This window comes from Pseudomonas sp. C11 (assembly GCF_034683865.1).
Lineage (GTDB): Bacteria > Pseudomonadota > Gammaproteobacteria > Pseudomonadales > Pseudomonadaceae > Aquipseudomonas.
The window spans coordinates 1-230,027 of record NZ_JAWIIP010000003.1; the positions used below are offsets into that span (position 1 = coordinate 1).

At 63.2% G+C, this 230,027-nt stretch carries 202 protein-coding genes, 1 tRNA gene and 5 pseudogenes (1 of these 208 running past the window's edge); 102 read left to right on the plus strand and 106 right to left on the minus strand.

Features of this window, described 5'->3' with window-relative positions; translation table 11 throughout:
• Positions 1-113: 113 nt before the first annotated feature.
• A complete protein-coding gene (tyrS, locus tag VC352_RS06100; protein ID WP_322978998.1) occupies positions 114-1,313 on the minus strand; it encodes a tyrosine--tRNA ligase in 1,200 nt (399 codons plus the stop codon).
• Positions 1,314-1,522: 209 nt separating this feature from the next.
• On the opposite strand from tyrS, the gene VC352_RS06105 reads away from it, so the two are divergent.
• Together VC352_RS06105 and VC352_RS06110 are read left to right on the plus strand one after the other, a co-directional pair.
• Positions 1,523-2,953 (plus strand): peptidoglycan DD-metalloendopeptidase family protein, encoded by a 1,431-nt coding sequence (locus tag VC352_RS06105; protein WP_322978699.1) that lies wholly within the window; start codon positions 1,523-1,525, stop codon positions 2,951-2,953.
• 3 nt (positions 2,954-2,956) lie between these two features.
• Entirely contained in the window at positions 2,957-4,054 is a 1,098-nt protein-coding gene (locus tag VC352_RS06110) for an anhydro-N-acetylmuramic acid kinase (RefSeq protein ID WP_322978700.1), read from the plus strand.
• 63 nt (positions 4,055-4,117) lie between these two features.
• On the opposite strand, the gene erpA is transcribed toward VC352_RS06110, so the two are convergent.
• From erpA to VC352_RS06125, 3 genes are all read right to left on the minus strand, one after another.
• Positions 4,118-4,468 (minus strand): iron-sulfur cluster insertion protein ErpA, encoded by a 351-nt coding sequence (erpA, locus tag VC352_RS06115; protein ID WP_322978701.1) that lies wholly within the window; start codon positions 4,466-4,468, stop codon positions 4,118-4,120.
• Between the two features lie 72 nt (positions 4,469-4,540).
• On the minus strand, positions 4,541-4,954 hold the full coding sequence (locus VC352_RS06120) for a polymer-forming cytoskeletal protein (protein ID WP_322978702.1): 414 nt from the start codon (positions 4,952-4,954) through the stop codon (positions 4,541-4,543).
• A gap of 9 nt (positions 4,955-4,963) precedes the next feature.
• Positions 4,964-5,686 (minus strand): DUF6776 family protein, encoded by a 723-nt coding sequence (locus tag VC352_RS06125; protein ID WP_322978703.1) that lies wholly within the window; start codon positions 5,684-5,686, stop codon positions 4,964-4,966.
• Positions 5,687-5,940: 254 nt separating this feature from the next.
• On the opposite strand from VC352_RS06125, the gene hemJ reads away from it, so the two are divergent.
• The 5 genes from hemJ to VC352_RS06150 all read left to right on the plus strand — a co-directional run bounded on the left by hemJ (position 5,941) and on the right by VC352_RS06150 (position 10,505).
• On the plus strand, positions 5,941-6,366 hold the full coding sequence (hemJ, locus tag VC352_RS06130; protein WP_322978999.1) for a protoporphyrinogen oxidase HemJ: 426 nt from the start codon (positions 5,941-5,943) through the stop codon (positions 6,364-6,366).
• Positions 6,367-6,376: 10 nt separating this feature from the next.
• Positions 6,377-7,339 (plus strand): nitronate monooxygenase family protein, encoded by a 963-nt coding sequence (locus VC352_RS06135; protein WP_322978704.1) that lies wholly within the window; start codon positions 6,377-6,379, stop codon positions 7,337-7,339.
• Entirely contained in the window at positions 7,336-8,601 is a 1,266-nt protein-coding gene (locus VC352_RS06140) for an alanine racemase (RefSeq protein WP_322978705.1), read from the plus strand. The genes VC352_RS06135 and VC352_RS06140 overlap by 4 nt, the downstream gene beginning before the upstream one ends.
• A gap of 125 nt (positions 8,602-8,726) precedes the next feature.
• Positions 8,727-9,707 (plus strand): DUF805 domain-containing protein, encoded by a 981-nt coding sequence (locus VC352_RS06145; protein WP_322978706.1) that lies wholly within the window; start codon positions 8,727-8,729, stop codon positions 9,705-9,707.
• A gap of 9 nt (positions 9,708-9,716) precedes the next feature.
• Positions 9,717-10,505 carry an SDR family oxidoreductase gene (locus VC352_RS06150; protein ID WP_322978707.1) on the plus strand — a complete coding sequence of 263 codons (789 nt, stop codon included), beginning with the start codon at positions 9,717-9,719 and terminating at the stop codon, positions 10,503-10,505.
• A gap of 10 nt (positions 10,506-10,515) precedes the next feature.
• Here the strand turns inward: VC352_RS06150 and VC352_RS06155 are convergent, their stop codons facing one another.
• A complete protein-coding gene (locus tag VC352_RS06155; protein ID WP_322978708.1) occupies positions 10,516-11,997 on the minus strand; it encodes an AAA family ATPase in 1,482 nt (493 codons plus the stop codon).
• Between the two features lie 135 nt (positions 11,998-12,132).
• On the opposite strand from VC352_RS06155, the gene VC352_RS06160 reads away from it, so the two are divergent.
• Both VC352_RS06160 and coq7 read left to right on the plus strand, forming a co-directional pair.
• Positions 12,133-12,945: a formylglycine-generating enzyme family protein gene (locus VC352_RS06160; protein WP_322978709.1), complete on the plus strand. Its 813-nt coding sequence runs from the start codon at positions 12,133-12,135 to the stop codon at positions 12,943-12,945.
• A gap of 60 nt (positions 12,946-13,005) precedes the next feature.
• Positions 13,006-13,653 (plus strand): 2-polyprenyl-3-methyl-6-methoxy-1,4-benzoquinone monooxygenase, encoded by a 648-nt coding sequence (gene coq7 / locus VC352_RS06165; RefSeq protein ID WP_322978710.1) that lies wholly within the window; start codon positions 13,006-13,008, stop codon positions 13,651-13,653.
• Positions 13,654-13,844: 191 nt separating this feature from the next.
• Here the strand turns inward: coq7 and VC352_RS06170 are convergent, their stop codons facing one another.
• The gene (locus VC352_RS06170; protein ID WP_322978711.1) at positions 13,845-14,267 is read right to left on the minus strand and encodes an OsmC family protein; all 423 of its coding nucleotides are present in this window, start codon (positions 14,265-14,267) and stop codon (positions 13,845-13,847) included.
• Positions 14,268-14,502: 235 nt separating this feature from the next.
• On the opposite strand from VC352_RS06170, the gene crp reads away from it, so the two are divergent.
• The gene (crp, locus tag VC352_RS06175) at positions 14,503-15,147 is read left to right on the plus strand and encodes a cAMP-activated global transcriptional regulator CRP (protein ID WP_143499530.1); all 645 of its coding nucleotides are present in this window, start codon (positions 14,503-14,505) and stop codon (positions 15,145-15,147) included.
• Positions 15,148-15,195: 48 nt separating this feature from the next.
• Here the strand turns inward: crp and trpC are convergent, their stop codons facing one another.
• From trpC to VC352_RS06255, 15 genes are all read right to left on the minus strand, one after another.
• Positions 15,196-16,035, minus strand: a complete 840-nt coding sequence (trpC, locus tag VC352_RS06180) for an indole-3-glycerol phosphate synthase TrpC (protein ID WP_322978712.1) — start codon at positions 16,033-16,035, stop codon at positions 15,196-15,198.
• Positions 16,032-17,078, minus strand: coding sequence for an anthranilate phosphoribosyltransferase (trpD, locus tag VC352_RS06185; RefSeq protein WP_322978713.1), 1,047 nt, complete (start codon positions 17,076-17,078; stop codon positions 16,032-16,034). The genes trpC and trpD overlap by 4 nt, the downstream gene beginning before the upstream one ends.
• Positions 17,075-17,671: an aminodeoxychorismate/anthranilate synthase component II gene (locus VC352_RS06190; RefSeq protein ID WP_322978714.1), complete on the minus strand. Its 597-nt coding sequence runs from the start codon at positions 17,669-17,671 to the stop codon at positions 17,075-17,077. The genes trpD and VC352_RS06190 overlap by 4 nt, the downstream gene beginning before the upstream one ends.
• Positions 17,672-17,684: 13 nt before the next feature.
• Complete coding sequence (gene trpE, locus VC352_RS06195) at positions 17,685-19,175, minus strand: anthranilate synthase component I (RefSeq protein WP_322978715.1); 1,491 nt, start codon at positions 19,173-19,175, stop codon at positions 17,685-17,687.
• A gap of 313 nt (positions 19,176-19,488) precedes the next feature.
• On the minus strand, positions 19,489-20,169 hold the full coding sequence (locus tag VC352_RS06205) for a phosphoglycolate phosphatase (RefSeq protein ID WP_322978716.1): 681 nt from the start codon (positions 20,167-20,169) through the stop codon (positions 19,489-19,491).
• A complete protein-coding gene (gene rpe / locus VC352_RS06210) occupies positions 20,166-20,840 on the minus strand; it encodes a ribulose-phosphate 3-epimerase (protein WP_013717380.1) in 675 nt (224 codons plus the stop codon). The genes VC352_RS06205 and rpe overlap by 4 nt, the downstream gene beginning before the upstream one ends.
• A gap of 325 nt (positions 20,841-21,165) precedes the next feature.
• Positions 21,166-22,545 carry a hypothetical protein gene (locus VC352_RS06215; RefSeq protein ID WP_322978717.1) on the minus strand — a complete coding sequence of 460 codons (1,380 nt, stop codon included), beginning with the start codon at positions 22,543-22,545 and terminating at the stop codon, positions 21,166-21,168.
• Between the two features lie 80 nt (positions 22,546-22,625).
• Positions 22,626-23,774: an iron-containing alcohol dehydrogenase gene (locus VC352_RS06220; protein ID WP_322978718.1), complete on the minus strand. Its 1,149-nt coding sequence runs from the start codon at positions 23,772-23,774 to the stop codon at positions 22,626-22,628.
• A 177-nt stretch (positions 23,775-23,951) separates the two neighbouring features.
• Positions 23,952-25,322 (minus strand): sigma-54 interaction domain-containing protein, encoded by a 1,371-nt coding sequence (locus tag VC352_RS06225; RefSeq protein WP_322978719.1) that lies wholly within the window; start codon positions 25,320-25,322, stop codon positions 23,952-23,954.
• A gap of 103 nt (positions 25,323-25,425) precedes the next feature.
• Positions 25,426-26,253: an ABC transporter permease gene (locus VC352_RS06230; RefSeq protein ID WP_322978720.1), complete on the minus strand. Its 828-nt coding sequence runs from the start codon at positions 26,251-26,253 to the stop codon at positions 25,426-25,428.
• An 81-nt stretch (positions 26,254-26,334) separates the two neighbouring features.
• Positions 26,335-27,582 (minus strand): ABC transporter permease, encoded by a 1,248-nt coding sequence (locus VC352_RS06235; RefSeq protein ID WP_322978721.1) that lies wholly within the window; start codon positions 27,580-27,582, stop codon positions 26,335-26,337.
• A 66-nt stretch (positions 27,583-27,648) separates the two neighbouring features.
• The gene (locus tag VC352_RS06240; protein ID WP_322978722.1) at positions 27,649-28,680 is read right to left on the minus strand and encodes an ABC transporter substrate-binding protein; all 1,032 of its coding nucleotides are present in this window, start codon (positions 28,678-28,680) and stop codon (positions 27,649-27,651) included.
• A gap of 52 nt (positions 28,681-28,732) precedes the next feature.
• The gene (locus tag VC352_RS06245) at positions 28,733-29,830 is read right to left on the minus strand and encodes an ABC transporter ATP-binding protein (protein WP_322978723.1); all 1,098 of its coding nucleotides are present in this window, start codon (positions 29,828-29,830) and stop codon (positions 28,733-28,735) included.
• 279 nt (positions 29,831-30,109) lie between these two features.
• On the minus strand, positions 30,110-30,739 hold the full coding sequence (locus tag VC352_RS06250; RefSeq protein WP_322978724.1) for a response regulator transcription factor: 630 nt from the start codon (positions 30,737-30,739) through the stop codon (positions 30,110-30,112).
• The gene (locus VC352_RS06255; protein WP_322978725.1) at positions 30,736-33,144 is read right to left on the minus strand and encodes a PAS domain S-box protein; all 2,409 of its coding nucleotides are present in this window, start codon (positions 33,142-33,144) and stop codon (positions 30,736-30,738) included. Before VC352_RS06255 ends, VC352_RS06250 begins: the two co-directional genes overlap by 4 nt.
• A gap of 115 nt (positions 33,145-33,259) precedes the next feature.
• Here VC352_RS06255 and VC352_RS06260 point away from each other — a divergent pair, with 115 nt between their 5' ends.
• A complete protein-coding gene (locus tag VC352_RS06260) occupies positions 33,260-34,243 on the plus strand; it encodes an alpha/beta hydrolase family protein (RefSeq protein WP_322978726.1) in 984 nt (327 codons plus the stop codon).
• 6 nt (positions 34,244-34,249) lie between these two features.
• On the opposite strand, the gene VC352_RS06265 is transcribed toward VC352_RS06260, so the two are convergent.
• Genes VC352_RS06265 through VC352_RS06275 form a run of 3 tightly spaced genes read right to left on the minus strand, consistent with a single transcriptional unit; the run spans position 34,250 to position 36,704 of the window.
• Positions 34,250-35,011 (minus strand): DnaJ domain-containing protein, encoded by a 762-nt coding sequence (locus VC352_RS06265; RefSeq protein WP_322978727.1) that lies wholly within the window; start codon positions 35,009-35,011, stop codon positions 34,250-34,252.
• Entirely contained in the window at positions 35,011-35,682 is a 672-nt protein-coding gene (gene murU, locus VC352_RS06270) for an N-acetylmuramate alpha-1-phosphate uridylyltransferase MurU (RefSeq protein WP_322978728.1), read from the minus strand. The genes VC352_RS06265 and murU overlap by 1 nt, the downstream gene beginning before the upstream one ends.
• Positions 35,679-36,704: an aminoglycoside phosphotransferase family protein gene (locus VC352_RS06275; protein WP_322978729.1), complete on the minus strand. Its 1,026-nt coding sequence runs from the start codon at positions 36,702-36,704 to the stop codon at positions 35,679-35,681. Before VC352_RS06275 ends, murU begins: the two co-directional genes overlap by 4 nt.
• A 1,229-nt stretch (positions 36,705-37,933) precedes the next feature.
• Between VC352_RS06275 and ltrA the strand changes: the two genes are divergently transcribed.
• The 13 genes from ltrA to VC352_RS06340 all read left to right on the plus strand — a co-directional run bounded on the left by ltrA (position 37,934) and on the right by VC352_RS06340 (position 54,572).
• Positions 37,934-39,631 (plus strand): group II intron reverse transcriptase/maturase, encoded by a 1,698-nt coding sequence (gene ltrA, locus VC352_RS06280; RefSeq protein WP_322978730.1) that lies wholly within the window; start codon positions 37,934-37,936, stop codon positions 39,629-39,631.
• 146 nt (positions 39,632-39,777) lie between these two features.
• Positions 39,778-42,540: an LPS-assembly protein LptD gene (locus VC352_RS06285; protein WP_322978731.1), complete on the plus strand. Its 2,763-nt coding sequence runs from the start codon at positions 39,778-39,780 to the stop codon at positions 42,538-42,540.
• The gene (gene surA, locus VC352_RS06290; protein ID WP_322978732.1) at positions 42,521-43,813 is read left to right on the plus strand and encodes a peptidylprolyl isomerase SurA; all 1,293 of its coding nucleotides are present in this window, start codon (positions 42,521-42,523) and stop codon (positions 43,811-43,813) included. Before VC352_RS06285 ends, surA begins: the two co-directional genes overlap by 20 nt.
• 99 nt (positions 43,814-43,912) lie before the next feature.
• Entirely contained in the window at positions 43,913-44,905 is a 993-nt protein-coding gene (gene pdxA / locus VC352_RS06295) for a 4-hydroxythreonine-4-phosphate dehydrogenase PdxA (protein ID WP_416340101.1), read from the plus strand.
• A 118-nt stretch (positions 44,906-45,023) separates the two neighbouring features.
• Positions 45,024-45,833 carry a 16S rRNA (adenine(1518)-N(6)/adenine(1519)-N(6))-dimethyltransferase RsmA gene (gene rsmA, locus VC352_RS06300; protein ID WP_322978733.1) on the plus strand — a complete coding sequence of 270 codons (810 nt, stop codon included), beginning with the start codon at positions 45,024-45,026 and terminating at the stop codon, positions 45,831-45,833.
• A 29-nt stretch (positions 45,834-45,862) separates the two neighbouring features.
• Positions 45,863-46,243: a Co2+/Mg2+ efflux protein ApaG gene (apaG, locus tag VC352_RS06305; RefSeq protein ID WP_322978734.1), complete on the plus strand. Its 381-nt coding sequence runs from the start codon at positions 45,863-45,865 to the stop codon at positions 46,241-46,243.
• The gene (locus tag VC352_RS06310; RefSeq protein WP_322978735.1) at positions 46,243-47,061 is read left to right on the plus strand and encodes a symmetrical bis(5'-nucleosyl)-tetraphosphatase; all 819 of its coding nucleotides are present in this window, start codon (positions 46,243-46,245) and stop codon (positions 47,059-47,061) included. Before apaG ends, VC352_RS06310 begins: the two co-directional genes overlap by 1 nt.
• A 22-nt stretch (positions 47,062-47,083) precedes the next feature.
• The gene (gene glpE, locus VC352_RS06315; RefSeq protein WP_322978736.1) at positions 47,084-47,413 is read left to right on the plus strand and encodes a thiosulfate sulfurtransferase GlpE; all 330 of its coding nucleotides are present in this window, start codon (positions 47,084-47,086) and stop codon (positions 47,411-47,413) included.
• 283 nt (positions 47,414-47,696) lie between these two features.
• Positions 47,697-49,619: a PrkA family serine protein kinase gene (locus VC352_RS06320; protein WP_322978737.1), complete on the plus strand. Its 1,923-nt coding sequence runs from the start codon at positions 47,697-47,699 to the stop codon at positions 49,617-49,619.
• Positions 49,620-49,835: 216 nt separating this feature from the next.
• The gene (locus VC352_RS06325) at positions 49,836-51,107 is read left to right on the plus strand and encodes a YeaH/YhbH family protein (RefSeq protein WP_322978738.1); all 1,272 of its coding nucleotides are present in this window, start codon (positions 49,836-49,838) and stop codon (positions 51,105-51,107) included.
• Positions 51,108-51,116: 9 nt separating this feature from the next.
• On the plus strand, positions 51,117-52,682 hold the full coding sequence (locus VC352_RS06330; RefSeq protein WP_322978739.1) for a SpoVR family protein: 1,566 nt from the start codon (positions 51,117-51,119) through the stop codon (positions 52,680-52,682).
• Positions 52,683-52,742: 60 nt separating this feature from the next.
• Positions 52,743-53,240, plus strand: coding sequence for a DUF4136 domain-containing protein (locus tag VC352_RS06335; RefSeq protein WP_322978740.1), 498 nt, complete (start codon positions 52,743-52,745; stop codon positions 53,238-53,240).
• 81 nt (positions 53,241-53,321) lie between these two features.
• Complete coding sequence (locus tag VC352_RS06340; protein ID WP_322978741.1) at positions 53,322-54,572, plus strand: multifunctional CCA addition/repair protein; 1,251 nt, start codon at positions 53,322-53,324, stop codon at positions 54,570-54,572.
• A gap of 135 nt (positions 54,573-54,707) precedes the next feature.
• Here the strand turns inward: VC352_RS06340 and folK are convergent, their stop codons facing one another.
• Together folK and folB are read right to left on the minus strand one after the other, a co-directional pair.
• On the minus strand, positions 54,708-55,241 hold the full coding sequence (gene folK / locus VC352_RS06345) for a 2-amino-4-hydroxy-6-hydroxymethyldihydropteridine diphosphokinase (RefSeq protein WP_322978742.1): 534 nt from the start codon (positions 55,239-55,241) through the stop codon (positions 54,708-54,710).
• Positions 55,232-55,588, minus strand: coding sequence for a dihydroneopterin aldolase (gene folB / locus VC352_RS06350; protein WP_322978743.1), 357 nt, complete (start codon positions 55,586-55,588; stop codon positions 55,232-55,234). The genes folK and folB overlap by 10 nt, the downstream gene beginning before the upstream one ends.
• 74 nt (positions 55,589-55,662) lie before the next feature.
• Between folB and plsY the strand changes: the two genes are divergently transcribed.
• Positions 55,663-56,232: a glycerol-3-phosphate 1-O-acyltransferase PlsY gene (gene plsY, locus VC352_RS06355; protein WP_322978744.1), complete on the plus strand. Its 570-nt coding sequence runs from the start codon at positions 55,663-55,665 to the stop codon at positions 56,230-56,232.
• Between the two features lie 56 nt (positions 56,233-56,288).
• On the opposite strand, the gene tsaD is transcribed toward plsY, so the two are convergent.
• Positions 56,289-57,314 (minus strand): tRNA (adenosine(37)-N6)-threonylcarbamoyltransferase complex transferase subunit TsaD, encoded by a 1,026-nt coding sequence (tsaD, locus tag VC352_RS06360; RefSeq protein ID WP_322978745.1) that lies wholly within the window; start codon positions 57,312-57,314, stop codon positions 56,289-56,291.
• Between the two features lie 202 nt (positions 57,315-57,516).
• On the opposite strand from tsaD, the gene rpsU reads away from it, so the two are divergent.
• The 5 genes and pseudogenes from rpsU to VC352_RS06385 all read left to right on the plus strand — a co-directional run bounded on the left by rpsU (position 57,517) and on the right by VC352_RS06385 (position 65,075).
• Positions 57,517-57,732 (plus strand): 30S ribosomal protein S21, encoded by a 216-nt coding sequence (gene rpsU / locus VC352_RS06365; protein WP_003290642.1) that lies wholly within the window; start codon positions 57,517-57,519, stop codon positions 57,730-57,732.
• A 131-nt stretch (positions 57,733-57,863) separates the two neighbouring features.
• A complete protein-coding gene (dnaG, locus tag VC352_RS06370; RefSeq protein ID WP_322978746.1) occupies positions 57,864-59,870 on the plus strand; it encodes a DNA primase in 2,007 nt (668 codons plus the stop codon).
• Positions 59,871-59,937: 67 nt separating this feature from the next.
• Positions 59,938-61,788, plus strand: coding sequence for an RNA polymerase sigma factor RpoD (gene rpoD, locus VC352_RS06375; RefSeq protein WP_322978747.1), 1,851 nt, complete (start codon positions 59,938-59,940; stop codon positions 61,786-61,788).
• A 230-nt stretch (positions 61,789-62,018) separates the two neighbouring features.
• A pseudogene (locus tag VC352_RS06380) lies at positions 62,019-64,982 on the plus strand (EAL and GGDEF domain-containing protein); the annotation flags it as partial.
• A gap of 16 nt (positions 64,983-64,998) precedes the next feature.
• Positions 64,999-65,075, plus strand: a tRNA-Ile gene (locus VC352_RS06385).
• 159 nt (positions 65,076-65,234) lie between these two features.
• Here VC352_RS06385 and VC352_RS06390 read toward each other — a convergent pair.
• The 3 genes and pseudogenes from VC352_RS06390 to VC352_RS06400 all read right to left on the minus strand — a co-directional run.
• On the minus strand, positions 65,235-66,080 hold the full coding sequence (locus VC352_RS06390; RefSeq protein WP_322978748.1) for an SH3 domain-containing protein: 846 nt from the start codon (positions 66,078-66,080) through the stop codon (positions 65,235-65,237).
• A 26-nt stretch (positions 66,081-66,106) separates the two neighbouring features.
• Positions 66,107-66,286, minus strand: a pseudogene (locus VC352_RS06395) (tyrosine-type recombinase/integrase); the annotation flags it as partial.
• A 16-nt stretch (positions 66,287-66,302) separates the two neighbouring features.
• Positions 66,303-66,440, minus strand: a pseudogene (locus VC352_RS06400) (ogr/Delta-like zinc finger family protein); the annotation flags it as partial.
• A gap of 219 nt (positions 66,441-66,659) precedes the next feature.
• On the opposite strand from VC352_RS06400, the gene VC352_RS25340 reads away from it, so the two are divergent.
• Together VC352_RS25340 and VC352_RS06405 are read left to right on the plus strand one after the other, a co-directional pair.
• Entirely contained in the window at positions 66,660-66,851 is a 192-nt protein-coding gene (locus tag VC352_RS25340) for a DUF4160 domain-containing protein (protein ID WP_416340113.1), read from the plus strand.
• Positions 66,848-67,546 carry a DUF2442 domain-containing protein gene (locus VC352_RS06405; protein ID WP_322978749.1) on the plus strand — a complete coding sequence of 233 codons (699 nt, stop codon included), beginning with the start codon at positions 66,848-66,850 and terminating at the stop codon, positions 67,544-67,546. Before VC352_RS25340 ends, VC352_RS06405 begins: the two co-directional genes overlap by 4 nt.
• A gap of 28 nt (positions 67,547-67,574) precedes the next feature.
• Here the strand turns inward: VC352_RS06405 and VC352_RS06410 are convergent.
• From VC352_RS06410 to VC352_RS06435, 6 genes and pseudogenes are all read right to left on the minus strand, one after another.
• A pseudogene (locus tag VC352_RS06410) lies at positions 67,575-68,467 on the minus strand (phage portal protein).
• 386 nt (positions 68,468-68,853) lie between these two features.
• Positions 68,854-69,060 (minus strand): Arc family DNA-binding protein, encoded by a 207-nt coding sequence (locus VC352_RS06415; protein WP_322978750.1) that lies wholly within the window; start codon positions 69,058-69,060, stop codon positions 68,854-68,856.
• Positions 69,061-69,300: 240 nt separating this feature from the next.
• Positions 69,301-70,401: a GGDEF domain-containing protein gene (locus tag VC352_RS06420; protein ID WP_322979001.1), complete on the minus strand. Its 1,101-nt coding sequence runs from the start codon at positions 70,399-70,401 to the stop codon at positions 69,301-69,303.
• Between the two features lie 123 nt (positions 70,402-70,524).
• Positions 70,525-71,820: a TRAP transporter large permease gene (locus VC352_RS06425; RefSeq protein WP_322978751.1), complete on the minus strand. Its 1,296-nt coding sequence runs from the start codon at positions 71,818-71,820 to the stop codon at positions 70,525-70,527.
• Entirely contained in the window at positions 71,810-72,286 is a 477-nt protein-coding gene (locus VC352_RS06430) for a TRAP transporter small permease (RefSeq protein WP_322978752.1), read from the minus strand. Before VC352_RS06430 ends, VC352_RS06425 begins: the two co-directional genes overlap by 11 nt.
• 117 nt (positions 72,287-72,403) lie before the next feature.
• Entirely contained in the window at positions 72,404-73,405 is a 1,002-nt protein-coding gene (locus VC352_RS06435; protein WP_322978753.1) for a DctP family TRAP transporter solute-binding subunit, read from the minus strand.
• A gap of 297 nt (positions 73,406-73,702) precedes the next feature.
• Between VC352_RS06435 and VC352_RS06440 the strand changes: the two genes are divergently transcribed.
• From VC352_RS06440 to VC352_RS06455, 4 genes are all read left to right on the plus strand, one after another.
• Complete coding sequence (locus VC352_RS06440; RefSeq protein WP_322978754.1) at positions 73,703-75,163, plus strand: sigma-54 interaction domain-containing protein; 1,461 nt, start codon at positions 73,703-73,705, stop codon at positions 75,161-75,163.
• A 556-nt stretch (positions 75,164-75,719) separates the two neighbouring features.
• A complete protein-coding gene (locus VC352_RS06445) occupies positions 75,720-77,105 on the plus strand; it encodes a GntP family permease (RefSeq protein WP_322978755.1) in 1,386 nt (461 codons plus the stop codon).
• 69 nt (positions 77,106-77,174) lie between these two features.
• Positions 77,175-78,728 (plus strand): acyl CoA:acetate/3-ketoacid CoA transferase, encoded by a 1,554-nt coding sequence (locus VC352_RS06450; RefSeq protein WP_322978756.1) that lies wholly within the window; start codon positions 77,175-77,177, stop codon positions 78,726-78,728.
• A 187-nt stretch (positions 78,729-78,915) separates the two neighbouring features.
• Positions 78,916-79,473, plus strand: a complete 558-nt coding sequence (locus tag VC352_RS06455) for an NADPH-dependent FMN reductase (RefSeq protein WP_322978757.1) — start codon at positions 78,916-78,918, stop codon at positions 79,471-79,473.
• A gap of 62 nt (positions 79,474-79,535) precedes the next feature.
• Here VC352_RS06455 and VC352_RS06460 read toward each other — a convergent pair whose 3' ends face one another.
• Genes VC352_RS06460 through VC352_RS06470 form a run of 3 tightly spaced genes read right to left on the minus strand, consistent with a single transcriptional unit; the run spans position 79,536 to position 82,094 of the window.
• Positions 79,536-80,240, minus strand: coding sequence for a type 1 glutamine amidotransferase (locus VC352_RS06460; RefSeq protein ID WP_322978758.1), 705 nt, complete (start codon positions 80,238-80,240; stop codon positions 79,536-79,538).
• On the minus strand, positions 80,240-81,382 hold the full coding sequence (locus VC352_RS06465) for an aspartate aminotransferase family protein (protein WP_322978759.1): 1,143 nt from the start codon (positions 81,380-81,382) through the stop codon (positions 80,240-80,242). The genes VC352_RS06460 and VC352_RS06465 overlap by 1 nt, the downstream gene beginning before the upstream one ends.
• Entirely contained in the window at positions 81,375-82,094 is a 720-nt protein-coding gene (locus VC352_RS06470) for an MOSC domain-containing protein (protein ID WP_322978760.1), read from the minus strand. Before VC352_RS06470 ends, VC352_RS06465 begins: the two co-directional genes overlap by 8 nt.
• 102 nt (positions 82,095-82,196) lie before the next feature.
• On the opposite strand from VC352_RS06470, the gene VC352_RS06475 reads away from it, so the two are divergent.
• From VC352_RS06475 to VC352_RS06485, 3 genes are all read left to right on the plus strand, one after another.
• Positions 82,197-83,084: a LysR family transcriptional regulator gene (locus VC352_RS06475; protein WP_322978761.1), complete on the plus strand. Its 888-nt coding sequence runs from the start codon at positions 82,197-82,199 to the stop codon at positions 83,082-83,084.
• 84 nt (positions 83,085-83,168) lie between these two features.
• The gene (locus VC352_RS06480) at positions 83,169-83,750 is read left to right on the plus strand and encodes a TetR/AcrR family transcriptional regulator (protein WP_322978762.1); all 582 of its coding nucleotides are present in this window, start codon (positions 83,169-83,171) and stop codon (positions 83,748-83,750) included.
• Positions 83,747-84,625: an alpha/beta fold hydrolase gene (locus VC352_RS06485; RefSeq protein WP_322978763.1), complete on the plus strand. Its 879-nt coding sequence runs from the start codon at positions 83,747-83,749 to the stop codon at positions 84,623-84,625. Before VC352_RS06480 ends, VC352_RS06485 begins: the two co-directional genes overlap by 4 nt.
• Positions 84,626-84,905: 280 nt before the next feature.
• Here VC352_RS06485 and hutC read toward each other — a convergent pair whose 3' ends face one another.
• From hutC to hutI, 6 genes are all read right to left on the minus strand, one after another.
• On the minus strand, positions 84,906-85,613 hold the full coding sequence (hutC, locus tag VC352_RS06490; protein ID WP_322978764.1) for a histidine utilization repressor: 708 nt from the start codon (positions 85,611-85,613) through the stop codon (positions 84,906-84,908).
• A 330-nt stretch (positions 85,614-85,943) separates the two neighbouring features.
• Entirely contained in the window at positions 85,944-87,479 is a 1,536-nt protein-coding gene (gene hutH, locus VC352_RS06495) for a histidine ammonia-lyase (RefSeq protein ID WP_322978765.1), read from the minus strand.
• A gap of 13 nt (positions 87,480-87,492) precedes the next feature.
• The gene (gene hutU / locus VC352_RS06500) at positions 87,493-89,154 is read right to left on the minus strand and encodes a urocanate hydratase (RefSeq protein ID WP_322978766.1); all 1,662 of its coding nucleotides are present in this window, start codon (positions 89,152-89,154) and stop codon (positions 87,493-87,495) included.
• Between the two features lie 38 nt (positions 89,155-89,192).
• Positions 89,193-90,518 carry a YjiH family protein gene (locus tag VC352_RS06505; protein ID WP_322978767.1) on the minus strand — a complete coding sequence of 442 codons (1,326 nt, stop codon included), beginning with the start codon at positions 90,516-90,518 and terminating at the stop codon, positions 89,193-89,195.
• Positions 90,519-90,598: 80 nt separating this feature from the next.
• Positions 90,599-91,534: a formimidoylglutamase gene (gene hutG / locus VC352_RS06510; protein ID WP_322978768.1), complete on the minus strand. Its 936-nt coding sequence runs from the start codon at positions 91,532-91,534 to the stop codon at positions 90,599-90,601.
• On the minus strand, positions 91,524-92,741 hold the full coding sequence (gene hutI / locus VC352_RS06515) for an imidazolonepropionase (protein ID WP_322978769.1): 1,218 nt from the start codon (positions 92,739-92,741) through the stop codon (positions 91,524-91,526). The genes hutG and hutI overlap by 11 nt, the downstream gene beginning before the upstream one ends.
• A gap of 226 nt (positions 92,742-92,967) precedes the next feature.
• Here hutI and VC352_RS06520 point away from each other — a divergent pair, with 226 nt between their 5' ends.
• Positions 92,968-93,561, plus strand: a complete 594-nt coding sequence (locus tag VC352_RS06520; protein WP_322978770.1) for a HutD family protein — start codon at positions 92,968-92,970, stop codon at positions 93,559-93,561.
• 52 nt (positions 93,562-93,613) lie between these two features.
• Here VC352_RS06520 and VC352_RS06525 read toward each other — a convergent pair whose 3' ends face one another.
• The 11 genes from VC352_RS06525 to bioB form a co-directional block, all read right to left on the minus strand.
• Positions 93,614-95,392: an acyl-CoA dehydrogenase C-terminal domain-containing protein gene (locus VC352_RS06525; RefSeq protein ID WP_322978771.1), complete on the minus strand. Its 1,779-nt coding sequence runs from the start codon at positions 95,390-95,392 to the stop codon at positions 93,614-93,616.
• Positions 95,393-95,555: 163 nt separating this feature from the next.
• Entirely contained in the window at positions 95,556-97,346 is a 1,791-nt protein-coding gene (locus VC352_RS06530; RefSeq protein WP_322978772.1) for an acyl-CoA dehydrogenase C-terminal domain-containing protein, read from the minus strand.
• A gap of 104 nt (positions 97,347-97,450) precedes the next feature.
• Positions 97,451-98,770, minus strand: a complete 1,320-nt coding sequence (locus VC352_RS06535; protein ID WP_416340102.1) for a GGDEF domain-containing protein — start codon at positions 98,768-98,770, stop codon at positions 97,451-97,453.
• Positions 98,771-98,885: 115 nt separating this feature from the next.
• Entirely contained in the window at positions 98,886-100,691 is a 1,806-nt protein-coding gene (locus VC352_RS06540) for a phenylacyl-CoA dehydrogenase (protein ID WP_322978773.1), read from the minus strand.
• Positions 100,692-100,849: 158 nt separating this feature from the next.
• A complete protein-coding gene (locus VC352_RS06545) occupies positions 100,850-101,575 on the minus strand; it encodes a putative metalloprotease CJM1_0395 family protein (RefSeq protein WP_322978774.1) in 726 nt (241 codons plus the stop codon).
• A 54-nt stretch (positions 101,576-101,629) separates the two neighbouring features.
• A complete protein-coding gene (locus VC352_RS06550; RefSeq protein ID WP_322978775.1) occupies positions 101,630-101,938 on the minus strand; it encodes a hypothetical protein in 309 nt (102 codons plus the stop codon).
• Positions 101,939-102,036: 98 nt separating this feature from the next.
• Positions 102,037-102,723 carry a dethiobiotin synthase gene (bioD, locus tag VC352_RS06555; protein ID WP_322978776.1) on the minus strand — a complete coding sequence of 229 codons (687 nt, stop codon included), beginning with the start codon at positions 102,721-102,723 and terminating at the stop codon, positions 102,037-102,039.
• 24 nt (positions 102,724-102,747) lie between these two features.
• Entirely contained in the window at positions 102,748-103,566 is an 819-nt protein-coding gene (bioC, locus tag VC352_RS06560) for a malonyl-ACP O-methyltransferase BioC (RefSeq protein ID WP_322978777.1), read from the minus strand.
• Complete coding sequence (locus tag VC352_RS06565) at positions 103,559-104,269, minus strand: alpha/beta fold hydrolase (RefSeq protein ID WP_322978778.1); 711 nt, start codon at positions 104,267-104,269, stop codon at positions 103,559-103,561. The genes bioC and VC352_RS06565 overlap by 8 nt, the downstream gene beginning before the upstream one ends.
• Positions 104,262-105,431 carry an 8-amino-7-oxononanoate synthase gene (gene bioF, locus VC352_RS06570; RefSeq protein WP_322978779.1) on the minus strand — a complete coding sequence of 390 codons (1,170 nt, stop codon included), beginning with the start codon at positions 105,429-105,431 and terminating at the stop codon, positions 104,262-104,264. Before bioF ends, VC352_RS06565 begins: the two co-directional genes overlap by 8 nt.
• A 105-nt stretch (positions 105,432-105,536) precedes the next feature.
• The gene (bioB, locus tag VC352_RS06575; protein WP_322978780.1) at positions 105,537-106,595 is read right to left on the minus strand and encodes a biotin synthase BioB; all 1,059 of its coding nucleotides are present in this window, start codon (positions 106,593-106,595) and stop codon (positions 105,537-105,539) included.
• 194 nt (positions 106,596-106,789) lie between these two features.
• On the opposite strand from bioB, the gene VC352_RS06580 reads away from it, so the two are divergent.
• From VC352_RS06580 to rarD, 5 genes are all read left to right on the plus strand, one after another.
• The gene (locus VC352_RS06580) at positions 106,790-107,083 is read left to right on the plus strand and encodes a hypothetical protein (RefSeq protein ID WP_322978781.1); all 294 of its coding nucleotides are present in this window, start codon (positions 106,790-106,792) and stop codon (positions 107,081-107,083) included.
• Positions 107,084-107,268: 185 nt separating this feature from the next.
• A complete protein-coding gene (locus tag VC352_RS06585; RefSeq protein WP_322978782.1) occupies positions 107,269-108,006 on the plus strand; it encodes a ComF family protein in 738 nt (245 codons plus the stop codon).
• 64 nt (positions 108,007-108,070) lie between these two features.
• Positions 108,071-108,835: a TOBE domain-containing protein gene (locus VC352_RS06590; RefSeq protein WP_322978783.1), complete on the plus strand. Its 765-nt coding sequence runs from the start codon at positions 108,071-108,073 to the stop codon at positions 108,833-108,835.
• Between the two features lie 111 nt (positions 108,836-108,946).
• Entirely contained in the window at positions 108,947-109,921 is a 975-nt protein-coding gene (locus VC352_RS06595) for a serine/threonine protein kinase (protein WP_322978784.1), read from the plus strand.
• 94 nt (positions 109,922-110,015) lie between these two features.
• The gene (rarD, locus tag VC352_RS06600) at positions 110,016-110,909 is read left to right on the plus strand and encodes an EamA family transporter RarD (protein WP_322978785.1); all 894 of its coding nucleotides are present in this window, start codon (positions 110,016-110,018) and stop codon (positions 110,907-110,909) included.
• 231 nt (positions 110,910-111,140) lie between these two features.
• Here rarD and VC352_RS06605 read toward each other — a convergent pair whose 3' ends face one another.
• Positions 111,141-111,659, minus strand: coding sequence for a glycine cleavage system protein R (locus VC352_RS06605; RefSeq protein WP_322978786.1), 519 nt, complete (start codon positions 111,657-111,659; stop codon positions 111,141-111,143).
• 35 nt (positions 111,660-111,694) lie between these two features.
• Positions 111,695-112,144 (minus strand): GNAT family N-acetyltransferase, encoded by a 450-nt coding sequence (locus VC352_RS06610; RefSeq protein ID WP_322978787.1) that lies wholly within the window; start codon positions 112,142-112,144, stop codon positions 111,695-111,697.
• A gap of 301 nt (positions 112,145-112,445) precedes the next feature.
• On the opposite strand from VC352_RS06610, the gene VC352_RS06615 reads away from it, so the two are divergent.
• Complete coding sequence (locus tag VC352_RS06615) at positions 112,446-114,623, plus strand: malate synthase G (protein WP_322978788.1); 2,178 nt, start codon at positions 112,446-112,448, stop codon at positions 114,621-114,623.
• An 858-nt stretch (positions 114,624-115,481) separates the two neighbouring features.
• On the opposite strand, the gene VC352_RS06620 is transcribed toward VC352_RS06615, so the two are convergent.
• Entirely contained in the window at positions 115,482-117,545 is a 2,064-nt protein-coding gene (locus tag VC352_RS06620; protein WP_322978789.1) for an LTA synthase family protein, read from the minus strand.
• A 210-nt stretch (positions 117,546-117,755) separates the two neighbouring features.
• Here VC352_RS06620 and VC352_RS06625 point away from each other — a divergent pair, with 210 nt between their 5' ends.
• Entirely contained in the window at positions 117,756-119,687 is a 1,932-nt protein-coding gene (locus VC352_RS06625) for a putative nucleotidyltransferase substrate binding domain-containing protein (protein WP_322978790.1), read from the plus strand.
• On the plus strand, positions 119,684-120,391 hold the full coding sequence (locus VC352_RS06630; protein ID WP_322978791.1) for a 3'-5' exonuclease: 708 nt from the start codon (positions 119,684-119,686) through the stop codon (positions 120,389-120,391). The genes VC352_RS06625 and VC352_RS06630 overlap by 4 nt, the downstream gene beginning before the upstream one ends.
• A gap of 9 nt (positions 120,392-120,400) precedes the next feature.
• Here VC352_RS06630 and yegQ read toward each other — a convergent pair whose 3' ends face one another.
• The 4 genes from yegQ to VC352_RS06650 all read right to left on the minus strand — a co-directional run bounded on the left by yegQ (position 120,401) and on the right by VC352_RS06650 (position 124,500).
• Positions 120,401-121,726 carry a tRNA 5-hydroxyuridine modification protein YegQ gene (gene yegQ, locus VC352_RS06635; protein WP_322978792.1) on the minus strand — a complete coding sequence of 442 codons (1,326 nt, stop codon included), beginning with the start codon at positions 121,724-121,726 and terminating at the stop codon, positions 120,401-120,403.
• 140 nt (positions 121,727-121,866) lie between these two features.
• Positions 121,867-122,373 (minus strand): hypothetical protein, encoded by a 507-nt coding sequence (locus VC352_RS06640; protein WP_322978793.1) that lies wholly within the window; start codon positions 122,371-122,373, stop codon positions 121,867-121,869.
• Between the two features lie 90 nt (positions 122,374-122,463).
• Positions 122,464-124,233 carry a sodium:solute symporter family protein gene (locus VC352_RS06645; RefSeq protein WP_322978794.1) on the minus strand — a complete coding sequence of 590 codons (1,770 nt, stop codon included), beginning with the start codon at positions 124,231-124,233 and terminating at the stop codon, positions 122,464-122,466.
• Positions 124,234-124,239: 6 nt separating this feature from the next.
• A complete protein-coding gene (locus VC352_RS06650) occupies positions 124,240-124,500 on the minus strand; it encodes a DUF4212 domain-containing protein (RefSeq protein WP_322978795.1) in 261 nt (86 codons plus the stop codon).
• 244 nt (positions 124,501-124,744) lie between these two features.
• On the opposite strand from VC352_RS06650, the gene VC352_RS06655 reads away from it, so the two are divergent.
• On the plus strand, positions 124,745-126,892 hold the full coding sequence (locus VC352_RS06655) for a TonB-dependent siderophore receptor (protein ID WP_322978796.1): 2,148 nt from the start codon (positions 124,745-124,747) through the stop codon (positions 126,890-126,892).
• A 106-nt stretch (positions 126,893-126,998) separates the two neighbouring features.
• Here VC352_RS06655 and VC352_RS06660 read toward each other — a convergent pair whose 3' ends face one another.
• From VC352_RS06660 to VC352_RS06675, 4 genes are all read right to left on the minus strand, one after another.
• Complete coding sequence (locus VC352_RS06660; protein ID WP_322978797.1) at positions 126,999-127,787, minus strand: hypothetical protein; 789 nt, start codon at positions 127,785-127,787, stop codon at positions 126,999-127,001.
• A gap of 144 nt (positions 127,788-127,931) precedes the next feature.
• Complete coding sequence (locus tag VC352_RS06665) at positions 127,932-128,234, minus strand: hypothetical protein (protein ID WP_159970963.1); 303 nt, start codon at positions 128,232-128,234, stop codon at positions 127,932-127,934.
• 48 nt (positions 128,235-128,282) lie between these two features.
• A complete protein-coding gene (creD, locus tag VC352_RS06670) occupies positions 128,283-129,626 on the minus strand; it encodes a cell envelope integrity protein CreD (protein WP_322978798.1) in 1,344 nt (447 codons plus the stop codon).
• 179 nt (positions 129,627-129,805) lie between these two features.
• Positions 129,806-130,306: a phage infection protein gene (locus tag VC352_RS06675; protein ID WP_322978799.1), complete on the minus strand. Its 501-nt coding sequence runs from the start codon at positions 130,304-130,306 to the stop codon at positions 129,806-129,808.
• Positions 130,307-130,554: 248 nt separating this feature from the next.
• Between VC352_RS06675 and VC352_RS06680 the strand changes: the two genes are divergently transcribed.
• The 6 genes from VC352_RS06680 to VC352_RS06705 all read left to right on the plus strand — a co-directional run bounded on the left by VC352_RS06680 (position 130,555) and on the right by VC352_RS06705 (position 137,057).
• Positions 130,555-132,186, plus strand: coding sequence for a VRR-NUC domain-containing protein (locus VC352_RS06680; protein WP_322978800.1), 1,632 nt, complete (start codon positions 130,555-130,557; stop codon positions 132,184-132,186).
• Complete coding sequence (locus VC352_RS06685) at positions 132,183-134,483, plus strand: ATP-dependent DNA helicase (protein WP_322978801.1); 2,301 nt, start codon at positions 132,183-132,185, stop codon at positions 134,481-134,483. The genes VC352_RS06680 and VC352_RS06685 overlap by 4 nt, the downstream gene beginning before the upstream one ends.
• A gap of 247 nt (positions 134,484-134,730) precedes the next feature.
• The gene (locus VC352_RS06690) at positions 134,731-135,363 is read left to right on the plus strand and encodes a hypothetical protein (RefSeq protein ID WP_322978802.1); all 633 of its coding nucleotides are present in this window, start codon (positions 134,731-134,733) and stop codon (positions 135,361-135,363) included.
• Between the two features lie 150 nt (positions 135,364-135,513).
• Positions 135,514-135,954, plus strand: a complete 441-nt coding sequence (locus tag VC352_RS06695) for a hypothetical protein (RefSeq protein WP_322978803.1) — start codon at positions 135,514-135,516, stop codon at positions 135,952-135,954.
• Between the two features lie 212 nt (positions 135,955-136,166).
• Positions 136,167-136,556 carry a hypothetical protein gene (locus VC352_RS06700; RefSeq protein ID WP_322978804.1) on the plus strand — a complete coding sequence of 130 codons (390 nt, stop codon included), beginning with the start codon at positions 136,167-136,169 and terminating at the stop codon, positions 136,554-136,556.
• Positions 136,557-136,646: 90 nt separating this feature from the next.
• Positions 136,647-137,057, plus strand: coding sequence for a lysozyme inhibitor LprI family protein (locus tag VC352_RS06705; RefSeq protein ID WP_322978805.1), 411 nt, complete (start codon positions 136,647-136,649; stop codon positions 137,055-137,057).
• Between the two features lie 96 nt (positions 137,058-137,153).
• Here the strand turns inward: VC352_RS06705 and VC352_RS06710 are convergent, their stop codons facing one another.
• The 7 genes from VC352_RS06710 to VC352_RS06740 form a co-directional block, all read right to left on the minus strand.
• Entirely contained in the window at positions 137,154-137,495 is a 342-nt protein-coding gene (locus VC352_RS06710; protein ID WP_322978806.1) for a phage infection protein, read from the minus strand.
• A gap of 437 nt (positions 137,496-137,932) precedes the next feature.
• Positions 137,933-139,354: a two-component system sensor histidine kinase CreC gene (gene creC, locus VC352_RS06715; RefSeq protein WP_322978807.1), complete on the minus strand. Its 1,422-nt coding sequence runs from the start codon at positions 139,352-139,354 to the stop codon at positions 137,933-137,935.
• Positions 139,355-139,357: 3 nt separating this feature from the next.
• Positions 139,358-140,038 carry a two-component system response regulator CreB gene (creB, locus tag VC352_RS06720; protein WP_322978808.1) on the minus strand — a complete coding sequence of 227 codons (681 nt, stop codon included), beginning with the start codon at positions 140,036-140,038 and terminating at the stop codon, positions 139,358-139,360.
• A 322-nt stretch (positions 140,039-140,360) separates the two neighbouring features.
• The gene (locus VC352_RS06725; RefSeq protein WP_322978809.1) at positions 140,361-140,798 is read right to left on the minus strand and encodes a CBS domain-containing protein; all 438 of its coding nucleotides are present in this window, start codon (positions 140,796-140,798) and stop codon (positions 140,361-140,363) included.
• Between the two features lie 56 nt (positions 140,799-140,854).
• A complete protein-coding gene (locus VC352_RS06730; protein ID WP_322978810.1) occupies positions 140,855-142,885 on the minus strand; it encodes a methyl-accepting chemotaxis protein in 2,031 nt (676 codons plus the stop codon).
• A gap of 164 nt (positions 142,886-143,049) precedes the next feature.
• The gene (locus tag VC352_RS06735; protein WP_322978811.1) at positions 143,050-143,562 is read right to left on the minus strand and encodes an ATP-dependent zinc protease; all 513 of its coding nucleotides are present in this window, start codon (positions 143,560-143,562) and stop codon (positions 143,050-143,052) included.
• Between the two features lie 83 nt (positions 143,563-143,645).
• Complete coding sequence (locus VC352_RS06740; protein WP_322978812.1) at positions 143,646-144,884, minus strand: HD-GYP domain-containing protein; 1,239 nt, start codon at positions 144,882-144,884, stop codon at positions 143,646-143,648.
• 166 nt (positions 144,885-145,050) lie between these two features.
• On the opposite strand from VC352_RS06740, the gene VC352_RS06745 reads away from it, so the two are divergent.
• The 7 genes from VC352_RS06745 (at position 145,051) to VC352_RS06775 (ending at position 152,742) form a co-directional block, all read left to right on the plus strand.
• Entirely contained in the window at positions 145,051-145,944 is an 894-nt protein-coding gene (locus VC352_RS06745) for an acyltransferase (protein WP_322978813.1), read from the plus strand.
• A 221-nt stretch (positions 145,945-146,165) separates the two neighbouring features.
• Complete coding sequence (locus tag VC352_RS06750) at positions 146,166-147,074, plus strand: glutamate/aspartate ABC transporter substrate-binding protein (RefSeq protein ID WP_322978814.1); 909 nt, start codon at positions 146,166-146,168, stop codon at positions 147,072-147,074.
• Positions 147,075-147,291: 217 nt separating this feature from the next.
• A complete protein-coding gene (locus tag VC352_RS06755) occupies positions 147,292-148,038 on the plus strand; it encodes an amino acid ABC transporter permease (RefSeq protein ID WP_322978815.1) in 747 nt (248 codons plus the stop codon).
• Positions 148,035-148,703, plus strand: coding sequence for an ABC transporter permease subunit (locus VC352_RS06760; RefSeq protein WP_322978816.1), 669 nt, complete (start codon positions 148,035-148,037; stop codon positions 148,701-148,703). Before VC352_RS06755 ends, VC352_RS06760 begins: the two co-directional genes overlap by 4 nt.
• Positions 148,700-149,434: an amino acid ABC transporter ATP-binding protein gene (locus VC352_RS06765; protein ID WP_322978817.1), complete on the plus strand. Its 735-nt coding sequence runs from the start codon at positions 148,700-148,702 to the stop codon at positions 149,432-149,434. The genes VC352_RS06760 and VC352_RS06765 overlap by 4 nt, the downstream gene beginning before the upstream one ends.
• A gap of 114 nt (positions 149,435-149,548) precedes the next feature.
• Entirely contained in the window at positions 149,549-151,420 is a 1,872-nt protein-coding gene (locus VC352_RS06770) for a sensor histidine kinase (protein WP_322978818.1), read from the plus strand.
• A complete protein-coding gene (locus VC352_RS06775; RefSeq protein ID WP_322978819.1) occupies positions 151,417-152,742 on the plus strand; it encodes a sigma-54 dependent transcriptional regulator in 1,326 nt (441 codons plus the stop codon). The genes VC352_RS06770 and VC352_RS06775 overlap by 4 nt, the downstream gene beginning before the upstream one ends.
• Before the next feature lie 3 nt (positions 152,743-152,745).
• Here VC352_RS06775 and VC352_RS06780 read toward each other — a convergent pair whose 3' ends face one another.
• Complete coding sequence (locus VC352_RS06780) at positions 152,746-153,684, minus strand: LysR family transcriptional regulator (RefSeq protein WP_322978820.1); 939 nt, start codon at positions 153,682-153,684, stop codon at positions 152,746-152,748.
• Between the two features lie 127 nt (positions 153,685-153,811).
• Here VC352_RS06780 and VC352_RS06785 point away from each other — a divergent pair, with 127 nt between their 5' ends.
• The 3 genes from VC352_RS06785 to VC352_RS06795 all read left to right on the plus strand — a co-directional run bounded on the left by VC352_RS06785 (position 153,812) and on the right by VC352_RS06795 (position 157,155).
• On the plus strand, positions 153,812-154,477 hold the full coding sequence (locus tag VC352_RS06785) for an RraA family protein (protein WP_322978821.1): 666 nt from the start codon (positions 153,812-153,814) through the stop codon (positions 154,475-154,477).
• A 10-nt stretch (positions 154,478-154,487) separates the two neighbouring features.
• Positions 154,488-155,696 carry a pyridoxal phosphate-dependent aminotransferase gene (locus VC352_RS06790; RefSeq protein WP_322978822.1) on the plus strand — a complete coding sequence of 403 codons (1,209 nt, stop codon included), beginning with the start codon at positions 154,488-154,490 and terminating at the stop codon, positions 155,694-155,696.
• A 148-nt stretch (positions 155,697-155,844) separates the two neighbouring features.
• The gene (locus VC352_RS06795) at positions 155,845-157,155 is read left to right on the plus strand and encodes a dicarboxylate/amino acid:cation symporter (protein WP_322978823.1); all 1,311 of its coding nucleotides are present in this window, start codon (positions 155,845-155,847) and stop codon (positions 157,153-157,155) included.
• 153 nt (positions 157,156-157,308) lie between these two features.
• Here the strand turns inward: VC352_RS06795 and fdhA are convergent, their stop codons facing one another.
• From fdhA to VC352_RS06835, 8 genes are all read right to left on the minus strand, one after another.
• Positions 157,309-158,508 carry a formaldehyde dehydrogenase, glutathione-independent gene (fdhA, locus tag VC352_RS06800; protein WP_322978824.1) on the minus strand — a complete coding sequence of 400 codons (1,200 nt, stop codon included), beginning with the start codon at positions 158,506-158,508 and terminating at the stop codon, positions 157,309-157,311.
• 223 nt (positions 158,509-158,731) lie between these two features.
• Complete coding sequence (purU, locus tag VC352_RS06805; protein ID WP_322978825.1) at positions 158,732-159,595, minus strand: formyltetrahydrofolate deformylase; 864 nt, start codon at positions 159,593-159,595, stop codon at positions 158,732-158,734.
• 147 nt (positions 159,596-159,742) lie between these two features.
• On the minus strand, positions 159,743-160,372 hold the full coding sequence (locus VC352_RS06810) for a sarcosine oxidase subunit gamma (protein WP_322978826.1): 630 nt from the start codon (positions 160,370-160,372) through the stop codon (positions 159,743-159,745).
• On the minus strand, positions 160,365-163,382 hold the full coding sequence (locus VC352_RS06815; RefSeq protein WP_322978827.1) for a sarcosine oxidase subunit alpha: 3,018 nt from the start codon (positions 163,380-163,382) through the stop codon (positions 160,365-160,367). Before VC352_RS06815 ends, VC352_RS06810 begins: the two co-directional genes overlap by 8 nt.
• A complete protein-coding gene (locus tag VC352_RS06820) occupies positions 163,379-163,705 on the minus strand; it encodes a sarcosine oxidase subunit delta (RefSeq protein WP_268179294.1) in 327 nt (108 codons plus the stop codon). The genes VC352_RS06815 and VC352_RS06820 overlap by 4 nt, the downstream gene beginning before the upstream one ends.
• 55 nt (positions 163,706-163,760) lie before the next feature.
• Positions 163,761-165,011 carry a sarcosine oxidase subunit beta family protein gene (locus VC352_RS06825; RefSeq protein ID WP_322978828.1) on the minus strand — a complete coding sequence of 417 codons (1,251 nt, stop codon included), beginning with the start codon at positions 165,009-165,011 and terminating at the stop codon, positions 163,761-163,763.
• Positions 165,012-165,077: 66 nt separating this feature from the next.
• Positions 165,078-166,331 carry a serine hydroxymethyltransferase gene (gene glyA / locus VC352_RS06830; protein WP_322978829.1) on the minus strand — a complete coding sequence of 418 codons (1,254 nt, stop codon included), beginning with the start codon at positions 166,329-166,331 and terminating at the stop codon, positions 165,078-165,080.
• Positions 166,332-167,023: 692 nt separating this feature from the next.
• Positions 167,024-167,323 (minus strand): hypothetical protein, encoded by a 300-nt coding sequence (locus VC352_RS06835; RefSeq protein WP_322978830.1) that lies wholly within the window; start codon positions 167,321-167,323, stop codon positions 167,024-167,026.
• A gap of 236 nt (positions 167,324-167,559) precedes the next feature.
• Between VC352_RS06835 and VC352_RS06840 the strand changes: the two genes are divergently transcribed.
• The gene (locus tag VC352_RS06840; RefSeq protein WP_322978831.1) at positions 167,560-168,600 is read left to right on the plus strand and encodes a low specificity L-threonine aldolase; all 1,041 of its coding nucleotides are present in this window, start codon (positions 167,560-167,562) and stop codon (positions 168,598-168,600) included.
• 98 nt (positions 168,601-168,698) lie between these two features.
• Here the strand turns inward: VC352_RS06840 and gbcB are convergent, their stop codons facing one another.
• Positions 168,699-169,805 (minus strand): glycine-betaine demethylase subunit GbcB, encoded by a 1,107-nt coding sequence (gbcB, locus tag VC352_RS06845; RefSeq protein ID WP_322978832.1) that lies wholly within the window; start codon positions 169,803-169,805, stop codon positions 168,699-168,701.
• 317 nt (positions 169,806-170,122) lie between these two features.
• Here gbcB and gbcA point away from each other — a divergent pair, with 317 nt between their 5' ends.
• Both gbcA and VC352_RS06855 read left to right on the plus strand, forming a co-directional pair.
• Entirely contained in the window at positions 170,123-171,415 is a 1,293-nt protein-coding gene (gene gbcA, locus VC352_RS06850; protein WP_322978833.1) for a glycine-betaine demethylase subunit GbcA, read from the plus strand.
• A 251-nt stretch (positions 171,416-171,666) separates the two neighbouring features.
• Complete coding sequence (locus VC352_RS06855) at positions 171,667-173,310, plus strand: methyl-accepting chemotaxis protein (protein WP_322978834.1); 1,644 nt, start codon at positions 171,667-171,669, stop codon at positions 173,308-173,310.
• Positions 173,311-173,392: 82 nt separating this feature from the next.
• Here VC352_RS06855 and typA read toward each other — a convergent pair whose 3' ends face one another.
• Complete coding sequence (typA, locus tag VC352_RS06860; RefSeq protein WP_322978835.1) at positions 173,393-175,216, minus strand: translational GTPase TypA; 1,824 nt, start codon at positions 175,214-175,216, stop codon at positions 173,393-173,395.
• Positions 175,217-175,367: 151 nt separating this feature from the next.
• The gene (gene thiI, locus VC352_RS06865) at positions 175,368-176,822 is read right to left on the minus strand and encodes a tRNA uracil 4-sulfurtransferase ThiI (protein WP_322978836.1); all 1,455 of its coding nucleotides are present in this window, start codon (positions 176,820-176,822) and stop codon (positions 175,368-175,370) included.
• Positions 176,823-177,151: 329 nt separating this feature from the next.
• Between thiI and glnA the strand changes: the two genes are divergently transcribed.
• From glnA to ntrC, 5 genes are all read left to right on the plus strand, one after another.
• Positions 177,152-178,558, plus strand: coding sequence for a glutamate--ammonia ligase (gene glnA, locus VC352_RS06870; RefSeq protein ID WP_322978837.1), 1,407 nt, complete (start codon positions 177,152-177,154; stop codon positions 178,556-178,558).
• Positions 178,559-179,285: 727 nt separating this feature from the next.
• On the plus strand, positions 179,286-179,843 hold the full coding sequence (locus VC352_RS06875; protein WP_322978838.1) for a DUF4124 domain-containing protein: 558 nt from the start codon (positions 179,286-179,288) through the stop codon (positions 179,841-179,843).
• An 11-nt stretch (positions 179,844-179,854) separates the two neighbouring features.
• Entirely contained in the window at positions 179,855-180,469 is a 615-nt protein-coding gene (locus tag VC352_RS06880) for a DUF4124 domain-containing protein (RefSeq protein ID WP_322978839.1), read from the plus strand.
• A gap of 183 nt (positions 180,470-180,652) precedes the next feature.
• On the plus strand, positions 180,653-181,741 hold the full coding sequence (gene glnL, locus VC352_RS06885; protein ID WP_322978840.1) for a nitrogen regulation protein NR(II): 1,089 nt from the start codon (positions 180,653-180,655) through the stop codon (positions 181,739-181,741).
• On the plus strand, positions 181,738-183,171 hold the full coding sequence (gene ntrC / locus VC352_RS06890) for a nitrogen regulation protein NR(I) (RefSeq protein WP_322978841.1): 1,434 nt from the start codon (positions 181,738-181,740) through the stop codon (positions 183,169-183,171). Before glnL ends, ntrC begins: the two co-directional genes overlap by 4 nt.
• Before the next feature lie 49 nt (positions 183,172-183,220).
• Here ntrC and VC352_RS06895 read toward each other — a convergent pair whose 3' ends face one another.
• Positions 183,221-183,877, minus strand: a complete 657-nt coding sequence (locus tag VC352_RS06895; protein WP_322978842.1) for a DUF2076 domain-containing protein — start codon at positions 183,875-183,877, stop codon at positions 183,221-183,223.
• A gap of 110 nt (positions 183,878-183,987) precedes the next feature.
• Positions 183,988-184,386 carry a TM2 domain-containing protein gene (locus VC352_RS06900; protein ID WP_322978843.1) on the minus strand — a complete coding sequence of 133 codons (399 nt, stop codon included), beginning with the start codon at positions 184,384-184,386 and terminating at the stop codon, positions 183,988-183,990.
• A gap of 144 nt (positions 184,387-184,530) precedes the next feature.
• Here VC352_RS06900 and VC352_RS06905 point away from each other — a divergent pair, with 144 nt between their 5' ends.
• Positions 184,531-185,742, plus strand: a complete 1,212-nt coding sequence (locus tag VC352_RS06905) for a putative DNA modification/repair radical SAM protein (protein ID WP_322978844.1) — start codon at positions 184,531-184,533, stop codon at positions 185,740-185,742.
• Positions 185,742-186,629 carry a TIGR03915 family putative DNA repair protein gene (locus VC352_RS06910; protein ID WP_322978845.1) on the plus strand — a complete coding sequence of 296 codons (888 nt, stop codon included), beginning with the start codon at positions 185,742-185,744 and terminating at the stop codon, positions 186,627-186,629. The genes VC352_RS06905 and VC352_RS06910 overlap by 1 nt, the downstream gene beginning before the upstream one ends.
• On the opposite strand, the gene VC352_RS06915 is transcribed toward VC352_RS06910, so the two are convergent.
• A complete protein-coding gene (locus VC352_RS06915; protein ID WP_322978846.1) occupies positions 186,595-187,740 on the minus strand; it encodes a PilT/PilU family type 4a pilus ATPase in 1,146 nt (381 codons plus the stop codon). The genes VC352_RS06910 and VC352_RS06915 overlap by 35 nt on opposite strands.
• Before the next feature lie 75 nt (positions 187,741-187,815).
• Positions 187,816-188,850, minus strand: a complete 1,035-nt coding sequence (gene pilT, locus VC352_RS06920) for a type IV pilus twitching motility protein PilT (RefSeq protein WP_322978847.1) — start codon at positions 188,848-188,850, stop codon at positions 187,816-187,818.
• A gap of 65 nt (positions 188,851-188,915) precedes the next feature.
• Here pilT and VC352_RS06925 point away from each other — a divergent pair, with 65 nt between their 5' ends.
• The 11 genes from VC352_RS06925 (at position 188,916) to VC352_RS06975 (ending at position 198,318) form a co-directional block, all read left to right on the plus strand.
• Positions 188,916-189,611: a YggS family pyridoxal phosphate-dependent enzyme gene (locus tag VC352_RS06925; protein ID WP_322978848.1), complete on the plus strand. Its 696-nt coding sequence runs from the start codon at positions 188,916-188,918 to the stop codon at positions 189,609-189,611.
• Between the two features lie 9 nt (positions 189,612-189,620).
• On the plus strand, positions 189,621-190,439 hold the full coding sequence (gene proC / locus VC352_RS06930) for a pyrroline-5-carboxylate reductase (RefSeq protein ID WP_322978849.1): 819 nt from the start codon (positions 189,621-189,623) through the stop codon (positions 190,437-190,439).
• 11 nt (positions 190,440-190,450) lie between these two features.
• On the plus strand, positions 190,451-191,044 hold the full coding sequence (locus tag VC352_RS06935; RefSeq protein WP_322978850.1) for a YggT family protein: 594 nt from the start codon (positions 190,451-190,453) through the stop codon (positions 191,042-191,044).
• Positions 191,045-191,341, plus strand: a complete 297-nt coding sequence (locus VC352_RS06940) for a DUF167 domain-containing protein (RefSeq protein WP_322978851.1) — start codon at positions 191,045-191,047, stop codon at positions 191,339-191,341.
• A gap of 227 nt (positions 191,342-191,568) precedes the next feature.
• The gene (locus tag VC352_RS06945) at positions 191,569-193,545 is read left to right on the plus strand and encodes a dynamin-like GTPase family protein (protein WP_322978852.1); all 1,977 of its coding nucleotides are present in this window, start codon (positions 191,569-191,571) and stop codon (positions 193,543-193,545) included.
• 128 nt (positions 193,546-193,673) lie between these two features.
• Complete coding sequence (gene metX / locus VC352_RS06950; protein ID WP_322978853.1) at positions 193,674-194,813, plus strand: homoserine O-succinyltransferase MetX; 1,140 nt, start codon at positions 193,674-193,676, stop codon at positions 194,811-194,813.
• Between the two features lie 2 nt (positions 194,814-194,815).
• Entirely contained in the window at positions 194,816-195,436 is a 621-nt protein-coding gene (gene metW, locus VC352_RS06955) for a methionine biosynthesis protein MetW (protein ID WP_322979003.1), read from the plus strand.
• Positions 195,437-195,450: 14 nt separating this feature from the next.
• The gene (locus VC352_RS06960) at positions 195,451-195,867 is read left to right on the plus strand and encodes a DUF4426 domain-containing protein (RefSeq protein WP_322978854.1); all 417 of its coding nucleotides are present in this window, start codon (positions 195,451-195,453) and stop codon (positions 195,865-195,867) included.
• A gap of 140 nt (positions 195,868-196,007) precedes the next feature.
• A complete protein-coding gene (rdgB, locus tag VC352_RS06965; protein WP_322978855.1) occupies positions 196,008-196,604 on the plus strand; it encodes an RdgB/HAM1 family non-canonical purine NTP pyrophosphatase in 597 nt (198 codons plus the stop codon).
• Positions 196,601-197,761 (plus strand): radical SAM family heme chaperone HemW, encoded by a 1,161-nt coding sequence (gene hemW, locus VC352_RS06970; RefSeq protein ID WP_322978856.1) that lies wholly within the window; start codon positions 196,601-196,603, stop codon positions 197,759-197,761. The genes rdgB and hemW overlap by 4 nt, the downstream gene beginning before the upstream one ends.
• 233 nt (positions 197,762-197,994) lie before the next feature.
• Entirely contained in the window at positions 197,995-198,318 is a 324-nt protein-coding gene (locus VC352_RS06975) for a DUF3392 domain-containing protein (protein ID WP_322978857.1), read from the plus strand.
• Between the two features lie 7 nt (positions 198,319-198,325).
• Here VC352_RS06975 and VC352_RS06980 read toward each other — a convergent pair whose 3' ends face one another.
• The 6 genes from VC352_RS06980 to VC352_RS07005 form a co-directional block, all read right to left on the minus strand.
• Positions 198,326-198,874, minus strand: coding sequence for an AAA family ATPase (locus VC352_RS06980; RefSeq protein ID WP_322978858.1), 549 nt, complete (start codon positions 198,872-198,874; stop codon positions 198,326-198,328).
• 93 nt (positions 198,875-198,967) lie between these two features.
• Positions 198,968-200,311: a DUF1329 domain-containing protein gene (locus VC352_RS06985; protein ID WP_322978859.1), complete on the minus strand. Its 1,344-nt coding sequence runs from the start codon at positions 200,309-200,311 to the stop codon at positions 198,968-198,970.
• A 173-nt stretch (positions 200,312-200,484) separates the two neighbouring features.
• Positions 200,485-201,201 (minus strand): tRNA (guanosine(46)-N7)-methyltransferase TrmB, encoded by a 717-nt coding sequence (gene trmB / locus VC352_RS06990; protein WP_322978860.1) that lies wholly within the window; start codon positions 201,199-201,201, stop codon positions 200,485-200,487.
• A gap of 67 nt (positions 201,202-201,268) precedes the next feature.
• Complete coding sequence (locus VC352_RS06995) at positions 201,269-202,063, minus strand: thiazole synthase (RefSeq protein ID WP_322978861.1); 795 nt, start codon at positions 202,061-202,063, stop codon at positions 201,269-201,271.
• 76 nt (positions 202,064-202,139) lie between these two features.
• Positions 202,140-202,340 (minus strand): sulfur carrier protein ThiS, encoded by a 201-nt coding sequence (thiS, locus tag VC352_RS07000; RefSeq protein WP_322978862.1) that lies wholly within the window; start codon positions 202,338-202,340, stop codon positions 202,140-202,142.
• Positions 202,341-202,442: 102 nt separating this feature from the next.
• Positions 202,443-202,814: a DUF423 domain-containing protein gene (locus VC352_RS07005; protein WP_322978863.1), complete on the minus strand. Its 372-nt coding sequence runs from the start codon at positions 202,812-202,814 to the stop codon at positions 202,443-202,445.
• Between the two features lie 157 nt (positions 202,815-202,971).
• On the opposite strand from VC352_RS07005, the gene mtgA reads away from it, so the two are divergent.
• Positions 202,972-203,700, plus strand: coding sequence for a monofunctional biosynthetic peptidoglycan transglycosylase (gene mtgA / locus VC352_RS07010; protein ID WP_322978864.1), 729 nt, complete (start codon positions 202,972-202,974; stop codon positions 203,698-203,700).
• Between the two features lie 72 nt (positions 203,701-203,772).
• Here mtgA and rpoH read toward each other — a convergent pair whose 3' ends face one another.
• From rpoH to ftsY, 4 genes are all read right to left on the minus strand, one after another.
• On the minus strand, positions 203,773-204,627 hold the full coding sequence (gene rpoH, locus VC352_RS07015) for an RNA polymerase sigma factor RpoH (RefSeq protein ID WP_322978865.1): 855 nt from the start codon (positions 204,625-204,627) through the stop codon (positions 203,773-203,775).
• Positions 204,628-204,770: 143 nt separating this feature from the next.
• Positions 204,771-205,787 carry a permease-like cell division protein FtsX gene (ftsX, locus tag VC352_RS07020; RefSeq protein WP_322978866.1) on the minus strand — a complete coding sequence of 339 codons (1,017 nt, stop codon included), beginning with the start codon at positions 205,785-205,787 and terminating at the stop codon, positions 204,771-204,773.
• A complete protein-coding gene (gene ftsE / locus VC352_RS07025) occupies positions 205,787-206,455 on the minus strand; it encodes a cell division ATP-binding protein FtsE (protein ID WP_322978867.1) in 669 nt (222 codons plus the stop codon). Before ftsE ends, ftsX begins: the two co-directional genes overlap by 1 nt.
• The gene (gene ftsY / locus VC352_RS07030) at positions 206,452-207,738 is read right to left on the minus strand and encodes a signal recognition particle-docking protein FtsY (RefSeq protein WP_322978868.1); all 1,287 of its coding nucleotides are present in this window, start codon (positions 207,736-207,738) and stop codon (positions 206,452-206,454) included. The genes ftsE and ftsY overlap by 4 nt, the downstream gene beginning before the upstream one ends.
• A 338-nt stretch (positions 207,739-208,076) precedes the next feature.
• On the opposite strand from ftsY, the gene VC352_RS07035 reads away from it, so the two are divergent.
• The 5 genes from VC352_RS07035 (at position 208,077) to VC352_RS07055 (ending at position 213,212) form a co-directional block, all read left to right on the plus strand.
• Positions 208,077-208,511 (plus strand): BLUF domain-containing protein, encoded by a 435-nt coding sequence (locus VC352_RS07035; RefSeq protein ID WP_322978869.1) that lies wholly within the window; start codon positions 208,077-208,079, stop codon positions 208,509-208,511.
• A 145-nt stretch (positions 208,512-208,656) separates the two neighbouring features.
• The gene (locus VC352_RS07040; protein ID WP_322978870.1) at positions 208,657-210,030 is read left to right on the plus strand and encodes a pitrilysin family protein; all 1,374 of its coding nucleotides are present in this window, start codon (positions 208,657-208,659) and stop codon (positions 210,028-210,030) included.
• Complete coding sequence (locus VC352_RS07045; RefSeq protein WP_322978871.1) at positions 210,020-211,480, plus strand: pitrilysin family protein; 1,461 nt, start codon at positions 210,020-210,022, stop codon at positions 211,478-211,480. Before VC352_RS07040 ends, VC352_RS07045 begins: the two co-directional genes overlap by 11 nt.
• Positions 211,480-212,082, plus strand: coding sequence for a 16S rRNA (guanine(966)-N(2))-methyltransferase RsmD (gene rsmD / locus VC352_RS07050; RefSeq protein WP_322978872.1), 603 nt, complete (start codon positions 211,480-211,482; stop codon positions 212,080-212,082). The genes VC352_RS07045 and rsmD overlap by 1 nt, the downstream gene beginning before the upstream one ends.
• Positions 212,083-212,228: 146 nt before the next feature.
• On the plus strand, positions 212,229-213,212 hold the full coding sequence (locus VC352_RS07055; protein ID WP_322978873.1) for a hydrolase: 984 nt from the start codon (positions 212,229-212,231) through the stop codon (positions 213,210-213,212).
• A gap of 177 nt (positions 213,213-213,389) precedes the next feature.
• Here VC352_RS07055 and VC352_RS07060 read toward each other — a convergent pair whose 3' ends face one another.
• Positions 213,390-214,049: a TetR/AcrR family transcriptional regulator gene (locus VC352_RS07060; RefSeq protein WP_322978874.1), complete on the minus strand. Its 660-nt coding sequence runs from the start codon at positions 214,047-214,049 to the stop codon at positions 213,390-213,392.
• Between the two features lie 215 nt (positions 214,050-214,264).
• Here VC352_RS07060 and VC352_RS07065 point away from each other — a divergent pair, with 215 nt between their 5' ends.
• From VC352_RS07065 to ggt, 6 genes are all read left to right on the plus strand, one after another.
• Positions 214,265-215,695, plus strand: coding sequence for a coniferyl aldehyde dehydrogenase (locus tag VC352_RS07065; protein WP_322978875.1), 1,431 nt, complete (start codon positions 214,265-214,267; stop codon positions 215,693-215,695).
• 42 nt (positions 215,696-215,737) lie between these two features.
• On the plus strand, positions 215,738-216,283 hold the full coding sequence (locus tag VC352_RS07070) for a twin-arginine translocation pathway signal protein (protein ID WP_322978876.1): 546 nt from the start codon (positions 215,738-215,740) through the stop codon (positions 216,281-216,283).
• A 143-nt stretch (positions 216,284-216,426) separates the two neighbouring features.
• Positions 216,427-218,025: a GMC family oxidoreductase gene (locus tag VC352_RS07075; protein WP_322978877.1), complete on the plus strand. Its 1,599-nt coding sequence runs from the start codon at positions 216,427-216,429 to the stop codon at positions 218,023-218,025.
• 105 nt (positions 218,026-218,130) lie between these two features.
• Positions 218,131-218,613: a pantetheine-phosphate adenylyltransferase gene (gene coaD, locus VC352_RS07080; protein ID WP_322978878.1), complete on the plus strand. Its 483-nt coding sequence runs from the start codon at positions 218,131-218,133 to the stop codon at positions 218,611-218,613.
• Between the two features lie 157 nt (positions 218,614-218,770).
• Positions 218,771-219,022: a YfhL family 4Fe-4S dicluster ferredoxin gene (locus VC352_RS07085; protein WP_004373873.1), complete on the plus strand. Its 252-nt coding sequence runs from the start codon at positions 218,771-218,773 to the stop codon at positions 219,020-219,022.
• 86 nt (positions 219,023-219,108) lie between these two features.
• Positions 219,109-220,779, plus strand: a complete 1,671-nt coding sequence (gene ggt / locus VC352_RS07090; RefSeq protein WP_322978879.1) for a gamma-glutamyltransferase — start codon at positions 219,109-219,111, stop codon at positions 220,777-220,779.
• 9 nt (positions 220,780-220,788) lie between these two features.
• Here the strand turns inward: ggt and VC352_RS07095 are convergent, their stop codons facing one another.
• The 5 genes from VC352_RS07095 to VC352_RS07115 all read right to left on the minus strand — a co-directional run bounded on the left by VC352_RS07095 (position 220,789) and on the right by VC352_RS07115 (position 225,603).
• On the minus strand, positions 220,789-222,624 hold the full coding sequence (locus VC352_RS07095) for a Na/Pi symporter (RefSeq protein ID WP_322978880.1): 1,836 nt from the start codon (positions 222,622-222,624) through the stop codon (positions 220,789-220,791).
• Positions 222,625-222,747: 123 nt separating this feature from the next.
• The gene (locus tag VC352_RS07100; protein ID WP_322978881.1) at positions 222,748-223,086 is read right to left on the minus strand and encodes a multidrug transporter; all 339 of its coding nucleotides are present in this window, start codon (positions 223,084-223,086) and stop codon (positions 222,748-222,750) included.
• A 75-nt stretch (positions 223,087-223,161) separates the two neighbouring features.
• Complete coding sequence (locus VC352_RS07105; protein WP_322978882.1) at positions 223,162-223,740, minus strand: lysophospholipid acyltransferase family protein; 579 nt, start codon at positions 223,738-223,740, stop codon at positions 223,162-223,164.
• 102 nt (positions 223,741-223,842) lie between these two features.
• Positions 223,843-224,655, minus strand: a complete 813-nt coding sequence (gene mutM / locus VC352_RS07110; protein ID WP_322978883.1) for a bifunctional DNA-formamidopyrimidine glycosylase/DNA-(apurinic or apyrimidinic site) lyase — start codon at positions 224,653-224,655, stop codon at positions 223,843-223,845.
• A gap of 81 nt (positions 224,656-224,736) precedes the next feature.
• Positions 224,737-225,603: an HDOD domain-containing protein gene (locus VC352_RS07115; protein ID WP_322978884.1), complete on the minus strand. Its 867-nt coding sequence runs from the start codon at positions 225,601-225,603 to the stop codon at positions 224,737-224,739.
• A gap of 139 nt (positions 225,604-225,742) precedes the next feature.
• On the opposite strand from VC352_RS07115, the gene VC352_RS07120 reads away from it, so the two are divergent.
• From VC352_RS07120 to VC352_RS25345, 4 genes and pseudogenes are all read left to right on the plus strand, one after another.
• Positions 225,743-226,942, plus strand: coding sequence for a class I SAM-dependent rRNA methyltransferase (locus tag VC352_RS07120; protein WP_322978885.1), 1,200 nt, complete (start codon positions 225,743-225,745; stop codon positions 226,940-226,942).
• 687 nt (positions 226,943-227,629) lie between these two features.
• On the plus strand, positions 227,630-228,364 hold the full coding sequence (locus tag VC352_RS07125) for a sensor histidine kinase (RefSeq protein ID WP_322978886.1): 735 nt from the start codon (positions 227,630-227,632) through the stop codon (positions 228,362-228,364).
• Positions 228,361-228,999, plus strand: a complete 639-nt coding sequence (locus tag VC352_RS07130) for a response regulator transcription factor (RefSeq protein ID WP_322978887.1) — start codon at positions 228,361-228,363, stop codon at positions 228,997-228,999. Before VC352_RS07125 ends, VC352_RS07130 begins: the two co-directional genes overlap by 4 nt.
• Before the next feature lie 709 nt (positions 229,000-229,708).
• A pseudogene (locus tag VC352_RS25345) lies at positions 229,709-230,027 on the plus strand (methyl-accepting chemotaxis protein) (its annotated part continues 299 nt past the right edge of the window); the annotation flags it as partial.

Sequence of the window (230,027 nt, forward strand, 5' to 3'; positions counted from 1 at the left end):
CTTCATTCAACTTAACTTATTGATTAACAAGAAGTTTTTGAAGCGCTTCATCGCTGAAGTGGCGCGCATTCTACATCCAGCAGAATGCGCGTCAAGCTTTAATTGCAGTTTTATTACTCAGCCTTGAGCGTAATGCGCGCAAAGGCTTTTTTGCCGGCCTGACAGACATGGGTCGCCCCAACCTTGAACAGGAAGGCACGATCAACCACTTCACCATCAACACGCACACCACCCGAGCCGAGAAGATCACGAGCTACGGCTGCGTTCTTAACCAGGCCTGCCTTATTAAGGACGGAGGAGATCGGCATATCTTCAGCAGAGGTCAGCTCTACCTCAGGCAGATCCTCGGGCAGCTCGCCGTCTTTCATACGATTGCCGGCAGAACGGTGCGCATTGGCAGCCGCCTCCTCATCATGGAAACGCGCAACGAGCTCTTCAGCCAGCTTGATCTTGATGTCACGCGGGTTTGCCCCCTGCTCGACATCACGCTTGAACTGCGCGATCTCCTCCATACTGCGGAAGCTGAGCAGCTCGAAGTAACGCCACATCAAGGCGTCAGGCATGGAAACCAGTTTACTGTACATCACGCCCGGCGCTTCCTGGATGCCGACGTAGTTGCCCAGCGACTTCGACATCTTCTTCACGCCATCGAGGCCTTCCAGCAACGGCATGGTGACGATGCACTGCGATTCCTGACCATAGGCGCGCTGCAGCTCACGCCCCATCAGCAGGTTGAACTTCTGATCGGTACCGCCCAGCTCGACGTCGGCCTTGAGCGCCACGGAGTCATAGCCCTGTACCAGCGGGTAGAGAAACTCATGAATGGCAATGGGCTGATTGCCGGTGTAGCGCTTATCGAAGTCATCGCGTTCGAGCATACGCGCCACGGTGTACTGCGAAGCCAGGCGAATGAAGTCAGCCGGCTTGAGCTGATCCATCCAGGTGGAGTTGAACGCAACCTCGGTCTTGGCCGGATCTAGGATCTTGAAGACCTGCTGCTTATAGGTCTCGGCGTTATCCAGTACCTGCTCGCGCGTCAGCGGCGGACGAGTGGCGCTCTTGCCGCTCGGGTCGCCGATCATCCCGGTGAAGTCACCAATCAGGAAGACCACCTGATGGCCAAGCTCCTGAAACTGGCGCAGCTTATTAATAAGGACGGTGTGGCCGAGATGAAGATCCGGCGCAGTTGGGTCGAAACCCGCCTTGATCCGCAGCGGCTGACCACGCTTTAGCTTTTCGATCAGCTCAGCCTCAACCAGAACCTCTTCCGCACCGCGCTTGATCAGCGCCAGCTGCTCTTCAACCGACTTCATAAAATGACTCGCAATGACCGTATTCAAAAAGGAACCAACCATACAAGAACGCCGACAAATCACAAGTTTTGCTCAGCGTGAGGCAGCCCCGGCGTCGATCATCGTCTGCAGGGTTGCCTCTGGGCGGTTTTGGTTATATTTTATACAGTTAGTGCATATTCATCATGCTCTTCTTTTAATCTTCATTTTTTCACTTCAAAAGCAGCCCTATGACCTCTACATCTAAAGCGCCGCCACTGTATCCAAAGTCCCATATTCTGGCAGCGAGCGGCGTTGCCGCGCTGTTGAGCCTGGCCCTGCTGGTATTTCCCTCGCGTGAAGTCGAAGCGCAGAAGACATTCATCGACCTGGATCTCGGCAACGATGCCGAGATGGTACTGGAGGAAAAGGATGACCTTCGAGCGGGACAGGCAGCGGATCAAACTGCCTCTCCATTCGCTCAGATCGATGAAGGTTCTGACGACGCCGAAAACAGCGCAGCCCTAGAAGACGCTGACGAAGACACCCCCACCACAGCAGATCTCCCCCCGGACGACCCCACTCATAAAAGCATCATCGTCGGTAACGGCGATACGCTTTCTACCGTATTCGCCAAGGTAGGGCTGAGCGCCAACGATCTGCATGAAGCGCTCGACAGCAGCAAAGACGCCAAAGAGTTCAGCCGCCTCAAGGTAGGTCAGGCACTGCAATTCGAGTTCGATGAGGCAGGCAAACTCAAGAGCTTGCAGAGCAAGCTCAGTGATCTGGAAACCATTCATCTCAGCCGCAGCGACAAGGGCTACGAATTCCAGCGCGACCTGGTCAAGCCTGAGGTGGTCAAGGCTTACAGCCACGGGGTGATCAACAGCTCGCTGTTTCTCTCGGCAAAACGCGCAGGCCTTTCTCATGGCCTGACCATGGAACTGGCCAACATCTTCGGCTACGACATCGACTTCGCCATGGATATTCGTGATGGCGACGAGTTCGAACTGATCTATGAAAACAAGGTGGTCAACGGCAAGCGTGTGGGTACCGGCGATATCATCTCGGCACGCTTCACCAATCGCGGCAAGACTTACACCGCCGTGCGTTATACCGACCGCCAGGGCAATACCAGTTACTACACCGCCAATGGCGAGAGCATGCGCAAGGCGTTCATCCGCACCCCGGTCGACTTTGCCCGCATCAGCTCGCGCTTTTCCACAGGGCGCAAGCATCCGATCCTGAACAAGATTCGCGCCCACAAGGGTGTCGACTATGCAGCACCTCGTGGCACACCGATCAAGGCTGCCGGTGATGGCAAGGTCGTTCTCGCCGGTCGCAACGGTGGTTACGGCAATACCGTGATCCTCCAGCATGGCCAGCGCTACCGTACGCTTTATGCGCACATGCAAGGCTTCGCCAAAGGCGTACGCAACGGCGTGAACGTCAAGCAAGGTCAGATCATCGGTTACATCGGCACCACCGGCCTGTCCACCGGGCCTCACTTGCACTACGAGTTCCAGGTCAACGGTGTCCACGTCGATCCTCTGAGCCAGAAGCTGCCGATGGCCGACCCGATCGCCGCCAACGAGAAAGCCCGCTTCATGCAACAGAGCAAACCGCTGATGGCACGCATGGATCAAGAGCGCGCCACCATGCTGGCTGCCAACAAGCAGTAAGCCATGCCTCATCTCTATATCGGCGTGATGTCCGGCACCAGCCTGGATGGCCTGGACATCGCGCTGATAGAACAGACCCGCGCCAATACCCGCCTCGTCGCCACCCTTTACCGCCCCATGCCGCAATCGTTGCGCAGCGTGCTGCTGGAACTCTGCAGCTCCGGCAACGACGAACTGGCACGCGCCGCGATCGCTGAACAGCAATGGGCCGAGCTGGCGGCCGAGTGCATCAACACCCTGCTCCTGCAACAGGGGTTGGCGGCAGAAGAAATTCGCGCTATCGGCAGCCATGGGCAGACCGTGCGCCATGAGCCCGCGCGCGGTTTCACCATTCAGATCGGCAACCCTGCTCTTCTGGCGGAGCGCACCGGGATCAGTGTCGTCGCCGATTTCCGGCGTCGTGACGTCGCGGCAGGCGGCCAGGGCGCGCCGCTGGTACCGGCTTTCCATGAGGCACTGTTTGGCTCGGCACAGCAACACATCGCCGTTCTGAACGTCGGGGGCTTCAGCAACCTGAGCCTGCTCTCCCCAGGGAAGGACGTGCACGGCTTCGATTGTGGGCCAGGCAACGTGCTGCTCGACGCCTGGATCCAGCACTGCCGCGGCGAGTCCTACGATCGCGACGGTGCCTGGGGGGAAAGCGGCACGTTACAGCAAGCGTTGCTGGATGACCTGCTCGGCGATCCTTTCTTCGCGACGCAAGGCCCCAAGAGCACGGGACGCGAACTGTTCAACCTGAACTGGCTGATGAGCCACCTTGAGCATCACCCTGGTCTCGCGGAACAGGATGTACAGGCCACGCTGGTTGAGCTGACCGCCCGCTGCATTTGCGACGCGTTGCAACGCGCTCAAGCACGGACAGACCGACTGCTGGTCTGTGGTGGCGGAGCGCACAATCGGCATCTGATGGCGAGAATGAGCGCCCTGCTGGCCAATACCGAGGTGGCCTCCACCAGCAGTTGCGGCATCGATCCGGACTGGATCGAAGCCATGGCATTTGCCTGGCTGGCGCACTGCACCCTCGAGGGTATTGCCGCCAACCGCCCAAGTGTCACGGGGGCGCGTGGCCTGCGCATACTGGGCGCGATCTATCCGGCCTGACTCACCAGGCGGGCAGAAACGAAAACGCCGCGTACAAGACGCGGCGCTCGTGGAACAAAGCGGTCAGATCGAGAAGGACGAACCGCATCCGCAGGTCGTGGTGGCATTCGGATTCTTGATCACGAAACGCGAGCCTTCCAGACCTTCCTGATAATCCACTTCCGAGCCCACCAGGTACTGGAAGCTCATGGCGTCCACGACCAGACTGACGCCTTCACGCTCGACGATGGTGTCATCCTCGGCGACGTCCTCATCGAAAGTGAAGCCATACTGGAAGCCGGAGCAACCGCCGCCCGTGACGAATACACGCAACTTCAAGCGCGGATTACCTTCTTCATCGACCAGGGTCTTCACCTTGTTGGCTGCGCCCTGAGTGAAGTGCAAGGGGGCAGGGGTGAAGCTTTCGACGCTCATGCTGTACTCCCGGCGACATGCGCCATACTGCGTTAGGCGGACATTATCCGCTTGCCCGAGAAAATCGGTCAACTATTGCTCGACGTCCAACGTCTTCGGCAACTCCAGGGGACGTCCTTCTCCGTCCTTGATCGGGCACAAGCGCCCTTCGATCTGCGCCCCCATGGCCATTTCCATCAAAGCGTAATGAAGATTGCCGCGTACCCGAGCACGGGCGCCCAATTCGAGATGCGTCGACGCGAATACATCACCGATCACCTCGCCATCGATGACGATATGGGGAGCCCGCACCTCGCCTTCAACCGTGCCGCCGACGCTGATACGCACCAACCCCTCGGAAGCGAGCAGATTGCCCGTGACACGGCCGTCGACCTGCACAGCGCCCTGAAAACGCATATCGCCGATCAGCTCAGCGCCCGCCGCAATAAGACTGGTCTTGCCACTGAAACGCTGAAGATCCGGCTTGGGCTTCTCTTTATTCCACATGTGCGGGTGTCACTCCTTGTTTAACCATTTGAATGTACGACTCACCGTTTTTTGCCCCTCCACTGTGGCCTCCACCTTGATCTGACTCGGCATGAAGCCCTCGGGCAACAGCAGTTCGCCAAATCGCCCGGCCTCGGGCAGCGATTGGAAATGCTTGAAGGAAAACGGCGTCTTCTCGCTCTCGAATTCTTCACTCAGCGCCGCCAGGGCGAGCACGCTGTCCTTCCCCGCCTGCTTGCCCTGAATGCTGACACTCAACTTGCCCTCCAAGGGCTGTTCGGCCGAGCCAACCCGACTGAGCAGCAACTTGTAGCGAAAACGCCGGGGATCATCGGTTGCCTGGAGTTCGAACGTGCGAATACGCAAGCCCTCACGACGACTGCCAGGCGCCAGCACCCCCTTGTAGAACGCCACGTCCTGCTGCAGCTTGAAGATCTGCTCTTCGAGCAGCTTGATGATGCGGCGATTCTGCTCCATCGCCTGCTGACCAACCTTCTCGCCACTGCCGACGACCGCCAAACGCTGACGTAGAAACTCGAGTTCCTGATCCTGCTCGGCGATGCGCGTGTGCAATTGCTGGTTACTGGCCGCATCCGACGCGAACGACAGGTAAGCGACGAACCATCCGGCCGCGAACATGAGTGGGATGGCGAGCAGCAGCGACCAGAACAGACGACGACGCAGACGTTCGCGCCGCGGATCGCTGAAACGGATCTCCCAGCCCGCACTCATGGGCGGGCCGCCATCATGCACGTATCTGGACGTTTCGCAGGTGAATTCGACACGCCAAGCTCACGGAGCATGAGCGCCCTGCTCACTGGCAGTTCATCGCCGATCGTGCGTCTGATCATCAAATGCCTCCGCCAGAAACGAGTGGAAAGCCGCCGATGATAAAGCTGCATCGGCCAGGCGCCAAACCCGATGGTGACGCAGCAGCGTGACAGCCTCTACTATCGGCCCCATTCGCTGACCGAGGAACGCTCATGCTGTATCTGTGGCTCAAGGCCTTTCACATCATCGCCGTGGTCTGCTGGTTCGCCGGCCTGTTCTACCTGCCACGGCTGTTCGTCTATCACGCCATGAGCAGCGACGCGGCCAGCCACGAGCGTTTCTGCATCATGGAGCGCAAGCTCTACCGGGGCATCATGATGCCCTCGATGATCCTGACACTGGCCCTGGGTATCTGGCTGATCAGCCTCAACCCGAGCTACTACTTCAGCCAGGGTTGGATGCACGCCAAGCTCACGCTGGTCGTCGCCCTGGTGGCCTACCATCACGTGTGCGGTGCACAACTCAAGCGTTTCGCCCGTGGTGAGAACAGCCGCAGCCACGTGTTCTATCGCTGGTTCAACGAGGCACCGGTGCTGGCCTTGCTCGGCATCGTCATTCTGGTCGTCGTTCGCCCCTTCTGAGGAGTGCGTCATGTCTCTGCCCACCCTGCTCGAACAACGCCTGCGCCTGCCACTGGTGGCGGCACCGATGTTCCTGGTCTCCAACCCGGCGCTGGTGATGGCCTGCTGCAACAGCGGCATAGTGGGCAGCTTCCCGGCACTGAACCAGCGCGAGAGCGCGGGCTTTCGCGCCTGGCTGGAAGAAATCGCCGCCGGCCTCGACGACAGTGCCACCCCCTATGCGGTCAACCTCATCGTGCACCCGAGCAATCCGCGCCTGCAGGCCGATCTCGCCATCTGCGTCGAGCAGCGCGTGCCCATCGTGATCACCAGCCTGGGCGCCGTGAAGGAAGTCGTCGACGCGGTGCACGCCTATGGCGGCCTGGTTTTCCATGACGTGACCACCCGCCGCCACGCAGAAAAGGCAGCACAGGCTGGTGTCGACGGCCTGATCGCCGTGGCCGCCGGCGCTGGCGGTCACGCCGGCACCTGGAGTCCCTTCGCCCTGATAGCCGAGATTCGCCAGTTCTTCGACAAGACCCTGCTGTTGGCTGGCTGCCTCAATCACGGCCACGAAATTCTCGCCGCCCAACTGCTCGGCGCCGACCTCGCCTATATGGGCACACGGTTCATCGCCACCCAGGAAAACGATGCGCCCGACGCCTACAAACGAATGCTGCTGGAGGCGCATGCCGCCGACATCATCCACACGCCGGCCGTCTCCGGCGTGCCAGCCAGCTTCATGCGCCAAAGCCTGGAGCAGGCCGGTTACGACCTCACGCGTCTGCAGGACAAGGCGGCGATCGACTATGGCGAGAAGCTCAAACCGATCAACGACGAAGCCAAGGCCTGGAAAACCGTGTGGTCGGCCGGCCAGGGCGCTGGCGGTATCGATGACCTGCCGCGCGTAGCCGAGCTGATCGCTCGCCTGGATCAGGAGTATCGCGCCGCCCTGCAGCAGAGCGCACGCCTGGGACAACGCTGGAGCCGATGAAACGTCGCCATCTGCTGGGCCTCGGCCTACTGGGAGTGGCAGGGGCCTGGGCACTGCGCCCCAACGATCTCGGTCGGCCTTACGCACCCTATTTCGAGTCACTCAACACTCAGCTCAAGGCCGACACTGATGGCCTGCCGGTACTGCTGCTCGACCTCGACCGACTCGACCAGAACGCCGAGGTGATCAGGAGGCTGCTGGGCAACCGCCTGCAATTGCGCCTGGTGGTCAAGTCGCTGGCATCGCCAGGGCTGCTGGAATACCTGGCCAAGCGCCTCGACACCCAACGCTTCATGGTCTTTCACCAGCCGCACCTCAACCAGTTGGCGCGCAGCTTCCCGCAGGCTGATCTGCTGCTGGGCAAGCCGATGCCTGTGCAGGCCGCGCTCGGTTTCTATCAGCAGTTGCCACGCCACAGCACCTTCGCCCCTGATCGACAACTGACCTGGCTGATCGATAGCGCAGCGCGGCTGCAGGAATATGCCGAACTGGCAGAAGCCCTGCAGCGCCCGCTGCGCATTGCCCTGGAGCTCGATGTCGGCCTGCATCGGGGAGGCTTTGCCGATGCTCGGAGCCTGTCACAGGTACTGCAACGCCTGCAGCGCGACAAACCCAATCTGCATCTGCAAGGGCTGATGGGCTACGACGCGCAGGTGGCGCATGCGCCGCCCTGGATCAGCACCACCGAGGCATTCGCCCAGGCTACCGCACGCTATCGCGAACTACTGAGCACCGCGCAGGGCTTCTCCGAAATTTGGCCCGAGCAGCCGCTGCTCAATGGCGCCGGCAGCCTGACCTACCCGTTGCACAGCCAACTGGAGACGCCATTGAACGAGGTCGCAGTAGGCTCAGCCCTGCTCAAGCCGGGCGACTTCGACAGTGATTTACTGCAAGCACACCAGCCAGCCCTCTGGCTCGCCAGCCCGGTGCTGAAAGTCGTCGATGGCGCCCTGCCCTTCGTGCAATCGGCGCAGGGTTTGCTGGAGGCATGGACCCCGAATCGCCAGCAGGCCTGCTACCTCTATGGCGGGCACTGGCCCGCGCAACCGGTCGCGCCAGAAGGCCTGGCTTACGATGAGCTATACGGCCGCAGCCGCAATCAGGAGCGCCTGATCAGCAGCCATGCCACTCGACTGCGGGTCGGCGACTGGGTCTTTCTGCGGCCCTCGGTCAGCGAAGGGGTGATCGGCGAGTTCCGCGAAATTCGTCTGTTGCGGGGTGGCCAACTGGTTGGACGCTGGTCAACGCTGCCAAGTGTGTGAATTGTGCTGCAGGCCGCTTGTGCTCTGGGCTGTGGGCGCTCTACGCTTCACCCGCTGGTTGCGCTGAATCACTTTCGTCAAACACCTGGCCTCTGCCCCCAATCCAAGCAGACAAGGAAGCTCGCATGAATCAACCCTCCTACAAGATCGTGTTCAACGGCGAACTGATGCCGGACGCCGCGCTGGATACGGTCAAGGAAAACCTCGCGCGTCTGTTCAAGAGCGATATTGCGCGAATCAACGCGTTGTTCACGGGTGCGGCGGTGACCCTGAAAAAGGATCTGGCCGAGCATGAAGCGGATCAGTATCTGGAAGCCCTGCAAAAAGCCGGGGCTCGGGTGCGCAAGGAGCTGGATCTGGCAGCCAGCTTGACGCTGGTACCGACCGACGAGCACGCCGATAGCGCGCCGGCCGAAGGCAGCGCAGCGTCCATGAGCTGCCCGAAGTGCGGGCACGAACAGCCCAAGGCAGAGAGCTGCGTAGCCTGCGGCATCATCATCGAGAAATACCTGGCGCGTCAGGCACAACAGGCTGCCACGCCGGTGGCTGCCGTAGCGCAACCCGCAGCGTCGCCCTACGCCCCGCCACGCGCGGATGTCGCCGAAAAGCTCCCGGAGTTCGGCGAACTCAAGGTGCTCAGCGTCAGTGGCCGCATCGGACGCGTGCGCTACCTGGGTTGGAGCATGGCCATGATGCTGTGCGCATTGCCCATTTTCGGGATCGGTGCGGGGCTGACCGTCGCCTCGGAAACACTGGGCATGATCCTGATCGCCATTGCCATGCTCGCCATGGCGGCATTCAGCGTCTGCATCGGCGTCCAGCGCCTGCACGACATGGGTTGGTCCGGCTGGTTGTGGCTGCTCAACTTCGTCCCTGTCGTCGGCGGCGTGTTCTCCCTGCTGATGCTGATCATCCCTGGCACACAGGGCGCCAACCGCTATGGCCCGCCACCGCCGCCCAACAGCACCTCGGTCAAGGTCATGGCCTGGCTGATCCTGCTGGTGCCGGTCATCGGCATTCTGGCCGCCATCGCTCTGCCGCAGTACCAGAGCTACGTCGAGCGTGCCGCCCAGTCCGAGTACTCCAGCGACAGCGAGGCGCGCTGATCGCCTGCCATGCCCAGTTATGCATTGATCACCGGCGCCTCCAGCGGTCTTGGCCTGGCGCTTGCCGAGGCCCTGGCACGCCGGGGCCGCAACCTGATTCTGGTCGCGCGCCGTCGCGACGCCCTGGAAAGCATCGCCAGCGAGCTGTCACAACGTTTCGGGGTCGAGGTGCTGTTCCGCCTTTGCGATCTCGGCAAACCCCTGCAGATATCCGGGCTGCTGCTGGAGCTGGAGGAAGGCGACTGGCGTATCGATCTGCTGATCAATAACGCCGGACTGGGTAGCGCCGGCCCCTTCCTCGAACAGGACTGGATGCGCGAGCTCGAGCAACTGGAAGTGAATATCGTCGCCGTCACGCGCCTGAGCCACGCGCTCGGCAAACGCATGGCCTTGCAAGGCGGCGGGCAGATCCTCAACGTCGCCTCGGTCGCCGCCTTCCAGCCTGGCCCGTGGATGAGCAGCTACTACGCCAGCAAGGCCTATGTACTGCACTTCAGCGAGGGGCTGCGCGAAGAGCTGCGCCACTATGGCGTGCGCGTTTCGGTGCTGTGCCCCGGGCCGACCCGTACCGCCTTCTTCCGCAGCGCACGGATGGACGTCTCCAATCTGGAGCGCAGCGCCTGGATGATGAATGCCGACGAAGTGGCCCTGCTCACCGTACGCGCGCTGGAGAAGAACCGCGCGCTGATCATTCCCAACTGGCGCAACCGGTTGCTAGCCAACTGGCCGCGCCTGGCTCCGCGCTGGCTGGTACGCAAGCTGACAGCCCGCTTTACGCGGCCGTTCAGCCGGCGCTAATCCACCTGTTCTAGCCTGCATCGACCGTACGGCCGTGCGCCCAGTGGCGCAAGGCCGCCAGGTTCTCGGCCATCACCACCGACAAAGGCGAGGTGCCTTGCAGGGCACGCAGCAACAGCGCCTGGTCGACCGCCTGTTGCTGCGCCTGCCCAGCATACAGGGCGCTGACCACGGCCTGCTCGATCTCCGCGCCGGAAAAGCCCTCGCTGGCCTCGGCCAACTGAATCAGATCGAAGCGGCCCGCTTCCAGCTCGCGGCGCTCCAGATGAATACGGAAGATGTCGACGCGGACTTCGGCGCTGGGCAGGTCGACGAAGAACAACTCATCGAACCGCCCCTTGCGCACCAGCTCAGGCGGCAAGCGGTCGATGGCATTGGCCGTGGCCACGACGAACACCGGCGCCTTGCGCTCGGCCATCCAGGTCAGCAGGGTGCCGAGCACGCGCAGGCTCACACCGCCGTCATGATCACCACTGGCCAGGCCTTTCTCTACCTCGTCCATCCACAGCACGCAGGGCGCCATTTGCTCAGCAAGACGCAGCGCCTCGCGCAGGTTGCGCTCGGTCTCGCCGAAGAATTTGTTGTAGAGACAGGCAAAATCCAGGCGCAGTAGCGGCAAGCCCCAGAGTCCGGCCACGGCCTTGGCCGCCAGGCTCTTGCCGCCACCCTGAACGCCGACCAGCATGACGCCCTTGGGCGCATCGATCAGCTTGCCCTCGAGGAAACCGGCCTGGCGCTCGGCCAGCCAGCGCTTGAGATTGACCAGCCCGCCGACCTCGGCGAAGCGTGCGGTGTCGTACTCGAAACTGAGCACGCCCTCCAGATCCAGCAACTGGAACTTGGTCTTGTTCAGCTCGGGAATATCTTCCTGGGTGATCGCCCCGTCATCGCAGATCACGTTGCGCGCCAGCGCTCGCGCCTCGGCATGACTGAGGCCGCGCAGGTTCTTCACCACCTGCTGCAGGGTGCGGTTGTCGGTACGCACTCGCGCGCCGCGATTGCCTTCGCTCCAGCGTGTAGCCTCGTCACGCACGATGCTCAGCAACTCGTCTTCGGACGGCAGGGAAAGGCTGAAGCGGGCCGCATAGCGCTGCACTTCCGGCGGCAGCTTGAGCGCGTGGGAAACCAGTACCAGAGTCGGCTTGTGCGCGGCCTCACTCATGGCGATTTCCTTGATCAGGCGTACCAAACGGGGATTTTCGTCGAGGAAGGGATGCAGGTCGCACATCACGTAGAGATTCGGTTGCGGATCGGCCTTGATCAGACGCAGCGCCGCTTCCGGCTCCAGCGTTGGCGACTCACCGACATCCGCGCCGCCGAAACCCAGGCTTTGCAAGCCTTCGGTCACCGACCAGGTGTGCAGGCCTAGCCCACGCTTGACCGCCAGGCCCGTCAGAGTCTCCAGCACGCGGGGCTCATCCCAGGACTCGATGACCACCAGCTTGACCTTGGAATCCAGCACCAAGCCCAGGTCGTGAATATCGTTCTTCAACACATGCTCCTTGTGAAAGTTGGCCCGCCACTCGCCCGGGTTTACCATCCGTCGTTTGGCAATGACGGGAACCGCTGCATGGGTTGGCTGAATACAGATCGTCGCCGCAGGCCTCGCACCATGCAAGTGCCGGACGTGAGCCGTTTCACTGCCATGATGATCGGCGCGAGCCTGGGTCTGACCACGCTACCGGCTGGCGCCAGCGAGCCCTTTCGCGACGCCTTGCACATCGCAGGACACGGCCCCGAGCTGGTCAGAGTGCCGGCAGGCCAGTTCCTCATGGGCGATGGTAGCGGCAAGGGCAATGATAACGAGCGTCCACAGCGCTCCATCATGTTCGAACGCCCTTTCGCCATCGGCCGTCACGAGGTCACCTTCGCCGACTGGCGCCGCTACGCCGAAGCCACCGGGCAAGCGATGCCGGACAACGAAGGTTGGGGGCTCTCGGCCCAGCGACCGGTAATCCACGTGTCCTGGCATGAAGCGCAAGCCTACACGCGCTGGCTGTCGCAGCAGACCGGCGCCCGCTATCGCTTGCCGACGGAAGCCGAGTGGGAATACGCCGCACGCGGTGGCAGCGAGAGTTACTACTGGTGGGGCGACGAACTCGACAGCGATGAGCGGGCACCTCGCGCTCATTGCCGCGGTTGCGCCACCTCACGGCTACTGCGCAACAAGACCGCTGCCGTCGGTCAGTTTCCGGCCAATGATTTCGGCCTGCATGACACGGCGGGCAATGTCTGGGAGTGGACGGCCTCGAACTTCACCCAGCGTTTCGACGGCAGCGAAACGCAAATCGCCGCCCTGCTCGACGAGAGCCCCCGCGCGGTGCGCGGCGGCGCCTGGAACAGCGGCCCGGTCTACCTGCGCAGCAGCATGCGCGACCTCAAGCAGCCGCAGCATCGTGACTATGCGCTGGGCTTTCGCGTGCTGCGCGAACTGCCCTGAGCGCGGACGCTCGCGCAACTTTGCAGTAGACTAGGGCGTCGTTCCACCCGGAGGTGCCCCATGGCCAGCGAACGCCAGTATTCCCCCGTCGACCGCCTGCTGCTGCAGGCCGATGCCGCCCTGCGCACCCTGCTGCCTTTCAGCGGCGCATCGGGCCGCCCCTCGCCCGCCATCGTGCAGAACGAAAGCGAGATGAGCAGCGATGAGTCCCGTCATGTAGCCGGTCTGATGCGCATCAACCACACCGGCGAAGTCTGCGCCCAGGCGCTCTATCAGGGCCAGGCGCTGACCGCCAAGCTGCCGGAAGTGCGCAGCGCCATGGAACATGCGGCCGATGAGGAAATCGACCACCTGGCCTGGTGCGAACAGCGCATTCGAGAGCTGGGTAGCCAGCCGAGCGTGCTCAACCCGCTGTTCTACGGTCTGTCCTTCGGTGTCGGCGCCGTCGCCGGCCTGGTCAGTGATCGTGTCAGCCTGGGCTTCGTCGCGGCCACCGAAGACCAGGTGTGCAAACATCTGGATGAACACCTGGAGCAACTGCCCGAGCACGACGCCAAATCACGCGCCATCCTCGAGCAGATGCGCATCGACGAGCAGCAGCATGCCAACAGTGCGCTGGCGGCTGGCGGCGTACGCTTCCCGGCGCCGATCAAATTCGGCATGACCCTGCTGTCGAAGGTCATGACCAAGAGCACCTACCGCGTCTGAAACGACAAGGGCGCCGAATCAGACCCTGTGAAAACGTAGCGAGCGAAGGTCAGGCAAGGCAAAAAACGGCGAGAAAGCGCAGTTTACGAGCTGTAAATGAGCATTTTGAGCCGTTTTTTAACGCAGCATGGCCGAGCGCAGTAGTTTTCACACAGTCTGAATGGCGCCCTTGTCAAATGCGTAAACCAGGCTCAGCCCAGCTCGACGATCTCGTAGTCGTGGCTGATGTCCACGCCACCGCGTCCCAGCATGATCGAAGCCGAGCAGTATTTTTCCGCTGACAGTTCAACGGCACGTTTGACCTGGGCTTCCTTCAGCCCGCGCCCCTTGACCACGAAGTGCAGGTGAATCTTGGTGAATACCTTGGGTTCTTCGGTCGCACGCTCGGCGTCGAGGAACACCTCGCAGCTTTCCACCGGCTGACGACCCTTGCGCAGAATGCTGACCACGTCGAAGTTGCTGCAGCCACCGAGACCGATCAGCACCATCTCCATCGGTCGAACACCCAGGTTACGGCCGCCAGCCTCGGGCGGACCATCCATTACAACGGCATGGCCGCTGCCGGACTCACCGAGGAACAGGGCTTCGCCGGCCCACTGCACGCGCGCTTTCATCTATCCAGGCTCCGTAGCTTTGCAAAGGCACGCAGATTAGCACAGGCCAAGACCGTGCCGTTGCATGACCGGTACGTCAAAGTTCAACTAGGCTGTGTTAGCCAGGTCACAAAAAACGCCCGTGCTTTCCTGCGTCTGTTAAGCTGGCGCCGGAATGCTGGCACACTTGGCCGGATAACTAATAAGAAATTGCCTGTTGGACAAAGGCCTACTTTTCTATATTCGGGACTCGGGCATGGTCGCTATTACCCTTACACCTAAAATCAAGAACATCGATAAGCTTCTCGCACACTGTCATCGCCGTCGCTACACCTCCAAAAGCACCATCATTTACGCGGGCGATCGCTGCGAAACACTCTTCTTCATCGTCAAAGGTTCGGTCACCATCCTCATCGAGGATGACGACGGCCGCGAGATGATCATTGCCTATCTCAATGCCGGCGACTTCTTCGGCGAGATGGGTCTGTTCGAAAAGGAAGGTACTGAGAAAGAGCGCAGTGCCTGGGTTCGCGCCAAGACCGAGTGCGAGGTCGCGGAAATCAGCTACGCCAAGTTCCGCGAATTGACTCAGCAGGATCCGGACATCCTCTTCGCCCTGGGCAGCCAGATGGCCGAGCGCCTGCGCAACACCACGCGCAAGGTCGGCGACCTGGCTTTCCTCGATGTGACTGGCCGCGTCGCGCGTACCCTGCTCGATCTGTGCAAGCAGCCGGACGCCATGACCCATCCGGACGGCATGCAGATCAAGATCACCCGCCAGGAAATCGGCCGCATCGTCGGCTGCTCGCGCGAGATGGTCGGCCGCGTGCTCAAGTCCCTGGAAGAACAGGGCCTGGTACACGTCAAAGGCAAGACCATGGTGGTCTTCGGCACCCGCTGAAACCCACCCAATAAAAAGCCGGCTTGATTGCCGGCTTTTTCATGCGCGCTATTCGGGGTCGGTGCCGATCACGGCAGGTCGACCGCGCTCGGGAAAGAACAGGCGCTGCAGTTCGCTGCCGGGGCTTTCCGCACGCATGAAGGCCTCGCCGACCAGGAAGGCATACACCTCGTTGATTTCCATCAGCTCAACATCGGCGCGGTTGAGGATGCCGCTCTCGGTCACCACCAGGCGGTCACGCGGAATGCGCGGCAGCAGGTCGAGCGTGGCTTCCAGGCTGACATCGAAGGTGTGCAGGTTGCGGTTGTTGATGCCCACCAACGGCGTGTCCAGGGTGGTCAGCGCACGCTCCAGTTCGTCGCCATCATGCACCTCGACCAGCACGTCGAGGCCCACGTCCTTGGCCACCGAGGCCAGTTCGGCCATACGCACGTCATCCAGGCAGGAGACGATCAGCAGCACGCAGTCGGCGCCGATCGCACGAGCTTCGACGATCTGGTAAGGATCGACCATGAAGTCCTTGCGGATCACCGGCAGTGCGCAGGCGGCACGTGCCTGCTGCAGGTATTGATCGGCACCCTGGAAGAAGTCGATATCGGTCAGCACCGACAGGCAGGTGGCACCACCGGCCTCGTAGCTCCGGGCAATCTCGGCCGGTACGAAGTTCTCGCGAATCACGCCCTTGCTTGGCGAGGCCTTCTTGATCTCGGCGATTACCGCCGGCTGCTTGCGCGCCGCTTGTTCCAACAGCGCACGGGCAAAGCCACGCGGGGCGTCGGCGCTGCGCGCGGCGGCTTCGAGTTCGGCCAGGCTGACCTGGGCACGACGGGCCGCCACTTCTTCGAACTTACGGGCGACGATCTTCTCCAGTACGGTTGGTACGCTCACCCTTCGTTCTCCTGTTTGAATACCGCGGTAAAGGACACCAGCTCTTCCAGCTTCTCACGCGCCAGGCCGGTATGCAGGGCGTCATGCGCCAGCTGGATGCCTTCGCGCAGGCTGCTGGCATGGTCGGCAGCATAGAGTGCAGCACCGGCATTGAGCACGATCATGTCGGCAGCCTTCTGGCCATTGTCGGTCTTGCGTCGGCCCAGCGCGTCGCGGATCAGCTCCAGCGACTGCTCGGCGTTGTCGACGGTCAGACCGATCAGGCTCTGGCTCTTGATGCCGAAATCCTCGGGCTGGATACGGTACTCGCTGACCTTGCCGTCCTTGAGCTCGGCGACGAAGGTCGGCGCGGCCAGGCTGATTTCGTCAAGGCCGTCCTGCGCATGCACCACCAGCACGTGCTCGCTGCCCAGGCGCTGCAACACTTCAGCCATGGGACGACACAGCGCCTGGCTGAACACGCCGATCACCTGATGCTTGGCGCCCGCCGGATTGGTCATCGGGCCGAGCATATTGAAGATGGTGCGCAGGCCCAGCTCGCGGCGCGGGCCGATGGCATGCTTCATCGCACCGTGATGAGACGGGGCGAACATGAAACCGACCCCGACGCTTTCGACGCAGCGCGCTACCTGCTCGGGCTTGAGCCCCAGGTAGACGCCCGCAGCGTCCAGAAGATCGGCGCTGCCGCTCTTGCCTGACACCGCGCGGTTGCCATGCTTGGCCACCTTGCCTCCAGCCGCTGCGACGACGAAGGCCGCCGCGGTGGAGACGTTGAAGATGTTCATGCCGTCGCCGCCGGTACCGCAGGTATCGACCAGACGCTCGGCATCGATCACCACCGGCGCAGCCAGCTCACGCATGACGCTAGCGGCACCGACGATCTCGTCGATGGTCTCGCTCTTCATGCGCATGCCCATGAGGAAGGCACCGATCTGCGCGTCGGTGCACTGGCCGGTCATGATCTCGCGCATGACCGCCTGCATTTCCTCGGTGGTCAGATCGAGCTGAGCGACGATGCGGTTGAGGGCTTCCTTGATATTCATGCGCGCACGCCTCCGGTCTGCTTGAGGAAGTTGGCGAACAGTTCGTGGCCCTGCTCGGTGAGGATGGACTCGGGGTGGAACTGCACGCCCTCGACGTTCAGGGTCTTGTGGCGCAGGCCCATGATTTCGTCGACCGAGCCGTCTTCATGCTGCGTCCAGGCCGTCATCTCCAGGCAATCCGGCAGGGTCTCACGCTTGACCACCAGAGAATGATAGCGGGTCACGGTGAGCGGGTTGTTGAGGCCGGCGAATACGCCCTTGTCCGCATGGAACACCGGGCTGGTCTTGCCGTGCATCACCTGGCGTGCACGCACCACGTCGCCGCCGTAGGCCTGGCCGATGCTCTGGTGGCCGAGGCAGACGCCAAGGATCGGCAGCTTGCCGGCGAAATGCAGGATGGCCTCGATGGACACACCGGCCTCAGTCGGCGTGCACGGGCCGGGCGAGACGACGATGCGCTCGGGTTTGAGCGCTTCGATCTCGGCGATGCTCAGTTCGTCATTGCGAATCACGTGCACGTCGGCGCCCAGCTCACCCAGGTACTGCACGACGTTGTAGGTGAAGGAGTCGTAGTTGTCGATCATCAAAAGCATGGTACGGCTCCTGTTATTCCTGGGCCTGGGCGGCAGTCTGTTCGGCGAGCGCGACGGCGCGGAACATGGCGCGGCGCTTGTTCAGGGTTTCTTCCCACTCCAGCGCGGGCACCGAGTCGGCGACGATGCCGGCGCCAGCCTGCACATGCAGCTCGCCGTCCTTGATCACCGCCGTACGAATGGCAATGGCGGTGTCCATGTTGCCGTTCCAGGCGTAGTAACCGACTGCGCCACCATAGACGCCACGCTTGACCGGCTCCAGCTCGTCGATGATTTCCATGGCGCGAATCTTCGGCGCGCCGGACAGGGTGCCGGCCGGCAGGATGGCACGCAGTGCGTCCATGGCCGACAGCTCGGGTTTGAGCTGACCGGTGACGTTGGAGACGATGTGCATGACGTTGGAATAGCGCTCGATGACCATCTTCTCGGTGAGCTTGACCGAGCCGATCTGCGACACGCGTCCGGTGTCGTTGCGGCCCAGGTCGATGAGCATCAGGTGTTCGGCGACTTCCTTGGCGTCGGACAACAGATCTTCTTCCAACGTCTTGTCTGCCTCCTCGCTGGCGCCACGCGGGCGCGTACCGGCGATGGGGCGTACGGTGACCAGGCCGTCCTCGACGCGCACCAGCACCTCGGGCGAGGAGCCGACCACATGGAAGTCGCCGAAGTTGAAGAAATACATGTACGGCGTCGGATTGATGCAGCGCAGTGCGCGGTACAGGTCGATGGGCGCGGCCTTGAACGGGATCGACATGCGCTGGGAGATCACCACCTGCATGCAGTCGCCGGCCAGGATGTAATCCTTGATCGAACTGACCGCCGCCTCGTAGTCGCCCTGGCTGTAGCTGGAGCGGAACGCCGGCTCCTCGCCCAGCGGCGCGGACAGATCCACACCCAGGCGCGGGGTGATCGGCTGGCGCAGCTTGCGCAGGATTTCGCGCAGGCGGGCCTGGCCTTGCTCGAAGGCGTCCGGCTGGGCCGGATCGGCGAGGACGATGCCGTGCATCTTGCCGGCCAGGTTGTCGAACACCACCACGGCATCGGAAACCATCAGCAGGATGTCCGGCGTACCCAGCGCATCGGGGTTGACCCCGGCGGCCAGCTTGGGCTCGACGTAACGCACGCTGTCGTAACCGAAGTAACCCACCAGGCCACCGTTGAAGCGTGGCAGACCAGCGATGGTCGGCACCTTGTAGCGCGCCTTGAATTGCTCGACGAACGCCAGCGGGTCGGCGCACTGATGGCGCTCGACCTCGACGCCGTCGGTGCTGACCACAACGTCATGGCCATGCACGCGCAGTACGGTGCGCGCCGGCAGGCCGATGATCGAGTAACGGCCCCACTTCTCGCCGCCCTGCACGGACTCGAGCAGGTAGGAGTTGGGCGCGTCGGCCAGTTTCAGGTAGATGGACAGTGGCGTGTCGAAATCCACCAGGGTTTCGCAGGCCAAGGGAATGCGGTTGTAGCCTTCAGCGGCTAAACGCAGGAATTCTTCATGGGTCATGATCAGCCTCATGGCTCGGGGAAAACGGTCGGGTGCAAACGGGCCGCGCGCAGCGGCAGGACGAAATCAGGCGCGCCAGCGCCAACGGGCCAGAGCCTTAATCACTTTCATCCAGAGTTTGCAGCTAACCACCACGGTGCGATCTCGACAGGCGGGGGAATAAGGAGAGCGGCCAAGGTAGCAGCTACACGCCAAGCGCTGCAAGCGGGGCAAAGCGATAGCTTGGTGGGAGCGGGTTTATCCGCGATCTCAATCGCCAGTTTCGTGGATAAATCCGCCCCTACAAAAGGCGAACGGCACAGCTGAAGATTCGTCAGAGCAACTCGGCGAGGCTATCGACCACCAGGTTCGGGTTTTCTTCGGCAATCGGGCGGCCATGGTTGTAGCCATAGCTCACCGCGACGCAAGGCACGCCGGCTGCGTGGGCGGCCAGCACGTCATTGCGTGAATCGCCGACGAACAGCGATTGCGCCGCAGTGACATCAGCCAAGCGCATCACCTGGAGCAACGCCGCCGGATCCGGCTTCTGCTGCGGCAGGGTGTCGCCGCCGATGATCCAGCGAAAGTAGCCACCGAGACCAACCTGCTCCAGCAATGGCGCGACGAAACGCTCCGGCTTGTTGGTCACCACGGCCAGCTCCACGGCTGCAGTGCTGAGCGCTTCGAGCAGCTCATGCACGCCTGGGTAGAGCGCGGTCAGCTCATGGCAGTCGGCGTAGATATCGAGAAAGCGCGCCAGCGCCTGCTCCGTCTCGCCCTCACCCACTGCCGTGTGATCCAGGCCACCGGCTAGGGCACGGCGCACCAGCACACGGGCGCCGTTGCCGACCCACTCGCGAACCTGTGCAACGCCAGCCGGCGGACGGCCCAGCTCGACCAGCATGCGGTCGACCGCTGCGGCCAGGTCCGGCACCGAGTCGATCAGCGTGCCGTCCAGGTCGAACATCACCAGGCGCGGCAACTCGCCGCCGCACAACGCGCGTAGCGGTTTCATCCACGCACCTGGGCCAGTTCGGCGCGCATGGCGTCGATCACCGCCTTGTAGTCCGGCTGATTGAAGATCGCCGAGCCGGCGACGAAGGTGTCGGCACCCGCTTCGGCGATCTCGCGGATGTTCTGCACGTTCACGCCGCCGTCGATCTCCAGGCGAATCTCGCGGCCGCTGGCGTCGATCAGCGCGCGCGCTTCACGCAGCTTGTCGAGGGTGCCGGGGATGAACTTCTGCCCGCCGAAGCCGGGGTTGACGCTCATCAGGAGGATCATGTCGACCTTGTCCATCACGTACTTGAGCACGTCCAGCGGGGTGGCCGGGTTGAACACCAGGCCGGCCTTGGCGCCGCCGGCCTTGATCAGTTGCAGGGAACGATCGATGTGCTCGGACGCCTCCGGGTGGAAGGTGATGTAGCTGGCGCCAGCCTCGATGAAGTCGCCGATGATGCGATCCACCGGCTTGACCATCAGGTGCGCGTCGATGGGCGCGGTGATGCCGTACTTGCGCAGCGCCGAGCAGACCATCGGGCCGATGGTCAGGTTGGGCACGTAGTGGTTGTCCATGACATCGAAGTGAACGATGTCCGCCCCGGCGGCGAGCACGTTGTCCACTTCCTCACCCAGGCGGGCGAAGTCGGCGGAAAGGATCGACGGGGCGATGGCGAAGGGTTGCATGGCGCACCTCTAAGAACCGATTTGGGATCTCGCGAGCTAGAGCCTGGCTAGGCAAAAACAGGCGAGGAAGCGGAGTTTACGCGTGTAAATGAGCATTCCGAGCCTGTTTTTAACGACGCCTGGCCGACGCGCAGCAGATCGCAAACGGTTCGTAGTGCTGGATCACGGTGGCGCGCATTGTAGCGGCAGATGCGCAGGATGGCAGCGCCACCCGACGGCGGCGCGCGCAAATGCCTCAGCCTGGCATTTCGTAGCCTGCGGTGGAGCGCAGCGATACCCAGGGACTTCCGGGTGTCGCTTCGCTCAACTCACGCGCGCACAGAGATCACTTGCCCGACGGCAGATCCTTGGTAAAAGTCTGGTCGTTCTCACCACGGAACATACGCGCGCCGTAGATCAGCGCGCACAGGCCGACGCCAATGGCGAAGGCCCAGCCCGCCCCCTTGATCGCCAACACCGCGCCGATTACCCCGGCGATCCCCAGGTCGCGCTGGCTGCGCGCTTCCATGATGCCCAGGCGCACGCTGACGTAGCCCTGGATCAGCAAGGTCAGCGCCAGCGCCACACCGAGAATCGGCTGCACCAGCGTCACCACCGGCAGCAGCAACAGGCCGGTATTGGTGCCCCAGCGGAACGAACCGACGCCGCCGTAGATCGACTTCATCGCCTTGGCACCGCCCTTGAAACGTTCGGTGATCACCACCTGCATGGCCGACCATTGCGGCCCGCACATCGCTACGTCCGGGCCGATGATGCTCATCAAGGCATTGCGCCCACCGAAGATCAGGTGCGAGCGGTTGGGGTTGAAGTCGACCTTCTCGTCACGGCGCACATGGTCAGCCTCACCGAGGATCGCCTTGGCGCCCAGCACATCGCCAAACACCACGAGGTAGGCGGCGAACACGGTGGGAATGGCAGTGACGAACATCATCAACGGCGGCATGCCGAGACCGAACACGGTGTACTCGTTCCACAAGGTGACGAAGTCCGGCTGGCTGATGCCCCACTCGATGTTCGGCCAGGGCGCCTCGCCAAACAGCGGCGCAACGATCACCGCCAGCAGGATGATCGGGAAGATGCCCAGCTTGGCGAAGTTCCACCAGAAGCGATTGCGCTTCTTCAGTTCCTGGAAATGGATGGAAAACACCAGGTAGAAGGCGATACCAATGGCGATTGAGATGGTCCAGGGGAAGCTGTCGAAGCGACCGCCCTCCTTGAATACCGTCACCACCGCACTGAGGCCGGCGCCCATGATGATGCCGGCCTTGAGCGCCGAGGGCACCAGGGACACCACCTTGCGCGCCATGCCCGTCATACCCAGGCCTATCGAGAACACCCCGAGCATCAACTGGAAGGCAATCAGCGCATGCACCCGCTCCGGGCCCTCCGGGAACTGACTGCAGTAGGCCATCAGCAGGGGAATCGCCGGCGTGATCCAGCCCGGCACCACCGGGTCGCCCAGCAGGTGGTGAGTCAGGTACAGCAGGCCGTTGAGCATGACCACCGCCAATGCCACCTCGAACGGCATGCCGAGAAACTCGGTCATCAGCGGAATCGCCGCCAGATCCACCGCACACATGAGCAGGCCCTGCATGTAGTCGGAGAGCTCGAAGCGGTAATGAATGAAAGGCAGACGTACCTTGAACGGCCCCATCGGCCAGTACGGGGCTTCGACGCCCAGGTCTTGTTGATGCAGTTCGGACATGTGAATCACCCAGCTTTATTAGAGTTGTAAGCAGCGAGCCCCGACATGGCCGGGGCTATTCATCGGTTGTTGCAGAGAAATCAGTAGGCGGCGCGGTAGATCTGCTCGATGTCGCCGGCAGTCAGGCGCCGCGGGTTGTTGCGCATCAGGCGATCGATCTTGCTGGCCTCTTCGGCCATGGCCGAGATGGCCTCTTCCGGCACGCCGAAGCTGCGCATGCCCTTGGGGATATCGACGCTGGCGCACAGTTCGGCCATGGCCTCGACGGCCAGGTCGGCGGCGACCTTGTCGCTCATTCCATGGGTTTGCACACCGAGAGCAGCAGCGATCTCGGCCATGCGCTCGACGCAAGCCAGCTTGTTCCAGGCCATCACGTAGGGCAGCAGCAAGGCGTTGCTGACCCCGTGGGCGATGTTGAAGCGTCCACCCAGCGGATAGGCCAGCGCATGCACGGCACCCACACCAGCATTGCCGAAGGCCATACCGGCCATCAGGCTGGCGGTGGCCATGTCTTCGCGCGCCTTCAGGTCGGCCGGATTGGCGTAGGCCTTGGGCAGCGCCTTGGCGATCAGCTTGATGGCGCCGAGGGCCAGGGCGTCGGTGATCGGCGAGGCATTGACCGACAGGTACGACTCCACCGCGTGTACCAGGGCATCGACACCGCTGGCGGCGGTCACGCCACGCGGGCAGGTCAGGGTCATGACCGGGCTGACCAGGGCGACGTCCGGCAGCAGGTAATCGCTGACGATGCCCTTTTTCAGTTGCGCCTGCTTGTCCGACAGGATCGACACGTTGGTCACTTCCGAACCCGTACCGGCGGTGGTCGGGATGGCGATCAGCGGCGGCCCCTTGCGCGTGATCTGATCGACACCGAACAGCTCTTCCAGTGCACCGTCATGCCCAACGTAACCGGCCACGGCCTTGGCGATGTCGATGGCGCTGCCACCACCGACACCGATCAGGCCGTCATGGCCGCCGTCGCGATAGACCTTGGCACAGGCTTCGACGATGGCGATCTCCGGCTCCGGCTCCACGCCGTCGAAAATGCCGTAGGCACGCTCACCGAGCTGCTTGAGCACATGATCCACGGTGCCGGATTTGATCAGGATGGCGTCGGTGACGATCAGCGGATGGGTGATATTCAGTCGAGACAGTTCGAGCGCCAGTTGCTCCACGGCCCCCTGGCCGGTCAGCAGTTTGTTGGCGATCTTGAATGCGGCAGTGTTCATCAGCAGGCCCCTTATGCATTGTTGTGCTGAGCGGGTTCGGGGCTTGCCATAGCCATTCCTGTGCCAGCTCGCCGAAAGCGGCGTGGCGCAAGGCTTGCGTCGATTTGTCACGGTGCGAGGCGGACCGTGCTTGATCAGAAAACCAATCAAAAGAACCTATTTCGATCCATTTTCCAATCAACCCTGTTCCCAGCGCTTCATCTTCTGTACCAGAGTCGCCTGGCTCAGGCCGAGCACCTTGGCCGCTTCGCGGGTGGTCTTGTGCTGCATCAACGCACGGCGGATCAGACGCCGTTCAAGGTTTTCCACCTGTTTGCGCAGGGGCAGCAGGCCCTCTTCGTCTGCGTCGCTACGGACGCTGCGCATCTCCTCCGGCAGGTCGAACAGCTCGATGCGCTCAGCACTGCAGGTGACCACCAGGCGCTCGACCAGATTGATCAACTCACGGATGTTGCCGGGCCAGGCGTAGTCGGTCAGCGCGTCGAGCGCCTCGAGTTCCCAGCTCAGCGCCCGCCCGTAACGCTGGTTGAACTCGGCCAGGTAGAAGTCCAGCAACGGCTGAATTTCCTCAGGGCGCTCACGCAAGGCCGGGATATGGATTGGCACCACGTTGAGGCGGTAATAGAGGTCGGCACGAAAGCGCCCCTCGGCGACCATCTTGCGCAGATCATGGTGAGTGGCGGTGATGATGCGCACGTCCACCTCCTTCAACTCCAGGCCACCGACCGGAATGAAGCGGCTCTCCTCGATCACCTTGAGCAGCTTGACCTGCAGCGCCAGCGGCAGATCGCCGATCTCGTCGAGAAACACCGTGCCCTGGTGCGCCAGTTCGAGCAGGCCGCGCTTGCCCTTGCTGCCGGCGCCAGTGAACGCCCCGGGCACATAGCCGAACAACTCGGCCTCGATCAGGTTCTCCGGCAGCGCGCCGCAGTTAAGCGCCAGAAACGGCTGCGCCGCGCGCGGGCTGCTCTTGTGGATGTACTGGGCGATCAAGGTCTTGCCGACACCGGTTTCCCCTTGCAGCAAAACCTTCACGTCACTGCCGGCGACCTGCCGTGCCTGCATGAACACGCGCCCCGAGGCAGGCTTGTCGGCAACCAGCGAGGCATCGAGCAAGTCGTCGCGTTGCCCTGCATGCAGTTTGGCCGTGCTGCTGCGTAACTGCTTCAATTGCTGCAGCTCATCGCGCTCGTGCTTCATGCGCAGCAATTCGGTCATGTCGCGCACGGTACTGACCACGTAGCGCACCCGGCCATCGGTCGCGAAGATCGGCGTGCCACTGACCAGCAGGCGTTTGCCCTGACTGACGCTCTGCATCAGCGACAGCGCCTTGCCTTCCTTGAGCACGCGCAAGGACACCGACTGCGAGATCACCCCCTGCTCCACCAGCGCCTGCATGTGCTGGCCGACCACGTCCTCGGCACGCAGGCCAGTCAGGCGCTCATAGGCGCTGTTGACCTTGAGGGTGATGCCGTCGGCGTCGGTGATGTAGACGCCATCGTGCAACGCGTCGATCAGCTCGCGAAATCCGGGATCATCGAAGTCCATCTGGCCGCCCTGTTACGCCGGTAAAGCGGCACATTCTACGCTCAGAAACGAACGAGGCCCTGCCGGTTACCCGGCAGGGCCTCGCGACTGCAGGCGCGCTGAGTTATTCCGGTGCCGAGGTACGCAGCTTCTCACTACGCCCACGCAGCCATTCCAGGGTCAGCAGCAGCAATACCGAGAAGCCGATCAGCAGCGTGGCGGCGGCAGCGATGGTCGGCGACAGGTTCTCGCGGATGCCGCTGAACATCTGCCGTGGCAGGGTCGCTTGCTCGGGGCCGGCGAGAAACAGGGTCACCACCACTTCATCGAACGAGGTGGCGAAGGCGAACAACGCACCGGAGATGACGCCCGGTGCGATCAGCGGCAGGGTCACGCGGCGGAAGGTGGTAATTGGCGAGGCACCGAGGCTGGCGGCGGCGCGTACCAGATTGTGATTGAAGCCCTGCAGCGTGGCCGACACGGTGATGATGACGAAGGGCACGCCGAGCACGGCATGCACCAGGATCAGCGACAGGTAGCTGTTGCCCATGCCCAGCGGCGCGAAGAACAGGTAGCTGGCGACCCCGATGATTACCACCGGAACGATCATCGGCGAGATCAGCAGGCTCATCACCAGCGCCTTGCCGCGAAACTCGCCACGAGTCAGGCCGATGGCCGCCAGGGTGCCGAACCCCATGGCCAGCATGGTCGCCGCCGGGGCGATGATCAGGCTGTTCTTCAGCGAACGCATCCAGTCGGCGGACATGAAGAAATCCTCGTACCAGCGCAGCGAGAAGCCCTGCAGCGGGTAGACCAGAAAGGTGCCGGAGTTGAACGACAGCGGCACGATCACCAGCACCGGCAGGATCAGGAACAGCAGCACCAGGGCGCAGATAAGACGCAGGCCGTAGTACCAGAGGCGCTCGACAGGCGACATGTAGGGGCTGAGCATGGCTGTGACTCCATTTAGCGTTTAGCTCCCCTCTGCCACTGATGGCAGAGGGTTATCAGATTGGCCTGTGCAGCAGGCTTTTTAACCCAGGCGCAGCTTGCTGGCGCCGACCAGCCAGCTGTACACCACGTAGAGCACCAGCGTCGCGGCCAGCAGCAGGCCGCCGAGAGCCGTGGCCATGCCCCAGTTGATGGTGGTGTTGGTGTAGAAGGCAACGAAGTAGCTGATCATCTGGTCGTTCGGGCTGCCCAGCAGCGCCGGGGTGATGTAGTAGCCAATCGACAGGATGAACACCAGCAGGCAACCGGCGCCGACACCCGCCAGGGTCTGCGGAAAGTACACCCGCCAGAAACTGGCGAACGGGTGGCAACCGAGCGACACCGCCGCACGCATGTAGCTGGGCGAAATGCCCTTCATCACGCTGTAGATCGGCAGGATCATGAACGGCAGCATGATGTGCACCATGGCCACGTACACGCCGCTGCGGTTGAACACCAGTTGCAGCGGTTGCTCGATGATGCCCAACGACATCAGCGCGGTATTGATCAGACCGCCGGACTGCAAGAGCACGATCCAGGCCGCGACCCGCACCAGGATCGACGTCCAGAACGGCAGCAGCACGAGAATCATCAACAGGTTGCCGGAACGCGTCGGCAGGTTGGCCAGCAGGTAGGCCAACGGATAAGCCAGCACCAGGCAGATGGCGGTGATCACCAGCCCCATCCAGAAGGTGCGGGCGAAGATGTCCAGGTAGATGGCCTGATCGGGCGTGGCCTTGGCCAGCTCGCCGAGGTCGTCGATACGGTGATCGAGCGAGGCCAACAGGTAGTACGGCGTCACCGACGACGCGTTACGGCGAATCACCTGCCAGTAAGCGGGATCGCCCCAGCGCTCATCGAGATTGAGAAAGGCCTCCTGGTAGGACGCCGGCTCCTCGCGCAACGGCAGCTTGCGTGCGGTGCTGCTGACCAGGCTGCGAAAGCCTGCCAGCTCCATGTTCAGACGCTTGGACAGATCGCCCAGGCTCTGATTGCGGCGCGCCTCGGCGATATCCATGGCAATCGCCCGATACACCGCCTCCTCCGGCAGACCACGGCCATCCCAGGCGGCAATCGCCTCGACGGTACGCGGCAGGCTGCCGACCACTTCCGGGTTATCCACACTGCGCAGCAGCAAGGCGCCGATGGGCAGCAGGAAAGTCAGGAAAAGGAACAGCAACAGCGGCAGGATCAGCGCCTTGGATTTCAGGCGATTGAAACGCTCGGCACGGGCCAGACGCTGCTTCAGGCTCAGCCCGGGCAAATCGTTGGCAGGCAATACGGCGGCCATGGACAACTCCGCAAGCAAGAAAGGAATTCAGACGGCCCCGCCGCAGGGCGGGGCCGGATAGGCGACTTAGCGCGCGGCCCAGGCGTTGAAACGCTGCTCCAGCTGCTCGCCGTAGTCAGCCCAGAAGGTCACGTCAATGGCCACCTGGTTGGCGATGTTTTCCGGCGTGGTCGGCATCAGGTTCAGACGCTCCGGCGCCAGCAGCTCGATGGCCTTCTTGTTGGCCGGGCCGTAGGCGATGTTTTCCGAATAGGTCTTCTGCGCTTCGGGCTTCACGGCATAGGCGATGAATTCCTTGGCCACTTCGGCGTTCTTGGCGCCACGCGGGATGGCCCAGGAATCGAAGTCGTAGATGCCACCGTTCCATACCACCTGCAGGTTGCTCTCGGCTTGTACGGCAGCGATACGGCCGTTATACGCGGAACTCATCACCACGTCGCCGGAAGCGAGGTACTGCGGCGGCTGGGCGCCAGCTTCCCACCACTGGATGTTGGGCTTCAGCTCGTCGAGCTTCTTGAACGCGCGATCCTGACCTTCTTTGGTAGCCAGCACCTTGTACACGTCCTTGACCGGCACGCCGTCGGCCATCAGGGCGAATTCCAGGGTGTACTTGGCGCCCTTGCGCAGGCCGCGCTTGCCCGGGAATTTCTTCACGTCCCAGAAATCAGCCCAGCTGGTCGGCGCCGCGCTGAGTTTGTCGGCGTTGTAGGCCAGCACGGTGGACCAGACGAAGAAGCCGACGCCGCACGGCTGGATGGCGCCGTCGACGAAATTGGACTGATCGCCGAACTGGGCCGGGTCGAGTTCCTCGAACAGGCCTTCGTCACAGCCACGCGCGAGTTCCGGCGACTCCACCTCGACCAGATCCCAGCTCACGCTACGGGTGTCGACCATGGCTTTGACCTTGGCCATTTCACCGTTGTATTCGCCGCCGATCACCTTGTTGCCGGTGTCCTTCTCGAAGGGTTCGTAGAACGCCTTGACCTGCGCCGCCTTGTTCGCGCCGCCGAAGGAAACCGCCGTCAGATCTACCGCCAGTGCCGGCATGGCACAGCTAACGCCCAGGGCCAATGCCGCGAGCTTCAGGGATTTCGTCATTCTTATCAGCTCCTCTGTGTTACGGGTAAAGGTGAAGCACTGCGCGAAAGGCTCACTCGGCTTGGAGTGGATCCAGCGCGCGGACATGCTCGACAGACCAGCCGAGCGGAACCAGGTCACCAACCGCCAGGGTCGAGTCCAGCTCGGCCACGGGTTGCTTGACGTAGAAATCGGACTTGCCGCAGACCTCCATGCGGATACGCACGTGGTCGCCCAGGTAGATGAACTCGGCGATGCGCCCGGAGAAACGGTTCGGGCAAGCCTCACTGTGGCCATTGAGGCGGATACGCTCGGGGCGGATCGACAGGCTCACGGCCTCGCCAATGGCGCCGACATTGACGGCGGTGGCGCGCACTTCCTCGCCACGCGCCAGACGCACCACGCACTGCTCGCCATCACGGCTGACCAGTTCGCCCGGCAGGCGATTGTTCTCGCCGATGAACTGCGCGACGAAGGTATTGTGCGGCGCCTCATAGAGTTCACGCGGCGGCGCGATTTGCTGGATCTCGCCCTGGTGGAAAACGGCCACGCGGTCGGACATGGTCAGTGCTTCGCCCTGGTCGTGGGTCACGTAGACCACGGTCACGCCCAGGCTCTGGTGCAGGTGCTTGATTTCCATCTGCATGTGCTCGCGCAACTGCTTGTCCAGCGCGCCGAGCGGCTCGTCCATCAGCACCAGTTGCGGCTCGAACACCAGGGCACGGGCCAGGGCCACACGCTGCTGCTGACCACCGGAAAGCTGGCCCGGATAACGGTTACGGAAAGTGTCGAGCTGCACCATGGACAGCGCACGCTTGACCCGCTCGCTGATGTCGGTGCGCGACATGCCACGCACGCTCAGCGGGAAGGCCAGGTTCTCCGCCACGGTCATGTGCGGGAACAGCGCGTAGTTCTGGAACACCATGCCGATGTCGCGTTTGTGCGGCGGCAGTTTGTTCAGCGAGCGACCATCGAGGAGGATTTCACCGGCAGTCGGCGTTTCGAAACCGGCCAGCATCATCAGGCTGGTGGTCTTGCCGGAACCGGACGGGCCGAGCAGGGTCAGAAACTCACCCTTGCGGATATCCAGGTTGAGGTCTTTGACGATCAGCGTTTCGCCGTCGTAGCTCTTCTGCACGCCGCGGAAGCTCACCAGTACATCGTTTGCCATCACACCACACCCTTGTTCTTGTCTCAGGCCGATGGATCAAGAGTAGGCCGGCAAGGCGAATGTGAAAAATCGGGCGGGATGACAAGCTGATATCAGGCGTACGGAGAATCTCGTGTAGGGATCGCCCTACAAATTCCGAGTGATCGTGTCGGTTATCGAAGGCCCCCATGGGTAATCCATGGGTAGGGTGGACATCGCTTTTCATGTCCACCGCTGCAGGTGTTCCGGTATCGAAACGGTGGATGAAAAGAGCGTCATCCACCCTACACCTCGGGACAATCAGACCAAACGGTGCTCCATGGCGTAGCGCACCAGATCGGCCACCGAATTCGCCCCCAACTTCTGCATCAGGCGCGCCTTGTGCGTGCTCACGGTCTTGTTGCTCACGGCCAGGTGCAGGGCGATATCGTTGACGCCCTCACCACGCACCAGACGCTCGAACACCGAGAACTCACGTTCCGACAGTTGCGCGTGAGGGGGGCGTGAATCGGTCAGGCCGACCTCGAAAACCATGCGGTCGGCCAGCGCCGGATCGATATAGCGACCACCGCCAGCCACCTTGCGAATCGCGGTGATCAGCAGCGCCGGATCACTGTCCTTGGTGGCATAGCCCGCAGCGCCAGCCTTGAGCGCACGCGCCGCCATCTGCGCCTCGTCGTGCATCGACAGCACCAGGATCGCCGGTGCCTCGCTCAACGCGCGGATACGCGGAATGGCCTCCAGGCCGTTGACGCCCGGCATAGAGATGTCCAGCAGCACCACGTCGCAGGGCGTACGGCGCAGCACCTCGAGCAATTGCTCGCCATTGCTCGCCTCGCCGGCCACCTCGAGATCGCGCGCCATGCCGATCAGTTGCTTGATGCCTTCCCGCACGATGGTGTGGTCTTCGGCCACCAGTACCCGAATCACGCCGTGGCCTCCTCATTCATGGCTATGCGCGCGCACAGCGTAGTACCTTCGCCGGGCTGACTGTCAATCTGCAACTGGCCACCGAGCATGAGCATGCGCTCCTGCATACCGACCAGGCCGAACGACTGCCCCGGCTTGCGCGTTGCAACCTCGAAGCCCTTGCCATCGTCGATGACCGACAGGCACAAAGTGCCGGCCTCCTGCCACAAACGCACCTGAACGCTGTGCGCGCCGGCATGACGCATGACGTTGGTCAGGGCCTCCTGGAGGATGCGGAACAGGCCGATGGCCTGGGCATCGGGCAGATCTGGAAGATGCTCCGGCACCTCGACCAGACAGGGTATCTGCGTGCGCTCTTCGAAGCGGCGCACCTGCCATTCGATGGCCGAGGCAATACCGGCATCGAGGATCGGCGGGCGCAGGGCCGTGGCCACGTCGCGCACCAGTTGGAATAGCTGAGCGATCAGGCGCTTCATGCTATTGAGGCGTTCGTCCAGTTCGGGAATCTGCCCGGCACAGACCAGCTCGCACATCGCCGTTTCCAGCTTGAGCACGGTCAGCACCTGGCCCAGCTCGTCATGCACTTCGCGGGCGATGCGCGCCTTCTCCTCCTCGCGCACGCTTTCCAGATGCGCCGACAGCTCGCGCAGGCGCGCCCGCGAATCGGCCAGCGCCAGTTCGGCCAGCTTGTTTTCGGTGATGTCCCAGAGAATCCCGTCCCACACCACTCGGCCATTACCCAGTGGGCGTGCGGTAGTACGGATGTCGGCCCACAACACCTCCTGATCGGCGGTGAGAATGCGCCCCTGCCAGTACCAGTCGCTTTCGCCCTCCAGCGCCAGGGTCTGGCTGTTGAGGTAACGGGTCAGATCCTGCGGATGCACCAGGCTGCGCAGGCCGCGATCCTCGCGCTGCAGTTCCTGCGCCGGCCAGCCGACCATCTCCTGGCTGGCTTCGCTGATGTAGGCGAAGTTGACCACCGCCCCCGGCCCGGCGCGCTCCAGACGAAACACCAGGCCCGGCACGTTGCCGGCGATGCCCTTGAAGCGCGCCTCGCTCTCCTCCAGCGCAGCGCGCGCGCGTCGCCGCTCGGTGACATCGCTGAGAAACACCACCAGGTACTCGGCCTGGCGATAACGCAGAAAACTCAGGGAAACGTCGGCCGGCATACGGCTGCCGTCGGCGCGCAGGCAGTCGATCTCGAAACTCGGCGAACCTTCATCCTGCTCGCGCACGCGCTTCCACAGGTTGAGCCAGCGATCCATGTTCAGGCCGGGTTCGAGCCGGCTCAGGGGCTTGTCCACCAGTTCGCCAGCGGCATAGCCAAGCATGCGTTCGGCGGCGCGATTGGCGTAGCGCAGGTGGCTGTCCCAGTTGACCCAGAGAATGCCCACGGTGCTGTGATCGAGGGAGAACTGGCTCAAGCGAAGCGCCTCGGCGGCCTGCTGGTGGCGATCCAGCTCGCTGCGCGCGCCGAGCAACCCCCGCTCGAGCAGGCGGGTCTGCTGACGCTGGCGATACAGCGCCGTGGCCCCGATCAGCATGACCAGGGCGAGAAACAGGCTGAGGGTCTTCCAGAAGCCGACGAAGTCGCTCATCTGCGGATAACGCAGCGGCAGCCAGCGCTCGCGCAAATCCTCCAGCTCGCGCGCGGGCAGCGCCTGCAGGGTGCGGTCGACGATGGCCGCCAGTTCGGGCGCGTCGATCCGCGAGGCCAGGCGCAGCAGTTGCGGCAAGCCGATATCGCCGACGATGCTCAGGCTGGCAAAGCGCGGCTCACGTAACAGCAGGCTCAGGCTGGCCTCGTCCAGCACCGCGTAATCGGCTTCCTGATTGAGCACCCGCTGCAAGGCTGTGCGCTCGGAACCGACCTTCATCAGGCGTAGATTGCTGTGCGTGCGCTCCAGATATTCCGCTGCCTGGCTGGGCGCCCGCACGGCCACCAGTTTCTCCAGTGCCAGCTGATCCAGATCCACCACGCCGTTGCCATTGCGCTCACCCACCACCAGATGCGGCACACGCAGGTAAGGCATGGAGTAATGCCAGATGCGCAGCCCGGCGGGCGTTTGTTGCAGCCCCGGGGCCAGATCCACATCGCCCTTCTGCACGGCTTGCTCGAGCGCTTCCACCGATGGGTAGAGACGCCAGTCCGGCGTGACATCCATGCCCTCGAGGAGGCGCTGCATCAGCTCGACATTGGCTCCGACCAGATGCCGATTGCGCTCCATCTGTGCCCAGGGCGCCTGCAGCACCAGGCCGACGCGCAGCCGGGGATGGGCCGCCAGCCAGGCCTGCTGTTCGGCATCGAATGCCGGCCGCAACGGCATCCGGCTGGATTCCGCCCAGGCGGGGGCGGCGCTCGACAGCAACGAGAGCAGGAAGACTAGGCTGAGCAGACACTTCATGTGCGGGGCGAATCCACGAGCGTGATGGCCTAAGTTAACCCACTCCGTGGCTCACCGCCTGACAAACGCAGCGCTCCGCATTAGGCTCAAGCGAGGAAACCATGGAGAAATCTCGATGCGCGCCACTTCGCATGCCCTGTTCGGTCTGTGCCTGCTCGCCAGCGCTACTGCCTGGGCTCAGGATCCCGCGACGCCCGACAGCAGCGCGCCAGCCGAAACCCCGCCTGCGAGCAACGAGCGCGTACCGCTGCCCGAGCGCAGCGTCAGCGAGGCCCAGGCCTTGGAGCAACGCCTGGACAAACGCGAGCAGCAGATGCTGCAAGCCGGTAGCGAACAGTTTCTCGCCCTGTGGTTGCCGGCCAATGTCGGTGAGCCCAGCGGCACGGTCATCCTGCTGCCGGGCGATGTGGAAAATGCCGATGACGCACAGGTGGTCGGCCCCTTGCGGCGCAAGTTTCCAGACAGCGGCTGGCACAGCCTGAGCCTGACCCTGCCGGATCCGGACGGCGATCCCCTGCCGCTGCGTGATACCTCGCCAGCGCCTGCCGACACGTCGACGAGCGAACAACCCGCTTCGCCAGACGGCGAAGCGCAGGCGCCCACCCAGGCGCCCAGCGAAGGCAGCACCGATACACCACCTGCCGAACTGAGCCCGGAAGCACGCCGCGACGCCCATGCCGAGCGCGTCATGGCGCGTATCGACGCGGCCATCGAATTCGCCAAGCAGAAGGATTCCGTGCATATCGTGCTGCTCGGGCATGGCAGCGGCGCCTATTGGGCGGTGCGCTACCTCAACGAGCGCAAGCCGGCCTCCGTGCACAACGTACTGATGGTCGCCCCCGGAGTGCCTGCCGGCTTCGGCCCGCCACTCGATGAACTGGTCACGCAACTGCCGGTGGCGGCGGGCGACTTCTATTACCGTGATCAGGTAGAGGATCGCAACGCGGCGCTCAAGCGGCTGCAGGCCAGCAAACGCGCCAAGCTGCCCATTTATATTCAGGTCGCCATGAAGGCTCTGCCGGGGAATCGCGCGGTGGAGCAGGAGCAACTCTACCGGCGCCTGCGCGGCTGGCTGAAACTGCACCTGAGCAAAGGCTAGGCGGGCTCAGCGCAGCCCGCGGCGCTCTCGGATCAGGGTATAGGCCTGGTGCAGCTGGCGGGTCGTCTCGGTGGCTTCACGAATGCGTTCAGGCGACGCCCCGGCACCAGCCAGCTTGTCCGGGTGATGGCGACTGAGCAGACGCCGATAGGCACGCTTGATAACCTCCGGCTCGCTATCGGCAGCCACCCCGAGCAGGCGCAACGCCTCCTGGTAGCTGCCGCCTGAAGGCGCCGGCTGCTGGCTGCGCCGTGGCGCGTACTCGTCACCGAGGCGCTCCAGGCGCGCCGTTTCCCACCCCAGCCATTTGCCCCAAAGCAGGATCAGCTCATGCTCGCTGGGCGCCACCCGGCCATCGACCCAGGCCATGCGCCAGCAGGCCCTGAGCAGCGAGTCAGCACGTTCACGCTGACGCTGCAAGGGCGCTCGCAGGTTGTCGCGGCCAGTCTTGCCACGGGCGAACGCGTCGATGGCGCGGCGCTGGCCCGCATCATCCAGGCCCAGGCGCTGCATCTCCGAACGCGCTTGCTGGATATGGCTCGGCACCACTCGCCCGCCGCTCTTGGCCAAGCGCCCGAGCATGACGAACAACAACTCGTCATCTGCGGGTACGCCGCGCCCGCCCAGACGCTCGCGCAAGGTATTCCAGTCATGCAGGCGCAGCCGTCGATCCAGCACCTGGCCCAGCAGCCCGCCAAGCAACGCGCCCGGAATGCTCGCCAGCGCCCAGCCGGCCGCAGCACCCAGCAATGTCGCCGGCCACAGCACTAGACAGCCCCCGCCAACAGACGCTCGACCTCGGCCAGGCGCTCGTGGGTACCGACATCGACCCAGCATCCGGCATGCCGTTCACCACTGACCTGATCCGCCGCCATCGCCTCACGCAGCAACGGCGCCAGCTTGAAGGCGCCCGCTTGGCAGCCGGCGAACAGCTCAGGGCTGAGCACGGCGATGCCGCTGTAGGTCAGCCGCTCGCCATCTGCCGCCGCATCATGAACCTGCCCCTGCTGCAGAACGAAATCCCCCTGCGGGTGATGCGTCGGGTTGTCCACCAGCACCAGATGCGCCAGCCCGGCCAGAGGCCGACGCAGCTCGGCGAAGGCGTAATCGGTGAAGATATCGCCGTTGACCACGACAAACGGCTCGCGGCCCAGCAGCGGCAGGGCGCGGAAGATACCGCCGCCCGTCTCCAGCGGCTCACCCTCCGGCGAATAGGCGATACGCACGCCAAAGCGCGTGCCATCGCCCAGGTAATCCTCGATCTGCTGCCCCAGCCAGGCGTGATTGATCACCAACTCATCAAAGCCGGCAGCGGCCAGAGCCCGTACGTGGTACTCGATCAACGGTACGTCAGCCGCCCTGACCAGTGGCTTGGGGGTATGCAGCGTCAGCGGACGCAGGCGCTCACCCTTGCCGGCGGCGAGGATCATCGCCTTCATGCAGGAGCCCCTTCTTCTATTGCCAGGCTGGCGAACAGCTCGCCCAGTTCGGCCAGCTCCGGCCGACGTGCCAGCACGTCCTGGATATAGGCAAAGAAGCGCGGCACGTCGCCCAGGTACTTGGGCTTGCCGTCACGATGGCAGATGCGCGCGAAGATGCCGATCACCTTCAGGTGGCGCTGCACGCCCATCAGATCGCTGGCGCGCAGGAAATCATCCAGCGATGCCTGCACCGGAATACCGGCCTGCCGGGCGCGTTGCCAGTAATCCTGCAGCCAGGCGTGCACGCGCGCCTGCGGCCAACTGAGGAAGGCATCCTTGAACAGGCAGGTGATGTCATAGGTGACCGGGCCGTAGACGGCATCCTGAAAATCCAGGACGCCGGGGTTGGGCGTGCTCTGCATCAGGTTGCGCGGCATGAAGTCGCGGTGCACCAGCACCTTGGGTTGCGCCAGTGCGCTGTCGATCAGCAGGCGGCTGATACGTTGCCAGGCGGCCTCCTGCTCGGGGGTGAAGCTGCGCCCCAGATGGCGTTGCACGTACCACTCGGGGAACAGTTGCAGTTCGCGGCGCAGCAACGCCTCGTCGTAATGCGGCAGATCGCTGTCGAGCGGCAAGCGCTGTTGCAGCAACAGGGCCTCGATGGCGTCATGGAACAGGGCGTCGGCATTGTGCTCGTCGATCACGTCCAGATAGGTCTGGCGCCCCAGATCGTCGAGGATCAGAAAGCCTTGCGCGAGATCGGCCGCCAGCACCTCGGGCACATGCACGCCGGCACTGGCGAGCAAGGCGGCGATGCGTACGAAGGGTGCGCAATTCTCCTGAGGCGGCGGTGCGTCCATCAGGATCAGGCTGCGCTCACTGGTCTGCCAACGGAAATAACGGCGAAAACTGGCATCGCTGCTGGCAGCCGTCAGCTCGGCCTCGGGCACCTCCCCCCAACCGCGCGTGGCGAACAGAATGGGCAATTGCTCGGCAAGCCAGGCTTGCAGGTGTTGCAGACGTACATCGTGTTCGGACATCTAGGGGTCTCCGACGGCGCTAGCCGTTGCGCGGGTCATGCTTTATTATCCAGCATCTTGTGCGACACGCGTAGCGTGTCTCCGGCCACCAAGCTGTAGGGTCAGCTTGATGGGATTTCCTAGAAATCGAATACCTGAGTATCCATTCTCGGGAAACAAAACCCGTCCAAAGTCCAGAGCCCAAAGGACTTGCCGCGACGGCGGAGGCTCAATCCCAAGTCCGTTCAACATCCGGAAGCACGGACGACCGCACAAGCGGTGGATGTCACCTAAACCGAGGGTGAGCGATGAATATCCTCATCTATGCTGTCCTAGTATTCGCAACGCTTGGCCTAGTAGTGCTATGGGCCTTATGGCTTGATAAACAGGCCAAAAAGCGCGAAGAATCGTAAGCATCTCACCTTCACCTGACGGGAATAACTCCCGTCGGAGTTCCTCCTGTCCAATAACCAGGAGGAACCTATCCTTGGAACTTGCTGCGCACGCAGTCCACGTTCCCAATTCAAACCGGAGATATGAGCGAAAGCTCTATCTGTCATTGTCCAACCATTGCTTGTATGGAATGGCAGCGGACTCGTTGTGCGACCAACGATAGCCTAGGGAAACATGCGTCACTGGTAACGGTGGGGTGTGAAGCTTTCCCGACAATGTAGCCCCTGAAAAGGTGCGTCTCGGCTGCGAAGCTGGACGTAGATACTCGGAGCAGTACCCAGTTGAGGCGCTAGGCTGGCTGGCATGGGCAACACATGTGAATCGCTGATAAACACCGTAAGGATAGCCATGCCAAAACTGCTGTTAGGCATGAACCAAAAGGTACGAGGCCGGTTATCTCTGTGGGATGTGGGGATACGTCGTCATCAGCGCCTCCGGTGAAAAGGCGAGTCCTAAACCAGTCGTGTGACAGATAGGGAACGTGGTAAGCCCGTACTGCTGCCCTCGTGGCAGGCGAACCGCAAGGTGAGCTGTTGGCGGTGCGGGTATGGGATCGCAGAGAAAGCGAATGCCGGGCTGTAATGGTTCGGATAGGGGGTGGAACATTCCCCCACGGGAAACCGGGCAGACTTCTGCGTGGTCTTTCGTCGCATGATCCCTGATTGACCTCGTCTCAATAAACCCAGGGCTCAGCTTCATCGAGTCCAACTCAACTACCCTTGGCGGGACACGCTCCCGTCAGGGAGTACGTGTGCCTCCGCTCAGGGTGGTATTCATCATCTTGAGAGGAAAGCAGCATGAAAGAGCTCAGCCAACAGGCCGGGTCTGCGCTTTCCGGCGCTCCACAGCACTGGCACGACATCGATTGGTGTCGCGTGCAGCGGAATGTCCGGGGAATGCAGGTGCGGATTGCGAAGGCTTGTAAGGAAGGCAGATGGCGTAGGGTGAAAGCTCTGCAACGGATGCTGACCCGCTCGAAGTCGGCCAGATACTTGGCCGTACGACGAGTCACTGAAAACCAGGGTAAGCGCACGGCGGGAGTCGACCGCGAGCTCTGGGATACACCCGACGCGAAATGGAAAGCGACACAAGGGTTGAAGCGACACGGATACCGACCACGGCCTTTACGGCGTGTGTTCATTCCGAAGTCGAATGGGAAGGAGCGCCCTCTGGGCATCCCGACCATGACCGACAGAGCCATGCAGGCGCTATATCTGCTGGCGCTGGCGCCCATTGCGGAAACGACGGGCGATCCGAACAGCTACGGCTTCAGGATCGAACGCTCTACGGCAGATGCAATGGGGCAGTTGTTCGTCTGCCTATCCAAGAAGGCTTCGGCCCAATGGGTATTGGAGGCGGACATACAAGGATGCTTCGACCATATCGACCATGACTGGCTGATCGCCAATGTCCCGACGGACAAGGCGGTTTTACGGAAATGGTTGAAGGCTGGCGTGGTTCACAAAAGCCAGCTACAGGCAACGGATGCCGGTACGCCACAAGGCGGGATCATCTCGCCAACTTTGGCAAATCTGGTACTCGACGGCTTGGAATCACAGCTCAAGCAGCACTTGAGCGTGGCAAGGGCCAAGAAGCTAAAAATCAATGTGGTGCGATATGCAGATGATTTTGTGATTACAGGTGCCTCCCCGGAGGTGCTGGAAAACGAGGTCAAGCCTTGGGTAGAGCAGTTCCTGGCGGTTCGCGGGCTGCGGTTATCACCTGAAAAGACGCAAATCATCCACATTGACATGGGCTTCAACTTTCTGGGATGGAACTTCCGCAAGTATCAAGGGAAGCTCCTGATCAAGCCGAGCAAGAAGAACGTCAAAGCGTTCTACGGCAAGGTCAAGGAAGTCATCGAGAAAAGCAAAACGGTGAAGCAGAAGGACTTAATCCGTGTGCTGAATCCGATGCTGAGAGGCTGGGCGCTGTATCACCAGCCCGTGGTTGCCAAACAGGCGTACAGCCGCATGGACAACAGAGTGTTTCTCAAGCTCTGGCGTTGGGCGAAACGGCGACACCCGAACAAATCACTGGAATGGGTGCAAAAGCAGTATTTCCGCACAACAGGTGAGAGAAGTTGGGTATTCGCCACCACGGTAATGGAAGAAAGTGGGGCAAAAAGGGAAATTGCGCTGTACTCGCTCGCGGGTACGCCAATCGAGCGACACAAGAAGGTGAGCGGGGAGTACAACCCCTTCGACCCTTCCATGGAAGAAATGGGCGAAAAGCTGCGGATGGAACGGATGCTGAAAAAGCTGAAGTACCGAACTCAAGTAGCCAGCCTGTTCCAAAGCCAAAAAGGACTGTGTCTGCTGTGCAATCAACCAATTACCAGGGAAACAGGGTGGCATGACCACCACATTATTTACCGCTCACAAGGTGGTAGAGACTCCCTGGACAACCGGGTACTATTGCACCCAATTTGTCATACACAACTCCACATGCGTGGCCTGACAGTGAAGAAGCCGGCCCTCTCGGGGGCATCGTAAAGGCTTGAGCCGTATGCGCTGAAAGGCGCACGTACGGTTCTTAGGGGGGAGTTGGCCAGCAATGGCCAGCTCCTACCCAACTTTCAGCCCATCGAGAGGCGTGCGGCCCCTGGGCCGATAGCGCGCAGGAAGCCCGGACTAACAAGATGGCAGTAAAATACCCCGCGTTCCGCAAGAAGTTCCCGCTGCTGGTGACCGGCAGCCTCCTGGCCTTACAGCCCGCCTTCAGCCTACAGGCGTTCGCCGCTGAGCAGTATGACTGCGCAGCGTCGCCCACCGGCGGCTGGGCCTGTGCGCCCAAAACAGCAGCCAGCGCCCTGCCCCCACGCCCGGTGCACAGCCGCGACGCGGTCAGTGCGTCGGGTACGCCGGCAGCCGAGGCAACCGCCAAGCAGGAGGCCGCTCCGACTCTGGTAACAGAGAGCAAGGGCCGCGCCCTGGCTTCGCGCAGCGCTGACTACAGCCACCTCGACTGGGTGCCGCGTGACAAGCTCACCGCCGCGCAACTGGCCGAGGCTGGCCCGTATTGCGCCGGTGCCTATGTCGAGCCGCTGCGCCCGGGCATGGATGACACCACGCCGCTGAACGAGTCGCCCATGTTCGTCTCGGCCAAGGCTTCGCGCTACGAGCAGGAGCAACAGGTGGCCACCCTCGCGGGTGACGTCGTGCTGCGCCAGTCCGGCATGCAGGTCGAAGCCGACGAAGCCAGCCTGCACCAGACCGAGAACCGTGGCGAACTGGTTGGTAACGTGCGCCTGCGCGACAAAGGCATGCTGGTCGTTGGCGACCGTGCCGACCTGCAACTCGACAACGGCGAAGCCAAGATCGACAACGCCGAGTACGTGCTGCACAAGGCGCATGTTCGTGGCAGCGCGCTCTACGCCAAGCGCGAAGAAACCGCGATCGTCCGTCTCAAGGACGGTACCTACACCCGTTGCGAACCGGGCGACAACGCCTGGCACCTGAAGGGCAACAACGTCACCCTGAACCCGGCGACCGGCTTCGGCACCGCGACCAACGTGACGCTGCGGGTCAAGGACATTCCGGTGTTCTACACCCCCTACATCTATTTCCCGATCGATGATCGTCGCCAGTCCGGCTTCCTGCCGCCGAGCTTCAGCACATCGAGCGACACCGGCTTCTCGCTGCAGACGCCGTACTACTTCAACCTGGCACCGAACTACGACGCCACGCTCTACCCGACCTACATGACCAAGCGCGGTCTGCTCATGGAAGGCGAGTTCCGCTACCTGACCAAGAGCAGCGAAGGCCAGGTCGGCGGCGCCTGGCTCAATGACGAGGAAGACGAGCGCAAACTGCAGTCGGAGTACGAAGACCAGCGCTGGATGTACAGCTGGCAGCACAAGCAGGGCCTCGATTCGCGCCTGCTCGCCGAAGTCGACTACACCGACATCAGCGACCCGTACTACTTCCAGGATCTGCGCAGCGATCTGGGCGTCGACAACGGCTCCTACGTCAACCAGCGCGGCACGCTCACCTACCGTGGCGACAGCTATACCGCCAAGCTGAACCTGCACGCCTACGAGCTGGCGACGATCACCGACATCACCCCATACGATCGTCTGCCGCAGCTGACCCTCGACGGTAAGCTGCCCTTCCAGCCGGGCGGCCTGAACTTCGCCTATTCCACCGAGTTCGTGAAGTTCGACCGCAGCCTGCGTAGCGGCAACTTCACCGACAAGGATGGCAACCCGGAGCCCTGGTACGACACTCGCGTTCGCGGCCTGGCCCGTGCCAACGGCGATCGCCTGCACCTAGAGCCATCGGTCAGCCTGCCGATGAATTCGAGCTGGGGCTATGTGACGCCGCAGCTGAAGTACCTGCAGACCAACTACGACCTGACTCTGGACAGCCAGGGTAAAGCCTCCCTGCTGGATGAACAGAAGTACAGCAGCAGCCAGAGCCGGGGCCTTGGCCTGTTCAGCGTCGACAGCGGCCTGTACTTCGACCGCAATACCCAACTGTTCGGCAAGGACTATCGCCAAACCCTGGAGCCACGTGCCTTCTACCTGTATGTACCGGAAGAAGACCAGACCGATATCCCGGTGTTCGACACCAGCGAAAGCAGCTTCAGCTACGCCTCGCTGTGGCGCGAGAACCGCTTCACCGGCAGGGATCGTATCGGCGACGAGAACAAGCTGTCGCTGGGCGTGACCAGCCGCTGGATCGAGCCGAACGGCTTCGAGCGTCAGCGTTTCAGCATCGGCCAGGCGTTCTACTTCGAAGATCGCAAGGTGCAGATGCCGGGCATCGACTACCGCACACGCGAGGACGCCACCGCCAGCGTTTCGCCTTACGCCCTGGAGCACCAGTACCGCTTCAACCGCGACTGGCGCCTGAACTCCACCCTGAACTGGGATCCGGATCAGCGCACCACCCGCTCGGGCAGCGCGATGTTCCACTACCAGCCGGAAGACAACCCGAACAAGGTGGTCAATCTGGGTTACCGCTATCGCAACGACACCGTGCGTTACGACCAGGCGAGCGGCGAGTGGCGCTTCGGTGGTGACTACGGCCCCCCTGGCACGCCGGGTTACATCAAGGACTACTACAAGATCAGCCAGCATGACTTCTCCGTCATCTGGCCGCTGGTTCCGCAGTGGAGCGTGATTTCGCGCTGGCAGTACGACTACAACCGCAACCGCACGCTGGAAGCCTTCGGTGGTTTCGAGTACGACAGCTGCTGCTGGAAACTGCGCCTGATCAACCGTTACTGGGTCGACTACGACGAAGTCAGCCTCAACCCGTCGCGCAACGACCAAGGCGACCGCGGCATCTTCCTGCAGATCGTCCTCAAGGGCCTCGGCGGCGTTGTTGGCAACAAGGTGGAAACTTTCCTCGACCAAGGCATTCAAGGTTACCGTGAACGTGAAGACCAAGCTTTCTGATTGCCTGCGCCCTCTGCTGTTGGGCGTAGCACTGCTGGCGGCGACGGCTCATGCCGAAGTTCGCCCGCTGGATCGTGTCGTGGCCATCGTCGATAACGACGTGGTCATGCAAAGCCAACTCGATGCGCGTCTGCGCGAAGTGCAACAAACCATCGCCAAGCGCGGCGGTGCGTTGCCGCCCGAGCACGTGCTGAGCCAGCAGGTGCTCGAACGCCTGATCATCGAAAACATCCAGCTGCAGATCGGCGACCGTTCCGGTATCCGTATCACCGACGAAGAACTGAACCAGGCCATGGGCACCATCGCCCAGCGTAACGGCATGAGCCTGGAGCAGTTCCGTCAGGCGCTGGCGCGCGATGGCCTGTCCTATGCCGACGCCCGCGACCAGGTGCGCCGCGAGATGATCATCAGCCGCGTGCGCCAACGCCGTGTTGCCGAGCGCATCCAGGTCACCGACCAGGAAGTGCAGAACTTCCTCGCCTCCGACCTCGGCAAGGCGCAACTGTCGGAAGAGTATCGCCTGGCCAATATCCTCATCCCGGTTTCGGAAGGAGCTTCCTCCACCGAGATTCAGGCCGCCGACCGTCAGTCGCAGGAGCTGTATCAGCAACTGCAGCAAGGTGCTGATTTCGCCCAGTTGGCCGTAGCCCGCTCGGCCAGCGAGAACGCCCTGGAAGGTGGTGAGATGGGCTGGCGCAAGGCCGGACAACTGCCGCCACCGTTCGACACCATGCTCAGCTCGCTGCAGCCGGGCCAGGTTACCGAGCCGGTGCGTACGCCGGGCGGTTTCATCATCCTCAAGCTGATGGAGAAGCGCGGTGGCGACACCCAGGTACGGGACGAGGTGCATGTACGCCACATCCTGATCAAGCCAAGCGAAATTCGCAGCGAAGAAGAGACCCGCCGCCTGGTCGAGCGCCTGTATCAGCGTATTCTCGCGGGTGAAGACTTCGCGGAGCTGGCGAAGAACTTCTCCGAAGACCCGGGCTCGGCGCTCAATGGTGGCGATCTCAACTGGATCGACCCAAACGCGCTGGTGCCGGAGTTCCGCGAGGTGATGAACAGCACCCCGAGCGGCGAGCTGTCCAAGCCGTTCAAGAGCCCCTACGGCTGGCATGTGCTGCAGGTACTGGGCCGTCGCGCGACCGACAACAGCGAGCAGTTCCGTGAGCAACAAGCTGCCAACCTGCTGCGTAACCGCAAGTACGACGAAGAGCTGCAGACCTGGCTGCGCCAGATCCGCGACGAAGCCTACGTCGAAACCAAGCTGTAAGCATTAACGCCTTCGAGAAACCCGGCCTTGCGCCGGGTTTTTTCGTTATGGCTGCAGACGGATTAAACTGCTCCCCCGCTCCATCACCGAGACGCCGCGATGAACGTGCCCCCGATCTTTGCCCTGACCCCTGGCGAGCCTGCCGGCATCGGCCCGGACCTGTGCCTGCTGCTGGCGCGTGAAGCGCAACCGCAGATCCTGGTCGCCATCGCCAGCCGCCAGTTGCTCGCTTCTCGCGCCACTCAACTGGATCTAGCCATCGAGCTGATCGAGACAGGCCCAGGCCAATGGCCCGCCACCCCGGCGCCCGCCGGCAGCCTGTACGTCTGGGATACCCCGCTGGCCGAACCCTGTACGCCTGGGCAACTGAACCGCGCCAATGCCCATTACGTGCTGCAAACCCTGACCCGCGCCGGCCAGGGCTGCCTGGACGGCACCTTCGCGGCGATGATCACGGCGCCGGTGCACAAGGGCGTAATCAACGAGGCCGGTATTGCCTTCTCCGGCCACACCGAGTTTCTCGCCGAACTGACCCAGACCGAACAGGTGGTGATGATGCTGGCCACCCATGGCCTGCGCGTGGCACTGGTCACCACGCACCTGCCGCTCAAGGATGTCGCGGCCGCCATCACCAGCGAGCGCCTGCTGCGGGTCACGCGCATTCTGCATGCCGACCTGCAGAGCAAGTTCGGCATCGCCGAGCCGCGCATGCTGGTCTGCGGGCTCAACCCGCACGCCGGCGAGGGCGGCCATCTCGGCCGCGAGGAGATCGAGATCATCGAGCCGGCGCTGGAGCGCCTGCGCACGGAAGGCATGAACCTGATCGGCCCGCTGCCGGCCGACACGCTGTTTACCCCGAAGCACCTCGAACAGGCAGACGCCGTGCTGGCTATGTATCACGATCAGGGCCTGCCGGTGCTCAAGTACAAGGGCTTCGGCGCCGCCCTGAACGTCACCCTGGGCTTGCCGATCATCCGCACCTCGGTCGATCACGGCACGGCGCTGGATCTGGCCGGTAGCGGCCAGGTCGACACTGGTAGCCTGCGTGTCGCTCTGGAGACGGCCTATCAGATGGCGGCAGCCGCACGCTGAAGACACAAGTCGCCCGGCATGGATGCCGGGGCCAGCCTCAACTGATAAGCTTCGCCTCTTTATCTTTTCGCTTTACGCTCTTGCCTGACGCTTGCAGCTTGAAGCCTGGAGCTGCTCCATGTCCGAATACCAACACCGCGCGCGCAAGCGCTTCGGTCAGAACTTTCTCCACGACGCGGGCGTGATCGACCGCATCCTGCGCGCCATCCGCGCCAAGGAGGGCGAGCGCCTGCTGGAGATTGGTCCGGGCCAGGGCGCCCTGACCGAAGGCCTGCTGGGCAGTGGTGCTCAGCTCGACGTGATCGAGCTGGATCTCGACCTCATTCCCATCCTGCTGGCCAAGTTCGGCGACAATCCGCGCTTCGCCCTCAACCAGGGCGACGCACTGAAGTTCGACTTCGCCCGCCTCAACGCGGCCCCTCGTAGCCTGCGTGTGGTCGGCAACCTGCCCTATAACATCTCCACCCCGCTGATTTTCCACCTGCTGGACAACGCGCCGGTGATTCGCGACATGCACTTCATGCTGCAGAAGGAAGTGGTCGAGCGTCTGGCCGCCGAGCCCGGTGGTGGCGACTGGGGGCGCCTGTCGATCATGGTGCAGTACCACTGCCGTGTGGAGCATCTGTTCAATGTCGGCCCTGGCGCCTTCAATCCGCCGCCCAAGGTGGACTCGGCTATCGTCCGCCTGGTGCCGCATGAAACCTTGCCGCATCCTGCGCAAGACCCACGCCTGCTGGAACGCGTGGTACGCGAGGCCTTCAACCAGCGGCGCAAGACCCTGCGCAATACCCTCAAGCAACTGTTGCCAGCCGAAGCCATCGAAGCCGCCGGTGTCGATGGCAGCTTGCGCCCCGAACAGCTCGACCTGGCCGCCTTCGTCCGTCTGGCCGATCAGCTCGCCGCGCACCAGGCCGCCAGCCCGGTCTAAACTGCCAACAGGCTCGAAGAGTTCCCTGCATGTCCGACCCTCGTTACCAGATCGATGTCAGCGTCACGACCCAGTACCTGGCCGCGCAATCGCAGCCGGAGCAGAGCCGTTACGCCTTCTCCTACACCATCACCATCGTCAACAACGGCGAGCTGCCCGCCCAACTGCTCTCACGCCACTGGATCATCACCGACGGTGACGGCCGCGTGCAGGAAGTGCGGGGTGCCGGCGTGGTCGGCCAACAACCGCACATCGAGCCCGGCGCCAGCCACACCTACAGCAGCGGCACGGTGATGACCACTCAGGTCGGCACCATGCAGGGCAGCTACCAGATGCTCGCCGAGGACGGCAAACGCTTCGACGCCAGCATCGCACCGTTCCGCCTGGCGGTACCCGGGGCGTTGCACTGATGGCGGTGTATGCTGTCGGCGACCTGCAAGGCTGCCTCAAGCCACTCCAGTGCCTGCTCGAGCAGGTGGCCTTCGATCCGGCGCATGATCAGCTCTGGCTGGTCGGCGATCTGGTCAACCGCGGCCCGCAGTCACTGGAAACCCTGCGTTTCCTCTACACCATCCGCCATGCGGTGATCAGCGTGCTCGGCAACCACGACCTGCATCTGCTGGCCGTGGCGCACAACATCGAGCGCCTGAAGAAGGGCGACACCCTGCGCGAGATTCTCGACGCACCGGATCGCAACGACCTGCTCGACTGGCTCCGTATGCAGAAATTGGTGCACCACGATGCCGAACGCAAAATCACCCTGGTGCATGCCGGTATCCCGCCGCAATGGTCGTTGAACAAGGCCCTGCGCAAGGCGGCCGAGGTCGAGGAAGCACTGCGCGACGACGCTCGCCTGCCGCTGTTTCTCGACGGCATGTATGGCAACGAACCGGCCAAGTGGAGCAAGGAGTTGCACGGCGTGACTCGCCTGCGCGTGATCACCAACTACTTCACCCGCATGCGCTTCTGCACCGCAGACGGCACACTCGATCTGAAGAGCAAGGAAGGCGTCGGCAGCGCACCACCCGGCTTCGCCCCCTGGTTCAGCCACCCGCAGCGCAAGATGCGTGGCGAGAAGATCATCTTCGGCCACTGGGCCGCGCTCGAAGGCAACTGCCAGGAGCCGGGCCTGTATGCGCTGGACACCGGTTGCGTATGGGGCGGCGCCATGACCCTGCTCAACGTCGACAACGGCGAATATCATCGCTGCACCTGCCCCCAGGCCTAGAACACGACCCCCGAGGCACCCCATGAGCGAATTTCAGCGTATCTCCCCCGAACAGGCACAGGCCCTGCGTGAAAAAGGCGCGGTGGTGGTCGATATCCGCGACCCACACAGCTTCGCCAACGGCCACATCGCCGGCTCACGCCACCTGGACAACCACTCCCTGCATGATTTCATCACCCACGCCGACCTCGATGCTCCGCTGATCGTCGCCTGCTACCACGGCAACTCCAGCCAGAGCGCGGCAGCCTATCTGGTCGGCCAGGGCTTTGCCGAGGTGTACAGCCTCGATGGCGGTTTCGAGCTGTGGCGCGCCACCTATCCAGCGGAAACCGCGCAAGGCGGCGAAGAATAATTTTTCGTCTGCTGCAGGCCACGCCCGCTCTGGCCTGCAGCCACTTCCCGACAGGCGGTAACAACCTCTTATGGTTACCGTCGCCTTGACCCCCGCCAGAACGAACTATTCTGTTACTCAGGCCATCCATAGCAAGGTAGAGCCGGCCAACCGGCATCGGGCCATCGGTAACGATCTTTAGGGTTTGGGGGATTCATCCCCGGCACTTCTCCAGCCGGAGCCACCCAGCACCCACTCGCCCGACGACCCGCGCCCAGCTTCCAGCATCGAGCGAGGTGAAGTCATGAGTATTTTCAGTCACTTCCAACAACGTTTCGAGGCGACCCGCCAGGAGGAGTACTCGCTGCAGGAGTACCTCGAACTGTGCAAGCAGGATCGCAGCGCCTACGCCACTGCGGCCGAACGTCTACTGATGGCCATAGGCGAGCCGGAACTGTTGGATACCTCCAGCGACCCAAGGCTGTCGCGCATCTTCTCCAACAAGGTGATCCGCCGCTATCCGGCCTTTGCCGACTTCCACGGCATGGAAGAGTGCATCGATCAAATCGTGTCCTACTTCCGCCACGCCGCGCAGGGGCTGGAAGAGAAGAAGCAGATCCTCTATCTGCTGGGCCCGGTGGGCGGCGGTAAATCCTCGCTGGCCGAGAAGCTCAAGCAACTGATGGAGAAGGTGCCCTTCTACGCCATCAAGGGCTCGCCGGTATTCGAGTCGCCGCTGGGGCTGTTCAACGCCACCGAAGACGGTGCGATCCTCGAAGAGGACTATGGCGTCCCACGCCGCTACCTGAATTCGATCATGTCGCCCTGGGCCACCAAGCGCCTGCAGGAGTTTGGTGGTGATATCAGCCAGTTCCGCGTGGTCAAGCTGTACCCCTCGATCCTCAACCAGATCGCCGTGGCCAAGACCGAGCCGGGCGACGAGAACAACCAGGACATCTCTGCCCTGGTCGGCAAGGTGGACATCCGCAAGCTCGAGGAATACCCGCAGAACGACGCCGACGCCTACAGCTACTCGGGCGCACTGTGCCGGGCCAACCAGGGCCTGATGGAGTTCGTCGAGATGTTCAAGGCGCCGATCAAGGTGCTGCACCCGCTGCTGACCGCGACTCAGGAAGGCAACTACAACAGCACCGAAGGCCTCGGTGCGATTCCCTACAGCGGCATTCTGCTGGCCCACTCCAACGAGTCGGAATGGCACAGCTTCCGCAACAACAAGAACAACGAGGCCTTCATCGACCGTATCTACATCGTCAAGGTGCCCTACTGCCTGCGCGTCACCGATGAAATCCGCATCTACGACAAGCTGCTGATAAACAGTTCGCTGGCCAAGGCGCATTGCGCGCCGGATACCCTGAAGATGCTCGCGCAGTTCTCCGTACTCTCGCGCCTGAAGGAGCCGGAGAACTCCAATATCTACTCGAAGATGCGCGTCTACGACGGCGAGAACCTCAAGGACACCGACCCGAAAGCCAAGTCGATCCAGGAGTACCGTGACAGCGCCGGCGTCGATGAAGGCATGAACGGCCTGTCGACCCGCTTCGCTTTCAAGATCCTCTCCAAGGTATTCAACTTCGACCCGCACGAGATCGCCGCGAATCCGGTGCACCTGCTCTACGTGCTGGAGCAACAGATCGAGCAGGAACAGTTCCCGGCCGAAGTGCGCGAACGCTACCTGCGCTACATCAAGGAATACCTGGCGCCGCGCTACATCGAGTTCATCGGCAAGGAAATCCAGACCGCCTACCTGGAGTCCTACAGCGAGTACGGGCAGAACATCTTCGACCGCTATGTGCTGTACGCCGACTTCTGGATTCAGGATCAGGAATACCGCGACCCGGAAACCGGCGAGATCCTCAACCGCGTGGCGCTGAACGAGGAACTGGAGAAGATCGAAAAACCGGCCGGCATCAGCAACCCGAAGGACTTCCGCAACGAGATCGTCAACTTCGTGCTGCGCGCCCGCGCCAACAACAACGGCAAGAACCCGACCTGGCTCAGCTACGAGAAGCTGCGCGTGGTCATCGAGAAGAAGATGTTCTCCAACACCGAGGATCTGCTCCCGGTCATCAGCTTCAACGCCAAGGGCAGCAAGGAGGAACAGCAGAAACACAACGACTTCGTCAAACGCATGGTCGAGCGCGGCTACACCGAGAAGCAGGTACGCCTGCTGTCCGAGTGGTACCTGCGGGTTCGCAAGTCTCAGTAAGCCCTGTCCGGCGCGCAGCCCGCGCCGGGTCATTCGCTGTCTGCCTGTGGCTACAGGCGGGCAAGAACCTGTTCAAAGCCTCGCGAGCTAGAGCACTGCAAGGCGTAAACAGGTGAGGACGCGGAGTTTACGAGCTGTAAATGAGCAGTCCGAACCTGTTTTCAACGCAGCAGGGCCGACGCGCAGCAGGCTCTGAACAGGTTCGAAGGAGATGTCATGAGCTACGTGATCGACCGACGCCTGAATGGCAAGAACAAGAGCACGGTGAACCGCCAGCGCTTCCTGCGACGTTACCGTGAGCACATCAAGAAAGCGGTGGAGGAAGCCGTCAGCCGGCGCTCCATCACCGACATGGAGCACGGCGAGCAGATCAGCATTCCTGGCCGTGATATCGACGAGCCGGTGCTGCACCATGGCCGTGGCGGCAAGCAGACCATCGTCCACCCCGGCAACAAGGAGTTCACCACCGGCGAACGCATCCCCCGTCCACAGGGTGGCGGCGGTGGACGCGGCAGCGGCAAGGCGAGCAACTCCGGCGACGGCATGGACGAGTTCGTCTTCCAGATCACCCAGGAGGAATTCCTCGACTTCATGTTCGAGGATCTGGAACTGCCAAACCTGGTCAAGCGTCACCTGACCGGTGCCGACACCTTCAAGACGGTGCGCGCAGGCATCAGCAGCGAGGGTAACCCCTCGCGCATCAATATCATCCGCACCCTGCGTTCGGCGCATGCGCGGCGCATCGCCCTGTCCGGCTCCAGCCGCGCCAAGCTGCGCGAAGCCAAGGCCGAGCTGGAGCGACTGCGACGGGAAGAACCGGACAACTTCGGTGATATCCAGGCTGTTCAGGAGGAAATCGAACGGCTCAGCGCGCGCATCCATCGTGTGCCGTTTCTCGACACCTTCGACCTCAAGTACAACCTGCTGACCAAGCAGCCCAACCCCAGCTCCAAGGCCGTGATGTTCTGCCTGATGGACGTGTCCGGCTCCATGACTCAGGCCACCAAGGACGTGGCCAAGCGCTTCTTCATCCTGTTGTACCTGTTTCTCAAGCGGAACTACGACAAGATCGAGGTGGTGTTCATCCGCCACCACACCAGCGCCAAGGAAGTGGACGAGGAGGAGTTCTTCTACTCCCGCGAAACCGGCGGCACCATCGTCTCCAGCGCCCTCAAGCTGATGCAGGAGATCATGGCCGAGCGCTACCCGATCAACGAATGGAACATCTACGCCGCCCAGGCCTCGGACGGTGACAACTGGAACGATGATTCGCCGGTCTGCCGCGACATCCTGGTCAACCAGATCATGCCGTTCGTGCAGTACTTCACCTATGTCGAGATCACCCCGCGCGAGCACCAGGCGTTGTGGTTCGAGTATGAACAGGTGGCCGAGGCCTTCGCCGACAGCTTCGCCCAGCAGCAACTGGTGTCCGCTGCGGACATCTACCCGGTGTTCCGCGAACTGTTCCAGCGTCGCCTGGTGAGTTGAGGAGTTGCCATGAGCCCTGCCGAGAAGAAACGCCAGCCGATCTCCACCGGCTCGGAATGGACCTTCGAGCTGATCCGCACCTACGACCGCGAGATCGCCCGCATCGCCGAGCGCTATGCGCTGGACACCTACCCCAACCAGATCGAGGTGATCACCGCCGAGCAGATGATGGACGCCTACGCCTCGGTCGGCATGCCGCTGGGCTACCACCACTGGTCGTACGGCAAGCACTTCCTGGCCACCGAGAAAGGCTACAAGCGCGGGCAGATGGGCCTGGCCTACGAGATCGTGATCAACTCCGACCCGTGCATCGCCTACCTGATGGAGGAAAACACCATCTGCATGCAGGCACTGGTGATCGCCCACGCCTGCTACGGCCACAACAGTTTCTTCAAGGGTAACTACCTGTTCCGCACCTGGACCGATGCCAGTTCGATCATCGATTACCTGGTGTTCGCCAAGCAGTACATCATGCAGTGCGAGGAGCGTTACGGCATCGACGCGGTGGAGGAGTTGCTCGACTCCTGCCACGCCCTGATGAACTACGGTGTCGACCGCTACAAGCGGCCCTACCCGATCTCCGCCGAGGAAGAACGCCGTCGCCAGAAAGACCGTGAAGAGCACCTGCAGAAGCAGATCAACGACCTCTGGCGCACCATTCCCAAAAGTGCGGACAAGGGCGGCGACAAGGACAGCAAGCGCTTCCCCGCCGAGCCACAGGAGAACATCCTCTACTTCCTGGAAAAACACGCACCGCTGCTGGAGCCCTGGCAGCGCGAGGTGATCCGCATCGTGCGCAAGATCGCCCAGTACTTCTACCCACAGCGCCAGACCCAGGTGATGAACGAAGGCTGGGCCACCTTCTGGCACTACACCCTGATGAACGACCTGTACGACGAAGGCCTGGTCACCGACGGCTTCATGATGGAGTTTCTGCAGTCGCATACCAGCGTGGTCTACCAGCCATCGTTCGATAGCCCCTACTACAGCGGCATCAACCCCTACGCCCTGGGCTTCGCCATGTACCGCGACATCCGCCGCATCTGCGAGGAGCCCACCGAAGAGGACAAACGCTGGTTCCCGGACATCGCCGGCAGCGACTGGCTGACCACCCTGAAATTCGCCATGAACAGCTTCAAGGACGAGAGCTTCATCCTGCAGTTCCTCTCGCCCAAGGTGATCCGCGACTTCAAGCTGTTCGGCATCCTCGACGACGACCAGAAGGACGAACTGCTGGTGCCGGCCATTCATGACGAGTCCGGCTACCGTACCATTCGCGAACTGCTCGCCGCCCAGTACAACCTGGGCAACCGCGAGCCCAACATCCAGATCTGGAACGTCGACCGCCGAGGTGACCGCTCGCTGACCCTGCGCCACCAGCAGCACGACCGCAAACCGCTGGGCGACTCCACCGGCGAAGTGCTCAAGCACCTGCATCGTCTCTGGGGCTTCGACATCCACCTGGAAACCCTGCAGGGCGAGCAACTGATCACCGTCCAGCACGTACCGCCCCGTGGCAGCAATGAAGGTGATAGCGACTACCCGCGTCTGGATCTGGTCATTCCACCCATTTGATCGGTTGTCGCCGCAAGGCAATCCCACCAGCATGCAGGCAGACCTCACGAGGCTGCCCGCATGCGCCTTTTCCTGGTAATCCTGCTGTGCCTGGGGCTGGCGACCTGTACCAGCCAGATTCCCCAAGCACGAATACTCAGCCCCGCTGACGCCTCGCTCGCCGGACGCTACAGCTTCGCGCTGATCGACCCGCCGGGCACCGCCGCGACAGACGACTACAGCCAACTGCCACAGTTGCTGCGTCAAGGCTTGTCCGCCCGTGGCTATCACGAAAGCACCCAGCCACAGCTGCGTGTCCACTACTGGCTGGCCGTGCAGGACAGCCCTGTGATGCTCAAGGTCGATGCCCCACCGCCCAGCTCACCCGGGATCTACCAGGCCATTCATCGGCTACACGACGAGCGCGGCACTTTGCGCCTGCGTCTCACCGACCTCGACGACAAGGTGCTGTGGGAAGGCACCATCAGCACCGGCCTCAGCCCGACACGCTACAGCGCCGAATTGCTGGAGCGCGCCACACAAGCGCTGACGGCGCAGATCCCTCTGGCTACGCCATAGCCTGCCGCCTCTGTCTCAGACATCGCGGCGCGCCCCGCGGCGATCTTCGGTATCCTCTGCGCTCAGTGGAGGATCAGACACATGCAGATCTACAAAGTCGGCGGCGCAGTGCGTGATCGCCTGCTCGGCCGCACCGTCAGCGAAGTGGATTGGGTAGTGGTGGGCGCCAGTGCCGAACAGATGCTCGAACTCGGCTACCGCCCGGTGGGCGCCGACTTTCCGGTGTTCCTGCACCCGCAGACGGGCGAGGAATACGCCCTGGCCCGCACCGAGCGCAAGAGCGGGCGCGGCTATGGCGGTTTCACCTTCCATGCCAGCCCCGATGTGAGCCTCGAAGACGACCTGATCCGCCGCGACCTGACCATCAACGCCATGGCCGAGGACGATCACGGCACCCTGTTCGACCCCTACGGCGGCCAGCAGGATCTGCAGGCCCGGCTCCTGCGTCACGTGTCCCCGGCCTTCGCCGAGGATCCGCTGCGCGTGTTGCGCGTCGCGCGCTTCGCCGCCCGCTATGCGCCGCTCGGCTTCAGCGTGGCCCCCGAGACGCTGGCACTGATGCGTCAACTGGCCGAATCCGGCGAACTGGCCGACCTCACCCCGGAGCGCAGCTGGAAGGAAATCTCCCGCGCCCTGATGGAACCGCGCCCGGACGTATTCGTCCAGGTGCTGCGCGACTGTGGCGCCCTGGCTGCCCTGCTGCCGGAAGTGGACGCCCTGTTCGGCGTGCCCCAGCCCGAGGCGCATCATCCCGAGATCGATACCGGCGTGCATGTGCTCGCCGTGTTGCGCCAGTGCGCCGAGCATGAGCAACCGCTGACCGTGCGCTGGGCCTGCCTGCTGCATGACGTGGGCAAGGGCCTGACGCCAACGGATGAGTGGCCACGGCATATCGCTCACGAACACAAGGGGCTGCGCCTAATCCAGCCGATCAACGAGCGCTGCAAGGTGCCGCGCGACTGCGCCGAACTGGCGTTGCTGGTCGGCGAATTTCACACCCACAGCCACCGCGCGCTGGAGCTACGCACCTCGACATTGCTGGAACTGCTGCAACGTTTCGACGTGTTCCGCCGCCCGCAGCGCTTCGCCGAATTCGTCGCAGCCTGCGAGATGGACGCGCGTGGTCGTAAAGGGCTGGAACAGCGCGACTATCCACAAGCCGCTTACCTGCTCGGCGCCGCCGAAGCCGCACGGCAAGTACCGGTCAAACCGCTGCTGGAGAAGGGCTTCAAAGGCGCCGAACTGGGTGAGGCACTCAACCGCGAGCGCCTGCGGGTGCTGAAGGCCTACAAGGCCAATAGCCTTGTAGGAACCGCGCACTGCGGCGAATAGTGGTCAAGTCGCAAATCTTCCTGAATGGCCACAATCGCTTTCGCCCCGGGGCGGGGCTCCTACACCGATATGCATTTTTCCTGTAAGAGCCGCGCCTCGCGGCGAATCGTAGCCGCGCCGAAGCTTGCACCCTGGCTACGAAGAGCGCGCCTGCAACAGCTCAGCCGGCGTCAGCTCGGTGCCACGCCACTGGAAGGCTGCTGGCCATAACTGCTGATCGATCTGGGCGGACGCCCACAGCTCGGCGAACGGACGACCATCGAGCGGGTGTGACAACTGCGGGGCCAGCAGTGACAGCGGCCAGAGCACGAAAGCGTTCTTGAGGATTTCTGCACGCGGCAGCACCAGGCCATCGAAGTTGCCGACCTGATCGCCATACAGCAGCACGTCGATATCCAGCGGCAAGCCCTTGCGATCCGGCGCATAGCGGCCGTTGTCGGCCTCGATGAACTTCAGTCGGCGATCCAGCTCAGCCAGCGGCAGATCGGTCTTGGCAGTCACCACCAGATTGAAGAAGTTGCCACTCTTGATGCCCACGGCATGGCTCTCGAACACCGGCGAGCACTGCATCTCATGGAGAAAGCCGGCCAAAGCATCGAGGCCGGCACTCAGATGAACCTCGCGCTCGATGTTGCTGCCGAGGCCCAGGTAGATCCGCGTCAGGGACATCCGCGTTCGATCTCCACGCCAACACCGCCACGGGCCGCCGGCACCGCACCAGGCTTGGTCAGCTTGAGGCGAATCCAGGGAATGTCGAACTCGGCCATCAGCGTCTGCACCAGGCGCTCGGCGAAAGTCTCCACCAGGATGAATTGCGAATCGGCAGCGAAGGCCTGGATACGCGTCGAGACACTGGCGTAATCGAGCGCCTTGTCGAGGTCATCATCGGCGGCAGCCGGGCGGTTGTCCCAGGCCATCTGCAGATCCAGTCGCAGACATTGACGAATGTCGCGTTCCCAATCGTAGGCCCCGATCACCGTCTCGACCTCGAGCCCCTCGATAAATACTCTGTCCACCCGCCTCTCCGCGCCACGACAAGGGCGCCGCACCTCGTTAGAATCGGGCCACCCCAAGCTCTGGAATGGCCACCATGTTCTGGCTTCTGGCAGTCCTTGCCTACCTGCTCGGTTCGCTCTCCTTCGCCATCCTGCTCAGCCGCCTGAGCGGCGGGCCGGATCCACGTGCCAGCGGCTCCGGTAACCCCGGCGCCACCAACATGCTGCGCGTCGCGGGTCGCAAGCTCGCCATACTGACGCTGCTCGGCGACCTGCTCAAGGGCTTGCTGCCGATCCTGGTGGCCAAGCTGCTCGGGCTTGGCCTGCAGCAGCAGGCCTGGATCGGGCTGGCCGCCGTGATCGGCCACCTCTACCCGCTGTACTTCCGCTTCCGTGGCGGCAAGGGCGTTGCCACCGCCGCCGGCATGCTGCTGGGGCTCTACCCGCCCGCAGCCTTGCTCGCCCTGGCGGCCTGGGCGCTGGTATTCCTGCTGACCCGTACCAGCTCGCTGGCCTCGCTGATCGCCACGCCGCTGACCCTGCCGCTGCTGGCCTGGCAACAACCGGCAGCCCTGCTGCCAGCCTGCGTGCTGACCGCGCTGATCGTCTGGCGCCATCGCAACAACCTGCGCGACCTGTTCGCCGGTCGCGAGCGCCGCTTTTAAGCAATCGGCCTTACGGGCATCGCGGCTGAAGCCGCTCCTACGCGGTAAAAATCTCGTCAGATCGCCGGCAGACTTTCCATCGGCCAACGCGCCTGCACCTTGATCGCCAGATCCTCGTGCTGCCCGGCCAGCAGGCGCTGGCAACCGGCATAGGCGATCATCGCGCCATTGTCGGTGCAGAACTTGGGCCGTGCGTAGAACACCTGACCGCGCATCTCGCCGAGCATGCGCTCCAGCGACTCACGCAATGCCTTGTTGGCACTCACGCCGCCGGCGATCACCAGGCTTTTCAGGCCGGTTTGCTTGAGGGCACGCTTGCACTTGATGGTCAGAGTCTCGACTACCGCCTGCTGGAAGGCCAGCGCGATGTCGCGGCGGGCTTGGTCGAGGTCGTCCCCGCCGTTCTTGCACTGCTGCCACGTATTGAGCGCGAAGGTCTTCAGCCCGCTGAAACTGAAATCCAGGCCGGGCCGGTCGGTCATCGGCCGGGGGAAGACGAAGCGCCCCGGCGTACCCTGCTCCGCCAGCTTGGCGATTTCCGGGCCGCCGGGATAATTGAGGCCCATCAGCTTGGCGGTCTTGTCGAAGGCTTCACCGGCCGCATCATCCAGCGACTCGCCGAGCAATTGGTACTGGCCGATGCCATCAACGCGCACCAATTGGGTATGCCCGCCGGAGACCAACAAGGCGACGAACGGAAACTGTGGCGGCTGTTCTTCCAGCATCGGCGCCAGTAAGTGGCCTTCCATATGATGCACGCCGACGGCCGGCACACCCCAGGCGAACGCCAGGGCCTGCGCGCAGGACGCACCGACCAGCAGGGCGCCGACCAGGCCGGGGCCGGCCGTGTAGGCCAGGGCATCGATATCGCTGGCCTGCTTGCCGGCTTCATCCAGCACCTGACGGATCAGCGGCAGCATGCGTTTGACGTGATCGCGCGAGGCCAATTCCGGCACCACACCGCCGTAGACGCGGTGCAGGTCGATCTGGCTGAACAGCGCGTCGGCCAGCAGGCCACGCTCCGAATCGAAGAGCGCGACGCCGGTTTCATCGCAGGAAGTTTCCAATCCCAGTACGAGCATGGAGCGAGGCCTTGGTTTGCGGCGTGGAACGAAGGCGCGCATGATAAGCGCCGCCCGGCGGAGCGGCCAGCGCTTTTCGACCTAAGGGCTTTGCATTCCGCGCGATGAGGCGGTAACATCCGCAACCCTTGAAAACCGACGCATCCCGAGCCAACTGCCGGGCACGCGTTGAAACCGGTAATTAAAGATAGGTACGACCTGGATGCCAGCCGTCAAAGTTAAAGAGAACGAACCCTTCGACGTAGCCCTGCGTCGTTTCAAGCGCTCCTGCGAAAAAGCCGGTGTACTGGCTGAAGTTCGCAGCCGCGAGTTTTACGAGAAGCCGACTGCCGAGCGTAAACGCAAGGCCGCTGCCGCTGTTAAGCGTCACGCCAAGAAAGTGCAGCGCGAGCAGCGTCGTAGCGTCCGCCTGTACTAATCAGTACGCGTGACGAACGAATGCCCGGCTCATGCCGGGCATTGCTTTTTCAGGAACTCCGCCTCACCTCAGGTGAACAGCGGAGTTTTCTGCTTTCTGAGTGCCCACACGGGCGACTATGCTGAGCACCTATGGCCGGCCTGATCCCGCAGTCCTTCATCGATGACCTGCTCAACCGCACCGACATCGTCGATGTGGTGAGTTCGCGCATCCAGTTGAAGAAGGCCGGCAAGAACTACAGCGCCTGTTGCCCGTTCCACAAGGAAAAGACCCCCTCCTTCACCGTCAGCCCGGACAAGCAGTTCTACTACTGCTTCGGCTGCGGCGCCGGCGGCAACGCCCTCGGCTTCGTCATGGATCACGACCAACTGGAATTCCCCCAGGCGGTCGAGGAACTGGCCAAGCGCGTCGGCATGGACGTGCCGCGCGAAGAGAGCGGGCGCGGGCACAAGCCCAGGCAACCGGTCGACTCACCGCTCTACCCCCTGCTGGAAGCGGCGGCCGAGCATTATCGCCAGGCCCTGAAAAGCCATCCGCAGCGCAAGTACGCGGTCGATTACCTGAAAGGCCGCGGCCTGACCGGCGAGATCGCCCGCGATTTCGGCCTGGGCTTCGCCCCGCCAGGCTGGGACAACCTGCTCAAGCAGATGGGCAGCGATGCCCTGCAGCAGAAGGCGATGATCGACGCCGGCCTGCTGATCGAGAACGCCGACACCGGCAAGCGCTATGACCGCTTCCGCGACCGCATCATGTTCCCCATCCGCGACAGCCGTGGCCGAGTGATCGCCTTTGGTGGCCGCGTACTGGGCGACGACAAGCCCAAGTACCTCAACTCGCCGGAAACCCCGGTGTTCCACAAGGGCCAGGAACTCTACGGCCTGTTCGAGGCACGCAAGCACAACCGCGATCTCGACGAGATCATGGTGGTCGAGGGCTACATGGACGTCATCGCCCTGGCCCAGCAAGGCCTGCGCAATGCCGTAGCGACCCTCGGCACGGCCACCAGCGAGGAACACCTCAAGCGTCTGTTCCGCATCGTGCCCAGCGTGCTGTTCTGCTTCGACGGCGACGCCGCCGGGCGCAATGCCGCCTGGCGCGCCCTGGAGTCCACCCTGCCGAGCCTGCAGGACGGTCGCCGCGCACGCTTTCTGTTCCTGCCCGACGGCGAAGACCCGGACACCCTGGTACGCGCCGAAGGCACCGACGCCTTCCGCGCCCGCATCAACCAGCACGCACAACCGCTGGCCGACTACTTCTTCCAGCAACTGTGCGAAGAAGCCGACCCGCGCTCGCTGGAAGGCAAGGCGCACCTGGTGACTCTGGCCGCGCCGCTGATCGACAAGATCCCCGGCAACAACCTGCGCGCCCTGATGCGCCAGCGCCTGAGCGAGCTCACCGGGCTCTCCGGCGAAGCCCTGAGCCAGATCGCCAGCGCGCCACGCAGCCAGACACCCAGCCAAGCGCAGGCGCAACACAGCGGCAACGCCTACCCGGAATACACCGACATCCCCAGCGGCGACTATTACGACGCCATCCCGGATCTGGGCGGTTACGAACAACCCGCCCCCAGCTTTCAGGGCTACGACAGCAGCCCAGGCAAGAACAAGGGCAACTGGAAAAAGGATGGCGGCAACTGGAAGAAAGACGGCGGCAAGTGGAATCGCAAGGGCCAGGGCCGGGATTATCCACCGCGCACGGCGGTGAGCGTCGAATCCCCGCACCTGAGCGCCCTGCGCACCCTGCTGCATCACCCGCAACTGGCGCAGAAGGTCGAGGATGTCAGCCACTTCGCCGACGAAGAAGACACCTACGCCCAGTTGCTCGTGGCGCTGGTCGGCACCCTGCAGAAAACGCCCAAGCTGCGTTCGCTGCAGTTGATCGCACGCTGGCACGGCACCGAACAGGGCCGCCTGCTGCGTGCGCTGGCGGAAAAGGAATGGCTGATTTCGGCCGACAACCTTGAACAACAGTTTTTCGACACTATAACTACTCTTGCAGCCCGCCAGCGGGAGCGCAGCCTTGAACAATTGCTACGTAAAGCCCGTCTAAGTGAACTGAGCGCAGAGGAAAAAGACCAGCTGCGCGCCTTGTTGAGCCGCAACGCCTCTCCAGTCGCCCCCTCATCAACTGGCGCTTGAGGCACTTTCTCTGGTATAATCCTCGGCTTGTTTTCAGCCCGCCAAGACCTTCAGTGGATAGGGTGTTATGTCCGTAAAAGCGCAACAGCAATCTCGTTTGAAAGAATTGATCAGCCGCGGTCGCGAGCAGGGTTACCTGACGTACGCGGAGGTCAATGACCACCTGCCGGAGGATATTTCCGATCCGGAACAGGTGGAAGACATCATCCGCATGATCAACGACATGGGGATCAACGTATTCGAGAGTGCCCCGGATGCGGACGCCCTGTTGTTGGCCGAAGCCGACACCGACGAAGCAGCAGCCGAAGAAGCTGCCGCCGCACTCGCCGCTGTCGAGACCGACATTGGCCGCACCACCGACCCGGTGCGCATGTACATGCGCGAAATGGGTACCGTGGAACTGCTGACCCGCGAAGGCGAGATCGAAATCGCCAAACGCATCGAGGAAGGCATCCGCGAGGTGATGAGCGCCATCGCTCACTTCCCCGGCACCGTCGAGAACATCCTCTCCGAGTACACCCGCGTCACCACCGAGGGCGGTCGCCTGGCCGAGGTGCTGAGCGGCTATATCGACCCGGATGACGGCAGCGTTCCGGACGAAGCCGCCGCGCCTGTTCCTGTAGAGGACGGCGCCAAAGCCAAGGAAGACGAAGAGGACGAGGACGAAGAGAGCGAAAGCGACGACGACGAAGCCGATGGCGACGGCGGTCCGGATCCGGAAGAAGCCGCGCGTCGTTTCAACGCCGTGGCCGAGCAGCACGAAAAAGTCCAGAAGGCCCTGAAGAAGCATGGCCGTGGCAGCCAGCAGGTCACTGACGAGCTGGCCGCACTGGCCGAGCTGTTCATGCCGATCAAGCTGGTGCCCAAGCAGTACGACGCCCTGGTCGTTCATGTGCGCGACGCCCTTGACCGCCTGCGTGCGCAAGAGCGCGCCATCATGCAACTGTGCGTACGTGATGCACGTATGCCGCGTGCCGACTTCCTGCGCCTGTTCCCGGGCAACGAAGTCGACATGGACTGGGCCGGTGATCTGGCCAAGGGCAAGGCCAAGTACGCCGAAGCCCTGGGCAACCTGCAGGCCGACATCAAGCGTTGCCAGCAGAAGCTGGTCGACCTGGAAGCCGAATGCAGCCTGAGCCTGGCCGAGATCAAGGACATCAACCGCCGCATGTCCATCGGTGAAGCGAAAGCTCGCCGCGCCAAGAAGGAAATGGTCGAGGCGAACCTGCGTCTGGTGATCTCCATCGCCAAGAAGTACACCAACCGTGGCCTGCAGTTCCTCGACCTGATTCAGGAAGGCAACATCGGCCTGATGAAGGCGGTGGACAAGTTCGAATACCGTCGCGGTTACAAGTTCTCGACCTACGCCACCTGGTGGATTCGCCAGGCGATCACCCGCTCGATCGCCGACCAGGCGCGCACCATCCGTATCCCGGTGCACATGATCGAGACGATCAACAAGCTCAACCGCATCTCCCGTCAGATGCTGCAGGAAATGGGTCGCGAGCCCACGCCGGAAGAGCTGGGTGAGCGCATGGAAATGCCCGAGGACAAGATCCGTAAGGTATTGAAGATCGCCAAAGAGCCGATCTCCATGGAAACCCCGATTGGCGACGACGAAGATTCGCACCTGGGCGACTTCATCGAGGACAGCACCATGCAGTCCCCGATCGACGTAGCCACGGTCGAAAGCCTCAAGGAAGCCACTCGCGAAGTGCTGGCCGGCCTCACTGCCCGTGAAGCCAAGGTACTGCGCATGCGCTTCGGTATCGACATGAACACTGACCACACCCTCGAGGAAGTGGGCAAGCAGTTCGACGTTACCCGTGAGCGTATCCGTCAGATCGAAGCCAAGGCGCTGCGCAAACTGCGCCACCCGACGCGAAGCGAGCATCTACGCTCCTTCCTCGACGAGTGACACCCACAACCCCGGCCCAGGCCGGGGTTGTTGTTTTTACAGTCGAGCAAACTGCCAGTATGGCGATGGCGGTCTACACTCGAACGGTAACTAAACCGGACGAGATCGACATGCCACGCCTGCCAGCCATCCTGCTCCTTTGTCTGGCCTGCTGGACGCTACAAAGCCACGCCCTCCCCGCCGACGCCGCCCATCCCGATCAGCCCACCGCACCCCATTCGTTCGGCACCACGGACGAACAGACGCTCTGGTACGAAGCCCTGCCCTACAGCCTGCCCGGCCTGGCATTGTCGCTCGGCGTCATCCTGGTGATCCTGCTCACCAACCACCGCCTGCACAGTGAAATGCGCCGGCGAGCCGCACTGGAAGACGAGCTGCGCGCCCGCGAGCGGCATTTTCGCGATCTGGTGGAAAGCCTCTCGGCCACCACCTGGGAAACCGAAGCCGACGGTCTGACTTACACCTACGTTTCACCGCATGCCGAAAAGCTGCTCGGCTATCCCCAGCAAGACTGGCTGCAGCCGGGATTCTGGCAACGCCATGTGCATCCGGACGACCGCCAACGGGTCATGCGCCAATGCCTCGAAGACTGTGCGGCCGGGCGCGATCACGCCCTCGAATACCGCCTGCTGGCGGCGGACGGGCGCACCGTCTGGGTACGTGACACCGTCACCCTGCTGCAGCGCGACGACCGCCAGGTGATACGCGGCCTGATGATCGACATCAGTGAAGCCAAGCAGACCGAGCAGGCCCTGCGCCTGTCCGAGCAGAAGTTCGCCTCGGTGTTCCAGCAGTGCCCGGACATCCTCATCATCGCCCGCCGCGCCGATGGCGTACTGCTGGAGGTGAACAGCACCTTCATCCACTACACCGGCATCACCAACGAGCAGGCAGTCGGCAGAACGGCTACCGAGCTGGATATCTGGGGCATTCCCAACATCGGCCCGAGCCTGCTGCTGCACCTGCAGGACGACAGCCTGCGCAATCTGGAGATGCCCTTCCGCCGCGCAGACGGCAGCCTGTTCACCGGCCTGATCTCGGCTGCGCCCTTCCAGCTCGACGACACCGAGGCTCTGGTGGTGGTCGTCCGCGACATCAGCCAGTTGAAGGCGACCCAGGAACGCCTGCAGATATCCGAGGAAAAATTCGCCAAGGCCTTCCACGCCTCGCCAGACGGCCTGCTCATCACCCGCATCCGCGATGGCCTGCTGATCGAGGCCAACGAAGGCTTCAGCCGCATCACCGGTTATGGCCTGGATGTAACTGGCAACAGCACCACTCTGGGCCTCGGCATCTGGGCCAACCCGGAGGAGCGCCAGTGCATGCTCGACACCCTGCAGCGTGACGGCGTGGTTCGCGACCTGGTTGCCACGATACGCACCCGCACCGGCAAGCACGTGCTCTGCGAACTGTCGACACAACCCCTGCAGCTGGGTGACGAACAGTGCCTGCTGACCATCGCCCGCGACATCACCGAACGTCAGCGCATGCAGGAGGAGCTGAAACAGGCCGCCACCGTCTTCGAGAGCACCGCCGAAGGCGTGATGATCACCGACACCCAGCAGCGCATCACCGCCGTCAACCGCGCCTTCACCCATATCACCGGCTATGACGAAGTCGAAGCACTCGGCCAGAGCCCGAAAATGCTCGCCTCCGGCCAGCACGACAACCCCTTCTACGCCGCCATGTGGCACTGCCTCGCCGCCCAGGGCCACTGGCAGGGCGAAATCTGGAACCGACGCAAGAACGGCGAGCTGTATCCGCAGTGGCTGACCATCAGCGCGGTACGCGACGAGCAGCAGACCATCACTCACTTCGTTGGCGTCTTCGCCGACATCTCCAGCCTCAAGCACGCCCAGGCGCGCCTCGATCACCAGGCCCATCACGACCCACTGACCGGCCTGCCCAACCGCCTGCTGTTCGAGAACCGCCTGCGCCTCACCCTCGAAGGCTTGCACACGGAATATCAGCAGGGCGCCGTGCTGTTTCTCGACCTGGATCGGTTCAAGCAGATCAACGACAGCCTCGGCCACCCCGTGGGTGACCAGTTGCTCAAGGTCATCGCCGCACGCCTGCGCCAGCAATTACGCGACAGCGACACCGTGGCCCGCCTGGGCGGGGACGAGTTCATCCTGCTGCTACCGGATCTACACCACGAACGTGATGCCGCACGCACCGCACAAAAGTTGCTGGATTGTTTCAGCGCGCCCTTCATCATCGACGCACACGAGTTCTTCATCAGTGCCAGCATCGGCATCAGCCTCTACCCCAGGGACGGCAAGGACGTCGCCACCCTGGTCAAGAATGCCGACGCGGCGATGTACCAGTCCAAGGCCAAGGGTCGCAATCGCAGCGAGTTCTACACGCGCTTGCTGACCTTCCAGGTCAACGAACGCATGGCGCTGGAGCAGGAACTGCGCCGCGCGCTCGAACGCAACGAGCTGAGCCTGCACTACCAGCCCAAGCAATGCCTGCGCACCCAGCACCTGGCCGGCGCCGAAGCCCTGCTGCGCTGGCAGCACCCGACCTTCGGCGAGATCCCGCCCGACCGTTTCATCCCCATCGCCGAAGAGAGCGGCCTGATCGTGCCGCTGGGCGACTGGGTGTTGCGCGAAGCCTGTCGCCAACTGCAACAGTGGAAGCAGCAGCACGCGCCGTTCGGTGCGCTGTCGGTCAACCTCGCAGGCGCCCAGCTGCGCCAGCCCAACCTGCTGCCACGCATCGAAGAACTGCTGCAGCAGTACCATCTGCAACCCGAGTGGCTGCAACTGGAGATCACCGAGAACTTCATCATCGACCAGGCCGAAGAAGCCCTCGACATCCTCCATCGCCTCAAGAGCCTCGGCATCCAGCTGGCCATCGACGACTTCGGCACCGGCTACTCATCCCTCAGCTACCTCAAGCACCTGCCGCTGGACACCCTGAAAATCGACCAATCCTTCGTCCGCGGCCTGCCGGACAACCCACACGACCTGGCCATCGCCCGCGCCATCATCACCCTCGGTACCAGCCTGCAGATGACGGTGATTGCCGAAGGCGTGGAGACCAAGGCTCAGGAACTCTGCCTGGCGGCCGAAGGCTGCCTGCAGATCCAGGGCTACGTGATCAGTCGCCCCCTCCCCGCTGACACCTTCGCCGAACGTTTTCTCCAACCGGCTCAAGCGGTTGGCGCTGGCGAGAGCGCGCCGGTATAATCCGCCGGCCTTCTGGGGGCCTATAGCTCAGTTGGTTAGAGCAGAGGACTCATAATCCTTTGGTCCACGGTTCGAGTCCGTGTGGGCCCACCACCTTCAAAGCCGCGCACTGCGCGGCTTTTGCCTTTTTTGGCCGCTGAAAAAGGCTCTTCACTGTCCCTCACTTGCTGCCAACTGACCACAAACTGCCCACACCGGCCACTATAAAAACCTTTGGCAGGAAAGATTACGGCGCTACACAACATCGCCGAATCACCTTGCAGACTTGAGATATTTCCTAGACACCCACCCTTCGATCGCATATCCATCCTTTTCGAAATAGACGTTGAGCCAGTCTCGGTTGCTATCGTCTATGACGCTGACTGCCAAATACCTAGGCAGCTGAAAAAGCACTTCTGCTTTCATGCTTGGGGCTGCACGTAGATTGACGCTGTCGCGGGTGACGATGACTACATGAGCGGCTGGAAGCCCGCAGAAAGAAATACGTACGGCCTTTCTAACTTCCGATAGGCCTGCAGTCGGGGATAGACGGCTGTTGATATCACACAGCCCCTCACGAACCGAATTCCACTGAGCCAACGAGTGGTAGATAACCATTACAAAAAGAATCAAAAATGCAGTAGGAATGTTACTGAAAGGACTATTTGATTTTTCCCCTTGTGGCGCTCTGGGCAAGAGAGCCATGGTGCCGCGTGGGAGAGGCGCCTGCTGACGCTTTTTCCGTTCTTGAATCTCCTCAAGCAGGCTAGCAACTAGATCACCTTGCTCTCCCAGCGCGGCGGAGGTTAGAAGCTCTCCGAATTTACGCTGCCACCTTCCTAAGACTGCGTCGAGCACGCTTGAGCGCATATCCCCACCATGCACACGCTCTTCAGACTCAACCAGAACGCTAAGAACCTCATTCCAAAGAGAGGTTTGGGTACGCCATCTGTCACTGTCATCTACTGCCCCTGCCGCCTCAACCCTATCGCCCAAACCCGGTTTGAGCCTATTCAGATGGGCGATATCCCACGCCTTACTGGATCGGAGCTCTTGAAGGGCGAGGTAGATGGTCTCCACCTGGAATCCTATTGCCATGGCTTTGGCCTCATGATTCATATCGTTAGCTTCCTTGTCCGGCGGGGCTAGATACGTGCCAGTGGATTGAGATTCACCACGTCAGCCAAATGCCCCGGGCTGAAGTGGGCGTATTTCTGCGTCATGGCCAGGGTGGCGTGGCCGAGTACGCGTTGTAGGGTCAGGATGTCGCCGCCGTTCATCATGTAGTGGCTGGCGAAGGTGCGGCGCAAGACGTGGGTCAGTTGGGCTCAGGGTGTGAGAGAACGTCAGATTGGTGACCCAGGTATGCCCGCAGCATGGATCCATAAAGTGGCAATAGAGGCGGGTGAACTCCGACGACAGTCGGTCGCTGGTGGCGATTCGCCCCTTGCCCTGACATACCTTGCAGATAACCAGCATTTGATGCTCCAACTACCTGAACAGAAAACGATTTTGCCATAACGCAGAAGCGGTCTTAACCGAAACGAAACGTTCCAGCCTCTTCGGCACAACGCGCCAGATCAGCCCGCACACATAGACATCGTGACAAATACTGACAACGGTGCAACCATTGCACTATGTCCGATTCAAAGCTAGCTTATGCCGACCATCCAGCGCCTCCCAAATTGCAACATCAAAATGTACCCAGCTGATCACCCTCCGCCTCACTTTCATGTGGTTTTGAACGATGGTCGAGAGGCTTTGGTCGAAATTGAAGGTCTCGCACTATTGCCCTGTAAGCTAAAGCTGCGAGAAATCGATGATGCGCTGGCTTGGGCGGATCAGAATCTGGCGCTGCTGAAACGCGAGTGGAAGAGGTTGAACCCATGAGAATTCCTCAGTTCACCATACGTTCCGTTATCCCAGTCACTCCGTACGTTCTACAACTGACGTTCGCTGATGGGAAATCTTACTCGGTTGATTTAGAGGAAGTGCTTCGATCACACCCTACACTTTTCCCATTACTTAATCCTGAAATCTTCGCCAAAGTAGAAGTTGGAGACTGGGGCGCCAGTATTCTTTGGGATAATAACGACGAGTTTGAACTAGCTGCTGATAATCTCCGAGCAAGAGCGCTTGAACAAGCCGGAGAGTGTTCTCACGAAAAACTACAACGCTGGATGGCCTCAAATAACCTAACACTTGATGCAGCAGCTCAAGCCTTGGGTATAAGTCGCAGAATGCTGGCCTACTATCGTAGCGGGGAAAAAGATATACCCCGAACAGTCGCCTTAGCGATGATTGGCTGGGATCACTCTATGAAAAACATAGAAGACCATTATCATATAGCTGAGACCATGACAGAAATTAGTTTACGACTAAGACATGACATACATGTAGCATCATCTCAGCATGAATACTTAATTGAAGCATACTCCAAAGAATTTGTCGGCTATGAGTTAGAACACCTTGATGCCCCACTTATCATCCCGGCATATCATTATGAGTACGACCAATATTCGAATCTTGCTAATGATGAATTTTCTATAATTTCTGACTGGGAAGAAGAAAAAAGAAAGGCCTAACCTCTAGTCCCGTATCTGCGGGACTTTTTCATATCGTCATCGGCTCCCGCCAACTGATACGCAGATCCTCCCGCAGCCGGTCATTCACCTGGTCGAAAATCTGGCAGATGGGCCGGATTTCGTAGGTGGTGTATACGCGGTCGATCTTCTCGATGTCACCGAAGCCGGCGCTGTTCTCGGGGATGATGCCGGCCAGGGCCGGGTTCATCCGCCAGGCCGCAATCACGTCGTTGCGGGTGATGTTCTTCACCTTCTCCAGCTCGTCCTTGGCCTGGAAATCGACCACCGGGATGATCTGAATCGCTTTCTCGGTACCGCCCGGGATATTCACGAACATCGAGCGGAAGTTGCCCACGCCCTTGCTGGCCGAGATCTGGGCGCGCAACTCCTCCTCATCGTCCTCCGACAGATCCGGATCGTTGGTGTAGAAGATGTAACCGGCGTGGGCGCCGTTGCTGTAGTAGCGCCGGCGAACAGGGTCGCGGCCTCGTTCAACAGCGGCGCCTGCAGGCCGCTCAGGTAGTCGGGCACACCGTAGATGTTCTGTTCCACGTCGTAGTCCATGACGTGCACCACCTCGTCGGCGTCGAACTCCAGTTCCTGGCCATTGGGCTGCAGCATGACGAAACCGCCATCCACTTTTACCCACATGTTAATCGTCGGTAGGTGCTCCAGCTCGAGCACCTGGCCGAACACGTTTTCCCGGGCGTAGAAGTAGGCTTCGCCGAACACCATGAAGTCGAGGCTAGCCCGACCCATGGTGACCGCGCTGCAGCCTGCAGACGGGATGAACTCACGCAACAGCATGTTGCGCTGGAACTTGGGAATGGCGCCGTGGTGCGCGTTGGCATGTAGCAGCTTGGCCAGCCCGGGGCGCGACACCGGCGGGGTGTAGATGCGCCCGTTCTCGCTGGCGAACACGCCCAACCGACGCAACACAAGCCCCAATCGTGGCTGACGCGCTGGTGGCGAGATCGCTCCCTGAGCAAAGCCATGCGTTGAACATCGATCAATCCGGTAAATCGGGAGCCGACCACGACTTACGAAAAGATGGCCATGAACAGCTCAGCGTTCTGCAACGTGTGACAATTTAAGACCTGAATCGACAGGTCAAAACTCTGCATAAATGACCAGGCATACAGCCTGGTTACCGCACCCATAGCGATGTCTGCCCATCGCCACCACAACCTCCAAAGCCACGCATTGCGCGGCTTTGTGCCGTGTACCGATCAGGATGGGGAAGCCGCCGAGAAGAGTGGCGAGAAGAAGGGCCTTGCGTCAGCGGCAAGCCAGGCGCACGCCTGGGGTCAGGCGGAGTTGCGGGAGGCTTCGAGCTGGTTGGCCAACAGTTGCACCAACTGCTTCTGGTGGACGAGTTCGGCTTCGCAGTCCATCGAGCGTTCCAGGCGAAAGACGATTTCGCTGTTCATGCTGCGGTAGTTGTACCCAGCCTTGTCGTAGATCTGGTTACGCAGCGCTTCGGGCATGCGTAGAACGAATTTGTCGGTAGTCACGTTTTTTTGCATAAGGTTTCCCTCGGTTGTTCACGCCTGTTTGCCGCATTGGGCAAGGCGATGCAGTCACAACCCAGTTCATCCAGTTCGGGCTCGGCTGCATGGAAATTTCAGAGCGGCCAATCGTCCCTGTGGCGGCGAGACGAATTCTTGTTGTGTATAAAGTCGATTCCAGCGAAGCCCGAGGGTTCCCCCTAAATGACGAGCGTCAGCTTCGCTTAAGCTGCTTTTCGCCGGTGATCACAGCCGTATGTCGAGCTTGTCCAGCAGGATTTCGCTCGGCAGATCGGTGCTGACCAGTTGGTTACGTCCGCTCTGTTTGCCGCTGTACAGGCGGCGGTCGGCGCAGCGGTAGAGCTCGGCAGCGCTGCGCCCGTCCTCTGGCCAGGCCGCCAGGCCGAAGGTGGCGGACAGCGTGATCGGCTGGCCGTGATAGTCCAGCGTCTGCCCGGCGATATGCTGGCGCAACTGATCCACCAGCGGTTCGGCGCCGAGGCGGTCGGTGTGGCGCAGCAGCAGGCCAAACTCTTCCCCACCGAGGCGGCCGAGAAAGTCGGTAACCCGCAGGCGCTGCTGCAGAATATGGCAAATGTGTTGCAGCGCCTGGTCGCCGGCCTCGTGCCCCCACTGATCGTTGACCTGCTTGAAGTGGTCGACGTCGAGCAGCGCCAGCACCAGTTGCCCATTGCTGCGCTCGGCCTCCTGGATCGCCCGCTGCAGCGCGTGCTGGAAGCTGCCACGGCTGGCCACGCCGGTCAGCGAGTCGGTTTGTGCCAGGCGCTCCAGCTCCTCGTAGGCCTGCATGCGCAGGCCGTCATAGATATGCACGAAGACCAGGATCAGCACGCCACACAGCGCCGCGTTGCCTATGTCGATCAGGCCACGGGTATCGAGGTTGAGGCGGTTATCGGCGAAGTACAGCAGCAGCCCCGCGAGCATGAAGGGCGCGGTGAGGAGAAAGGCCCGCTGCTTGCCCAGCAGCAGGTAGGCCAGAAGCGGGATCATGTACAGCCAGACGAACGCCCCCGATGAGGCGTCCGGCATGATGATGATGTAGAGGATGAAGCAGAAGGTCGGCAGCAGGTACAGGTAGATCCACAGGTACAGGTGGCGGGCACGCTCGATGCGCCAGGCACCGAACAGCAGCATGGTGGTGAACAGCACCTCGGCGATGGCGAAGGGATAGTTGCCGGCCAGCGCCTGCAGGATGGAGAAGCCGCCCAGGGTCAGGCCGGTGGCGAGCAGAATGGTGCGCATCAGCGCACGCTTGCCGGACTCGCGCAGCCCTTCACAGTGCCCTGCGCCTACGTCCTTGTGATCGTTATAGTCACCGTCGCCCATTTTATTGCCCAGCACCGCCGCCCTCGATGACGCCTAACAGGCCGTTGAGAACAACCCATACGCTCTCAACGAACTGCTCCCCCTGCTGCAAGCACTAGGCAACTATAGACGCCCTGGCCTGTTTTACACCGCGTAACCCATTACACGCGGCAGCCACAGGGCGATTTCCGGGAAGATCGCCACCAGCAGCAGCGCACTGGACATCACCACGACGAACAACGCCGCCCAGCCGACGGTCTGCTCCAGGCGGATCTTGGCCACTTCCGCCGTGACCATCAAGTTGATCGCCACCGGCGGGGTGAACTGGCCGATGGCGATGTTCATCGCCAAGAGGATGCCGAACCACACCGGGTTCCAGCCGAAGTGCTGCATCACCGGGATCAGGATCGGCATCAGGATCAGGTAGATGGAGATGGCATCGAGCAGCATGCCGGCCAGCAGCACGGCGAGCATCACCAGCGCCAGCAGCACCCAGCCGTTGTCCGACAGCGAGATCAGCCATTCGGCCAGGTGACGGAAGGTGCCGAGCAGGGTGCCGGCCCAGGCAAAGATGCCGGCCAGGGCGATGATCAGCATGACCACGCCGGAGATCACGCCCGCCTCGCCGCACAGGCGCCAGAGGCTGCGCCAGTCCAGCTCACGGGTGACGAACAGGCCGATCAGCACGCCGTAGGCGACGCCAACCACGGCGGCTTCGGTGGGTGTGAACAGGCCACTGCGCAGGCCGCCGAGGATCAATACCGGGGCGAACAAGGCCGGTAGCGCCTGCCTGAAGCTTTCGCCGATGGCCGGGCGCTCGCCCTCCTCCGGGGATTCCCAACCATAGCGACGCGACAGCAGCCAGGCCGGCAGCAGCAGCACCAGGCCGGCGAGGATGCCGGGGAACAGGCCGGCAGCGAACAGCGCGCGCAGGTCGACGCCCGGCACCACGATGGAGTAGAGAATCAGCGCGATGGACGGCGGAATCAGAATCGCGGTCGAGGCGGACGCCGCGATCAGCGTGGCCGAGAACGGCTTGGGATAACCCGCCTTGGTCATGCTCGGCAGCATCACCATGGCCACGGCGGCGGCGTCTGCCGGGCCGGAACCACTCATACCACCCATGATCAGGCACACCAGCACCGCAACCAGGGCCAGGCCGCCATGACGCGGGCCGATCAGCGCCTGGGCGAAGCGCACCAATCGGAGCGCCACACCGGCTTTCTCGAACACCAGGCCGGTGAGGATAAACAGCGGGATGGCAATCAGCGGGTACTTGGCCACGCCGTTGTAGGTGTTGGTGCCAAGGGTGGCGAGCATGTCCGGCGACAGGCCGGCGATGATGCCGATGGCCCCGGACAGGCCGAGGGCGAAGGCCACTGGCACGCCGAGCGCCAGCAGCACGACGAAACTGAGGATCAGCCAAAGATCAGGGCTCATCGCTGATCCTCCCGCGCAGGCGATCGACGGTCATCTGGGTCAGGCGCACGAACACCAGTAGCGCCAGGATCGGCAGCCAGATCACGTACCACCAGTTGGGCAGGCCGAGGCCGGGCGATTCGGAATTCCACTGGAATTCCTCCCAGGCGAACTGCCCGCCGTACCAGCACACCAGCCCCAGCACCAGCACGCCGGCCAGCCACTGCAGCAGGATCAGCGGCGTGCGCAGGCGCGGGAACATCCGCTCCAGCAGGCCGATACGGATGTGTCGGTTGCTACGCATGGCCACCGAAGCACCGGCGAAAGTGAGGATGACCAGCAGGAACACCGAGATTTCCTCGGTGAAGGCGAAAGATGCATCGGTGAAATAACGCACCACCACGTTGGCCAGGCTGATCAAGCTGATGATCACCAGGGCCAGGGTGGCGAGCACGCGCTCCAGCGGCGCGTCGATTGGCTTGCTCATAAGAACCTCGAATGACCGGAGCGATGCGCGGCGCCTCTGCCCTCTCTCCCGGCCCCTCTCCCATTAATGGGAGGGGAGCAGAGCAGGCTGAGGGAGCTTCCGGTCAGATAAAACGAATCAGGGCTGGGCCACGGCCTTGCGCGCGGCGTCCATCAGCGCGTCGCCGATGCGCGGCGCCCACTTCTGCTGCACGCTGGCGGTGGCCTCGACGAAGGCGGCGCGCTCAGCGTCGGTCAGCTCGATCACCTCCACACCGCGCTCGCGGATGTCGGCCAGGCGCTTGGCCTGCGCGCCACGCGACAGCTCGATTTCCCATTTGCCGGCGTCGATGGCGGCCTGGCTGAGCAGCGCGCGATCTTCTTCGGGCAGGGATTTCCACACACGCTGGTTGACGGCGAACACCAGCGGGTCGGCCATGTAGCCCCACAGGGTCAGGTACTTCTGGCCCACCTGGTCGACACGCGCCACGTCGAAGACCGACAGCGGGTTTTCCTGGCCATCCACCGCGCCAGTGGTCAGCGCCGGCTTGGCGTCGGCCCAGCTCATTTGCGTCGGGTTGGCACCGAGGGCGGTGAAGGTGTCCTGGAACAGCGGCGAGCCGACCACGCGGATTTTCAGGCCGGCCATGTCAGACGGGCTGCGCACCGGCTTGGCCGAGTTGGACAGCTGACGAAAGCCGTTCTCGCCCCAGGCCAGCGGCACGATGCCGCGCTGCTCGATGGCGGCGAAGGCCAGCTTGCCGGCTTCACCCTGGGTGATGGCGTCGAGGTCGGCATCGTTCTTCATCAAAAACGGCAGGGAGAACAGGTTGAGTTCCGGCACTTGCGGCGACCAGTTGATAGTCGAGCCCACGGCCATGTCGATCAGGCCCGAGCGCATGGCGGAGAATTCCTTGGTCTGGTCGCCAGCGACCAGTTGCGCGTTGGGGTAGACGCGCAGGGTGATGCGCCCTGCAGAGCGCTCGTTGACCAGATCGGCCCACTTCTGCGCGGCCTGGCCCCAGGGGAAGGCATCGGACAGTACGGTGGAGACGGAGTATTCACGCGCCTGCGCGGTGGCGCACAAGGCGGTCAGCGCAGCGCCAGCGGCGAGCGCGGAGAAGAGTCGCTTGAGTTTCATGGGGCGTCCTTGTGTGGATCTTGGCGTTATCGTTGTGGCACCGGCATAGCGGTGCGGATCCAGCGGCGGGCGGTTGGCTCGCCAGGCATGCCCGGTCGGCATGCGAAAGGGACACGGCAGGTGTCTCGGCTGCCGGGCAGGCCTTGTGGGCGTTCGGCAGGTGCCGGCGGGTTACGCGCAGCCGCCCAACTATTCCAGAAGCGTGCGGCGAATGCCATTGTCTGATGTCTGTTGACGTTGCCCGGCCTGATCGGCGCTGCCCATAATCGCCGGCATCTCCCAGACGGACACTCGCCCATGGCCATTTCCCGCGACGACCTCGACCAGCACGGCCTGATCATCGGCGTGTCGCCCGAGCGCTTTCGCGCGGTGGCCATGCCGCTGCTGTTCGATCACCTCGATGCGCAGTGCGAGGGCACCATCGCGGTCAATCGCCAGGCGCGCATCGTCTGGATCAACGACAAGTACGCGCAGAAGGTCGGCATCGCCGATGCGCGCACGGCGCTCGGCAAGGAGATCGAGGAAGTGCTGCCGGCCAGCCGCCTGCGCGAGGTGGTGGAAAGCGGCCAGCCGAGCATGCTCGACCTGATGGCCTTCGGCAGCGAGCACTTCGTGGTCACCCGCATTCCACTGCGTGACGAGGACGGCACCCTGGTCGGCGCGCTGGGCTTCGTGCTGTTCGACCGCGCCCGCCATCTCAAGCCCTTGATGGCCAAGTACGCCAACCTGCAAACGCAACTGCTCGCCACCCAGCACGAGCTGGCCAAGGCGCGGCGCGCGCGCTACACCATCGCCGGCTTCATCGGCGCCAGCACGGCGGCCAGCGAGGTCAAGCGCCAGGCCCGCCGCGCGGCGCAGCTCGATGCCACGGTGCTGATCCGCGGCGAAACCGGTACCGGCAAGGAACTGCTGGCCCAGGGCATCCACAACCTGTCGCCGCGGGCTAACGGCCCCTTCGTCGCGGTCAACGTCGCGGCAATTCCGGAAACCCTGGTCGAGGCCGAGCTGTTCGGCACCGCGCCGGGCGCCTTTACCGGCGCCGAGCGCAAGGGGCGCATCGGCAAGTTCGAGGTGGCCAATGGCGGCACGCTGTTTCTCGACGAAATCGGCGACCTGCCGCTGCCGTTGCAGGCCAAGCTGCTGCGCGTGTTGCAGGAGCAGGAGGTGGAGCCGCTCGGTTCCAACCAGGTCAAGCCGCTCAACGTGCGTGTGATCGCGGCGACCCATATCGACCTGGAGGCCAAGGTGGCCGCCGGGCAGTTCCGCGATGACCTCTACTACCGCCTCAATGTGCTGGCCCTGCGCGTGCCGCCACTGCGCGAACGCGCCAGCGACATTCCCGCGCTGATCGAACACCTGCTCGATGACCTGGCCAACCGCTCCGGCCTGGCGCCCATGGAGCTGACGGACGATGCCCTCGCCCTGCTCTGTGCGCAGCCGTGGAAGGGCAACGTGCGCGAGTTGCGCAACCTGCTGGAGCGGGCGCAGTTGACGGTCGATGGACGATTGGATGGTGGGGCGTTACGTGGATTGCTGGTCGATCCGGTAGCACCGAGCGAGGCGGTGCCCGTCGTGCCAGTGGTGACGAGCACAACGCAAACGCTGGCCGAGCAGTTGGCGCAGGCCGAGCGTCAGGCACTGCAGGCGGCACTAGCGGCATGCGACGGCAATCGGCAATTGGCAGCCGAGCGCCTGGGTATTTCTCGCGCGGGTTTTTACGCCAAGTTGGCGCTGCATGGGTTGGGGCGAAAGGGCTAAGCGCCTCATTCTGCATGAGCCGGCTTGCTGGCGATGCGCCACCCGCAACGTGTCGCGGCTAAAGCCCCTCCCACAAAAAGCGTAGTGGGCCGGAAATCGCTTCGCGGCTAAAGCCGCTCCTACAGAAACCGTTGCCGTCCGCAATTGCGTAGCCCGGATGAAATCCGGGGCCTGCCCTGCAAGCAACCGACAACTGGCGGGTTGCACCCGCCCTACATCGCCGTAGGGCGGGTTAAACCCGCCGGATGGGAACCTGGTTGGACGCAATCCTGAAAACCACAAATATCCAATTTTCTGGACTAATAACCATCAAGCCGTCCACAAACCTGGACTAAATCCATAAATATGGACACAAAAATCACTCGTGCCGCTCGATTCAAAACGCGCACTCAAGCCTGAAACCCTCGCTTTAGAGCCATTCTGGATCCATCGACCAAGATCTCACCCCAGCCTGGCACGACTCTGGCTCTATATCCGGCAAAGGCGCGCTGCCGCATCCGCGCCTTCCCGATAAAACGGCCTTGAGCCACTAGAACAACAACAAAAGGAACCACCCATGGGTACCCTCGGTATTCTGCTGTCCCTCGCCTTGTTGATGTACCTCGCCTATCGCGGCATCAACGTCCTGATCCTCGCCCCGCTGCTGGCCCTGCTGGCGTTGCTGTTCGCCGGCGACATCGCCCTGCTGCTGCCCACCTACACCCAGGTGTTCATGAAGGCCATGGGCGGCTACGTGATCCAGTTCTTCCCGCTGTTCCTGCTCGGCGCACTGTTCGGCAAGTTGATGGACGACTCTGGATCAGCGCGCGCCATTGCCCATGGCATCGTCGCCAAGGTCGGCAGCCAGCGCGCCATCCTGGCCATCGTGCTGGCCTGCGGCATCCTCACCTACGGCGGCGTATCGCTGTTCGTGGTGGCCTTCGCCGCGTACCCGATTGGCGCCGCGCTGTTCCGTGAGGCGGGCATTCCCAAGCGCCTGTTGCCTGGCGCAATCGCCCTCGGCGCGTTCACCTTCACCATGACCGCATTACCCGGCACTCCGGCGATCCAGAACGCCATTCCCAACCCCTTCTTCGGCACCGATGCCTTCGCTGCGCCGGGCCTGGGGGTGATCGCCGGGCTGATCATGTTCGGCCTCGGCACCTGGTGGCTCACCGCGCAGTCGCGCAAGCTGATGGCTGCCGGCGAAGGTTACGGCGAGCACCGCGATGACCCGGTCATCGAAGAGCGCCGCGACATCCCCGGCTTTTGGCTGGCACTGCTGCCGATCTTCGTGGTGATCGCGCTGAACTTCCTGATGGCCAAACAGATTCTGCCGGCCGTCGACACCAGCTACCTGGCCAAGCCGGAATTCGGCGGCCTGCAGGACGCCAAGTCGCTGATCGGCATCTGGTCGATCATCGTTGCTCTGGGCGCCGCCATCGTGCTGTTGATCGCCATGCACTGGCAGCGCTGGATGGATCTGAAGAAGAGCGTCAACGACGGCGCCTTCGGCTCCATGCTGCCGATCCTCAACACCGCCGCCGAGGTGGGTTACGGCACGGTGATCGCCTCCCTGGCCGGCTTCGTCATCATCCGCGACCTGGTGTTGGGCGTGTCCAGCAACCCGCTGATCTCCGAAGCGGTGGCGGTGAACATCCTCGCCGGCATCACCGGCTCGGCTTCCGGCGGCATGTCCATCGCGCTGAAGACCCTCGGCGCGCAGTACCTGGAAATGGCCAATGCCGCCGGCATCAGCCCCGAGTTGCTACACCGCGTCGCCGCCATGGCCTCGGGCTGTATGGACACCCTGCCGCACAACGGCGCGGTGATCTCGCTGCTGGCGATCTGCAAGCTCACTCACCGTGAGTCGTACAAGTTCATCTTCGTCAACACCGTGGCCTTCCCGATGGTGGCGCTCGCTGTCGTCATCACCCTGGGCACGCTGTTCGGAAGCTTCTGACGAGCATGGCGCCCTCGGGCGCCATGCTGTCTGCAGGCCGTGTTGTTCAATCGTTTTCGAGTACCCGCAATGAGCAAGATCATGACCGCCGCCGATGCCGTGGCGCGTATCCCGGACAACGCCAACCTGGCCACCGGCGGCTTCGTCGGCATCGGTTTCGCCGAGCAGATCGCCATCGCCCTGGAACAGCGCTTCATCGCAGAACAGGCACCGCGCGACCTGACCCTGGTGTATGCCGCCGGCCAAGGCGACGGCAAGGGCCGTGGCCTCAACCACCTGGCCCATGAAGGCCTGGTGCGCCGGGTGATCGGCGGCCACTGGGGCCTGGTGCCGGGCCTGCAGAAGCTGGCGGTGGACAATCGTATCGAGGCCTACAACCTGCCGCAGGGGGTGATCTCCCAGCTGTTCCGCGATATCGCCGCCGGCAAGCCAGGGCAGCTGTCGCGCGTCGGCCTGGGTACCTACGTCGACCCGCGCCATGGCGGCGGCAAGCTCAATGCGCGCACCATCACCGATCTGGTGCGGCTGATGCCCATCGATGGCGAGGACTACCTGTTCTACCCGACCTTTCCGATCCACGTCGGCATCGTCCGCGCCACCAGCGCCGACCCTGACGGCAACCTCAGCTTCGAGCGCGAGGCGCTAACCATCGAGAGCCTGGCCATCGCCATGGCCGCGCGCAACAGCGGCGGACTGGTGATCGCCCAGGTCGAGCGCGTGGTCGAACGAGCCTCGCTCAACCCACGCCAGGTGAAGATCCCCGGCATTCTGGTGGACTGTGTGGTGGTGGCCGAACCGGCTAATCATCAGCAGACCTTCGCCACCGCCTACAACCCGGCCTTCGCCGCCGAGACACGCGTGCCGGTGGACAGCCTGACGCCGATGCCGCTGGACGTACGCAAGCTGATCGCGCGCCGCGCGGCGCTGGAGCTGAAAGCGGACGCGGTGGTCAATCTTGGCATCGGCATGCCCGAGGGTGTGGCGGCGGTGGCTGCCGAAGAGGGCGTGATCGAGCGTCTGACCCTGACCGCCGAGCCCGGCGTGATCGGCGGCGTACCGGCCTCGGGCCTGGACTTCGGCGCGGCGAGCAACCACAGCGCTCTGCTCGACCAGCCTTATCAGTTCGACTTCTACGACGGCGGCGGCCTGGATATCGCCTTCCTCGGCCTGGCCCAGGCCGATGCGGCGGGCAACCTAAATGTGTCCAAGTTCGGCAGTCGCCTTGCGGGGGCTGGCGGTTTCATCAACATCAGCCAGAACGCCAAGCAGGTGGTGTTCGTCGGCACCTTCAGTGCCGGTGCTCAGGATATCCGCATCGAAGACGGCCAACTGCGCATCGTTCAGGACGGCGAGCTGCGCAAGTTCGTCGCCGCGGTGGAGCACCGCACCTTCGCCGGGCGCCTGGCCGCCGAGCGTGGCCAGCCTGTGCTCTATGTCACCGAACGCTGCGTGCTGCGCCTGACCCGCGAAGGACTGGAACTGATCGAAGTGGCGCCAGGCGTGGACATCGAGCGCGACATCCTCGAGCGCATGGACTTCGCTCCCATCGTGCGCGAGCCGAAGCTGATGGATGCTCGGCTGTTCCGCCCCGAACCCATCGGCCTGGGGCAATGCCTGGACTGACGGCAGGCCACTCTTTGAGCGTGAACTTGCGGGCCTGAACAGGCCCGTTTTTTTGTATCTGTCGGCGCAGCGGGAGCTGGCTAGCGATAACGCATCCAGCTCCCAATGATGTCCATGCCCGGCACCTGCTGAAACATCCTAGGTCTATAGTGATTGTTCCTTCCTCACCACACCTTCTGGAGTTCATATGAGCAAGACCTACAACGTCGCCGTACTGGTCGGTAGCCTGCGCAAGGCCTCCATCAACCGCAAACTGGCCCTGGCGCTGGCCGACCTGGCGCCCGCCTCGCTGAACCTGGAAATCCTCGAGATCGGCGACTTACCGCTGTACAACGAAGACGCCGACGGCGACACCGCTCCGGCCTCCTACGCGCCGTTTCGCAGCAAGCTCAAGGCAGCCGATGCGGTGCTGTTCGTCACGCCCGAGTACAACCGCTCGATCCCCGGCGCGATGAAGAACGCCATCGACGTTGGCTCGCGCCCTTATGGCCAGAGCGGCTTCAGCGGCAAGCCCGGCGCCGTGCTCAGCGCCTCACCAGGTGCCATCGGCGGCTTCGGTGCCAACCATCATCTGCGCCAGTGCCTGGTGTTCCTCGACGTGCACGTGCTGCAACAGCCGGAGGCCTACCTCGGCGGCGCTGGCAATTTCTTCGACGAGAACGGCGTACTCAGCGACAGCATCAAGCCCTTCCTGCAGAAGTTCATCGATGCCTATGCGGCATGGGTGGCCAAGCACCTGGGCTAAAGCGGAAGAAAAAACGCCCCGACGGTAGAACGGGGCGCTGCGACAGACTCGCAAAAGGGTGTTCAGGTCATATGGGCGTGAGCACCCGAGAGGTAATCGAGAAGGCGGAACAAGGTGGCGTTGGCCGAGGCGGCATGCGGTGCGCCGTCGCGAATGCTGGCGTTGTCCTGTACCTGACCGGGTAGATGCAAGTCGGCAGCGGCATGCTGCAAGCGCTCGTCCAGGCTCGGCGCATCCGCCTCCAGCTGGCACAGCAAACCGATGGCACGCTCCTGCCAGACGAAACCCTGCAAAGCCGCCGCCGCCGAGCCGTACAAGCCGATGGCTCCATGCGGCAGGCTGCAGTGCTCACGCTGCCAGTGCAGCGCCAGCAGCCGTTGCGGCAGCATGCGCCCAACGGGCGACTGGCGTGATTGCGGATCCTTCTCCAGTTGCCACCAACCGATTCGCGCCGCCTGCGGATCAGCCGCGATACGCACGCCGAGAGCCTCGGCCAGGAGCAAGGCACCCAGTCCGCTGCCGAACACCCGTTTGCGCATCATCAAAGCCTGGTGGATCAGGCGTTTTTCGGCGGCCATCCAGGCGTGCTGGCGCTCGTCGTGCACGCTCAGCGCGCCGTCGAGCAACAACAGCAGTTCGAAATCCTCCAGGCTCGGCAAGGGCGCACCAGCGTGCAGTGAATGCCAACTGACCGCATGGTCGCCAAGCCAGTGTTCCAGTGCCGCCGGGCCAACGCCCGCACTGTGCTCGATCAGGGCGATACGCATCAGGCCACCTCCTCGCACTGCCGCTCGGCCCGCTGCAACGCTCGACCCAGGCGACGCAGCATTTCCTCGACGTTGCCATGGCTGACCGTCAGCGCTGGCGACAGGCGCAGGCAGTCGCGACGGGCAATGCCGAGCAGCAGGCCCTGTTCGCGGGCCGCACGCTGGACGGCCAGTGCCGAAGGCCCGATCAGGGGCAGACCAAGCAGCAAACCATGACCGCGCAACGAGCCATGCCCGTGCCGCCGCGACAGCTGTGCCAGACCTTCACGCAGGTGCTCGGCCACCTCGCGAATCTGGCCGAAGAAGCTGCCGTCGAGTACGGCGCTGAGCACGGCGACACCGGCCACGGTCAGCAGCGCTTCGGCCGAGCAGGCCGGCAGCCAGTCCCCCGCCTCATCGGCGATGCGCCCACGCGCCAGCACGGCGGCCAGGGGCAGGCCACCACCAAGCGCGCAGCCGAGGGTCAATAGGTCGGCGCGCACGCCGTACAGTTCCTCGGCTAGCAGCGCGCCACAACGTCCCATGCCGCTGCCCGTCTCGTCGAGGATCAATACGGCGCCCTGCTCGCGGCAGAGCCGCTGCGCGCCTTGCAGGTATTCCAGTGTCGCAGGCACCACACCAGCGCTCAGTTGCACCGGTTCGATCAGCACGGCGGCGCAACGCAGGTCGACCACGGCGGCCAGCGCCTCGAGGTCGTTGAATGGCACGCGGATGACTCGCGTCGCCCCGAGGTGCAGTGGCAGGGCAAGGTGGCTGCCGTCGAGCAACACCAGGGTGTCCGCCGCTGGTTTCTGCTCTGCCGCCGCCAACAGGGCCAGGCGAACCGCCAGTGCGTTGGCCTGCGCGGCATCGCTGCAAAATGCGGCGCGCTCGCTACCGGTGGCCTGGCACAGGCGCGCGGCCAGCTTGAGCTGCCCCCGTGTGCACTGCTCCTGCCCAGGACTGATCAACAGCTCGGCCTGGCGACGCAGGGCATCGAGCAGCAAGGTCGGGCTGTGACCCAGGCTGTTACCACCCTGGCCCTGGTCGAAATCGAGATAGGCGCGGCCCTCGCTGTCCCACAGCCAGGAGCCCTGCCCACGTACGAACAACGATGCCGCACGCTCGCCCATCAGGTGCAGGCGTCCCATACCCTCACGCATAACGACGCCCCGCTTCGCCCAACACACCCTCCAGCGGCAAGCCGAGCAGGCGCGCCGACCAGTCCTCCAGGCGCCCGCTTCGCAGACGCTGCGCGGCGATCTCGCGCCAGCGAGCCGACAGCGCCGGGCACAGTTGCAGTTGCTGCAGGCCGGCCCGCTCCAGCGGCGTGTGATAGAAGTGCTGCAACGCCCGCGCCACGCTCAGGCTCGGGTAGCTGCGCTGCACCAGTTCGAACGGCATATCGACGCTGACGAAGCCTGGCTTGAGCACCCGGTAGAACCAGCCACAGCGGCCGCTGTCCTGCACCACCTGCGCCAGCTCGGGATGCAGGCCGTCACGATTGAGGCGATAGCACGGCGAACGTGGCTGGCTCACCTGCAGCAGCACGTCCCCCCAACGAAAGACATCGCCGATGCACACCTGCGCCTCGGTCAGCCCCAGGCTGGAAAGGTTCTCGCCGAAGCTCGGCCGGGCCCAGTCCAGCTGCGGATAGCGCGCCTGCCAATGCTCATAGTGTTCCGCCGGGTAGTGATGCAGGGCGCGTTCAGGGCCGCCATGGAAGCGGGCATCGCCCTGCTCGTCCTGGCCGAGCCCCTGCGGCCACAGCCACAGGCGGTGATCGACCCGCTGCTTGTGTCGCGCCACACTGAGTCCACCGCCAATCTCTTCGGCTTTGCCTATGAATATACCCTGCACCTCGACCTGCTTCACCGACCGCTCCGGCCTTATCGGCTGTTGATCATGGCGCTAGACTAGGGAGCATCAGATCATTTTTACATTTCGATTTCCCTGCTTGATTCATAATCAGAACTTATGGATTTTCGTCAGCTTCGCTACTTCGTCGCGCTCTATGAGGAAGGCCATGTCGGCCGCGCCGCCGAGCGCCTGAGCATTTCCCAACCGGCGCTGTCGCAGCAGATCCGCCAACTGGAGGGCGAGCTGGATGTCGGCCTGTTCCAGCGCAGTGGTCGGCGCCTGCTGCCCACCCTGGCCGCGCATACGCTGTACAACCACGCCCTGCCGCTGCTCGACGGCATGGAGCGCGCGCGCGAGGCGCTGCGCAGTTTCCGTGGGCCGGGGCCGCGCAGCCTGTCCATCGGCGTGCTGCAGACGGTCAACGCCAGCCTGGTGCCGCTGCTGCTGGAACGCCTGCAGCAGGCGCAGCCGCAGTTGGTAGTCAAACTCTACGAACTGTCGGCCGTGGACATCGAGCGGCGCCTGCTCAGTGGCGGCCTGGACATCGGCATCGGCTTCCTGCCGCCGCGCCAGCCCGGTTTGCACAGCCTGGCGCTGTACGAGGACGAGTTGCAGCTGGTGGTGCCGGAGAATCATCCCCTGCGTGAGTTCCGCAAGGTGTCGCTGAGCCAGGCCGCGGAGCTGCCGATGCTGCTGCTCGGCGAGGAGTTCCGCATCCGCCAGATCTGGCAGGAGCAGCTCGCCCTGCTCGGTCGCAGGCCGCAGGTGCAGGCCGAGCTGAACCATATGAACGGCATCCTCGACAGCCTGCCACACACCACCCTGGCCAGCGTGCTGCCCGGCCGCGCCCGGCAGATGCATGCTCACCGAGGGCTGCTCTGGAAGCCCCTGAGCGAGCCGCGCATCCCTTTGCAGGTTGGCCTGGTCTACCGCGACGCGCAGCGCCAGCAGGCGATGATCGACCTGCTGCGCACGGCGCTCGACGGCGCCTGGGACACGCCCTGAGCCGGGTTCGCATTGCCGATATGGCGTGATCTACGACCTGAATGACACTGGCCGCTAGACCGATCGGTCTACATACTCCAGGCCATGACCAAGACCACACGTGACACCCTGATCGACGCCATGATCGACGCCCTGCAGCGCAAGGGCCTGCATGGTGTCGGCCTGAGCGAACTGCTGACCAGCGCCGGCGTGCCGAAGGGCAGCCTTTATCACCACTTTCCCGGCGGCAAGAACGAGCTGGCCATCGCCGCCATCGAGCGTGTCGGTCAGCGTGCCGAGCAGGCTTTTGCCGCGCTCTTCGAGCGCCAGGCCGATCCGCTGGATGCCCTCACCACCTGGCTGCAGCAGGCCCTCGGCCAATTGCAGGCCAGCGCGTTCGAGCGTGGTTGCCCACTGGCCACCGTCGCCCTGGAAAGCGGCCCGGACGATCACGCCATTCGCGCCGCCCTGGCCAATGCCTTCATCGCCATTCGTCAGGCACTGCAGCAGCAACTGCAGCGCCATGGTTATCCACAGCCGCAGGGCCTGGCCGCCCTGTTCGTCGCGCTCTACGAAGGCGGCCTGTTGCAGGCACGCGTCGCGGGCAGCAGCGAGCCGCTGAAGGAGGCCGTGACCACCCTGCTCCACCTCATCCGCCAGCACCGCACGGAGTCCATGCCAGCATGAATGCGCCGATCCGCAGTGAAACCCTGCCCCTGCTCGCCCTCGACGACTACACCTTGGCCGCCACGCGCTATTACGCCGAACAACCACGGGCGCAATTGTTGATTGCCGGCGCCACCGGCGTGCCGCAGGGTTTCTACCGACGCTTCGCCGAGCATGCGGCCAGCCGTGGTTTCAACACCCTGACCCTGGACTATCGCGGTATCGGCCAGTCCAGGCCGGCCAGCCTGCGCGGCTTCGAGATGGAGTATCTGGACTGGGCTCACCTCGACCTGGCTGCCGCCGTGGATCAACACCGGCATGCCGAGCGGCCGTTGTTCATGGTCGGTCATTCGTTCGGCGGCCATGCCTTCGGCCTGCTGCCCAATCATGATCAGGTCGCCGGTTTCTATACCTTCGGTACCGGCGCCGGCTGGCATGGCTGGATGCCAAAGAGCGAACAACTGCGCGTACTGGCCATGTGGCGCGTGATCGGCCCGCTGATGACGCGCTACAAGGGCTACCTGGCCTGGAGCAAGCTGGGCATGGGCGAGGATCTGCCGCTGGGCGTCTACCGCCAGTGGAAACGCTGGTGCCGCTTCCCCCACTACTTCTTCGACGACCCGCAGATGTCGGGGCTGGCCGAGCGCTTCGCGCAGGTGCGCACGCCCATCGTGGCGCTCAACGCACTGGATGACCTATGGGCACCGCCTGCCTCGCGCGATGCCTTCATGGCCGCCTACGTCAACGCACCGTACCAGGCGCGCACGCTGGATTCGCAGGCAGAAGGCCTGGGCGCTATCGGTCACATGGGTTATTTCCGCCCGGCGGCGCGGGGCCTGTGGGACGAGACGCTGGATTGGTTCGAACAGTGCATGGCTGGGCGGGCTGCGGCCTGACGATTGTCGGGCGCAGAAAAAAGAAAACCCCGCGTTAGCGAGGTTCTGCAGACTGTTGTCCTGACATCCTTGATCTGCTCACCGTCCTGGTGGCTGTCCAGTGTGTCCCTTTTCGTCGATGCGCTTCCTGCGCTGAATCCATGGACGGCAGAGTACGCCCGTACCGCTTTGCCTGAAAGCGGCGATCATCGCGACAGCTTGTAAGCCATGGCTTACAAAACGATAAACCACGACCCGATCACTGTTACCGCGTGAAACGGCTCACTCGATGCCTGCTGCTCTATCTGCGCTTGTGCAGCGACCGCAGCTTGTAGCGCTCACCGGGGTGGATCAGCCTTGCGTAGCTGATCAGGTGATCGCCGGACCAGGTACGGCGAATCACACTCAGGCAGGGCATGGCCGGATCGATCTGCAGATGCTCGGCGGTCTGCCCATCCACCAGCACGGCCTCGACCACATGCTCCACGTCCGACATTGGGCTGCTGGCCACCAGCACCTCGTTGGGCGTGCGCTGGCTGAAGTCGGTTTGCAGGTAATCGGGCACCCAGCGCGGGTTGACGAAGCGATCCTCGAGCTGGATCGGCAAGCCGTCCTGCAGGTGCACCAGCACGCTATGGAACACCTCGGTGCCCAGGCGCACGCCCAAGCGCAAGGCGACCTCATCATCGGCAGCAATGGCTTCGCAGCGCAGCACACGGTTGGCGTAGGCGTGGCCACGGCCGCGCACTTCGCTGGCGATGTTCATCACCTCATGCAGCGGCGATTCGGCCTTGCGGTCGGTGACGAAGGTACCGAGGCCAGCCTGGCGCATCAGGTAACCCTGCTGCACCAGATTCTGGATCGCCTTGTTGGCGGTCATGCGGCTGACGCCGAAGTCGCGCGCCAACTGTTCTTCCGGCGGGATCTGGTGATTGACCGGAAACGCGCCGCCCTGGATGCGCTCCAGCAGGAAGGCTTCGATGGCTTTGTAGCGCGGGGTGGTGGTCACGAAAGCTCCTTGGCAAGACCGGGTGCGCGGATGATAGCGCGCGATTCATTCCGTAGGAGCCCCGCCCCGGGGCGAAGCGCTGGTGGCCACTCGACACAATGTGCGGCATGCCCACCATTCGCCGCGAGGCGCGGCTCCTACAAAGCGCGTAGGACGGGCTCAGGAGCGAAGCTAACAGCCCGCCGGGCCATGCCCGTTTCGGCACCACAACCTGCGCCAAGCACTCAAACGGCGTACTGCTTCGCGAGTACGCCCTACATTCTGCATGGATGCAGGAGGTAGGGCGACGCAGGATGCCAAAGCCGAGCACGCCCTACATTTCTGCGCGACTCACCCCACCGACGGCAACATGCCGGCCGGCAGCAGCGGCGTCAGCACGCGCTCGGCCAGCAGCGCGTCAGCGGCGGCGATGTCCGGGGCGAAGAAGCGATCCTCAACGTAATACGGCACCTTGGCGCGCAGCGCCTGGCGGGCCTGTTCCAACGCTGGCGTGCTCTTCAGGCCTTCGCGGAAGTCCAGACCCTGGCAGGCCCCAAGCCATTCCACGGCGAGGATGCCACGGGTGTTCTCGGCCATATCCCACAGGCGTTTGCCGGCGTTCGGCGCCATGGACACGTGGTCTTCCTGGTTGGCCGAAGTCGGCAGGCTGTCGACGCTGTGCGGGTGGGCCAATGCCTTGTTGTCGCTGGCCAGGGCCGCAGCAGTGACCTGGGCGATCATGAAGCCGGAGTTGACACCGCCGTTGGCCACCAGGAACGGCGGCAGTTGCGACATGTGCTTGTCCATCATCAGCGAGATACGGCGCTCGGACAGCGAGCCAATCTCGGCGATGGCCAGGGCGATGTTGTCGGCGGCCATGGCCACCGGTTCAGCGTGGAAGTTGCCCCCGGAAATCACTTCGCCTTCGGCGGCGAACACCAGCGGGTTGTCCGACACTGCGTTGGCCTCAACGGCCAGCACCTCAGCGGCCTGGCGCAGCTGGGTCAGGCAGGCGCCCATGACCTGCGGCTGGCAGCGCAGCGAGTACGGATCCTGCACCTTGTCGCAAGCGGCGTGGGAGCTGCCAATCTCGCTGCTGTCGCCGAGCAGATGGCGGAAGGCAGCCGCCGCGTCGATCTGCCCGCGTTGGCCACGGGCGGCATGGATGCGCGCATCGAAAGGCGAACGCGAACCGAGCAGCGCCTCGACGCTGAGCGCGCCGCAGACGCTGGCGGCGGCGTACAGGTCTTCACCTTCGAACAGACCGCGCAGCGCGTAGGCGGTGGACACCTGGGTGCCGTTGAGCAGCGCCAGGCCCTCCTTGGCAGCCAGGGTCATCGGCTCCAGACCGGCGATGGCCAGCGCCTCGCTGGCTGGCAGCCACTGGCCGTTGTGACGTGCCTGGCTTTCGCCGAGCAGCACCAGCGACATATGCGCCAGCGGCGCCAGGTCACCGGACGCGCCGACCGAGCCTTTCAGCGGAATATGCGGGTAGACCTCGGCGTTGACCAGGGCGATCAGCGCCTCGATCACCGGGCGGCGAATGCCGGAGAAACCACGTGCCAGGCTGTTGATCTTCAGCAGCATGATCAGGCGCACCATGGCGTCGTCCAGCGGCTCGCCGATGCCGGCGGCATGCGACAACACCAGCGAGCGCTGCAGCTTTTCCAGGTCGTCGTTGGCGATGCGGGTCGAAGCCAGCAGGCCGAAACCGGTATTGATGCCGTAGGCGGTGCGGCCCTCGGCGATGATCTGATTGACGCAGGCGACGCTGGCGTCGATGGCCTGGTGGGCGCTGGCGTCCAGGGTCAGGTGCACGGGCGCCTGGTAGGCGGCGCGCAGGTCGGCCAGGGTCAGGTGGCCGGGTTTCAGGTTAAGCGTATTCATGGAATCTCTTTCCTCAGCCGATCATCGGCAGGTTCAAACCCTGCTCACGGGCACAATCGATGGCGATCTGGTAACCGGCGTCGGCGTGACGCATCACGCCGGTGCCCGGGTCGTTGGTCAGCACGCGGGCAATGCGCGCGGCGGCTTCGTCGGTGCCATCGCAGACGATGACCATACCCGAATGCTGGGAGAAGCCCATGCCCACGCCACCACCGTGGTGCAGCGACACCCAGGTGGCGCCGCTGGCGGTATTCAGCAATGCGTTGAGCAGCGGCCAGTCGGATACGGCATCGGAGCCGTCCTGCATCGCTTCGGTCTCGCGGTTGGGGCTCGACACCGAGCCGCTATCCAGGTGGTCGCGGCCGATCACCACCGGCGCGCTCAGCTCACCCGAGCGCACCATCTCGTTGAAGGCCAGGCCGAGCTTGGCGCGCTGGCCCAGACCGACCCAGCAGATACGCGCTGGCAGGCCCTGGAAGCTGATGCGCTCACGGGCCATGTCCAGCCAGCGGTGCAGGTGGGCGTCGTCAGGGATCAGTTCCTTGACCTTGGTGTCGGTCTTGTAGATGTCCTCGGGGTTGCCGGACAGCGCGGCCCAGCGGAACGGGCCGATGCCGCGGCAGAACAGTGGGCGGATATAGGCCGGAACGAAGCCGGGGAAGTCGAAGGCATTGCTCACGCCCTCTTCCTTGGCCATCTGGCGGATGTTGTTGCCGTAGTCGAAGGTCGGCACGCCCATCTTCTGGAAGTCGAGCATGGCCTGCACATGCACGGCCATGGACTGCTTGGCGGCCTTGACCACACCAGCCGGATCGGTGGCTGCACGATCCTTGTACTCGGCCCAGCTCCAGCCGATCGGCAGGTAGCCGTTGAGCGGGTCGTGGGCGCTGGTCTGGTCGGTGACCATATCCGGGCGCACGCCACGGCGTACCAGTTCCGGCAGGATCTCGGCGGCGTTGCCCAGCAGGGCGACGGAGATGGCCTTGCCTTCTGCGCAATATTTGGCGATGCGCGCCAGGGCGTCGTCCAGATCAGTGGCCTGCTCGTCGACGTAGCGGCTGCGCAGGCGGAAATCGATGCTGCTCTGCTGGCATTCGATGTTCAGCGAGCAGGCGCCGGCCAGGGTGGCGGCCAGCGGCTGGGCACCGCCCATGCCGCCGAGACCGGCGGTCAGCACCCAGCGGCCCTTGAGGTTGCCGCCGTAGTGCTGGCGACCGGCTTCGACGAAGGTTTCATAAGTGCCCTGAACGATGCCCTGGCTGCCGATGTAGATCCAGCTACCTGCGGTCATCTGGCCGTACATGGCAAGACCTTTGGCATCCAGCTCGTTGAAGTGCTCCCAACTCGCCCAGTGCGGCACCAAGTTGGAGTTGGCGATCAGCACGCGCGGCGCGTTGCTATGGGTCTTGAACACGCCGACTGGCTTGCCGGACTGTACCAGCAGGGTTTCGTCGTCGTTCAGGTTGGTCAGGCTCTCGACGATTTTGTCGTAGCACTCCCAGTTGCGCGCGGCCCGGCCGATGCCACCGTACACCACCAGTTCCTTGGGGTTCTCGGCCACGTCCGGGTCGAGGTTGTTCATCAGCATGCGCAGCGGCGCTTCGGTCAGCCAGCTCTTGGCGGTGAGCGTGGTGCCGCGCGGGGCGCGGATTTCGGTGTCGCGGAACTTGGTCATGTTGCGGGCTCCTGTGGGAACGGGTCAGTGGTGGGCGGTCAGAGCCAACCCAGAAATTGGGCGAGGTAGGCCAGGGGGATGGCCAGCAGCAGGCTGAGCAGGGTGCGCTGCAGCCAGATCAGCAGCAGGTGGCCCAGGCTCAGCGGAATTCGCGTGGCCAGCACGCAGGGAATCGAGGCGGAGAGAAACAGCACGCTGCTGACCGAGACGATGGCGGTGACGAACTTCACCAGCACGTCGGCGTCCTTGAGCAGCATCGCCGGCAGGAACATCTCGGCCAGGCCGGCGGACATGGCGCGGGCCACCTGCATCGGCTCGTCCAGGCCGAACAGCCAGGTCAGCGGGTAGAGCAGCATGCCGAGGGTGTCGAACAGCGGCGTGTACTTGGCGGCGAGCAAGCCGAGCAGGCCAACGGCGAGAATGCTCGGCAGGATGGCCGCGGTCATGCGCAGGCCATCGACGAATGTTTCGCGCAGCGCCGAGCCCAGCGAGGGCGCCACGCTGGCCTGCTGTATGCCGGCACGCCAGGCGCTGCCCAGGCGGCTTTCACCGGGTTGCAGCTGCGCCTCGGGCGTGGACTCGGACGGCAGGCGCGACAGCGGGTAGATACGTGCGCTGATCGCGGTGACGGCGAAGGTCACCGCCATGGCGCCCCAGAAATACAGGTTCCACTGGCCCATCAGGCCCAGGGTCTTGGCGATGATCACCATGAACGGCGCCGACACGGTGGAGAACCCGGTGGCGATGATCGCCGCTTCGCGCACGCTGTAATGGCCCTGCTGGTACATGCGGTCGGTGATCAACAGGCCCACCGAGTAGCTGCCGACGAAGGACGCCACGGCGTCGATGGCCGACTTGCCCGGCGTGCGCCAGATCGGCCGCATCACCGGCTGCATCAGCACACCGATCAGCTCCAGCAGGCCGAAGCCGATCAGAAATACCAGCGCCAGCGAACCCAGCGGCACGATTAGCGCCAGGCTGAGCACCAGCTTCTCGAACAGGAATGGCAGCATGTCCGGCTGGTACAAAGCCTGCGGGCCGAGCTGCAACAGGTAGGCGGCGCCGATCAGCAGGCCGAACACCTTGAGCACACTGAATACCGTATGGGTCAGGCTCCTGCGCCAACTGCCGTTGAGCCAGGGCGCCAGCGCGCCGTAGAGCATGAACAGCAGCGCCACGCCGATCACCAGTGGCCGCGCGTGTACTTGCAGGGCACTGGCCGCGTGGTCGAGCAGGATGGTCGAGCGCCCGGCGATCTCGAACGGCACGAAGAACAGCAGCAGGCCGATCAGGCTGTAACCCAGCAGGCGCGCCAGGGCGCGCGGGCGCGATACGCCGCCGCTCAAGGACAGGGACTCAGACATGACGCGGCTCCTGGCCGCGGCGGGCGGTGATGAACATCGGGGTTTCCTCGTAATTGTTGTTGTGCGAGAAGGTGTCGGGCTCAGAGGCTGAGCAGATGAATCAGTCGCGCCGCCACCTTGGCGGTGCGGTTGTCGATGTCGTATTCGGGGTTGATCTCGGCCAGGTCGGCCAGGCGCAGCTTGCCGCCGGCCTTGAGCCGTTCGAGCAGCGGCTCCAGCAGTTCCAGGCGCACACCACGAGCGGCTGGTGCGCTGACGCCTGGCGCTTCGCAAGCCGGCAGCACGTCGATATCGATGGTCAGGTAGAGCGCGTCGCACTCGGCAGCGAAGGCGTCCAGCTCGGCGCCGATGGCATCGAGGGTCGACTCGCGAATCTCATGATCCTCGCGCACCAGCACATTCAGCTCGGTGGCACGGGCGAATAGCGCGCGGGTGTTGCTGGCGCGGCTGACGCCGAGGCAGGCGTAGCGGAACGGCCAGTCGCGTGCGGCGCACTGCTCGGCGATCTGCGCGAAGGGCGTGCCGGAGGAATGCACATGGGCTGAGTCGCGCAGGTCGAAATGGGCGTCGAAATTGACGATACCGATCTTGGGAGCGGGGTTGCCGGACAGGTGCTCGGCCAGGCCCGACCAACTGCCGAACGCCACTTCGTGACCGCCGCCAATCACCAGCGGCAGATGGCCGGCGTCCAGCAGTGCGCAGACGTTTTGGCCGAGGCGCGCCTGGGCCGCGTCCAGGTCGCCGTCCTCGCAGGTGACGTCACCGGCGTCATAGGCCGGTGCCTGGCGGTGCCAGGCCAGGTTGGCCAAGGCCTTGCGCACGCTTTGCGGCGCAGCGGCGGCGCCGACACGGCCATGGTTGCGGCGCACGCCTTCGTCGCAGGCGAAGCCGAGCAGGGCCAGGCCCGGCTGGCTGTCTTCCGCCAGTGCCTGGATGCGCTGATGCCAGCGCGCGCTGTCGGTTTCCGGGTCGATTCGACCGCTCCAGGCGGCCATGCTGTGACGATCAGCGAGCATAGGTAATGGCTCCGTTGAACACACGCTGGCGCAGGCGCCCGGCCTGCACCGCGTAGGCCAATTCGGCCGGTTGCTGGATATCCCACAGGCACAGATCCGCCGGCGCGCCGACGGCAATGCGACCGAGCTCAGGCAGGCCGAGGGCGCGGGCGCCGTGGGCGGTCATGCCGGCCAGGGCTTCGCGCGGGGTGAGGCGAAACAGGGTGCAGGCCAGGTTGGCCATCAGTGTCGGCATCCAGATCGGCGAGGTGCCGGGGTTGGCGTCGCTGGCCACCGCCATCGGCACGCAGTACTGACGCAGCAGTTCGATGGGCGGCAACTGGGTTTCGCGCAGCACATGGAAGGCGCCAGGCAGCAACACGGCGACCGTGCCGGCCTCGGCCATGGCGCGCACGCCGGCCTCGTCGAGGTATTCGATATGGTCGGCGGACAGCGCGCCGTAGCGTGCGGCCAGGGCGCTGCCACCCAGATTGGAGAGCTGCTCGGCATGGGCCTTGATCGCCAGGCCGTAGGCCTGGGCTGCCTGATAGATGCGTTCGCACTGCGCCGGGGAAAAGCCGATGCCTTCGCAGAACACGTCCACCGCATCGGCCAGGCCTTCACGAGCAGTTGCCGGGATCATCTCGTCGCAGACCAGACTAACGTAGTCGTCGGCACGCCCGGCATATTCCGGCGGCAGGGCATGAGCGCCGAGCAGCGTGGTCAGCACGCGCACCGGGCGCAGTTCGCCAAGGCGACGGGCCACGCGCAGCATCTTCAGTTCGTCGGCAACGGTCAGCCCGTAGCCGGACTTGATCTCCAGCGTGGTCACGCCATCGGCCAGCAGCGCATCGAGACGCGGCAGGCTGGCGGCGATCAGCTCGTCTTCGCTGGCCGCACGGGTGGCGCGCACACTGCTGAGAATGCCACCGCCGTTGCGGGCGATGGTTTCGTAGCTGACGCCTTCCAGGCGCTGCTCGAATTCACCGGCACGATCACCGGCGTACACCAGGTGGGTGTGGCAATCGACCAGTCCCGGAGTCATCACGCCGCCACGCCCGGCTTCGACTGCGCCTTGCGCCAGGGTCTCATCGAAGGTGCGCGACGGCCACAGGCCGGCAATGCAACCGTCTTCGACCAGCACGTTCATCGCCTCGTCCAACTGCGCCAGGCCATCGAAGACCTGCACATCGCGCCATAGCTGTTTTGAGGTGGATTGCATCGGCATGGGATTCTCCCGGCTCAATTTGTATATACAATATGAGCGGATCGAATCGGCGTCAAGCCGTGACCATCCGTAAGATCCAATGATAAAGACCCTTATCGAAACGCCAGCTGTCTATGCATAAAGCCTATCAGCCTGCTGAAAGCCTCTATCAAAAGCCACGGATAGCCGCGCCGTGATCTAAACCGTTGGTCGCATTACTCATTATGTATATACATTTGGAGAGTCCATGCCTTTTAGCCTGCTCGATCCCACACTGGCCCTTGCCATGCCCTGGAAGAACGGCGGCGGTACGACGCTGCAGCTGGCCATCTCGCCAGCGGGCGCGGGCCTGGAAGATTTCGCCTGGCGCATCAGCAGCGCTCAGGTGGCGGTGGACGGTGCCTTTTCCAGCTTCCCAGGCATTGACCGCAGCCTGGCCGTACTCGCCGGCAACGGCTTGTGCCTGCAACGAGAGGATGGCCGGAGCGAAACGTTGTACAGCGGTGGCGCCATAGCGGCTTTTGCAGGCGAAGAGGCAATCGACGCGCAATTGCTGGGCGGCCCGATCACCGACCTCAACCTGATGACCCGACGAGGCCTCTGGACGCATCAGGTGCAGGTGCTGAAATGGCAGGGAACCCGAAGGCTGGAGAACGATGCGGCGGTGATGCTGCTGTGGAATGCGGACCAGAGCGAAGTCGACGTGAATGCTGGCGGCGCGATGCACCCGTTAGCGGCGGGCAATGGCCTGCTGATCGAGAACGAACCCGGCCAATTGCACCTGCACGCACAACGCCCCGCCCTGCTCTACGTGGCCTGGCTGAACCCGTGCGCACGCTGAAATAAAAAGCCCCGGCGCGCGGGCCGGGGCTCATTTGTGCGCGGCAGCGTAATCAGAACTGCGCAGCGTCCAGCAGATACAGCGACTCGCTACCGGCCTTGACCGATGCGCTCAGCGAGTGAATACGCGGCAGCAGGCGAGCGAAGTAGAAACGTGCAGTGCCGAGCTTGCTGGCGTAGAACTCCTCCTGCGCTTCCTTGCCCAGCGCAGCACGTGCCATCAAGGCCCACATGTAGGCATAGGCGGTGTAGCCGAAGGCCTGCAGGTACTCGACCGAAGCGGCGCCGATTTCGTTGGGATTACGCTTGGCGTTATCCAGCACCCAGGCCGTCAGCGCGTCGAGGTTCTCCACGGCAGCCGCCAGCGGCTGGGTGAACTCGGCCAGCGAGGCATCGGCCGAGGCGACGAAGGCTTTGATCTCGTCGGCGAAGTGCTTGTAGTAGCTGCCACCGCTACCGACGATCTTGCGCCCGACCAGATCCAGCGACTGAATGCCGTTGGTGCCTTCGTAGATCTGGGTGATGCGACAATCCCGGACAAGCTGCTCCTGGCCCCACTCGCGGATGAAGCCGTGGCCGCCGAAGATCTGCTGGCCATGCACGGTGGTTTCCAGCGCCATGTCGGTGAGGAAGGCCTTGGCCACCGGGGTCAGCAGGGCGACCAGTTCGTCGGCGCGCTGGGCGGTGGCCTTGTCCTCGCTGTATTTGGCGGTATCGAGCTGCATGGCGACGTAGCTGGAGAAGGCACGACCGCCCTCGTTCAGCGCCTTCATGGTCAGCAGCATGCGGCGCACGTCTGGGTGCACGATGATCGGGTCAGCGGCTTTGTCCTTGGCCACCGGGCCGGTCGGCGCGCGGCTCTGGATACGCTCGCGGGCGTATTCGATGGCGCTCTGGTAGCTGCGCTCACCGAGGGACAGCCCCTGAATGCCGACGCCCAGGCGCTCGTAGTTCATCATGGTGAACATCGCGGCAAGGCCCTTGTTCACTTCGCCGATCAGGTAGCCGGTGGCGCCGTCGAAGTTCATCACACAGGTGGCCGAAGCCTTGATGCCCATCTTGTGCTCGATGGAGCCGCAGCCCAGGGCGTTCTTCTCACCCAGCAAGCCGTCGGTATTGACCATGACCTTCGGCACCAGGAACAGCGAGATGCCTTTCGGGCCCGCCGGTGCGTCCGGCAGCTTGGCCAGCACCAGGTGGATGATGTTCTCGGTCAGGTCGTGCTCACCGCCGGTGATGAAAATCTTGGTGCCGGAAATCTTGTAGCTGCCATCGGCCTGCGGTTCGGCCTTGGTGCGGATGATGCCCAGGTCGGTACCGGCGTGCGGCTCGGTCAAGCACATGGAGCCTGCCCAAATGCCGGCGTACATGTTCGGCAGGTACTGCTGCTTCAGCTCTTCGCTGGCGTGATTGAGGATCGACAGGCAGGCGCCGGAGGTGAGCATCGGGTACAGGCCGAAGGACAGGCTGGCCGAGTTGACCATCTCCTCGACCTGGGCGCCGATCACCTTGGGCATGCCCATGCCGCCGAACTCCGGCGCGCCACCGACACCGACCCAGCCACCTTCGGCGTAGGTGCGGTAGGCCTCGGGGAAGCCGGTCGGGGTTTTCACCACACCGCCTTCCCAGGAGCAACCTTCTTCGTCACCGCTACGGTTCAGCGGAGCGATGCTGCCGGCCGTAACCTTGCCGGCCTCTTCGAGAATGGCGTTGGCGGTGTCTTCATCCACCACTTCGGCCAGGGCCGGCAGCTCGGCCCACAGCTTGGAGACTTCGAATACTTCATTGAGCACGAAGCGCATGTCGCGCAGGGGGGCTTTGTAATCGGCCATGACACATCCTCGGGAAAACGGACTGACGATAGGAGGTCGAGTTTAATCCAACAACTTTTCAGACACATAGGGTCGTGTTGTGACCATATATCCACATTGAGTTTATAGGTGCCTGAAATGAAAAGGCCCGCCAGATGGCGGGCCGATCGACCATGACCATTGGTCAGAAGGCGAAGTAGGCCTCCGGCAATTGCATGGTGCTGGCACTGCCAGCGCCGATAGCCTGACGATGCGCCTCGGTGCGCGGCAGGATGCGCTGGAAGTAGAAGGCGCAGGTGGCCAGCTTGGCCTGGTGGAAGCCATCGTCCTCGCCCGCTGCCACTTTCTCCTGGGCCACGACCGCCATGCGCAACCAGAGGTAGGCCAGCGTGACGTAACCCGAATACATCATGTAATCGACGGACGCCGCCCCCACTTCATCCGGGTTCTTCATCGCGGCCATGCCGATCTGCTGGGTCAGTTCGCCCCACTGCTTGTTCAGCGCCGCCAACTGGGCCACCTGTGCGGCCAGTTGCGGATGCGCCGCCTGTGCTTCGCAGAACTTGTGCACCTGCCGAGTGAAGCCGAGCAGCAGCTTGCCCTGGCTGCCCAGTACCTTGCGCCCGAGCAGGTCGAGCGCCTGGATGCCGTTGGTGCCCTCGTAGATGAGCGCGATACGGCAATCACGCACCAGTTGCTCCATGCCCCATTCGCGAATGTAGCCGTGCCCGCCGAATACCTGCATGCCGTGGTTGGTGGCCTCCAGGCCGGTCTCGGTCATGAAAGCCTTGCAGATCGGTGTGAGGAAGGCCAGCAGGTTCTCGGCGTCCTGGCGCGCTTCGGCCGTCTCGGCGTGGTGGGCGACATCGATCAGTTGCGCAGTGAAGTAGGCCAGCGCGCGGTTACCCTCGTTGAAGGCCTTCATGGTCAGCAGCATGCGGCGCACGTCAGGGTGCACGATGATCGGATCGGCGGCCTTGTCCGGCGCCTTGGGGCCGGTCAGCGCGCGCATCTGCAGGCGTTCACGGGCATAGCGCAAGGCGCCCTGGTAACTGGTCTCGCCCAGGCAGAGGCCCTGCATGCCGGTGCCGAGACGCGCGTGGTTCATCATGGTGAACATGCAGGCCAGGCCCTTGTTGGCTTCGCCGATCAGGTAACCGGTGGCGCCGTCGAAGTTGATCACGCAGGTCGCCGAGGCCTTGATGCCCATCTTGTGCTCGATGGAGCCGCAGCTCACCGCATTACGCGAACCAACGCCGTCCCCTTCGGGCATGAACTTGGGCACGATGAACAGCGAGATACCCTTGGTACCAGCCGGTGCATCGGGCAGCTTGGCCAGCACCAGGTGGACGATGTTCTCGCTCATGTCGTGCTCGCCGGCGGAGATGAAGATCTTCGTTCCGGAGATCGCATAACTGCCATCGGCCTGCGGTACGGCGCGGGTCTTGATGATGCCAAGGTCGGTGCCGCAATGCGGCTCGGTCAGGCACATGGTGCCGGTCCAGCGCCCCTCGGTGAGACGGGTGAGGTAGGTCTGTTTCTGCTCCTCGCTACCATGCGCATGGATGGCCGACATGGCACCGTGGGTCAGCCCCGGATACATGCCCCAGGACAGATTGGCCGAGCCGACCATCTCGCTGAACACCAGCCCGAGCGATGCAGGCAGGCCCTGACCGCCATAGGTCGGATCGGCCGCCAGGCCCATCCAGCCACCCTCGGCGTATTGGGCAAAGGCTTCCTTGAAGCCCTTGGGCGCGGTCACCACGCCGCTGTCGAAATGGCAGCCCTCTTCGTCACCGCTGCGGTTGAGGGGCGACAGCACCTGCTCGCAGAACTTGGCGCCCTCCTCGAGGATCGCGGTAACCATATCGGGGCTGGCATCACTGGCACCCAAGGCTTCGTAGTGAGCAGGAAAAGCGAAGACATCGTCGATCAGAAAGCGCATGTCGCGCAGCGGGGCCTTGTACTCGGGCATGTTCGATCTCCGTTCGGATAGCGGTCAGGTCACCCCACGCTACTGCCGCGAACGGGCCCGCAACAATGATCGTTGGTCGCCTGAATGCGGCGCCATAAGCCGGGTCAGTCGACCGGGGTAGAAACCTTCACCGCGCCCCTGCGATGCCCCGCGCTGCGGATGCAGTTGCGCCCGGCGGCCTTGGCGCTGTAGAGCGCCTTGTCCGCCGCCTTGATCACCTCCTGCGGCGTGCGCTGCTCGGCCTGGCGCTGGGCCACGCCCATGCTCACGGTCACCGACACCTCGCTCGCGGTCTTGCCGGCACGGCGCTGCTTGCCCTCACGGTCATCGCGCGGGCGGCTGTGCTTGTCACGCAACTGCATGCGGTAGTGCTCGATGGCCAGGCGTACCGCCTCCATATGCGGCAGGCATTGCTCCAGGCTCTTGCCGGGGAATAGCAGGGTGAATTCCTCACCGCCATAGCGATAGGCCTTGCCGCCACCACCGACCTTGCGCAACTGGCTGGCGACTAGGCGCAGCACCTGGTCGCCGACATCATGGCCGTGGGTGTCGTTGAATTTCTTGAAATGGTCGACATCGACCATGGCGATCACATAATCGCGCCCCAGCCGCTGCAGGCGCTCGTTCAATGCACGCCGTCCGGGCAGGCCGGTCAACTCGTCACGGAAAGCCATCTGATAGGCCTCGTGCGCCACCGCTGCGACCAGCATGAGCATGACCATGCTGCTCACCACCTGCAGGGCGTTTGCCAGAATGAAGACCTGCGGCAACATCCAAAACAGACCGATCAGCCCAACCAGTTGCGCCGCATGCAATGGCCGTGGACGGCGCAGGTACTGCACCAGCAGGGCAATGAAGGCGATCAGGAAGACCAGATAGGCCAGTTGCGCGAGGCTCATCCAGGGCGCGTGCAGCGATGGCCAATGAATCTGCGCCAGCCATTCGGCGATCCCCTGCGGGTAGCGGCGCGCAAGCCCTAAAGCCACTGCGCCAACCGCCAGCAGCACCAGGGCACGGGCGAAGATGTCCTGCAGCAGATGCGAGCGCTCTTCCCAGCAACCGTAGAGGGCATAGAGCAAGGGCAGCAACAGACAGATCAGGTGGAAGACCAGCGCCGCATCCTCACGCACCTGACCATTGTCACGGAAGTGATCGACCTGAATATCCAGCAGGAAATAACCAACATAGACAACCAGCAGCAGGAATACTTCGCGCTGCCGGCCGTAGACCAGGCAGAAGGCGCCACCGAGCAGCAACAACAGGGTCGGCAACACATTGAACAGGGAAACGAAGAACTCGCTCAGCCCCGGAAGCCGGGCAGCCGCTACGGCGCCGACCAGAAACGGCAGCGACGAGAAGAAGTGACTGAGACGCAGGCTGGCCAGACGTATCAAGGCGGCATCCCGAACGAGAAGTGAAGGCATTCTGCCTGCTTCGCTACAGGAAAACAGCGACCGGATGCGACATTCGCTTCAGTGCGCAGCATAAAAACGACAACGCCGCCCCAAGGGGCGGCGTTGCGGTTCAACCTATCAGGACTTAGAAGCCGAGCGCGAAGTGCTCTTCGTTCATGTCCATCAGATTGCTGGCACCCGAGAGCATGGCTTCGACATGTGTGCGGGTACGCGGCAGGATGCGTGCGAAGTAGAAGCGAGCGGTCTGCAGCTTGGCCTTGTAGAACGCTTCGTCTTCAGTACCGGCAGCCAGCTTCTCGGCAGCCAGGCGCGCCATGTCAGCCCAGAAGTAAGCCAGGCAGGCGTAGCCGGAGTACATCAGGTAATCCACCGAAGCGGCACCGACTTCCTCGCGATCCTTCATCGCCGCCATGCCGATCTTCATGGTGACGTCGCCCCACTCCTTGTTCAGCTTGGCCAGCGGCTCGACGAATTCCTTGACGGACTCGTTGCCTTCGTTGGCCTGGCAGAACTTGTGCACGATCTTGGTGAAGTTCTTCAGGGCGCCGCCCTGAGTCATCAACACCTTGCGGCCCAGCAGGTCGAGTGCCTGAACGCCGGTGGTGCCTTCGTACATCATGGAGATGCGGCAGTCGCGCAGGTTCTGCTCCATGCCCCACTCGCTGATGAAGCCGTGGCCACCGTAGATCTGCATGCCATGGGAAGCGGACTCGAAGCCCACTTCGGTCATGAAAGCCTTGGCGATCGGCGTGAGGAAAGCCAGCAGTTCGTCTGCAGCCTTCTTCTCTTCTTCGTCCTGACTGTGCTGAACGATGTCCACCTGCTTGGCGGTGAAATAGACCATGGCGCGGTTGCCTTCGGCGAACGCCTTCATGGTCAGCAGCATACGGCGTACATCCGGATGCACGATGATCGGGTCAGCGGCTTTTTCCGGCTCTTTCGGGCCGGTCAGCGAACGCATCTGCAGACGCTCGCGAGCGTACTTGATGCCCCCCTGGAACCCGACTTCGGCGTGGGCCAAGCCTTGCAGCGCGGTACCCAGGCGAGCGGTATTCATGAAGGTGAACATGCAGTTCAGGCCCTTGTTGGCAGGGCCGATCAGGAAGCCGGTAGCGCCGTCGAAGTTCATCACGCAGGTGGCGTTACCGTGAATGCCCATCTTGTGCTCGATGGAGCCACAGGACACGGCGTTGCGCTCGCCTACGCCACCTTCGGCGTTGGGCAGGAACTTCGGCACGATGAACAGCGAGATACCCTTGGTACCGGCCGGCGCATCGGGCAGGCGGGCCAGTACGATATGGACGATGTTGTCGGCCATGTCGTGCTCGCCAGCGGAGATGAAGATCTTGGTGCCGGTGACCTTGTAGGTACCGTCGGCCTGCGGCTCGGCCTTGGTGCGCAGCATGCCCAGATCGGTGCCGCAATGCGGCTCGGTCAGGCACATGGTGCCAGTCCACTCACCGGAGACCAGCTTGGTCAGGTAGACATGCTGCTGCTCGGCAGTGCCGTGGGCGGAAATGGTGTTCATCGCACCGTGAGACAGGCCTGGGTACATGCCCCACGACCAGTTAGCCGAACCGACCATCTCGCTGATGGCCAGGCCAAGGGATTCCGGCAGGCCCTGACCGCCATGCTCGACGTCATGAGCCAGGCTCGGCCAGCCGCCTTCGACGAACTGTTGGTAGGCCTCTTTGAAGCCGGTCGGGGTCTTCACTCCGGATTCGCTCCAGGTGCAGCCCTCGGTATCACCCACACGGTTCAGCGGTGCCAACACCTGCTCACAGAACTTGGCGCCTTCTTCGAGGATGGCGTCAACCATGTCCGGAGTGGCGTCCTGACAACCTGGCAGGCTCTGGTAGTGAGCTTCATAGCCCAGCAGCTCGTCACGAACGAAACGAATGTCACGCAAGGGGGCCTTGTAGTCAGGCATAGCGAATAACCTCTGCGGTGGTGTCCTAAGTTGTCAGGGTGACCGGAAATGCGGTCTCTGCGGGATCGATCCCGGCTGCCTGGCCATGGCGTCAGGGGCAGGCAATCAAACAGGCGTTTGAAACATACGTTTACGCCCATTCCTTGTCAAGCGCTGGACTAAGCCACCTGGTCGACGCGTGACATCGGCTCCTGCAAGTCGCCAATACGGCGATAGATATCAAGATTAGGTGGCGGGGCGGATGCCTGCTGAGGATCGCTGCCGGTGGCGGCCTGATCGTCTTCATCCGTCGCGGCCGCGTCCTTGCCGGCGCCCAGGGCCTGCTCCTCAGCCCGCATCTGCGCCAGCTCGACCCTGGCCTGCGCCGCTTGCGCCTGGGCCGTGGCGGCCACACTCAGGTCTTGCGCCGAAGGTTCGGCCGGCGCCAACGCGGCACGCTGGACGATCTCCATTTTCTGCAAGGTCGCCTCGGGGTCGTTGGGCACGGCGCTGACATCGATACCCACCTCACCGGACACGGCATAGCGCTGCCCATCAGGCCCGCGCTTGAAGCTGTAGGTCGGGGCGCCGGCATGCTGACCACCGACTGCAGCGTGCGCCTGTTCGTGGGCGCGCACCTCGCGGTCACGCTGGCTCAGCTCGGAAATTTCGAGCTGCTCCTGGCGCAGTTGCTGCTGGCTCTTGTCGCGGGAAGTGGACGAGCCTTCGGCCTGGCCATCCGGCTCACGCGACGATGTCGACGCATCACGCGGTGCTGCCTGGGGCGCGGTGGCCGGGGCTAGGTCGGAACGAGCGAGATCAGGGGAAACGTCGGTTGAGAGAGGGCGAGCCGACGCATTGATCGGAGAGAAGGAGGGGTAAAGCGAGCTGCTGCCAATTTGCATAGGTGTCGCCTCCCCGCAAGAAGGCGGCCAGGCCGAGGCGACGGGCCGTCGGCGTCAGGCGCGGGTATCGATCAGGGTGCCCAATACTTCGTCGGCCGTGTCGACCACGCGGGAGTTGGCGCGCACTTCGTTTTCACCGACACGCAGGGCGACCAGGCTCTCGGTCAGATCCGGGCTGTTCGGATCGGCACTCTGCGGGCTTGGGTTGACCTGGTTCTGCGCGTTGTTCTGATTGGCCTGATTGGTCGTCTGAGCCTGAGGCAGCCCGCTGCCGGCAATCTCGAAGGCAGCCTGATCGACACGACGTTGGCCGGTCTGAATACCACTCAGACCGGAGCTGAATGCGCTGGGAGTGATTTGCATGTAACCGCCCTCGCGGATTTCAAAACCAATGGCAGCTATTGAAGCAGAAGATGCCTAAAAAATGTACAGGCAAATGGCTATGCTCGGGTCACCGCTTATTACGATGCGAACAGTGTCTCGAGATTCAGATGTTCGGCGACTGCTGCCGGCGTGGCCTGTTGCAAGCGAGGCACCCTTCCCAGGCAGGGTGCCGGCAGGCGCTCGGTGAGCGTGGCGAGGTTGTCGTTGAGGCGCGAGGTCTGCGCATCGACCACGTTGGCGACCCAGCCGGCCAAGCGCAGGCCGTCGCGGGCAATGGCTTCGGCGCTGAGCACGGCGTGGTTGATGCAGCCCAGGCGCACACCCACCACCAGAATCACCGGTAGGTTCAGCGCCACGGGTAAGTCAGACAGCGTTTCATGGCCACTCAATGGCACCCGCCAGCCACCCGCGCCTTCCACCAGGGTGAAGTCGGCCCCGCGCGCCAAAACCACACCCACCGCCTGCTGCAGGCTGGCAACATCGAGCCGCACACCTGCCTCACGCGCGGCCAGGTGCGGCGCGATGGCCGGCGCGAAGGCCAGCGGGTTGACCTCGTCATAACGCAGCGGCAGCGAACATTGGCCGAGCAGCGCCAGCGCATCGTCGTTGCGCAGTCCCTCGGCCGTGGTGACGCAGCCGGACGCCACCGGCTTGGCCGCCGCCGTACTCAGCCCCGCGCGCCGGGCCGCATGCAGCAGGCCGGCAGCGATGGTGGTCTTGCCGATCTCGGTATCGGTACCCGTGACGAAATAGGCGTGAGGCATGCAGCGACTCTCCTCAGAAGCAGTTCAACGAGGCTTGCGCAAGACGCCATAGACCACCTGATAGGTGGCCGGCAGGCCGTCTGCATCGCGATGGCGCTCATAGGCGGCCAGCAACGCGGCGATGCGCGCGCGGCCGGTGAGCCCATCGGGGCGCCCGGGGTTGAGGTTGTGCGCGCCGATGTCCTTGAGCGAACGGGTCAGGCTGCGCAGATCGGGGAAATGCAGCACCTGCGCCTCGCGCTGCAAGCTCAGTACCTGCAGTTCGCTGGCCGCGCACAGGCGCTGGTAGTCCTCGAAATGACGGAAGCGATTGACGTGGACGAAGCCATCGACGGCCTGCCAACTGTCGCGCAATTCCTGCAGGGTGCCGACGCACAGGCTGCAGAAGGCCAACGTGCCGCCCGGACGCAGCACCCGCGCGGCCTCGCCCAGTACACGAGCCAGGTCGCCACACCACTGCACGGCCAGGCTGGAAAACAGCAGATCGACGCATGCGCTCTGCAGCGGCAGTGCTTCGGCGTCCCCGGCGATGAAATGCCTCGCGCCAGCCTGCGGCCGGGCGTGCCGCAGCATGCCTTCGGCGATGTCGACGGCAAGCCCCTCGCCTGCGCTGAAACGCTCGCTCAGCAGCCGGGTGAAATAGCCAGTGCCACTGCCCAGGTCGACCCAGCGCTGTGGCGCCAGCACGGGCGGCAGTCGCTTCAGCAATTGCGTACCGACGCGGCGCTGCAACTCGGCGACGGCGTCGTAGCTTGCCGCCGCACGGGAAAAGGACGCAGCCACCTGGCGCTTGTCCGGCAGGCCGGCTTGCTGGAGTTCCGCCTCGATCGCTCGTTCAGTCATCGCCAGCCTCACGCATGAATTCGCGCATCAACGTCGCCAGCAGCTGCGCTTGCTCCAGCACGAAGGCATGGCTGCAGCCGTCGAGCAGCGCCACCTCGCCACGCGGCAGCAGCGCCAGCAGCTCGTCAGCCACGGCGGCCGGTACCAGCGCATCGCCATCAGCCAGCAGATGCAGCTGCGGCCCGGCATAGCTCGCCAGGGCAGCGCGGTTATCCAGCCTCGACAATATCGCCAGCCCGGCCAGCAACTGCGCCTGGTCAGCGACCAGCGTATGGCCCTGCAACTGGCGCGACAGGCTGCGGGCATCTTCCCCGCCCTGCGCGCAGAGCATGGCGAAGCGCTTGCGCGTGACCTCGGGCTGCTGCTCGCACCCTTGGTAGAACGCCTCGAACGTGGCCTGCGGCATCGCCGTCGACCAGCCCGGCCGGGCGACGAAACAGGCGTTGCTCGCCAGACTGATCAGCCCCAGGCAGCTCGCCCCCCGGCGCGCCGCCAGCGCGCTGGCGAGCATGCCGCCCAACGACCAGCCGGCCAGCCAGCAGTCACGCGGCAAACGGGCATCCAGCTCATCCAGCCAGTCCTGCGGGTTCACCGAGGTCAAGGCCGGCAAGGCATGCACTTCGCCGTCCAGCGCCTCAGCCAGGGGGTGTAGCACAGCGCTATCCAGGCCCCAGCCCGGTAGCAGGATCAACCGCTCAGTCATCGCTGCACACCTGCGGCCAGCATTCGGCGAGCGCTTCGAGCAACAGTTCGAGCTGCCCGTCGCTATGCGCGGCCGAGAGGGTCACGCGCAGGCGCGCACTGCCGGCTGGCACGGTCGGTGGACGGATGGCACCAACCAGCAAGCCGCGCTCGCGCAAGAGTGCGGAAAGTTTCAGCGCGCGAGCGCTGTCACCGACCAGAATCGGCTGGATCGGGGTGAAGCTGTCCATCAGGCTCAGGCCGATCTCTGCGGCGCCCTGGCGGAATCGACTGACCAGGCGCGCCAGATGCTCGCGACGCCAAGATTCGCTGCGCAGCAGCTCCAGGCTTTTCAGAGTGGCGCAGGCTACCGCCGGTGGCTGGCTGGTGGTGTAGATGTAAGGGCGGGCGAACTGGATCAGGGTTTCGATCATGTCCTCGCTGCCGGCCACGAAGGCGCCCGCCGTGCCGAAGGCCTTGCCTAGGGTGCCGACCAGCACCTGCACATCATCCAGGCCCAGGCCGAAATGCTCGACGATGCCGCCGCCAGCGGCGCCCAGCGTGCCGAAACCGTGAGCGTCATCGACCATCACCCAGGCCTCTCGGGCACGTGCTTCGGCGCACAGCGCCGGCAGGTCGGCCAGGTCGCCGTCCATGCTGAACACGCCATCGGTGACCACCAGGCAGTTACCCCGGGCCTTGCGCAGACGATTGGCCAGGCTGACCGCATCGTTGTGCTGATAACGCGAGAAACGCGCGCTGGACAGCAGACCGGCGTCGAGCAGCGAGGCATGGTTGAGACGATCCTGCAGCACGCTGTCGCCCTGCCCGACCAGCGCCGTGACGGCAGCCAGGTTGGCCATGTAGCCGGTGGAAAACAGCAGAGCACGCGGGCGCCCGGTGAACTCGGCCAGGGCTTCTTCCAGTTCGTGGTGCGGCGTGCTGTGACCGATCACCAGATGCGAGGCGCCACCACCAACACCCCATTTTTCCGCACCCTGCTGCAGCGCAGCGATGACGTCCGGGTGATTGGCCAGGCCGAGGTAGTCGTTGGAACAGAAGGCCAGCAGACGCCGACCGCCGACCTGCACCTGCGGCCCTTGCGGGCTGTCCAGCAAGGGCCGCAGGCGGAAAAGATCGGCAGCCTGGCGTTCGGCGAGGCGAGTGGCAAGGTCGAAAGGCATGGAGGGCACCGGAGATCGGTGGATAAGCACAAGCGGGTTATCCACCCTACGCCTCACATCAAGCGGCGCAGGGTGGATGGCGCTTCATCGATCCACCAAGGGATATCAAGCCGAAGCGGCGTTGTAGAACAGCTGGGAATCGCGCTGCTCGACCAGCGCCTGCTCGATGGCCGCCTGGTGCACTTCGTCGGCGTGCTCCTCGCGCTCTTCCGGCTTGATGCCGAGGCGCTTGAACAGGGCCATGTCCTTGTCCGCCTGCGGGTTGGCAGTGGTCAGCAGCTTCTCGCCATAGAATATCGAATTGGCGCCAGCCATGAAGGCCAGGGCCTGCATCTGCTCGTTCATCGCCTCGCGGCCAGCGGATAGGCGCACGTGGGATTTCGGCATCATGATCCGCGCCACGGCCAGGGTGCGAATGAAGTCGAACGGGTCGACGTCCTTCTCCTCGGCCAGCGGCGTGCCCTTGACCTTGACCAGCATGTTGATCGGCACCGATTCCGGGTGTTCCGGCAGGTTGGCCAGTTGGATCAGCAGCCCGGCGCGATCATCCACCGATTCGCCCATGCCTAGGATGCCGCCGGAACAGATCTTCATCCCCGCCTCGCGCACGTAGGCCAGGGTCTGCAGGCGCTCGCCGTAGGTGCGGGTGGTGATGATGTTGCCGTAGAACTCCGGCGAGGTGTCGAGGTTGTGGTTGTAGTAGTCCAACCCTGCTTCGGCCAGCGCCTGGGTCTGCTCCTGATCGAGGCGACCGAGGGTCATGCAGGTCTCCAGGCCGAGTTTCTTCACGCCTTTGACCATTTCCAGCACGTAGGGCATGTCCTTGGCCGACGGGTGCTTCCACGCCGCGCCCATGCAGAAGCGCGTGGAGCCGATGGCCTTGGCCTCGGCGGCCGCCTCCAGCACCTTCTGCACCTCCATCAGCTTTTCCTTGTCCAGGCCGGTGTTGTAGTGGCCGGACTGCGGGCAATACTTGCAGTCTTCCGGGCAGGCGCCGGTCTTGATCGACAGCAGTGTCGAGACCTGCACGCGGTTCGGGTCGAAGTGCTGACGGTGCACGGTCTGCGCCTGGAACAGCAGGTCATTGAACGGCTGCTCGAACAGGGCACGCACCTCGGCGAGCGTCCAGTCGTGACGAGTAGAGAAGGTGGCGGTTGCGCTCATGGAGGAGTCCTTCGACGCTTGGCGGCGTCTGTCATGGTGCCCGGGCGGGCGTTCAGGCTTCGGCCATCATAGGAGCCCAAGGAATGCTGTCAACCAGAAAAACAACACAGGTTTACAAATGATCATTTATCGACCAATCGAACTTCCACGATGGCACAAGGCCCAATGAGCAACGCCAAAACAGGATGCGCGACATGCGGGTAGAAGGTTTCTTCGAGGGACTCGGCCATGCGCTGGGGCAAATGATCCGATTCATCGTCGACCTGCTCTCCGGGGCGCTGGGCGCGGTAGCGGATGCAGTCGACGATTTTCTCCACGGCCTGGCCAGCGCCATCGGCATGGACAGTTCGATCTTCAGCATCATCCTGCTGATCATCGGCCTGCTGTTTCTCTACAACGGCGTACGCGCCCTGCTGCGCCGCTCCATCTTCGGCGGAGTGATCTGGCTGCTGCTGGGGCTGGTGGTGATGGGCTGGCTGATCCGCTGATGCGCGACTAGGCTGAGGGCTTAGAGCCTGTTCACGATCTCGCGAGCTAGAGCCAGGCAAGGCGAAACCAGGCGAAAAAGCGCAGTTTACGAGTTGTAAATGAGCATTTTGAGGCTGGTTTCAACGCAGCATGGCCGACGCGCAGCAGATCGTGAACAGGTTCGTAGACTCAAGGACGAGCGAGCATGGCCCTGCTGCGACCACTCCCCCTGCAACGCCCCGCCTGGCTGAGGCTACGCCGTCATTGCCAGCTGTGCGACGAAACCACCGACCATCCGCGGCATGACATCTGCACGGCCTGCGAGGCCGAGCTGCCCTGGCTCGGCGCGCATTGCCAGGTCTGCGCACTGCCGCTGCCCGCACCCGGCATGATCTGCGGCGCCTGTCAGAAAAAGCCACCGGCCTTCGCCCGCGTCGAGGCGCCCTGGCGCTATGCCTTTCCGGTCGACAGCCTGATAACCCGCTTCAAGCACCAGGCGCAGTGGCCCTTCGGTCGCCTGCTCGGCGAGTTGCTGGCCGAACACCTGCTGCACGCCTACGACGAAGGTTTGCCACGGCCACAGGCGTTGCTGGCGGTGCCCTTGGCACGTCGCCGCGAACGCCAGCGAGGCTTCAACCAGGCGCGCATGCTCGCCGGCTGGCTGAGCCGCGCCTTGCAGATTCCCGTCCCTGACGATTGGCTATCGCGCACCCTGGACACGCCAGCCCAGCAGGGGCTGGACGCTGCCACACGCAAGCGCAACCTGCGTCAGGCCTTCGTGGTCAATGCCGCCGAGCGGGTCGAGGGCCTTCACCTGGCGCTGGTGGACGACGTGCTGACCACCGGTGCCACCGCCAATATGCTCGCCCGCCTGCTGCTACAAGCCGGCGCGGCGCGCGTGGATGTCTACTGCCTGGCACGCACACCGCCACCGGGAGGCTGACGCCCTCGGGCTGCAGCGATTGGTTATGCTTGTGCTCCCTGCACTTCTGCCAAAGCGCCTCGCCATGTCCCAGCTCGACCCGATCGCCCAGATGCTCAGCCGCCGCCCGCAACGCCTGGCGTTGCTGGAGCAGATCGCCACGCTGGGCTCGATCACGCGTGCGGCCAAGGCCGCCGGGCTGAGCTACAAGGCCGCCTGGGACGCCATCGACGAGCTGAACAACCTGGCCGAACAACCGCTGGTCAGCCGCAATGTCGGCGGCAAGGGCGGTGGTGGCGCGAGTCTGACTCAAGCTGGCGCCCGCCTGCTGGCCCTGCACCAACGCGTACAAGCCCTGCAGGCGCAGCTGTTGCAAGCCGTCGAGGATGACGCCGATCTGCAACTGTTGGGGCGCCTGATGCTGCGCACCAGCGCTCGCAATCAGCTGGCCGGACGCGTCTGCGCCATCGCCGCTCAAGGCCACAATGACCTGATCACCCTCGAGCTGCCGGGCGGCGCACGCCTGCAGGCGCAGATCACCCGTGACAGTACCGAGCGCCTGCAACTGGCCATTGGCAGCAGCGTGGTGGCGCTGATCAAGGCTGGCTGGCTGGAACTACACCCTGCCTCGTCTGCCAGCACAGTTTTCGATAACTGCCTGACCGGGCTGATCGAACAAATCCTGCCAGCCAGCGACGGCCCATGCGAAGTGCGTATCGCCCTGCCCAACGGCCAGACGCTGTGTGCACTAACCAACGCCGAGCACTTGCAGCGCATGCAACTGGAGGAAGGCTCGTCGGTGAGTGCGCAGTTCGCCGCCAGCCAGGTGCTACTGGGCACGCAACTGTAGGGCGGGTGCCCCCCGCCAATAGCTGCTGGTGATTTCGGCGGCGGGTTGCACCCGCCCTACGGCAAGATCATTCGCCGGGTACACTGTGCGCCCAGCCATACGGAGCCGCTCATGAGCCATCCCTTTTCCACCCTAACCCCGGATCTTGTCCTCGACGCCGTGGAGAGCCTGGGCTACCTCAGCGACGCCCGTGTGCTGGCGCTCAACAGCTACGAGAACCGCGTCTACCAGGTGGGCATCGAGGGGGAAACGCCGCTGATCGCCAAGTTCTACCGCCCGGATCGCTGGAGCGATGCGGCGATCCGCGAGGAACATGCCTTCAGCCTGGAGCTGGCCGACCAGGAAGTCCCGGTGGTAGCGCCCATGACACGCGACGGCGAGACGCTGTTCGAACATGGCGGCTTCCGCTTCGCCCTGTTCCCACGTCGTGGCGGCCGCGCGCCCGAGCCAGGCAACCTCGACCAGTTGTATCGCCTCGGCCAGTTGCTCGGTCGCCTGCATGCAGTGGGCGCCAGCCGACCCTTCGTACACCGTGAACACCTGGCAGTGGATAACTTCGGCCATGCTGCCTTGGCCACACTGCTCGACGGCGGCTTCGTGCCACGCAGCCTGCTGCCGGCTTACGAATCGGTGGCACGTGACCTGCTCGCCCGCCTCGATGATCTGTTCGCCCGCGTGCGCTACCAGCCGATCCGCCTGCACGGCGACTGCCACCCCGGTAACCTGCTGTGCCGTGACGACGCCTTCCATATCGTCGACCTCGACGATTGCCGCATGGGCCCGGCGGTGCAGGATCTGTGGATGATGCTGGCCGGCGAGCGCCACGAACGTCTCGGCCAGATCGCCGAGCTGGTGGACGGTTATCAGGAGTTCCACGATTTCGCCGCCCGCGAACTGCCGCTGATCGAAGGCTTGCGCGCCCTGCGCCTGATGCACCACAGCGCCTGGATCGCCAAACGCTGGGACGACCCGGCCTTCCCCCTGGCCTTCCCCTGGTTTGCCGGTGAGCGCTACTGGGGCGACCAGATTCTCGCCCTGCGTGAACAGACAGCAGCACTGGATGAGGAGCCCTTGCGGCTGTTCTGAATGGTCGCCATGACGGCTGACATGCCGGGCGCCAGACAAGCGTTTGCACGCGCACTAGAATGGCGCACTCAACCTGCCCGTCCAAGGATGCACCATGACCGCCGCCAACCCGCAACGCGGGTATCTGCTCGGCCTGACCGCCTACATCATCTGGGGCCTGTTCCCCATCTACTTCAAAGCCATCCAGGCCATCCCGGCGCTGGAGATCATCGTCCATCGCGCCCTCTGGTCGGCGCTGTTCGGCGCCGCGCTGCTGGCGGTCTGGAAGCATCCGGGCTGGTGGCGTGAACTGCGTGACAACCCTGCTCGCCTGCTGGTACTGGCTGGCTGCGGCCTGCTGATCGCCAGCAACTGGCTGGTCTACGTATGGGCGGTGAACAACGACCGCATGCTCGAGGCCAGCCTGGGTTACTACATCAACCCGCTGGTCAACGTCCTGCTCGGCCTGCTGATCCTCGGTGAGCGTCTGCGCCGTCTGCAATGGCTGGCGGTGGGTCTGGCGGCATTGGGCGTGGCGCAGCAGGTGTGGCAAGTGGGCAGCCTGCCCTGGGTCTCGCTGGTGCTGGCGCTGACCTTCGGTTTCTATGGGCTGATCCGCAAGAAGGCTCCGGTCGCCGCCCTGCCCGGCCTGGTGGTGGAAACCTGGCTATTGCTACCGATCGCCCTGGCCTGGCTGGCGCTGCACCCTGCGGCGATGAGCAATCAGGCCGCGTTCTGGAGCAGTTGGCAGTGGCTGCTACTGGCCGCAGCCGGGCCAATCACCCTGGTGCCGCTGGTGTGCTTCAACGCGGCCGCGCGTCATCTGCCCTACACCACTCTGGGCTTTCTGCAGTACATCGCACCGACGCTGGTGATGCTGCAGGCGATCTTCCTTTTCAACGAGCATTTCGACCCTGCCAAGCTGATGGCCTTCGTCTGCATCTGGGCGGGCCTGGTGGTCTACAGCCTGGACATCTGGCTAAGCCTGCGCGGGCGCAAGGCAGCCTGAAACGCCCGCCACTGGCGAGAAAACACTCAATCTCCGGCAAGCCGCGCCAGCTCTGGTGCGGCGCACTCTGCCCCCGGCTTATCCACAGATCCATCCCCGGCATTTGTGCACAAGCCATTGATCCTGCTGGCTTTTTAGCCTCCCATGAAAAAGCCCCGGGGCACTAGGTCGTGCGCCGGGGCTCCCCAGTTTATCCACAGGCTGATCCACCCGTCGTGGATATCAGCCCGGTCAGTCGTCCTGGCGCAGATTGAGCTCCACCATCAGGTCATCGGCCAGGGTTTCCAGGCGCGCCTGCAACTGTTCCAGGGAAAGGTTTTCGGGCACGGCCAGCAGCGCCTCGGCGGTGAACAACAGCTCGCCGCTCATCGGCGCTGGCGCCACCTCGGTGAGCAGGCTTTCCAGGTTGACGCCCTGCTCGGCCAGTACGCGGGTGATGTCACGGACGATGCCGGGGCGGTCATTGCCCACCAGTTCCAGGCGAATGGCGTTGTAGCGACCGGCCGGCTCACTACCGCTGACCGCCAGTTGCACGCGAATGCCCTGGCTGCCGAGAGCCTGCAATGCCTGGATCAACTCGGCATGAGCCTCGGCCGCCACCTCGACGCGCAGTATGCCGGCGAATTGTCCGGCCATACGCGCCATACGGCTCTCCAGCCAGTTGCCGCCATGCGTGGCGATGCAGGCAGCGATGCGCTCGACCAGGCCGGGTTGATCTTCGGCTATCACCGTCAGTACCAGATGATCCATGTACGACCTCGTTGCTTGAGTGGAACTCGAAAGGCTCAGCTGCGCAGCGGCAGCCAGTAGGTAAGAAATTGCTCGTCGCGAATGTAACCCAGGCGCTCGTAAAGGCGTTGGCCGGCCAGGTTGGTCTTTGCCGTCTCCAGTTGCAGACCGCAGGCGCCGGAGGCTTCGGCATGGGCACGCGCAGCGTTCATCAGAGCCTCGCCAACGCCACTGCGGCGCGCCGACTCATCGACGTACAGGTCGCTGAGCAGCCAGGCCGGGGCCAGCGCCAGTGAAGACTGGAAGGGATAGAGCTGCACGAAGCCCTGCGCCTGGCCTCGCCCATCGCGAGCGATGAACAGGTGCGAGTCGCCCAAGCGCAAACGTGTAGCGAGAAAGGCCTCGATCTCCTCCGCTCGGCGTGGCACCTCATAGAAGTGCAGGTAAGCACCGAACAGGCGCGTCAGGTCAGCAAGATCGGCAGGGGTGGCAGCGGTTACCGGCATGGCGGACTCCACGAAGATCGAAGCTGCAGTATAGGTGATGGCCAGGAAGGCGGGCCTCGCTTACCGCATGCAAACTGGTCAATTAGTCGTATACCCGAATCAAAAATATATGGAACAATGTTCACTTATTATGGATACATAAATATCCATCGTGACTGAAAACCCCATTTCGGTCGCGCACTGACGCAGACCCCGTGCATTTCCCCGAAATCTTGATGTAGTATGCCGCGCCACGGACTACAAGACGGCCAGACCGTCTCCGATGCGGCTATCGAGTAAAGCTCAGAGAGTGAGGCAAGTGATGACTGAACGCGTTCAAGTCGGTGGCCTGCAGGTCGCCAAAGCCCTGTACGACTTCGTGAACAACGAAGCCATTCCTGGCACCGGCATCGCTGCCGACAAGTTCTGGGCCGGTGCCGCCGCCGTGATCGCCGATCTGGCACCGAAAAACCGCGCTCTACTGGCCAAGCGTGACGAGCTGCAGGCGCAGATCGACGCCTGGCACCAGGCACGCAAGGGCCAGGCCCATGACGCCGCAGCCTACAAGGCCTTCCTGCAGGAAATCGGCTACCTGCTGCCTGAGCCGGCCGACTTCCAGGCCACCACCACCAATGTCGACGAAGAAATCGCCCGCCTGGCCGGCCCGCAGTTGGTGGTGCCGGTGATGAACGCGCGCTTCGCCCTGAACGCCTCCAACGCCCGCTGGGGCTCGCTGTACGATGCCCTCTACGGCACCGACGTGATCAGCGAAGAAGGCGGCGCTGAGAAGGGCAAGGGCTACAACAAGGTGCGGGGTGACAAGGTCATCGCCTTCGCTCGCGCCTTCCTCGACGAGGCTGCGCCGCTGGCTGCCGGCTCGCATGTCGATTCCACCGGCTATCGCATCGAAGGCGGCAAGCTGGTCGTCTCGCTCAAGGGCGGCAGCAACAGCGGCCTGCGTGACGACGCACAACTGGTCGGCTTCCAGGGCGAGGCCAGCGCGCCGATCGCCGTGCTGCTCAAGCACAACGGCCTGCACTTCGAGATTCAGATCGACGCCTCCAGCCCCATCGGCAGCACCGACGCTGCCGGTGTGAAAGACGTGCTGATGGAAGCGGCGCTGACCACCATCATGGACTGCGAAGACTCCGTCGCCGCCGTCGATGCCGACGACAAAGTAGTGGTCTACAAGAACTGGCTGGGCCTGATGAAGGGCGACCTGGCCGAGGAAGTGTCCAAGGGCGGCAGCACCTTCACCCGCACCATGAACCCGGATCGCGTCTACACCCAGCCGGACGGCTCCGAGCTGACCCTGCACGGCCGCTCCCTGCTGTTCATCCGTAACGTCGGCCACCTGATGACCAACCCGGCCATCCTCGACGCCGCTGGCAACGAGATCCCGGAAGGCATCCAGGACGCGCTGTTCACCAGCCTGATTGCCATTCACAACCTCAACGGCAACACCTCGCGCAAGAACACCCGCACCGGCAGCGTCTACATCGTCAAACCGAAGATGCACGGCCCGGAAGAAGTCGCCTTCACCAGCGAAATCTTCACCCGTGTCGAAGAAGTGCTGGGCCTGCCGCGCAACACCCTGAAGGTCGGCATCATGGACGAGGAACGCCGTACCACGGTCAACCTCAAGGCCTGCATCAAGGCTGCCAGCGAGCGCGTGGTGTTCATCAACACCGGCTTCCTCGACCGTACCGGTGACGAGATCCACACCTCCATGGAAGCCGGCGCCGTGGTGCGCAAGGCCGCCATGAAGAGCGAGACCTGGATTGGTGCCTACGAAAACAACAACGTCGACGTCGGCCTGGCCACCGGCCTGCAAGGCCGTGCGCAGATCGGCAAGGGCATGTGGGCCATGCCGGATCTGATGGCAGCGATGGTCGAGCAGAAGATCGCCCACCCGCTGTCCGGGGCCAACACTGCCTGGGTACCGTCGCCGACCGCCGCCACCCTGCACGCGCTGCACTACCACAAGGTCGACGTGTTCGCCCGTCAGGCCGAGCTGGCCAAGCGCACCCCGGCCTCGGTGGACGACATCCTGACCATCCCGCTGGCCAAGGACACCAACTGGAGCCAGGAGGAGATCCGCAACGAGCTGGACAACAACTCGCAAGGCATCCTCGGCTACGTGGTGCGCTGGATCGACCAGGGCGTCGGCTGCTCCAAGGTGCCGGACATCAACGACGTCGGCCTGATGGAAGACCGTGCGACCCTGCGTATTTCCAGCCAACTGCTGGCCAACTGGCTGCGCCACGGCATCGTTACCGAAGCGCAGGTGGTCGAGAGCCTCAAGCGTATGGCGCCAGTGGTGGATCGTCAGAACGCCAATGACCCGCTTTATCGCCCGATGGCGCCAGACTTCGACAACAACGTCGCCTTCCAGGCCGCGCTGGAGTTGGTCGTCGAAGGCACCAAGCAGCCCAATGGCTACACCGAGCCGGTGCTGCATCGTCGTCGTCGCGAGTTCAAGGCCAAGAACGGGCTGTAACCCGCCAACAAAAACCGCCTCGATGAGGCGGTTTTTTTATGGGCGGTGGGTCATTGTGAGGGGTGGCGTTGGTATGTTCCGGCGGACTGTTCGCTGGCGCTCCTGAGTCCGCCCTACACCGCTGGCAGGTTTGGAGTAGGCGTGTTGTTGTTCTGGACGCCGCTACGGTGTTTGCTGGGACTTCTTGTTTCGCCCCCTCGGGCGACTCACTTTTCTTTGAAATGCGCAAAGAAAAGTAAGCAAAAGAAAGCGCACCCCGCCATCCGGGTCTCGCTTCGCTCGACTTCCCTCACTCCGGCACCGCTCCGGGGTCGGCTTGCAAGGGCCATCCATGGCCCTTCAAGCCTCTCGCGGCATCCATGCCGCTCGCCCCCTACGCACTGCCTACGTTCGGCCTCCTGAAGGGGGATTTTCGCGCGCCTGAAACTATCGGTTTAACTCTACGGGTCTGTCGTTCGCTGTCGCTCTTTCCAGAGCACTCCCAGCTACACCTGAGTTACCCCAGGTTCAGGCGCGTGCAGAGCCCGCCCAGTAGGGCGAACGGAATCGTCGTGGAAGAGGTCGAGCGACATGGATGTCGCGAGAGCCGCGATGGGCCAGGGATGGCCCTTCGCGGCGGGCCTCTGGAGCGGCGATGGAGTGAGCGAACCCTGGCGAAGCCAGGGCCGGATGACCGGGCGGAGGGTTTTAGTTACTTTTGCCCGCAAAAGTCACTCGTCCGGGAGGGCGAAACCAAGAACATCAACAAAAACGCGGCAATCCGGAACAAACACCCGAACAACCAACAAGTCCACCCAAACCTGCCAGCCCAGCATCAGAGAGATTCCAAAGAACCTCTCTGATACCCAAAACCAACCCTCAGCGGTTACCCGGAACCTGCTTCGGGTGAGCACCCGTGGTGTTGTTGATCAGGCTGTCAGTAGCCGTCTGCTCGAACGCCGAGAGCTTGTGCTCCATCTCGCTGCGCAGTTGCGGATCATCGACCACCTTGCCACCGGCCTCACGCCCCAGCCAATAACGGTACAGATGCGCGTCGCGATCACGCGGTTTGACCAGGATGTGCTCGCCACTGACCAAGGCCACGGTCGGGTCACTGCCCGACGGTTTGATCACCGCCACACCAGCATCGTCTTGCGGCAGGCTGAGCAGGTCACGGCCCCAGCATTGCTGCTGGGTCGGCTCGCCCAGGCGGCCCATGATGGTCGGCACCACGTCGATCTGGCTGCCAACGATATCGCGGCTAGCGCCGAAGGTTTCCTGCACGCCAGGGCCGATCATCAGCAACGGGATGCTGAAGCGCGACAGATCCATCTCGGTGATCTGCTCGTCATTGCCGAAGCCGTGGTCGCCCAGGATCACGAACAGGGTGTCCTTGAAGTACGGCTCTTTGCGCGCCTTGGCGAAGAACTGACCCAACGCCCAATCGGCGTAGCGCATGGCAGTGAGGTGCTCGTCGTGAGAGCCATGCCCTGTCACACGCTCGACCGGCAGGTTTTCCGGCAGGGCGTAAGGCGTGTGGTTGGACAGGGTCTGCAGCAACGCATAGAAGGGCTTGCCCTTCTTGTCGAGACTGGCCAGCTCGGTGGCCGCGCGGTCGAACATGTCCTGATCGGACACCCCCCAGGTCGGGTCGATGAACACCGGGTCGACGAAGTCCTCACGGCCGACGAAGTTGCGCATGCCCTGGTTGCCGAAGAAGCCCGACTGGTTGTCCCAGGAGAAGCTGCCGTTGTAGACGTAAACGTCATCGTAGCCACGCACGCTGAGTTGCTGCGGCAGCCCGGAGAACTGGTGGCCGCCCTCGGGCATACGCATCAGGTACTCGAACCCCGGCAGATTGGGGAAGCAGGCCATGGTGGCGAACATGCCCTGGTGGGTATGGGTGCCGTTGGAGAAGAACCGCTGGAACAGCAGACCCTGCTTGGCCAGGGCGTCGAAGTTCGGCGTGATGCCGTCGGCATTGCCCATGGCGCCGATATAGCGGCCAGCCATGCTCTCCATGAGGATCACTACCACGTTGCGCACCTGCGGCAGGCGGCCCTCGGCAGGTGGTGTGGTGACGCGACGGATCGCTGCCAGGTCGTCATCGATCAGGCGATCGTTCGGTGTCAGCAGCATGTTGCGCGTCGTCTGCAGCGCCTCGGCTTCAGGCAGCGTCGCCTTCCAGCGGTTGTCGCCCTGGTCGGAGAAGAAGTAGCTGGCGGCGCTGACCAGGGTCAGGGTGCCGTTGAGGCCGAGGTGGTTGGCGAACATCGACTCGGTGGTGTAGGCATCACCCCAACGCAGCGGCGGGCCGGAACGCAGCGTGCCACGCGCCGACACCACACTGACCAGCAGGAGCATCACGAACACCGCCGTGCGCGCCGGCCAGCGCGGTGCCGGTGCGTGGCTGCGTGCCCGCGTGGCGCGCTCGATACGGCGGAACAGCCAGGCCAGCACAGCCGTGGCCAGCACCCATACCAGCAGCAGGCGCAGCACCGGGAAGCCGTTCCAGATCATGCTCGACACCGTGCCGAGATCTTCCTGCATGTACTGGAACACCAGGCTGTTCAGACGCTGGTGGAACTCGCGATAGAAGTTCAGCTCCGCCACCGCCAGGAACAGGCACAGGCTGGTGGCAACGGTCAGCCAGGCCACATGCAGACGGCGCGCGGCCATGGCCCGCACGCTGAACAACGACAACGTCAGCGGGATGCACAGGTAGACGATCAGGCGCAGGTCGAAGCGTGCGCCGTTGAAGAATGCCTCGACGAAGCTGGCCAGCGGCGTCTGCCCGATCATCGCCTGGTTGTAGGCCAACAGGCCGGCACGGGCCAGGGCGAAGAGCAGCAGCATGCACAACACGCTGCCGATAAGGAACGCCAGGTGACTGCCAATACTGACTGGCCCCGTCGGGTGGGCGGTAGATGCGGGTGACTGCATGGAACGACCTTGATCTGAGGGATAGGGAGTGCAGAGCGTGGGCCTACGCACGAGAGCGGACGCAAGCACACGCAGTGTGCCGCAAAGGAAGTCAAAAATTCGTCAAAAAAGAAGAATTATCGTTCCAGCCTGACGCTGCGACTTAGGTGCAATGGGCAATCCGCCCACCCACAGGCACAATGCGGGCAAACAAGACCACGAGGCCGCGCCATGAGCAAAGCGGACATGCTCGCCCAGGCGGGCAGGACGGCGGTGCTGCAGAACATCCATGGCACCATGGAGTTCCTGCAGAAGTTCCCCCCCTTCAACCAGATGGACACGGCCCATCTGGCGTTTCTGGTCGAGCATTGCCAGCTGCGCTTCTACGCTGAAGGCGATTCGATCATCAAGCCCAGCGATGGCCCGGTCGAGCACTTCTACATCGTCAAGCAGGGCCGTGTGCATGGCGAGCGCCCGCACAGCGCCCGACGCGGCACCGAGACCACCTTCGAGATCACCGCTGGCGAGTGCTTCCCGCTGGCCGCGCTGATCGGCGAGCGCGCCACGCGCACCGAACACCTGGCCGCCGAAGACACCTTCTGCCTGCTGCTGGCCAAGCATGCCTTCGTCAAGCTGTTCGCCGTTTCCAACCCGCTGCGCGACTTCGCCTTGCGCGGCGTCAGCAGCCTGCTCGACCAGGTCAACCAGCAGGTGCAATTGCGCGCGGTGGAAACCCTAGGCGCGCAATATTCCCTGGATACCCGCCTCGGCGAACTGGCCATGCGCCAACCCATCGGCTGCGCGCCGGACACGCCGCTGCGCGATGCCGTGCGGCTGATGCACGAGCAGCACGTCGGCAGCATCGTGATCCTCGACCCACAGCGCCGCCCGCTGGGTATCTTCACCCTGCGCGATCTGCGCCGGGTAGTGGCCGATGGCATCGATCTGGCGCAGCCGATCAGCGCACTGATGACCACCGCCCCCTTCCATCTGCCACCGGATGCCAGCGCCTTCGACGCCGCCATCGCCATGACCGAGCGGCATATCGCCCATGTCTGCCTGGTGCAGAACGAGCAACTGTGTGGGGTGATTTCCGAGCGCGACCTGTTCAGCCTGCAGCGCGTCGACCTGGTGCACCTGGCGCGCACCATCCGTCACGCCGGCAAAATCGAGACGTTGGCTGGACTGCGTAGCGATATCCGCCTACTGGTCGACCGCATGCTCGCCCACGGCGCCAGCTCGACGCAGATCACCCATATCATCACCCTGCTCAACGACCACACGGTGTGCCGGGTGATCGAGCTGACGCTGGAGGAAAAAGGCGACCCCGGCATGCCCTTCACCTGGCTGTGCTTCGGCAGCGAAGGCCGCCGTGAGCAGACCCTGCACACCGATCAGGACAACGGCATCCTTTTCGAGGCCAGCGACGCAGCCGAGGCCGCCGCCATTCGCGGACGCCTGCTGCCGCTGGCCGCCGAGATCAACCAGCGCCTGGAGCAGTGCGGCTTCACCCTGTGCAAGGGCAATATCATGGCCGGCAACCCCGAGCTGTGCCTGTCACGCCAGGAGTGGTCGCGACGCTTCGCCGGGTTCATCCATGAGGCGACCCCGGAGAATCTGCTGGGCTCGTCGATCTACTTCGACCTGCGCAGCGTCTGGGGGCCGACCGAGGGCTGTGAGCAACTGCGCAGCGAGCTGCTCGAACGGGTCGCCGGCAACAGCCTGTTCCAGCGCATGCTGGCCGAGAACGCCCTGCGCCAGCGCCCCCCCGTTGGACGTTTCCGTGATTTCGTGGTGGCCCGCTCCGGTGCCGACAAGGACACACTCGATCTCAAGGTGCAGGGCCTGACGCCCTTCGTCGACGGTGCGCGCCTGCTGGCACTGGCCAATGGCGTGGGCGCCGTCGGCACCCTGGAGCGCCTGCGCGCCCTGATCAGCCGTGGCGTGATCGAGGCGCTGGACGGCGCGGCCTTCGAGGAGGCCTATCATTTCATTCAGCAAACGCGGATGCAGCAGCACCAGTTGCAGGCGCGCGACGAGTTGCCCTACTCCAACCGACTCGACCCCGACAGCCTGAACCTGCTGGATCGGCGCATCCTGCGCGAATCCTTTCGCCAAGCCCAGCGCCTGCAGAGCAGCCTGGCCACGAGGTATCAGCTATGAGCAAATTCACCTGGTTCAGCGGCCGCGGCCCGGCCCTGACCCAGACGCAACTGGAACGGCGCCAGGCCCTGGCGCTGCCGGCGCCGCTGGACGAGCGCCCGCTGCACCAGCAACGCTTCGTCGTCCTCGATCTGGAAACCACCGGCCTGAACCTGCGCCGCGACCTGGTACTGGCCATCGGCGCGGTGGTGATCGATAACGGCGCCATCGACTTCGCCGAGCAGTTCGAATGCACCCTGTGCCGGCCGAATCACCAGGCCAGCGTCAGCACCCTGATCCACGGCATCGCCCCCAGCGAAGTGGCGCGTGGCGTCGACCCGGCACAGGCGCTGCTGGAGTTCATGGAGTTCGTCGGCGACAGCCCGCTGCTGGCGTTTCACGCCGGCTTCGACCAGCGCATGCTAGCCCGCGCCCTGAAGCAGAGCCTGGATTACCGCCTGCAACATCACTTCTTCGATGTCGCCGAGATCGCCCCGCTGCTTTGCCCCGACAACAAGCTACAGCACGGTGGCCTGGACGCCTGGGTCAAGGCCTTCGGTCTGCAGGTGCAGCAGCGTCACCATGCCAGCGCTGATGCCCTGGTCACCGCCGAACTGGCGCTGATGCTGTTCAGCAAGGCACGCCGCCAGGGCATCGACAGCCTGGTCGAACTGGATCGCCAACTCGCCAGCCGTCGTCGCCGGCAGCAGGCCCTGTCGCTCTGACGCTTCGCCCTACTGCTCGCTGTGCGGCGGTAGATCACGTAGCAGCAAGGCATGGCCGAGGTCGACACCTGGCGCGACTGGCAGGAACACCCGATGGCCGTCGCCCGGCGCGACCGAGATACGCTCGCCAGAGCGGCTCTCCAAATGTTCCAGAGTGAAATGCAGGTTGCCTTGCGGGGTCATCAACTCGATGCCGTCGCCCACCTCGAAGCGATTCTTCACCAACACCTCGGCCAGATCGCCCCGGCGTTCGCCGGTCAGTTCGCCGACGAACTGCTGACGTTCACTGCGCGAGCTGCCGTGCTGGTAGTTCTGGTACTCGTCATGCACATGGCGGCGCAGGAAACCTTCGGTGTAGCCGCGATTGGCCAGTGATTCGAGGTCGTGCATCAAACTGGGATCGAAGCCTCGCCCAGCCACGGCATCGTCGATGGCGCGGCGATAGGCCTGGGCCGTGCGTGCGCAGTAGAAATGGCTCTTGGTGCGCCCTTCGATCTTCAGCGAATGCACGCCCATAGCCACCAGCCGGGGCACGTGCTGCAACGCGCGCAGATCCTTGGAGTTCATGATGTAGGTGCCGTGCTCGTCCTCGTAGGCGGCCATCTGCTCGCCCGGCCGGGTCGCCTCCTCCAGCAGGAAGGCCTGGCTGGTCGGCGCGCCTTCGCCCAAGGTCGGCTCGACCAGACGGACGATATCGCCGGTTTCGTTCTCAGCAGCGGGCGTGGCCTGGTACTGCCAGCGGCAGGCGTTGGTGCAGGTGCCCTGATTGGGATCGCGGCGATTGATGTAGCCCGACAGCAAGCAGCGCCCGGAATAGGCCATGCACAGCGCGCCGTGGACGAACACCTCCAACTCCATTTTCGGCACGGCCTGGCGAATCTCTTCGATCTCTTCCAGTGCCAGCTCGCGGGAGAGGATCACCCGGCTCAGGCCCTGACGTCGCCAGAACTCGACGCTGGCCCAGTTAACCGCGTTGGCCTGCACGGAGAGGTGAATCGGCAGGTGTGGGAAGTGCTCGCGCACCAGCATGATCAGGCCAGGGTCAGACATGATCAGCGCATCCGGTGCCATGTCGATGACCGGCTGCAGATCCTTGAGAAAGGTCTTCAGCTTGGCGTTATGCGGGGCGATGTTGACCACCACGTAGAACTGCTTGTCCTGGGCATGGGCCTCGGCGATGCCCAGGGCCAGGTTGGCGTGATCGAACTCGTTGTTGCGCACCCTCAGGCTGTAACGCGGCTGCCCGGCGTAAACCGCATCGGCGCCGTAGGCGAAGGCATAACGCATATTCTTGAGGCTGCCAGCGGGCGACAGCAATTCGGGACGACACGACATGGAGCACCTGCTTGCAAGGCAAAGCCGGCGATTCTAGGCAGGCAGCGTGCGGCGCTCATTGATCTGCATCTATGGAAAGGCGAAGCCCCGGCATGCCGGGGCTTCGTGATGCAACTGACGGGCAGCGTTCCAGCCGCTGGCTAGCTGCAGACGCGCTGGTACAGCACGCCGCCTTTGTCGATACGCTTGAGCTGCTCCAGCACCGGCTTTTGCTGCGCATCCAGCGGCAGCAGTTCGCCTGTCTGGCAGTTGAGCAGATGCGCCTGATTCGAGACATGATCGATATGCTGCTTCTCGAAGCGATAGAGCATGAATTCGGCCACCGACGCATCGCCCACTTCGCGGCGTACGACGCTCTTGCTGTCGAGCACGGTGAAGGCGGTGGTGATCGGCAGGAAATAGCTCCAGGGACGCCAGAACACATGCCCGGCCTCGCTGGCCACGACTACCGATTCAGGCGGCTGGCGCTCGAGCTGATGGTCGAACCAGGAATACTCGTACACCACCTGGTAGCCCAGCATGCCCAGGCCGCCGAACAGCGGCACCAACCAGCGCGGCAGGCGATTACCGGTGAGTTTGCGCAACAGCAGGGCCAAACCGGCAGCGCCGATCCCCGCTACCACGATGGCGAGCAAAGTCCACAACATATGACGTTCCTGAAAGACGACGGGCCTCCATCGGAGGCCCGTGTACTGAAGCCCTGGCCACCGGATGGTGGCGTCAGGCCGGGATTATGCTCAGTGGCTCAGCGCGGCACCAGCACCTTTGGGAGTACGTACGCTCTCCACCAGATCCTGGATTTCCTGCGGCGGTTCGGCAGTGACCATCGAGACGCCGTAGGCCACGGCGAAGTTGATCAGCGCACCGACGGTACCGAAGGATGCCGGGGAGATACCCATGAACCACTGATCCGGGGTATTGGGCAGGCTGTTGGTGCCCGGGATGAAGAACCAGCCCAGGTAGGTGAAGATGTACACCAGCGTCACCACCAGACCGACCACCATGCCGCAGATCGCACCCTTGTCGTTCATGCGCTTGGAGAAGATCCCCATCATCAGCACCGGGAACAGGGTCGCAGCCGCGATACCGAAGGCCAACGCCACCACCTGCGCAGCGAAGCCCGGTGGATTGAGGCCCAGATAGGTGGCCAGCAGAATCGCCGCCGCCATCGATAGCCGCGCCGCGATCATTTCGTTCTTCTCGCTGATCTTCGGATTGATCAAGGTCTTGATCAGGTCATGACTGATCGCCGAAGAAATCGCCAGCAGCAAGCCTGCGGCCGTCGACAGTGCCGCAGCAATGGCACCCGCCGCGATCAGACCGACTACCCAGGCAGGCAGGTTGGCGATCTCCGGGTTGGCCAGAACCAGGATGTCGTTATTCACGGTCAGCTCGTTACCCTTCCAGCCACGCGAGTCGGCGGTGGCAGTGAAGGCCGGCGCCGCATCGTTGTACATCTGGATACGGCCGTCACCGTTCTTGTCTTCCCACTTGATCAGGCCGGTCTGTTCCCAGTTCTTGACCCAGTCCGGACGCTCGGCATACGCCAGAGCCGGGGCGCTGGCGCCTTCCGGATAGATGGTGGTCACCAGGTTCAGACGTGCCATGGAGGCCACGGCCGGCGCAGTGAGATACAGCAGGGCGATGAAGATCAGCGTCCAGCCAGCAGACCAACGCGCATCGGCCACTTTCGGCACGGTGAAGAAGCGGATGATCACGTGCGGCAGACCGGCAGTACCGATCATCAGCGACATGGTGAACAGCACCATGTTCAGCTTGTTGTCGACATCGGCGGTGTAGGCGGCGAAGCCCAGCTCACGCACCACTTCATCGAGTTTCTGCAGCAGCGGCACGCCCGACTCGACGTGGTCACCGAACAGGCCCAGCGGCGGGATCGGGTTACCGGTCAGCTGCAGGGAGATGAAGATGGCCGGGATGGTGTAGGCCACGATCAGTACCACGTACTGAGCAACCTGGGTGTAGGTGATGCCCTTCATGCCGCCGAATACGGCGTAGGCGAACACCACGGCTGCAGCGATCCAGATACCGGTGGAGTTGCTCACCTCGAGGAAGCGCGAGAAGGCCACACCGGCACCGGCCATCTGGCCGATCACATAGGTCACGGAAATAATCACCAGGCAGATCACCGCAGTCAGGCGCGCGCCACGACTGTAGAAGCGATCACCGATGAAATCCGGCACGGTGAACTTGCCGAACTTGCGCAGGTACGGTGCCAGCAGCATCGCCAGCAGCACGTAGCCGCCGGTCCAGCCCATGAGGAAGGTGGAGTTTGCATAACCGCCAGCGGCGATCAGGCCCGCCATGGAAATGAAGGAGGCTGCGGACATCCAGTCAGCGGCAGTCGCCATGCCGTTGGTGACCGGATGCACACCACCGCCGGCGACGTAGAACTCTTTGGTCGAGCCGGCACGCGCCCAGATGGCGATGCCGATGTAGAGCGCGAAGGACGCGCCTACGAACAACATGTTGATGACGAATTGGCTCATGACCACTTACTCCTCGACGCCGAATTCTTTATCGAGTTTGTTCAGTCTCCACGCGTAGTGAAAAATGAGCCCGATGAAGAAGAGGATGGAGCCCTGCTGGGCGAACCAGAAGCCAAGATCCGCACCGCCGACCATGATGCCCGAGAGCATGGGTCGCAGGATCATGGCGAAACCGTATGAGACGAGTGCCCATACGATCAGGCTGAGGGTGATCAGGCGCACGTTCGCTTTCCAGTACGCCGCCGCGTTTGCTTTATCAGAAGTCATAGCTGCCTCCGGTTATTGTTATTCTGATGCACCTTCAAGCTAGCAGCAGGCCAGCAAAAGTCGACAGCTAGACATTGGTATTAGCCCCACTCGGGGTGAGACGCTCATTCCCCATTTTCCCTGGCCTGCAGTCGATTCTGCCGAGGCAAATAAATGGCGGAGGGCAAACGCTCACTTGCAATTGATAATAGTTCTTCGTAGCACTACCATGCCGGCGCTTTTTCCCTGCCCCAAGGATCTATGAATGCGCCGCCTGGTCGTCCCGCTCTTGGCTCTACCCGCCGTTACCTGTCTTTCCGCCAGCGCTTCAGCCGCCGAAGACAATGCCCCGCTCGCCCTGGAAGCGCTGCAGGTCAATGCAGCCAGTGAGCGTGCCGATGGCCCCGTGACCGGCTACCGCGCCACCCGCTCGGCCAGTGCCACGCGCACCGACACCTCAATCCACGAGATCCCGCAGTCGATCAGCGTGGTTCCCGCAGAGGTGGTACAGGATATCGGCGCCGTACGCCTGGAAGATGCCCTCGACTACGCCGGCGGCGTGGAGCGCGGCAACAACTTCGGCGCTCAAGGCCTGACCGAATTCCTCATTCGCGGCTTCAACAGCCAAGAGTTCTACCGCAACGGCTTCGCCGCCAACCGTGGCTACCCGAACATGCCCGATGCCAGCAGCATCGAACGCATCGAAGTGCTACGCGGCCCGGCAGCCATGCTCTACGGCCGTAGCGACCCCGGCGGCACCTTCAATATCGTCACCAAGCAACCCCAGGCCGAGCGCCGCACCGTGCTGGGCAGCCAGATCAACAGCGAAGGCTTGCGTCGCGGCACCCTCGACACCACCGGTGCGCTGGACGAGCAGGCCGCCTTCACCTACCGCCTGAATCTGGTGACCGAGGGCGGCGACAGCTTCCGCGATGACGTCGAGAGCGAACGCTATGGCGTCGCTCCGGTACTGCGCTGGCAGCTCAATGACGACACCTCCGTCACCTTCGAAGGCGACTACCTGCACAACCGTCATCCGCTCGACCGAGGTGTGACGCGCTACGCCAACCAGAACGGCAAACTGCCGCGTGATCGCTTCCTCGGTGAAGAGGCCGCCGGCAAGCTGACCAACGACAGCGCCACGACCCAGTTGCGCATCGAACACCTGCTCAACGACAACTGGACCCTGCGTGGCGGCGTGCAGTACATGGACGGCGAAATGTCTGGCGGCGCTGTTGAGAACAACAGCAACAGCTACCGCGGCGGCCTGGCCGCTGGCAACAGCGTCGTCGGACGTAACTACAACGAACGCTGGCTGAACTGGAACGACGTCAACGTCCAGGCCAATGCCGAAGGCAACTTCGACACCGCCGGCTTCGCCCACACCCTGCTGGTGGGCGTGGAATACGACAAGTTCAACTACAACTCGCTGATCCGGCGCTCGCCGAACGACAGCGCGTTCCCCATCGACCTGTACAACCCGGTACACGGCCAGCCACTGCCGGCGCTGACTCGCACCACCACGCATGACGCTGAAACGCTGAAGTCCTACGCCTTCTACCTGCAGGATCAGGTCGCGCTGACCGAACGCCTCAAGGCGCAAGTAGGGGCGCGTATCGAGCGCTTCGAGCAGAGCTACGAGGACAAGCTGCCCAATGCCGCAGACTGGGATCAGGCGCACAACGCCGTCACCCCGCGCTTCGGCCTGATCTACGACCTCACCGACGAGTTGGCGGTGTTCGCCAATACCTCGCGTTCGTTCAAACCCAACCGGGGAGCAGACCGCCAGAACGGTGCCTTCGACCCGGAAGAAGGTGTCGCCCATGAAGTCGGCATCAAGTACGACATGCTCGACCGCGACCTCAGCCTGACCGCAGCGATGTTCCACATCGTCAAGGAGAACGTGCTGACCAACGACCCGAACAACACAGGGTCGGAATCCTTCCAGATCGCCGCAGGCGAAGTGCGCAGCCGTGGCTTCGATATCAACTTAGCCGGCAACATCACCCCGCAGTGGCGAGTGATCGGCGGCTATGCCTATGTCGACGCCGAAGTCACCGAAAGCACCAGCGCCAACATGCCGGAGGGCGAGCGTCTGGGTAACGTGCCACGGCACAGCTTCAACCTGCTCGACACCTATGAGTTCGACAGCGGCACCCTGGCCGGACTGGGCCTGGGTATGGGCGTGAAGTACGTCAGCGAGCGTCAGGGCCAGACCAGCAACGACACCTTCGACATGGACGGCTACAGCGTGGTCGACCTGCTGGCCTACTACCCGCTGACCGAGAACGTGCGCCTGAACCTCAACCTGAACAACGTGTTCGACAAGCACTACGAGGAACGCGCCTGGAACGTCTGGGCCTACCCCGGCGAGCCGCGTACGCTGCAGGCGGGGATTTCGGTCAGCCTGTAAAGAGAAACGCCAGGTGAGCAGCACTCACCTGGCGTTCGGCGTGTAGCCCGGAGGCAATCCGGGATGATCTGGCGCATGGCCCCGGATTGCATCCGGGCCATGTACCTTAGAGCGGGTCGGAGACCAGCTCGATTGGTGACAGATAGCGTTCGTCGCCGTACTCAATACGAAACTGATCGCGGCGCGGATCGTCCTCGAGTGTCTGGCATTCGCCGTCGGTCACCACCATGCGCCTGCCTGTATGAGTTCGCTTGAGAATCAGATCGCGGTAGCCATCGCGGCCGACCTTGCCCGTGACGATGAGAACGCCCTTGGCCTCGCCGAATGAGGCCGTGCAATCGTCATCTCGTTCACCGCCAAAGCTCTCCACCACCAGTGCCCCCATCAACGAGCGCAACCCTTTCTCTTTCAACTCGTAGAGTGTGATCTCGGTTTCACTGAAGGGATTCATGCGCGACCAGTTGCGGCGACTGATGCGTACACCAAAAGCCAGGTCATCCCCACGCAGCCGATAAGGCGCCGTATCGAAGGTCATTCCCTCAACGTAAACCGCATCCCAATCCAACTTATCAGGCTCGACCAGACGTGCCACGAAGCGCTGCTGGTGGTTATCGAGCACCAGCACTTCCAGATCCGTCACCCCATAACCATTATGCTCTGCGCGAATCAACGGCAGCGCCACCAGCGTGAGGTGCGGGCGCGCCGGCCATACCTTGCAGATGCTCCGTCCGGCATCCACCCGGTAGCGCCCGAGCTCGTCCTCCAGCGCCTGGCCAGCCTCGTGACCCGGATGGGCCATTTCGATCCAGGCTGGCAGTTGCTGCCGGCAATCATCGGCCTGCGCCAGGCTCGCCAGCAGCAACCCGCCAAGGGCGATAAGCAGTCTCTTGTTCATCCTTGAAGCACTCCCGTTCGATGTGCCGCGAGTCTACGCGGCCACTCGCCCACTGCCCATGACGGGCATCGCGAAACAGCCAGGCAATCCGCCGCGCCAGCCACTGCCCGGCACGCGCCTCCTCGCGCAAACCGATATGCCCGCTCATGCCCGGTACCACAGACGCATGAAGCCCAGCGCCAGCAGCAGGCCGACCTGGCCTAGCGCCGCGCACATCGCCAGGAACGAACGCAGCGATGGGTTGTTCACCGCATCATGAACGCCGGTCAGTTCATTCCAGAACCCTTCCGGCAACACCGTCAGACTCAGACTGGCCAGCGGCTTGCCGGTCAGCAGCAGGCCATCGATCAGGTTGAACCAGCCGAAGAACATCAAGCCGATCAGGATCACCACCGCCACAACCAGACCAAGGCCCAGGCAGGCGGAAAACTGCAATAACAGACGCATGGAATCACCTCCAGAGAAGAGGCGCGGCACTCGCCGCGCCGATTGCATTCAGGCTTGCGGGGCCATGCGGCCGACGCCGTACCAGTCCAGCTTGCGGGTCAGCACCATCACGCTGCCGAGCACGCCGAACACCAGCAGCGAGCCCATCAGCAGGGCGTAGTCCTCGGCGCTGAGCAAGCCGAAAAGCATCCCGTACAGCGCCGCCAGCAAGGCGCCAAAGCCCAGGCCGCGCTGCCAGCTGTGCAAGACGAAGCTGACGTAGAAGCCGATCAGGCCGACGCAGGCGCCTGCCGACAAGCAATAGGCCAGGGTGAATGGCAGGTGCTCGGAGAGCGACAAGAGCAACAGGTAGAACAGCGCCAGCGACAGACCGACCAGGGCGTACTGCACCGGGTGTACAGCCAGGCGCTTGAGCACCTCGAAGAGGAAGAAGGTGGCGAAGGTCAGGGCGATGAACAGCAGCGCATATTTGATCGCCCGGTCGGTCTTCAGGTACTGATCCACGGGATCAACGAAACTCACCCCAAAGCTGCGCCCGAACAGTGCCTGGCACTGGTTCTCGCCAGCACAGCTACGCAGCGCTTCCTCGAGATTGGTGGCGAAGAAGCTGGTCTGCCACTCGGCACTGAAACCCTGATCGGTGATCTCGCGGCGGCTCGGCAGGTATTCGCCGACGAAGCTCGGGTGCGGCCAGTCGGACTTCAGGCTGACGCGGCTATCACGCCCCACCGGCACCACATCGAGTTGCTCGGTGCCCTGCAGCTTGAGGTCAAAGGCAAAGTCGAGCACCTGCCCGCCCTGGCTGTCCAGCGCTGGCAGCGCTACGTGCACGCCATCGCCGAAACGGTTGTCATGGGTGCCGGGCGCGAAGCTCAGGGTCTGACCATTGAGGCGCAACTTGAGGTCGTTGTTGATGCCGCGGATATCGCTGATACCAACAGCAAGGAAAGGTGTCTCGAAGCGATAGAAGCCCAGGTCGTCGCCCAGCCCCAGACGCGCCGGCAAGCGGAACTGGCCGCTGACCTGGCTATCGCTGCGGTACAGACGTGCTTCGTAGATGCCACGCGCACGCAGCTCGGTGCTGATCTGGCCATCGAGCACGAAGCGTTCCGGCAGGAAATACAGGCGACCACGGCGCTGACGCTCCTCGCTGTAGCGCTCGCCGGTCTTCTCGTTGGTTTTCCACTCATGAGTGGTCTTGATATAGGGCACGACCAGGATCGGCCCGGTGATCTGCTGGCGATAACTGGAACTGCGGGCGATGTCCTGCAGCACTTGGTAGCGCAGGCCTTGGCGCTCGTCGACCAGGCCATCGATCATCAACAGGGGAATCATCAGCAGCATAATCAGCAAGGCGATGGCGCCCAGCTTGAAGCCCAGGGAACGGCTCATGGTACGGCTCTCCGTAGCGAGTGAAGGTACGGCAAAGTCTGGGCAGCTACGGTGGGAGGCGTATGGGGTGAGCGTGGAGATTGTGTGGAGACTGTGTGAACGAGAAAGGGCGCCGATTCAGGGCGCCCTTTCTAACTGCTATGCGGCATAAGACTGCTCCCGCGTGGTGGATGACCGGATCAGCTGATACGGTTGGCACCCACGCGGTCAGCGCCATCTGCGGCTACGCGGTTGGCACCCACACGGTCAGCACCGTCTGCGGCTACGCGGTTGGCACCCACACGGTCAGCACCGTCTGCGGCTACGCGGTTGGCACCGACACGATCAGCACCGTCTGCAGCTACACGGTTCGCACCCACACGGTCAGCACCGTCTGCGGCTACGCGGTTGGCACCGACACGATCAGCACCGTCTGCAGCTACACGGTTCGCACCGACACGATCAGCACCGTCTGCGGCTACGCGGTTCGCGCCAGCGCGGTCGGCACCATCTTCAACGATGCGGAAGCGCTCCAGGGTACGCTCGTAGCCACCTTCGGCAACGCGGTTGGTGCCGACACGATCAGCGCCATCTTCAGCGACGACAGGGGCAGCGGACTGTTCGGCGGAAACCTGCGGCAGGGCGAAAGCGCTGGCAGACAGGGTGGCGATAACGAGGCTGGCGAGGATTTGCTTTTTCATGGTCGTTCTCCGAAAGAGGGGGTAAGTAACTGGCTACGGGGCCCATGTTACGCACGCCCCAAAACGGCAAAAGGCACATCTCGGGATAGTGACAATCAATGCCATCGATACTTGGAAAATCGCTTATCGATCAGATAGATAGTCAGCACGACCGACCTCTCGGCAGCACCCTCGCCTTCCGTCTGCTCGACAGCGCTGCGAGTGAACGGCACTGGCATCTGTATAAAAAACCAGTAAAACTTCGCAGCATGCTCAGCCTCGACGCCCCCGAACTCTATTACCTGGCCAACTTCCGCAAAGCCCTCGCCTGGCTCGACGCCCATCACCGCGACCTGATGGACGACGCCGAACGCGCCTTCGTCGTGGATTTCCCTCAGCTGCCCCTGCCCGCTCAGGCGCTGCTGGTGCGCCTGGTGATGCGCAAGGGCGTGCACTTTCGCGTGAGCAAACTGCGCTACGCCGAGATCGGTGATATCCCGACCGCTGCCGCGCCCTTGCTTGAACTGGGCTGGCTGATCGATTGCGCCGCGCTGAGCTTCGACGAACTCGGTGCCCTGCTGCTCAAGGACGAACTGGCCACGCACTTCGCCAACGACCTGCCGCTCGGGGCGCTGAAGAAAAGCGCAGTGCTCGACCATCTGCGTGAGCTGCATATCGAACCACGCAGCCTGGCCGACTGGTGCCCTAATCTGCACGAGTGCCTGCTGAGCCTGGCCATCGGCCCGTTGTGCGACCGCCTGCGCCTGATGTTTTTCGGCAACCTCGCGCAGGACTGGTCGGAGTTCGTGCTCGCCGACTTGGGCATCTTCCGCTACGAGCAGGTGCCCATCACCCCCGGCTCGCGCGGCTTTCGCCATCGCCAGGACGTCGACGACTACCTGCACCTGCGCGCCTGCCGTGAGGCCTTCGACGCCGGCATGGCGGTCACCGAGGTGCTGCAGCAGCTCGGCGATTTCAGCAGCGACAGCGCCCATATCAGCGAGCGTCACCAGCGCCTGCTGCTGCAACTGGCGCAGCATCTGGAACGCGCCGGCGAGCTGGACTCGGCCCTGGCGCTGTACCGCGACACCCGCGCGGTGGGCTCGCGGCAACGGCAGATTCGCGTGCTGGAGCGCCTGGGCCAGGATGCCGAGGCGCTGAACCTGGCCGAACAGGTGCTCGCGGCGCCGCACAACGCCGAAGAAGCGCAACTGGCCGAACGAGCCCGCACGCGCCTGCGCAAACGCCTCGGTCTACCAGCCGCGACCAAGGCGGCGAAGCTGATCGAGGATCGCCTCGACCTGCGCCTGCCGCGCGCTGCCAGCGTCGAGCTGGCTGTGGCCATGCACTTGGCAGAACCCGATGCACCCGTGCATTACGTGGAGAACACGCTGATCTGCGGGCTGTTCGGCCTGCTCTGCTGGGAGGCGATCTTCGCCCCGCTGCCCGGCGCCTTTTTCCATCCCTTCCACACTGGCCCGGTTGACCTGCACCGAGCTGACTTCCACGCCCGCCGCGCTCCACTGTTCGCCGCCTGCCTGGCGCGTCTGGAGGACGGCAGCTACCTCGACGCCATGCGCCGCACGCACGCCGAGAAGTTCGGTATCCAGTCGCCCTTCGTGTTCTGGGAACTGCTCGACGCCGAACGCCTGGAACAGGCATTGGCCTGCCTGCCACCGCAGCACCTGGGTGCCTGGTTCCGCCGCCTGCTGGCCGATATTCGCGAGAACCGCGCCGGCATGCCTGATCTGATCCAGTTCTGGCCCAGTGAGGGCAGCTACCGGATGATCGAGGTAAAAGGCCCCGGCGACCGCCTGCAGGACAACCAGAAACGCTGGCTGGCCTTCTGCGCCGAGCACGGCATGCCGGTCAGCGTGTGCTACGTGGAGTGGAGCGATTGAACCTGCGTGTCGCCGTGCGCGAGCTGTGCGAGTTCACCGCCAAGGAAGGTGACCTCGACCTGCGCTTCACCCCCTCGCCTACCGCGCAGGAAGGCATGGCCGGGCACGCCACAGTGGTGGCTCGGCGCGGCCCGGATTACGTGGCCGAGCTGCCACTGATCGGCCAGTTCGAGGGGCTGACGGTCAGTGGCCGCGCCGATGGTTTCGACCCCGAGTTTCGCCTGCTGGAAGAGATCAAGACCCACCGTGGCGACATCTCGCGCATCCCTGCCAACCACCGCCTGCTGCACTGGGCGCAGGTAAAGATCTACGGCTGGCTGCTGTGCCAGGAGCTGGGCTTCGAGGAACTGGATCTGGCGGTGGTGTACTTCAACGTCATGACCCAGCAGGAAACGGTTTTCCGCGAACGCCACAGCGCCGCATCGCTGGGCGAGTTCTTCGCCCTGCACTGCCGCCGCTATATCGACTGGGCACGGCAGGAACAGGCGCACCTGCAGGCGCGCAATCAGGCGCTGGAGAGCTTGAGCTTCCCCTACGGCGAATTTCGCCATGGCCAACGGCAACTGGCCGAGGCCGTATACCGCGCCGCGCGCGACGGCCATTATCTGCTGGCGCAGGCCACCACCGGCATCGGCAAGACCCTCGGCACCCTGTTCCCGCAACTCAAGGCCATGCCTGGCCAACAGCTCGATCGCCTGTTCTTCCTCAGCGCCAAGACGCCGGGCCGGCGCCTGGCGCTGGATGCCCTGCGACGCCTGCGCGAACCCGAGACGCCGCTGCGCGTGCTGGAACACGTGGCCCGCGACAAGGCCTGCGAACACCCGAGCAAGGCCTGCCATGGCGACTCCTGCCCGCTGGCCAAGGGCTTCTACGACCGCCTGCCGGCGGCACGCAGCGCGGCGCTCAAGGAACGCTGGCTGGATCAGCAGGCCGTGCGCAATATCGCCATCGCCCACGGCGTGTGCCCCTACTACCTGAGCCAGGAGCTGTGCCGCTGGAGCGACGTGGTGGTATGCGACTACAACTACTACTTCGACCTCGGCGCCCTGCTGCACAGCCTCACCCTGATCAACCAGTGGCGCGTCTGCCTGTTGGTGGACGAAGCGCACAACCTGGTGGAGCGCGGACGCGGCATGTACAGCGCCGAGCTGGATCAGGCGCGCTTCAAGGCCATGTGCCGCGACGCACCGAAACGCCTGAAAAGCGTGCTGGATCGGGTCGACCGCCACTGGGATCAACTGCACCGCGAGCAGGAAGTGCCCTATCAGGTCTACCCGCTGGCGCCGGATTTGTTGCTCGCCGCGCTGGGCAAGGCGGTCAGCGCCATCACCGACCTGCTCACCGACCAGCCCGAAGGCAATGGCGGCGAGCTGCTCAGCTTTTACATGGACGCCATGCTGTTCTGCCGCCTGGCGGAAAGCTTCGGCCCGCACTCGCTGTTCGATATCAACCGCGACGACGCTGGCAATGGGCGAAGTTATTCGACCCTGTGCATCCGCAATATCCTGCCGGCGCCCTTCCTCGGCCCGCGCTTCGAGGATGCCCACAGCGCCACGCTGTTCTCCGCCACCCTCAGCCCCAGCCACTACTACCTCGACCTGCTCGGCCTGCCGGAAGAGACCCAGTGCCTGGACGTGGCCTCGCCCTTCAGCGCCGAACAACTGCACGTACAGGTGGTACGCAACCTGTCCACCCGCTACCAGCACCGCGACGCCTCGCTGGCGCCGATCTGCCAGTTGATGGCACACCAATACGCCGAACGCCCCGGCAACTACCTGGCCTTCTTCAGCAGCTATCAATATCTGGAACAGGTGCTGCAGGCGCTGCGCCGCGAGCACCCGCAGATTCCGGTATGGACGCAATCCCGGCAGATGGACGAAGCGGCGCGCCAGGGCTTTATCGAGCGCTTCCAGATTGGCGGGCGCGGCATCGGCTTCGCCGTACTCGGCGGGGTTTTCGGCGAAGGCGTCGACCTGCCGGGCGAACGCCTGATCGGCGCCTTCGTCGCCACCCTCGGCCTGGCCCAGCTCAACCCGATCAACGAAGAAATCCGCCAACGCATGGACAGCCTGTTCGGTAATGGCTACGACTACACCTACCTCTACCCTGGCCTGCAGAAAGTCGTGCAAGCCGCCGGCCGGGTGATCCGTACACCGGAAGACCAAGGCGTGCTCTACCTGATCGACGACCGCTTCGCCCGCCCGGAAGTCCGCAAACTTCTGCCGAGCTGGTGGCAGGTTGAGCTGCTGCGCTTGCCGCTCAAAGCCCCCACCCCCGAACCGCAGCCTGACCTGTAGGAGCGGCTGGGCGGCATTCCGTTTTATCCGCGATCATTGCGGCTCAAGGATCGTAGAGCCGTAGCCTGGGTAGAGCGAAGCGAAACCCAGGAACCACAGACGATGGGTTTCGCGGTGCTCTACCCATCCTGTGCGACTTGCTTATAATAATTAAATAAACACCTTTCGCCACACTTAGTGGATCCGCAAAAACTACGCTTTTGCTAGCCCACTACCTTAAACGCTATGTATATCCAGGAGATATTACGTGACAAAGGATCTGTTCAACTTATTCATGGCCGTTCTCTACATTGTCTTGATTGCAGGGGCTGGCATATTTCTCTCATGGATGACGATTCAGAAGCGAAAGAATAAAGAACGAATGCGCGCAAACGTCGTGAAAAAGTTGACAGCAAACGTCACACTGTCCGCCAAGGACATAATCCACATCGGTCGTGGCTACGAACTCTCTCCACAGAGCAGTCGCGACGTGGTCTTCAAACTGCATGCTGATATTGATGACCCTGCAGCCTTTTCTACACTGAAAGCCTTGGTAGCGGAGATTGAAAAAGAAGAACCGTTTGATGAGCTTCCCGATGAAGTAAAACCATCACTCTCTCGTCTTTCAAAGCTAATAGAGCAATCAAACGATAACGCTGACAAGCATATCTTGCTGCCCGTAACAACAACCCTAACCAAATATGTTGAACTGAAGGCCGAGCAAGAAAAGGCAAAGAAGCAAACCAATCGGGCATACGTCATAACCATCATTAGCTTCGTAGTTGGCGCGATAAGCTTTTACTTCACTCTTAAGTCACCTTCTGAGACCGACATCAAAAAGGCAATGGAGCAAGTGTTATCTGAGCAAGTGGCTCGAACAACCACTCCCAACGATGGATGAAAAAAGAGTCATCCACCCTACGATTTAATTGGGGCGTAGGGTGGACAACGCGAAGCTTGTCCACCCTTGGCTGGGTAGAGAAGGATTTAGCAGCTCTCTATCCATCTTACGCGACTAAAGCCCGTTCATTAGCTTAGCGTCAGGTAAAAAATGGTTCGAGATCACCTTTTTGAAATAGCAACAAAATTCCGAAAAGCCATTGAGTCTTTACCGTTTGACAAGAAACTAGACGGCTTAAAGGAATTTCCCATTGGGGCTTGTGGTGATACGGCTTTTTTACTCGGCGCGTACCTGAACGATCTTGGCATAGAAGGCTTTCATTATGTATGCGGCACAAAAGGTAGTCATGCGAACAACACTTGGCTCACCCACGCTTGGCTACAAAAGGGAGACTTGGTTATTGATATAACGGCTGACCAATTCACAGACATTACAACAGCAATAGTAATTGCGGAACGTTCAACATGGCATGCTACTTTCAGAACGGATAGCCCTACCGAATCAGACTTCCGGCATAGAAAACACGGAATGGATGGTTTCATGAGCACTTACAAAGCCATTTTATGGGAAATAAAAAAACAACAAACCTGAGCAAGCAAGTAGCCCGGATAACCACTCCCAACGGCGGATGAAAAAAGCGTCATCCACCCTACGGTAAATCGTAGCGCAGGGTGGGCAACGCGAAGCTTGTCCACCGTTTCACTTATAAGAAAAGGTGACTATAGAAAAGGTGACTAGAAAAGGTGACAGATTTATTTAGCGCACCTCTCACCCCTCACCTCAAGGAAAGACAATACGCAACCATGGACTACAACCCCTACCTCGATACCGAAGAACAGCATGACTATGAGTTCAACTGCCCGTTATGCAATGAACAAAACAGCATCAGCGACCCCGGCACTCTTTCTGCCTGCACACATTGCAAAGCGCCCTTGTCGTCCAATGCCAAGCAGGCATTCACCGTAGGGCTTGCGTTTGCGGTTACATTATTTGCCTGCGGCCTTCTAGCCCAGTGGTTCACAGCCGAAGAATTTTCTGCCGAATTGGTAGCTCTATCCGTACCCCTGGCTTACTCCATGGGTAGATACCTGTACCACAGTCGAATCGTCGTAACACCAATCCTGCTGGAGCAAACTGCGCCGCAAAAAGCCAAAGTCGTACGCAATAAAAAATCCAGGCGCGCCAAAAAATAGCCTTAAGATCAAGCAGTGCCTTTTTCATACCCATACGGTTTCAAACACCAGCTCACTCAAGCGAAAGTCGGCACCAGCACGGACACGACCATGAATGGACTCTCTCTATCACTCGCCCTCCTCCTTATCTCCACCACAGTCTTTGCCGCCAATGAAGACGCTGATCCCTGCAATGCTCAAGGTGGAGGCGTTATGGCCGGTTATGCCTGCGTTGCCCAGAAATACAAGGTCGCTGATGACCAGCTCAACGCCGAGTACAAGAAAGCCATCCAGCGCACGGAGGACGAGCAAACCGCATTGCGCAAACACTGGCCGAATATGGAACTGGTCAGCTTGCTCCGCTCCGCACAGCGGACATGGCTGAAATTCAGAGATGCCGAGTGTCAGTTCACGGGGATGTCCTCGACTCCCTCGCCTTGGCAGGGCGTGCAGATCGAGGAGTGCAAACTGCAAATGACCATCGACCGCACGGAATACCTGAAAGGCGTTCATTCAGGCTGAAGATGGGACTACCCTCCCTACACCTTGCCTATACCACCAGAACGACGAAGGCGCCCAAACGGGCGCCTTCAGTCGGAGCAGGTGTTGCAGGGCCGATCAGGCAGTGCGGTTAACACCAACACGATCTGCACCATCTGCAGCTACGCGATTCACTCCGACACGATCAGCACCGCCTTCAGCTACGCGGTTGGCACCGACGCGGTCTGCGCCATCGGCGGCTACGCGATTCACGCCGACACGGTCAGCACCACCTTCAGCGACACGATTAGCACCGACACGGTCAGCGCCGCCTTCAGCTAAGCGGTTGGCACCAACATGGTCAGCACCGTCTTCAGCGACGACGGGGGCAGCGGTGGATTGAGCGGTGACCTGCGGCAAAGCGAAAGCGCTGGTGGACAGGGCGGCGATAACAAGGCTGGCGAGGATTTGCTTTTTCATGATCAGGCTCCTGGATGAGGCTGGTAAGTGGCTACGGAACCTATGCTACTCGCATTAAATCGATTAAAAAGCGCAAATAAATAAACAAAATAATCAACTTTATAGATATATAAGGAAATGCCCAAACGCCACTTCGCCTGCCTGGGCGACAGGGCTCGGTGCCAAGGATGCATTTGAGGTTGCTTCAGAACTTCATGGCTGAAACGGAATGCCGTCCATCCGCTCCCAAGATGACCGCTCGGACTGTGGGAGGCGCTTCAGCGGCGAGTCGCGGCTGAAGCCCCTCCCACAAGGCATCACGTAGCCTGGGTAGAGCACAGCGAAACCCGGGAAATCAGAGATGATGGGTTTCGCGGCGCGCTACCTACGCAGCTAAACAGCCCAGAAGCTTCGCGGCTAAAGCCGCTCCTACAAAAGGCAGATACGCGTAGAGCAATCTAGGCGGGCAAGGCCAGGCGCACTTCCACTCCGCCGTCGATATTGCCGATATGCAGTTCCCCACCATGCAGCTCGGCCACTTCCTGCACGAAGTTGAGGCCCAGCCCGGTGCTCTTGCGGCCACCGTTGGGGCGCGGCAGGGAGTAGAAGCGTTCGGTCAGCCGTGCCAGGGCGTAGTCGGGGATGGCTTCGCCCTGGTTGAACAGACGCAGGATGATGCGCTCGCCCTGGCGTTCGGCGGTGATGCGGATAAGTCCGCCGGGCGGGGTAAAGTCCAGGGCGTTGTCCAGCAGGTTAGCCAGGGCCTGGCGCAGCAAGAAGCGCTCGCCACGCAGGTTCAGCCCGGGCGGCAGTGCCTGTTCGATCTGCAGATTGGCGGCGGTGATGCGCGCCTGCTGCGCTTGCAGCAGTTCGTCCACCAGTGGCGCCAGCGGCACCGCCACGCGCTCTTCCAGCCCCTGGCGTTGCTCCACCTGGGCCAGGTGCAGCAGGCGTTCGATGAGGTTCTGCAGACGCGCGCTTTCCTGCTGGATATTGGCCACGAAGCGCTGGCGCTGGTCGGTAGGCATGTCGCTGTCGAGCAGTTCGGCGGCGCCACGGATGGCCGCCAGCGGGCTTTTCAGCTCGTGGGTCAGAGTGTGCACGTAGCGCTCGACATAGGCCTTGCCTTCCAGCTCGGTACGCATACGCTCCACCGCCTGCGCCAGTTGCCCCAGCTCGCCGCCACGAACCTTGGGCGCCTCGGCGCGCTGGCCTTCGCTGACCGCCTGGGCGTAGCGGGTGAGCTTGCCCAGCGCGGCGCTGAGCCACCAGGACAGTGCCGCGCCGATCAGCAGGCCAAGGCCGATCAGCCCGGCGCCGAGCCAGCTCAGGCGATTCTGCGAGCGTTCGATATAGGGCTGCAGCGTGCGGTTGGGCTTAGCCACCGAGACCACGCCGATGATCCGCTCGCCGTCTCTGATCGGCGCGGCCACGTACATCACCGAAGAGTCGGGATCGTTCGGGTCTTCACGGGTCGAGCGCGCACCATACTGGCCACGCAGGGTCAGCAGTACATCGTTCCAGCGCGAGTAGTCCTGGCCAATGGCCTGGCCGGTGGAGTCGAGCAGGACGATGCCCTTGTCGTCGGTGACGTAGATGCGGTGATTGACCTCGGCCTTGGTCAGGCCCCAGATGGTCGCCTGCGGCTGACGCCGCCCATAGGCCTCCAACGCCTCGTTCAGGCGCCCCTGGCCGAGGGTGCCGGCCTTGACCTGGTCGCGCAGGATCTCGGCCAGCAGGTTGGCGGTGTCGACCAGGGTTTCCTCGGTGCTCTGGCGCACACCGGGGCGGATCTCGTCCATCACGGTGCTCAGCACGAACCAGCCGGACAGCCCGACGAAGAGGAAGTAGACGAGGAAGATGCGTACGCCGAGCGGCATGAGTCAGCTCTCCGGCTCGAAGCTATAACCCAGGCCGCGATGGGTCTGGATCGGCTCTTCGCGCGGGGCGATGGCGCGCAGCTTAGCGCGCACGCTCTTGATATGGCTGTCGATATTGCGTTCGTAGCCGGCCTCGCTGGCCACGCCGAGAGCATCGAGCAATTGCTCGCGGGAATAGACGCGGCGCGGCTGGCCGAGCAAGGTGCGCAGCAGGCGGAATTCGTGGCGGGTCAGGCTCAGCGCCTGGCCGTGGTAGTGAATACGAAAGGCCGCCTCATCGATCTGGAAGAGGCTCGGTGCTGGCGCCTCTGCAGTATCACGGGGCAGCACACGCCGCAGAATGACCTTGACCCGCGCCGCCACCTCACGCGGGCTGAAGGGTTTGACCACGTAGTCGTCGGCGCCGATTTCCAGGCCCACCACGCGGTCGATTTCCTCGCTGCGTGCGGTGAGGAAGATCACCGGCACCTCGGAGAAACGGCGCAGGCGCTTGCACACTTCGAAGCCGCTGATATCGGGCAGGCCGACATCGAGAATGGCCAGGTCGAAGGCGCCGTTTTCCAGCAACGTCAGGGCTTCGCCACCCAGGCTCGTCCAGTGCGTGACGAAGCCTTCGGCCTGCAGGGCGTAGACCAGCGTATCGGCAATCGCGGCTTCGTCTTCGACTATGAGTATCTGCGGCATGGGGCATCCTGCACCTTTGGGCGACGGCAGGAGACTGCCGAGGGCGGGATCAGGCGTCAAGCAGGCAATGGAACGTAGACCGGGTGAAATTCGCCGGGGGGCTGTTGGCGGGTTGCACCCGCCCTACAGGGGCGACCGGGGCGGAGCCGCTAAGGGCGGGATCAGGCATCAAGCGGGCAATGGAACGTAGACCGGGTGAAATCCGCCGGGGGGCTGTTGGCGGGTTGCACCCGCCCTACGGGATGCTGAGGAAGAGATCAGGCAGACAAGGGACGTAGGGCGGGTGAAACCCGCCGAAGCGCCGTAGGCAGGGCGCCCCCCCTTAGTGCTCGCCGCGAATGTACTGCTCCAGCTGGCGGATCAGGTCGGCCTGTTCGGCGATGGTTTCCTTGACCAGGTCACCGATGGACAGCAGGCCGATCAGTTCGCCTTCGGCCAGTACCGGCAGGTGGCGCAAACGGCGCTCGGTCATCAGTTCCATGCAGTGCTGCAGGTTGTCGCGCGGGCCGACGGTGATCACGTCGCGGGTCATGATCTCGCTGACCTTGGCGTTGAGCATGGAGCGCTCGGCCAGGGCCACCTTGCGCACGTAGTCGCGCTCACTGACGATGCCCACCAGGCGCCCGCCGGACATCACCACCAGAGCGCCGATGCCCTTCTCCGCCATGATGCGCAGGCCGTCGAGCAACGAATCGTTGGCATCGATGCTATGCAGAAAGGCGTTGGGCTTGGTTCGGAGAATCTCGGCGACCGTTTTCATGCTAGGGCTCCCAGTGGTTAGAGCTGTTTTTTAGCAGACTTCGACCGCCCGGTCACTCAGTCGAGGCGGAAACGCCCGGTGTTCTGTGCCAAGCCCTCGCTGCCGCGCTGCAACTGTTCCGCCGCCTGGCTGACCGCCTGAGCACCTTCGAGCAGTTGGCCGGCGGCCTGATCGACCTGCTGGATATTGCCGCTGACCTCGTCGGCGGTGGCCGCCTGCTGCTCGGCAGCGGTGGCGATCTGTGCCAAACGGTCGCTGACGCGCTGCACCGAGTCGACGATGCGCTGCAGCTCGTCGCCCATGGCGAGTACGCTGCCAATGTCGCCATCGGCCTGGCTGCAGGCGTCCTCCATCAGCGTCACCGACTGACCGACCACGCGTTGCAGATTGTCGACGGTCTGGGCGATTTCCTGGGTCGAGTCCTGGGTGCGCTTGGACAACGAGCGCACTTCGTCGGCGACCACGGCGAAGCCACGCCCAGCCTCGCCCGCCCGCGCGGCCTCGATGGCGGCATTGAGCGCCAGCAGGTTGGTCTGCTCGGCGATGCCCTTGATCACCTCCACCACGCGGTTGATCTGCTGGGTTTGGTCGCGCAGTTGCTGCAGCGCCGTAGCGCTGTCGCCAAGGCGGCGGCTGAGCTGACGCATGCTGGCGCTGGTGCGTTCGCTGCGCTGGCTGCTGCCGAGCGCCACTTCGCGCGTTTGCTGGGCCTCCATCGCCGCCTGTTCGCAGCTTTGCGCGACGCCCTGGGCGGTGGCGGCCATCTGCGTGGCAGCCGTGGCGATCTGGCTCATCTGCGCCTGCTGTTGCTCGACAGCATCCAGCGAGTCGCGCGCCTGGCTACCGAGCAGGTGGACGGTGCCGTCGAGCTGCTGACTCTCCCGGTTGACGCCTTGCAAGGAGTCACGCATCTGCTCCACGGCGATGTTCAGTGCCTGGGCAATCGCAGCCAGGTCGTCACGCCCGGCGACGTGCATGCGCACGCGCAGATCGCCGTCACGCAGCCCGCGTGCGGCGTCGATGATGGTACGCGTGCCCTGGCGGATCGAGGTATTGAGGCACAGCAGTACGTAGAGGGCGATCAGGGTGAGCACGCCGAAGGCGCCGATCACCTCGATCATCTGCGACAGGGCGCGTTGCCGGTAAACACCGAGGCTGTCGGAGAATTGCTGGTAGAGCGCCTGTTGCAGGGCTTGCAGTTGCGTTTCCAGCGCCATTTCGCGCTGCACGAACTGCTCGGGCGTCAGCGCCATGGGGCTGGCCTCGAACATGTCCCGGTCGATCTGCGCCAGGAAATCGTCGAAGGCCTTCAGCGCCGTGTCGAACGGAGCGCTCAATTGCTGCATGGTCTGAGGTGCCTCGCGCGACAGCGTGGTCTGCGCCTTGATCAGTTGCGCCCGCTGTTCATCCAGACCGCGCCGCAGATCGCGAATCAGCACGCGGCTCTGCAGGGTGAAGTGCTGCGCGACCACTGCACCATGGCCCTGTGCGGCAAAGGTGCCAAGCTGCTCGAGCAGGCGCGGCATGATATAGGTGACCTGCTCCATCATCAGGTAGGTATCGAGGCGCGGATCGAGGATCAGGGTGCTATCGGTCGCCACCTGTTCACGCAGGGCGATCAGCGTCAGCAGCGTCTTCTGGTAGCGCTCCAGCGCGTCGGGCAATGCCAGGCTCGCCAGGGCGTTGACGCGCAGCCCCTCGCGACTGCTCTGCAGCCCCTGGAAGTGCTGGCGCGCCTCGTCGCTGATCAGGCTGCTCTGCAATGGTTCGCCCGCTGCCTGCAAGGCTTTGTCGAGCTCGCCTTCGCGTTCTCGCAGCAGACCTTCGGCAGCTTTCTCGGTGCCTCTCCAACGTGCCAGCAGGGTGCGCTGGGTAACCAGCTCCTGCTGTACCTGGGCCATGCGCTGCAACGCCTGCGCACCTTCGAGCTCATTGTCTATCGACTGCAAACGCCCCAGGTAGTCGCTGCTGATGATCCACAGGGCGTAGCCCAGCGGCAGCGCGAACAAAAGAAACACCACCTGAAACTTGCGGGCAAAACTGAAACGCTGGAATAGCCTTACACCCGGCTCGAGTACTCCCGTCATCACGACACCTCAGCAACCTGTTGGGCCTAGCGGCCTGGCGGACAAATGCAGCTAGCAAGAAACAGGCCCGCAGTTACCGTTCAAGGTGGCGAAAGGGAGGCGGACACTCGGCAGGAGTGTACTGGCCATTGCGTATCAGGCTTTTCTGAAATGCGACAATTTGCTCAGCATTGCGGACGATCACGGGTGTAGCGTGCCGCCGGATCGACCGCCACGCCGAACTCACGCATGGCGCTGGCGCCAATCAGCAGGGGATAGCTGAAGGTGCTGCGGTCGGTCAGATTGACTTCGATATTGCGTTGTTCACCGCCCAGGCAGACCGGCATTTCGATCACCGGCCGCTGGGAATAGGCGACCTCCTGAGTCCCGGCCTGGTCACCCTCTTCCGTGCGTTTCTTGATCTCGGCGATACGCACCAGCGGGTGTTCGTACAGGGTGTCCTGCGCACCGTCCACCGCCAGGCGAAAGCGCACCCAGTCCTGGCCATCGCGCTCGAACGGTTCGATATCCGTGGCCGACAAAGAGGCGGTCATGGCGCCGGTGTCCATCTTGGCCTTGAGGGTCTTGCCGAGGGCAGGCAGGGTAACCAGCTCGTAGCGGCCATAGAGATCGGGTTGTTCGTCGGCCAGAGTCGGCAGGCTGACAGCAGCGGCCAGCAGAAGCAGGGCATGTTTCAAGGATCGATCCTCTCGCTTGGGTTGACCGAGAGTCGGACTGCACCGGGCCCGCCATGTTCCGGCACAAGCGTTACAACATGCTGCTAGCGCCCCCGGCCATTGAGCTCCATCCCCGTCCACAACTCGTCCAGGCCCTCGAACCCCCATTCCTGCGCCGACTCGCGGCCGACGATGCGATCCTGGTCGGTGATCTTGCTCAGGTCGACTACCGTCTGCTTCAGCGGCAGGCGCGACTTGGCCGAGAAGAACACCTTGACCCTGGGCGCCAGCAGCGCCTTGGGGTTCTGCTCCATGACCACCGCCAGCCGTCCGCTCTGCAGGCGCACCAGCGCGCCCACCGGGTAGATGCCGACCGTCTTGACGAAGGCCTGGAATACCAGCTCGTCGAAATGCCCCTTCCACTCGGCCATCTTGCGGATCGACTCGGCCGGATCCCAGCCCTGCTTGTAGGGCCGGTTGGACGTGATGGCGTCGTACACGTCGCAGACCGCGCCCATCTTCGCCAACAGGCTGATCTGCTCACCCTGCAGGTGATGCGGGTAGCCGCTGCCGTCGACCTTCTCGTGGTGGTGCAGGCAGACATCGAGCACCAGGGCGCTGACCTGTTTGCTGGCGATCAGAATACTGCCGCCCTCCTCCGGGTGCTTGCGCACCGTGGCGAACTCGCTGTCGGTGAGCTTGCCTGGCTTGTCCAGCAGCTCCTGAGGTATCGCCATCTTGCCGATGTCATGCAGCAGGCCGGCCAGCCCAGCTTCACGCACCGCCGCCTCGGGCAGCCCGAGCTGACGCGCCAGGGCGATCATCAGCGCACACACGGCCACCGAATGCATGTAGGTGTATTCGTCGCTGTGCTTGAGCCGAGCCAGGCTGATCAGGGCATTGGGATGACGCATCACCGACAGGGAGATTTCCTCGACCAGCGATTCGGCCTGCTCGAACTGCAGTGCCTGGCCCATGCGCGCATCGCTGAACATCTGCACCACAGCCTGCTTGGAGCGCGCGCAGAGCTTCACCGCCTGCTCCAGCTCCTGCTCCATGGACAGGCGCTTGACCACCGGAGGCGCCACGGCCGCCATCAGGCGGGCCTCGGCTTCGCACTCAACCTCGGCTGCGGTGGCGGCCTGTACCCCGGCCGCGACGTCGGCGCCCTTGCTGACATCGATCCACAGCTCGCTGATGGCACTGTCGCGGATGCGTGCCAGATCCTTGTCGGAGTCGAGGAGAAACTTGGATTTCCAGAACGGATGATCCATCCAGGAGCCGCAGAATTCCTGAATGAACATACCGACCCGCAGATCGGCTACGGCGATCCTTTTGAGCATTGAATGTACACCGGCAAAGAGAACCAACCGTCCGTGGCAAACATGATGTCGCTGTAACGAGTTTTGGCACATCGGCCCCGGCCTGGCAATACGCCATTGAGCCCGACTTTGAGTCATGCGCCACGCTTGCATAAGATGGACGCTCAATGCCTGCCATGGAGTCGACATGCGCCCTCTGCTGACCGGCCTCGCCACCCTCGTTCTGCTGCTCGTCAACACCCTGATCCTGATCGGCCCGCTGCTGTTGATCGCCCTTGCCAAGTTCGTGCTGCCGGGGCAGTCGGCACGTGATACCTGCTCGCGCGGGGTGATGTGGGTCGCCGAGTTCTGGGCCGAGAACTGCAAGCGCATCTTCGCCCTGCTCACCCCGACGCACTGGGACATTCGCGGCAACGCCGAGCTGCGTAGCGACCGTTCTTATCTGGTGATCAGCAACCACCAGTCCTGGGTCGACATCCCGGCGCTGGTGCAGGCGTTCAACCGCAAGACGCCCTACTTCAAGTTCTTTCTCAAGCAGCAACTGATCTGGGTACCCTTCCTCGGCCTGGCCTTCTGGGCGCTCGACTACCCCTTCATGAAACGCTACTCCAAGGCCTTTCTGCAGAAGAACCCGCATATGCAGGGTAAGGATCTGGAGATCACCAAGGCTGCCTGCGAGAAGTTCAAGCGCCTGCCGGTCACCGTGGTCAACTACCTGGAAGGCACCCGCTTCACCCCGGCCAAGCAGGCTCAGCAGCAATCGCCTTACCGCTATCTGCTCAAGCCCAAGGCCGGCGGTGTGGCCTTCGTTCTCGCCGCGCTGGGCGAACAGATCGACGCCGTGCTCGACGTCACGCTGGTCTATCCCGAGGGCAAGCCTCCTGGCTTCTGGGCATTGCTCAGCGGTCAGGTGGGCAAGGTGATCGTCGATATCCAGACTCGCAGCCTGGCCCCCGAACTGTGGCAGGGCGACTACCAGAACGACCCGGTATTTCGTCAGTACATGCAGGACTGGGTCACTCAGCTCTGGCAGGAGAAGGACGCGCGCATCGCGCAGTTACGTACGGAAAACGCTCGCTGAGGCTCCGCGTCGTTCGGTTTTCCGAATGCCATACGCCCAGTCAGTCGGCCGGGCGAACACGCGGTCGCCTTCAACCTTTTTAAAAGCCTCGTTAATCCTATATTTTTCAAATAGTTACCACCAAAACGAACACCTCGAGAGTCCTGGCATGCAACCTGCTCTGGTGATAGCGGAATGTGTCACTCCGCACTATCACAACAACAACATCGAGGATTCGATTGATGCGTACCTTCCACCGCGTACTGGGCCTGGCGATTGCTGCCGCCGTGCTGTCCACCCCGGCCTTCGCCGAGGAACTGACAGGCACCCTGAAGAAGATCAAGGAAACCGGCACCATCACCCTGGGCCACCGCGACTCATCCATCCCCTTTTCCTATTTCGGTGACGACTCGGGCAAACCGATCGGCTACTCCCATGACCTGCAATTGAAAGTGGTCGATGCGCTGAAACAGGAACTGGGCATGCCGGATCTGAAGGTGCGCTACAACCTGGTCACCTCGCAGACCCGTATCCCGCTGGTGCAGAACGGCACCGTCGACCTGGAATGCGGCTCCACCACCAACAACGTCGAACGTCAGCAGCAGGTGGCGTTCTCGGTCGGCATCTTCGAAGTCGGCACCCGCCTGCTGGCCAAGAAGAGCAGCGGCATCAACGATTTCGCTGATCTCAAGGGCAAGAACGTGGTGACCACCGCCGGCACCACCTCCGAGCGCCTGATCAAGGCGATGAATGCCGAGAAGCAGATGGGCATGAACGTGATCTCGGCCAAGGATCACGGCGAATCCTTCCTGATGCTCGAATCCAACCGCGCCGTGGCCTTCATGATGGACGACGCCCTGCTGGCCGGCGAAATGGCCAAGGCCAAGAAGCCGGACGACTGGCACGTGGTCGGCACCCCGCAGTCCTTCGAGATCTATGGCTGCATGCTGCGCAAGGGTGACGAGGGCTTCAAGCAGGTGGTCGACAAGGCCATCAGCGCCACCTTCGCTTCCGGCGAGATCAACGCCATCTACAGCAAGTGGTTCGAGCAGCCGGTACCGCCGAAGGGCCTGAACATGAATTTCCCCATGAGCGACGAGCTGAAAAAGCTGATCGCCAACCCCACCGACAAATCTGCAGAACAGATCTGACGGTGATGCCATCCCGGCGCCACAAGCGCCGGCAGCGCAACCGTAGGGCGGGGGCACCCCGCCAATAGCCGTCGGCGCGGCGGGTTGCACCCGCCCTACGGTCTTTCCACCCCGAAAGGATAGGGGCACATCCGCCACCCGCGGATGGGTCGTTGCCCACGCACGACCTGCCCCGACGCCATCCATGCTTTCGCGACACGTCGAGGGGAAACCCGCAATGAATTACAACTGGGACTGGGGTATCTACTTCAAGTCCACCGGCATCGGCAGCGAGACCTACCTGGACTGGTTCATCACCGGCCTGGGCTGGACCATCGCCATCGCCTTGGCCGGCTGGCTGATCGCCCTGGCGCTGGGCTCGCTGCTCGGCGTGATGCGTACCATGCCTAACCGCCTGATTTCCGGTATTGCCACCACCTACGTGGAAATCTTCCGCAACGTGCCACTGCTGGTGCAGCTGTTTCTCTGGTACTTCCTGGTACCGGATCTACTGCCCGAGCCACTGGAGCTGTGGTTCAAGCAGGATCTCAACCCGGCCACCTCGGCCTACCTGTCGGTGGTGGTATGCCTCGGCCTGTTCACCGCGGCGCGGGTCTGCGAACAGGTGCGTACCGGTATCGAGGCGCTGCCCAAGGGCCAGACCGCCGCGGCCTACGCCATGGGTTTCCGCCTGCCGCAGATCTACACCAACGTGCTCCTGCCACAGGCGTTTCGCATCATCATTCCGCCGCTGACCAGCGAGTTCCTCAACATCTTCAAGAACTCCTCGGTAGCGTCGCTGATCGGCCTGATGGAACTGCTGGCACAGACCAAGCAGACCGCCGAGTTCAGCGCCAACCTGTTCGAGGCCTTCACTCTGGCCACGCTGATCTACTTCACCCTGAACATGAGCCTGATGATGATCATGCGCATGATCGAGAAGAAGGTCGCCGTGCCGGGCCTGATTTCCGTAGGGGGTAAATGATGGATTTCTCCTCGATCATCCCCGCCCTGCCGGGCCTGTGGGGCGGCATGCTGGTGACCCTGCAGCTGATGGTGCTGGGCGTGCTCGGCGGCGTCGCGCTGGGCACGCTACTGGCGCTGATGCGCCTGTCGCACAACAGGCTGCTGGCCAACTTCGCCGCCACCTACGTCAACTACTTCCGCTCGATTCCGCTGCTGCTGGTGATCACCTGGTTCTACTTCGCGGTGCCGTTCATCCTGCGCTGGATCACCGGCGAGGACACCCCGGTGGGGGCGTTCAGCTCCTGTCTGGTGGCCTTCGTGATGTTCGAGGCGGCGTACTTCTGCGAGATCGTCCGCGCCGGCATCCAGGCCATCCCCAAGGGCCAGATGGGCGCGGCCTCGGCCCTGGGCATGACCTACGGCCAGAGCATGCGCCTGATCATCCTGCCGCAGGCCTTCCGCAAGATGACCCCGCTGCTGCTGCAACAGAGCATCATCCTCTTTCAGGACACCTCGCTGGTGTACACCGTGGGCCTGATGGACTTCCTCAACGCCGCTCGCTCGCGTGGCGACATCATCGGCCAGCCTCATGAATTTCTGATCTTCGCCGGCCTGGTCTACTTCACCGTCAGCTTCACCGCCTCGCGCCTGGTCAAGCTTTTGCAAAAAAGGTTAGCCGTATGATTTCCATCGAGAACGTCAACAAGTGGTACGGAGACTTCCAGGTGCTGACCAATTGCAGCACGGAGGTGAAGAAGGGCGAAGTGGTGGTGGTGTGCGGGCCGTCCGGCTCGGGCAAGTCCACGCTGATCAAGTGCGTTAACGCGCTGGAGCCGTTCCAGCAGGGTGACATCAATGTCGACGGCACCTCCATCGCCGACAAGAAGACCAACCTGCCCAAGCTGCGCTCGCGCGTCGGCATGGTGTTCCAGCACTTCGAGCTGTTCCCGCACCTGACCATCACCGAGAACCTGACCATCGCCCAGATCAAGGTGCTCGGACGCAGCAAGGCCGAGGCCGAGAAGAAGGGGCTGGCCTTGCTCGACCGCGTCGGCCTGGCCGCTCATGCGCACAAGTACCCTGGCCAGCTTTCCGGTGGCCAGCAACAGCGTGTGGCCATCGCCCGTGCCCTGGCCATGGATCCGGTGGTGATGCTGTTCGACGAGCCAACCTCGGCGCTCGACCCGGAAATGGTCAACGAGGTGCTCGACGTGATGGTGCAACTGGCCCAGGAAGGCATGACCATGATGTGCGTGACCCACGAGATGGGCTTCGCACGCAAGGTCGCCGACCGGGTGATCTTCATGGATCGTGGGCAGATCGTCGAAGACTGCGCCAAGGAGGCGTTCTTCGGCGACATCAACGCCCGCTCCGAGCGCGCCCAGCAGTTCCTGGCGAAGATCCTGCAGCACTGACCTGCCACGCCAACCCGGATGCCAGCGGTCTTCTGCGCAGGCATCCGGGCTAGGTAACAAAGCCGGCAGGGAAACCGCCAGCACCGCCCATCTGGCCAGTCCGGGACGACTATGATGCAATGCCTGCCCGTCAGCCTTCGCGCCACGCCCGCCCTGACCGTGAAACAGCGCCCGCATCGCCACCTGCTGCTGATCACCCTGCTCCTGCTGCCGGTGCTTGCCTGCGCCTATGCCGGTTATCACCTCAGTGAACGCAGCGGCATCCGCGCCCTGGCCGAGAACGGCGAGCGCCAGCTCGAACTCAATGCCCGCGCGGTGGAAAGCGAAATCACCAAGTACACCTACCTGCCCAGCCTGCTGGAGCTGGAAGGCAACGTCTCGCGCCTGCTGCAGCACCCCACCGCCTACCGCCGTCACCACGTCAACCTGTACCTGCAGGGCCTCAACCAGCGCAGCGGCAGCCTGGCCATCTACCTGCTCGACCTCGACGGCCGCGTACTGGCCACCAGCAACTGGGATTCGCCAAGCAGTTACCTCGGCGAGGATCTGTCCTTCCGCGCCTACTACCAGGACGCCGTGCGAGGCAAACCCGGACGCTTCTACGGCATCGGCAGCACCACCGGCGAACCCGGCTACTACCTCTCCCACGGGCTGCGCGAAGACGGCAAGATCATTGGCGTGGCGGTGGTCAAGGTGCGCCTCGACACCCTGGAGGAGCGCTGGCAGCGCGCCCACCTGGAGGCCTACGTCAGCGACGAGAACGGCATCATCATCCTCTCCAGCGACCCCGCTCGCCGCCTCAAGGCCGTGCAGCCGCTCGATGACGCCACCCGCGAGCGCCTGGCGCGCAGCCTGCAATATCACTGGGCAGCACTGGAAGAACTGCAGTTCGCCGGACGCGAAGCGCTGGAGCCCGGCCTGGAGCAGGTCAGCTTCGACAACGCCGGAACGACCAGCCGCTACCTGCTGCAGACGCGCCCGCTGGCCGACACGCCGTGGCACCTCACGCTGCTCAGCCCGCTACGGGAGCAACGCAGCGCCGCCCTGCTCAACGCCCTGCTGGCGGCCGTGGCCTGCGCCTTGCTGGCCTTTCTGCTGATCGCCTGGAACGAGCGGCGCAAGGTCATCGCCACACGGCTGGCCGCCCGCGAAGCGCTGCAAGCCGCCAATGACGAACTGGAGCGCAAGATCGCCGAACGCACTGCCGACCTGCAGGCCAGCAACGAACGCCTGCAGGCCGAAGTGAGCGAGCGCCAGCAGGCCGAGACCACCCTGCGCCTGGCTCAGGACGAACTGGTGCAGGCCGGCAAGCTGGCGGTGATCGGGCAGATGTCCACCAGCATCGCCCATGAACTCAATCAGCCGCTGGCCGCGCTGCGCACCCTGTCGGGTAACGCCGTACGCTTCCTCCAGCGCGGGGCGCTGGATGTCGCCAGCAGCAACCTGCAGACCATCGCCGAACTGGTCGACCGCATGGGCAAGATCACCGCCAGCCTGCGTGCCTTCGCCCGCCGCAGTGGCGACCAGGGCGAGGCCTCGCTGCAACAGGCGGTGGATGCCGCGCTACTGCTGTTACACCCACGCCTGCAACGTACCCGCGTGCACATCCACCACGACTTCGAAGAGACGCGCCTGGCCATCGAGCAGATTCGCCTGGAGCAGATTCTGGTCAACCTGATCAGCAACGCCCTCGATGCGCTGCAACCGCAAGCCGAGCGACAGATCTGGCTCAGCGGCAGCCACGAGCCCGAGCACTACCTGCTGGAGGTGCGCGACAACGGCCCCGGTATCGCCCCGGAAACCCGCGTGCACTTGTTCGAACCCTTCTTCACCACCAAGCCTGGCGAGCAGGGCCTTGGCCTCGGCCTGACCCTTTCGGCCAGCCTCGCCGCAGCCGCCGGCGGCAGCCTCAGCGTGCGCCACCCGGATGAAGGCGGCAGCGCCTTCGTCCTCAGCCTGCCCTACCCACGAGAGCCACAAGCATGAGCGACAGCCTCACCGTCCTGATCGTCGAAGACGACCCCCATGTGCTGCTCGGCTGCCAGCAGGCCCTGGCCCTGGAAGACATTCCCAGCGTTGGCGTGGGTAGCGCCGAGGAAGCGCTGGCGCAGGTCGACGAGGACTTCGCCGGCATCGTCATCAGCGATATCCGTCTGCCCGGCCTCGACGGCCTGGAACTACTCACCCGCCTCAAGCAGCGCGACCCAAGCCTGCCCGTGGTGCTGATCACCGGCCACGGCGACATCGGCATGGCGGTCAGTGCGATGCGTGACGGTGCCTACGATTTCATGGAGAAACCCTTCTCCCCCGAGCGCCTGGTCGACGTCGTGCGCCGCGCTCTGGAACAGCGCAGCCTGGCCCGCGAGGTCAGCGCCCTGCGCCGCCAACTGGCCGGACGCCAGGCACTGGAGCAACGCATCATCGGCCGCTCGCCGGCCATGCAGCAGCTGCGCGAACTGATCGCCAACGTCGCCGACACCAACGCTAACGTGCTGATCGAAGGCGAAACCGGTACCGGCAAGGAGCTGATCGCCCGTTGCCTGCACGACTTCAGCCGACGCCAGCACAAGCAGTTCGTCGCGCTCAACTGCGGCGGCCTGCCGGAAAGCCTGTTCGAGAGCGAAATCTTCGGCCATGAGGCGCACGCCTTCACAGGTGCCGGCAAACGCCGCATCGGCAAGATCGAGCATGCCGACGGCGGCAGCCTGTTCCTCGACGAAATCGAGAGCATGCCGATCAACCTGCAGATCAAGCTCTTGCGCGTGCTGCAAGAACACAGCCTGGAACGCCTCGGCTCGAACCAGCCGATCGCCGTCGACTGCAGGGTGATCGCCGCGACCAAGGCCGATCTGGCCGAGCTGGGCAAGCGCGGTGAGTTTCGCAGCGACCTCTACTACCGGCTCAACGTGGTGACCCTGGAACTGCCGCCACTGCGTGAGCGCCGCGAAGACATCGCCCTCTTGTTCGAGCACTTTCTGCAACTGGCAGCATTACGCTTCGACCGGGCCGTGCCGGAGCTGGATCGGCACACCCTGGCCGCCCTGATGGCGCACGATTGGCCGGGCAACGTGCGCGAGTTGCGCAACGTCGCCGAACGCTTCGCCCTCGGCCTGCCGGTGTTCAAGAAAAGCGGCCTGGCCGACAGCACAGGCCCCGGCTTCAACGAGGCGGTAGAAGCCTTCGAACGCAACCTGCTGGCCGGCGCCCTGGAACGCCACGCTGGCAACCTCAGCCAGGCCGCACAGGCACTGGGCCTGGCCAAGACCACGCTGTTCGACAAGGTGAAGAAGTACGGCTTGCAGTCGTAGCGCTCAGCCCGCAGAGCCTGCACCAGAGCTCTGCGGCCGCACCTCGGATAACACCAGGCGCGAAAAGTCGCAGCACTGCTGCGCCAGTTTGACAACGGCCAGGTTGAGCCCCTGCTCTCGATCAACCCGGTGCAGCGCTGCATAACGAACCATTGGCAGCCCCGGCTTGGTCTCGATGATCGATAACGCGCCCTGGCGCACCAAGTGCGCCAGGCAGCGTTTCGGCAGGTAGCTGATGCCCAGGCCGGAGAGTGCCAAGCCTACCTGTACCAGCAGACTATGACTGGTGATCGTGCGTGGCATCTGCACATTGTGGGTGGCGAACCAGTGTTCATAGATCAGCCCCGTGCCGGAATTTGGCCCCTGCGTCAGCACCGTGTAGTTGGCCAACTGCTCGAGGCCAATGGCACCGCCATCCGGTGCCAGACTGGGCGCACACATCCACGCATTATCGACGCTTTTCAAGGGCGTTGCCACGAAGCGGGCGTCGTTGAAGGCATCCGGGACGATAATCAGATCGAGCTGGTCTTCACCCAGCTTGCGAAACAAATCGCTGCTCAACTCGACTGATGGCTCGATCTGTACCCGTGGATAAGTACGGCGGATCTCGTCGACCAGCGCAGGCAGCCAGGTCAGCGCCGTTAGCTCGGTGACACCGAGGCGGAAACGCTTGACCAGCACCTCACGGGTGCTAATGCGTTCGATCAGGTAGTCGCGTCGTTCCAGCAGGTCGCGTGCGTAGTCCAGCAGCTCCTGCCCCTTCTCGGAAAGCCTGGCATTGCGCCTGCTGCGGTCGAATATCTGCACGCCAAAGGCATCCTCCAACTCCTGAATCCGCTTGGAGATAGCCGATTGAGACATGTGCAACTTGCTGGCCGCCGTCTCGAAACTGCCCAACTCAACGATCCAGTACAGAGCCTCCAGCTGTTTGAATGTAACCACGGCGCACCAAATGAAAAAAATAGATGAATTATCATCTTAAAATATCGCTAAAACTATTTATTGGCGACTCCTAAGATCGGCCTCAACGCCATGCGCGACTGATGCGTCATTCTCATAGGAGCCCACCATGTCTCTCCCCGGTTCTCGTATCCAGCCCAACCCACCTCTGGTATCTGAAGAGATCATCCAGGCCTTCCAGGAGGTGGTCACGCCGCATATCAGTGACAACCTGGGCCGCCATGTCGGTGCGCGTGGCCTGACCCGTTTCAACCGCCAGGGGAAACTCGTTGGCACCGCGCTGACAGTCAAGACACGCCCCGGCGACAACCTGTTCGTCTACAAGGCCATGACCATGCTGCAACCGGGGCATGTGCTGGTCATCGACGCCCAGGGTGACACCTGCAACGCCGTGATCGGCGAACTGATCAAGCTGTATGCCCTGCAGCGAGGCTGCGCCGGCTTCGTCGTCAACGGTGCAATTCGTGATGTCGCCAGCTTCGAAAACACCCCCTGCTATGCCCTGGACGTCGTGCACTGCGGCCCTTACAAGACCGGCCCCGGGGAAATCAACGTGCCTGTCAGCATCGGCGGCATGCTGGTGCAGCCTGGCGACATCCTGGTGGGTGATGAAGATGGCCTGGTCGCCTTCGCCCCGGAGCACGCCCCCGCCCTGCTGGAGGCCGCAGCCCGTCATGCCGCGCATGAAGAGGCGGTCAAGACCGAAATCGCCACCGGCAAGCTGCAACAAAGCTGGCTGCAGCGCGTACTCGAACAAAATGGCCTGGCCATCTGAGGAGCCGATGATGACCAGCGACTTCCTCTCCAAGCGCGTTCTGAGCATTCAACCGTCACCCAGCATCGCCGCCAACGCCCTGGTCGCAGAGCTGCGTGCGCAGGGGCGCGACATCGTCAACTTCACCGTCGGCGAACCCGACTTCGACACCCCCGCGCATATCCTGCAAGCGGCCAGCCTGGCCATGCACAACGGCGACACTCACTACACCGCGACAACAGGCACCCTGGCGCTGCGCCAGGCCATCGTCGACAAGCTGGCGCGTGACAACGACCTGCACTACAGGCTGGATGAAGTGGTCGCGGGCAGCGGTGGCAAGCACGTCATCTACCACGCCCTGGCTGCAACCCTGAATGCCGGCGATGAGGTCATCGTGCATGCCCCGTACTGGGTGTCGTATCCCGACATCGCACGCCTCAACGAGGCCACGCCGGTGATCATTGCCGGCGATGAGGGTAATGGCTTCAAGCTGACGGCCGCCGCCCTCGAACAGGCCATCACCCCACGTAGCAAGTGGGTCATCCTCAATACCCCCAACAACCCGAGCGGTGCCGTCTATAGCCGTGCCGAACTGCAAGAGCTGGCGGCCGTGCTGCGCCGGCATCCGCAGGTCTGGATCATGTCTGACGAAATCTATGAACATTTCGTCTACGAAGGCGCGCACCACCTCTCCATCGTCAACGTCGCCGCCGACCTCAAAGACCGCACCCTGATCATCAACGGTGCCTCCAAGGGTTACGCCATGACCGGCTGGCGCCTGGGTTTCGCTGCTGGCCCACGCGCGCTGGTTGCTGCAATCGGCAAATTGCTTTCGCAGACCACCACCTGCCCCAGCTCCGTCAGCCAGGCGGCCGCCGTTGCCGCGTTTGCCGGCGACCAGCAACCGATCGCCGACATGCGCGCCATCTACACCCAGCGCCGCCAACGCATGCTGGAGCGCCTGAGCGGCATCAAGGGACTGCGTTGCATACCGCCGCAGGGGGCGTTCTATGTCTTCGCCAACGTGGCAGGCCTGATCGGCACGGTTACGCCCGATGGCCAGCGCATCACTAGTGACAGCGAGCTCGTTGCCTACCTGTTGCAAGAGGGCAACGTGGCGACGGTCAGCGGCGCCGCCTACGGCATGTCACCTTATTTGCGCCTGTCCTTCGCCAGCGCGATCGACACCATCGACGAGGGATGTCGACGCATCGCTCATGCCTGCGCACGGCTGCGCTGAGCTTCAAAGAACAATATCGGCCAGGGATGGCTTGCGACTTCACTGCCCCATCGCATTACAACAATATCCACTATCGAAAGAGGCATCCCATGAACATCAACCGCGTGTTCTCAGGCACCCCCTATCACTCCTGTGCAGGAGAGTCGAAATGAAAGGCCTAACCTTGTCTTTCGGGCTTTCCACCAAGATTTTTCTCGGGTTCACCCTCGGCGTCCTGTTTGGCTTGGTCGCGCCTGAGTGGGGTGTCGCCATCAAGCCGGTGGGCGATGCGTTCATTCGCTCGATCCAGATGCTGATCATCCCGATCGTGTTTTTCAGCGTGGCGGCAGGCATCGCCAACATGGGCGATGTGGGCAAACTCAAGCGGGTAGGCGGCAAGACCCTGGTGGTCTACACCGTCATGACGGTGATGGCCGGCATGATCGGCCTGGCTGTCGCGCACCTGCTGCAACCTGGTGTCGGCTTCGTCAGCAAGAACGCTGCCGCGGCCCTGCCGTCCGCGAGTGACGTACCGACGCTGGGTCAGTTCTTTCTCGGCATCATCCCATCCAACATTCTGGATGCCATGGCCAAGGGCAGTGTGATTCAGGTGATTCTGATCGCCGTTCTGGTTGGCATAGCGCTGGTGTTTCTCGGTGAGAAGGCCTCGGGCATCAAGAACCTGTGCGATCAGGCATCGGCGGTCATCCTGAAGATTCTCGACATGATCATGGCGCTTTCTCCTTACGGTGTCTTTGCCCTGATGGCCTACACGATGGGCAACTATGGCCTGGAAATCTTCGATCAGGTCGGGAAGTTCATTCTGGCCGACTACACCGGCTTGCTGGTCGTATGGTTGATCGCCTCCGTACTGGTCGTCGCCTACACCAAGGTCAGCTACGTCTACCTACTCAAGAAGATCAGCAAGGTCTGGGTGGTCACGCTGTCGACCACCAGCAGCGCCGCAACGCTGCCAATGAGCATGCATGTGACCCACAGCGACTTCAGGGTGCCGAAATGGATCACCTCGTTCATGCTGCCACTGGGCGCCACCATCAACCTGATGGGTGCAGCGGTTTACCTGTCGGTTCTGGCCGTGTTCGCCGCAGGCTTTTACGGTGTCGAGCTGAGCACCGCGCAGATGATCAATGTGGTGATGATCGGCACGCTCCTGGCCATGGCCGCACCCGGCATTCCTGGCGGCGGTATCGTCATGGGCACGCTGATGCTGCAACTGATGGGCCTGCCGTTCGAGCTCGTCGGCGTGATTGCCGGTATCTACCGCGTGATCGACATGGGGCACACGACGCTGAACGTATCCGGCGACGTGCTGGGCGCCATGCTGGTGGCCAAGAGCGAAAGGATGCTGAGCTGCGATGCCCAAGGCATCCCTATCGATCTGGGGCTTGCCGAAGACGAAGAGACGCTGCCAGGTGAGGCAAGCAAGGCCTCGTTCACTGAACCGGCACGATCCTCATAGCCCGCCCAGGGAGCAAAGAAAACAGCACGCTCATGAGCGGCGAGCGGAAGATTAAAAAGGGAGCCCGAAGGCTCCCAAAGAAAGGCGCGGACCAATGCGCCTAGGCCGTGAAACCTATCGTTACCAACCCCGGAGGCAGCCGGGGTATGGCAGTCACGCGGCGCTGAAGGTCTTGTGCGGGTCGATGACGAATTTCTTCGGCACGCCCGCGTCGAACTCGCCGTAACCGCGCGGCGCTTCGTCCAGGCTGATCACCTCTACACCGACGATTTCGGCGATGTTCAGGCGATCCCACATGATGGCTTGCATCAGCGCGCGGTTGTACTTCATCACCGGAGTCTGACCGGTGTGGAAGCTGTGCGACTTGGCCCAGCCGAGGCCGAAGCGAATGCTCAGGCTGCCGATCTTGGCGGCGGCATCCACCGCACCCGGGTCTTCGGTGACGTACAGGCCCGGAATACCGATCTTGCCGGCAACGCGAGTGATCTGCATCAGCGAGTTGAGTACGGTGGCCGGTGCTTCGTGCTTGGCGCCTTCGTGACCATGACCACGGGCCTCGAAGCCCACGCAGTCAATGGCGCAGTCCACTTCCGGCTCGCCCAGCAGCGCAGCGACCTGCTCGTGCAGAGGGGTGTCCAGGGACAGATCGGCGATCTCGAAGCCCTGAGCCTTGGCGTGCGCCAGACGAGCCGGGTTGAGGTCACCGACGATGACAACGGCAGCGCCGAGCAGGCGAGCCGAAGCAGCAGCGGCCAGACCGACCGGGCCGGCACCAGCGACGTAAACGGTGCTGCCCGGACCGACGCCAGCGGTAACGGCGCCGTGGTAGCCGGTGGGCAGGATGTCGGACAGGCAGGTCAGGTCACGGATTTTTTCCATGGCCTTGTCGCGATCCGGCAGCTTGAGCAGGTTGAAGTCGGCGTAAGGCACCAGCACGTATTCGGCCTGGCCACCGGTCCAGTCGCCCATGTCGACGTAGCCGTAGGCACCGCCGGCACGCGCCGGGTTGACGGTCAGGCACACGCCGGTGTGCTGTTCCTTGCAGGAGCGGCAACGGCCACAGGCAACGTTGAAGGGTACGGAAACCAGATCACCGATCTGCAGACGCTCGACGTCGCGGCCCTTCTCGACCACCTCGCCGGTGATCTCGTGACCCAGCACCAGGCCGACCTGAGCGGTGGTACGACCGCGCACCATGTGCTGGTCGGAGCCGCAGATGTTGGTGGAAACGACTTTCAGGATGACCCCGTGCTCGATCTTCTTGCCGCGCGGATCCTGCATTTTCGGGTAGTCGATCTTCTGCACTTCGACCTTGCCCGCACCGAGATAAACCACACCACGATTACCAGACATACGTAACTCTCCTTTCTTTTTGTGGATACAAGTCGCGACAGATGCCGCGCGGCCTTGCACTGGAGCTTCTTTCGTCTGTTACCGGAAACCGCCGTTGATATCTGGCAGGGCGGATTCCGTAGGGTGGGCCGGGCGGCGATCCGCTTCGCCCCACCAATAAGATTTTTCATTGCGACTGGTGGGCTAAAGCCCACCCTACGCGGTGACACGGCTGCGATTGCCCTCAGGCGTTGAGCACTACCGTGCGGTTGGCGTTGAGGAATACGCGGCGGTCGATGTGGTAACCCACCGCCCGCGCCAGCGTCAGGCACTCGATGTCACGGCCCTTGGCAATCAGGTCTTCGGGGTAGTGCGCGTGATCCACGGCTTCCACGCCCTGGGCGATGATCGGCCCTTCGTCGAGGTCGTTGTTGATGTAGTGGGCGGTGGCACCGACCAGCTTGACGCCCTTCTGATAGGCCTGGTGATAAGGCTTGGCGCCCTTGAAGCCCGGTAGCAGCGAGTGGTGGATATTGATCGCCCAACCGTCCAGCTTGCGGCACAGCTCGGGCGACAGCACCTGCATGTAACGGGCGAGGACGACCAGCTCGGCGCCGGTGTCTTCGATCACCCGCATCACCTTGCGCTCCTGCGCCGGCTTGTCGGCCGGGTCGAGCGGAAAGTGGTGATAGGGGATCCCATGCCAGCGCGCCAACGGCTCCAGGTCGGGGTGGTTGGACACTACCGCGACCACGTCCATGGACAATTGGCCGATGCGCTGGCGATAGAGCAGATCGTTCAGGCAGTGATCGGCCTTGGACACCATCAGCACGACCTTGGCGCGATAGCCCGGTGGCGTCAGTTCGACCTGCATGCCGAACGGCGCCAGGCGTTCGGCAACGCCGGCACGAAACGCGGCCTCATCAAAACCTTCCGGCTGACGAAACTCCACGCGGATGAAGAAGCGCGAAGACAGGCGGTCATCGAACGAATGGTGCTCGGTGACATAGCAACGCTGCTCGAACAGAAAGCGCGTCACCGCATCCACAGTGCCCAGCACGCTGGGGCAGTGAGCGGTGAGAATCCAGGTATCGGGGGTGCGGCTCATGTTCGGGCCCTCGTTGAGCTACGCCTTCCCGGCGTAGGATGGATGACGCCTGGCCTACGCGGCCGACCCCATCCACCTTTGCGGCATCACGGTGGACGAAAACAGCGTCGTCCACCCTACATGCTCCCCAGAGGGAGCCGTTCGCGATCAGGCCTCGACGGCGAGGCCGTACTCGGCGCTGGCATCCTGCAGCCACAGCCAGAAGTAGTCGGAGAAGCTACGACGGATCACCAACTCCCAGGTTTGCTCGCCAGTGTGGCGAATAATCAGCTGCGACTTGGCGAACACGGTGCCGACAGCCTTGCCGACCGGGAAGTTCTTCGGATGCACGTCATAGCTGCTGGACTTCATCAGCAGTTCGCGCACCTTCGGCCCGGACAGCTCCAGCAGGGTCTGCCCGCCGCTGACGTTGACCACCGAGATGTGCTGGCCGTCCAGGGCTTCACGCAGCTTGCGCTCAACCTCGAACTCGCTGCCGCCTGGCACGATCAGCAGCCACTCATCCGGGCCCAGCCACTGCAGCGAGGTGCCGCCATTGGCCACCAGGGTCAACGCCCCTGGCAGCTCGATGCCGAGCGCCTTGTGCACGCCGCCAGCGAAATTCGCATCGTCGGCGTGACCACGCAGGATCAGATGGCCCAGCAGCTTCTTCTCGCGCAGCGTGACCCCGGCGCCCTTGCGGCCCTTGCCGACCAGTTCGTGCAGGCCGGCGTGGTGCAGGGAGGATTGCCCTTCAATGTCGGCAGGGCGTTGTTGAAAAACATTGGCGTTAGACATTCTGGCGATCCCCTTTCGGGTCATAGAACACGGGGCTGACGATTTCGGCTTCGATCACGCTGCCATCGACCAGCGGCGCGAAGACGCGCTCGCCGATGCGCGACAGGCCACCGCGCACCAGGGCCATGGCGAAGGAGTAGCCCATCGCCGAACTCATGTAGCTGGAGGTGACGTGGCCAACCATGGTCATCGGAATCGACTGCTTGGGATCGAAGACCAGTTGCGCACCTTCCGGCAGCACCTTGTTCGGATCGAGCGGCTTGAGGCCAACCAGTTGCTTGCGGTTCTCCTTCTTGCAGTCTTCGCGGTTCATGCCGCGCCAGCCGATCCACGAGAACGGCTTGGTACGGCCAACGCACCAGCCCATGCCCAGATCGTCCGGGGTGACCGAACCATCGGTGTCCTGGCCGACGATGATGAAGCCCTTCTCGGCGCGCAGCACGTGCATGGTCTCGGTGCCGTAAGGCGTCAGGCCATGCTTCTTGCCGGCGGCGATGATCTTCTCCCACACGCCCAGGGCATAGTTGGCCTGCACGTTGACTTCGTAGCTCAGCTCACCGGTGAAGGAGATACGGAACACACGAGCCGGCACGCCGCCCACGTTGCCTTCCTTCCAGGTCATGAAGGGGAAGGCGTCCTTATCCAGGTCGATGTCGGTGACTTCGGCCAGCAGCTTGCGGCTGTTGGGGCCGGACAGGGTCATGGTCGCCCAGTGGTCGGTGACCGAGGTGAAGTACACCTTCAGTTCCGGCCATTCGGTCTGGTGGTAGATCTCCAGCCATTCCATCACGCGGGCAGCACCGCCAGTGGTGGTGGTCATGACGAAATGGTTGTCGGCCAGGCACGCCGTCACACCGTCGTCGAAGACCATGCCGTCTTCCTTGCACATCAGGCCGTAGCGGGCCTTGCCCACGTCCAGCTTGGTCCAGGCGTTGGTGTACACACGGTTGAGGAACTCGCGCGCATCCGGGCCCTGGATGTCGATCTTGCCCAGAGTCGAGGCGTCGAGGATGCCCACCGCGTTGCGCACGGCCAGGCACTCACGGGCCACGGCGGCGTGCATGTCTTCACCGTTTTTCGGGAAGTACCAGGGACGCTTCCACTGGCCAACGTCTTCGAACTCGGCGCCGTTCTCCAGGTGCCATTTCTGCATGGCGGTGTAACGCTTGGGCTCGAACAGCTCACCACAATGACGACCGGCGATGGCGCCGAAGGTGATCGGGGTGTAGTTCGGGCGGAACATGGTGGTGCCCATCTCGGCGATGCTGATGCCGATGGAACGAGCCGCAATGGCCAGACCGTTGATGTTGCCCAGCTTGCCCTGATCGGTACCGAAGCCCAGCGCGGTGTAGCGCTTGACGTGCTCGACCGACTCGAAGCCCTCACGGGTGGCCAGCTCGATACCCGCAGCAGTGACGTCGTTCTGCTGATCGACGAACTGCTTCGGTGCACGCGAGGTGCCCTTGTCGTGCGGCACCTGGAACAGTGCAACGGTGGCTTCTTCGATGCGTTTCTCGGCCTTCGGCAGGTTGCCGGTCACGGCGCTGAAGCCCACTTCGGCAGCTGCCTTGGCGCCTGCTTCGAAACCATCGGCCAGGCTATCGCCCAGACCGAATACGCCGTTGACCGCACCCGCGCAATGACGCTTCTGGAAGCCTTCGCCCGGCACGAATGCCAGGATGTCTTCACGCCATACCGGACGACCGCCCAGGTGCGACGCCAGGTGCACGACCGGGCTGTAGCCACCGGAGCTGGCGATCAGGTCGCAATCGACCACTTCGCCCGGGCTGGTGACCTTGTGTTTGGCCAGATCGATGGCGCAGATGCGCGCACCGGTGACGCGCTTGCTACCGCGCGCTTCGACCACGGCACTGCCGGTGAGGATGCGCACGCCACGCCGGCGCGCTTCTTCGACCCAGCTACCACGCGGGTTGCTGCGGGCATCGGCCACGGCCACCACCTGACGACCGGCGTCGAGCCAGTCGAGCACCACGCGGTAGGCGTAATCGTTGTTGGTCGACAGCACCAGCTTCTGACCGGGCGCTACGCCGTAACGGCGCACGTAGGTCGAGACGGCATCGGCCAGCATGTTGCCGGGCACGTCGTTGTTGGCGTACACCAGCGGACGCTCGTGAGCACCGGTAGCCAGTACCACGCGACCGGCACGCACACGGTGCATGCGCTGACGCGGCTGGCCCATCGGGGCGACTTCACCGAGGTGATCGGTCAGGCGCTGGTGAATGGTGAGGAAGTTGTGGTCGTGGTAACCGTTGACCGTGGAACGCGGCAACAGAGTCACTTCCGGCATTTTCTCCAGCTCGGCGAGGGTCTTGGCGACCCACTCGGCGGCCGGCAAGCCATCGAGCATTTCGCGGGTGGAGAGCAGGCTGCCGCCGAACTCTTCCTGCTCGTCGGCAAGGATCACGCGCGCACCGCTACGACCGGCAGCCAGGGCTGCAGCCAGACCGGCAGGGCCGGCACCAACCACCAGCACGTCGCAGTGCCGGTTCATGTAGTCGTAGATGTCCGGATCGTTTTCCTTCGGCGAACGGCCGAGACCGGCGGCCTTACGAATGTACTTCTCGTAGGTCAGCCAGAGGTTCTGCGGGTACATGAAAGTCTTGTAGTAGAAACCGGGCGGCATCATGCCGCCGCCGACCTTGCCGAGAATGCCCATCAGGTCGGTATTCACGCTCGGCCAGCCGTTGGTGCTGGCAGCCGCCAGGCCCTGATACAGCGCCTGCTGGGTGGCACGCACGTTAGGGATCTGCGCTGCTTCGCTGGCACCGATCTGCAGGACGGCATTGGGCTCCTCAGCACCGGCAGCGACGATGCCGCGCGGACGCGAGTACTTGAAGCTGCGGCCGACTACGTCGACGCCGTTGGCCAGCAGCGCTGCGGCCAGGGTGTCACCGGCATAACCCTGGTAGGTCTCGCCGTTGAAGCTGAAGGTCAGGGGCTGGCTCCGGTCGATGCGGCCACCCTGGGAAAGACGATTGACCTGGCTCATGCCGTTACTCCTTGGTCGGCGGCCTTCTTCGCAGCGACAGTGGCTTCAGTCACGCTGGGGCTCTCGCCGATCTTGTAGGTTTCGAGAATCTCGTAACTCACCGTGTGGCGAGTGACGTTGAAGTACTGACGGCAGCCCGCCGCGTGAATCCACAGCTCGTGGTGGATGCCGCGCGGGTTATCGCGGAAGAACAGGTACTCGCCCCACTCCTCGTCGGTGCAGGCGTTCGGATCCAGCGGGCGCGCGATGTGCGCCTGGCCGCTGACGTGAAACTCTTCTTCGGAACGCAATTCGCCGCAGTGAGGGCAGAAGATATGCAACATGCTCGGTACCTCCAGAGAACCATCGTCCCTCTCTCAGCGAGAGAGGGCGCCAAAATCAGTGCGCCACACCGGCCGCGCCGTGCTCATCGATCAGCGCACCGTTGTGGAAGCGCTCAATGGAGAAGGGCTTGGCCAGCGGATGCATCTCGCCCTTGGCCAGGCTGGCAGCGAACACGTTGCCCGAGCCCGGGGTGGCCTTGAAGCCGCCGGTACCCCAACCGCAGTTGATGAACAGGTTCTTCACCGGCGTCTTGGCGATGATCGGGCAGGCGTCCGGCGTGGTGTCGACGATGCCGCCCCACTGACGGTTCATGCGCACGCGCGACAGCACCGGGAACATCTCGACGATGGCCTGCAGGGTGTGTTCGATGGTCGGGTAGGAGCCACGCTGGCCGTAGCCGTTGTAGCCGTCGATACCGGCGCCGATGACCAGGTCGCCCTTGTCCGACTGGCTGATGTAGCCGTGTACGGCGTTGGACATGATCACGGTGTCGATGATCGGTTTGATCGGCTCGGATACCAGGGCTTGCAGCGGGTGCGACTCCAGCGGCAGGCGGAAGCCGGCGAGCTTGGCCAGGTGGCCGGAGTTACCGGCAGCGACCAGGCCGACGCGCTTGCCGCCAATGAAGCCCTTGGTGGTTTCCACGCCGACCACTGCGCCGTTTTCCTTGCGGAAACCGATCACTTCGGTCTGCTGGATCAGGTCGACGCCCAGGGCGTCGGCGGCACGGGCGAAGCCCCAGGCCACGGCATCGTGACGGGCAACGCCACCACGGCGCTGCAGCGAGGCACCGAGAATCGGGTAACGGGTGTTCTTCGAGCAATCCAGGTAGGGGATCATCTCCGCCACCTGCTTGGCATCCACCACCTCGCCGTCGATGCCGTTGAGGCGGTTGGCGCTGACGCGGCGCTCGATGTCACGCATGTCCTGCAGGGTGTGGCCGAGATTGAACACGCCACGCTGGGAGAACATGACGTTGTAGTTGAGGTCTTGCGACAGACCTTCCCACAGCTTCATCGCGTGCTCGTACAGGTGCGCGGACTCGTCCCACAGGTAGTTGGAACGCACGATGGTGGTGTTACGTGCAGTGTTGCCACCGCCAAGCCAGCCTTTCTCCACCACGGCGACGTTCTTCACGCCGAATTCCTTGGCCAGGTAGTAGGCCGTGGCCAGGCCGTGACCGCCACCGCCGACGATGATCACGTCATAAACCGGCTTGGGCGTTGGATTACGCCACATGCGCTGCCAGTTCTCATGATGGCTGAACGAGTGCTTGAACAGGCCGAAGCCGGAATAACGTTGCATGGGCATGCTCCAGGGTTCTACTGCCCTCTCGCGACTGCGCGAGAGGGGCCGAGAGAGAGGGTTGGCTTAGCGATAGACCGGGTAATCCGCGCACAGCCCGGCGACCAGCTTGGCCACCTGCGCCTCGACATCGGCATCGCCGAGGTGGTCGAGGATGTCGCAGATCCAGCCGGCCAGGCTCTGGCACTGGGCGACCTTGAAGCCACGGGTGGTAACGGCCGGGGTACCGATGCGGATACCCGAGGTCACGAACGGCGACTGCGGGTCGTTCGGCACGGCGTTCTTGTTGACGGTGATGCCGGCGCGGCCCAGGGCAGCGTCTGCATCCTTGCCGGTCAGGCCCTGCTTGATCAGGCTGAGCAGGAACAGGTGGTTATCGGTGCCGCCGGACACCACTTCGTAGCCGCGCTCGACGAACACCTTGGCCATGGCCTGGGCGTTATCGATGACCTGCTGCTGGTAAGCCTTGAACTCAGGCTCCATGGCTTCCTTGAAGCAGACAGCCTTGGCGGCGATCACGTGCATCAGCGGGCCACCCTGGGCACCCGGGAATACGGCGGAGTTGAGCTTCTTCTCGATCTCTTCGTTGGCCTTGGCCAGGATCAGGCCGCCACGCGGACCACGCAGGGTCTTGTGAGTGGTGGTGGTGACCACATCAGCGAACGGAATCGGGTTCGGGTACAGACCGGCAGCGACCAGACCGGCCACGTGGGCCATGTCGACGAACAGGTAGGCACCGACCTTGTCGGCGATGGCGCGGAAGCGCGGGAAGTCCAGAGTCTTGGAGTAGGCGGAGAAGCCGGCAACGATGATCTTCGGCTTGTGCTCGACGGCCAGACGCTCGACTTCGTCGTAATCGATCAGGCCGGTGGCGGTATCCAGGCCGTACTGCACGGCGTTGTACAGTTTGCCCGAGGACGACACCTTGGCACCGTGGGTCAGGTGGCCGCCATGGGCCAGGCTCATGCCGAGGATGGTGTCGCCTGCGTTGAGCAGCGCCAGGTAGACGGCGCTGTTGGCCGAGGAGCCAGAGTGCGGCTGGACGTTGGCGTAGTCGGCTCCGAACAGGGCCTTGGCACGATCGATGGCCAGCTGCTCGACCTTGTCGACGTACTCGCAGCCACCGTAGTAGCGCTTACCCGGATAGCCTTCAGCGTACTTGTTGGTCAGTCCGCTACCTTGCGCTTCCATCACGCGCTGGCTGCAATAGTTTTCCGAGGCGATCAGCTCGATGTGCTCTTCCTGACGGCGTTCTTCCTGATCGATCGCCGCGAGCAACTCGTCGTCGTAACCCTGAATCTGATCTTGTTTGCTGAACATCTCGACTCTCCTGCAGCGCCTTTGAGCGGCGGTCTTGGACTGACGGGCCGGCAAGGCCCTGTGCAGCGATGGTAGGGCCGCCCCTGCCCACTCAAATGCCTGCCAACGCCGCGAGAGCATTCGTTTGCGACATAGCCTTGTCGTAAACAGGCGCCTTGCAATCGACCCGCCGAAATGCGCACAAAACACGGGGATCAAACTGTGGATAACAGGTGCATGAACAGCCGCCAGGCCACGCCTGCCGTGCGCCCTGCCAGGACGCTCACTTTTTGAACGATATCAATCGGTTAGCAAGAATCGTCGTGCACAGAAACAGTGGAATAGACTGTGGATAACCTGTAGTCACCCCGCTACAGAGTAGACACACCATGGCACGCAGCGAATTGGTCAGGGTTCAGGCAGGCGCCTGGGGCGGCGGATTTATCCACTTGCGACATGCTGCAACAGAAGATCGAGCTGGGGATATGCACAAAAGGTGTGGATGAAACTGTGCATAGGCTGTTCGACGAGCCGGCAACGCCAGGCGGGCCAAGGCTTTCCGGCAGGCGCCTAAAATTCGAACAGGATCAAAGAGATAGCCGATGCTTGTGCACAAATGCCGGGGATTTGTCTGTGCACGGCCTGTGGACACTTGGCGCCAGGCCAGAGCCTGCGTGGCTCCGGCGCAAGCGCACGCTATTTACTCAGGCCCATCAGGGCTTGAGCTCACCGCTGCAGGTGCTGGAGGCTTTGACCAGGCGCTGCTGCAGTGCCGCGTCTGGCGGCGACTGACGGCTCATGGCCTGCAGCTCCTGCTCACTGAACTCCTCACTGACCCGCGTGGCGGCACAGTCACAATAAGCACGCAGTTGCGGCTCTTCGTAGCCTGCCGGGGCGCCCGCGATGCACTGCTGGACGAAATCGGACTTGGCCTTGTCCGACCATTCGGCGGCGGAAACGGGCAATGCCAGGACCAGCGGCAAGGCAACGGCGAGCAGGTGACGATAGGTCATGTGAATCTCCTTCTCTGATTGCAGATGGCGAACCGAATGCCGCCCTCCAGAGGTGTGAACCCGCCAAGCAGCGCCGAGTTCCCCCGACGAGCCGAACGGTCGGTCAGGATTTGCCCACGCAGTACGCATCGACACAACAAGTCGTCGCCGCAACGCAGGCCGACGCACAGAGGTGCAGAGTAAAGTGGTCGCTTTGCCGGCATCATCGCCGGCTGCTTTTCAGAAGGAACGCGCCAATGCCCGACAATGCCCAGCAATTCGCCAGCGACAACTACTCCGGCATCTGTCCCGAAGCCTGGGCCGCCATGGCCGAGGCCAACCAGGGCCACCAACGCGCCTACGGCGACGACGAATGGACAGCCCGCGCTGCCGATCACTTCCGCCGCCTGTTCGAGACCGACTGCGAAGTGTTCTTCGCCTTCAACGGCACCGCCGCCAACTCCCTGGCCCTGGCCTCGCTGTGCCAGAGCTACCACAGCGTGATCTGCTCGGAGACCGCGCACGTCGAAACCGACGAATGCGGCGCACCGGAGTTCTTCTCCAACGGCTCCAAACTGCTGCTGGCCAAGACCGAGAACGGCAAGCTGACGCCGCAGGCAATCAGCGAGATCGCCCGCAAGCGTCAGGACATCCACTACCCGAAACCGCGCGTGGTCACCCTCACCCAGGCCACCGAGGTCGGCACCGTGTACCGCCCGGAAGAAGTTCGCGCCATCAGCCAGGTCTGCGAAGAGCTGGGCCTGCACCTGCACATGGACGGCGCGCGTTTCTCCAATGCTTGCGCCTTCCTCGGCTGCAGCCCGGCGGAGCTGACCTGGAAAGCTGGCGTCGACGTGCTGTGCTTCGGCGGCACCAAGAACGGCATGGCCGTTGGCGAAGCCATCGTCTTCTTCAACAAGGATCTCGCCGAAGACTTCGACTACCGCTGCAAGCAGGCCGGCCAACTGGCCTCGAAGATGCGCTACCTGTCTGCGCCCTGGGTCGGCATCCTGCAGAACGACGTCTGGCTCAACTACGCCAACCACGCCAACCGCTGCGCGCAATTGCTGGCCACGCTGGTCGAGGACGTGCCCGGCGTCAGCCTGATGTTCCCGGTACAGGCCAATGGCGTGTTCCTGCAACTATCGGAGCCGGCCATCGCCGCCCTCACCGCCCGTGGCTGGCGCTTCTACACCTTCATCGGCGCCGGTGGTGCACGCTTCATGTGCAGTTGGGATACCGACGAAGCCCGCGTACGCCAGCTCGCCGCCGATATCCGCGAAGTGATGAGCGCCTGAAACGACAGAAGCCCCACGCGTGGGGCTTCTGGCTAATGCAATCCGGGCGGTCGATCAATTGCCCGGAATCTCGTCCGGGCTACGGATCTTCGTGGCGATCAGTAGTCGATCGCCACATCACCCTTCGGCACGCTGCAGCACGACAGGATGTAACCCTCGGCTACGTCCTCGTCGGTGATGCCGCCGTTGTGCTCCATGTCCACCTCACCGGCGGTCTTCATCACCTTGCAGGTGCCGCAGATGCCCATGCCGCAGGCCTTGGGAATATGCAGGCCGAGCTTGGCAGCGGCCGCATGCACGGTTTCGCCTGGGGCGACGCGAATGCTCTTGCCAGTACTGATGAACTCCACCTGGTTGAGCTCGCCCACTGGCACCTCGGGGGCATCGGCGGCTTCGGCGGCCAGTTCCTTGACCTCGGCACGAATCTCCGGCGGCGTCGGGCCAAAAGCTTCCTCGTGATAGCGGCTCATGTCGTAGCCAGAGGCTTCGAGCAGACGCTTGACCGCGCTCATGTAGGGCGTCGGGCCGCAGCAGAAAATCTCACGCTCGAGGAAGTCCGGGGCGATCAGCTCCAGCATCGGCTTGTTCAGGTAACCCCGGTAGCCGGCCCAGGCCTCGCCCAGACCATGCTTCTCGCAAATCACGTGCACGCTGAAATTGCTGATGCGCGCCGCCATGTGCTCCAGCTCGCGCTGGTAGATGATGTCCTTGGGCGAGCGCGCGCTGTGCACGAAGACCATGTCGACGTTGGCGTTGGTGTCGTAGAACCAGCGCGCCATCGACATCACCGGGGTGATGCCGACACCGCCGGACAGGTACAGCACCTTGTCGGAAGGAAAATCGATGGCGTTGAACAGCCCGACCGGACCGTGCACCGGCACCTCATCACCTTCCTTGAGGTTGTCGTGCAGCCAGTTGGAGACCTTGCCGCCCGGCACCCGCTTGATGGTGATGGAGAAGCTGTAGGGCACCGAAGGCGAGCTGGAAATGGTGTAGGAACGCATGATCGGCTGGCCGTCGATCTCCAGCTCCAGGGTGACGAACTGCCCGGGCTTGAAAAAGAACAGCACTGGCTGATCGGCCATGAAGCAGAAGGTGCGCACATCCCAGGTTTCCTGAATGACCTTGACGCAGCGCACCAAGTGGCGGCCATTGGTCCAGGTCTGCGTGGTAACCGGGTTGAGGAAGGCGTTGGTGGTAGTCATGAACAGCTCTCCACACGGCCGGATATCGGCCCATATGGGGCGGATTGTGCGAAAGCCTGAGTGGCGTCATTTATCTAACAGCGACATCCACATGCTTATCGCGACCTGCCTGATAGCACGGGGCCTGGCGCGTCGGAAACGCATCCGGCCATGTCGCCCATGGATAAGGTTTCGCCTTTGCTCGGCTCCACACTCCGCCTCACCAAGCATGCACGCCCATCGCAGGCGGCAGCGATAAACGACCACCTTGCGGCATTCACCGTATCAGCCACTTTTTTCCGGCAGGCGCAACGCGCGCCAGCCACTGAGGAGCCAACATGGACTGCACCCAAAACCTGAGCCTGGGCGACCCGCTGGAGCCCGTCCGCAAGGCCACCGCCCAGATGCTGCACGAGCGTGACCACACCTTCTCGCTGCCGCAGCCTTTCTACAATGACGAGCGCCTGTTCCAGGTCGACATGCAGGAGATCTTCCACAAGGAGTGGCTGATCGCCGGCATGACCAGCGAGATTCCGGCCAAGGGCAACTTCCTCACCGTGCAGATCGGCGACAACCCGATCATCGTCATCCGCGGTGCCGAAGGTCAGATCCATGCCTTCCACAACGTCTGCCGCCACCGTGGCTCGCGCCTGTGCGTTTCCGAGAAGGGCAAGGTCGCCAAGCTGGTGTGCCCATACCACCAGTGGACCTACGAGCTGGACGGTCGCCTGCTGTTCGCCGGCACCGAAATGGGTGAAGGCTTCAACCTGTCCGACTACAACCTCAAGCCGGTCAACTGCAAGACCGCTGGCGGCTTCATCTTCATCAGCCTGGCGGACAACCCGCCGGCCATCGACGAGTTCCTGAGCACCCTGGCTCACTACATGGAACCGTACGACATGGAAAACACCAAGGTCGCGGTGCAGAGCACCATGCGCGAGCAGGCCAACTGGAAACTGGTGATCGAGAACAACCGCGAGTGCTACCACTGCAACGGTTCGCACCCGGAACTGCTCAACACCCTGCTGGAATGGGACGACGTCACCGACCCGCGCGCCAGCCAGGCGTTCAAGGATCAGGTTGCCGAGTGCACCACCCGCTGGGACAAGGACAACATCCCTTACGCCCACGCCAGCTTCGGCCTGCGCAACCGCATCGTGCGCATGCCGCTGCTCAAGGGCACCGTGTCCATGACCCTGGACGGCAAGCAAGGCTGCAAGAAGCTGATGGGCCGCATCACCGACCCGGATCTGGGCTCGATGCGCATCCTGCACCTGCCGCACTCGTGGAACCACTGCATGGGTGACCACCTGATCAACTTCACCGTGTGGCCGGTCAGCGCCCAGGAGTCGATCGTCATCACCAAGTGGCTGGTACACAAGGACGCGGTCGAAGGCGTCGACTACGACGTAGCCCGCCTGCGCGAAGTCTGGGACGCCACCAACGACCAGGATCGTCGCCTGGGCGAAGAGAACCAGCGCGGTATCAACTCCACCGCCTACCAGCCTGGCCCGTACTCCAAGACCTACGAGTTCGGCGTGATCAACTTCCTCGACTGGTACAGCGAGCGCATGCTCAACAACCTCGACGACACCCCGGCGCAGAACCTGCGTCAGGTGGCGGGCGAGTAATGACCCTCAGCCTCCTGGTGCTGATCGGCCTGACGCTATACGGCGTTCTGGCCTGCAGACCCAGCTCAGGCTGAAGCCCTCGCAATGAACCAACCCCGGCGCGCAAACGCCGGGGTTGTTTTTTCTGGCCAGTGGAAAAATACATGCTCCGACATGGCCATTAGCCACCCAAGTTGTGGCAAATTATCCGGGCACAACCACCAGGCTGCCGCAACGGCAGTCGGACTCCTTCATGGCTGGAAGCCCAACTCATGCCTTCGCTACATTCCATCGGTCTGCAGGCCAAGATCCTGCTGGCCTTCACCTTCGTCAACCTGATCAGCATCGCCGCCTTCATCGGCTACGCCCAGTACGTCAAAGCCCAGGACATTCGCGAGCAGGTGGACAACCGCCTGCGTGCGGCCGCTCACGCGGTACCGCGCCTGCTCGGTAACGATTATCTGAGCCGCTCGCTGAAAGCCGACGGCTTGCATGAAGGCGAATACATGGCCCAAGTGCGCAACCTCGGCGAATACGTTCAGGACGTCGAGTTGAAATTCGCCTACGCCCTGCTGGTCGATGCCGCCGGTCGGGCCTTCTATCTGGCCGATGCGGCCAGCCAGCAGGAAATCGCCAGCGGCACCTACGGCAACCACCTGGAAGAGTACAGCGACGCCAGCCCCGCCGTGGCGCGGGCTGCACGCACCGGCCTGGCCCAGTTCGATGAATACACCGACAGTTACGGCACCTTTCGTTCGATCTTTCTGCCGATGCATACCGCCAGCGGCCAAACCTACGTGGTCGGCGTCGATATCACCCTGAGTCGTCTCGATCAGGACATCGCCAGCAGCCTGCACAGCCTGCTGCTGATCGGCGCGGTGACACTGGTCATCGGCCTGCTGCTGTCCTGGCTGGCCACGCAGATGCTGGTTCGCGCCATTCGCCAGCTCACCGGCCAACTCAACCAGATCGCCCAGAACCGCGACCTCTCACGCCCACTGGCGGTAACCAGCAACGACGAGCTGGGACAAATGGGCACGCGCCTGTCCAGCCTGCTGCAGGATCTGCGGCAGACGCTCTCCGGTGCCCTGGGCATGGCCGACAGCAACCAGCAACTGGCAGAGAACTTCCTGCGCCGCGCCGACGACATCACCCAGCAACTGCAACAAGCCGCACAGCAGTTGGCCGACGTCGACCAGCACGGCCATTCCATCCAGCATGCCGCCGGTGAGTCCTCCAGCCATGCCGGCGCCGTGCGCAGCAATCTGGAACGCACCAGCAGCGAACTCAGCCGCGCCCATCAGGAACTGCAAAGCCTGATCACCGAGGTGCACGGCAGCACCCACTCGAACATCGAGCTGGCTGGCGATCTCGACCGCCTCAGCCAGGAGGCACAGCAGATCGGCCAGGTGCTGCAGATGATCGCCGGCATCTCCGAGCAGACCAACCTGCTGGCCCTCAACGCCGCCATCGAAGCCGCACGCGCTGGCGAGGCGGGTCGCGGTTTTGCCGTGGTCGCCGACGAGGTGCGCAAGCTGGCCAGCCAGACTCAGAGCGTGCTGGGCGACGCGCACCAGGTGATCGATCAGGTCACCGGTGCCATCCGCCAGATCGCCCAGCGCATGGGCAGCACCGCCGAACGCTCGCGCGCCCTCGCCGGCAATGCCGACGAAGCCCTGGACACCCTGGATGCGCTGGTGCGGCAAATGGACGAAGTGAACCTCAACGTCGAGCAGGCCCTGGCCAGCAGCGCGCATATCCAGCATGCCGTGACCGACATGTCCGGCCGCCTGGGGCAGATGCGCAATGCCTTCGAACACACACGCCTGGACGTCGACGCAATCAACGACTCCGCCGCCGAACTGGGCGACACCGCCCGCGCGCTGAGAAGCGGGCTGGGCGTTTTCCGCACCTGACCGGTGACATCCTTCAGCCAACAAAAAGCCCCGCCAGATCGCTCTGGCGGGGCTTTTCAGTTACAGCGCTAAGCTAGCCGCATCAAGCCTTGTTGGCTTTCTTGGCAGCGCGGGTGCGCTCGCCTTCGTCGAGGATCTTCTTGCGCAGACGGATCGACTTCGGCGTCACTTCGCACAGCTCGTCGTCCTGGATGAACTCCAGCGCCTGCTCCAGGGTGAAGCGAACCGGCGGCACCAGGGCGATGGTTTCGTCCTTACCCGAAGCACGCATGTTGTCGAGCTTCTTGCCTTTGGTCGGGTTCACGCCCAGGTCGTTGTCGCGGCTGTTCAGACCGACGATCTGACCGTTGTAGATCTCCTGGCCGTGCTCGACGAACAGCTTGCCGCGCGCCTGCAGGGTTTCCAGGGAGTAGGTCAGCGCCTTGCCGGTATCGATCGACACCAGTACGCCGTTCTGACGGCCAGACATGGTGCCTGGCTTGACGGTGTCGTAACGGTCGAAGATCGAGGTCAGGATGCCGGCGCCGTTGGTCAGGGTCAGGAACTGGTTACGGAAACCGATCAGACCGCGAGCCGGGATGTTGTATTCCAGGCGCACGCGACCTTTGCCGTCCGGCGACATGTTGGTCAGGTCGCCTTTACGCAGGCCCATTTCTTCCATGACCTTGCCCTGGGATTCTTCAGGGATGTCGATGGTGACGTTCTCGAACGGCTCCTGCTTGACGCCGTTCACTTCACGGATGATCACTTCCGGACGGCCAACGCCCATTTCGAAGCCTTCGCGACGCATGGTTTCGATCAGAACCGAGAGGTGCAGCTCACCACGGCCGGAGACCTTGAACTTGTCGGCGCTGTCGCCTTCTTCAACGCGCAGGGCCACGTTGTACAGCAGCTCCTTGTCCAGACGCTCCTTGATGTTGCGGCTGGTGACGAACTTGCCTTCTTTACCGCAGAACGGCGAATCGTTGACCTGGAAGGTCATGGAAACGGTCGGCTCGTCAACGGTCAGCGGCTTCATCGCCTCGACGTGGTTGATGTCGCACAGGGTGTCGGAGATGAACAGCTGATCCATACCGCTGATGCAGACGATGTCGCCGGCAGTGGCTTCTTCGACGTCGACGCGGTGCAGACCGTGGTGACCCATCAGCTTGAGGATACGGCCGTTACGCTTCTTGCCGTCAACGTCGATGGCGGTTACCGGAGTGTTCGGCTTGATCTTGCCGCGAGCGATACGGCCAACACCGATGATGCCGAGGAAGCTGTTGTAGTCCAGCGCGGAGATCTGCATCTGGAACGGGCCGTCGAGGTCGACGTTCGGCGCCGGTACGTGGTCGACGATGGCCTGGTACAGCGGGGTCAGGTCTTCGGCCATGGCGGTGTGGTCGAGACCGGCGATGCCGTTCAGGGCGCTGGCGTAGACGACCTGGAAGTCGAGCTGCTCGTCGGTGGCGCCGAGGTTGTCGAACAGGTCGAAGATCTGATCCATAACCCAGTCAGGACGCGCGCCCGGACGGTCGATCTTGTTGATCACGACGATCGGCTTGAGACCGGCTTCGAAGGCCTTCTTGGTCACGAAGCGGGTTTGCGGCATCGGGCCGTCCTGGGCATCAACGACCAGCAGTACGGAGTCGACCATCGACATGACGCGCTCAACTTCGCCACCGAAGTCGGCGTGGCCGGGGGTGTCGACGATATTGATGCGGTAGTCGTTCCACTTGATGGCGGTGTTCTTGGCCAGAATGGTAATGCCGCGCTCTTTTTCCTGGTCGTTGCTGTCCATCACGCGCTCGTCGTTGAGCTCGTTACGCTCAAGGGTGCCGGATTGACGCAGCAGGGCGTCGACGAGGGTGGTTTTGCCATGGTCGACGTGGGCGATGATGGCGATGTTGCGCAGTTTTTCGATCACTGTATGTATCTCGATCAGAGGATTTCGGTGTGTCGCCCAGCCTGGACGACGAATATGAAGAAATTGGAATCAGCGGGCCGAACAAGGCACCTGGGCAAGCGAGCAGTCGGGAGGGCGATGGCGGATACTCCCGCCATTGAGCCCCGGCGTTCTATGCCGGACGATAAACGCGCACATTGGCGTGTCCCTCGTTCAGCAGGTGATGGGCATGCAGGCGACTCATCACGCCCTTGTCGCAATACAGCAGGTACTGGCGGTTCTCATCCAGCTCCTTGAATTTGTTGTTCAGCGCGTAGAACGGCAGCGCCTGCACTTCGATGCCCGGCACGTCCAGCGGCTGGTCTTCGGCGGCATCGGGATGGCGGATGTCGATGACGATCTGTCCGGCCAGCGCTTCACGCACTTCCTCGATCTGCACGTCCTTGCCCAACTCGTCGATCACGCGGTCGATGGGCAGTTGGGTGGCGCGCTCCAGAGCACGGTCGAGGATGGCCATGTCGAACTGCGCCTCCTCCCTCTCCACGCGGTAACCGCGCGCCTTGGTGGTCGGGTTGACCGAAATCACGCCACAGTATTCGGGCATGTTCTTGGCGAACTCGGCCGTACCGATCTGCGTGGCGGTATCGATGATGTCCTGCTTGTGGCTGGCGATCAGCGGGCGCATCACCAGCATGTCGGTGGCCGAGTCGATCACCGCGAGGTTGGTCAGAGTCTGACTGGAGACCTGGCTAATCGCCTCGCCGGTCACCAGCGCCTCGATCTGCAGCTTCTCGGCGATGCGGGTGGCGGCGCGCAGCATCATGCGCTTGAGGATCACGCCCATCTGGCTGTTGTCGACCTTGCCGAGAATCTCGCCGACCACTTCTTCGAACGGCACGCTGATGAACAGCACGCGCTGCGAACGACCGAACTTCTGCCAGATATAGTGCGCCACTTCCATCACGCCCAATTCGTGGGCACGGCCACCGAGATTGAAGAAGCAGAAGTGGCTGACCAGGCCGCGACGCATCATTTGATAAGCCGCCACGGTGGAGTCGAAGCCGCCGCTCATCAGCACCAGGGTCTGCTCCAGCGAGCCCAGCGGGTAGCCGCCAAGGCCTTCGTGACGGTTGTGCACCACGAAGAGGCGCTGGTCACGAATCTCCATGCGCACTTCGACTTCCGGCTTCTTCAGGTCGATGCCAGCCGCGCCGCACTCACGGCGCAGGCGCGAGCCGACATGCCGCTCGACGTCGATGGAACTGAAGGCATGCTTGCCACCGCGCTTGCAGCGCACGGCGAAGATCTTGCCCGGCAACTGCTCGGCGTAATGGCGCTTGCAGTGCTCGGTGATGTCGTCCAGATCACCCAGCGGGTATTCATTGACCTCGAGAAACAGACCAATGCCCGGGGTGTTACGCAGGCGTGTGGTCATTTCTTCGAGCAGGCGCGGATCGTCGAGGTCGGTTTCGACCTCCAGATTGTCCCAGACACCGGTCACCCGCACCTCGGGATCGAGATCGCGCAGCACGGAGCGAATGTTCTTCCCCAATTGGCGGATGAACTGCTTGCGCACCGGACGGCTCTTGATGGTGATTTCCGGGAAAACTTTGACGATCAGCTTCATGAAATAGGTGCCCGAACAGGCAGCGGAAAAACAGGGGCGCGGATTATAGCGGAAATTGTTCAAGCCTTGACCAAAAATACTGCCATCGAGCAGATGCGCACCAAAATAGGTCATACCGATATTTTGCTGATTCAATATGGTGCAAATATAAGCTGCAAACCCACGCGCAGGCCGCGCAGTACCTGAGTTTCCGGGCCTCCGCCCAATACAGGGCACTGGCATGCAATTTGCTCCCTTGTGAGGCAGGTCGCCCTGAAGGACTATCCCGCCGGGCTTCACCGTACATATCGGGGCTCAACGATAAGAGCCTTTTCCATCTGGAGGACAACATGTCTAAGGCTGTTCAACTGATCAAAGAACACGACGTGAAGTGGGTAGACCTGCGCTTCACCGACACCAAGGGCAAGCAGCACCACGTGACCATGCCGGCCCGTGACGCCCTGGACGAAGATTTCTTCGAGCACGGCAAAATGTTCGATGGCTCGTCCATCCATGGCTGGAAAGGCATCGAAGCCTCCGACATGATCCTGATGCCGGTCGACGATACCGCCGTACTGGATCCGTTCACCGAAGAACCGACCCTGATCCTGGTCTGCGACATCATCGAGCCGAGCACCATGCAAGGCTACGACCGCGACCCGCGCTCCATCGCCAAGCGTGCCGAAGAGTTCCTGAAAACCACCGGCATCGGTGACACCGTATTCGTCGGCCCGGAGCCCGAGTTCTTCATCTTCGACGAAGTGAAGTTCAAGTCCGACATCTCCGGCTCGATGTTCAAGATCTACTCCGAGCAAGGTTCCTGGATGACCGACCAGGACGTGGAAGGCGGCAACAAAGGCCACCGTCCGGCCGTCAAAGGCGGTTACTTCCCGGTTCCGCCGTGCGACCACGACCACGAAATCCGTACTGCCATGTGCAACGCCATGGAAGAAATGGGCCTGGTCGTCGAAGTGCACCACCACGAAGTGGCCACTGCCGGTCAGAACGAAATCGGTGTGAAGTTCAACACCCTGGTTGCCAAGGCTGACGAAGTTCAGACCCTGAAGTACTGCGTACACAACGTAGCCGACGCCTACGGCAAGACCGCTACCTTCATGCCGAAGCCGCTGTACGGCGACAACGGTTCGGGTATGCACGTGCACATGTCGATCGCCAAAGACGGCAAGAACACCTTCGCTGGCGAAGGCTATGCCGGTCTGTCCGAGACCGCTCTGTACTTCATCGGCGGCATCATCAAGCACGGTAAGGCCCTGAACGGCTTCACCAACCCGTCGACCAACTCCTACAAGCGTCTGGTTCCGGGCTTCGAAGCGCCGGTCATGCTGGCCTACTCGGCCCGTAACCGTTCCGCCTCGATCCGTATCCCGTACGTTGCCAGCCCGAAAGCTCGTCGTATCGAAGCGCGCTTCCCGGATCCGGCTGCCAACCCGTACCTGGCCTTCGCTGCTCTGCTGATGGCCGGTATCGACGGCATCCAGAACAAGATCCACCCGGGCGATGCTGCTGACAAGAACCTGTACGATCTGCCGCCGGAAGAAGGCAAGCTGATCCCGCAGGTTTGCGGCAGCCTGAAAGAAGCCCTGGAAGAGCTGGACAAGGGCCGCGCGTTCCTGACCAAGGGCGGCGTGTTCTCCGACGACTTCATCGATGCCTACATCGAGCTGAAGTCCGAAGAAGAAATCAAGGTACGTACCTTCGTACACCCGCTGGAATACGACCTGTACTACAGCGTCTAAGCCAGTCTGCGCCGCCTCGTGCGGCGCTCCCGAAAGCCCCGCCCGGCTTTGCCTGGTGGGGCTTTTTTATTTTGTGCGGGCTGCTTGATGCCGGACTGGCAATACGGTGTTGATTGTTCTTCTGTCTGTTCCTGATTGCCGCGGTTTGGTTGATGTCTTTGGTTTCGCCCTCCTGGGCGGGCTCTGCACGCGCCTGAGCGCGAAGTAACCCAGAGATTGTTCGGAGTGGTCTAGCAGCAGCAAGAGCAACCGCCATGGCTACGGAGTTAAAGCAATAGTTTCAGGCGCGCGAAAGTCCCCCTTCAGGAGGCCGAACGTAGGCATTGCGCAGGAGGGCAAGCGGCATGGATGCCGCGCGAGGCGTAATGGGCCAGGGATGGCCCATGTACGCCGACCCCGGAGCGGTGCCGGAGTGAGGGAAGTCGAGCGAAGCGAGACCCGGATGGCGGGGTGCGCTTTCTTTTGCTTACTTTTCTTTGCGCATTTCAAAGAAAAGTGAGTCGCCCGAGAGGGCGAAACACGGAATAGCTGACAGTACCCAAAGCGGCGTCCAAAACACTAACTTGCCAGCCCGGTATCGACCAAGCACTCCCCCGATAATGCAAAGCCCCATTCCGATAAAAGCCCCATGGTTTTGCAGGCAAAGCTCACAGCCAAAGCGCCCCGCGCTTGCCAGGAAGCACCGGCAGTGCAAGGCTTAGCGCATCGCCCGAGGAAGGATCGGCCCATGCGCCCATTACTCGTCTGCCTTCTGCTCGCCCTGGCCCTGCCGGCCAGCGCGCAGATCTACAAATACATCGACGCCAACGGCAATACGGTATTCACCAACCAGCCGCCAGATGGCACTCCTGCCGAGAGCGTCGAACTGCCCCCGACCAATACCGTCGAGATGCAGACGCCAAGCCTGCCGCCTGCCACTCCCTCAAGCGAACAGAAGTCAAAGGCGCTGTACAGCGTTCTGCGCCTGACCGGCATTCCCGATGACGCAGCGATGCGCGCCAACAACGGCACCTTCTCCGTCGGCGTCGACATCCAGCCACGCCTGCAAGCTGGCCACCAGTTGCGCCTGATACTCGATGGCCAGCCCTATGGCCAGGCGAGCAACGTACCGCGCCTGCAACTGACCAACATCGACCGTGGCGAGCACAGCCTGGCCGTTGCCGTGGTTGCAGGTGATACGATCATCCAGCAGAGCATGACCGAGACCTTTACCGTCCAGCGCATCAGCCTCAACAGCCCGGCCAGGCCGCCCGTCACACCACCGAAGCCAACCCCCAAGCCCTAGAATCCATGACGATGCGAACTTTTCTGCTGGGCCTGCTGTTTCTGGCCCAGGGCGCCCATGCGCAGGTCTATACCTATATCGATGCCGAAGGTAATCGCGTCTTCACCGACAGCCCGCGCAGCAGCAGTGCCGAGCGCGTGATCATCGCGCCCTCGAATAGCGCACAGCTGAACCAGCCCCCCCCCACCGTTAAGGTCGCGCCTCCGACAGTGACCAAGCAGGTGGTGCACTATCAGTTGTTACGCATCCTGGTGCCGGAGCCGGACGCCTCCATTCATAGCGCCGCTGGCGACCTGATCGTCACTCTGACCAGCGAACCCGGCCTGCTGCCAGGCCACAGCTATCGCCTGCTGCTCGATGGCGAGCCGCAGAGCGGGCCCAGCCAAAGCCCGGTGTTCTCGCTACACAACGTCGATCGAGGCACCCATCAACTGGTCGGCGAGATCATCGATGCGGCCGGCCTCATCGTCGAACGCACCCCAGCACAGCCCTTCCACATGCACCGCATATCGCTGGAGCAGAAGCGCAAGATCAACCCCTGCCAGCTGGATGACTATGGCGTACGCCCGGAATGCCCGCTGAAAGACAAACCCGAGGTAAAACCAAGCATCCTCCCCTTCCTTTAAATGGCACCGAATTGGTGCATTAAACCGCACCAAACTTTATTCTTTCCCCGTTTTGGGTCAAACACCCCCGCTTGATCGCCTTGCAGTCCGCCCTAAACCCGAGATTACGCAGAAAAAATGCGTCTTTTCGGGGCCTTGGTTTGCTTCTTGCATTTTCCTGCCCATTGCCGGAACGCACTGCCTATGACTATCAACGACGCGCTGCACCGCCTACTACTCGACAACCTGACCACCGCCACCCTGCTGCTCAATAGCCAACTGTGCCTTGAGTACATGAACCCGGCGGCGGAAATGCTCCTGGCCGTCAGCGGCCAGCGTAGCCATGGCCAGTTCATCAGCGAGCTGTTCACCGAATCGCCCGAGGCGCTGTCGTCTCTGCGCCAGGCGGTCGAACAGGCGCACCCGTTCAACAAGCGTGAAGCTGTGCTGACCTCGGTTACCGGGCAGACGCTGACCGTGGACTACGCCGTCACCCCGCTGTTCAGCAAAGGCGAAACCCTGCTGCTGCTGGAAGTGCATCCGCGTGACCGCCTGCTGCGCATCACCAAGGAAGAAGCGCAGCTGTCCAAGCAGGAAACCACCAAACTGCTGGTGCGCGGCCTCGCTCACGAGATCAAGAACCCGCTCGGCGGTATCCGTGGCGCGGCCCAGTTGCTGTCACGCGAGCTGCCCAACGAAGAGCTCAAGGATTACACCAACGTCATCATCGAAGAGGCCGACCGCCTGCGTAACCTGGTCGACCGCATGCTCGGCTCGAACAAGCTGCCGTCACTGGCGATGACCAATGTGCACGAGGTACTGGAGCGCGTCGCCAACCTGATCGAGGCCGAAGCCCAGGGCAGCATCACCCTGGTGCGCGACTATGATCCGAGCATCCCGGACCTTTTGATCGACCGTGAGCAGATGATCCAGGCCGTGCTCAATATCGTGCGTAACGCCATGCAGGCCATCGCCGGGCAGAAGCACGACATGGGCCTGGGCCGTATCAGCCTGCGCACGCGCACCCTGCGTCAGTTCACCATCGGTCATACCCGGCATCGCCTGGTGGTCAAGGTCGAGATCATCGACAACGGCCCCGGCATTCCACCGGAACTGCAGGAAACCATCTTCTATCCCATGGTCAGTGGCCGCGCTGACGGCACCGGCCTGGGCCTGGCCATCACCCAGAACATCATCAGCCAGCATCAGGGCCTGATCGAATGCGAGAGCCATCCTGGCCACACCGTGTTCTCGATCTTCCTGCCACTGGAACAAGGAGCGACCACAGCATGAGCCGCAGCGAAACCGTCTGGATTGTCGACGACGATCGTTCCATCCGCTGGGTACTGGAAAAAGCCCTGCAACAAGAGGGCATGACCACCCACAGCTTCGACAGCGCCGACGGCGTACTCGCCCGCCTGACTCGCCAACAGCCGGATGTGATCATCTCCGACATCCGCATGCCCGGCGCCAGCGGCCTGGATCTGCTGGCACGCATCCGCGAGCTGTACCCGCGCCTGCCGGTGATCATCATGACCGCGCACTCCGATCTGGACAGCGCGGTAGCCAGCTACCAAGGCGGTGCCTTCGAATACCTGCCCAAACCCTTCGATGTCGACGAGGCGGTGTCGCTGGTCAAGCGCGCCTTCCAGCACGCCCAGGAGCAACAGAGCCTGGCCGTACCGGCCGCGCAGGCACGCACGCCTGAGATCATCGGCGAAGCGCCGGCGATGCAGGAGGTGTTCCGCGCCATCGGCCGTCTCAGCCACTCCAATATCACCGTGCTGATCAACGGCGAATCCGGCACCGGTAAAGAGTTGGTGGCGCATGCCCTGCACCGCCACAGCCCGCGTGCAGCCGCGCCGTTCATCGCGCTGAACATGGCGGCGATCCCCAAGGATCTGATGGAATCCGAGCTGTTCGGCCATGAGAAAGGCGCCTTCACCGGCGCGGCCAACCAGCGTCGCGGCCGCTTCGAACAGGCCGACGGCGGCACCCTGTTTCTCGACGAGATCGGCGACATGCCTGCAGACACCCAGACCCGTCTGCTGCGCGTGCTGGCCGACGGCGAGTTCTACCGCGTCGGCGGCCACACTCCGGTGAAAGTGGATGTGCGCATCATCGCCGCCACTCACCAGAACTTGGAAACCCTGGTGACCGCCGGCAAGTTCCGTGAGGACTTGTTTCACCGCCTCAACGTCATCCGCATTCATATCCCGCGCCTGGCCGACCGCCGCGAGGACATCCCCACCCTGGCCAATCACTTCCTCGCCCGCGCTGCGCAAGAACTGGCGGTCGAGCCGAAGCTGCTCAAGAGCGAAACCGAGGATTACCTCAAGCACCTGCCCTGGCCGGGCAACGTGCGCCAGCTGGAGAACACCTGCCGCTGGATCACCGTCATGGCCTCCGGCCGCGAAGTACACGTCGACGACCTGCCGCCGGAGCTGCTGACCCAGCCGCAGGACGCCGCGCCAGTGACCAACTGGGAACAGGCCCTGCGCCTGTGGGCCGACCAGGCCCTGGCACGCGGCCAATCCAACCTGCTCGATGTCGCCGTGCCGGCCTTCGAACGTATCATGATCGAGACCGCACTCAAGCACACCGCCGGCCGCCGCCGCGATGCCGCCCTGCTGCTGGGTTGGGGTCGCAATACCCTAACGCGCAAGATCAAGGAGCTGGGCATGAGGGTCGACGGCGCGGATGACGACGACGGCGACGACTGAGCCGTCAAGCGGATGAGCGCAGCGTCCAGGCTGCGCTCATCCGCAACGCTTAACTGAAGAAGCTGTCGTCACCACCGTCGAAGAAATCGCCACTGTCGAAATAGTTGTCATCGGCGAAGCCATCGCTCGATGAGCCGGCGTCGAAATTGCTGGGTTCCTGCATCGGCGGCGCCTCGACCACCTCGACGATCTCCGCCGGGCTGCTGTGATGAAACAGCCCGCCAAGCATCTCGGCCACCATCACACCACCCGCCACGCCCGCTGCAGTCTGCAGGGCACCACGCATGAAGCCACCGCCCTGTCCCGGCACTGCGGCCGGTTGCGGTGCACGCGGGTCACTGGCGGCAGCACCCTGGGAAAAGCGCGTTTCACCCCAGCCAGCCGGTCGCGCATTAGACTGTGGTTGCGGCTGCGCATCACGTGTACCGCCGCCGAACAATCCGGACAGGAAGCCACCGCTGCTCGGCCGTTGCTGCTGCATCTCGGCCAGTTGCGCTTCCAGTTCCTTGACCCGTTGATCCTGGCGCTTGAGCGCAGCCTCCTGGATCAGGATGGTCTGCGTCATGTAGTAGGGCGCGGCGGGCTGACGCGCGACATGCTCGGCGATATGCGCGTCGGCCTCGGCATCACGCGCGGCACTCTGCCGCTCGGCATCGTGCAGACGCGAGAACAGGCCATCGATCAAGGTTCGCTCTTCGGAATTCATGGGTGCCTCATCTACTGCAAGTTGGCACGTCCCTGTAGGGAATTCCTCGCGAGGCAGGCGCCCCGCTCTGTGTCATTTGAGCGAAGCGCCATCATGCAGTTCCCTGCCGCTCAGCCACGCTGTGCGTTCTTGATGGAAATCTGCGTATTGAGCGTCCAGAAGTCGTAGAGCACGCCCACCATGAACAGGCCACCGGTGAACAGATAGAGGATCCCGGTGATCCACTTGCCCTGGTACATCCGGTGCACACCGAATACACCGAGAAAGGTCAGCAGGATCCAGGCCACGTTGTAGTCGGTTTCACCAGCGGTAAAGCGCAGATCTGCCTCGCGATCCATCGCCGGAATCAGGAACAGGTCGATGATCCAGCCGATGAAGAACAAGCCCAGGGTGAAGAACCAGATGGTGCCGGTCACCGGCTTGCCGTAGTAGAAACGATGCGAGCCAAGGAAACCGAAGATCCAGAGCAGGTAGCCGATCACTTTGCTGTGAGTGTCCTGGGGTTGCATGACGAACTCCGTGTGCGAGGTATGGATTCAGACGCTCCGACCGCGACGAAGGTTTCATCCTCACCGTCGAGCGTCGCATCGATGACTTGATCCTTGTACAGCAGCCATATACTGTATAAAAAAACAGTATAGATATCGCCTGCCATGCAACTGATCGAGAAGCTCACCATCCTCGCCGACGCCGCCAAGTACGACGCCTCCTGCGCCAGCAGTGGTGCGCCCAAGCGCAGCTCCAAGGGCAAGGATGGCATCGGCTCGACCAACGGCATGGGCATCTGCCACAGCTACACGCCGGATGGGCGCTGCGTCGCGTTGTTGAAGATCCTACTGACCAACTTCTGCCTGTACGACTGCCAGTATTGCATCAACCGCCGCTCCAGCGACGTGCCACGGGCGCGCTTCACCCCCGAGGAAGTGGTGACGCTGACCCTCGACTTCTACAAGCGCAACTGCATCAGCGGACTGTTCCTCAGCTCCGGCATCATCCGCTCGGCCGACTACACCATGGAGCAACTCAACCGCGTCGCCAAGCTGCTGCGCGAAGAGCATCAGTTCCGTGGCTACATCCACCTCAAGACCATCCCCGACGCCGCGCCCGAGCTGATCGCCGAGGCCGGTCGTTATGCCGACCGCCTGAGCGTCAATATCGAGCTGCCCACCGAGACCAGCCTGGTGCGCCTCGCACCGGAAAAGAACGTCGGCAGCATCCACCAAGCCATGCAACACATTCACCTGGGTGAGCGCGAGGCCAAGGAAGAACGCCGCGCGCCGCGCTTCGCACCGGCGGGGCAAAGCACGCAGATGATCGTCGGCGCCGATGCCACCGACGACAGCACCATCCTGCATAACGCCCAGAGCCTGTATCACGACTACCGCCTGCGCCGCGTCTACTACTCGGCGTTCAGCCCAATTCCCCAGAGCCCGAAGACCGTGCCGTTCGAGGCACCGCCCCTGCTGCGCGAGCATCGCCTGTATCAGGCGGACTTTCTCATGCGCGGCTACGGCTTCAGCGCCAACGAACTGCTCGCCGGTCCCGGTAACCTGGCGCTGGATATCGACCCCAAGCTGGCCTGGGCGCTGGCCAACCGCGAGCAGTTTCCGGTGGATCTGAACCGTGCCGACGAATCCTTGATCTCCCGCGTACCCGGCATCGGCGTGCTTAGCGCGCGGCGCCTGGGTGCACTGCGGCGCGAGCGACGCATCCGCTTCGAGGATCTGACCCGCCTGCGCTGCGTGCTGGAAAAGGCCAAGCCGTTCATCGTCACCCAGGACTACCGGCCTCCGCGTGCTGAACACGAGTCCCTGGTGCTGCGCCAGCAACTGCGCGACACCCCGGCACAGATGGCGTTGTGGTGATGCACAGCCTGCGCTTCGACGGCACGTTCGCCACCTGGCGCCAGGCCGCGCGCCGTGCTCTGCTGCAGAATCTGGCGCCACACCAGTTGCAGTGGCTGGACGAAGAAGCCGCGCCCGGCCTGTTCGATGAAGCGGCCGAGCGAGCGCCGGAGCCCAACGGCCGCCTGCGTGTGTCCCCCGAACTGCTGGAGCTGCTGGAAAGCGCAGCGCAATACCGTGGCGAGGAGCGCTGGAGCCTTCTCTACCGCGTGCTCTGGCGCTTCGTACAGGGCGAGCGCAGCGCCATCCTCGCTGGCGACCCGGATGGCAGCGAACTGCAAAGACGGCTCAAGGCCGTACGCCGCGAAGCACATCATCTGCATGCCTTCGTGCGTTTTCAGCCATGCAAGGCACAAGGCGCACCGGACTTCGTCGCCTGGTTCGAGCCGGCGCACGACATCCTCGCCTCGGCCAGCGGCCATTTCGCCGAACGCCTGGGCAAGCACAGCTGGCTGATCGCCACGCCGCGTGATGGCGTGTTCTGGGATGGCCAGCAGTTGCGCCACGAGCGTCACTGCCCGAGACAGTGGCGCGACTGGGCGCAGCAGCCCGAGGATGATGGCCAGGCGCTGTGGCGCGCCTACTACGGCAGCACCTTCAACCCGGCGCGGCTCAACCGCACAGCGATGCAGCAGCATCTGCCGCTGCGCTTCTGGAAGCACCTGCCGGAAGGACTGCTGATTCCGCAACTGATGAGCGAGGCGCGCGCCGGGGCGCAGCGCGATGGCCAGGCGCTGGTGCTGGCCGGCAGGAAGGGCAAACGCATTGCCCAGATACACGAAGGGGACGCATCGCGTCCCCCGTCTGGCAACCTCAGCGAAAGCGACGCCCCGGATCTTCGTCGCTAATCTCCAGCGACAGGCCTTGGGCCATGCTCGATAGGTGATCGCCGTCAGTCTCCGAGCCGAGCTTGATCATCAGGCGCAGGTCGTTGGCCGAGTCGGCGTAAAGCAGCGCGTCTTCGTAGGTGATCTCGCCCTGGGTGTAGAGGTTGTACAGCGCCTGGTCGAAGGTCTGCATGCCCTGCTCGGTCGAGCGCTTCATCAAGCTCTTGAGCTCGTGCACCTCGCCCTTGCGGATCAGGTCGGCAGCCAGCGGGGTATTGATCAGCACCTCGATCACCGCACGACGGCCCTTGCCGTCCGGGGTCGGCACCAACTGTTGGGCAACGATGGCCTTGAGGTTGAGCGACAGATCCATCCACACCTGGTTGTGTCGATCCGGCGGGAAGAAGTTGATGATCCGATCCAGCGCCTGGTTGGCGTTGTTGGCGTGCAGGGTGGCCAGGCACAGGTGGCCCGTTTCGGCGAAGGCCACGGCGTGATCCATGGTCTCGCGCGAGCGCACCTCGCCGATGAGGATCACGTCCGGCGCCTGGCGCAGGGTGTTCTTCAGCGCTACCTCGAAGGATTCGGTATCCAGGCCAACTTCGCGCTGGGTGACGATGCAGTTCTGGTGCTGGTGGATGTACTCGATCGGATCTTCGATGGAGATGATATGGCCGCTGCTGTTCTTGTTGCGGTAGCCGATCATCGCCGCCAGCGAGGTGGATTTACCCGTGCCGGTGGCGCCGACGAACAGCACCAGGCCGCGCTTGGTCAGCGCCAGCTTCTTCAGCACTTCCGGCAGCTTGAGTTCATCGAGGGTGGGGATGTTGGTCTCGATGCGGCGCAGCACCATGCCCACCAGGTTGCGCTGGTAGAAGGCACTGACGCGGAAACGACCGATGCCACGCGCGCTGATGGCGAAGTTGCACTCGTGGTTTTCGGCGAAGTCGCGGCGCTGCGCATCGTTCATCACACCCAGCACGGTCTCGCGGGTCTGCTCCGGTGACATGGCATTCTTGGTCACGGGCATGATCTTGCCGTTGACCTTCATCGAGGGCGGCACGCCCGCCGTGATGAACAGGTCGGAACCGCCCTTCTCTACCATCAGGCGCAGCAGTTTTTCGAATTCCATCGGTGTTCTCGCAGGTGCTTACGCGGTATCGCCCGGGCATCGGCAGGCGAGCGCAAGCACCCGCCGGCTCGGGGGTCAGAAATTTTCCGGGGTCTTGGACTTCTCGCGCGCGCTGTCGCGGCTGACCAGCCCCTTGGCCACCAGAGTCTTCAGGCAGGCATCGAGGGTCTGCATGCCCAACGCGCCACCGGTCTGAATCGCCGAATACATCTGCGCCACCTTGTCCTCGCGGATCAGGTTACGGATCGCCGGCGTGCCGATCATGATCTCGTGGGCCGCCACGCGACCACCGCCGATCTTCTTCAGCAGGGTCTGCGAGATCACTGCCTGCAGCGATTCGGAGAGCATCGAACGCACCATCGACTTCTCTTCGGCCGGGAACACGTCGACCACGCGGTCGATGGTCTTGGCGGCGGAGGTGGTGTGCAGGGTGCCGAACACCAGGTGGCCGGTTTCCGCGGCGGTCAGCGCCAGGCGGATGGTTTCCAGGTCACGCATCTCGCCAACCAGGATGATGTCCGGGTCTTCCCGCAGCGCCGAGCGCAGGGCCTCGGAGAAGCCGTGGGTGTCACGGTGCACTTCACGCTGGTTGACCAGGCACTTCTTCGACTCGTGAACGAATTCGATCGGGTCTTCGATGGTCAGGATGTGGTGGTATTTGTTGCTGTTGAGGTAGTCGAGCATCGCCGCCAGGGTCGTCGACTTGCCTGAGCCGGTGGGGCCGGTGACCAGCACCAGGCCGCGCGGTACGTCGGTGATCTTGCGGAAGACCTCGCCCATGCCGAGCTCCTCCATGGTCAGCACCTTGGAGGGAATGGTACGGAACACCGCGCCAGCGCCACGGTTCTGGTTGAAGGCGTTGACGCGGAAACGCGCGACACCCGGCACCTCGAAGGAGAAGTCGGTCTCGAGGAACTCCTCGTAATCCTTGCGCTGTTTGTCATTCATGATGTCGTAGATCAGCGCGTGCACCTGCTTGTGATCCAGCGGCGGCAGGTTGATGCGGCGCACGTCGCCATCGACGCGAATCATCGGCGGCAGACCGGCCGAGAGGTGCAAATCCGACGCGCCTTGCTTGGCGCTGAAGGCAAGCAGCTCGGTAATATCCATGGGACTCCCCAATTGCAGGCAAGCAGGTAGAATGCCGCGAACGCTTAACGGCCGGGCCGCAAGTAATGTCCACGATAGCAGAGAATATTGCAAAGGTCGGAGCGCGCATCCGTGAGGCGGCGCAAGCATCGCAGCGCGATTGCGCGCAGATCGGCCTGCTCGCAGTGAGCAAGACCAAAACCGCCGAGGCCATCCGCGAGGCACATGCTGCCGGGATCCGCGACTTCGGCGAGAACTACCTGCAGGAAGCGCTGGAAAAACAGACCCAGCTGAGCGACCTGCCCTTGATCTGGCACTTCATCGGCCCCATTCAGTCGAACAAGACCCGGCCCATCGCCGAGCACTTCGACTGGGTACATTCAGTGGATCGCCTGAAAATCGCGCAACGCCTGTCCGATCAGCGCCCGGCTCATCTGCCGCCGCTGAATATCTGCCTGCAGGTCAATGTCAGCGGTGAAGACAGCAAGTCCGGCTGCAGCCCTAGCGAGTTGGTGGAACTGGCACGCGCCGTCACGGCGCTGCCGAAGCTCAAACTGCGCGGGCTGATGGCGATTCCCGAACCCACCGACGACGTCGCCGCGCAACATGCCGCTTTTGCTCGTTTGCGCCAACTGCGCGATGAGCTGGCGCTCAATCTCGACACCCTGTCCATGGGCATGAGCCATGACCTGGAGGCCGCCATTGCCGAAGGCGCCACCTGGGTACGCATCGGTACCGCCCTGTTCGGCGCTCGTGACTACGGTCAGACCGCCCCTCAATAAGGAAGCCCTATGAATCATCCGATCATTGCCTTCGTCGGCGCCGGCAACATGGCCGCCAGCCTGATTGGCGGCCTGCGCGCCCAGGGCGTCCCTGCCGACGCCATCCGCGCCAGCGAGCCGGGCGCCGAGCAGCGTGGCCGACTGCACCAGCAGCATGGCATCGCCCTGTTCAGCGATAACGTCGAGGCCATCGAAGGCGCCGATCTGATCGTGCTGGCCGTCAAGCCGCAGGCGATGAAGACCGTCTGCCTGGATCTGGCGCCGCACCTGACCGCCAATCAGGTGATCGTCTCCATCGCTGCCGGCATCAGTTGCGCCAGCCTGGAGAAATGGCTGGGCGAGCGCGCCGTCGTACGCTGCATGCCCAACACCCCGGCGCTACTGCGTCAGGGCGTTTCCGGCCTGTTCGCCAACCCGCGCGTCAGCCCCGAGCAAAAAGCCCAGGCCGAGCAGGTACTGAGCGCCGTCGGCCTGGCCCTGTGGCTGGACGATGAAGCCCAACTGGATGCGGTAACCGCCGTCTCCGGTAGCGGCCCGGCCTATTTCTTCCTGCTGATCGAGGCCATGACCGCCGCGGGTGAAAACCTCGGCCTGCCGCGCGATACCGCCGCACAGCTAAGCATCCAGACCGCGCTGGGCGCCGCGCGCATGGCCAGTGAGAGCGATGTGGACGCCGCCGAACTGCGTCGCCGCGTCACCTCGCCGAACGGAACCACCGAAGCGGCGATCAAAACCTTCCAGGCCGGCGGCTTCGAAGCGCTGGTCCAACAGGCTCTGAACGCTGCGGCCAATCGCTCGACCGAACTCGCCGAACAACTGGGCCAATAAAGGAAGCACACATGTCCGGACTCATCGAAGCCCTGATCTACATCATCCAGACCCTCGGCAGCCTCTATCTGCTGATCGTGCTGCTGCGCTTCATCCTGCAACTGGTGCGCGCCGACTTCTACAACCCGCTCAGCCAGTTCGTGGTCAAGGCCACCAAGCCGCTGCTGACACCGCTGCGCCGCATTATTCCGGGCTTCGCCGGGCTCGACCTGGCCTCGCTGATCCTCGCCATCCTGGTGCAACTGGTGTTGATGGTGGTGACGCTGACCCTGATGGGCTACAACGTTGGCGGCTTCATCCTGCAGCTTCTGGTCTGGTCGGTGATCGGCGTCACCTCGCTGTTCCTCAAGGTGTTCTTCTTCGCCATGATCATCAGCGTGATCCTCTCCTGGGTAGCACCCGGCAGCTACAACCCCGGTGCGCAACTGGTCAACCAGATCTGCGAGCCGCTGCTGGCGCCCTTCCGCCGCCTGCTGCCGAACCTGGGCGGTCTGGATATCTCGCCGATCTTTGCCTTCATCGCCATCAACCTGGCGGATCGCTTCATCATTGGTGGTCTGGCGGCCTACACCGGCCTGCCGCCGATGCTCAGCCCCTTCCTCTGAGTGGCGAGCTACTTTCGCTGGGACGGCGAGGATCTGATCCTCGACTGCCACCTGCAACCCAAGGCGAGCAAGGACGAGTTCGCCGGGCTGCACGGTGAGCGGCTGAAGATCCGCCTGACCGCACCGCCGGTCGACGGCAAGGCCAATGCGTACCTGCAGGCCTTCCTGGCCAAGGCCTTCGGTGTGGCCAAGAGCCAGGTCACGCTGGAAAGCGGCGAGCTCAATCGCCAGAAGCGCCTGCGCATTCGAGCCCCCCAGCAACTTCCGGCCATCGAAGGCCTGCGCCGCCCCGGCTGACCCCTCATCAGCCGACCGCTCGCGCCCCCTACCCGACCACAAGGCGGGCCGATCGATCACGCCAATTGACGCGCTCTTCAGTGGCCGCATAATGCGCCATCGCCGGTGCAAGCCGCGTACGTCCACGGCAGTGGTCGGTGAAGGGGCAAAAAGGAACGTGCAGTCGCCCACAACCATGCCATCGCCCCAGTCCTTATGCGGTAACCATGACCGAAAGGAGAGCCAGGATGAGCATGGAACGTCTCAGCCAGCAGGTCGACGCCTACGTCGCCTGGAAGCGCGAGCTGATCCGCGAGATCACCCGCTATCGCAGTTGGCTGGAGCACAACCGACTCAATTCCGATGCGGTAGCCGCCAAGCTCGAGCGCGCGCTCAAGCTCTTGCGCATCGACCACATCACCCTGGCCTTCGTCGGCGAGTTCTCGCGCGGCAAGACCGAGCTGATCAACAGCCTGTTCTTCTCCGAATATGGCCAGCGCATGCTGCCCTCGCAGGCCGGGCGCACCACCATGTGTCCGACCGAACTGTTCTTCGATCCGCGCTCGGAGCGCTCCTACATCCGCCTGCTGCCCATCGAAACCCGCAGCACCTCGGCCAGCGTCGCCCAGTTCAAACGCATTCCACGGCATTGGGTGAACATCCCGCTGGACGCCAGCGATCCGGACAACATGGCCCTGGCGTTCGGCCAGGTGGCCAAGACCAAGGTCATGCTGGTGGAGCAGGCCATTCAGCTCGGCTTCGACCCCGACATGCTGGAAAGCGCCGGCAAGCGGGGCCAGGTGCTGGTGCCCGCCTGGCGCCATGCCATGGTCAATTTCGATCACCCCCTGCTGCGCCAGGGCCTACGCATTCTCGACACTCCGGGCCTCAATGCCCTCGGCAGCGAACCCGAGCTGACCCTGTCGATGCTGCCCAACGCCCAGGCGATCATCTTCCTGCTCGCCGCCGACACGGGCGTCACGGCCAGCGACATGAACATCTGGCAGCAGCACATCCGCCAACTGGATGAAGACAGCCAGACCACCCTGTTCGCCGTATTGAACAAGATCGACGTGCTCTGGGACGACCTGGCTGGCGAGACCTTCGTGCACAACGCCATCGCCCAGATCCAGAGCGCCACAGCCAAGCAACTGGGCCTTGCCAAGGAAGATGTCCTGCCGCTCTCGGCCAAGCAGGCACTGCTGGCCAAGGTGCGTGGCGACCAGGCCTTGCTGGCGCGTAGCCAGATGGCCAACCTGGAAAACCTGTTGTGCGAACGCATCGTCGCGCAGAAGGAACGCCTACTCGAAGAGCAGGTGGTACGCCAGGTACTGGCCCTGCTCAACAACAGCCAGCATGTGCTGGGGCTGCGCCTGCAGAAGGTCAGCGAGCAGCTCGCCCTGCTCGGCAACCACCAGCAGGACAACGGCCAGTTGCTGTTCGAGCTGACCGCCAAGACCAAGGACGACCACAGCCTGCACCATAAGCGCCTGCTCGGCCTGAAGACCAACCAGCGCCTGTTGCAACGCCAGGGGCAGTTGCTGCGCTACGCCGTGCGGGCCGAGCGTCTGCAGGAACACTTGGAGAAGGTACGCCGCAACCTCACCGGTAGCTGGACGACGCTCGGCATCAACCAGGCCATCGTGCAGTTCTTCCAGGCCGTCGAACAGGATCTGCACAACCTGCAGCATGAAGCCGACATGGCCAACAAGATGGTCGCGGCCATCTACCAGCGGCACAACGAGGAAAACCCGCTTAGCGGCGTCGACGCGCCGCAGTTCCAGCTCAAGCGCTACTGGCGCGAACTGCGCCAACTGCAGAGCAAGGGCGATCAATTCCGCCTGCACCTGAAAACCCTGCTCACCGAACAGCGCAGCCTCACCCGACGCTTCTTCGCCACCCTCGCGCAGGAGGCCATCGGCCTGCACCAGCGCGTGCGCCAGGATGCCGAGCAGTGGGCAGCCGAGGCCCTGATGCCGCTGATGCAGAACACCCTGGAACACAAGCAGATGCTGGAAAGCCACATGCTGCGCCTCAAGGCCCTGGCCCAGGAAACCCAGCAATCACGCAAACGCAGCGTGCAACTGGCGCGCTATCAGGAAGAGCTGGAGCAGCAACTGGCCCAGGCTGCCGAGATGCTGCGCGTTCTGCGCCGCCCGGCACCGGTACAGCGCCAAAGCAAGGTGGTCAGTTTGCCGGTGGCGGCACGCCCTCGCAGCCTCTAAATCCTAAGCTCACGCACGCTATGCCCCCTCTCCCGCAAGCGGGAGAGGGGAGAGCAGAGCGCTCGCTTGCCGCTGGGGTCGGTGCTCTTTAGACTGGCGCCCTCCTCCGATTCGTTAGCAGCGCCTCCATGCCTACTGCCTTTCCCGAAGATTCCGTTGGCCTGGTCAGCCCCCAGGTATTTCGCTTCAGCGAGCCGCTCGCGCTGGCCTGCGGGCGCAGCCTGGCCGAGTACGAACTGGTCGTCGAAACCTATGGCGAGCTGAATGCCAACTGCTCCAATGCCGTGCTGATCTGCCACGCGCTGTCCGGCCATCATCACGCCGCCGGCTATCACAGCGCGGAAGACCGCAAGCCCGGCTGGTGGGACAGTTGCATCGGCCCCGGCAAACCTATCGATACACGCAAGTTCTTTGTTGTCAGCCTCAACAACCTCGGCGGCTGCAACGGCTCCACCGGCCCCGGCAGCGCCAACCCCGCCACCGGCAAGCCTTACGGCGCCGACTTCCCGGTGATGACGGTCGAAGACTGGGTCAACAGTCAGGCGCGCCTGGCCGATGTTCTTGGCGTCCGGCAATGGGCGGCAGTGGTCGGTGGCAGCCTCGGTGGCATGCAGGCGCTGCAATGGACCATCAGTTACCCCGAGCGCGTGCGTCACTGCCTGGCCATCGCCTCGGCACCCAAGCTGTCGGCACAGAACATCGCCTTCAACGAAGTGGCGCGTCAGGCGATTCTCACCGACCCGGAGTTTCACGGCGGGCACTTCATCGAGCAGGGCGTGATCCCCAAGCGCGGCCTGATGCTGGCGCGCATGGTCGGCCACATCACCTATCTGTCCGATGACGCCATGGGCGAGAAATTCGGTCGTGGCCTAAAGAGCGAGAAGCTCAACTACGACTTCCACAGCGTCGAGTTCCAGGTGGAAAGCTACCTGCGCTATCAGGGCGAGGAGTTCTCCGGGCGTTTTGACGCCAACACCTACCTGCTGATGACCAAGGCGCTGGACTACTTCGACCCGGCCGCCACCCATGACGGCGACCTGGCCAAGACCCTGGCCGTGGCTCAGGCGGACTTCTGCGTCATGTCCTTCACCACCGACTGGCGCTTCTCCCCGGCCCGCTCGCGGGAAATCGTCGACGCCCTGACGGCGGCGAAGAAGAACATCTGCTACCTGGAGATCGACGCACCACAGGGCCACGACGCCTTCCTCATGCCGATCCCGCGCTACCTGCAGGCGTTCGGCAGCTACATGAAGCGAATCGAGGTATGAGCATGCGAGCGGATCTGGACATCATCCAGGAATGGGTCGCCCCGGGCAGCCGTGTGCTCGACCTGGGCTGCGGCGACGGCGAACTGCTGGCCTGGCTGCGCGACAACAAGCAGGTGGCCGGTTACGGCCTGGAAATCGACCCGGACAAGATCGCCCTGTGCATCGAGCGCGGCGTCAACGTCATCGAGCAGAACCTCGATCTGGGCCTGGGCAATTTCGCCAGCGACAGTTTCGACGTGGTGGTCATGACCCAGTCGCTGCAGGCACTGCATTACCCGGACAAGGTGCTGGCCGAGATGCTGCGCGTCGGCAAGACCTGCATCATCACCTTCCCCAACTTCGGCCACTGGCGCTGCCGCTGGTACCTGACGACAAAAGGTCGCATGCCGGTTTCGGACTTTTTGCCCTACACCTGGTACAACACGCCGAACATCCACTTCTGCACCTTCGAGGACTTCGAGCGCCTGTGCCATGCTCAAGGTGCCCGCGTGGAAGAACGCCTGGCGGTGGACCGCGACCATCGCCACGGCATCGCCAGCCGCATCTGGCCCAACCTGCTGGGCGAGATCGGCATCTACCGCATCAGTGCGGCAGGCCTGGCCGGTCATCGTGTCGCGGTCTGAACGAGGAGAACATCATGCGTCGCATCATCCCCTTCCTGATCGCCCTGTGCATGGCCCTACCGGCCGCCGCCGAGCGTAAGCAGAGCTTTGGCGACCTCGACGTGCACTACAGCGTGTTCAACTCCAGCTTCCTGCAGCCGGATATCGCCGCCGCCGCCGGGCTCGCACGTAGCAAGACTCAGGGCGTGGTCAACGTCGCCGTGCTCAAGGCTGGCAAGGCCAGCACCGCACAGGTCAGTGGCCAGGTGAAGAACCTGCTGGGCCAGAATACGCCGCTGACCTTCCGCCAGATCAGCGAGAGCGGCGCCATCTATTACGTGGCGCAATTCCCGTTCAACAACCGCGAAGTCATGACCTTCACCCTCGACGTGCGCCAGGGTGACGAGTCGCACCGCATCACCTTCAACCAGGAAATCTTCCCGGACGAATAATCCCAAAGGTGCTGCCAGCGGCTTTGCGTAGAAGCCTCGCCCCGGGGCGAAGCTTGCAGGGTGCGGCCACCTTGGTTCGCGGCGGGGCGCCGCTCCTACAGAGTCTGTAATTCACTGTTCAACTGACAGGCAATATCCGCATGATCGACTTCAAGGAACTGGTACTGGCCAGCCACAACGCTGGCAAGCTCAAGGAGCTACAGGCCATGCTCGGCGACGCCGTGCGCGTGCGCTCGATTGGCGAATTCAGCCAGGTCGAACCGGAAGAAACCGGACTGTCCTTCGTCGAGAACGCCATCCTCAAGGCGCGCAACGCCGCGCGCATCTCCGGCCTGCCGGCACTGGCTGACGACTCCGGCCTGGCGGTGGACTTCCTCGGTGGCGCACCGGGTATCTACTCGGCACGCTATGCCGACGGCCAGGGCGACGCGGCGAACAACGCCAAGTTGCTCGCTGCCCTGAAAGACGCGCCAGACGCCGAGCGCGGCGCCCAGTTCGTCTGCGCCCTAGCCCTGGTACGGCATGCTGACGACCCGTTGCCGATTCTCTGCGAAGGCCTGTGGCACGGCAGCATCCTGCACGAGGCACGCGGTGAACACGGCTTCGGCTACGACCCGCTGTTCTGGGTGCCGGAAACCCAGTGCTCCAGCGCCGAGCTGCCCGCCGAGCAGAAAAACCGCCTCAGCCATCGCGCCCGCGCCATGGCCCTGCTCAAGCAGCGTCTGGGGCTGGCATGAGCGACAACATTGGCGGGAGCTTCCTGCTCCCGCCCCTCGCGCTCTACATCCATATTCCGTGGTGCGTGCGCAAATGTCCCTATTGCGACTTCAACTCCCACGCCGCCGGGCCGACGCTGCCGGAAGAGGAGTACGTCGATGCACTGCTGGCCGATCTCGATAGCGATCTGCACCATGCGCACGGCCGGCCACTGACCTCGATCTTCTTCGGCGGCGGCACCCCCAGCCTGTTTTCCGATCGTGCACTGGGGCGCCTGCTGGAAGGTGTCGAGCAGCGAATCGCTTTCGCGCCGGATATCGAGATCACCCTGGAAGCCAACCCTGGCACCTTCGAGCAGGCCAAGTTCAAGGGTTATCGCAGCCTCGGCATCAATCGTCTGTCGATTGGCGTGCAGAGCTTTCAGGAGGCCAAACTCAAGGCGCTGGGGCGCATCCACAATGGTGACGAAGCCATCCGCGCAGCCGATATGGCCCGCGCCGCCGGCTTCGACAACTTCAACCTCGACCTGATGCACGGCCTGCCCGAACAGAGCATCGAGGACGCCCTGTTCGACCTGCGCACCGCCATTGCCCAGGCACCGACGCACCTGTCCTGGTACCAGCTGACCATGGAGCCGAATACGGTGTTCTGGAGCCAGCCGCCGGAATTGCCCGAGGACGATCTGCTCTGGGACATCCAGGAAGCCGGCCAGGCGCTGCTCGCCGCCGAAGGCTATGTGCAATACGAAGTATCCGCCTATGCACGGCCTGGCAAGCAGGCCCGGCATAACCTCAACTACTGGACGTTCGGCGATTTTCTCGGCATCGGCGCCGGCGCCCACGCCAAGCTGAGTACGCAGGACGGACGCATCCTGCGCACCTGGAAGACGCGCCTGCCCAAAGACTATCTGGATCCGGGCAAGGCTTATCAGGCTGGCGAACGCCGGCTCGATGCCGACGAATTGCCCTTCGAGTTCCTGATGAACGTGCTGCGCCTGACCGACGGCGCGCCCGCTGAACTGTTCGCCCAGCGTACCGGTCTATCGCTCGCGCAGCTCGACGTAGCGCGCCGCGAGGCCGAGCGCCTAGGCCTGCTGCAGGCCGACGCTACGCGCCTGGTCGCAACGGCCAAAGGCCAGCTGTTTCTCAACGATCTGCTGCAGCTGTTCCTGGCCTAGCAGGTCGTTGAAAAACGTAGGCGAGGCAGTCAGTGCAAGGCAAAAACAGGCGAAAAAGCGGAGTTTACGAGCTGTAAATGAGCATTTTGAGCCTGTTTTTAACGCAGCAATGACAACGCAGGTAGTTTTTCAATGGCTTGCGAGTTCACCCACAGCAGGCAAGGATTCCGGTAGGCTACCGCGCTTGATCCGCGCGGTCATCGCTCACGCCGCGCCGCACTGAAGGAGCCTGAATGGATCTGCTACTGGACCTGATCGTCACCCTTTCGCGCTGGAGCCGCAGCCACCTCGGCGACATTTCCCTGGCCATCATGGCCACTCTGCTGGTGCTGTTCGGGCCGGCCATCAACGCCTGGGTACAACGCACCATCGGTAACCTCAACTTCGTCCTGCGCACCTTGCTGTTCGTGGTGTTCTGCGCGGTGGGCTACGGCCTGGCCATGGTCTTTCTCACCCCCTGGCTGGCCAAGGGTCTGGCGCAATTCAACAACTACACCCTGGCCCCGGTGCTGATCCTGATCTTCGCGGTGATCGGCATTCTGGCCGACCGCAACTAGACGCCCGTCACTGGCGCAGCCATGCCACGACCTGCTCAACCAATTGGGCAGCCGTGGCATGTGTCGAGTCCAGGCGCAGCAGTGGGCAATTCAACTGCCGCTCGATCCAGGCTTCGTGCATGCGCAGACTGCGAGTCTGCAGGCCACCCTGTTCGTAACCCGTCGCCCAGGCCAGGAAAGCCTGGCTTTGCGCATGCATGTCACCGCCAGGCTCGATGCGCGCGCCATAGCGCTGCACCTCACGCTGGCGCAAGCGGCGCATACGCTCGGCATCGTCCAGGCGTAGAAAAACGGCATGACTGAACGAGGGGATCAAGGCCTCTCCCCAACTGCACAGCGAGCCGCTCAGTACCCAGCTGGGTGCCTGTGCAGCACATTCGCGGATCAGTTCGATACGTTCGGGCGGCGTGCGCTTGTGCTGATAGGGTGGCTCGCTGGGTAACCAATAGAAGTCGTCAGTATCCAGATGCAGCCAGCCATGTTTTTCGGCCAGCGCACGCGCCAGCGTCGTGGTTCCGGAACCGGATGCCCCGAAGAGATGCAACCTGACGTCCATCGCCGATGACCTCCTTGAAATGACTCACTCCTGACGGCTGCCGGCCCAGCCCGCGCACCCGCCAGCCGGCGGATGCGCGGGCTCAATCACGCCTCAGTTACCCTCGCGACGCAACGCCTGCGGAGTGAAATCACGAGGCGTCAACTTGGCGTTGAAGTCGTACATCGGCTCGTTGTTGTCCAGGCCATCGACGAAATAGCGGCCGCCCTTGAGGTCGTAGATGGTTTCCAGCGTGGAGCCGAACATCGGTACCTCGTAGTAGCTGATCGGATGCGCTTCCTGCAGCCCGATCAGGCCTCCGCTCTTGTCGTACAGGTCGACGGCAAGGATCTGCCAGCTGTCCTCGTCAAGATAGAAGCGGCGCTTGGCGTAGGGATGGCTGAAGCCCTTGCGCAGCGATGCCTCGACGACCCAGACCCGGTGCAGTTCGTAGCGCAGCAGCTCGGGATTGAGGTGCTTGGCCTGCAGGATATCGCCGTAGGGGATGCCCTCCTGGTGCACCGCATAGCTGTTATAGGGCACGAGCATCTCGCGCTTGCCCAGAAGCTGCCACTCGTAACGATCCGGCGCGCCGTTGTAGGAATCGACCTGATCGGCCGTGGCCATGCCATTGGTATCGGGCTGCAGGCTGTCATAGGCAAGCATCGGCAGACGGCGCACGCGGCGCTCGCCGCGGTTGAAACGCCAGGCCTTGCGGATCGACAGTACCTGGTCGAGGGTTTCCTGCACCACCAGGGCCGAGCCGGCGAGCCGCGCCGGCGCCACCACCCGGTACTTGTAGTAGAAAAGGGTGTTGTCCAGATCCTTCGGCGTCACGCCTTCGCGCCCGTAGAGGAAATATACCTCGCGCTCCAGCTTGAGCAGGTTGTAGCTGCCATTGGCGAGCACGGCAGCCTGGTTGGTGACCATGCTGATCTGTTCGCCGCGGTAGCGCATGACATGGTTCCAGATGGCCTCCTGGCCGTTCTGCGGCAGCGGGAACGGTACGCCCGCCGCAGCGCCCTGCACGCCATTACCGCCGGAGATCAATTCAGTGTTGAGGGCATTGAATCGTGTGGCGTCGTAGATGCGCTGAGGCGCAGCGGCGCTGCGGCGAGTGGGGAACACTCGCAGGTAGAAGCTGGGATTCTGCTCCAGCAGGGTCTTCATACCGGGCGACAGCAACGGCTCGTACTTCGCCAGGTTCTGGCTGTCGACCCGATAGAGCAACTGGTCGGCGGCAAAGGGATCCGGGTGGTGCATGCCCGGCTCATAACCTGCCGGAGGCTTGGCCAGCCCACCTGTCCAGGCCGGAATGGTGCCGGTGGCATTGCCAGCCATCTCGCCGCCCAGCGGCGTCAGATCCCGACCGAGACGCTCGGCCTGGTCTGCGTCGACCCTGGCCTGGGCCTGCAGCGTCAAAGCCCCCAATAGCAGAAGGGAAACCGATCTCAACACAATGCTCTCCTCGCCACGCCTGAAATGCTCGCGCGGCTGTCTGTGCGCTCACCCTCGGGGACGAGCTTTATTGTTGTGTATTGCGGTGAGGTGCCATCCTGGCCGTCGGGTGAGCCCGATCTAGTCTGCGATTCTGCCACTTGCCCGCACGATATGGCACCGTGCGGTTTCGCTCATGCTTCGCGCTGGAACTTAAGATCCCAAACGCCATGCCCCAGGCGTTCGCCACGGCGCTCGAACTTGGTCACCGGGCGTTCTTCGGGACGCGGCACATAGGTGCCATCGGCGGCCAGGTTGCGATAGCCCGGCGCAGCATTCATTACCTCGAGCATGTGCTCGGCGTAATTCTCCCAATCGGTGGCCATGTGCAGCACGCCACCGATCTTCAGCTTGCTGCGCACCAGCTCGGCGAAGGCTGGTTGGACGATGCGCCGCTTGTGGTGACGCGCCTTGTGCCAGGGGTCGGGGAAGAACAGCAGCACGCGATCGAGGCTGGCGTCGGCCACGCAGTCGCGCAGCACTTCCAGCGCATCGCAGCTGTAGACGCGCAGGTTGCTCAGGTTCTGCGCCATCGCACCGTTGAGCAAGGCCCCGACGCCGGGCTTGTGCACCTCGACGCCAATGAAATCCTGCTCGGGCGCTGCCGCGGCCATCTCCAGGGTGGAATGGCCCATGCCGAAACCGATCTCGAAGGTGCGCGGCGCGCTGCGACCGAACACCTGATCGAAGTCGCGCAGGCCGTCAGCCAGATCCAGGCCGAACAGCGGCCAGCCCTTGTCGAGACCGCGCTGCTGGCCTTCGGTCATGCGCCCGGCGCGCATCACGAAGCTCTTGATGGTACGGCGCTGGCGACCGTCTTCGGTCAGTTCGGGCTGTTGGGTGTCAGTCATGCTGTGCTCTTGTAGAGTGCTTTGCGACATGACGGGCCGGCGAAGCGGCCCGCAGCAAATCGCATCGTTACTTGATCAGACCATCCAGCGGGGAAGACGCGCTGGCATAGAGTTTCTTCGGCATGCGGCCGGCAAGGTAGGCCAGGCGCCCAGCCTCGACCGCATGCTTCATCGCGCGAGCCATGAGGATCGGATCCTGTGCATGGGCGATGGCACTGTTGAGCAGCACCGCCTCGCAGCCCAGCTCCATGGCGATGGTGGCATCGGAGGCAGTGCCCACGCCGGCATCGACCAGCACCGGCACCTTCGCCTCTTCGAGGATGATGCGCAGGTTGTACGGGTTGCAGATGCCCAGGCCCGAGCCGATCAGGCCGGCCAGCGGCATCACCGCGATGCAACCGATTTCGGCCAACTGGCGGGCGATGATCGGGTCGTCGCTGGTGTACACCATCACGTCGAAGCCATCCTTGACCAGGATCTCGGCGGCCTTGATGGTTTCGATGACGTTGGGGAACAGGGTCTTCTGGTCGGCCAGCACTTCCAGCTTGACCAGGTTGTGCCCGTCGAGCAGCTCGCGGGCCAGGCGGCAGGTACGCACGGCATCGGCGGCGTCGTAGCAGCCGGCGGTGTTGGGCAGGATGGTGTACTTGTCCGGGCTGATCACGTCGAGCAGGTTCGGCTCGCCGGGGTTCTGCCCGATGTTGGTACGGCGCACGGCCACGGTGACGATCTCGGCACCCGAGGCGGCGATGGCGTCACGGGTTTCGTCCATATCCTTGTACTTGCCGGTACCGACCAGCAGGCGCGACTGGAACGTGCGACCGGCCAGGGTGAAGGGCTTGTCGTTGCGAACTTGGCTCATGAGTACTCCTCGGATCGTGGGGCACGGCTGTCGGCTCGCCACCCCGTCGCGGTCGTGAAACGGTGTCGGCGGTCGTTCAACCGCCGCCGATGGCGTGTACCACCTCCACGCGATCGCCCTCGGCGAGGCGGGTGGTGGCATGCTGGCTGCGCGGAACGATGTCCAGATTGAGTTCGACCGCCACGCGGCGCCCGGTCAGGTCGAGGCGCACCAGCAGATCCGCGACGCTCTGGCCGTCGGGTAGCTCGAAGGGTTCGCCGTTCAACTGAATACGCATGACGGGTCGGTCACAACTAGGGAGAGGGCCGGCATTCTAGCCCGAGAGCTGCCAGTGACCAAGGCTAAAAGGCGCCATTGGTCTTCATCCTTGACGCCAGAGTCAGGTCAGCTTCCAGGCGGCCAAGCCCAAACACAGCCAACCGACGAGGAAGGCAACACCGCCGAACGGCGTGATGATGCCGAGCTTGCTGATACCACTGAGGGTCAGCAGGTAGAGGCTGCCGGAGAACAACAGAATGCCGATGGCAAAAGCCGCGCCGGCGATGTTCGGCAACCGTCCCGGCACGTGCAACGCCAAGAGGCCAACGCCGAACAGGGCCAACGCATGGATCAACTGGTAGTGCGTACCGGTCTGGAAGATCGCCAGGTATTCAGGCGTCAGCCGATTCTTCAGGCCATGCGCGGCAAAGGCACCGAGGGCAACGCCGGTAAAACCGGCAAAGGCGGACAACAGCAGCCAGAGACGAGCCATGCAACCTCCGAAAGAGCGAAACGATGCCGAGCAGTTTACCCCCTGCCGCGTGCGAAGCAGTAAGCAGCGTTGTCACAGCCCCATTAATGCTCCAAGGCGGGAATAAATTCGCGCTCACCGCCCGCGCTTGGGCCGACCATCTGGTTTAATAGCCGCCATGTTTCGTTCCCTGACCCGCCGCCTCCTCAAACTGCTGCTCTGGTTCATGCTGGCCAGCGCCGCGCTGGTGCTCGTCCTGCGCTGGGTACCCCCACCCGGCACGGCGCTGATGATCGAACGCAAGATCGAAGCCTGGAATGACGGAAAAAGCCTGGAGCTCAAGCGTCAATGGCGCCCGTGGAACGAACTGCCGGACGACCTGAAGATGGCGGTGATCGCGGGTGAAGATCAGAAGTTCGCCGAGCACTGGGGCTTCGACATCGGCGCCATCCAGGCAGCACTGGCGCACAACCAGAATGGCGGTTCACTACGCGGCGCCAGCACGCTCAGCCAGCAGGTGGCGAAGAACCTGTTCCTCTGGTCGGGCCGCAGTTGGCTGCGCAAGGGCCTGGAGGCCTGGTTCACCGCACTGATCGAGTTGCTCTGGTCGAAGGAGCGCATCCTCGAGGTGTATCTCAACAGTGTGGAATGGGGCGACGGCATCTTCGGCGCCGAGGCTGCCGCACGCTATCACTTCGGGGTCGGTGCGCCCTACCTGAATACGCGGCAAGCCAGCCAACTGGCCGCGGTACTGCCCAATCCACTGCGCTGGAGTGCGGGTCATCCGACGGGTTATATCGCTCGCCGGGCAAGCTGGATTCGTCAGCAGATTCGTCAACTGGGCGGCAGCCACTACCTCGACCAACTCGAGTCACGTCGCCCGGATGGCTGGCCGCGCTGGCTCTAGGCAAACCGAAGCAGCCGATTCGCAGACATGAAAAAGCCGCACCTGGGTGCGGCTTTTTCGTTGGCGAGGAACTCAGGCGGCAATACAGCCCTTGAGCTTGTTCATCGCGTTCTTCTCGAGCTGACGGATACGCTCGGCCGAAACGTTGTACTTGGCGGCCAGGTCATGCAGCGTCGCCTTCTCCTCGGCCAGCCAGCGCTGGTAGAGAATGTCGCGGCTGCGCTCATCGAGGCTTTCCAGCGCTTCATGCAGGTTGCTGCTGGAACTGTCGCTCCAATCGGCATCCTCGAGCTGGCGAGCCGGGTCGTAGCGGTGGTCTTCCAGGTAATGCGCGGGCGACAGGAAGGCGCTGTCATCATCGGCATCGGCGGCCGGGTCGAAGGCCATGTCCTGACCGGTCAGGCGGCTCTCCATCTCGCGCACTTCGTGCGGCTCCACGCCCAGACTTTCGGCCACGGCGGTCACTTCGTCATTGTTCAGCCAGGCCAGACGCTTCTTCTGGCTGCGCAGGTTGAAGAAGAGTTTGCGCTGCGCCTTGGTGGTAGCCACCTTGACGATGCGCCAGTTCTTCAGGATGAACTCGTGGATTTCCGCGCGAATCCAGTGCACGGCGAAGGAGACCAGACGCACACCCATTTCCGGGTTGAAGCGCTTGACCGCTTTCATCAGGCCGACGTTGCCTTCCTGGATCAGATCAGACTGGGCCAGGCCATAGCCCGAGTAGCTGCGGGCGATATGCACCACGAAACGCAGGTGAGCCAGCACCATCTGGCGGGCGGCCTCGAGATCCTGCTGATAGTAGAGATTTTCGGCCAGTTCACGCTCCTGCTCGGGCGTCAGCAGCGGGATGCTGTTGACCGCATGCACGTAAGCTTCCAGGTTGGCGCCTGGAACAAGAGCATGAACAGGTTGCAAGGAAGTGGACATTCGAATCCTCCGATTCACGAAACTCGTGCAGTGTAGCACTGCGCTATCTGATGCAGAGCCTGTGGATAAGTTCCTGCCCAGATAGTCAATATCAACCAAAACAATAGCTTGTCAGCTTGCGTTCAGCCTTGCCAGGCAAGGCCTCAACGCGGCGCCAGCTCATTGAGATGGCGCGCCACCGCCAGCCAGGCGCCAATATAGCCCAACAGCACGGCGCCGAGCAGCAGCGAAAAACCGTCGGACGAAGGTACGCCACTCAGGGCGAAATCGCTACCGTACAAGCCGGCCAAACGTACTACAGCATCGTTCAGCCAATCCAGCCCGAAAGCCAGCAGCAGCCAAGCGAAGATACCCGCGCCAAAACCATAGAGCGCGCCCATATAAAGGAATGGGCGGCGCACGTAACCATCGGTGCCACCGACCAGCTTGATCACCTCGATCTCGGCGCGGCGGTTCTCGATATGCAGGCGGATGGTGTTGCCGATCACCAGCAGCAGCGCCAGGATCAGCAGCACGCTGAGACCGAAGACGAAGCGGTCACCCAGCTTGAGGATGGCGGTCAGACGTTCGACCCAGACCAGATCGAGCTGCGCCTGCTCCACCTTGGGCAGCTCGGCCAGACGCTGGCGCAAGGCTTCCAGCTTGGCCTTGTCGACTTCCTTGGGCGTCACCAGCACCACCCCGGGCAGCGGGTTCTCCGGTAATTCCTTGAGCGCCCGACCCAGCCCGGAAAGCTGCTGGAACTCCTCGAGCGCCTGCTCACGGCTGATCCACTCGGCGTCGGCGACATCATCCAGCGCCTTGATCTGCTCGCGCAGAGCCTGACCCTCACGATCGCCGGCCGACATGTCGAGGAACAGGGAAATCTGCGCCGCACGCTGCCAGGAGCCGCCGAGCTTCTCGACGTTGTCCAGCAGCAGCGACAGACCCATCGGCAGACTCAGGGCCACGGCCATCACCCAGCAGGTGAAGAAGCTGCCGATGGGCTGGCGGGCCAGGCGCCGCAGGCTATCGACCAGACTGGCGCGGTGGCTTTCCAGCCAGGCGTGGAACAGCGTGCGGAAATCTGGCTCATCCGCCGGACGATCGGCGACCTTGTTGCGCGGTGCCGCGCCGACACGTTCGGCCGGCTGCGGTGGTGGCATCTTCGACGCGCTCATCAGGCCGCCTCTCCGTCGCCGATCAGGCGACCACGTTGCAGGGTGAGCATGCGGTGGCGCATGCGCGCGATCAGTGCCAGGTCGTGGCTGGCAATCAGCACCGTGGTGCCCAACTGATTGATGTCCTCGAACACGCCCATGATCTCGGCTGCCAGACGCGGGTCGAGGTTACCGGTGGGTTCGTCGGCCAACAGCAGAGCGGGACGATGGACGATGGCGCGGGCAATGCCGACGCGCTGCTGCTGCCCGGTGGACAGGTCGCCAGGCGCCTGCGCGGCCTTGTCCGACAGCGCCACGCGCTCCAGCGCGGCACCGACGCGCTTGGCGATCTCCGGCTTGGACAGGCCAAGGATCTGCAGCGGCAGGGCGACGTTGTCGAACACCGTGCGATCGAACAGCAACTGGTGATTCTGGAACACCACGCCAATCTGCCGGCGCAGGAAGGGAATCTGCGCATTGGTGATGGTCGACAGGTCATGCCCGGCCAGCATCAGCTTGCCGCTGGTGGGGCGCTCCATGGCCAGCAGCAGGCGCAGCAAGGTGCTCTTGCCAGCGCCGGAGTGGCCGGTGACGAAGAGAAATTCGCCAGGGCGAACGCGAAAGCTCAGTTCGTGCAGCCCGACATGGCCATTGGGGTAACGCTTGGCGACCTGCTCGAATCGGATCATCCGCGCTCACGCTCCTCGAAGAGTGCCTGGACGAACGCCTGCGCCTCGAACGGACGCAGGTCGTCGATGCCCTCGCCCACACCGATATAGCGAATCGGCAGGCCGAACTGCTTGGCCAGGGCGAAGATGACACCGCCCTTGGCGGTGCCATCGAGCTTGGTCAGCGCCAGGCCGGTGAGGTTCACCGTCTGGTTGAACTGTTTGGCCTGATTGATCGCGTTCTGCCCGGTGCCGGCATCGAGCACCAGCAGCACTTCATGCGGCGCCGTCTCATCCAGCTTGCCGATCACCCGGCGCACCTTCTTCAACTCTTCCATCAGGTTGTCTTTGGTGTGCAGGCGGCCGGCGGTATCGGCGATCAGCACATCGACGCCGCGCGACTTGGCGGCCTGCACCGCATCGAAGATCACCGAAGCCGAATCGGCGCCCGTGTGCTGGGCAATCACCGCGATGTTGTTGCGCTCGCCCCAGACCTGCAGCTGCTCCACGGCAGCGGCGCGGAAGGTGTCGCCGGCAGCCAGCATGACCTTCTTGCCATCGAGTTGCAGCTTCTTGGCCAGCTTGCCGATGGTGGTGGTCTTGCCCACGCCGTTCACACCCACGACCAGGATCACGTAGGGCTGCTTGGCGCTGTCGATCACCAGCGGCTGTTCGACCGGTTTGAGCAGGGTCACCAACTCTTCCTGCAGCGCCTTGTACAGCGCGCCGCTGTCGGCCAGCTCCTTACGCGCCACGCGCTTGGTCAGGTTGCCGATGATCGTGGTGGTCGCCTCGACGCCGACGTCGGCGGTCAGCAGGCGGGTTTCCAGGTCATCGAGCAGGTCGTCGTCGATGGCCTTCTTGCCGAGGAACAGGCTGGCCATGCCCTCGCCGAGGCTGGCGCTGGTCTTGGACAAGCCCTGCTTGAGGCGGGCGAAGAAGCTCGGTTTTTCCTGAGTGGCCGGTGCCACGACGGGAGCGGTCGGTGCCGGCGCCGGTGCGGCGACAGGCTCGGGCATTACTGGCGGCGGCTCGGCCACCACCGGCGCCGCAACAGGAGCGGGAGCGGCAACCTGCTGCTCAGCGGCAGACGCTACAGCAGGCTGATCTGCCGGCGCTTCGGCAGGCGCCGCTGCAGGTTCGGGCGAATCGACAGGCGCAGTTTCCGGCTGAACGGGTTGAGCAGCGGCCTCTGCAGGCTTCTTGCGCCACCAACTGAACAGGGATTTCTTCTCTTCACTCACAGGCTGAGCCTGGGTACCGGGCTCGGCCGGTGGATTCTTGTCGTCTTTGGAACCAAACATGGGTCATCTCAAAGGGGCGAGCGATCAGCGCAAGCAGCAGGAGCCACTGACCGCACTCAGAAAAATTCGCTTGCCAGGCGCGTCCTTGAACTGCGCCCGCACGGATACGCAAAAGGGCCTGGGCTGTAAGAAACAACCCGAGACTTTACCACTTTAGAGCGCCGCCGCGCAGCGTCGCCGCCTGCCTGCGACCTGCCGTTGATCAGGCGCAGGCCATCGTGATCACGAGCCCGAAAAGCGCGACAAACCGCGCCATCAAATACCTATACAAAAACTGTACAAACAGAGGCAGAATTGTCGAAGTTATTTCTCAAGCCAGCCTTTTCAGGATCACCGATATGCTCGTACGCCTTACCTACGCCAGCCGTGCCAGCCATGGCATTTCTTCGCAGCTGATCCGCGAAATTCTCGACAGTTCCCGTCGCAACAACCCAGCCAGCGGCCTCACCGGCATCCTGTGCTGCAACGCCGACACCTTTCTCCAAGCCCTGGAGGGGCCGCGAGCGGCGATCAATGCCTTGTACAACCGGCTGGCCGAGGATAATCGCCACAAGGATCTGACGATTCTCGACTACGAGGAAATCAGCGTACGCCGCCATGCCAATTGGAGCATGGGCTGGGCCGGCGCCAAGCAAGCCAACCGGGAGCTGTTCCTGAAGTACTCCTGCAGCGATCGCCTGGATCCCTTCAGCATGAGCGCGGAACAGGTCAACGGCCTGTTGCTGGAGCTGGCGGCGAGCGTAACCACGATCAACGCGCCACTGATCGACTGAGCCGGCTTCACCAGCACACAGAACCTAAAGCTTTGCGCCGATGTCGGAACGACGGGCGGTGCCTCGTCGCATGGATGGGGTATCCTGACGCCCTCTCGTCAACGGCGGCTCTACCGCCTCGCGCCATCCAACAGGACGACACCTGATGATTGTCTCTGCACGCCGTCCCCTCGGCCTGATCCTGGGGGTGCTTTGCCTGCCACTGGCGGCGTTCGCCTCCCCTGCACAACCCACTCACGAATTCACCCTGGACAATGGCCTGAAGGTCATCGTCCGTGAGGATCATCGCGCTCCGGTGGTGGTCTCCCAGCTCTGGTACAAGGTCGGTTCCAGCTACGAGACACCCGGCTCCACCGGCCTGTCCCACGCCCTGGAACACATGATGTTCAAGGGCAGCGCCAAGCTCGGCCCGGGCGAAGCCTCGGAGGTGCTGCGCCAACTGGGTGCAGAAGAGAACGCCTTCACCAGCGACGACTACACCGCCTATTACCAGGTACTGGCCAGCGACCGCCTGCTGGTTGCGCTGGAGCTGGAGGCCGACCGCCTGGCCAGCCTGCAACTGCCGGCAGCCGAATTCGACAAGGAAATCGAGGTGATCAAGGAGGAACGCCGCCTGCGCACCGATGATCGCCCTTCGTCCAAGGCCTTCGAGCAGTTCAAGGCCATGGCCTATCCGGCCAGCGGCTACAGCATCCCCACCATCGGCTGGATGGCCGACCTCGAGCGCATGCACATCGATGAGCTGCGCGCCTGGTACAAGAAATGGTACGCGCCGAACAACGCCACGCTGGTGGTGGTCGGCGACGTCAGCGCCGACGAGGTGAAAACCCTTGCCCAGCGTTATTTCGGCGCCATCGAACGCCGCGAGGTGCCCACCGCCAAGCTGCCGCTGGAGTTGCCCGCCGCAGGTGAACGACGCCTCACGCTGCACCTCAAGACGCAGTTGCCGAGCCTGCTGATGGGCTTCAACGTGCCGGGGCTGGCCACCACCAAAACGCCGCGCCAGGTCTACGCCCTGCGCCTGGCTGCTGCCCTGCTCGATGGCGGCTATAGCGCACGCCTGTCCAGCCATCTGGAACGCGAGCAGGAACTCGTGTCCGGCGCCAGCGCCTGGTACAACGCCTTCACCCGTGGCGACAGCCTGTTCGTCCTCACCGCCACACCCAACGTGCAGAAGGGCAAGACCCTGGAGCAAGCCGAAGCCGGCCTTTGGCGCGAGCTGGAAGATCTGAAGAAAACCCCGCCCTCGACCGCCGAACTGGCGCGCGTACGCGCCCAGGTCATCGCCGGCCTGGTGTTCGAGCGTGACTCGATCACCAGCCAGGCCACCAGCATCGGCCAACTGGAAACCGTCGGCCTGTCGTGGAAGCTGATCGACCAGGAATTGACCGAACTGCAGGCCGTCACCCCGGCCGATATCCAGCAGGCTGCCCGCACCTTCTTCGTCCGCGACCGCCTGAGCGTCGCCCATGTCCTGCCCGAAGCGTCCCGTAACCAGGAGTTCCATCATGAAGACTGAGCACCGCCGTTTGGGCCTGCTCGGCCTGGCGCTGTCCACCGCCCTGGTGCTGGGCGCCTGCAGCCTCGTCCCCAGTCACGCACCGACGGGCGATGGTGCCAAGCTGCAATCGCTGGCCGAGCTCGATGACCAGGCACCCAGCCGTCGTACCCTGGATATCCAGACCTGGCACACCGAGCAAGGCGCCAAGGTGCTGTTCGTCGAAGCCCACGAGCTGCCGATGTTCGACCTGCGCCTGACATTCGCCGCCGGCAGCAGCCAGGACGGCGGCGTGCCGGGCCTGGCCACCCTGACCAATGCCATGCTCAACGAAGGCGTACCGGGCAAGGATGTCGGCGCCATTGCGGCTGGCTTCGAGGGCCTCGGCGCCGAGTTCGGCAACGGCGCCTATCGCGACATGGCCGTGGCCAGCCTGCGCAGCCTGAGCGCGCCGGAGCAACGCGAGCCGGCGCTGGCACTGTTCGCGGATGTCCTTGGCAAACCCACCTTCCCCGCGGATTCGCTGGCGCGGATCAAGAACCAGTTGCTGGCCGGCTTCGAGTTCCAGAAGCAGAACCCGGGCAAGCTGGCCAGCCTGGAGCTGTTCGAACGCCTGTACGGCCAGCATCCCTACGCTCACCCGAGCGACGGTACGGCGCAATCAATCCCGGCGATCACCCGCCAGCAACTGCAGGCCTTCCACGCCCGCGCCTATGCCGCCGGCAACACGGTGATCGCGCTGATCGGCGACCTGACGCGCGCCGAGGCCGAAGCCATCGCCAGCCAGGTATCGGCCGCCCTGCCGCAGGGGCCGGCGCTGGCCAAGATCGCCCAGCCGCAGACGCCCAAGCCGGGCACCCGCCATATCGAATATCCGTCCAACCAGACCCATCTGATGCTCGCCCAGCTCGGCATCGACCGGCGTGATCCGGACTACGCCGCGCTGTACCTGGGCAACCAGATCTTCGGTGGCGGCGGCTTCGGCACCCGCCTGATGAGCGAAGTGCGCGAGAAACGCGGCCTGACCTACGGCGTCTACTCCGGCTTCAGCGCCATGCAGACACGTGGCCCTTTCATGATCAACCTGCAGACCCGTGCCGAGCTGAGCGAAGGCACCCTGGCACTGGTCAAGCAACTGCTCGCCGACTACCTGCGTGACGGCCCCACCCAGCAGGAGCTGGATAGCGCCAAGCGCGAACTGGCCGGCAGTTTCCCGCTGTCCACCGCGAGCAACGCCGATATCGTCGGGCAACTGGCGTCGATGGGTTTCTATGACCTGCCGCTGAGCTACCTCGACGACTTCATGAGCGACGTGCAGAGCCTGACCACCGAGCAAGTCAAGGCGGCGATGGCCAAGCACCTCGATCCCGAAGCCATGGTGGTGGTCACCGCCGGTCCGACGGTGCCGCAGAAAGAGCTGCCACCGCCCACCGAGCGCCCGGCCGAACGCGCCAGCACGGTGCCGCACTGATGCGTGGTCGCACTCCGCAGAAACCCGCCGCGGGCAAGGCCCACGGCGGCCAGGGCCAGTTGCGCATCATCGGTGGCGAGTGGCGTTCACGACGCTTCGCCTTCCCCGACGGGCCGGGCCTGCGCCCGACCCCGGATCGGGTACGCGAGACGCTGTTCAACTGGCTGGCGCCCTATGTCGAAGGCGCCCACGTGCTCGACCCTTTCGCCGGCAGCGGTGCATTGCTGCTCGAAGCACTGTCGCGCGGCGCCGCCAGCGGCCTGGCCTGCGATCTCAACCCGGCCTCGGTGGCCTCGCTGCGCGGGCACCTGGCGACGCTGCAGTGCAGCAACGGCGAAATCCAGTTGGGCGACGCCCTGCAACTGCTGGCACGCCCGGCGCCACGCCGCTTCGATATCGTCCTGCTCGACCCGCCGTTTCACAAGGATCTGCTGCAAGGCGCCTGCAACCTGCTGGAAACGCAGGGCTGGCTGGCCGATGACGCCTGGGTGTACACCGAAAGCGAGACCGCACCCTCGACCCTGGGCCTGCCGGGCAACTGGCGCCTGCACCGCGAGAAACACACCGGCCAGGTGCATTACGCGCTGTGGCAAAGAAATTAGCCGCAGGAGCCAACTTAGCCCGGATGAAATCGCTCCCGGATTGCATCCGGGCTACGCCTGTAGGAGCGAGCTCTGCTCGCGAATCGCGCCGGCACAAAACTTCGCGAGCAGGGCTCGCTCATACAATAGTCAGCTAGACAACACCCATGACCCTCCCCTTCAAACCCGCCTGGTGGCTTCCCGGCCCGCATCTGCAGACCCTGTGGAACCCGTTCTGCCGCAAACCGCCGCAGCTGGAGCGCCAGCGCGAACGGCTGTGGCTGGACGATGGCGACTTCCTCGACCTCGACTGGCATGGCCCGCACGATGCCCTGGCACCGCTGGTGCTGGTACTGCACGGCCTGACCGGCAGCTCCAGCTCGCTCTATGTGCTAGGCCTACAGCAGGCCCTGGCTGCGCGCGGCTGGGCCAGCGTGGCGCTGAACTGGCGTGGCTGCTCGGGCGAGCCCAACCTGCTGCCGCGCGGCTACCACTCTGGCGTAAGCGAGGATCTGGCCTCGGTGGTGGTGCACCTGCGCGCGCAACGGCCAATGGCGCCGCTGTATGCCGTCGGCTATTCGCTGGGTGGCAACGTGCTGCTCAAGTACCTCGGCGAAAGCGGCGCGCAGAGTCAGCTACAGGGCGCGGTGGCGGTGTCGGTGCCGTTTCGTCTGGATCAGTGCGCCGACCGTATCGGCCTGGGCTTCTCGCGGCTGTACCAGGCGCATTTCATGCGCGAACTGGTGGCCTACGTGAACAACAAGCAGCGCCTGTTCAGCGAGCAGGGCCGGAGCGAGTCGCTATCGGTGCTGGAGCGTCTGGGGCCACTGGACGGCATGCGTACCTTCTGGGACTTCGACGGGCGTTTCACCGCGCCACTGCACGGTTTTGCCGATGCCCACGACTATTACCGGCGCGCCTCCAGCCGCTTCTACCTGGGTGAGATCCGCACGCGCACGCTGATCATTCAGGCCGAGGATGATCCCTTCATCTTCCGCCATAGCCTGCCCGAGGCCAGCGAGCTCGCCGCTGGTACGGAGTTCGAGCTGCACGCCAAGGGCGGGCATGTCGGCTTCGTCGAAGGCAGCCCGCGTAAGCCGGTGTACTACCTGGAGCGGCGGATTCCGCAGTGGCTGGCTGACCCCAGGTAATCGCGGCTGAAGCCGCTCGTACGCGACATGCAAGGCTGTAGCCCGGATGAAATCCGGGAAGACGCGACAACGGCCTTTGCACCCCGCACGGCAATAAATGCGGATTGTAGGAGGCGCTTCAGCGGCGAAAAGACGGCGGCTAAGGCCCCTCCTACAGAGGCCGAGCGCGTGAGGCAATCACCCCAGCACCTGCTCCAGCGGCACGTGCAGCCGGCCATACAGCGCCTCGACCGCCTCACGGGCGGATGGCGCGACATAGCCGCCCTCCAGCGCCAGCACCTGGTAGATACCACGGCGCAGCATGTCCTGGCTGAGGTTGTCCGGGCTGGCGCCAGCCGTGCAGAGAAAGCGCACCCAAGAGGTCATGATGATCCAGGCGTTGAGCGTCAGCGCCTCGATCTGCGCCGGGGTCATCAGCAGGATGCCGGCCTCGACGAAGCCCTGATAAACCGACTGCGCACCCACCAGGCAGCGCCGGGCGAAGGCGCGGTAACGCTCGGCCAGTTCGGCGTCGGAGTCGAGCAGGTGCTCCAGATCGCGATGCAGGAAGCGGTAATGCCACATCGCCGCCAGCAGCGCCTCCAGATAGAAGGTCTTGTCCGCCACTGTCAGTGCACGTCCTTCGGGCGGGCGCAGAAAGCTGTCGACCTGCGCTTCGTACTGGGCGAAAAGCTCGGCGATGATCGCCTGCTTGTTACGGAAGTGGTAGTACAGGTTGCCCGGCGACATGCCCAAATGCGCGGCAATGTGATTGGTGGTGACGTTGCGCTCGCCCTGGCTGTTGAACAGGGCCAGGCTCTCGGCAACGATGCGGTCGCGGGTCTTGGGTGGTGCCATGGCGCTGCTCGATCTCGGCTTCAAAAGTGGCAAAGGTACAGGCGAAACAGCCGAAGTGTTACCCCCAGATGCACTGCGCAGGCGCTGCCAGGCCTTTGGTTAGGGTGCAGCGAAGACGGCGACGCGGCATCCTATTTGACACATTAGAGTAATTGCTCTAAAAATCCAGCACAGTCATTCCCATGCAGCCCGCTGGAACGTCGAGGAGAAACCCAATGGTCGCCGACATCGCCTACCTGCAGCACAGCCAACAGCAGATCAGCCAGCTGGACGCCACCTTCGCCCAGCAACGCTCTGCCTTTGCCGCCAATCCGATGCCGTCGGCTGAACAACGTATCCAGTGGTTGAAGTCCCTGAGCGAGCTGCTGACCCAGCAGCAGGACGCCCTGGTGGCGTCGATCTCCACCGACTTCAGCAACCGCTCGGCCGACGAAACCCTGCTCGCCGAACTGATGCCCAGCCTGCATGGCATTCATTACGCGACCAAGCGCATCAAGAAGTGGATGAAACCCTCGCGGCGCAGCGTCGGCCTGCAGTTCATGCCGGCCTCGGCCAAGGTCATCTACCAGCCGCTGGGCGTGGTCGGCATCATCGTGCCGTGGAACTACCCGCTGTTTCTCGCCATCGGCCCGCTGACCGGTGCCCTGGCCGCCGGCAACCGGGTGATGATCAAGATGAGCGAGTCCACGCCGGTCACCTCGCAACTCGTCAAGGATCTGCTGGCGCGCATCTTCCCCGAGGATCTGGTCAGCGTCGCCCTGGGCGAGGCGGAAGTCGGCATGGCCTTCTCCAAGCTGCCGTTCGACCACCTGCTGTTCACCGGCGCCACCAGCATCGGCAAGCATGTGATGCGCGCCGCCGCCGAGAACCTCACTCCGGTGACCCTGGAACTGGGCGGCAAGTCGCCGGCCATCGTTTCCGCCGACGTGCCGTTAGCCGACGCCGCCGAGCGCATCGCCTTCGGCAAGACCCTCAATGCCGGGCAGACCTGCGTGGCGCCGGACTATGTGCTGGTGCCGCGCGATCGCGTCGACGGCTTCGTCAGCGCCTACCGCGAGGTGGTGCAGCGCTTCTACCCGGCGCTCAAGGACAACCCGGACTACACCGCGATCATCAACGAGCGCCAGTTGGCGCGCCTCAACGGCTACCTGCAGGACGCCCAGGCCAAGGGCGCGCGTGTCGTACCGATCTACCCCGAAGCCCAGGGCCGGCGCCTGCCGCAAAGCCTGGTGCTGGAAGTCAACGACGACATGAAACTGATGCAGGACGAGATCTTCGGCCCGCTGCTGCCGGTGGTGCCCTACGACCGTATCGAAGATGCCTTCGCCTACGTCAACGCGCGCCCTCGCCCGCTGGCGCTGTACTACTTCGGCTACGACAAACGCGAGCAGCAGCGTGTGCTGCATGAAACCCACTCTGGCGGCGTGTGCCTGAACGACACCCTGCTGCACGTGGCCCAGGACGACATGCCGTTCGGCGGCGTCGGCCCGTCGGGCATGGGTCACTACCACGGTCACGAAGGTTTCCTGACCTTCAGCAAGGCCAAGGGCGTGTTCATCAAGCAGCGCTTCAACGCCGCACGGCTGATCTATCCGCCGTATGGCAAGGCGCTGCAGAAGCTGGTCTACAAGTTGTTCGTACGCTGATCCACGCGGGCCTGGCCCGCTCTACGCCTGGTGATAACAACAATGAACGACACCACACTCGACGCGCCGCAACTCTCGCGGCGCAGCCTGCTCAAGGTCGGTCTGATGGGCACAGCGCTGCTCGGCACTGCCGGGCTGACCGCAACGCTCAGCGGCTGCTCGGCCAGCACACCTGCTGGCGGTTACCTGATTCTGCGCAGCAGCGATCTGCCGTTTCTACGTGCGCTGATCCCGGTGATGCTCGACGGCGCCGTCAGCGCCGAACAGATGCCACAGGCCATCGACGGCACGCTGAAGAGCCTCGACAACAGCCTGGCGCACCTGTCGCCGGAGATGCTCAAGCTGACCGTGCAGCTGTTCGACGTCCTGGCCCTGCCCATCACCCGTGGTCCGCTGACCGGGGTCTGGGGCAGTTGGGAAAACGCCAGCGGCGATGACGTGCGGCAGTTCCTCAAGCGCTGGCAAAACAGCAGCCTGAGCCTGCTGCGCATGGGCCATGCCTCGCTGCTGCAACTGGTGATGATGGCCTGGTACAGCCGCCAGGAGGCCTGGGCGCATTGCGGCTATCCCGGCCCGCCTACCGTATAGCGGCTGATCCGTAGGCCGGGCCGGGCGGCGAGCCGCTTCAGCCCACCCACAGCGACCAGCATTGGTGGGCTGAAGCCCACCCTACCCATTCGCTCCTACACGTGAAATTGCCGGCGTCACTGATAACGACAAGAGAGCCTGAAATGCCTGTACCCGATCTGTTCAAGCAAGGCCTGGCCAAGGGCTGGAAGACATACGACGGTTCGCGCCTGGAAAACGACCTGACCTTGGAAGCGGATGTCGCCATCGTCGGCAGCGGTGCCGGTGGCGGCACCACCGCGGAAATCCTCAGCGCCGCTGGCTACAAGGTGCTGCTGATCGAGGAAGGCCCGCTGAAGACCAGCGATGACTTCAAGATGCAGGAGGCCGAGGCCTACCCGACCCTTTATCAGGAAGGCATCGGCCGCATGAGCAAGGATGGCGCCATCACCATCCTGCAGGGGCGCGCCGTCGGCGGCACCACCCTGGTCAACTGGACCAGCAGCTTCCGCACGCCACCGCAGACCCTGGCGCACTGGGCCGAGGCCCATGGCGTGAAGGACCATGATGTCGCTTCCATGGCGCCCTGGTTCGAAAAAATGGAGCAACGCCTGGGCGTCGCCCCCTGGATGGTGCCTCCGAACGCCAACAACGAGGTGATCCGCACGGGCTGCGACAAGCTCGGCTATCACTGGGCAGTGATCCCGCGCAACGTGCGTGGCTGCTGGAACCTCGGTTACTGCGGTATGGGCTGCCCAACCAACGCCAAGCAATCGATGCTGGTGACCACCATCCCCGCCACCCTCGATGCGGGTGGCGAGCTGCTCTACCTGGTACGCGCCGACAAGCTGGTGATCGAAGGCGACAAAGTGGTCGGCATCGACTGCCAGGGCATGGACGCGCGCTGCGTGGCCCCTACCGGCAAGCGCATCCGGGTCAAGGCGCGGCATTACGTGCTGGCCGGCGGCGGCATCAACACGCCCGGGCTGCTGCTGCGCTCCGCGGTGCCCGACCCGCACAAACGCGTCGGCCGACGCACCTACCTGCATCTGGTGAACTTCTCTGCGGCGCAGTTCGAGCAGGTCATCAACCCCTTCTACGGCGCGCCGCAATCGCTCTACTCCGACCACTTCCAGTGGGATGACGGCACCACTGGCCGGCTGTCCTTCAAGCTTGAGGTGCCGCCGCTGCAGCCGGCGCTGACCGCCACCCTGCTCGGCGAGTTCGGCCGCGAGAACGCCCTGCGCATGGAGCAGTTGCCGCACACCAACGTGATGCTCGCCCTGCTGCGTGACGGCTTCCATCCGGACTGCGCCGAAGGCCGGGTGGAGCTGCGCGGCGATGGTAGCCCGGTGCTCGACTACCAGATGACCGACTACACCTGGGATGGCGTGCGCCGCGCCTTCCTGACCATGGCCGAGGTTCAGTTCGCCGCCGGGGCCAAGGCAGTGATGCCGACCCATGCCGACGCACGCTTCGTCAAAACCTGGGGCGAGGCCAAGGACATGATCGAGAACCTCGACCTGGCGCTGTACCGCACCCGCCTGGGCAGCGCTCACGTCATGGGTGGCTGCGCCATGGGCGAAGACCCGCAGCAGGCGGTGGTCGATAGCCTCGGTCGCCACCATCAACTGGCCAATCTGTCGATTCACGACGGTTCGATCTTCCCCACCAGCATCGGCGCCAACCCGCAACTGTCGATCTACGGGCTGACCGCCAAGCTTGCGACGCTGCTTGGTGAACGCCTGAAAAGCTCGAGCTAGAGGCGTCGGCGCCCTGGTCGGAACACACAGCTCATCCCCGTGGCTTGGCCGCCGGGATGGGCTGCGCTACCATCCGACTCCTTTTCGACCCGCCAGGACGTCCCGATGAATCGAGTGTTATACCCCGGCACCTTCGACCCCATCACCAAGGGCCACGGTGATCTGGTCGAACGCGCTGCACGCCTGTTCGATCACGTCATCATCGCCGTCGCCGCCAGCCCCAAGAAGAACCCGCTGTTCCCCCTGGAACAACGTGTCGAGCTGGCCCGCGAGGTCACCAAGCACCTGCCGAACGTCGAAGTGGTGGGGTTTTCCACCCTGCTCGCGCACTTCGTCAAGGAACAGGGCGCCAATGTCTTCCTGCGCGGCCTGCGGGCGGTGTCGGACTTCGAGTACGAGTTCCAGCTGGCCAACATGAACCGCCAGTTGGCACCGGATGTGGAGAGCCTGTTCCTCACGCCGTCGGAAAAGTACTCCTTCATTTCCTCGACCCTGGTACGCGAGATCGCGGCCCTCGGCGGCGATATCACCAAATTCGTCCATCCCGCCGTGGCCGACGCGTTGCAAGAGCGCTTTCGCAAAAGCTGAAGAGCACTTGTGGGAGGCGCTGCAGCGGCGACTGTCGCGGCTAAAGCCCCTCCCACAGATGCAGCACGGGCGCATGGCACAAGCAGCACCAATCCGGCACAATTCGCGCATCGTTGTCTGCCAATGTCGACGCCCACGCTTCGACAGGAGTTGTCCCATGTCCCTGATCATCACCGACGACTGCATCAACTGCGACGTCTGCGAACCGGAGTGCCCGAACGGCGCCATTTCGCAGGGCGAGGAGATCTACGTCATCGACCCCAACCTGTGCACCGAATGCGTCGGCCATTACGACGAGCCGCAATGCCAGCAGGTCTGCCCGGTCGACTGCATCCCGCTCGACGAGAACAACGTCGAGAGCAAGGATGAGCTGATGCAGAAATACCGCATCATCACCGGCAAGGCCTGAGTCGCATCCGCACCTGGCCAGGCAGACGCCCACACCAGGTCAAGACTGTTAAGCTGCGATCTCCTCAGCCCCTCTAGGTAGATCGCATGCTGCGCAAACTCCTGCTATCGACCCTGCTGCTTGGCGCCAGCCTGCTGGCCCAGGCCACGCCCCATCAAGCCGCAATCGCCACCGCCCACCCCGCCGCCACGGCAGCCGCTCAGCAGATGCTCGACGCCGGCGGCAATGCCTCCGACGCCGCCGTGGCCGCCAGCGCTGCGCTCGCCGTGGTCGAGCCCTACGGTTCCGGGCTTGGCGGCGGCGGTTTCTTCCTCCTGCGCAGCGCCGGCGACACGCCGCGCTATGACTTCCTCGATGCCCGCGAACGAGCACCGCTGGAGGCCAAGGCCGATCTCTACGTCAAGGACGGCCAGGTGCAACGCGAGCTGTCGCTCAATGGCGCCCTCGCCGCCGCCATTCCGGGCTTGCCGGCGGCGTTGGTGGAACTGGCCGAAAAGCATGGCCGCCTGCCCCTGAAAACCAGCCTGGCCCCGGCCATCGCCCTGGCGCGCGCGGGCTTTGCCATCGATCGCGTCTACCGCGAGCGCGCCACCTGGCGCTTGGCTGCTCTGCGCGATGATCCGGAAAGTGCGCGCCTGTTCCTCAACCAGGGAGAAGTCCCCGCCGAGGGTTATCTGTTGCGCCAGCCGGAACTGGCCACCACCCTGCAGGCGCTGGCTGACCATGGTCGCGCCGGCTTTTACTACGGCGCCCAGGCCGAACGCCTGGTCGACGGTGTGCGCCGCGCCGGCGGGATCTGGACGATGGACGATCTGCGCGGCTATCACGTGGTCAGCCGTGCGCCTCTGCGCTTCACCCTGGAAGATGGTCACGAGTTGATCAGTGCCCCGCCGCCGTCGGCCGGTGGCGTAGCCCTGGCGCAAAGCCTGGGTATCCTCGAACAACTGCCCTGGCGAGATGCCGAGCCTGTGCAACGCGTGCATTACGTGGTCGAAGCCTTGCGCCGCGCCTACCGCGACCGCGAACTGCTGGGCGACCCGGACTTCATCAAGAACCCGCTGGACGAGATGCTTTCCCCTGGTCATCTCGCCGTTCTCGCCGGCAGCATCGACCCGCAGCAGGCCACACCCAGCTCCAGCCTGCCGCCCGCCGGCACCTGGCACGAGGGCGATCACACCACCCACTTCGCCGTGCTCGACGGCGAAGGCAACGCAGTGGCTGCCACCCTGTCGGTCAACCTGCCGTTCGGCGCGGCCTTTACCGTGCCCGGCACCGGCGTACTGCTCAACGACGAGATGGACGACTTCGCAGCGGACGTCAACGGTGCCAACGCCTACGGCCTGGCAGGCAGCAAGGCCAATGTCATCGCCGGCGGCAAACGCCCACTGTCGTCGATGAGCCCGAGCTTTCTCGAAAGCACCGACGAGTTCGCCGCCTTCGGCACGCCAGGGGGCAGTCGCATTCCGAGCATGGTGCTGCTGTCGATGCTGCAATACCTCGACGGCCAGCCCGTCGAAAGCTGGCCCGCCGTGGCACGCTACCACCACCAGTTCCTGCCCGACGTGATCGAGCATGAACCGGATACCTTCAGCCCTGAGCAGATTGCCGAGCTGCAAAAGCGCGGCTACAGCCTCAAGCGCCTGGATCGGCAGTACGGCAATCAGCAGGTGCTGTTCTGGGACAAGGCCAGCGGCGAAGTACAGGCCGCCAGCGATCCGCGCGGCATCGGGCAGTCGCTGGTGGTACCGAACAAGTAATGGTGAACGCTAGGAGAGCCTGATCAGGCTCTCCTCGTCGTCACCGAAGCGGCGCAACTCGCGGAACAGAGCCTGTTCATCGCCCAGCATCAGCACGTTGCGCAGGCTCTGGAAGATGCGGCTGACATAGCCCACATCATTCATCAGCGAGCTGGTCTGCAGGCCATCCAGGCGGCCATTGCGCACTTCGGCGAACAACCGCTGGCGGAATGTCGCATCGAACCCCGCCGCCTGCTCATCGAGCCAGGCCAGGCGCGAGCGCCAGGCCTCTTCCGGCAGGTCGGCACGGGCCAGGTCACGCAGCTCATGGAGCATCGACACCAGATGGCGGCGCAATTCGACATAGGCGCTGCGCGCGGCTGAATCGGGCTCATCGAGGTAATGGCCAAGATTCTTCTGCAGGTGCTTGGCGTCCTTGACCGCATCCACCAGTTGCAGCGCCGCCAGTTGGCAACTGACCCAGAACTGCTGGTGCGCCTCATCCATGGGCAGCTCCATGCGCCCCATGAAGCTCAGCAAGTCGCCATAAACACCCTTGATGTGAAACTGGTACAGGTGCTCCGCATCGAAGCCGCCCAGCGCGGGTTTGTCGCGCAGCAGACGATCATCCGCCCGCGCACGCGCCAACTGATCCACCGGCAGGTAGAGGGCATGGCAGATCACCTCCAGGCTCAGGCGGCCAAGGTGCCCCAGCTCCTGCACCACCGCGACGGAGGCCGATTCGACCGAATCCAGCGCACGCTCGTTGAGGTAGCGGGCCCGGGTGCGCTCCGGCTTGCGAGCCACGGCAGGCGCCAGTTCGGTGATCAGTACCTGCGGCTCGACTCGCTCCGGCAGCCAGCGAATCAGCATCAGCGCCAAACGCCCCTGCAATGGCCAGAACAGCATCACCCCCATGGCGTTGAACAGGGTGTGGAACATGGCCAGCTGGATCAGACGGTTATCACCCAGCCCAAGCGGCGCGGCCAGGGCGTGCACCAGCCAGGTCATGGGCTCCAGCAGGATGAACGCCACTATTCCGGTGACCAGGTTGAAGACCACATGCGCCAGTGCCAGGCGTTGACCGCTGCGGTTGCCGCCCAGCGAGCCGACGAACGCCGTGGTGACGCTGCTGCCGACGTTCGAGCCGATGGCGATGGCCAGGCTCTGGCCAAGCTCCAGCTGCCCGCCGGCCAGCGCCGCCAGCGTCAGCATCAGGGTCGCATGGCTGGACTGCAGCACCACGGTAATGGCCATGCCGATACCGGTGAACAGCAGCGCGCCGAGTATGCCGTCGGCGCGCAATTGGGTCATGTCCAGACCATCGCCGAAGCTGGCGAAGCCTTCCTTAATCTGGTCGATACCGAGGAAGATGAAGGCGATGCCCAGCACGATACGCCCGGCCGCCTTGCTGCTGGGGCCGAAAAAACCAGCCAGTACGCCGAACACCAGCAACGGCAGGGCCAGTGGGCTGAGGCTGAGGTTCTGCCCGGCCATGGCCAGCAGCCAGATGCCGCTGGTAGCGCCAAGGTTGGCGCCGAACAGGATGGCGATGCCACCTGCCAGCTGGATCAGGCCGGCACTGATGAAGGCGATGGTCAGCAAGGACACCAGCGTGCTGGACTGCAACAGCAGGGTACCGCCGACGCCGAACAGCAGGCTCTTGAATGGGGTGGCGGTGCTGCGCCCGAGAATCTGCTCGAGCTTGCTGCCAGCCAACTGCCGCAGGCCTTCTTCGAGGCATTGCATGCCGAACAGGAAGACCGCCAGACCGGCGCAGAGCTGCAGCCATCCTTCGCTGAACCAGAACGAGGCGATCAGCCCCGCAACGACCAGGGCCAACATGACCCCGCGCAGGTATTTCATGACCACCGTTTCATCCTTTCAGCGGTGTACAGAGAGGGCCATTGAATGCCCTACAGCAACTCTCAAACGCAAGCGGCCCCTCGCCCGATGAAGGCGAGAGGCCGCAAAAGCGATCGAACGGGATCAGTCTTGCTTGTAGCCGCTGCTGGTGCAGCCCAGGCAACGTACGAAGGCTTCACGCCCCGGCTCGACCACCAGCGATTGAGCGGCCTCGCCGACGTTACCGCCCAGGGCGGTGAACGGCAGGCTGACGATGAAGGCGGCGGCGCCGATGGCCGTGGCGCCGATCAGCAACGGCCGGGCAATCACCAGGTCACCGACCATGGCGTAGCCCTTGGGCGCCTCGACGTTGTAGAGCGGATCACCACTGGCATTCTGCTGCACCACTTCAGCCTGGGTAGGCAGTGCCAGCAGGCCAGAGGTCAGCGCCAGGACAACAGCGGTTGAGCGGAACGCTTTCATGAATCGATCCTTAGGTTAGTCGCAACGGTGCCAGTAACTATAACAGCGCCTTGGCAATTGTCAGCGTGATCGCCGTCAATCGCCGTGAAAAGCATATTCAGGCTTTTTCGGGACGAATGGGCGGAAAAAAGCCAGCATGGTGGCCAGGTCGGCCTGCTCGTCACCCGTCGGGTAGAAGGTCGGCCCGATCACCACGCGACGATTCTGGTAATCCAGCGCCCCCATCACGATCGGTACGCCCGCGCCGCGAGCGATGTGATAGAAGCCCATCTTCCAGCGCTCCACCTTCTTGCGCGTGCCCTCGGGCGACAGCACCAGAATGAACTGCCGATTCTCGCGGAACGCCTGCACCGCCTGCTCCACGGTGTTGAGCTGACGATCGCGGCGGATGGCGATGCCGCCCCAGGCCCGCATCAGCCCCCCGAATGGCCAGCGGAAGATGCTGTGCTTGCCGAACCAGCGGGCATTCAGACGCAGCACGAACTTCATCGCGATGAAGATCACGAAGTCCCAGTTGGAGGTGTGGTGAGCGCCGATGGCGACGAACTTGTCGAGTTTCGGCAACTGCCCTTCGATACGCCAGCCCATGAGCTTCAGCACGCTGCGCCCCAGCCATTCAGCCGCCGGATTGGGCGGCAAGTAGTTAGCGGACATCTAATACCTTCGGTTTTCTTGTTTTTTTGCCGTAGGGCGGGTGCAACCCGCCATTGGCCTTTGGCGGTTGCCCCGCCCTACCGCTCGCCCATCAGCAGATGTTCAACGTTGGCACTTGGGGCAATAAACGCTGGCTCGCTGGCCCAGCTTGACCTCGCGCAGGGTACTGCCGCAGACCTTGCAGAACTCGCCGCCGCGGCCATAGGCGAACAGTTCCTGCTGGAAGTAGCCGGGCTGGCCATCGCCACCGACGAAGTCACGCAGCGTGGTGCCGCCCCGTTCGATGGCATGAGCGAGGATGCGCTTGATCTCCTCGGCCAGGCGCAGGTAGCGCGAGCGCGAAATCGAGCCGGCCTCGCGACGCGGATCGATACCCGCCGCGAACAGTGCCTCGGTGGCGTAGATGTTGCCAACCCCGACCACCACCGCGTTGTCCATGATGAAAGGCTTGACCGCCATGCTGCGCCCACGCGACAGCTGGAACAGTCGCCCACCGTCGAACGGCCCGCCCAGCGGCTCAGGGCCGAGCTTGCTGAGCAACTCGTGGCGCAGCGGGTCTTCGCTCCACAGCAACGCGCCAAAACGGCGCGGGTCGGTGTAGCGCAGCGCCAGGCCGGACTCCAGTTCGATGTCCACATGCTCGTGCTTGGCCGCGGCTAGGCCGCATTCGACCAGGCGCAGGCTGCCGGACATGCCCAGGTGGCTGATCAGGCTGCCCGTCTCGGCCTTGATCAGCAGGTACTTGGCGCGGCGCTCCACGCACTCAATACGCTGGCCGGACAGACGGATGTCCAGGTCTTCGGGGATGGGCCAGCGCAAGCGGCGCTCACGCACGATCACGCGGCTGACACGCTGCCCCTCCAGATAGGGCGCGATGCCGCGTCGGGTGGTTTCGACTTCAGGTAGTTCGGGCATGCTGATACGACTGTAGAACGACGGTGCGCAACCTTATCAGGATTGCCGGTGACCGATAAGCGACCAGGCGCGTTGCGGCGATTACATGACCGTCAGATCGCGAATGCTCTCGTGCAGGTTCTCGAAGTCGTATTCCGACAGGCCCACGTACTCCAGCACCAGTTGCTCGATGGCCTGCCACTCCAGATCCACGCCCTGACCGCCGAGCACTCGGTAGGTCTCGCAGATGTGCTCGGCCATTTTCAGGATGGCGAGCAGGGTCTTGAGCTGGGCATCGCGCTGACCTTCATCGCAGAAGATGGAGAAGGCGTTGTGGTGATTGGCGATCACCTGACAGAGGTGTTCCGGCAAGCGCCAGGAACGTGCCGTGAAGTAGCCCACCACCGCGTGGTTGGTACTCAGCAGCTGGTTTTCCGTATCGACCACGCGGCACTGTTCGGCCGCATTGGCATAGGCCTCCTCGAGCACCTGCATGTAGTTGGGGAAACGCTTGAGCATCAGCGGGATGCCACAGTTATGGAACAGCCCGAGGCTGTAAGCCTCGTCCGGCGAGTGGTAGCCGATGCGCTTGGCCAGGGTCAGACAGGTCATGGCCACGTCCTGGGCGCTGTCCCAGAAGCGGTTGAGGGTCAGGATCGCCTCGTCGGTCAACTCACCCTTGATCGACTGGGCATTGATCAGGTTGATCACCGTGTTGCAGCCCAGCAGATTGACTGCCTGCTGGATCGACGCGATACGGTTGGCCAGGCCGAAATGCGGCGAATTGACGATTTTCAGCAACGCCCCGGACAGCCCGGGATCCTGGCTGATCAGTTTGGCGATGGCCCGCAGATCAGGATCGGGCATGAACTGCTCCATCTGCAGATCGACCATGATCTGGGGCTGCGGCGGTACGCTGATGCCCTGCAGGATCTGTTGAATCTGCTCGGACGTGAGTTCATAGGTCATGGCGAAGGATCGGCGGAGATGAGAAGTACCGCACAGTCTAGCTAAAGCCAGAGCACTGACGCATTCAACTTTTTTAACCACCCCGCCGGCAGCGCCGAAACGCTATAATTTTGCCCTTTTACCCGCGGAGCACCACGCCATGTCTTCCCTGCCCAGCCTGCGCCTGAAAGCCAATGCCGACCGACGCCTGCGCGCCGGCCATCTGTGGGTCTACAGCAACGAAATCGACGTCACCGCCACGCCGCTGCACGGTTTTGCAGCCGGCGATCAGGCGATTCTCGAAGCCGCCGGCGGCAAGCCGCTGGGCATCGTCGCCATGAGCCCGAACAACCTGATCTGTGCCCGCCTGCTGTCACGCGATCTCAAGCACGAGCTGGACAAGTCACTGCTGGTACATCGCCTCAACGTCTGCTTGTCGCTGCGTGAGCGCCTGTTCGATCAACCCTGCTATCGCCTGGTCTACGGCGACTCCGACCTGCTGCCTGGCCTGGTGGTCGACCGTTTCTTCGACATCCTCGTGGTGCAACTGGCCTCAGCCACCATGGAGCGGCACAAGGATGACGTACTCGCTGCGCTGATCCAGGTGCTCAAGCCCAGCGGCATCCTGCTCAAGAACGACTCCAGCGCCCGCGACGCCGAAGGCCTGGAACGCTACGTGGAAACCGCCTACGGTCAGGTGCCGGAGTGGGTCGCCCTGGAAGAGAACGGCGTGAAGTTCGAGGCGCCGGTGATCGAAGGGCAGAAAACCGGCTGGTTCTACGACCACCGCATGAACCGCGCGCGCCTGGCGCCCTATGTACAGGGCAAGCGTGTGCTCGACCTGTTCAGCTACATCGGCGGCTGGGGCGTGCAGGCGGCGGCCTTCGGCGCCAGCGAGGTGTTCTGCGTCGATGCCTCGGCCTTCGCCCTCGATGGCGTGGAGCGCAACGCCGCGCTCAACGGCCTGGCCGAGAAAGTCACCTGCGTCGAGGGCGACGCCTTCGCCGCCCTGCGTGAACTCAAGGCGGCCGAAGAGCGCTTCGACGTGGTGATCGCCGACCCACCCGCCTTCATCAAGCGCAAGAAGGACATCAAGAACGGTGAAGCGGCCTACCGTCGCCTCAACGAAATGGCCATGCGCATGCTCAACAAGGACGGCATCCTGGTCAGCGCCAGTTGCTCGATGCACCTGGCCGAGGACAACCTGCACCAGATTCTGCTGCAGAGCGCACGCCACCTCGACCGCAACATCCAGTTGCTCGAACGCGGCGCGCAGGGCCCGGATCATCCGGAACATATGGCGATCCCGGAAACACGCTACATCAAGAGCCTGACCGTTCGTCTGCTGCCCAATAGCTGAGCCTGGCCGCCCCACGCGGTCGACACTCAGGTCATTGGCGACCGGGAGAGCGCCCTGGCGATGGGGCCTCTCCCGGGCAGCCTTAACCCCGACCTAGAGCGCTGGCGGCGAAACAGCCGAAGCGCAATCCGATCCGCCATCGAGATGACACTCTTGCGAGGCACCTGGCGTATACGCCAATTTTCAAGCGCTCGCGCGGTCATCCCCCTGTCAACGCAGGCAGCACGGGCGATATGCTAAGCCCTTCGCCCAGCTGAGCCTGCATCATGATCATTGCCTTCCGATACGGTATCCGGCGCCTTATGGCCAAGGCGTTCGCATACCTCGTACTAACCGCATGCATCTCGTCCGACCGGTCACTTCGCACGGCTGGCGCCTCCTCGTTCGCAAACTTCTAAAATCGACGGTATACCAACTGCGGGAGCCAGCCGAGCGATGCCAGGCGGAATCGAATCAGGATTGTGCGGGGTTTCAGGTCGAGTAACCGACAACGAACGCGCGCCTCCTCGCTCTGTGCCGTAGCCATAAGCCATATCCATGGCGGGGATCGTATTTACGTCATCGAAAGTCCCCCACTTTCGAACTTCTTCGTCGAATAGCCCCCAATCGGAGAGAACCTCTACCACCTTTGTGCCTCGCCGCGGCGGTCTTCAGCGAACCAGCCGCCATAAGAAGAGAAGAGCCCCTGTGAATATTGCAACGACGCTCTCCCATACGTCTGTACGCCCGCGTAAACAGCAGAACGAAGATACCAACTGTCCCCACTGCAAGACTCGCCTGGCGCGAGCCTGTGCCCTTGCGCGCCTGAGAGAGCGCAAGCGCATCGCGCAGGAGTTGCATGACGAACTGGGCCAGCAACTGACCGTTCTCCTCCAGGGGCTGGGGGTGCTGCGCATTCACCTGGGGAGTGATCGCCCGGATCTTCTGGAACAGGTCAGTCGCCTCTGTTCGATCACCCATGGCGCGATCGATACCATCCGCGAGCTGCCTAACGGTGGCTCCCCCGGACATTCGCAGAATATCGACAGGGCTCTGGAAGGTCTGATCGAGGATTTTCGCCAGGTCTCAGCCATAAATTGCCGTTACAATCGGCCGCCGCAGGGCATCGATCTCGAGGCAGAGCGCGCCGCGCATCTGTATCGCATCGTCCAGGAATCGCTGACCAACATCCTGCGCCATGCCAACGCCAGCCATGCAGAAGTCAGCCTGGAACGTCGCGAGAACGACTACGTGCTGGAGATCTTCGACGACGGCCAGGGGTTCGCCCTGAACGACATCATGCCCGATTCCAACGGTCTGTCAGGCATGCGCGAGCGTGGACGCAAGCTCGGTGGCCCGGTCATCGTTTTCAGCCATCCGGGGCAAGGCACCATCGTCCAGGTGATCTTCCCCATCAGCCTCCAACCCAGGGAGAGCGCATGATCAATCTGATGCTCGTAGACGACCACACCATCATGCGTGAAGGTCTGAAGCGAATCTTCGAGCTGGACAAGGACATCGTCATCAAGGGTGAAGCCGCCAGCGGCTCACAGGCCCTGGAGTGCCTGCGATCATTGACCGTCGATCTGCTGTTGCTGGATATCAGCATGCCGGGGCTCAGCGGCGAAGCGCTGGTTTCACGCATCGTGCATCAACACCCCATCCTGCCGATTCTGGTGCTGAGCATGCATAACGACGCCCAGTTGGCCATGCGCGTGCTGCGCTGCGGAGCCGCGGGTTACCTGACCAAGACCCAGTCGCCCGAAACCCTGATCGCGGCTGTGAAGAAGGTCAGTGCCGGCGGGCGCTACATCGATCCGGATCTACTCGAACAGATCGCCTTGAGCAGCCTAAAACCTCAAAGCAACCGCGGCCTCGACAGTTTGACCAACCGAGAGTTCCAGATCATGCGACTGCTGGCTGAAGGTTTGAGCGTCAACCGCATCGCCGAGCAGTTGATGATCAGTAACAAGACCGTCAGCACGCATAAGATCAATCTGATGGAAAAGATGGGATTTTCCAGCAATGCCGACCTGATCAAGTACGCAGCCAGCTTTCCCGACCCTTACCTCAGATAGGGAAATCCCTAGTACCTGACAGGAATTTCATAGCAAGAAAATCCAGAAAACCCTGATGCCGCTGGCCGGCGGGGCTGATGCATCCTGCCAGAGTCGATGGAATGATCGCAGGCCACTTGCAGGAACCCCGCCTGATCGCTGTTCCGCGACGACAACAGCCTATCTGTCGCGGAGTCGAGAAGTGCGCGATCACACTCATCACCTGATTGCCCCATCGCTGATTCTGCTCTGCGGCCTCGTCTCGACGCTCGTCGTCGGGCTCGGCTGGCTAAGCCTGATCCCCGTTCTGATCATCCTGCTGGCAGCAGGCGCCGCCCTGCTGCTGCTCAGTAAGCGCCCCTCCCCGCCCGCAGAAACCCTGCCCTCCACGCACATCAGTGTCGAGGCTAGCAAAGACGATCTCGAGGCCCTCTGTGGACAGACCCTCCCCGTCTGGGCGCAACAGATCGAGAGCGCCCGTGGGCACAGTGAAGAGGCCATCAGCTCGCTCAGCGAGCGCTTCTCCAATCTTGCCGGGCGCATCCAACAGAGCCTGGGCAATGGCCCGGAACGCGAAGCCGGCAACCGCCTGGTTGCCCTGCTTTCCACCAGCCAGCACGAACTCGACATGATCATCATGGCCTTGCGCGAAGCCTTGGCCAGCAAGGAGTCGCTGCTCAAGGAAGTGATGCAGCTCTCCGGCTTCACCGATCAGTTGCAGACCATGGCGCAGGACGTCGCCGACATCGCTAAACAGACCAACCTGCTGGCGCTCAACGCGGCCATCGAAGCCGCCCGCGCCGGCGAGAGCGGTCGCGGCTTCGCCGTGGTCGCCGATGAAGTACGCAAGCTCTCGGCGATGTCGGGCGAAACCGGCCAGCGCATCGGCGAAACCGTGAACATCGTCAACGGCGCCATCCACAAGACCCTGGCCATCTCCCAGGAATACGCCAAGACCGATGCGCTGACACTGAACAACGCCAGTGAAGTCATCAATGGCGTAATTACCCGTTTCCACCACAGCGCCAGCGGCATCGTCAGCCACAACG

Excerpts from the sequence above, each read along its gene's own strand:
- tyrS (WP_322978998.1), bottom strand. The coding sequence starts at position 1,313 with ATGAAGTCGGTTGAAGAGCAGCTGGCGCTGATCAAGCGCGGTGCGGAA.
- VC352_RS06105 (WP_322978699.1), top strand. The coding sequence starts at position 1,523 with ATGACCTCTACATCTAAAGCGCCGCCACTGTATCCAAAGTCCCATATT.
- VC352_RS06110 (WP_322978700.1), top strand. The coding sequence starts at position 2,957 with ATGCCTCATCTCTATATCGGCGTGATGTCCGGCACCAGCCTGGATGGC.
- erpA (WP_322978701.1), bottom strand. The coding sequence starts at position 4,468 with ATGAGCGTCGAAAGCTTCACCCCTGCCCCCTTGCACTTCACTCAGGGC.
- VC352_RS06120 (WP_322978702.1), bottom strand. The coding sequence starts at position 4,954 with ATGTGGAATAAAGAGAAGCCCAAGCCGGATCTTCAGCGTTTCAGTGGC.
- VC352_RS06125 (WP_322978703.1), bottom strand. The coding sequence starts at position 5,686 with ATGAGTGCGGGCTGGGAGATCCGTTTCAGCGATCCGCGGCGCGAACGT.
- VC352_RS06135 (WP_322978704.1), top strand. The coding sequence starts at position 6,377 with ATGTCTCTGCCCACCCTGCTCGAACAACGCCTGCGCCTGCCACTGGTG.
- VC352_RS06140 (WP_322978705.1), top strand. The coding sequence starts at position 7,336 with ATGAAACGTCGCCATCTGCTGGGCCTCGGCCTACTGGGAGTGGCAGGG.
- VC352_RS06145 (WP_322978706.1), top strand. The coding sequence starts at position 8,727 with ATGAATCAACCCTCCTACAAGATCGTGTTCAACGGCGAACTGATGCCG.
- VC352_RS06150 (WP_322978707.1), top strand. The coding sequence starts at position 9,717 with ATGCCCAGTTATGCATTGATCACCGGCGCCTCCAGCGGTCTTGGCCTG.
- coq7 (WP_322978710.1), top strand. The coding sequence starts at position 13,006 with ATGGCCAGCGAACGCCAGTATTCCCCCGTCGACCGCCTGCTGCTGCAG.
- VC352_RS06170 (WP_322978711.1), bottom strand. The coding sequence starts at position 14,267 with ATGAAAGCGCGCGTGCAGTGGGCCGGCGAAGCCCTGTTCCTCGGTGAG.
- crp (WP_143499530.1), top strand. The coding sequence starts at position 14,503 with ATGGTCGCTATTACCCTTACACCTAAAATCAAGAACATCGATAAGCTT.
- trpD (WP_322978713.1), bottom strand. The coding sequence starts at position 17,078 with ATGAATATCAAGGAAGCCCTCAACCGCATCGTCGCTCAGCTCGATCTG.
- VC352_RS06190 (WP_322978714.1), bottom strand. The coding sequence starts at position 17,671 with ATGCTTTTGATGATCGACAACTACGACTCCTTCACCTACAACGTCGTG.
- trpE (WP_322978715.1), bottom strand. The coding sequence starts at position 19,175 with ATGACCCATGAAGAATTCCTGCGTTTAGCCGCTGAAGGCTACAACCGC.
- VC352_RS06205 (WP_322978716.1), bottom strand. The coding sequence starts at position 20,169 with ATGAAACCGCTACGCGCGTTGTGCGGCGGCGAGTTGCCGCGCCTGGTG.
- rpe (WP_013717380.1), bottom strand. The coding sequence starts at position 20,840 with ATGCAACCCTTCGCCATCGCCCCGTCGATCCTTTCCGCCGACTTCGCC.
- VC352_RS06215 (WP_322978717.1), bottom strand. The coding sequence starts at position 22,545 with ATGTCCGAACTGCATCAACAAGACCTGGGCGTCGAAGCCCCGTACTGG.
- VC352_RS06220 (WP_322978718.1), bottom strand. The coding sequence starts at position 23,774 with ATGAACACTGCCGCATTCAAGATCGCCAACAAACTGCTGACCGGCCAG.
- VC352_RS06225 (WP_322978719.1), bottom strand. The coding sequence starts at position 25,322 with ATGGACTTCGATGATCCCGGATTTCGCGAGCTGATCGACGCGTTGCAC.
- VC352_RS06230 (WP_322978720.1), bottom strand. The coding sequence starts at position 26,253 with ATGCTCAGCCCCTACATGTCGCCTGTCGAGCGCCTCTGGTACTACGGC.
- VC352_RS06235 (WP_322978721.1), bottom strand. The coding sequence starts at position 27,582 with ATGGCCGCCGTATTGCCTGCCAACGATTTGCCCGGGCTGAGCCTGAAG.
- VC352_RS06240 (WP_322978722.1), bottom strand. The coding sequence starts at position 28,680 with ATGACGAAATCCCTGAAGCTCGCGGCATTGGCCCTGGGCGTTAGCTGT.
- VC352_RS06245 (WP_322978723.1), bottom strand. The coding sequence starts at position 29,830 with ATGGCAAACGATGTACTGGTGAGCTTCCGCGGCGTGCAGAAGAGCTAC.
- VC352_RS06255 (WP_322978725.1), bottom strand. The coding sequence starts at position 33,144 with ATGAAGTGTCTGCTCAGCCTAGTCTTCCTGCTCTCGTTGCTGTCGAGC.
- VC352_RS06260 (WP_322978726.1), top strand. The coding sequence starts at position 33,260 with ATGCGCGCCACTTCGCATGCCCTGTTCGGTCTGTGCCTGCTCGCCAGC.
- murU (WP_322978728.1), bottom strand. The coding sequence starts at position 35,682 with ATGAAGGCGATGATCCTCGCCGCCGGCAAGGGTGAGCGCCTGCGTCCG.
- VC352_RS06275 (WP_322978729.1), bottom strand. The coding sequence starts at position 36,704 with ATGTCCGAACACGATGTACGTCTGCAACACCTGCAAGCCTGGCTTGCC.
- ltrA (WP_322978730.1), top strand. The coding sequence starts at position 37,934 with ATGAAAGAGCTCAGCCAACAGGCCGGGTCTGCGCTTTCCGGCGCTCCA.
- VC352_RS06285 (WP_322978731.1), top strand. The coding sequence starts at position 39,778 with ATGGCAGTAAAATACCCCGCGTTCCGCAAGAAGTTCCCGCTGCTGGTG.
- pdxA (WP_416340101.1), top strand. The coding sequence starts at position 43,913 with ATGAACGTGCCCCCGATCTTTGCCCTGACCCCTGGCGAGCCTGCCGGC.
- rsmA (WP_322978733.1), top strand. The coding sequence starts at position 45,024 with ATGTCCGAATACCAACACCGCGCGCGCAAGCGCTTCGGTCAGAACTTT.
- apaG (WP_322978734.1), top strand. The coding sequence starts at position 45,863 with ATGTCCGACCCTCGTTACCAGATCGATGTCAGCGTCACGACCCAGTAC.
- VC352_RS06310 (WP_322978735.1), top strand. The coding sequence starts at position 46,243 with ATGGCGGTGTATGCTGTCGGCGACCTGCAAGGCTGCCTCAAGCCACTC.
- glpE (WP_322978736.1), top strand. The coding sequence starts at position 47,084 with ATGAGCGAATTTCAGCGTATCTCCCCCGAACAGGCACAGGCCCTGCGT.
- VC352_RS06320 (WP_322978737.1), top strand. The coding sequence starts at position 47,697 with ATGAGTATTTTCAGTCACTTCCAACAACGTTTCGAGGCGACCCGCCAG.
- VC352_RS06325 (WP_322978738.1), top strand. The coding sequence starts at position 49,836 with ATGAGCTACGTGATCGACCGACGCCTGAATGGCAAGAACAAGAGCACG.
- VC352_RS06330 (WP_322978739.1), top strand. The coding sequence starts at position 51,117 with ATGAGCCCTGCCGAGAAGAAACGCCAGCCGATCTCCACCGGCTCGGAA.
- VC352_RS06335 (WP_322978740.1), top strand. The coding sequence starts at position 52,743 with ATGCGCCTTTTCCTGGTAATCCTGCTGTGCCTGGGGCTGGCGACCTGT.
- VC352_RS06340 (WP_322978741.1), top strand. The coding sequence starts at position 53,322 with ATGCAGATCTACAAAGTCGGCGGCGCAGTGCGTGATCGCCTGCTCGGC.
- folK (WP_322978742.1), bottom strand. The coding sequence starts at position 55,241 with ATGTCCCTGACGCGGATCTACCTGGGCCTCGGCAGCAACATCGAGCGC.
- plsY (WP_322978744.1), top strand. The coding sequence starts at position 55,663 with ATGTTCTGGCTTCTGGCAGTCCTTGCCTACCTGCTCGGTTCGCTCTCC.
- tsaD (WP_322978745.1), bottom strand. The coding sequence starts at position 57,314 with ATGCTCGTACTGGGATTGGAAACTTCCTGCGATGAAACCGGCGTCGCG.
- rpsU (WP_003290642.1), top strand. The coding sequence starts at position 57,517 with ATGCCAGCCGTCAAAGTTAAAGAGAACGAACCCTTCGACGTAGCCCTG.
- dnaG (WP_322978746.1), top strand. The coding sequence starts at position 57,864 with ATGGCCGGCCTGATCCCGCAGTCCTTCATCGATGACCTGCTCAACCGC.
- rpoD (WP_322978747.1), top strand. The coding sequence starts at position 59,938 with ATGTCCGTAAAAGCGCAACAGCAATCTCGTTTGAAAGAATTGATCAGC.
- VC352_RS06390 (WP_322978748.1), bottom strand. The coding sequence starts at position 66,080 with ATGAATCATGAGGCCAAAGCCATGGCAATAGGATTCCAGGTGGAGACC.
- VC352_RS25340 (WP_416340113.1), top strand. The coding sequence starts at position 66,660 with ATGTACCCAGCTGATCACCCTCCGCCTCACTTTCATGTGGTTTTGAAC.
- VC352_RS06405 (WP_322978749.1), top strand. The coding sequence starts at position 66,848 with ATGAGAATTCCTCAGTTCACCATACGTTCCGTTATCCCAGTCACTCCG.
- VC352_RS06420 (WP_322979001.1), bottom strand. The coding sequence starts at position 70,401 with ATGGGCGACGGTGACTATAACGATCACAAGGACGTAGGCGCAGGGCAC.
- VC352_RS06425 (WP_322978751.1), bottom strand. The coding sequence starts at position 71,820 with ATGAGCCCTGATCTTTGGCTGATCCTCAGTTTCGTCGTGCTGCTGGCG.
- VC352_RS06430 (WP_322978752.1), bottom strand. The coding sequence starts at position 72,286 with ATGAGCAAGCCAATCGACGCGCCGCTGGAGCGCGTGCTCGCCACCCTG.
- VC352_RS06435 (WP_322978753.1), bottom strand. The coding sequence starts at position 73,405 with ATGAAACTCAAGCGACTCTTCTCCGCGCTCGCCGCTGGCGCTGCGCTG.
- VC352_RS06440 (WP_322978754.1), top strand. The coding sequence starts at position 73,703 with ATGGCCATTTCCCGCGACGACCTCGACCAGCACGGCCTGATCATCGGC.
- VC352_RS06445 (WP_322978755.1), top strand. The coding sequence starts at position 75,720 with ATGGGTACCCTCGGTATTCTGCTGTCCCTCGCCTTGTTGATGTACCTC.
- VC352_RS06450 (WP_322978756.1), top strand. The coding sequence starts at position 77,175 with ATGAGCAAGATCATGACCGCCGCCGATGCCGTGGCGCGTATCCCGGAC.
- VC352_RS06455 (WP_322978757.1), top strand. The coding sequence starts at position 78,916 with ATGAGCAAGACCTACAACGTCGCCGTACTGGTCGGTAGCCTGCGCAAG.
- VC352_RS06460 (WP_322978758.1), bottom strand. The coding sequence starts at position 80,240 with ATGCGTATCGCCCTGATCGAGCACAGTGCGGGCGTTGGCCCGGCGGCA.
- VC352_RS06465 (WP_322978759.1), bottom strand. The coding sequence starts at position 81,382 with ATGCGTGAGGGTATGGGACGCCTGCACCTGATGGGCGAGCGTGCGGCA.
- VC352_RS06475 (WP_322978761.1), top strand. The coding sequence starts at position 82,197 with ATGGATTTTCGTCAGCTTCGCTACTTCGTCGCGCTCTATGAGGAAGGC.
- VC352_RS06480 (WP_322978762.1), top strand. The coding sequence starts at position 83,169 with ATGACCAAGACCACACGTGACACCCTGATCGACGCCATGATCGACGCC.
- VC352_RS06485 (WP_322978763.1), top strand. The coding sequence starts at position 83,747 with ATGAATGCGCCGATCCGCAGTGAAACCCTGCCCCTGCTCGCCCTCGAC.
- hutH (WP_322978765.1), bottom strand. The coding sequence starts at position 87,479 with ATGAATACGCTTAACCTGAAACCCGGCCACCTGACCCTGGCCGACCTG.
- hutU (WP_322978766.1), bottom strand. The coding sequence starts at position 89,154 with ATGACCAAGTTCCGCGACACCGAAATCCGCGCCCCGCGCGGCACCACG.
- VC352_RS06505 (WP_322978767.1), bottom strand. The coding sequence starts at position 90,518 with ATGTCTGAGTCCCTGTCCTTGAGCGGCGGCGTATCGCGCCCGCGCGCC.
- hutG (WP_322978768.1), bottom strand. The coding sequence starts at position 91,534 with ATGCTCGCTGATCGTCACAGCATGGCCGCCTGGAGCGGTCGAATCGAC.
- hutI (WP_322978769.1), bottom strand. The coding sequence starts at position 92,741 with ATGCCGATGCAATCCACCTCAAAACAGCTATGGCGCGATGTGCAGGTC.
- VC352_RS06520 (WP_322978770.1), top strand. The coding sequence starts at position 92,968 with ATGCCTTTTAGCCTGCTCGATCCCACACTGGCCCTTGCCATGCCCTGG.
- VC352_RS06525 (WP_322978771.1), bottom strand. The coding sequence starts at position 95,392 with ATGGCCGATTACAAAGCCCCCCTGCGCGACATGCGCTTCGTGCTCAAT.
- VC352_RS06530 (WP_322978772.1), bottom strand. The coding sequence starts at position 97,346 with ATGCCCGAGTACAAGGCCCCGCTGCGCGACATGCGCTTTCTGATCGAC.
- VC352_RS06535 (WP_416340102.1), bottom strand. The coding sequence starts at position 98,770 with ATGCCTTCACTTCTCGTTCGGGATGCCGCCTTGATACGTCTGGCCAGC.
- VC352_RS06540 (WP_322978773.1), bottom strand. The coding sequence starts at position 100,691 with ATGCCTGACTACAAGGCCCCCTTGCGTGACATTCGTTTCGTTCGTGAC.
- VC352_RS06545 (WP_322978774.1), bottom strand. The coding sequence starts at position 101,575 with ATGCAAATTGGCAGCAGCTCGCTTTACCCCTCCTTCTCTCCGATCAAT.
- VC352_RS06550 (WP_322978775.1), bottom strand. The coding sequence starts at position 101,938 with ATGCAAATCACTCCCAGCGCATTCAGCTCCGGTCTGAGTGGTATTCAG.
- bioD (WP_322978776.1), bottom strand. The coding sequence starts at position 102,723 with ATGCCTCACGCCTATTTCGTCACGGGTACCGATACCGAGATCGGCAAG.
- bioC (WP_322978777.1), bottom strand. The coding sequence starts at position 103,566 with ATGACTGAACGAGCGATCGAGGCGGAACTCCAGCAAGCCGGCCTGCCG.
- VC352_RS06565 (WP_322978778.1), bottom strand. The coding sequence starts at position 104,269 with ATGACTGAGCGGTTGATCCTGCTACCGGGCTGGGGCCTGGATAGCGCT.
- bioF (WP_322978779.1), bottom strand. The coding sequence starts at position 105,431 with ATGCCTTTCGACCTTGCCACTCGCCTCGCCGAACGCCAGGCTGCCGAT.
- bioB (WP_322978780.1), bottom strand. The coding sequence starts at position 106,595 with ATGAGCGCAACCGCCACCTTCTCTACTCGTCACGACTGGACGCTCGCC.
- VC352_RS06580 (WP_322978781.1), top strand. The coding sequence starts at position 106,790 with ATGCGGGTAGAAGGTTTCTTCGAGGGACTCGGCCATGCGCTGGGGCAA.
- VC352_RS06585 (WP_322978782.1), top strand. The coding sequence starts at position 107,269 with ATGGCCCTGCTGCGACCACTCCCCCTGCAACGCCCCGCCTGGCTGAGG.
- VC352_RS06590 (WP_322978783.1), top strand. The coding sequence starts at position 108,071 with ATGTCCCAGCTCGACCCGATCGCCCAGATGCTCAGCCGCCGCCCGCAA.
- VC352_RS06595 (WP_322978784.1), top strand. The coding sequence starts at position 108,947 with ATGAGCCATCCCTTTTCCACCCTAACCCCGGATCTTGTCCTCGACGCC.
- rarD (WP_322978785.1), top strand. The coding sequence starts at position 110,016 with ATGACCGCCGCCAACCCGCAACGCGGGTATCTGCTCGGCCTGACCGCC.
- VC352_RS06605 (WP_322978786.1), bottom strand. The coding sequence starts at position 111,659 with ATGGATCATCTGGTACTGACGGTGATAGCCGAAGATCAACCCGGCCTG.
- VC352_RS06610 (WP_322978787.1), bottom strand. The coding sequence starts at position 112,144 with ATGCCGGTAACCGCTGCCACCCCTGCCGATCTTGCTGACCTGACGCGC.
- VC352_RS06615 (WP_322978788.1), top strand. The coding sequence starts at position 112,446 with ATGACTGAACGCGTTCAAGTCGGTGGCCTGCAGGTCGCCAAAGCCCTG.
- VC352_RS06620 (WP_322978789.1), bottom strand. The coding sequence starts at position 117,545 with ATGCAGTCACCCGCATCTACCGCCCACCCGACGGGGCCAGTCAGTATT.
- VC352_RS06625 (WP_322978790.1), top strand. The coding sequence starts at position 117,756 with ATGAGCAAAGCGGACATGCTCGCCCAGGCGGGCAGGACGGCGGTGCTG.
- VC352_RS06630 (WP_322978791.1), top strand. The coding sequence starts at position 119,684 with ATGAGCAAATTCACCTGGTTCAGCGGCCGCGGCCCGGCCCTGACCCAG.
- yegQ (WP_322978792.1), bottom strand. The coding sequence starts at position 121,726 with ATGTCGTGTCGTCCCGAATTGCTGTCGCCCGCTGGCAGCCTCAAGAAT.
- VC352_RS06640 (WP_322978793.1), bottom strand. The coding sequence starts at position 122,373 with ATGTTGTGGACTTTGCTCGCCATCGTGGTAGCGGGGATCGGCGCTGCC.
- VC352_RS06645 (WP_322978794.1), bottom strand. The coding sequence starts at position 124,233 with ATGAGCCAATTCGTCATCAACATGTTGTTCGTAGGCGCGTCCTTCGCG.
- VC352_RS06650 (WP_322978795.1), bottom strand. The coding sequence starts at position 124,500 with ATGACTTCTGATAAAGCAAACGCGGCGGCGTACTGGAAAGCGAACGTG.
- VC352_RS06655 (WP_322978796.1), top strand. The coding sequence starts at position 124,745 with ATGCGCCGCCTGGTCGTCCCGCTCTTGGCTCTACCCGCCGTTACCTGT.
- VC352_RS06660 (WP_322978797.1), bottom strand. The coding sequence starts at position 127,787 with ATGAACAAGAGACTGCTTATCGCCCTTGGCGGGTTGCTGCTGGCGAGC.
- VC352_RS06665 (WP_159970963.1), bottom strand. The coding sequence starts at position 128,234 with ATGCGTCTGTTATTGCAGTTTTCCGCCTGCCTGGGCCTTGGTCTGGTT.
- creD (WP_322978798.1), bottom strand. The coding sequence starts at position 129,626 with ATGAGCCGTTCCCTGGGCTTCAAGCTGGGCGCCATCGCCTTGCTGATT.
- VC352_RS06675 (WP_322978799.1), bottom strand. The coding sequence starts at position 130,306 with ATGAAAAAGCAAATCCTCGCCAGCCTCGTTATCGCCACCCTGTCTGCC.
- VC352_RS06680 (WP_322978800.1), top strand. The coding sequence starts at position 130,555 with ATGCTCAGCCTCGACGCCCCCGAACTCTATTACCTGGCCAACTTCCGC.
- VC352_RS06695 (WP_322978803.1), top strand. The coding sequence starts at position 135,514 with ATGGTTCGAGATCACCTTTTTGAAATAGCAACAAAATTCCGAAAAGCC.
- VC352_RS06700 (WP_322978804.1), top strand. The coding sequence starts at position 136,167 with ATGGACTACAACCCCTACCTCGATACCGAAGAACAGCATGACTATGAG.
- VC352_RS06705 (WP_322978805.1), top strand. The coding sequence starts at position 136,647 with ATGAATGGACTCTCTCTATCACTCGCCCTCCTCCTTATCTCCACCACA.
- VC352_RS06710 (WP_322978806.1), bottom strand. The coding sequence starts at position 137,495 with ATGAAAAAGCAAATCCTCGCCAGCCTTGTTATCGCCGCCCTGTCCACC.
- creC (WP_322978807.1), bottom strand. The coding sequence starts at position 139,354 with ATGCCGCTCGGCGTACGCATCTTCCTCGTCTACTTCCTCTTCGTCGGG.
- creB (WP_322978808.1), bottom strand. The coding sequence starts at position 140,038 with ATGCCGCAGATACTCATAGTCGAAGACGAAGCCGCGATTGCCGATACG.
- VC352_RS06725 (WP_322978809.1), bottom strand. The coding sequence starts at position 140,798 with ATGAAAACGGTCGCCGAGATTCTCCGAACCAAGCCCAACGCCTTTCTG.
- VC352_RS06730 (WP_322978810.1), bottom strand. The coding sequence starts at position 142,885 with ATGACGGGAGTACTCGAGCCGGGTGTAAGGCTATTCCAGCGTTTCAGT.
- VC352_RS06740 (WP_322978812.1), bottom strand. The coding sequence starts at position 144,884 with ATGCTCAAAAGGATCGCCGTAGCCGATCTGCGGGTCGGTATGTTCATT.
- VC352_RS06745 (WP_322978813.1), top strand. The coding sequence starts at position 145,051 with ATGCGCCCTCTGCTGACCGGCCTCGCCACCCTCGTTCTGCTGCTCGTC.
- VC352_RS06750 (WP_322978814.1), top strand. The coding sequence starts at position 146,166 with ATGCGTACCTTCCACCGCGTACTGGGCCTGGCGATTGCTGCCGCCGTG.
- VC352_RS06755 (WP_322978815.1), top strand. The coding sequence starts at position 147,292 with ATGAATTACAACTGGGACTGGGGTATCTACTTCAAGTCCACCGGCATC.
- VC352_RS06760 (WP_322978816.1), top strand. The coding sequence starts at position 148,035 with ATGATGGATTTCTCCTCGATCATCCCCGCCCTGCCGGGCCTGTGGGGC.
- VC352_RS06765 (WP_322978817.1), top strand. The coding sequence starts at position 148,700 with ATGATTTCCATCGAGAACGTCAACAAGTGGTACGGAGACTTCCAGGTG.
- VC352_RS06770 (WP_322978818.1), top strand. The coding sequence starts at position 149,549 with ATGCAATGCCTGCCCGTCAGCCTTCGCGCCACGCCCGCCCTGACCGTG.
- VC352_RS06775 (WP_322978819.1), top strand. The coding sequence starts at position 151,417 with ATGAGCGACAGCCTCACCGTCCTGATCGTCGAAGACGACCCCCATGTG.
- VC352_RS06785 (WP_322978821.1), top strand. The coding sequence starts at position 153,812 with ATGTCTCTCCCCGGTTCTCGTATCCAGCCCAACCCACCTCTGGTATCT.
- VC352_RS06790 (WP_322978822.1), top strand. The coding sequence starts at position 154,488 with ATGACCAGCGACTTCCTCTCCAAGCGCGTTCTGAGCATTCAACCGTCA.
- VC352_RS06795 (WP_322978823.1), top strand. The coding sequence starts at position 155,845 with ATGAAAGGCCTAACCTTGTCTTTCGGGCTTTCCACCAAGATTTTTCTC.
- fdhA (WP_322978824.1), bottom strand. The coding sequence starts at position 158,508 with ATGTCTGGTAATCGTGGTGTGGTTTATCTCGGTGCGGGCAAGGTCGAA.
- purU (WP_322978825.1), bottom strand. The coding sequence starts at position 159,595 with ATGAGCCGCACCCCCGATACCTGGATTCTCACCGCTCACTGCCCCAGC.
- VC352_RS06810 (WP_322978826.1), bottom strand. The coding sequence starts at position 160,372 with ATGTCTAACGCCAATGTTTTTCAACAACGCCCTGCCGACATTGAAGGG.
- VC352_RS06815 (WP_322978827.1), bottom strand. The coding sequence starts at position 163,382 with ATGAGCCAGGTCAATCGTCTTTCCCAGGGTGGCCGCATCGACCGGAGC.
- VC352_RS06820 (WP_268179294.1), bottom strand. The coding sequence starts at position 163,705 with ATGTTGCATATCTTCTGCCCTCACTGCGGCGAATTGCGTTCCGAAGAA.
- VC352_RS06825 (WP_322978828.1), bottom strand. The coding sequence starts at position 165,011 with ATGCAACGTTATTCCGGCTTCGGCCTGTTCAAGCACTCGTTCAGCCAT.
- glyA (WP_322978829.1), bottom strand. The coding sequence starts at position 166,331 with ATGTTCAGCAAACAAGATCAGATTCAGGGTTACGACGACGAGTTGCTC.
- VC352_RS06835 (WP_322978830.1), bottom strand. The coding sequence starts at position 167,323 with ATGACCTATCGTCACCTGCTCGCCGTTGCCTTGCCGCTGGTCCTGGCA.
- VC352_RS06840 (WP_322978831.1), top strand. The coding sequence starts at position 167,560 with ATGCCCGACAATGCCCAGCAATTCGCCAGCGACAACTACTCCGGCATC.
- gbcB (WP_322978832.1), bottom strand. The coding sequence starts at position 169,805 with ATGACTACCACCAACGCCTTCCTCAACCCGGTTACCACGCAGACCTGG.
- gbcA (WP_322978833.1), top strand. The coding sequence starts at position 170,123 with ATGGACTGCACCCAAAACCTGAGCCTGGGCGACCCGCTGGAGCCCGTC.
- VC352_RS06855 (WP_322978834.1), top strand. The coding sequence starts at position 171,667 with ATGCCTTCGCTACATTCCATCGGTCTGCAGGCCAAGATCCTGCTGGCC.
- thiI (WP_322978836.1), bottom strand. The coding sequence starts at position 176,822 with ATGAAGCTGATCGTCAAAGTTTTCCCGGAAATCACCATCAAGAGCCGT.
- glnA (WP_322978837.1), top strand. The coding sequence starts at position 177,152 with ATGTCTAAGGCTGTTCAACTGATCAAAGAACACGACGTGAAGTGGGTA.
- VC352_RS06875 (WP_322978838.1), top strand. The coding sequence starts at position 179,286 with ATGCGCCCATTACTCGTCTGCCTTCTGCTCGCCCTGGCCCTGCCGGCC.
- VC352_RS06880 (WP_322978839.1), top strand. The coding sequence starts at position 179,855 with ATGCGAACTTTTCTGCTGGGCCTGCTGTTTCTGGCCCAGGGCGCCCAT.
- glnL (WP_322978840.1), top strand. The coding sequence starts at position 180,653 with ATGACTATCAACGACGCGCTGCACCGCCTACTACTCGACAACCTGACC.
- ntrC (WP_322978841.1), top strand. The coding sequence starts at position 181,738 with ATGAGCCGCAGCGAAACCGTCTGGATTGTCGACGACGATCGTTCCATC.
- VC352_RS06895 (WP_322978842.1), bottom strand. The coding sequence starts at position 183,877 with ATGAATTCCGAAGAGCGAACCTTGATCGATGGCCTGTTCTCGCGTCTG.
- VC352_RS06900 (WP_322978843.1), bottom strand. The coding sequence starts at position 184,386 with ATGCAACCCCAGGACACTCACAGCAAAGTGATCGGCTACCTGCTCTGG.
- VC352_RS06905 (WP_322978844.1), top strand. The coding sequence starts at position 184,531 with ATGCAACTGATCGAGAAGCTCACCATCCTCGCCGACGCCGCCAAGTAC.
- VC352_RS06910 (WP_322978845.1), top strand. The coding sequence starts at position 185,742 with ATGCACAGCCTGCGCTTCGACGGCACGTTCGCCACCTGGCGCCAGGCC.
- VC352_RS06915 (WP_322978846.1), bottom strand. The coding sequence starts at position 187,740 with ATGGAATTCGAAAAACTGCTGCGCCTGATGGTAGAGAAGGGCGGTTCC.
- pilT (WP_322978847.1), bottom strand. The coding sequence starts at position 188,850 with ATGGATATTACCGAGCTGCTTGCCTTCAGCGCCAAGCAAGGCGCGTCG.
- VC352_RS06925 (WP_322978848.1), top strand. The coding sequence starts at position 188,916 with ATGTCCACGATAGCAGAGAATATTGCAAAGGTCGGAGCGCGCATCCGT.
- proC (WP_322978849.1), top strand. The coding sequence starts at position 189,621 with ATGAATCATCCGATCATTGCCTTCGTCGGCGCCGGCAACATGGCCGCC.
- VC352_RS06935 (WP_322978850.1), top strand. The coding sequence starts at position 190,451 with ATGTCCGGACTCATCGAAGCCCTGATCTACATCATCCAGACCCTCGGC.
- VC352_RS06945 (WP_322978852.1), top strand. The coding sequence starts at position 191,569 with ATGAGCATGGAACGTCTCAGCCAGCAGGTCGACGCCTACGTCGCCTGG.
- metX (WP_322978853.1), top strand. The coding sequence starts at position 193,674 with ATGCCTACTGCCTTTCCCGAAGATTCCGTTGGCCTGGTCAGCCCCCAG.
- metW (WP_322979003.1), top strand. The coding sequence starts at position 194,816 with ATGCGAGCGGATCTGGACATCATCCAGGAATGGGTCGCCCCGGGCAGC.
- VC352_RS06960 (WP_322978854.1), top strand. The coding sequence starts at position 195,451 with ATGCGTCGCATCATCCCCTTCCTGATCGCCCTGTGCATGGCCCTACCG.
- rdgB (WP_322978855.1), top strand. The coding sequence starts at position 196,008 with ATGATCGACTTCAAGGAACTGGTACTGGCCAGCCACAACGCTGGCAAG.
- hemW (WP_322978856.1), top strand. The coding sequence starts at position 196,601 with ATGAGCGACAACATTGGCGGGAGCTTCCTGCTCCCGCCCCTCGCGCTC.
- VC352_RS06975 (WP_322978857.1), top strand. The coding sequence starts at position 197,995 with ATGGATCTGCTACTGGACCTGATCGTCACCCTTTCGCGCTGGAGCCGC.
- VC352_RS06980 (WP_322978858.1), bottom strand. The coding sequence starts at position 198,874 with ATGGACGTCAGGTTGCATCTCTTCGGGGCATCCGGTTCCGGAACCACG.
- trmB (WP_322978860.1), bottom strand. The coding sequence starts at position 201,201 with ATGACTGACACCCAACAGCCCGAACTGACCGAAGACGGTCGCCAGCGC.
- VC352_RS06995 (WP_322978861.1), bottom strand. The coding sequence starts at position 202,063 with ATGAGCCAAGTTCGCAACGACAAGCCCTTCACCCTGGCCGGTCGCACG.
- thiS (WP_322978862.1), bottom strand. The coding sequence starts at position 202,340 with ATGCGTATTCAGTTGAACGGCGAACCCTTCGAGCTACCCGACGGCCAG.
- VC352_RS07005 (WP_322978863.1), bottom strand. The coding sequence starts at position 202,814 with ATGGCTCGTCTCTGGCTGCTGTTGTCCGCCTTTGCCGGTTTTACCGGC.
- mtgA (WP_322978864.1), top strand. The coding sequence starts at position 202,972 with ATGTTTCGTTCCCTGACCCGCCGCCTCCTCAAACTGCTGCTCTGGTTC.
- rpoH (WP_322978865.1), bottom strand. The coding sequence starts at position 204,627 with ATGTCCACTTCCTTGCAACCTGTTCATGCTCTTGTTCCAGGCGCCAAC.
- ftsX (WP_322978866.1), bottom strand. The coding sequence starts at position 205,787 with ATGAGCGCGTCGAAGATGCCACCACCGCAGCCGGCCGAACGTGTCGGC.
- ftsE (WP_322978867.1), bottom strand. The coding sequence starts at position 206,455 with ATGATCCGATTCGAGCAGGTCGCCAAGCGTTACCCCAATGGCCATGTC.
- ftsY (WP_322978868.1), bottom strand. The coding sequence starts at position 207,738 with ATGTTTGGTTCCAAAGACGACAAGAATCCACCGGCCGAGCCCGGTACC.
- VC352_RS07035 (WP_322978869.1), top strand. The coding sequence starts at position 208,077 with ATGCTCGTACGCCTTACCTACGCCAGCCGTGCCAGCCATGGCATTTCT.
- VC352_RS07040 (WP_322978870.1), top strand. The coding sequence starts at position 208,657 with ATGATTGTCTCTGCACGCCGTCCCCTCGGCCTGATCCTGGGGGTGCTT.
- VC352_RS07045 (WP_322978871.1), top strand. The coding sequence starts at position 210,020 with ATGAAGACTGAGCACCGCCGTTTGGGCCTGCTCGGCCTGGCGCTGTCC.
- rsmD (WP_322978872.1), top strand. The coding sequence starts at position 211,480 with ATGCGTGGTCGCACTCCGCAGAAACCCGCCGCGGGCAAGGCCCACGGC.
- VC352_RS07055 (WP_322978873.1), top strand. The coding sequence starts at position 212,229 with ATGACCCTCCCCTTCAAACCCGCCTGGTGGCTTCCCGGCCCGCATCTG.
- VC352_RS07060 (WP_322978874.1), bottom strand. The coding sequence starts at position 214,049 with ATGGCACCACCCAAGACCCGCGACCGCATCGTTGCCGAGAGCCTGGCC.
- VC352_RS07065 (WP_322978875.1), top strand. The coding sequence starts at position 214,265 with ATGGTCGCCGACATCGCCTACCTGCAGCACAGCCAACAGCAGATCAGC.
- VC352_RS07070 (WP_322978876.1), top strand. The coding sequence starts at position 215,738 with ATGAACGACACCACACTCGACGCGCCGCAACTCTCGCGGCGCAGCCTG.
- VC352_RS07075 (WP_322978877.1), top strand. The coding sequence starts at position 216,427 with ATGCCTGTACCCGATCTGTTCAAGCAAGGCCTGGCCAAGGGCTGGAAG.
- coaD (WP_322978878.1), top strand. The coding sequence starts at position 218,131 with ATGAATCGAGTGTTATACCCCGGCACCTTCGACCCCATCACCAAGGGC.
- VC352_RS07085 (WP_004373873.1), top strand. The coding sequence starts at position 218,771 with ATGTCCCTGATCATCACCGACGACTGCATCAACTGCGACGTCTGCGAA.
- ggt (WP_322978879.1), top strand. The coding sequence starts at position 219,109 with ATGCTGCGCAAACTCCTGCTATCGACCCTGCTGCTTGGCGCCAGCCTG.
- VC352_RS07095 (WP_322978880.1), bottom strand. The coding sequence starts at position 222,624 with ATGAAATACCTGCGCGGGGTCATGTTGGCCCTGGTCGTTGCGGGGCTG.
- VC352_RS07100 (WP_322978881.1), bottom strand. The coding sequence starts at position 223,086 with ATGAAAGCGTTCCGCTCAACCGCTGTTGTCCTGGCGCTGACCTCTGGC.
- VC352_RS07105 (WP_322978882.1), bottom strand. The coding sequence starts at position 223,740 with ATGTCCGCTAACTACTTGCCGCCCAATCCGGCGGCTGAATGGCTGGGG.
- mutM (WP_322978883.1), bottom strand. The coding sequence starts at position 224,655 with ATGCCCGAACTACCTGAAGTCGAAACCACCCGACGCGGCATCGCGCCC.
- VC352_RS07115 (WP_322978884.1), bottom strand. The coding sequence starts at position 225,603 with ATGACCTATGAACTCACGTCCGAGCAGATTCAACAGATCCTGCAGGGC.
- VC352_RS07120 (WP_322978885.1), top strand. The coding sequence starts at position 225,743 with ATGTCTTCCCTGCCCAGCCTGCGCCTGAAAGCCAATGCCGACCGACGC.
- VC352_RS07130 (WP_322978887.1), top strand. The coding sequence starts at position 228,361 with ATGATCAATCTGATGCTCGTAGACGACCACACCATCATGCGTGAAGGT.